This window comes from Brachybacterium saurashtrense, assembly GCF_003355475.1.
In the GTDB taxonomy this organism is placed as follows: domain Bacteria; phylum Actinomycetota; class Actinomycetes; order Actinomycetales; family Dermabacteraceae; genus Brachybacterium; species Brachybacterium saurashtrense.
Window position 1 is genome coordinate 3,399,272 of sequence record NZ_CP031356.1, and the last position, 226,790, is coordinate 3,626,061.

Consider the following 226,790-nt stretch of genomic DNA (forward strand, 5'->3'; position numbering starts at 1 on the left):
GGCTGCGCTGGGTGATGCCGAGTCGGTCCAGCTGCTCGAGCACGATCGCGTCCTGCTCCGCAGGGGTGACCTCCTTCGCCGAGCCCGAGGACTGCTCGACGATGTTGCCCTCCGCATCGATGCTGTAGTCCATGCCGCCGAGCGGCTGGATGGACAGCAGGGTGTCCCGCCCGCTGCTCTTCTCCATGGACTGCTGCAGCGCGCCGCCGAGCATCCCGCCCGCACCCATCACGACGGTCAGCGCGAACACGGAGAACGCGACCCCGATCAGGGACAGCAGGATGCGGCCCTTGTGCACCCGCAGCTCGCCGTAGGCCTCGACGATCGAGGCGAGGAATCCGGTCATGCCTGGGTCTCCTGGAGGGGTGCGGTCCGTGCGGCGTCGGCCGGCGGGGAGGTGCGGGCCGACGGGGCGGTGCCGGCCGGTGGAGCGGCGACGGCCTCGCGGCCGGCGCGAAGGCCGACGGTCGCCGAGAGCGCCTCGCGCGCGTGATCGCTGCGGACGTCGTGGAGGGTTCCCTCGTCGAGCAGGAAGGAGCGCCGGGAGAGCGCGGCGACCTGGAGGTCGTGGGTGATGGTCACCAGTGCCGCCTCCGACTCGCGGGCGATCTCGTCCAGCAGCGCCATCACGGCCTCGCCGGTGGTGACGTCGAGGGCGCCGGTGGGCTCGTCCGCCAGGATCAGTCGCGGCCTGCGCACCAGGGCGCGGGCCACCGCCACGCGCTGCTGCTCGCCGCCCGAGAGACGGGAGGGCAGCTGCTGGGCCCGATCTGCCAGGCCCACCCGTTCGAGCATCTCCAGGGCGAGCTTCTCGCGCCGCCAGAACTGCCCGGCGCTGCCGTACATCAGCGGCATCATCACGTTCTCGAGCGCAGTGCGCCCGTCGAGCAGGTTGAACTGCTGGAACACGAAGCCGATCGAGGCGCCGCGCAGGCGGGCACGCCGTCGGTCGCCCAGGCGGGAGACGTCCAGCCCGTCGAACAGCAGCTCGCCGCCGGTCTGGTGGTCGATCAGGCCCAGCAGGTTCAGCAGCGTGGTCTTGCCGGAGCCGGAGCGCCCGACGATCGCGACATGGTCGCCGGACTCGACGCTCAGGTCGATGCCGCGCAGGATGTGCAGCTCCTCCCGGCTGGGCAGGCGCACGGAGCGGCGCAGGTCGCGCAGCTCGAGCAGGGGCGCGTTCACCAGGTGTCCACGCCGTGCAGGTCGTGCTCGCCGTCGACGCCGGGAGCGAACTGGAGGATCTCCTGGCCCTCTTCGAGCCCTCCGGTGATCTCCACGGTGCCCTCGCCGCGCATGCCGAGGGTGACCGAGAGCGGCATCGGCTCTCCGGTCTCCTCGTCGATCGCGTAGACGGTGCCGGAAGCGCCCTCGCCCTCCACGGCGGTGGTGGGCACGGTGAGCACGCCGGTGCGGGAGCCGAGATCCACGGTCACCTCGACGCCGAGCCCCGGGACCACGCGCTCCTCGGCGGGCACGGGGCAGGTCAGCTGCGCGGCGGAGACCGCACCCCCGGAGGAGAGCGGCTCACCGGTGAAGGGGTCGATCTCGCCCTGCGGGGCCTTGGGCCGCTCCACCTCGGCGTCCTCGGTGATGGCGGGGGCGCCGCAGGTGACGGGGTCCTGGGAGGCGGGCAGCGCGGCGGTGGCCGTCAGGTCGACGTCCAGCAGGGACAGCTGCTGCTCGGGGGTGAGGTCCGCGACGATCGAGTTGGTGCCGGGGGAGATCGTGGCGACGGCATCGCCCGTGGCGAGACCGTCCCACTCGGCGACCTCCATCCCGCTGAGGGTCCCGGTCGCGGTGGCCACGAGGTTCAGGTACCGGTACTCGGCGGCGGGTGCCTGCGGCGCCGCGGCCGCCGCGGTCTCGTCCCCCTCGATCGGCTCCTCCGGCATCTCGAGGACCTCGGGCTCGACCACCTGGCGCACCTGCAGGATGCGCTGTCCCTTCTCGACGTGATCGCCGTTGTGCAGCCAGATCCGGTTGATCTCTCCGTCGGCCGTGGCCTTCAGGGGGGTGCCGGCATCGGGCTGGACCATCGCCGCCAGCACCAGCTCGGAGGAGAGATCGCCGGTCTCGACGGGGACCACGGCGTACTGGTCGAACTCGGCGGTGGGGGACTGCGGATCCTCCTGCGCCGCATCCGCGCCGGAGGGGAAGAAGGCCATCTTCACCAGTGCCAGGGCGATGAGGCCGAGGATCAGCATCCAGATCACGGGGAAGACGTAGCGGCGCAGGGCGTCCATGGGCGCCTTTCGATCGGGTCGACGACGGTGCCGACGGGGACGGGGGAAGCAGGGCCGTGCCCGCCTCGGAGGAGGGCGCGCGCGGGGAGGGCGACGGCGGTCGCGAGCTGTCCAGTGTGTCCCGACGGAGCGCCGTGACCACCGACTTCGGTGGAGATCCTGCGCAGAGGGATGGTCCCGTGGTCTGATGCGGGCGTACCGTCGGACCATGACCGACGATGCCGCCAGTCCCGCCGTGCCCGACCCGCTCCTGCTGCTCCCGCTGCGCCAGAGGATCCTCGAGCGCGACCTCGGCGTGCGGGCGCTCCACCTGCACCGCGCCGGCCACGAGGAGCTCAGCCACCGCTTCGGCGAGGACACGGTCGAGAACGTCTACTCCGTCTCCAAGACGGTCACCGCGCTCGCCGTGGGCATCGCCGCCCAGGAGGGGCTGCTCGACCCCGAGGACCTGCTCGTCGACCACCTCCCGGCACCCGGCGGCGGCTACGGCCGCGGCGTGGACCAGGTGCGGCTGCGGCACCTGCTCACCATGACCTCCACCTCCCCGGTGCTGGGCTTCGCCGACGGCGAGCGCGAGCACGAGGACCTCACCGCGCTGCTGCTGCGCACCGACCTCGCCGCCGCGCCGGGGGAGAGGTGGGAGTACTCCAACGGCTCGATCTTCCTGCTCTCCCGCGTGATCGGCGAGCGCACCGGCACGACGATGCGGGACTGGCTGATGCCGCGTCTGTTCGAGCCGCTGGGGATCCTCAACCCGCAGTGGCACACCACGCGCGACGGGCACACCTGGGGCGCGACCGGGCTGCACCTGAAGAGCGGCCAGCTCGCACGGATCGGTCGCCTGCTGCTGCAGCGGGGCGCGCACGACGGGACCCAGCTCGTGCCCGCCGCCTGGGTCGACGCCCTGCACGCCCCGGACAGCTGGGTCGCCACCGGCGAGCCGGAGCCGGAGGGCGCCCGCTACGGCCTCGGGGTGTGGGACTGCACCCCCGAGGGCATCTGGCGGGCCGACGGCGCGCTCGGCCAGCTGCTCGTCGTCATGCCCGCGCAGCAGGCCGTCCTCACCGTCACCTCCCGACTCGAGGGCCGCGGTGCGGCGGAGATCCTCCGCGCCGTGTGGGAGGAGCTGCTGCCGCTGCTGTGACGGCGGCGCGGGGCGGGCGAGGGCCGTCTGCGCGCGCCGGTCCGACGGGGCGGGCGGGCCTGCCGGCCGGGTAGCGTGGGCGCATGGACTGGACCGCGCTGCTCAACCTCGCCCTCGTGGTGCTCTTCGTGCTGATCGGCGGCGTCTTCGCCGGCACCGAGATGGCGATCGTGAACCTGCGCGAGTCGCAGATCCGCCAGCTCGAGGAGAACGGGGCGCGCGGCGAGCGCACCGCGAAGCTGGTGCGGGACCCGAACCTGTTCCTCTCCGCGGTGCAGATCGGGGTCACCGTCGCCGGGTTCTTCTCCTCCGCCTACGGCGCCTCCACGATCGCCCCCTCCTTGGTGCCCGTGCTCGAGGGCGCGGGAGTGCCCTCCGCGACCGCGGGCACCGTGGCGCTGATCGGGATGACGCTGGTGATCGCCTACCTGTCGCTGGTGTTCGGCGAGCTGGTGCCCAAGCGCCTGGCGATGCAGAACGCGTTGGGCATGACCAAGATCGTCGGCCCGCCGCTGAGCGTGTTCGGGCGGATGATGCGCCCGGTGATCTGGCTGCTGTCGGTCTCCACCAACATCGTGGTGCGCCTGCTGGGCGGGGACCCGCACGCGGACCGCGAGGCGGTCTCCGCCGAGGAGATCAAGTCGATGGTGCGCAACTCCGACGCCCTGGACCAGGCCGAGTCGCGGGTGCTGGCCGACGTGTTCGACGCCTCCGAGCGCACCGTGGTGGAGGTGATGCAGCCCCGCCACCAGGTGCACTTCCTCGACGGCCGCGGCACCGTCGACGAGATCCGCGAGGAGATCCGCGACTCCGGGTTCTCCCGCTACCCGGTCACCGGCGAGGACGTCGACGACGTGCTCGGCTTCGTGCACGTGCGCGACATGCTGCTGGTGGACGATCCGGCCACCACCCGGATGTCGGAGCTGGTGCGCCCCATCGAGCACATCCCCGGCACCGTCGAGGTGCTGGGGGCGCTGAACCGGATGCGCGCCCACGCCCAGCAGATCGCCGTGGTGGTGGACGAGTACGGCGGCACCGACGGCATCATCACCCTCGAGGACCTCCTCGAGGAGCTGGTGGGCGAGATCTACGACGAGTTCGACCAGGAGTCCTGGCCCGCCCCTGGCGGGCTGGACCGGATCGTCGCGGCCGACGGCACCTTCGAGGGTGGGCTGATCCTGCAGGAGTTCGAGGCCGCCACCGAGATCCCGCTGCCGGACACCGGCGGCTACGAGACGGTGGGCGGCTTCCTCATGGCGCAGCTGGGCCGGATCCCTGAGGCGGGGGACGTCGTGCCCGTGGAGGGCGGGACGCTGCAGGTGGTGGAGGTGGACGAACGGCGCGTGCAGACGGTGCGGCTGATCCGCGATCTGCCCGGCGACCCGGCGGGCGCCGCGCCCGCCGCGGGGCAGGCGCCCGCCCCCGCCGCGGCAGCTCGCGAGGCGGACGACTGACCTCCCGCCCCGAGTGGCTGTGGGCGGGATCAGTTCTCCGGCCAGGTCTCCGCGCTGGGGCCGGTGAGGCTGCCGGTGCCGAGGTTCGGGTCGATGGTGAGCGGGGAGAGTGTCCCGCCCTCCGGGAAGTCGCCTCCCGGGATGATCGTGAACGTCCCGGACAGTTGGATCGAGTCGTCCTCGGGCCTGACGCTCGGATCCAGCGGCCAGGAGAACTGGCCGATCGTGGGCTCGAAGGTGTCGTACGGGGTCTCCGCCCGGAGAGTGAAGCCCTGCGCGCTCGAGGAGGCGATCTTCCACGGCGTGTTGTTCTGCGCCACGGATGACCGCGTGTAGGGGAAGGGGAAGTTCAGGAAGTCGACGTCCGGGTTGTCGCCCGTGTAGGTGCAGGTGATCTCGACGATCGAGCCTGCTGCGACGATCGGCTGCCCCTGCCCGGGACGCGGGGAGACGCGCACGCCGTTCGAACGGACCTCGCCCGATGCCCCGTCCCCGATGACCTCGGCGGCGGTGATGTAGAAATCGAAGGTCTCGCGCAGGGGGTCGGAGAGGGCGAGCGCGGGGGCGGCGACGGCGACCGCGACGACGGGCGCGGACCAGCTGGCGGCGCGCAGGACGGTGCGCCGGGAGGGACGGCGGGACATGTCCATGAGGAACTCCAGGGGTCTTCGGCGCGGCGGTCACGCGGTGGAAGGCCGTGCGGACGGAGTTCGGACCAATGGCGCGGTGGGCGGAACCGCCACCGTATACCGAGTGGTCAGCGCGAATCGGTGCAACGGGTGATTCCGTGGTCGAGGCCACGGTGCGGCGGGAGCTGTGGCCTCGGGCGGTGTCACGGTCGGAGCGACAGCGCGCTCCGTTCCCTTCCCGCCACGCGGGTCGGGGCATAGCGTGAGAGGACGGCGGCGCTCCCTCTGCGCCGCGCCAGTTCGACGCCCCCGTCGCCAGGAGGACCACCATGGCCCGCAGCACCTTCGCCCAGCTCCTCGTCACCCAGCTCCGCGACCTGGGGGTGGAGCGCATCTACGGGGTGGTGGGTGACTCCCTGAACCCGGTGGTGGACGCGGTGCGCACCACCGAGGGCATCGAGTGGGTGGACGTGCGCAACGAGGAGGCCGGTGCCTTCGCCGCCGGCGCCGAGGCCCGGCTCACCGGGAGGCTCGCGGTGTGCGCCGGCTCCTGCGGGCCCGGCAACACGCACCTGATCCAGGGCCTGTACGACGCCCACCGGGACGGCGCCCCCGTGCTCGCGATCGCCTCCCACATCCCTTCGGGGAACATCGGCACCGGCTTCTTCCAGGAGACCCATCCGGAGCGGCTGTTCCAGGAGTGTTCCCACTTCTGCGAGGTCGTCAACTCCGGCTCCCACGGCGCGACGATGCTCCACATCGCGATCCAGACCGCGCTCGCGCAGCGGGGCGTCTCCGTGATGGTGCTGCCCGGCGACGTGGCGGACGAGGAGGTGGACGGGCCCCTCACCCGTGATCTCGCCACCGAGTTCGGCGCGGTCCAGCCCGCCGCGGGGCCGGTGGGCCGCCTCGCCGAGCTGATCGACGAGGCCGACACGGTGATGCTGTTCGCCGGCGCCGGGGCGCGCGACGCCCGCGAGGAGGTGCTCGCACTGGCCGAGCGGGTGAAGGCCCCGATCGGCCACGCCTTCGGCGGCAAGGAGGTGATGCAGTACGAGAACCCCTTCGACGTGGGGATGAGCGGGCTGCTCGGCTACGGCGCCTGCTACGACGCGATGCACGAGGCGGAGCTGGTGATCCTGCTGGGCACCGACTTCCCCTACACCGAGTTCCTCCCCGGCGGGGAGGGCGGGCGCGGCCCGCGGATCGTGCAGATCGACGCCGATGCCTCCCGGCTGGGGCGCCGCGTGGGCCTCGACCTCGCCGTGCACGGCGACGTGGCGCTCACCCTCCAGGCCGTGCTGCCGCTGCTCACGGGGACGAAGAGCCACCGGTTCCTGCACCGCCAGCTCAAGGCGCATCACAAGGCGCTCACCGGGGTGGTCGCCGCGTACACGAAGAAGGTGGAGCGGATGACGCCCATCCACCCCGAGTTCGTCGCCGCCACCCTCGACGACCTCGCCGACGAGGACGCCGTGTTCACGGTGGACACCGGCATGTGCAACGTGTGGGGCGCCCGCTACATCACCCCCAACGGGGCGCGCCGCCTGTTCGGCTCCTGGCACCACGGCACGATGGCCAACGCCCTCCCGCAGGCGATCGGCGCCTCGATGGCCTTCCCGGACCGGCAGGTGATCTCGATGAGCGGCGACGGGGGGCTGGGCATGCTGATGGGGGAGCTGCTCACCGTGAAGCGCCACGACCTGAACACCAAGATCCTCGTGTTCAACAACTCCAGCCTCGGCATGGTCAAGCTCGAGATGCTGGTGGAGGGCCTGCCCGATCACGGCACCGACCACGAGCAGGTGGACTACGCGACGATCGCGCGCGCGGTGGGCCTCGGTGCGGTGCGGATCACCGACCCGAAGAAGCTCCCCACGCAGCTCGCCGAGGCGCTCGCGACCCCGGGGCCGATGCTGATCGACGTGGTCACCGATCCGGACGCGCTCTCGATGCCGCCGAAGATCTCCGCCCAGCAGATCCGCGGCTTCGCCACCGCCTCGACGAAGATCGTGCTGGGCGGCGGCGTGGGCAGGATGCTCGACATGGCCGCGGCCAACCTGCGCAACATGCCGCGCTGAACCCCGCCGGGCGCGGTCCGTCCCGTCGGGGCGAGACACCTGCTCAGGAGCGGCCCCGACTGACATACTGGCCGCATGCGGGGAATCATCCTGGCCGGTGGCACCGGGTCGCGGCTCCATCCACTGACGATCGGCGTCTCCAAGCAGCTGATGCCCGTCTACGACAAGCCGATGATCTACTACCCCCTGAGCACGCTCATGCTCGCGGGCATCCGCGACATCCTGATCATCACCACGCCGCAGGACCGTGCCGCCTTCGAGCGGGTGCTCGGCGACGGCGACCGCTTCGGCGTGAACCTGCAGTACACGGTCCAGCCCTCGCCGGACGGCCTCGCGCAGGCCTTCACGCTCGGCGAGGAGTTCCTGGGCGGCGGCCGGGCCGCGCTGGTGCTGGGGGACAACCTCTTCCACGGGCAGGGCATGGGCACCCAGCTGCGCCGCTACTCCGAGGTGGAGGGCGCGGCCGTGTTCGGCTACTGGGTGAAGGATCCCACCGCCTACGGCGTGGTGGAGGTGGGTGCCGATGGCCGCGCCGTCTCCCTCGAGGAGAAGCCCGCCGCGCCCCGCTCGAACCTCGCCGTGCCGGGCCTGTACTTCTACGACGAGACCGTGGTGGAGCGGGCGAAGGCGCTCACGCCCTCGGCGCGCGGCGAGCTCGAGATCACGGACCTGAACCGCGGGTATCTCGAGGACGGCGCCCTGCACGTGGAGGTGCTCACCCGTGGCACCGCCTGGCTGGACACCGGCACCTTCGACGATCTCGCCGCCGCCGGGGACTTCATCCGCACCGTGCAGCTGCGGCAGGGCCTCTCGATCGGCGCGCCCGAGGAGGTGGCCTGGCGCATGGGCTACCTCAGCGACGAGCAGCTGCGCGAACGCGCCGAGCCGCTGGTGAGATCCGGCTACGGCCGCTACCTGTTGGACGTGCTGGAGCGCGAGAGCGCCGACCGGCCCGTCCGCCCCTGACCCCGTTCCCCGAGCCCGGAGGTTCGTCGATGTCCCGTCACCTGCTCGTCACCGGCGGCGCCGGCTTCATCGGCAGCAACTTCGTCCACCACGTCCTGGCGCGCACCGATCACACCGTCACCGTGCTGGACAAGCTCACCTACGCGGGCCACCGCGCCTCCCTCGACGGGCTGCCCGTGGAGCGGGTGCGCCTGGTGGTGGGGGACGTCGCCGACGCCGCCGTGGTGGATCCGCTGGTGGCGGAGGCGGATGCGGTGGTGCACTTCGCCGCCGAGTCCCACAACGACAACTCCCTGGGCGATCCCACCCCGTTCCTGCACACCAACCTGGTGGGCACCTTCACGCTGCTGGAGGCGGTGCGCCGCCACGGCACCCGGCTGCACCACGTCTCCACCGACGAGGTGTACGGGGACCTGGCGCTGGACGATCCCCAGCGCTTCACCGAGGCCACCCCGTACAACCCCTCCAGCCCGTACTCCGCCACGAAGGCGGGCAGCGACCTGCTGGTGCGGGCGTGGGTGCGCTCCTTCGGGATCTCGGCGACCCTCTCGAACTGCTCGAACAACTACGGGCCCCGCCAGCACGTGGAGAAGTTCATCCCCCGGCAGATCACGAACCTGCTAGACGGGGTGCGTCCCCGGCTGTACGGGGCGGGTCTGAACGTGCGCGACTGGATCCATGCCGAGGACCACTCCAGCGCTGTGCTGCGGATCCTCGAGGCGGGGCAGAGCGGCCGCACCTACCTGATCGGCGCGGATGGCGAACGCAGCAACAAGGAGGTGGTGGAGATGATCCTGCGCCTGATGGGCCGCGACCCCGGCGACTACGACCACGTCATCGACCGGGCCGGTCACGACCTGCGCTATGCGATCGACGCGACTCCGCTGCGCCAGGAGCTGGGCTGGTCGCCGCAGTTCCGGGACTTCGAGGCCGGGCTCGCCGCGACGATCGACTGGTACCGGGACCACGAGGCCTGGTGGCGGCCGCAGAAGGCGGCCACCGAGGCGAAGTACGCGGAGGCCGGCCAGTGAGCCCGGCCGCGCAGGCGCGGGAGCTCGCCGTCCGCGAGACCCCGATCCCCGGGCTGCTGGTGCTGGACCTCCCGGTGCACGGCGACGCACGCGGCTGGTTCAAGGAGAACTGGCAGCGGGAGAAGATGGTGGCCGCCGGGCTGCCGGACTTCGGCCCCGTGCAGAACAACATCTCCTTCAACCAGGCAGAGGGCGTGACCCGCGGGATCCACGCCGAGCCGTGGGACAAGTACGTCTCGGTCGCCACCGGCGCCGTGTTCGGGGCGTGGGTGGATCTGCGTGAGGGGCCCACCTTCGGCACCGCGTACTGGCACGAGATCAGCCCCGGGACGGCCGTGTTCGTGCCCCGCGGGGTGGGCAACGCCTTCCAGACGGTGCAGGCGCCCGCCGCGTACACGTACCTGGTGGGCGAGCACTGGTCCGAGGCGGCGCAGTCGCAGTACACCTTCCTGCACCTGGCCGACGAGACCGCCGCGATCCCTTGGCCGATCCCGCTGGAGCGCGCGGAGCTCTCCGCGAAGGACCGCGCCCACCCGCGCCTGGCGGAGGTGACCCCGGTGCCGCCCCGCCGCACCCTGGTGGTGGGCGGCTCCGGCCAGCTGGGCCGTGCGCTCGCCGCGCGCTGGCGGAAGCGGGCCGACGTCGACGTGGTGGACCGGTCGCGCCTGGACATCGCCGATCCCGCGAGCGTGGCCGCCTTCGACGTCTCGCCGTACGGCGCGATCGTCAACGCCGCCGCGCACACCGCGGTGGACGCCGCCGAGACCGAGGAGGGGCGGCGCGCCGCCTGGGCCGTGAACGTCGCCGGCGTGGGGCACCTGGTGGAGGCCGCGCGGCGGCATCGCGCCGTGCTGGTGCACCTCTCCAGCGACTACGTCTTCGACGGCACCGCCGCGGTGCATCCGGTGGACGAGCCGCTCAGTCCCCTCGGCGTGTACGGGCAGACCAAGGCCGCGGGGGAGCAGCTGGTCGCGACCCTGCCGGCGCACTACGTGGTGCGCACCAGCTGGGTGATCGGGGAGGGGCGGAACTTCGTGTCCACGATGGCGGAGCTCGCCGCGCGCGGCGTGGACCCCGCCGTGGTGGACGACCAGATCGGTCGCCTCACCCTCGCCGAGGATCTCGCCGCCGGGATCGAGCACCTGCTCGCGGTGCGTCCGGCGCCGGGCATCTACCACCTCACCAACGAGGGGGAGCCGGCGAGCTGGGCGGAGATCGCCCGTGCGGTGTTCGCCCTCACCGGTCACGACCCCGCCCGGGTGCGCCCGGTGAGCACCGCGGAGTACGCCGCCGACCGCCCCGGACTCGCCCCGCGGCCGGCGCGCTCCACCCTGGACCTCTCGGCGCTGCGCGCCACCGGCTTCGTGCCGCGGGAGCAGTTCTCGGCCCTGCGCGAGCTGCTCGCCGCGCGCCAGGGGTGAGCCGCGCGCGCCGCGCACATCGTGACCGGGCCGAGGCCTGGATTCCCGACGCGTGTCCGGGGGTGCTCACCTATGATGAACGAGCCCCTCGACCCTGCTGAACGGTGCGTGCCGGTGACGATCGAAGACTTCCTCAGGCTGCTGCTGCGCAACCTGCTCCTGCTCCTCGGCATCACTGCGCTCGGCGCCGCCGCCGGGTACGGCTACTCCTACACCCAGCCCGAGGTGTACAGCGCCAGCGCGCTCGGCTACGTCTCCGCGACCGCGCAGACGGACGACGAGGGCAACCCCATCAGCCAGACCAGCGGCAACATGGACCTGCAGTACACCAAGGCGCAGTCCTACCTGCCGCTGTTCGGCACCCGCGCCGTGGGGCAGTCCATCGTGGACGAGCTGGGCCTGGACGCCTCCCCGGACGCGGTGGCGGGCTCGCTGAGCGTGGGCCTGGACCCCAACGCCCCGATCCTCACCGTCACCGCCCGCGCCGCCACCGCCGAGCAGGCCTCCGCGATCGCGAACGCCGCGGTCGAGGCCACGGCGCAGGAGGCCCGCGTGCTCGAGACCGGCGGGGACGAGAACGTGCCCGTGAGCGTGCAGCTGGTCCCGTACCAGACGGCCGTGGTGCCGGGCGCGCCGGTCTCCCCGGACCGCGAGCGCTATCTCGCCGTCGGTGCGGTGGCCGGGCTGCTGATCGCCCTGGCCGTGGCCTGGGTGCGGGACCGCAACGACTCCCGGATCCGCACCGCCGAGGATCTGGAGGCCGCGGTCTCGCTGCCGCTGCTGGCCACCCTGCCGGAGTCGAAGGAGCTGGTGCGCGGCAAGGACGGGCTGCTGGCCGAGCCGAAGACCTTCGCCGCCCGGGAGGCGATCCGCCGCCTGCGCACCAACCTGCGCTACGTGGGCGTCGACGAGCCGCCGCGCTCGATCGTGGTCACCTCCGGCGCGCCCGGCGAGGGCAAGTCCGTGGTGGCCGGGAACCTCGCCCGGGTGATGGCCCGCTCCGGGCAGCCCACCCTGCTGATCGACGCGGACCTGCGCCGCCCCCGGGTGGCCGAGCAGTTCGGCATCGACGGCGAGGTGGGGCTGTCCCAGCTGCTCGCCGGCGCGGTGGGCGTCGAGGACGCCGTGCAGCCCGCCTCGGTGCCGCTGCTCTCCCTGCTGCCCTCCGGGCAGGTGCCGCCCAACCCCTCCGAGCTGCTGGGCTCCCGCCGCATGCAGGAGCTGATCGGCGAGCTGTCCCGCCGTTTCTTCGTGGTGATCGACGCGCCGCCGGTGCTCGCCGTCACCGACGCCCAGCTGCTGGCCCGCCATGCCGACGGCGCGATCGTGGTGGCCGTCGCCGGGCGCACCCGCGCGATGGGCCTGTCGGCCTCGGTCGCCGCGATCCGGGACATCGGCGCCACCGTGTACGGCGTGGTGCTGAACCGGATCTCCACCACCCGCTTCACCCGCATCGCCTACGGCGAGACCGGGTACGGCTACCACGCCTACGCGAAGTACGGCGACGAGGTGGAGATCGCACCGGAGACCGACGCCGTACTGCCCGACACCGCCGAGGAGGAGGCTCCGGCCGCCGCTGCGGCGCACGCCGACGGCACGACCTCGGAGGCGTCCCGCGCCGTGCGGTCGGCCGGGTCGCCGGAACCGGCGCCCACGGCGTCGGCGTCGTCCGCGGGGCGCGAGTCCCCGCGCCGGCCGCGCGGTCGCCGGGTCGCCACCACGGACCGGGACCAGGGATGACCCTCGAGCGGCTCGGGGCGGTGGTCCCCGTCCACGGGCCCCTCGATCCCGTGCTGCCCCTGCTCGACGCGCTCGTGGGCCCGGAGGTCCCCGTCGCCGAGCGCCCCGCCCGGGTGCTCGTGATCGACGACGCGAGCCCCGTGCCGCTGGAGCCGAGCGCCCTGCCGGCCGGGGCGGAGCTGCACCGTCGCACGGTCAACGGCGGCTTCGGCGCCGCCGTGAACACCGGCCTGGAGCTGCTCGCCGCCGACGAGCGGATCGACCAGGCGCTGGTGCTGAACTCCGATCTCGAGATCCCCGCCGGGTTCTGCACGCGCCTGGTCGCCCATGCCGCCCCGTGGATGCCGGCCGTGGTGGGGTGCCGCACCGTGGACGGCGCGGGCCGCTCCGGCCACGCCGCCCGGCGCTTCCCCACCGTGGGCCATCAGGTGGTGGAGTGGCTGGTTCCGCTCGCCTCCCAGCGCCACCGCGACCTGCTGCACCGCGCCGTCGGCCACGACCTGCGCGCCGAGCGCGGCCACGGCATGCTCCCCGTGGACTGGGTGGCGGGGGCGGTGCTGCTGCTGCCGCTCGCCGAGGTGCGGGCGGCGGGAGGCTTCGACGAGGGGTACTTCATGTACGCCGAGGAGGTGGACCTCCAACTGCGGCTGCGCCGGCAGGGGATCCCCTCCCTGCTCGACGCCGATCTCGAGGTGCGGCACGCCGGCGGCGGCTCCTCCGGTGGGGAGTCGCGGCGGAGGCGCTGGCTGGTGGGCGCCCGCCTGCGCTACGCCCGCAAGCACGGGAACGTGCACCTGCTGCGCGCCGGGCTCACCGCGGCCACCGGCGCGAACCTGCTGTGGAACACGGGGCGCCGCGCCGCCGGGCGGGACGTGGCCCCGCTACGGGTGGCCCGCGAGGAGCTCGCCCTCATCCACCGCGCCGGGCGGGAGCTGCCCCGATGAGCACCGCGCCGACGACCCCCACCGCCACGGCCCCCGGTTCGACGAGCCCCGCCCCGCACGGCCGCACTCCGCGCCTGCTGCTGATCTCCCCGGCCTTCCACGGCTACTGGCGCAGCATCGGGGATGCCTTCGCGCGCCGCGGCTACGAGGTGCACACCGCCCGCTACGACGCCTACGACACCGTCGCGGAGAAGCTGCGCCTCAAGGCCACGGTGGAGCTGCCCGAGCGGCTGGGCGCGCGCGAGGCCGTGCGCGCCCGGGAGACGGCCCGCCTCACCGAGCGGGTGATCGCGATGCTGCGGCAGGTGCGCCCGGACAGGGTGGTGGTGATCAAGGGCGACGGGCTCGACGCCCGGTTCTGGGAGGAGCTCGGGGACCTGCCCCGGATCCTGTGGCTCTACGACGACCTGCACCGCCACGACTACGACGACGACTTCCTGCGCGCCGTGGGGCCGGTGGTCGACTACGCCCGCTCCGAGGCCGAGGCGCTGCGGGCGCGCGGCGTGGATGCGCACTTCGTGCCCAATGCCTTCGACCCACACCGGGTGGAGCCCAGCGGGCACCGCAGCGGCGAGATCGTGTTCATCGGCGCCGGCTACCCCAACCGGGTCCAGGCACTCACCGCGCTCGCCGAGCGCGGCCTGCCCGTGCACGCCTGGGGGCGCTCCTTCTCCCGGCATCCCGTGGACCGCGCCCGCACCTTCTCGTGGCGTCGGCCGCCGATCGCCGCCTCCCGCGAGGTGCCGCTGGAGCGCGCCTACCAGATCCACGCCGAGGGCGCGGCGGCTGTCGCGATCCACGGCCTGCAGAACGGGCACGCCATGCGCACCTTCGAGATCCCCGGCATGGGCGGGGTGCAGCTGGTGGACCGCGACGACGTGGACCAGTTCTACGAGGTGGGCACCGAGGTGGCCGTCTGGCACGACCTCGACGAGCTGGAGGAGCTCTCCCGCCGCGCCCTCGCCGACACCGCCTGGGCGGAGGGGCTGCGCCGTGCGGGCCGCGCCCGCACCCTGGCCCACCACACCTTCGACCATCGCCTCGAGGAGGTCGACTCGCTATGGCACTGATCCATCCCCGCAGCCTGGAGCGCTGGCAGGAGTGGCAGACCTCCCGCCACCGCGCCCGCCAGGTCAAGCACGCCGTGGCCGGGGCGCTGCGCCGCGGCGACGAGCCCGCCCGGCCCGCGCTCGCCCTGCACTCGCGCGCCGGCTCCGGCGAGGGGCGCATCCTGCTGGGCGTGGACTCCGCCTCGCCCACCTCGCGCGCAAGCCTGCTCACCGCCCTTCCCTACCTCTCCGCCCCCGTGGACGTGCTCGCCCCGGCCGGGGTGGAGCTGCCGGAGATCGCGGGCCCGGAGTGGGAGCGCCGCCTCGTCGAGGAGCCGGCGCCCGCGCTCACCGGGCGGGGCATCACCACCGCGCTCACGCTGGGCTGGCACCTGCGGGTGGGCCGGGCCGTGCACGAGTGGGCGCTCGCCCAGGACGTCGCCGCCGCGGTGGTCCAGCACGGCGCGCTCACCCCCTACGCGCCGCCGCTGCCGCCCCGCACCACGCTGCTGGCCTGGAGCGACGCCGATGCGGAGTTCTACCGCTCCGGCCGGGAGGACCTCGAGGTGCGCACCGTCGGCTCCCAGCTGCTGTGGCAGGCAGGGCGGGAGGCCGACGGGCCGCTCGTGGTGGAGGTCGACCGCCCGGTGTTCCTGGGCCAGATGCACGGTGCGGAGCTGCCGCGGTACGTCACCGCGGGCACCGCCTACGCCTTCTGCCGGCGCGAGGGCGCGCTGTACCGTCCCCACCCCTCGGAGCTCGACGCCCTCTCCCGTGCCGCGCACGCGGTGATGCGCCGTCGCGGCATCGAGTTCCAGGACACCTCGCTGCCGCTGGGGGAGCTGCGCCGCCCGGTCGTGGGCGTGTTCTCCACCGGCGTGCTCGAGGCCGCCGTGCGCGGCCTGCCCGCCTACGTCGAGGCGCGCCGCGCCCCGGGCTGGGTGCACGAGTTCTGGGACCGCTACGGCCTGCGCCGCTGGGGCGGGGAGCCCACCCCGGCGCCGACGGGCCCGGCCGACGAGCCCTCCCGGGTGATCGCGCAGCTGCTGGAGGGACAGGCATGAGCATCCTGGCGGTGATCCCGGCGCGCGGCGGCTCCCAGGGCATCCCGCGCAAGAACCTCCTGCCCGTGGGCGGGCGGCCGCTGCTGGCCTGGACCATCGCGCAGGCTCTCGAGGCGCGAGAGGACGGGGACGTGATCGTCGCCGTCTCCACCGAGGACGCGGAGATCGCGCAGGTGGCGCGGGAGCACGGCGCACGGGTGATCGACCGGCCCGCCGAGCTCGCCACCCACACCGCTCCCACCGAACCCACCGTCCTGCACGCGATGGACACGGTGGAGGCGGAGGGCGTGACGCTGGAGGCCGTGGTGCTGCTGCAGGCCACCTCGCCGGTGCGCCGCCCGGACACGATCCGCCGCGCGATCGCCGAGTTCCGCGGCACCGGGGTGGACTCTCTGGTGGGCGTGGTGCCGGAGTCGCCGTTCTTCTGGCGCCTGCCGGAGCATCCCGGGGCGAGCGCCCGCGCCGCCTACGACGTCGCCGCCCGCCCGCGCCGCCAGGAGCTCACCCCCCAGCAGCTGCACTACTTCGAGAACGGCAGCCTGTACGTCACCGCGCCGCACGTCTATCGCACCCATCGCAACCGCATCGGCGGGCGCACCGGTCTGTTCGTGCTGGACGAGGTGGAGGGCGTGGACATCGACACCCTCACCGACGTGGCCGCCGCCGAGAGCATGCTCGCCCGACTCGGATGGAGGACCTCGTGATCCTGGACCGACACACCGCCCCGTACACGGTCGACGCGCACGCCACCGTGCTCCAGGCGCTGGGCCGCATCAACGACAACCGGGCCCGGATGGTGCTGGTGGTGGACGAGCACGGCACCGTGCGCGGCACCCTCAGCGACGGCGACGTGCGCCGCTGGCTGGTGGGCTCGACCACCCCGGACCTCACCCAGCCGGCGCTCGACGCCGCGAACACCGACTTCGTCGCCGTCACCGAGGGCACGCCCGTCGCCGAGATCACCGTCCTGTTCGGCGACGGCATCGACCGGATCCCGATGGTGGACGAGCGCGGCCGCCTGCTCGCGATCGCCACGCCCGGCACCCGCACCCTCACCATCGGCTCCCGCACCGTGGGCGCCGGGCATCCCGCCCTGCTGATCGGCGAGATCGGCAACAACCACCAGGGCGACGTGGAGCTCGCGACACGGCTCGTGGACGAGTGCGTGCGCGCCGGGGTGGACGCGGTGAAGTTCCAGCTGCGGGACATGGGCGCGCTGTACCGCTCCGGCGGCGCCGGCAGCGCCGGCGAGGACCTGGGCCCGCAGTACACGATGAACCTGCTGGCCAAGTACTCGCTGTCCGTGGAGGACATGAGGCGGGTGCTCGACCACTGCGCCGAGCGCGGCGTGGACGCGCTGTGCACGCCCTGGGACCTGCCCTCCGCCGAGGCGCTGCACCGCTACGGCCTGCCCGGGTACAAGATCGCCTCCGCCGATCTCACGAACCACGACCTGCTCGCCGCGGTGGCCGGCTTCGGCGCGCCGATGATCGTCTCCACCGGCATGAGCACCGAGCAGGAGATCACCGGGGCGGTGGAGGTGCTGCGCGGCCGCGGCGCCCCCTTCGCGCTGTTGCAGACGCAGTCCACGTATCCCGCGCCGTTCAAGGACGTGAACCTGCGGTACATGGACCGCCTCGCCGAGCTGGGCGACTGCCCGGTGGGGTACTCCGGCCACGAGCGCGGCTGGCACGTGCCGCTGGCCGCCGTGGCGCGCGGCGCGCACATCGTCGAGAAGCATGTGACGCTGGACCGCACCCTCGAGGGCAACGACCACAAGGTGTCCCTGCTGCCGGACGAGCTCGCCGCGATGGTGCGCCAGGTGCGGGAGGTGGAGGAGTCCCTGGGCAGCGATCGACCGCGCGAGCTCTCCACCGGCGAGCTGATGAACCGCGTGAACCTCGCGAAGTCGCTGGTGGCCGCGCGCGACCTGCGCGCCGGGGACACCGTCACCACGGCGGACGTGGACGTGAAGAGCCCCGGGCGCGGCCTGCAGCCGGACCGCCGGGACGCCCTGCTGGGGGTGCGGCTGCACCGCGACGTGCCCGCCGGGGACTTCTTCTACCCCGGCGATCTGGCCGGCCGGCCCCGCGCCCGCTCCGAGTACTCCTTCCGCCGCCCGTGGGGCCTGCCGGTGCGGTTCCACGACTTCCGCGCCCTGCTGGAGGTGTCCCAGCCGGACTTCCTCGAGTTCCACCAGAGCGCGCAGGACATGGACCTGGGGATCGAGGAGTTCTTCGCCCCGGGGGAGCGGCTCGCGCAGTTCGTCACCGTCCACGCCCCGGATCTCTACCCCGGCGACTTCCTCATCGACCTCGCCTCCCCGGACCAGGCGATCTGGGAGCGCTCGATCCACGAGGTGCAGCGGGTGGTGGACCTCGCCCGCGGCCTCACCGAGCACTTCACCTGCGCCGAGGATCCGATCGTGGTCGTCACCATGGGCGGCTTCCTGCCCGACCGCCACCTGCGCCCCGAGGAGCGCTACCCGCTGTACGAGCGGGTGCAGCAGGGGCTGGAGCGCGTGGACGAGGCCGGGGTGCGGCTCACCGCGCAGACCCTCCCGCCGTTCCCGTGGCTGATGGGCGGCCAGCAGTTCCACAACCTGTTCATGGAGCCGGAGGACACGGTGTGGTTCTGCGAGACCTACGGCCGCCGCCTCACCCTGGACGTGTCCCACTCGAAGCTCGCCGCCACCTTCCACCACCGGCCCTTCAGCGAGTACCTCGAGCAGATGGGCCCGTACACCGAGCACCTGCACATCGTGGACTCGGTGGGCGTGGACGGCGAGGGCGTGCAGGTGGGCGAGGGCGAGGTGGACTTCAAGGACCTCGCCGAGCGCATGGACCGCCTCGCCCCGGACGCCCCGTTCATCCCCGAGATCTGGATGGGCCACGTGAACAACGGCGAGGGCTTCTTCACCGCCCTGGATCGGCTGCGGGAATGGTTCTGAGCGGTGCCGGGGCGGTGCGGACCGCCCTGTGGGTGGTGCCCGTCGCCGAGCTCGGCGGCGTGGCCCGGCACGTGCTGGACACGGTGCACGCCGGCGTGCCCGGCTGGCGGCTGGTGGTGCTGTGCCCCGAGGGGCCGCTCGCCGAGCGGCTGCGCGCGCTGGGGGCCGCGGTGCTCACCGGCCCGGTCTCCCCGGCCGCCGGGACCCTGCGTGCGGTGCGCACGCTCCGACGGGCTCTGCGCACCCTGCGACCGGCCCTGCTGCACACCCACCTCGCCTTCGCGGACCTCGCCGGCGTCACCGCGGCCACCGGGATACGCACCGCCGACGGACGACGACTCCCGGTGGTCTCCACCGAACACGGCATCGCCGGTGTGCCAGGGCTGTACCGGCCCGGCGCCGCGCAGGCCCACCTGCGCCAGGCCGCCCACCGGGCACGGCTGCACCGCACCGATCGGGTGATCGCCGTCAGCGATTCCACCGCGGCGCAGATCGCGGCGCAATGGGGCCGGGCCCGGCAGGTCACCGTGATCCGCAACGGGGTGGACCTGCCCTCCCCGCCCACCGCCCCTCGGCCCGGCCTGCGCGTGCTCTCCCTGTCCCGCCTCGCGCCGGAGAAGCGGATCGACCGCCTGCTCGACGCCTTCGCCGTGGTCGCCGCCTCGCACCCGGAGGCACGCCTCACGATCGCGGGGGACGGCCCCGAGGCAGGAGCGCTGCAGGCGCGCGCCCGGCAGCTGCAGATCAGCGAGAGGGTGCGCTTCCCCGGCCATGTCGAGGCGGACGCCGCGCTGCGCGAGCACGACGTGGTGGTGCAGCTCTCCGCCTGGGAGAACCTCTCCTACACCCTCCTGGACGCCGTCGCCCACGGCCTCGGCGTGGTCGCCACCGATGTGGGCGGGAACCGCGAGATCGTGCCCTCCCGCTGCCTGACGGACGCCGCGGACCCGCAGGCCGTCGCCGCGGCGATCGTCGAGCAGGGGATGGAACGGGAGCGGCGGCCGGAGGCGCACCGCCCCGGGGGATCGGTCGCGGCGATGTGCGCGCGGATCGCCTTCGTGTACGAGGAGCTGTCATGACGGCACCGCGTCCCGTACGCCTCGGAAGCCCCGCGCCCGCCCCCACGATCGGGGCGCGTGCCGCCGCCGGTGCCCGCCGCACGGCCCGATCGGTGGGCGCGATCCGGATCCCCGACGCGGTGCTGTTCTTCGCGCTCACCGCGGCCGGTGGTCTGCCCGGCTACACCTCGATCGGCCCGATCCCCACCGCGCACCTGGTGCTCGCGGCGCTCTGCGCGTACGCGATGATGAAGCGGCCCCTACGGAGGCTCGACGGGCTCGCGATGCTCATCCCGCTGTTCATCGCGGTGCTCTTCTACGTCGGCGTGGTCTCCCTCTTCGCCGTCCCCACCGCGTTCGCCGCGGACTGGGAGACCCGCCTGCTGCGCATGGCGGCGGTGACGGTGATGGTGTTCTTCCTGGCCAGCGGACGTCTCGAGGCGCGCTCGGCGATCATCGGCACCTTCACGGCGCTGGTGGTGAATGTTCCGCTGTTCTATGCCGGCTTGGTGCAGGATGCGTACGGGGGCGTGCTCACCGGGCTCGTCGGGGACAAGAACGTCGCGGGCCTCACCTACAGCGTGGTGGGGCTGCTGATGCTGTGGGTCACTACGCGCACCAGTACTCGACTCCTCGTGGTGCTCTTCAGCGCCTCCGCCGTGTGGCTCACCGGCTCGCGCACCGCGATCGCCGCCTACCTGGCGGGGCTCACCTGGTATCTCCTCGCCCCGCATCTGCCGATGATCGGGAAGTGGATCCTGGGTGTGATCACCGCCGTGGTGGTGGATGTGCTCGCCGAGGACTACTCGCAGATCGGGGAGTTCTCCGACCGGGAGGGCAGCGACCTGCTGCGCGCCCGGATCGATGACGCCTCACAGCTCAAGGTCGAGGAGGCAGGGCTGCTCGGGAAAGGCCTGGGGGAGGCCTACGTGGTGATCGAGGACGGCACCTGGTTCTTCCACAACTCCTACTGGAGCGCCCTGGTGGAAGGCGGCTGGCCGTGGACGCTGTTCGTGGTGGGGGTGACGGTGCTGGTGCTGGTGCGCCCGTTCAGCGGCGCCTCGCCCCGGGAGCAGTACGTCGCCCAGGCGGCAGGGGTCGTGCTGCTGGTGTGCGCCACCCGACTCGGGGAGGTGTTCTTCACGAACGTGTGGGGCCTCGCGCTCGGGGTGGGCCTGTACCTGCTCGCCCGCCCGCGGGACGCGCAGGCGGCGCCGGAGCGGACGGCAGCAGATCCGGACGGCTCGGCAACCGTTCCCAGGGAGGCGTGATGACGGAGCTCTCGGTGATCCTCTGCGCGCTCGACGAGGAGGAGCGCATCGGACGGCAGTTGCGCGCGCTCGACGCCCAGGTGGGTGCCCCGCCGTTCGAGGTGGTGGTGGTCGACAACGGCTCCCGGGACCGCACCGTGGAGGTGGTGCGCACCTGGATCGCCTCGCCGGGACGCGTCGCGGCCACGGCCCTGCTGGTGGACGCCGCGGCCACCCCAGGCATCCCCGCGGCCCGCAACGCGGGCGTGCTCGCCGCCTCGGGGGAGATCCTCGCCTTCTGCGATGCGGATGACGAGGTGGACCCAGGATGGGTCGCCGCGATGTCTGCCGCCGTGGACGGCGACGTGCTGGTGGGAGGGCGCCTGCTGGTGCCCGGTCCGGATGGTGCGGCCGAACGAGACCTCTATGGCACCGGTCCCGTCCGCACCTCCTACCTGCCCTATGTGGGCGGCGCGAACTGCGGGATGAGCCGCGCGCTCTGTCTCGCGGTAGGTGGGTACGACGAGTCGCTGCCCCGGTACGGCTTCGAGGACGTGGACTTCTCCTGGCGCGTGCAGGAGGCCGGGTATCCATTGCGGTTCGCTCCCGGGGCGATCGTGCACTACACCCTCAGCGACGGTGTCACCTCGGTCCGCAAGAGGTTCCTGCTGGGCCAGGGCCGGGTGCTGATGGCCCGGCGCTTCCCCCGCTACGACAGCACCGACTACACCCTCCGCCGCACGCTCGTCGACGCCGTCCGGGCATTCCGCGCCCTGGCCGGGGCGCTCCTCACCCGACGCTCCGCGGCCCGTGCCCGCGCTTCCGTGGCGGTCGCCGCCGCCGGACGGGTGGTGGGCGCGGTGCGATACCGCCCTGGCTCCCCGGCGCTGCGACGCCGCCTGCTCGAGGAGCGTGACCGATGAGCGCCGCCGACGTGCGGCCCCGCTTCGTGCTCGCCGCCAACCAGGGGGAGCTCGGCGGCGGCGAGGTGATGCTGCTGGCCACCGCCCAGGTGCTGCAGCGGTTCGGTCTCGACGTGAGCGTAATCGCCCCTGCCCGGCCCGCCCTCGTGGTCGAGGCGGCCGCAGCTCGCGGCCTCCCTACGATCCCCCTCCCCGGTGCCACACGCCGCGGCTACCTAGCGGCGCTGGCCCGGTGGCGCCTGCGGCATCCCGCGGTGCCGCTGTGGTGCCACGGTCTCGCTCCCGCGCTCGCGACCGCCGGGATCGGGCCGCGGCTCGTGCACCTCCACCAGCTGCCGCGGCGGTGGCACCGCCGCGCGGCGGCGCTCGCGTCCTGGCGGGCGGCGCGGGTGCTGGTCCCCTCCCACCACGTCGCGGCGCGCGTGCCCGGGGCGGAGGTGCTGGAGAACTGGACCGCGGAGGTCCCCTTCGCGCCCTCGCGCCGAGCGCCCGGAACCCCGTTCACCGTGGGATTCCTGGGCCGGCTCACCCGCGACAAGGGCGTGGACGTGCTGGCACGGGCGATGGCGCACGTCGCCGCGGAGCATGAGGTGCGCCTGCTGCTGGCCGGGGAGACCCGGTTCGGCCGCCCCGATGAGGCCGCAGCGTTGGAGGCAGCACTCCGCGACGTCGAGGGGATCACCGAACGACCCGGCTGGATGGCGCGGGACGCGTTCTTCGCCGCCGTGGACCTCGCCGTGTTCCCCTCGAGCGCGCCGGAGTCCTTCGGCCTCGTCGCGGCCGAGGCCATGGCGGCCGGGGTGCCCTTCGTGATCAGCGACGCCGGGGCGCTGCCCGAGGTGGCGGGGCCCGACCACCCCTGGGTGGCGCGCCACGGGGAGGCCGAGGATCTCGCCCGGGTGCTCGCCCGCGCCCTGGAGGAGCTCCGTCAGGGCGACGAGCAGCGGGCCCACCGGGCCCGGGAGCGCTGGCAGCGGGAGTACTCCCCGCAGGCCGGCGAGGCCCGCGTGGCACGGATGCTGAGCGGCCTCGCCGCGCCGGCCCACGGCGAGAGGAGGGGCGACCGATGAGCCAGGAGCCCGAGGCGGGCATCGTGGTGCCCAGCTACCGCGGAGCGGAGCGCCTCCCCGTCCTGTTCGACGCGCTCGCCGCACAGACCCCCTCGAGCCCCGCCTTCGAGGCGGTGGTGGTGATCGACGGCATCGACGACGGCTCGGTCGCGCTGGTCGAGGCGGAGCGGCGCTTCCCGGTGCGGCACGTGCTTTTCCCCGAGAACCGCGGGCGCGTCGCCGCGCTCAACGCCGGGTTCGCGGAGAGCCGCGCCCAGGTGCTGATCCGCTGCGACGACGATCTGGTGCCCGGCCCCGACTACGTGCGCGGGCACGTGGAGGCGCACCGCGGCGCGCCCTGCGGCATGGTGGGGCTCTACCTCAACACCTCGCCCGCCTCCCGGTACCGGGAGGTGTACGGCCGGCACGCCGATGAGTCGTTGCGCGCCGGTGCCTACGCGGAACCGTCCCGCGCCTGGCGGTACTGGGCGGGGAACTGCTCCCTCACCCGGGAGACCTGGGAGCGGATCGGCCCCTACGACCCGCGGTACCGCCTGTACGGCTGGGAGGACGTCGACTACGGGTACCGCCTCCACCGCGCCGGGATCCCCGTGCGGCTGGACCCGGCGCTGGAGACCGAGCACCGCGTCGCCGCGGTCACCACCGCCGGGAGGGCTCAGCGCGCCGCCCATGCGGGTGCCGCCCGCCGCCTCTTCGAGCACCTCCACGGGACGGCCGTGCTGCCGCCCGCGGTGCCACCGCTGTCGCCGTGGAACGCGCTGGTCCGGGGCGCGAGCCGCGTCGTCGGCCGGGACCCGCGCGCCTGGGGCTCCCGGGTGGACCGCCTGCTGGGCCGGGTGCCGCGTCCCGTCGCGACGAAGCTCGTGGCCCTCACGGTCGAGGCAGCCGGCGTGGCCGGCTACCGCGCCCCGGACTCGGCGCGGGAGGTGTTCTGATGGTTCCGCGAATCGCGATCGCCCACGACTACCTCACCCAGCGCGGCGGCGCCGAACGGGTGGTGCTCTCCCTGGCCCGTGCCTTCCCCGAGGCGACGATCCACACCCTGTTCCACGCCCCGGAGCAGACGTATCCCGAGTTCCGCGACCGGGACGTGCGGGTGAGCCCCCTGAACCGCATCGGCCCGTTCCGCCGCGACCCGCGACTCGCGCTGCCGCTGCTGGCCGGCGCCGCCTCCGCGCTGCGCATCGACGCCGACGTGGTGATCGCCTCCTCCTCCGGCTGGGCGCACGCCTTCCCCACCCGGGGCCGGCGCATCGTGTACTGCCACTCCCCGGCGCGCTGGCTCTACCTGCCCGGCGACTACCTCGGCGACGCCTCTCCCCGGGACCCGAAGCGGCTCGCGCTCGCCGCCCTCGGCCCGGCCCTGCGCCGCTGGGACCGCCGCGCGGCCCTCCGCGCCGACCGCTATCTCGCCAACTCCAGCGTGGTCCGCGAGCGGATCCGGCACGTCTACGGCCTCGACGCCCCCACCCTCTTCCCGCCCTTCAGTCCTGCCGTCGCCGAGGGGCCGCAGGAGCCGATCCCCGCGCTCGCCGGCTGGGCGGGGGAGGACGGTGCCGCGGGCGGACACCACCTGGTGGTCTCCCGCCTGCAGCCCTACAAGCACGTGGACCGCGTGCTCGAGGCCTACCGCGCCCTGCCGGAGCACCGCCTGCTGGTGATCGGCAGAGGGCCGGAGAGGGCCCGGCTCCAGTCGATCGCCCCGCCGAACGTGCGCCTCGTCGAGGGGCTCACGGACGCGCAGATGCGCTGGGCCTACGAGAGCGCGCAGCTGCTCGTCGCCGCGAGCCACGAGGACTTCGGGCTCACCCCCGTGGAGGCGGGCGCCCACGGCGTCCCCACCCTCGCCCTGCGCGCCGGAGGCTACCTCGACACCGTCGAGGAGGACATCAGCGGGCTGTTCTTCGACCGGGCGGAGCCGGACGCGGTCGCAGAGGCCGTCACCCGCGCCGCAGAGCACCCCTGGGATGCGGCGGCGATCCGTGCCCGCGCCGCGACGTTCTCCGAGGAGCGCTTCGTGGACCGGATCCGTGAGGAGGCGCACCGATGACAGCTCCCACCGCAGACCCTGCGCTGAGCGTGGTGATCCCGGCCTTCAACGCGGCCGGCACCATCGGCCGCCAGCTGCGCTCCCTCGCCGCGCAGCAGGATCCGCCGCGGTTCGAAGTGATCGTGGCCGACAACCGGTCCGTCGACGGCACTGCGGAGGCGGCCCACGCCGCGGGGACCGGGCTGGACCTGCGAGTGGTTCCGGCCCGGCGCGCGCAGGGCGCGAACTGTGCCCGCAACGAGGGCATCCGGGCCGCACGCGCCGCGCTGATCCTGTGCCTCGACGCCGACGACGAGGTGGATCCCGGGGCGCTGCGCGCCGTGGTCGACGCCTTCGCCGCGGACCCGGGGCTGGGCCTGGCCGCCGGGGTGCCGATGGACGCGGACCCGGCCACCTTCGAGCTGCCCGTCGCCCAGGACTTCCTGCCCTACGGGATCTCCGCCTTCCTCGCGCTGCGACGGGAGGTGTTCGACGCCGTGGACGGCTTCGACGAGGACTTCGTGGGTGGCCAGGAGGAGGTGGACTTCTGCTGGCGCGCACAGCTGGCCGGGCACCGGCTCGGGGTGGTGCCCGCCGCGCGCTTCCACTACGTGCCGCGGGCGGACGCCCGCTCCGCCTTCCGCCAGTTCCGACGCTACGGCGCCACCTACATCCAGCTGTATGTCAAACATCGAAGGCAGGGGATCCGCGGTTCCTCCCTCCGGAGGGAGCGGCATGACCTGCGCCGCGTCGCCGGGACGGTGGTGCGCCTGGTGCGTGGCGACGGCGACCGGGTGGCGTCGGCTCGTGGGCTGGGATGGATCGTGGGGCGGTGGCAGGGGAACCTGCGCCACCGGGTCTGGGGGCCGCGGTGACGGTCCGCGTCGTCCACCTGACAGGAGGGGTCCCCGTCGCCTCGGTGCCTCATGCGGGAGGAGTGCTGCAGCGGGACGTCACCCGCTCGCTCCTCGAGCAGGGCACGGATGTACTCGTCCTCGCCCCCGCACACCGGGGGAATCGCGAGGATCTACCGGCCAGCATCGCGCCCCGCACCGAGCTTCCCGAGGACTGGCCCCGCCGGTGGAGCCCGGCGGGCATCGCGGTGCGAGCGGCGCACCGGCTGAACCGGTGGGCGCACGGCGCTGCGCTCCAGCACGCGCACCCGCCGTTCGTCGCCTCTCTCCTCCTACAGCGCCGAACGCGTCGTGCCCTGCGCGACGCGGACGTCATCGATCTGCAGTGGTTCGCCCAGATCCGGCTCCTGCCGATGGTCCGTCTCCTCGCCGGTCCGCGTCCGGTCATCGTCGGGACCTTCCATGACGTCGTCTCGCAGCGCATCGAGCGCACCGCCTCCCTCACCCCGCCCGGGAAGGAGAGGGATCGCCTCCTCACCGCCTCGAGACGGGCTCGGCGCGAAGAGCGGTGGTGCGGGAGGCGTCTCGACCGCAGCGTGGTGCTCAGTGAGAAGGACAGGGACCTCCTCCTCGAGGCGGGCGTGCCGGCGGAGCGCATCACCGTGCTCGCACCGAGGATCGCGTCGAGGGGTGCCGACGCCCCAGGAGGGGAGCACGTCCTGCCACCGGCCGGGGGAGAGCGTGCGGCACGGCCCGTCGTCCTCTTCGTGGGCTACCTGGGGCGCCCGGAGAATCGGGACGCCGTGCACTGGCTCCTCTCCGAGATCTGGCCGCGGGTCCGCTCGTCGATGCCGGAGGCGTGCCTGCGGATCGTGGGCGGAGGCGCCCCGGACGGTCTGCACGCGCAGATCGACGGGACGCCGGGCGCGACCGCGACGGGCTTCGTCGAGGATCTCGATGCGGAGTACCGCGGCGCGGACTGCTGCGTGGTGCCTCTCCGCGATGGGGCGGGCGTCAAGTTCAAGACGATCGAGGCGCTGCTCTCAGGCGTTCCGACGGTCGCGACGACCATCGGGGCCGAAGGCGTGGGCCGCCGCGAGGACTTCGTCGCCCTGAGCGACGAGACCGAAGGCCTCGTCGCGGGGATCCTCGCCGCGCTGCGGGATCCCGAGCGCAGGAGGCATGCTGCCGAGACCGCGGAGCGCCTGGCACGGCTCCACGACCCTTGTGTCTTCGATCGCACGGTGCTCTCCGTCTACGCGACGGGGCGTTCCGGCGCGCGCTGAGCCGTTCAGAGCGCGGCGACGTCGCGCAGATGGCGTACTCGCCGCGCGAACTCGGCCTCGAAGTGGTGCTCGCGCATCAGATCCCGCCCCCGCTGCGATGCATCGGAGCGAGCGGCGGGGTCCGTGCTGAGCTCTCTGATCCGCGCGGCGAGGGCAGAGGTGTCCCCGAGAGGGACCGTCCAGCCGATCCCGTGGCGGTCCACGAGGCTCTGCAGCGCGACGTTGTCGAATCCGAGCACCGGCACCCCCACGGCCGCGGATTCGAGATAGGTGCCGGAGGGGTCTCCCTGGACATGGGGGAGCACCATCAGATCGACGGTGCGGGGCACGTCGTGCACCCAGTCCGTCGCGAAGTCGAGGTCTCCGCGGAAGTCGATGTGCTCCGGCCAGGCGGAGGCGCGCTCCTGCAGCACGGGCGTGAGCTCACCGCTGCCGTAGAGCACCAGGCGGAGGTCGAGGCCCTCCTCGAGCAGAGCCAGTACTGCGGCCAGGACGTGCTCGGGTCCCTTCGCCGCCGTGTGCCGACCGGAGAATCCGACGGTGAAGGGACGTCCCGAGGGACGAGCGGGGGCTTCGTGCGCGGCATCCAGGACGATCTGTGCGCTGGCACGTGTGTCGAAGTAGACCATCGCCGACGGGGACAGCGTGCCGTAGTCCTCGAGAGCCGGGTATCCGTTCGCCTGGAAGCCGCCGGTGCGGGCGACCATCTCGCGCAATGCCCCCCGTCGCCGGCGCCATCCCGCGGCGGCCCGCAGGCGCCCTATCCGCCCGCTGCCGATCTGCGCCATGCGGATCCGCTCCGCGAGGGGGATTTCGCCGTACAGCACGAGGCGGTCCGGCGCGAGATCGCTCCGGCCCGTGTCGTAGACGTCGTGCATCGCGAGCGTCACCGCGGCGTCCCGTCGCAGCTGCGCGACGCCCATCCGTGCACGGTCCACGATCGTGAAGCCGAGGTCCGCGATCCTCACGGATGTGAGCAGCGGAGAGGGATCCCGCGGCTTGACCTCCACCGCGACGACGGTCTCGCCGGGCCAGTGCGCCGCGTAGAGCTCGAGGGCATGCAGGCTCTTGGTGGACAGGACCACTCTCGAGGTGTCGAGCTGTACGGCATCGAGCTGCACGACGACGAGGCGATCTCGGGGCATCAGGACCTCCTCGGCGTCACGGACGGGATCTCGAGCGCGGCGAGGGTCGCGGCCCATGCCTCCCAGGTGAGGCGGTGCCGTGCATGAGCGGTGGCGGCGCGGGAACGGGCGACGAGCTCCGCCGGGCTCACGTGGGCGAGGATCCTGACGGCGTCGGGCACGATATCCGCAGCGGACACGAGCCACCCGCTGTCCTCTGTCACGAGGTTCCGGACCCCGCCCACGTCGGCGGCGAGCACGGGCAGGCCGTGGTGGAGCGCATCGGTGATGACCACCCCGGAGGCGTTCGCCCGCGAAGGGTCCAGGAGCACGTCGCTGCGGGCGTACAGGGCCGAGAGCTCATCCGGGTCGAGCCGGCCCACGAGCCGGGCGAGGTGCCCGGCCTCGGCGGGGGCATCCCCGACCACGACCAGCTCGATCTCTCGCAGCTCGCGGAGCCGGGCCGCGATCGCGAGCGCCGCCGCACCGTTCTTCCTCTCCCAGTCGCTCGCGACCAGCAGAAGTCGGAGCGGGCCGCCCTCTGCGCGGCGGGGGCGGGGAGAAGCAGCGGGCGCGATCGCCGGGCCGAAGGGGGCCACGGTGATCCGCTCGGGAGTGATGCGCACATCGTCGATCAGGGAGGTGCGCGCCCAGTCGCTGGTCACCACGAAATGTGCGGTCCCCCGGGCCGCGCGCCGCTCGACCCACCGCCCCTGGAACCCGCCCAGGGGGCCGAGACCCGAGAACATCGGGTAGAAGTCGCGGACCAGGTCGAAGGTAGCGTCGGTGACCTGGATCGTGGGGACGCCCAGCGGGCGCACCAGATCGGTCGACGAGGCGAGTGCGACCACCGCGTCGATCCTCGCCCGTCGCGCCGTGGCGGCGAGGGCTGCCGAGCGCCGACGTGCCGTAGCGATCGAGTGGGCGGGCAGCACGGGCCGGGAGGAGAGCCGCGCCTGAGCCCGGTCCACCAGGGCATCGCGCGGCATCGCCGGAGACAGCGGGGTGAGGTCCAGAGAGGCCCGGAGGGCCCGTGCGGCAGGCTGGATCACCCCGGACCAGGCCGAGGGGTCGTCGAGGTCCCAGCTGCTGTACAGGCCCGTGCTCATGTGATCGAGACGCATGGTGCTCGTCGACCTCCTCCCCCTCGTCCTCTGCATCCTACGGAGCGTCGGACGGCTGCAGGGCCCGTCCGCCCTGGACGGACCGGCCGGCTCCGTAGGATGCGCACATGGGGTCAGGACGTGCACAGGGCGCCGGGCGACGCGGCGATGGCTCGCGCCCCACGGTGCTGGGCCTCTTCGACTGGACGCCTCCGACCGACGGATCCGCTCGGCTGCGCGATCCCGAGACCCCGCTCCCGTACCGCGCCGATCTCCTCCCCAGCGTCTCCGGCCTCGGTCTCGAGGTGTTGAGCCCCGCGCGCGGCCGGGTGCACCGCAAGTTGCGCGACGTGGTGGAGCACCGCAGCGGCGTCGCCGTCGACCTCGCCCTTCGGGGACTCCCTCGGGCGCGCACCGCCGCGGCAGTTCTCGCCTTCCTGGAGCCGCAGCTGGCTGCGCTCGCCTGGCTGCGCCGGCGCAGAGCCTCGCCTTATGCCCGGATCCCGGCCGTGGGCATCTCCTGCTGGTGGGCGGAGGAGCTCGTCGCCGGAACGCGGGATCCCCGGCAGGTCAGGGAGGTCGTCGCAGGGCTCGACCGCCTGTTCGTGCTGAGCTCGAACCAGCACGAGATCTTCGAGCGGGCCGGAGTGCCCGGGGAGAAGGTCGTCCCGGTACTGTTCGGCGCCGACCATCGCCATTTCACCCCAGTCTCCGCGGCCGAACGCTACGACGTGCTCGCCGTGGGCGTTGATCGGGGACGGGACTGGGAGACTCTGCTCGAGGCCGCCCGGCGGATCCCTCATCGGCGCGTCGATATCATCACCGGGACGGGCAGGATCCCGGCCGACGAGGTTCCCGCGAACGTCACCGTCCATCCGCCGACAGGCTTCGCGGCCTATCGCGCCGCCCTGCAGGCCGCGCGGCTCGTGGTGGTCCCCTCCCTCGACCTCGCGTATCCGACCGGGCAGAGCGTGATGCTCGAGGCCATGGCCTGCGGCCGGTGCGTCGTCGTCACCGCCACTCGCGCGATGGCCGAGTACATCGGCGACGGGACCGCGGTCCTCTCGACGCCGCCCGGCGATCCCGGCGCTCTCGCTGTGGTGATCGACGAGATGCTGAGCGACGACGCCGGGCGGGCCGCGGTGGGGCTCATGGCCCGCGAGGCCGTGGAACGGCGTTTCACCTTCGAGGGGATGTGGACCCGGATCGGCGAGGAGCTCACCGCGCTCCTGTGAGCCGTGTTGGGTCGCCGCCGGATCCTCCTCGGAGCGGGATCAGGGGGTCTTGGGCCGCCGCAGCGCCGACGCGCGGCGTGCGAGCCCGTGGGCCCCGACGCGCACCCGACGGGCGATGCGGACGGCGCCCGGCGCGCGTGAGCGCAATCGCTCCAGCGCCGCGTACCGGTGCCGCAGATCGTTGGCCTCATCGACACGGAGGAAGAGCCGACGCCAGAACTCCTCGGCGTGCTTCTCGTAGAGTGGCAGGTTGTTGCGGAAGATCGTGGCGTGGGCCCGGATCAACGCTTCCCGCGATTCTCCCACCTCGGCGTTCACCGATCCCAGGTCGTGGCGTCGATAGTGGAAATACGTCCCGTCCAGGCGGATGACCCGCCGCCCGAGTCCCAGGATCCGCAGCACGAAGTCGTGGTCCTCGCGGCCCTCCCTCATCGTCTCGTCATATCCCCCCACGGCCAGCCAATCCTCTCGCCGATACAGCGCGGTCGAAAAGATCAGGTTGTCCAGCAGGATCATGCCGATGTCGAGATCGGGCAGTCGCCAGGGGCCCCCCACGTCGCCGAAGAAGTCGGCGCGGCAGTACACGATGCCCACCGAAGGATCCGCCTGGGCCGCGGCGACCGCCTCTGCGACGTACGGGGGATCGATGAGGTCGTCGTCGTCCAGCCGCATCACGTAGGTGGCGTCCGCGGCGTGCACCGCCGCATTCACGGACGCCCCGATGCCCCCGGGCCGATGGCGCAGGACCGTCAGCCCCTCCGCCTCGAAGGCGTCCAGGAGGCGCAGCAGAGAAGGGTCGGTGGAGCCGTCGTCGGAGATGATCAGTTCCAGGTGCGGATAGGTCTGGGCGCGAGCCGCCGCGACCGCCTCCTCGACGAAGCGATGCCGGTCGTGGGTCAGGATGATCAGAGCGACGCGCACCTCGCCGCCATCGCGCGGTGCGGGGGTCGCCGCCGATTGCAGCGTGCTCATGCGTCGAGAGTAGTCGTGGCCGAGGGGCAGTGGGAGCGAGGGGCGCGAGGACGGGCCGGTACTGTCTGACCCAAGAACGGGTCGGCGCGTCCGAGCGCGTCCCGGCCCAGCAGAAAGGGGGCGACATGCCGGTACGGCGACCGTGGGCGAACACCGCGGAGGACGTCGCGCAGCTGCGCGAGGTGTTCACGCTGGTCCCCTGGCGCATGCGATGGAGGGTGATCGGGCTCCTCGTCGCCGCGGCGGTGGCCGCCCTGCTGGATCTGCTCGCCGTCGCCTCCATGCTTCCGCTCACCCAGCTGCTGGCCACGCCGGACGCCTCCGGGGGTCGGATCGCGGCTCTCCTGGTCCCGTTGCTGGGGACCGACGACCGCGGAGCCCTCGTCCTCGCGCTCGCCCTGTTCGTCGCGGCGGCATTCGTCGTGAAGAACCTCTCGGTGGTGGTGATCCGCTGGTGGAGCCTCGGGATCACCCACCGGGCGTCCTCCGCGGTGCAGGCCGAGGTGCTGACCCGCTACATGGCCGCTCCGTACGTCTCCCACCGCAGGCGCTCCCGTGGCCGCATCATGCAGGTCCTCGCCGGGGCCGTCCCCGCCACCTTCAACGGCGTCCTGCTGGGGTACATCACCGTCACGGTCTACGGGGTCACCGTGCTGCTTCTGGCCGCCGCGCTCCTGGTGGCCGCGCCGCTCGCCTCTCTCGCCGCGATCGTGGTCTTCGGCGGTGCCGCATTGCTCGTCTCCGCCGTGCTGCGTCCGCGCTCCTTTCGCAACGGGCAGGAGATGCTCGCACTGGAGACGGAGTCGTGGCGGATCCTCGGGCCCGCCGTCGACGGCTTCCGCGATGCGCGAATCTTCCGGCGGGAGCGATACTTCACGGACGGCTACGACCGCAATCGGAGTGACGTCGCACACGTGGGGAGGCTCCGCGCGATCCTCTCGGAGCTGCCCAAGTACGTCCTCGAGATCGTCATGGTCCTCGGGATCTTCCTTGTGGCGCTGATCCTCTTCGCCTCGAACGACGACACCGCCGCCGCCATCGGCCTGCTGGCGATGTTCGCCGCGGCGAGTCTCCGCCTCGTCCCGTCGCTGAACACCGTGGTCGCGACGTACAACGCGATCGTCAGCTGCCGCCCCTCCCTCGCGATGCTCCGGGAAGAGCTCGAGGACCTGGCCCGGGACGACGATCTCGTGGCGCGCGCGAGCGCGGGGACCGAGGATCCCGCCCTGTTCCCCCGCGACGACATCGAGATCGACGAGCTCGGATTCCGCTACCCCGACGGGGTCGACGACGTGCTCCGCGACATCACGGTGACGATCCCGGTGGGTCGGACCGTCGCACTCGTCGGCGGGTCCGGGGCGGGGAAGACGACGTTCGCGGACATCCTCGCCGGACTCCTCACCGCGACCTCGGGCTCCGTCACCGTGGGCAGCGTAGACATCGCGGAGCACTCCCGCAGCTGGCTCTCGCACGTGGCGATGGTCTCCCAGAAGGTCCACCTCTGGGACGAGACCCTGCGGAACCTCATCACCTTCGGGCAGGCCGACGGCGAGGTCGACGAGGAGCATCTCGCGGACGTGGTCCGGCAGGCGCGCCTGCAGGAGTTCGTGGACGGCCTTCCCGACGGCCTCGCGACGCGGGCCGGGGAGAACGGCTCCCGCCTCTCCGGCGGGCAGGCGCAACGGATTGGGATCGCCCGGGCGCTGTACGCGCGCCCGCAGGTGCTCATCCTCGACGAGGCCACGAGCGCCTTGGACAACGAGACCGAGCACTACATCACCGAGACGATCGAGGAGCTGCGCGGGCAGATCACCGTCGTGGTCGTCGCGCACCGCTTGTCGACCGTGAAGCACGCCGACGAGATCCTGTACTTCGCGGATGGTCGACTGCGCTCCCGCGGCACGATGGCCCAGCTTCAGGCGACGGACCCGACCTTCGCACGCCTCGTCGAGCTCGGCTCCCTGGACTGAGCGGCTCAGCGGTCCGTTCGCCGATGGATGGCGTTGCGGACCACCTCGTGGGCGTGCTGTGCCCGGTGCCACCAGCGCCGGCCGCGGATCGGCGCGAGCAGCGTGCGCAACGCCTCCTGCTCGGCGTCGAACCTCCGCTGGAACTCCGCCGCCCGCGTCGTCGTGCTCATGTCGGTGCGGAACGGCGTGCGAATCAGGGCTGCCGGCGGCCGGCGCTGATTCGCGATCAGCCAGTCGTCACCGCCCCAGATCTGCAGCTCGTCGGGGATCGGGACGTAGTCGCTCCGTCGCAGGCACATGAACGTCCCGAAGCGGCGGGTGGGGGCGTCGTGCCGAGCGAGCCGGTGGCTGATGCGGCGGGATCCGTCGTCATGGAACGTCGACAGATCCGGACCCACGATCCCGAAGAGACCGCGGCGGAGGATCCGTGCGGCATGGGTGAGTGCTTCGTCGGCGAACTCGACGTCGTCGTTGACGATGGCGAGCAGCTCGCCGGTGGCCTCCCGTGCACCCAGGTTCCAGGCCGGATTGACGAAGATGTTCGTCTCCTGCTGGAGCACGCGGAGTTTCGGATCGGTGAACGGGAGCGGCTCGGGCGCGTTGTTGATGACGAGCACTTCTCGCACCAGCGGATGCCGGGCGCAGCGCAGCGCCACCCCCTGCAGCCCGTCGGCACGCTGGAGGGTGGGGATGATGACGGAGAACCCGGCGGCGGCCTGCATGGGACCAGAGTAGCCAGGGGTGCGCGAGCGAGGAGAGCCCGCGTTCGTCCCTGACCACCCCTTCCAAACCAGGCAAAACGGACATAAGGTACACCTCAGGTCGTCGCCGGAGAGGCGCGGCGACAGGAACGGAGCGGGTGCGCACCGTCGGGCGCGCACAGGAGCTGGGGCGGGTATGTCGCTGTCGGAAGATGCACTGCGCTGGGGGCGCACTGCGGTCGCGTCGGAGTCGGAGGTTCGCGCGGGGAGCGCGGCCACGCGCCTGCGCACCGTCCTGGTGGTGGTGCTCCTCCTCGCGGACGTCTGCGCGCTGCTGCTGGCGATGCTGGGCGCCTACGTGATCCGGCAGTCCCTGCTGGGCCCCGCGAGCGATCTCTCCGCCCACGTGCTGGACAGCGTGTGGATCATCGCGCTGGGCTGGCTGGTGGCGATCGCACTGTTCGGCGGGTACGACCCGCGCCTGGTCCCCGCCGGCACCGATCTGTACCGCAACCTGCTGCACGCCACTCTCGCCGCCGCCGGGATCGTGGGCACCATCGTGTTCCTCACCGGGACCGAGCTCTCCCGCGCCTACTTCCTCGCCTTCTTCCTGCTGGGCCCGCCGCTGCTGCTGCTGGTGCGGCTGGCGCTGCGGCGCTGGCTGAACGGGGCCCGCACCCGCGGCCTGTTCCGGGAGGGCGTGCTCGCCGTCGGCTCCCTCGCCCATGTGGACGGCATCGCCCGCACCCTGCAGCGGGAGCGCTGGCTCGGCTACGACGTGATCGGCGCCCTCACCCCGGCCGGCCGGCCCGGCACCCGCTCCCGGGCCGGCATCCCGGTGCTGGGCTCCGAGGAGGACGTGCTCCGGATCGCCGAGCTGGAGCGGCCCGGCGTGCTGCTGTTCGCCGCCGGCGCCTTCACCAGCGCGGAGGAGTTCCGTCGCACCGCATGGAAGCTCGAGCACAAGGACATCCGCGTGATCGTGGTGCCGGCCCTCTCCGAGATCGCCGCGGACCGCATCCGGATGCGTCCCGTGGCCGGGCTGCCGCTGGTGCACATGGATCTGCCCCGCTCCCGCGCGGCGCTGAAGTGGACCAAGCGAGCCTTCGACGTGGCCGCCTCCGCCGTGCTGCTGGTGCTCCTGGCACCCGTGCTGGCGGCGATCTCCCTGCGCATCCGCGCGGAGGACGGCGGCCCCGTGATCTTCCGGCAGAATCGGGTGGGCCGGGAGGGCGAGGGCTTCGAGATGCTGAAGTTCCGCACCATGGTCACCGACGCGGAGGCCGTGCAGGTCGAGATGGCCGAACGGGTGATGCAGGATCGCGGCAACGCGGTGATGTTCAAGATGCGCAACGACCCGCGCATCACGCCGCCGGGCCGGTTCCTGCGCCGGTACTCGCTGGACGAGCTGCCCCAGCTGTGGAACGTGCTGCGCGGGGACATGAGCCTGGTGGGCCCCCGCCCCGCGCTGCCGCGCGAGGTCGCCGCCTACGACGAGGACGCCCACCGTCGCCTCAGCGTGCGGCCGGGCATCACGGGGCTGTGGCAGGTCTCCGGGCGCAGTGATCTGGCCTGGGAGGACACGGTGCGCCTGGACCTGTACTACGTGGACAACTGGGCGTTCACCCAGGACCTGCAGATCCTGGTGCGCACCGTGCGGGCCGTGCTCGCCTCTTCTGGGGCGTACTGACCGCCCGCTCGCGGGCGCACCTGCCATAGCCGTTCCGCCCTGCACGTCGGCCCCGACGCCCGACTGCCCCGTTCAACGGGCGGCGGCCAGCAGCGGCGCGAGCTGTCCCAGCAGATCCTCGAGCCGTGCCGCGGTGGCGGCGGCGACCTCCGGCGGCCGACGATACGGATCCGGCACCTCCTGACCGCCCGGGTGGCGCGCCCGCGACCACTGCGCGATCACGTCCCGGTCCAGCCCGCCGTGCGCGGCGGCCAGCGCCGCGAGCTGCGGCACGTGGCCCAGCAGGCCGGAACGGCGGGCCGCCGCCGGATGCTCCTCCACCAGGAACCGGCGCTGCCGGGGAGACATCGTGAGGACGAGATCCGCGCCGAGGTCCGCCACCGTCACCTGGCGTGCCCGGAACCCCTCCGGGTCGCCGCCGCGACGTGCCAGCTCGGCGGCCATCTGCCGCTCCATCGGCTCACCCGCCAGGGCATGGATCCCGCGGCTGGCCACGGCGAGTCCCGGCACCTGCGCGCGCAGCAGCAGCTCCGCGAAGGGGGAGCGGCACACGTTGCCCGTGCACACGAACAGCACCGAGAGTCCGGGCGGCGAGGCGGGGGCGGCATCCGGGGAGGTCACCGGCCCAGCGTAGCCAGAGCACGTGACAGCAGGCGGTGACAACGCACCGTACCCGCCGGGCCGCCGCCTCCCGGCACGGACGTCAGGACGCGGGGGAGGGGCTCTCCGCGGCGGGCCGCTCGCCCGGCTGCTGGGCCTCCTGCAGCTGCTCGAGGATCTCCTCCACGAAGCCGATCACCTCGGAGCCTCCCGTCACGGGCCCGCCGGCCAGCAGCCCGTCGGCACCCAGCAGCACGGCGGACGGGGCGCTGCGCGCGCCGAGGGCGCCGCGGGCCACGGACTGCAGATCGTGCAGGGCGTGGTCGCCGATCCGCTGCACCGTGCGCTCGCGCCGATGGTCCAGCGGGGTGGCGAACACGAAATGCACGTCGAGCACCGGCGAGAGCGCCTCCAGCCACCCCGGGCCCTGATCGAGCACCCGCTCGCAGGGCCCGCATCCCTCGGAGACGAACACCAGCAGCGCCGCCCGGTGCGAGGCCAGCTGCCGGAGGGTGGAGAGCCGGCCGTCCACCCGCTGCACCACCGCGGCCGGGATCGCCGTGCGCTCGTAGTCCAGCAGCTCCTCGTTCCCGTCGCCCGGGCCGCTCTCCGGGGCGGAGCCGACCTCGGCCTCGACGATCGTGGCCGGCGCGGGGGCCGCCGTGCCGGAGCGCGCCCGGTCGGAGGGGGACGCCTCGGCAGGGGCCGTCTCCGGCACCGCACCGCCGAGGGTGAGGGCGGTGAGCACGACCGCGAGCAGCAGCGCCGCGCCCAGCCCCATCACCGTCAGCGGCGCCTGCACCAGCGCGGCCGTGAGCAGCCCGCTCGCCGCGGCGATCACCGTGAGCACGCCCAGGCCCACCAGCATCAGGTTCCGTCCCAGCGTGGTGCCGGAGACGGTGGGGGAGGCGAGGGTGCCGAAGCAGGAGCACTCCACCTGCTCCTCGAACCGGAGCGCCCGCGCGATGATCACCAGGTAGGTGACCAGCAGCAGCGCGATCACCACCGCCACCAGCACCTGCAGCGGCACGAAGGGGAACCACAGCCCGAGCGCCAGCACGATCTCCGTCACCGGCAGCACGCTCGCCACCGAACGATGCATCGACCGCCACGGCAGGCGCAGCGAGGTCATCGCGTCCTCCGTGCCCTGGCGGGCCCCGAGCTTCGCCAGCCCGGAGAGCAGCAGCGTGAGGGTGAGCAGGATCGGTGCGGCCAGCAGCACGGTCATCGGTGAGAGTCCTTCCCGCCGGCCGGGTCCCCGGCCGAGCGTCTGCCCTCCATTGTCGCGGACGAGCGCGCGCGGAGGCACGGCCGGTCCCCTTCGCGGACGGGTCACGAATCGGTGACGTCGCGGATTCCGCGGCCAGACCTCTCGTCCCAGGACGCTCATGGCACTACGGTTGTCAGGAAACTGCTCATCGAGGAACGTCAGGGGAGCCGGGGGCACCGGAGGGCACACTCACCGGTGCGGCGCCGGCACGAGGTGCAGTCAGGTGGTCATGTCGTTGGCAGAGGACGCGCTGGGCGCGAGCGCCCGCGGGACGGAGACGCCCCCGCAGGCGCTCCCGGCCGTGCCGCGCCCCGGGACCTTCAGGCGGCTTCGCCTCCTCTCCGTGCTCCTCATGGTGGCGCTCGACGTGCTCGCGATCGTCGCCGCGGCGGGCTGCGCGATCCTGGTGCGGCGGTGGGCCCTGGGCCCGGCTGCCGATCTCTCCGCGAACGTGCTGGACAGCGCCGCGCCGATCGCGCTCGGGTTCCTGCTCGCGATCGCCGTGTGCGGCGGGTACGACCCGCGACTGGTGCCCTCGGGCACCGAGCTGATGCGCACCCTGCAGTACGCCACCCTCGCTGCCGCCGGGCTCAGCGGAACCATCGTCTACCTCGCCGACATCGAGCTCTCCCGCGCCTTCTTCCTGGCGTTCTTCCTGCTGGGGCCGCCGCTCATGCTCGCGCACCGGATGGCGCTGCGCCGGATGCTCGGCGCCGCGCGGCGCCACGGTCGTTTCCGCCAGGGCGTGCTCGCCGTCGGCTCCCTCGACCACATCGACGGGATCGCCCGCACCCTGCACCGTGAGCGCTGGCTCGGGTACGACGTGGTGGGGGCGGTGACGCCGGCCGGCACGCAGGACGCCTCCGCGCTCGGGATCCCCGTGCTGGGCGGCGAGGATGATCTGCTGCGGATCACCCAGGAGGTGCGCCCCGGCATCCTCCTCTTCACCGCCGGCGCCACCGCCACCGCGGAGGAGTTCCGCCGCACCGCCTGGAAGCTGGAGCATGAGGACGTGCGCGTGATCGTGGTGCCGCGGCTCACCGAGATCTCCGCCGACCGCCTGCGCATGCGGCCGGTGGCCGGGCTCCCGCTGGTGCACATGGACATGCCCCGTGCCCGCGCCGCGCTCAAGGGCGGCAAGCGCCTGTTCGACCTCGTCGCCTCCGCCGCGATGCTGGCCGTGCTCGCACCGGTGCTCGCCGCGGTGGCGCTCCGGGTGCGCCTGCACGATGGCGGCCCGGTGATCTTCCGGCAACGCCGGGTGGGCCGGGAGGGCGAGGGGTTCGAGATGCTGAAGTTCCGCACCATGGTCACCGACGCGGAGGCCGTGCAGGTCGAGATGGCCGAACGGGTGATGCAGGATCGCGGCAACGCGGTGATGTTCAAGATGCGCGACGACCCGCGCATCACCCGGCCGGGCCGGTTCCTGCGTAGCTACTCGCTGGACGAGCTGCCGCAGCTGTGGAACGTGCTGCGCGGGGACATGAGCCTGGTGGGCCCGCGCCCCGCCCTGCCGCGCGAAGCGACCGGGTACGACGGCGACGCGCAGCGGCGCCTCAGCGTGCGGCCGGGCATCACGGGGCTGTGGCAGGTCTCCGGGCGCAGCGACCTCTCCTGGGAGGACACGGTGCGACTGGACCTGTACTACGTGGACAACTGGTCCTTCACCCAGGACCTGCAGATCCTCGTGCGCACCGTCCGGGCCGTGCTCGCCTCCTCCGGCGCGTACTGATCATGCCCCGTCCTGCCGGCGACCGCGCGCCCGCCACGCCCCTGCCCCGCACCGTGACGGCGGCGGCGCTGGCGGTGCTGCTGCTGTACCCGGTGGCGGCGGGGGTGCTGCTGCTCACCAGCGACGGCTGGGCGGTGAACCGCGCGAACGTGCGGGTGTGGATCCTCGTCACCGACCTGGTGGGGATGCGGGAGCGGATCTCCCCGGAGCAGTTCGCGGCCCTCGCCAACGTGGCGCTGTTCGTGCCCTTCTTCGCCGCGCTCGCGGTGCTGCGCCCGAGCTGGTGGTGGGTGCTGCTCGGGGCGGCGGCCTCCACCGCGGTGGAGCTCTACCAGGGCTCCCTCGGCTCCCGGATCCAGGACCCCGGGGACATCCTCGCCAACACCCTCGGTGCGGCGCTCGGGGTCGCGCTGGGGATGCTGCTGCGCCGCCGCGTGCTACGCCGTGCCGGGGCCCGTCGGCCCGGCCGCGAACCCTCCCGGCTCAGCGCCGCAGCTGGCGCCCCAGGCGCGCCCACCACTCCCGACGCACCTCCCGCGCACTCGGCGGACGGCCCAGACGGAGGCCCAGATGATCGCGATTGACCTGCGTGGCCTGCAGCAGGATCCGTGCGCGCTCACGCATGCCGCGTGCGTCCCGCAGCCGGGCCCGCCACACCTCGGACGGTGCCGCCCGGCGGTGCACCGCCCGCCACAGGTGCTCGTCCCGCCCGCCCGCGGCCCGCTCCGGGCGCCCGGTCGCGAGCGCCAGCGGCACCTGCGCCCCGAGCTCCGCGGCCAGAGCCTCCACCGCGGCGCGCCCGTCGGCGTCCACCTCGGTCCAGGAGACACGCACGTCGTGTCGCGCTCGTCCCATCGCGTCCCGGGCGGCGTGGACCAGCAGCAGCAGGCGCTGCGCCGTGAGGTCCGGGACCGGGCAGTCCCGGCCGCCGAGGGGCGTGTGCTCGCGGCCGCGCCACAGCCTCTCGAACGACTGCGCCGGATCGTCCTCGAGCCCCGGGAAGCTGCGGTGCACGTCCACCGTGCCCCACACCTCGTGGTGGAAGGTCGCGGCGTGGCCGAACACGCTGCCGTGCGCGAAGGAGGTGACGCGGTGCCAGCCGTGCGCCGCGAGCACGTCGCAGAACTGCTGCGCCCGGTACGGCTCCACGAGCACGTCGCAGTCCGTGGACGGGGCGCGCCCCTCGGCGAGGGACGGATCCAGGGCCACGCCCTTGAGATGGAGGACCCGCACCTCGGCCCGTCGGGCAAGATGGTCCAGACACCCGTGCGCGAGGCGAAGGCGCGTCGTCGCGGGCACCTGCACGGGGGAGTTCATGGGCCCGAGTGTAGGGGTCGGGCGGCGCCGCCGCCCGAGGGGCCGGGACCGGGAAGGGGGAGCGCGCATGTGGGAGCTCGATAGCCGCCTGCAGCACTACGCCTGGGGGTCGCCCAGCGCGATCCCCGAATTCCTGGGGCGCCCGGCCGACGGCGCACCGTGGGCGGAGGCCTGGTTCGGAGCGCACCCGCTGGCACCCTCCGCGCTCTCCACCGGCGTAGACCTGGACCGCGCCATCTCCGCGGATCCGCACCGCCTGCTGGGCGACGGCGTGCGGCGCGCCTTCGGCGACCGCCTGCCCTACCTGCTGAAGGTGATCGCCCCTGAGACGCCGCTGTCACTGCAGGTCCATCCCAGCCGCGAGCACGCCGCGGAGTCCTTCGCCGCGGAGACCGCCGCCGGGCTCGCCCTCGACTCCCCGCTGCGCAACTACCGCGACGACAACCACAAGCCCGAGATGCTGGTGGCGCTCACGGACTTCACCGCGCTGTGCGGCTTCCGCACCCCGCGCCGGGCCGCGGGCATCCTCGAGGGCCTCGACACCGACCTCACCGACCGCCTCCACCACCTGCTGGTCACCAATCCCACCGCGCACGGGATGCGCGCCGCGTTCCGCACCCTGGTCGCCACCTCGATGCGGCCCGCTCCCGAGGCGGTCGCGGCCGTGGTGGAGGCCTGCCGGGTCCGGCACGCCGCGGGCGGCTCGCCCTCGCCGCGGATCGATCGCACCGTGGCGCTGCTGGCCGATCACCATCCCGGGGACCCGGGCGTGGTGGCGGCCCTGCTGCTGAACCCGGTCACGCTCCGGGCGGGGGAGGCGCTGTTCGTCCCCGCCGGCACGCTCCACGCCTACCTCCACGGGGTGGGCCTGGAGATCATGGCGGCCAGCGACAACGTGCTGCGTGCGGGCCTGACCGGGAAGAAGGTGGACGCGGACGAGATGCTGCAGTGCGTGAGCGTCGCCGCCGCGCCCCCGCTGCGCGTCGCCCCGGAGCGGCAGAACCCCACCACCGTCGCCTACTACGCTCCGGTGGACGACTTCGAGCTGTCCCTCACCCGACTGCAGGACCCGCCCGGCACCTTCCGCGGACGCCACCCGATCCCGGGCACCGGCCCCCGCACGCTGCTGGGCCTGGAAGGAGAGATGCTGGTGGAGACCGACGCCGGCAGGCACGTGCTCGGCGCGGGACGGGCGCTGTTCGTCCCCGCCGCCGATGGTCCGCTCCGCGCCGGGGGCACCGGCGCCTTCGTGCAGGCGAGCGTCCCGTGACCCGGTACCGGCTGGGCGAGGTGGTCGCCGAGCGCGACGGGGAGGGCCTCTGGGTGGGGGCGCTGCCCGACGGCCCGATCGGCAGGCTCGACGGGGTGGGCGTGCTGGTGCTCGAGGTGCTCGCCGACGGAGAGCCGCACCGGGTCGACCAGATCGTCGAGGAGCTGCGCCGCGACGTGATGGGGATGCCCGCCGACGCCGAGGCGGTGATCGCGGAGTTCCTGCGCGATCTCGCGGCGCGGGGCGTCGTGGCGGCGGAGCCGACGGACGGCGGCGGACGATGAGCCCCGGCGCGCCGCACACCCGCTCGGGGGAGGGAGGGAGGCCGGTGGCATGAGCACGCTCGTCGACGCCTCCTACCTCGGGGCTTCAGGTCTGCGGGACGTCCCTGACGACCGGTTCCATGCCCTCTCGCCGCGCGCCTTCGCGATGCATCGTCGCGAACGCTCCTTCGAGGGCGTCTCCGTGGTGCGCCTGCACGGCACCGCGATCGAGTTCCGCAACGACGGCGCGGAGGACGAGGTCGACGGCGTCGAGTTCGTGTTCGTCACCCCTCACCCGGACGTCGCCCCGGAGGCCGGCCAGGAGATCTCCCGCATCGAGTACATCCCCACCTGGGTGAACCATCGTCGCCGACTTCGTGAGGACGCGTGCTACCTCGTGATCCGCGCCGGACGGGACGCCCTGACGGGGATCGTGCCGCAGCTTCCTGCAGAGCCGCGGCACATTCCCGTGCGCGGCACGCTCACCCGAGCCACCCACGCCTTCGCCTCCTCGCTGCTCGATCATTCCGACTCCCTCACCGCCGTCGAGAGCTATGCGACGGGCCAGCTGCTCACCGAGATGGTCGGGGCGATGATCCTGGATCGATTCGGTTTCGGCCTCGGCCCGGACGCGGAGACCACCACGGCCTCCGCCCGCCTGCGCGATCAGGCCACCGCCGTGATCGCCCAACGTCGGGCCGACCCCGCCCTCGGCGTCGAGGAGATCGCCACCAGCGTGCTCGTCTCCCCGCGCAGCCTGCAGGCCGCCTTCGCCGAGGTCTCCACGACGGTCTCTGCCCAGATCCGGCAGCAGCGTGCCGCACTCGCCGCGCACCTGCTCACCTCCTCGCGCTACCAGGTGCTCAGCATCGACGAGATCGCTCGCGAGGCCGGCTTCGGCTCCACCCTCAGCATGCGCCGCGCGCTCCAGGATCTGTACGGTGCGACCCCCTCGCAGCTGCGCCGGGACGGCCGTGCCGGAGCGCCGCACTAGATCTCTTCACAGTTGCAAAAAGTCCATCCGGCGCACAGTGCCGTTCGCCGGGCGCAGGGATCGTCTCCGCACCCGTCGGGGGCGGTGTCGGCTGGCTAGGTTCGCGGTGTCCCTCCCCGCGAGCGCCTCTGGAGCCCACTCATGGCCATGTCCGATTCTTCGCACGGCACCTTCAGGCGCCGTACCCTCGTCGCCGGAGCCGCCTGGTCCGTGCCCGTGGTCGCCTTCGGCACGGCCACGCCCGCCATGGCGGCCAGCCCGGGCGAGTGCGACCCCGAGGGGACCCTCTACGACGCGACGGGCACCGGCAAGCTCCTCAGCGGCTCGATCGCCGGTGTCGATCTCGACAACGTCGCCTCCGTCGACGGTGCCACCGCTTCCGTCGATGCGTCGACGCCGGCCGAGGCCGAGGCGACCAACCCTCTCCAAGCCACCGTTCTGAACTCGATCCAGCTCGGGCTCACCGGACTCGCGGACACGCTCTCGGACATCCTCGACTTCAACACCGACACCGGCGTGCTGAACCAGTACGGCTACGCCCACGAGGACGGCACCGTCCGAGGAGCAAGCGGCGCGGTCGCCGACAACGGCACGATCCGTCTCGAGCCCGGGGAGGGCTGGCCGGAGCTCGCCACCCTGCAGCTCAGCGAGGTCGTGGAGGAGATCGGGGGCAGCGCGGCGAGCGACTTCCTCTCCCTGGTCGCCGACGCCGACCTGTCCATCGGTGCTGTCGCCGGCCGCACCGCCTTCAACTCGCTGTGCAACCCGCCCGTCGATCTCGAGCGCGACTACCTGGTCGCCTACCTGAAGACGATCCTCACGTCGCCGACGATCGGGGCGACCGTCGAGACCGTCAACGCGACCCTGGACGGCCTGACCTCCGGGCTGGTCGACACGCTCAACGACCTTCCTGCCCTCGGTCTGCTGGCATCGGTGGACTCGCTGAGCCTCAGCCTCGACACCGCGCAGACTCCCGCGGGCACCGGGCGTCCGGTGCAGATCGCGCTCGAGAACCCCGCGACCGTCACGGTGGACCTCGGCGCCCTGCTCGGCGGGGCGTACTCGGGGACGACCGCCTCCCCATGGCTGAACAGCCTCGCGCCCAACACCCGCCTGTTCGTCGACGCTCCGCTGCCCGCCGATGCGGCGGCGATCCAGGCAGGGGTGCTCACCGAGGCGCTCCTGGACGCGATCAGGATCGACATCCAGCTGGACGTCCTGCTGTCGCTCGTGGATGTCACCGTCACAGGAAGCGTCGGAGACCTGGTCAGCGGGGAGGCGACGGTCGAACCCGAACTCCTCGGGCTCACCAGTGCGATCCTGACCTCCATCGGCACGGTGATCAGGGAGGCGATCCTCGAAGCAGGTGCGCTCACGCCGATCACCTCGGCGGTCACCGCGCTGCTGCAGAGCCTCTTCACGATCCTCGAGGACGTGGTGGTGCTGACGCTCAACGCTCAGAACCAGGAGCCGGGTGCCGTGCCCGACGACCTCGCCGCCCTGCCCGACGGGCAGTACGACGTCGCCGCCCTGCACATCGGTGCGCTCGACGCCGCCGGACTGGACCTGCTGGACGTGCTCCTTGGGCGCGGCAGCGGAGGCCCGAACACCGTGCGCGCCTGAGCACGGGGCCGTCCCGGTGGTCTCAGCCCGTGACGAGGACCCCCTCGTCGACGAGTTGTCCGAGCGCGGCGAGCACGCGGTCCTCCGCGCCGCCCCCGGGAGGCCGGCCCACGGCATCGACCACCGCGGAGGTGAGCTCCGGCAGCCCCGGGCGCGGGGAGGCCAGCGCCCTGCGCCACAGCGGCGGGGCTATCCCGCTCAGCACGTGCACCTGCGTGCCGCGCAGCACGACGACGGCGCCGCCCGTGTCCAGCCAGTCCGTTGCTGGCGCGGGTGACCAGGTGCGCGTCGCGGCGGTCTCTGGGTGAGCAGCCCCGGCCGCGATCCCCGGGACGTCGCCGGCGTTCCATCGCCCGGTGCCTGAGCGATCGTGCGGGTCCGCGCTGACCAGCTCGTCCACCACCGTCGCCACCTGCGCCGCCTCGCGGTAGCGCAGGCGCACCACTCCGCCGACCCCCTCGATCAGGCGCGCCAGCTCGCTCAGCGGCTGCTCGAGCGAGGAGAGGTAGCTGAGATGAGGGGCGAGAAGCCCGACGGACTCGGCGAGCGGCAGGCGTTCGCTCTCGATCTCGGCCGGGCCGGGGCGGAATCGGCCGGACTCGTCCACCGGGGACTCGGAGCGCTCGATCAGGACGATCGCCGCGATCCGCAACGGCACGTCCGGCAGCGGCGCCAGCCCCAGCGCGCTCGGCGACACCTGGCGCTTCGGGGCGCCTTCCTGCACGATCGAGAGGGGCTTGGGGAAGGGGAGCACCTGGCCGTACCGCTCCGGCGACGTCGCGATCGCGACCGTCTCGTCGGTGACGTACCCCCATCGGCGGCCGAGGGTGCGTGCCAGCGTCGTCTTCCCCATCCCTGATGGCCCGACGAACGCGATCACGCGGCCGTCCTCGAGTGCGAGGCCGCAGGCGTGCAGCAGCACGTGGGTACCGCGTCGACGGGTCAAGGCGCGCTGGGTGACCACGGTGGAGAGCACCTGTCCCAGCTGGTCGGCACGGTCCACGGTGACCAGAGCTCTCCCGGCGCGTCCGGGGCCCACCGAGAGGGAGATCCGCTCCGCCCCAGGTACCCCAGGGATGCGCGCATCCGACCAGGACTCCAGCACCTCGCGCACCGTCTCGGCAGGGACCGAGCCGTCGCACAGGAGCTCCAGCGCCGTGCCGAGAGCCCGGATGTGCATCGCCCGCTCCATCGCTCCACTCTAGTGATCGCTGCCGCAACGTACCCCTATGCTTCAGCCCATGGACCGCCTCCCGGGCACCCGCCGCAGTGCCGAGATCGACATCTTCCGCGGCATCGCGGTGATCGGCGTCGTGTTCAGCCATACGGTGGACGGCCTTCTCAGCGCGGGAGCGCTGCCGGAAGGATCAGCCCTCCACCAGTTCAACGACTGGTTCTACGGCTTCCGGATGCCGGCGATCGCCCTGGTGCTGGGCCTGTTCCTCTCCTACGGCGCGGAGAAGTACGGCACCGCCACCTACATCGCCCGGCGCGCCGTGTTCGCGGTGTACATGTATCTGCTCTGGTACGTCATCCAGATGGGTGCGGAGCTGGCGACGTCGCCGTGGAAGAACACTCCTGTCACCCTCGAGGACGCGCTGCGGATCTGGGCGCCGCCCGCCCATCTCTGGTTCATCCCCTACATCGCCGTCTCCGCCGCGGTGATCGCGCTGGTGGCACCCTGGCGCCGCGCCCCGTGGCTCACGCTGCCGCTTCTGCTGGCGGCGAGCACCGCCACCTGGGGGTGGGGGCCGGACCTGTGGGGGATGAGGGGCCTGGCGCTGGTGGGCTTCAGCGCCGTGGGCGCGGTGATCGGGATGCGGCGGATGAGCACCGTGCTCACCACCCGGGCGGTGCCGGTGGTGCTGGTGGGCGCGGCCGCGCTGCTGCTCGCGATCCCGTTCTTCGGGATGGACCTGGTCGCCGCCTCCGTGCCGGCCTCCCCGGAGCAGCTCGCCGCCGGTCGCGCCTCCTGGCTCCCGCCCTCCGTGGCCCTGAGCTGGCTGGGACAGTTCATCCTCGCCGGCCTCGCCGTCGCACTGGGCGCGATCCCGCGAGTGCGGGAGGCGTTCGCACTGGTGGGCCGCAGCACCTTGCAGATCTACCTCGCGCACATCATCGTCATCGCCGGCCTGCGGATCGTGCTGATGCGGCTCGGCGTGGACTCGCTCGCGGTGCTGGTGCCCACCCTGCTGGTCGCCGGCGTGGTGATCCCCCTGCTCGCGGAGCGGATCCTGCGCCCCACGCCGCTGCGGTACGTGTTCGAGATGCCGGCCGCCTGGCTGCCGGGCGCCGCCGCGACAGCCAGGCGGCTCTCGGAGCCGGTGCACCGCCCGCGGAGCGGATGAGAGCCACCGTGCCGTGCGGCTCGGCAACAGGAAGGGGGAGGGTGAGCGTCAAGCCGCCTCACGCGGCCGATGAGGCGGTGAAGCGCACAGGGGCGAGGCGGACCGTCGGGGTCGCGGAGTCTTTCGCACGCACCCCCTGCCTGTACGCGATCCGGATCTCGTCCACGGGACCTGCCCAGCGCAGCGTCACTGCGTGGGCGGGGTCCGCAGGGTCGGCGTCGCCGTTCCCGACGGCGAGGAAGGGGCTGGTGGGGGTTCCGGCTCCCGTGAGCGCCGCTCCCACCACGCGGCCCGTGGTGGGCGCTGCATCGGTGGGCACGAACACCTCGTCCTGGAACCGCTGCTTGTCGCGATCGATGTCCTCGACGGTGAGCTCCACGTCCGTCACGGGAGCCGCGAAGGTCAGTGTCACGATCTGCAGCGAGCCGGCGAGCTTGTCGCGATTGCTCTGCAGCCGGAGGCGCCTGTCGGCCGTGGTCCAGTTCCTGGTGGGCTGCGCCAGCTGATCGTCGCGGGAGAGAGCGGCGGTGACGTCGGTGTCCCCGACCTGCTGCGAGGCGGGCCTCTCGAGCCGGCCGGTCTCCGAGGAACTGGGGAACCCCGACCAGCTCATGACGCTCTGCTCGACGCTCGCCGCGAGGGCCGGGGCTGTGGTGACCGCCGTGAGCACCGGGACCGACCAGGCGGCCGAGCGCAGGAGGGCGCGCCGACGCGGATCCTGCGGCATGGGGATCATCCTTCGCGGCTCGAGGGGTGCACCGTCGGCCACCACCCTAGCGGGGCCCGCCGCCCCGCACGACAGGACGGCTCGTACCCTGGGTCCCATGTCCACGGACCCGCACCGCCCCGCCCCGCACACGCCGGACGAACCCCACCGCACGCAGATCCTCGCCGACGTCGCCGCGCTGAAGGACTCCTTCGCCGCCGGCACCACCCGGGGGATCGACGCGCGCCTGGCCCAGCTCGAGGCGCTGCGCCGCGGCCTGCGCCGGGAGGAGCCGCGCCTGGCGCGGGCGCTCGCCGAGGATCTCGGCAAGTCCCGCACCGAGAGCGCGCTCACCGAGATCGGGGTGGTCTCCCAGGAGATCGCGCACGTGCAGAAGCATCTGCGCTCCTGGCTGCGGCCGCAGCGCCTCTCCCTGGGCCCCATGCTCGCCCCCGCCTCCGGGGCGCTGCATCGTGAGCCGTTGGGCACCACGCTGCTCATCGCGCCGTGGAACTACCCGGTGAACCTCACCCTCGCCCCGCTGATCGCCGCGATCGCGGGCGGGAACACGGTGCTGGTCAAGCCCAGCGAGGTCGCGCCCGCCACCTCGTCCGCCCTCGCGCACCTGCTGCGCACCCACCTGGACCCCGGCTGGGTGCGGGTGGTCGAAGGCGGCGTGGAGGAGACCACGCTCCTGCTCGAGCAGCGCTTCGACCTGATCTTCTACACCGGCAACGGCGCGGTGGGCCGGGTCGTGGCCCGCGCCGCCGCGGAGCATCTCACCCCCACCGTGCTCGAGCTGGGCGGGAAGTCCCCCGTGTTCGTGGACGAGGGCGTGGACCTCGCCGTCGCCGCCCGCCGCATCGTGTGGGGCAAGTTCACCAACGCGGGGCAGACCTGCATCGCCCCGGACTACCTCATGGCCACCCCGCACACCCTCGAGTGCCTGCGCCCCCACCTGCGCCGGGCCGTGCGCGCGCTGTACGGGGCGCGCCCCGAGCGCAGCCCCGACTACGGCCGGATGGTCAGCGAGCGCCACTTCGACCGCGTCCGCGCCCTGATCGACGACGAGACGGCGATCGTGGGCGGCACCACGGGGGCGGATCGCGGCTCCCGCTTCCTCCCGCCCACGATCCTGGACGGTGCGGACTGGGGCGATCCGGTGATGGGGGAGGAGATCTTCGGCCCCGTGCTGCCGTTGCTGGCCGTCTCCGGCCCCGACGAGGCGATCGCCCGCATCCGCGAGCGGGACAAGCCCCTGACCGCCTACGTCTTCTCCTCGCGCCGTGCGGTCGAGGAACGGTTCGCGGCGGAGACCTCCTCCGGCTCCCTCGCCCTGGGGCTCACCCTCGCCCACGTGGGCACTCCCGGCATGCCCTTCGGCGGGGTGGGGGAGTCCGGCATGGGCGCGTACCACGGGCGCACCGGCGTGGAGGCGTTCACCCACGCCAAGCCCGTGGTGAGGAAACCCCTCCGGCCGGACACGCTGCGCCTGGTGTACCCGCCGCGCGGCCGGGTGCGGCGCGCGCTGCTGCGCCGGCTCATGCGCTGAACGGCCGAAGGTCGTCCCGCTCACCGGCGGAGCGGGACGTGCTCCGCCGAGGCGGTGCTGGGTGCGCCGTCCACATGGTGCGGATCGGTCAGCTCGTGGTCGGTGCGGCCGGGATATCGTCAGTCCGGGTCAGTGAGTGTCTGAAGACGATGAGGAGTCACCCCATGAGCCAACCGCCGTACGGCCCGCCGCCGGCGTCACTCGCGGGCACGGCCGATGTGCCGCCACACGGGACGGACACCCCAGGCGGGCCCACCGTCTTCAACGGCACGACCTCCCACGGCCTGTGGGGGCAGAGAGCGATTCGCCACCCCTGGGAGATGCCCCTCCTCTGGGTGGGGATCTCGCTCACGGCGCTCGCGTACGCCGCCTGGTGGACACTCATCATCGCGACTCTGATCCTTCAGCTGCTCGAGGGCGGGGAGACCGTCGCGAGCCTCTGGCAGTTCGTGGCGTTCCTGCCCTTCTTCTTCCAGCTGGCCTTCACCCTGCCTCTGGCTCCACTGCTCATCTGGTGGTTCCGGGCGATGACGTATGCCCGGCTGCGTGCCTCGGCGGTGCGCATGAGCCCCACTCAGTTCCCCGAGGGATACAGGATGGTGGTGGAAGCGGCTCAGCAGTTCGGCCTCCGACGCGTCCCCGACGCCTACGTGCAGATGGGGAACGGTGTGATCAACGCCTTCGCCTCGGGCCATGGGTTCCGGCGCTTCGTCATCGTCCACTCCGACCTGTTCGAGGTGGGCGGCGCCACGCGTGACCCGGAGGCTCTGCGCTTCGTGATCGGACACGAGGTCGGCCACCTCGCCGCCGGCCACGTCTCGTACTTCCGGATCCTCTTCACCACCGTGATCCGGATGATCCCGATCCTGGGTCCGGCACTCTCTCGGGCCCAGGAATACACCGCGGACAACTTCGGCTATTCCTATGCTCCGAGTGGAGCTCCCGGTGTGATGGGGGTGCTCTCCGGGGGGAAGTACCTCAACGCCGAAGTCAACGTCAATGAACTCGCGGACCGCGCAGCGACGGATCCGAGCTTCTTCGTGCACTGGGCGAACGCGGTGGCCTCCCACCCGGTGATCACCTGGCGGGCCCATGCCCTGCGCGATCGCTCCCGGCCCGGTGCGATGTTCATCCGTCCTGCGGGTGCTCTGTTCCGCTCACCGCTTCCGCCGGGTCACGTGTGGTCCTCGCGATACCCGGCGCCGCGCGACGCGATGGCGATGCTCGATGCGGCCGATGCCCGCCGGCCCGAAGGCGCTGGCGGTCAGTTCGGGCGCTTCTCCGGTATCGACTACGCCGACCGGCCCCCGATGCGCGCGATCCAGACTGCGGCGCCCCTGCTTTCGGATCGCAGCACCTATGTGATCCCGGCCGGTCCGTACCGGGACGACGCTCGATGGCCGCACACCGACCGGTCGCAGAGCCCCTTCTGAGCTTCGGTCGGAGTGCGATGGGCATCGGAGCCACCAGCCTCCTGACCGCCGACCGTCGTGATCTGCGACCTGGTGTCCGTCCGATCACCCCACCCTCAACAAAGGTGCACTGAGTGCATACAGTGTCGGGGTGATCCCCGACCCCAGCGCGCTGACCCCACTGGTGCGTCGCAAGCCTCTCCTCGCCGTCCTCCTCGCACCGCTGTTCATGGCCCTGATCGCCGTGAGCGTCATCAACGTGGCCCTCACCGCGATCGGCGAGAGCCTCGCGGCGGATACGGGCGATCTGCAGTGGGTGATCTCCGGCTACGCGCTCGCCTTCGGGATGCTGCTGGTGCCGGCCGGTCGGGCGGGGGACGCCACCGGCAGGCGCCGCATGTTCATCGTCGGGGTGGGGGTGTTCACCCTCGGCTCCCTGCTCTCCGGTCTCGCCCCGAGCGCGGAGATGCTCAACCTCGCCCGGATCCTCCAGGGCCTCGGCTCCGGCCTGCTGAACCCGCAGACGGTCGCCCTCATCCAGCAGCACTTCCGCGGCCAGGACAGGGCCCGGGCCTTCGCCCTGCTGGCCACCACCGTCGCGGTCGCCACCGCCGTCGGCCCCGTCGTGGGCGGCGCCCTCATCCAGATCCTCGGCCCGGACCGGGGCTGGCGCTGGATGTTCCTCATGAACATCCCCATCGGCGTGGTCGCGATCATCGGCGCGTTCAAGTACATCCCGGACGACAGGGCTCGCGGTAAGGGCCGCCCGGACCTCGACCCCGTGGGCGCGGTGCTGCTGTGCCTGGCGATCCTGGGGATCATGCTGCCCTTCCTCGAGCGGGGCGTGAGCGTGCTGGTGTGGATGTCCTTCCCCGCGGGTCTGCTGGTGCTGGGCATCTGGTGGGTGTGGGAGCGCCGCTACAGGGGCCGTGGCCGCAGCCCGATGGTGGACACCGCCATCTTCGCCAACCGGGCCTTCCGCAACGGCATCCTCATCGTTTCGGTGTACTTCCTCGGCGCCACCAGCGTGTGGATCATCGTGCCGCTGTTCCTGCAGATGCACCTGGGGCACACCCCCTTCGAGGCCTCGCTGATGGGCATCCCCTCCTCGATCGCGGCGGCGATCAGCTCCCAGATCTCCGGCCGCTACGTGCTCACCTTCGGGCGGCGCATGGTGATCGTGGGCTTCGCCGTCGCGTTCGCGGGACTGTTCGGCACGGCCGTGCTGGCCGGATTCGTGGAGAGCGGCATGCTCGCCTTCTGGTGGCTGGCCGCGCCGCTGACGCTGATGGGCCTCAGCCAGGGCATGACCATCTCCCCGAACCAGACCCTCACCCTGAACTCCGTGGATCCGCGCTTCGGCGGGGTGGCCGGCGGCATCCTGCAGCTGGGCCAGCGCACCGGCGCCGCGATCGGCACCGCCATGATCCCCGGCATCATCTTCGCGCTAACCGAGGGCGGGACCGCCTGGCTCGAGGCCTTCGTCATCGCGCTGACGATCATCATGGCGCTCACCCTCGCGGCGATGGGCGTGAGCTTCGCCGACCGTGCACGGGAGAAGGCGGGCAAGGGCGCGCTGTGAGGTGCCGGCCGCCTCACCGGCGGCGCAGCCGCTCCAGCGGGAGGAACGCGGCCCAGCACACCGCGGTGGGCAGGAAGTGGATGCCCAGCAGCACCAGGGTGCTGAGGTGGAAGCACAGGTAGAGGCCGACGGCGACGTACAGGGCGCGGCCGCGCAGGAACAGCACCACCGGGGAGAGGGCCTCCAGCGCGAGGCCCGCCCACTGCGCCGGCACGAACACCCAGGGCGCGTGCGCCACCAGCCAGTGCGCCAGGGCGGAGCCGCGCCGGATCGACGCCCAGGTGAGGATCGCGCTGTTGCCCCAGGCCGCGAGCGAGCCGGAGTACAGGATCTTCGGGATCACGGAGAAGAAGTAGGTGGCGACCACCGCCAGCTGCACGCACCGCAGCGCCCACCCTGCCGCCTCGCTGGACGGCGGGTGCGCGGGGGCGCCGACGGGCCCGTCGGCTCGCGCGGTGTCGGACTCCACGGCGTCGGCCCGCGCGGCGGCGAGCTCCCGGCGGGAGGCGCCCGACACCGTGGGCAGCACCGCCACCGCCACCATCAGCGCCAGGTGGTCGTGGGCCACGTAGCCGTAGGAGTTCGAGTACAGCATCCACGGCCAGTAGGCGAGCGCCACCACCGTCCCCGCCAGCCGGGGCCGGTGCCCCGCGATCCCCGCCGCGCAGCCGGCCAGGATCAGGGCCAGCAGCGTCACGGCCAGCGGCATGGTCACCGGCGGCAGGTGCAGCACCCGGGCGAGGGCGACCGGGGTGTAGAACGCCGCGTTGCCGGTGTGGGAGAGCACGTCCCGGGAGAAGGTGAGCACGTCCAGGATCACCACGGCGTAGAGCAGCGACCGCAGCGCCCTCACCCGGGCCAGCGGCAGGGCGGGCAGCAGGGCGGCGCGCAGCCGGGCACGCCCGGGCCGGGCCGGCGCGGCGGTCGGGGCGGTCACGGCGCCTCCCACCGGGTCACCTCCACCAGCTCCACCTCGCCGTGGGCGGTGCCGTCCCGCAGCGGCGTGATGCGCTGGCACAGCACCAGTGCGTCCAGCGGCGCCCTGTCCGGGTGGCGCCTGTCGTAGGCGGCGGCCAGCGGGGCGAGCAGCGCGGGATCCGCCTCGATCGCGGGCAGGGTGTTCTCCACGTCGGCCCGCTCGATCCCCACGCTGCGGCGGCCGAAGGGGATCTCGAACGGCTCCTCGTCGCCGCGGATCCCCTGCAGGCAGGTGTTCACCACCTCGCCGTCCGGATCGACGCCGGAGGAGAACTGGTCCAGCACCCCCAGGGGGAACAGATCGTTGGAGCGCGTGAGCCCGCCGACGGTCAGCACCCCCAGGCACAGCAGCACCGCGAGCACACGCCAGGTCGCCGAGAGCACGGGGAGGCGGCGCGGGATGGACACCCCGGGAGCGTATCGGGAATCGTAGGAGCGGATGGCGATTTGTACTCCGTAATTCCGCGGATGTCATTCACGATCACGGCTTGTCCGGTAAAAACTTGCTAAAACTCTGGCGCGGACTTGGCATCGACCGGCGCGACGATGCAGGTGAGGCAGGCATTGTGGACTCCGTGCCGACGATGTGTCGTCGGCCATCCCTTCCCCCGCTGCTTGTCCAGGAGCCCCGCCATGACCGCACCCTCTCGCTTCCCCACGCATCGCGCAGACGGCTCCGCGGTCTATTTCAAGGGCGTCCGTGTGGCGCCGAAGGTCGCTGCCGCCACCGGCGGCGCCGCGATCGCCGCCGGGCTGGGCGTCACCGGCGCCCCTCTCGCCACCGCGGACACCGGGGTGTGGGACGCGGTCGCCCAGTGCGAGTCCAGCGGCAACTGGTCGATCAACACCGGCAACGGCTACTACGGCGGCCTGCAGTTCTACCAGCCCACCTGGCAGTCCTTCGGCGGCGGCGAGTACGCCACCTACGCCCACCAGGCCACCAAGGCGGAGCAGATCGCCGTGGCCCAGCGCGTGCTGGCGGTGCAGGGCCCCGGCGCCTGGCCCACCTGCGGCGCCCGCGCGGGCCTGACCCGGGACAACGGCGGTGCCGATCGTGACGCACAGCCCGCCGGCAGCAGCGCCCCGCGCGAGGAGACCACCTCCCGTGACGAGGACCGCCCCAGCACCGGCGCGCTCGTGGTGGACGGCAAGTTCGGCCCGAACACCACCCGCGCTCTCGAGGCGTGGCTGGGCGTGCGCCAGGACGGCTCGCTCTCCGGCTCCGACGTCAAGGCCCTGCAGTCGCGGATCGGCGCCTCGGCCGATGGGAAGATCGGCGCGGAGACCACCCGCAAGCTCCGCGCCACCATGGGGCTCGGCTCCAACGGCGTGTGGGACTTCCGCACCAACTACTCCACCGTGAAGGCGCTGCAGGGCTTCCTCAACGACGGCGCCCCCGCCGCGACCCCGGCGCCCACCCCCAGCACGCCCGAGACCTCGAGCCCCTCCAGCGGCTCCCTCGTGGTCGACGGCAAGTTCGGCCCGAACACCACCCGGGCCCTGCAGGGCTGGATCGGCGTGCGCCAGGACGGCTCGCTCTCCAGCTCCGACGTCAAGGCGCTGCAGGCGAAGATCGGCGCCGAGACCGACGGCAAGATCGGTGCGGAGACCACCCGCAAGCTCCGCGCCAGCATGGGACTCGGCTCCAATGGCGTGTGGGACTTCCGCACCAACTACTCCACCGTGAAGGCGCTGCAGGAGTTCCTCAACGCCCGGTGAGCGGCTCCGGGCCGCGGGCGCGGGGTCGGGCGCTCAGCCGCCTGCCGCGCGGAGCAGGCGATCCACGATCGGCAGCAGCTTCTCGGGGGTGATCGTGCCCGGATCAGCCGGCTGGTCCGGGGCGTCCGGGGAGTACGTGTCGTAGCCCATCGCCGCCTCGAAGTACAGGCCGTCGCCCAGCAGCAGGATCGCCTGTGCGGTCGCCTCCTCGCCCGCTTCGTCGAGGATCAGCGCGAACCACTGCCGCCGAGCACGCAGCATCGCCTCCTGCGCCGCCGCGTGGGACTCCTGGGCGAGCTGCGCGGTGGCGACGATCGCCGTGGCCAAGGGGTCGCCCGTCCAGACCGACGTGCGCACGTAGTAGCGGGACGGGCCGTCGGGTGCTGCGCGCATCCGGAGGAGGTCCTCCTCCACCAGCTGGTCCAGGCGCGCGATCAGGCCCTCGGCCAGCGCCTCCTTCGACGAGAAGTGGTAGAGCAGCCCGCCCTTGGAGACCCCGGCCCGGGCTGCGACGGCGGTGAGCGTCGTGGCGCGCTCCCCCGCCTCCTGGAGGATCGCCTGGTAGGCGTCGAGCAGTGCATCGCGAGCTGACATGCCACAGACCCTACTTCGGCCGACGGGCCCCGGCGGTCCGTGAGGTCGCTCGCAGGCCGTCGCGCACGCCGTGCGCGCTATACCGTCCAGACGGTACAGTCGGGGGCGGTCCGGCTGTCCGGGAGCGGGCCGCACGACGACCTCGGAGGCCTCCATGCAGCTCATGCCCCAGACATCGACGACCCTGACGACCTCCCGCGGGCCCTGGGCCGCGCTCGCGGTGCTCATGCTCCCGGTGCTGCTGGTGTCGGTGGACAACACCGTGCTCGCCTTCGCGCTGCCGATGATCTCCGAGGCCCTCGCCCCCACGGGGCAGCAGCTGCTGTGGATCGTCGACGTCTATCCGCTGGTCCTCGCCGGACTGCTGGTGCCGATGGGGTCCCTCAGCGACCGACTGGGTCGGCGCCGCCTGCTGCTGGTCGGCGGCACCGGCTTCACCCTGGTCTCCGCGCTCGCGGCCTTCGCCCCCGACGCCACCACGCTGATCGCCGCCCGCGCGCTGATGGCGGTGTTCGGCGCGATGCTGATGCCCTCCACGCTCTCCCTGATCCGCAACCTGTTCACCGATCCCGCGCACCGGCGCATCGCGATCGCGGTCTGGGCCGCCGGGTTCTCCGCGGGTGCGGCGCTGGGGCCCGTCGTCGGCGGCCTGCTGCTCGAGCACTTCGACTGGGGTGCGGTCTTCCTGCTGGCCGTGCCGGTGATGGTGCCGCTGCTCGTGCTCGGCCCGCTGCTGATCCCGGAGTCGAAGGATCCCGCGCCGGGCCCGATGGACCCGTGGAGCGCGCTGCTCGTGCTCGCCACGATGCTCTCGCTCGTCTACGCGATCAAGACCTTCGCCGCCACCGGCGCGGACCTCGTGGTCGCCGTGTGCCTGGTGGTCTCCGTCGCGGCGGGCTCCGCCTTCGTGCGCCGCCAGCTCGCCCGCCCGGAGCCGATGCTGGACATCACCCTCTTCACCCGACCGGTGTTCACCGGCGCGGTGCTCGCCAACCTGCTCAGCGTCTTCTCGCTGGTGGGGTTCCTGTACTTCGTCTCGCAGCACCTGCAGCTGGTCAGCGGTCGCTCCCCGATGAACGCCGCCCTGGTGCTGGTGCCCGGCCTGGTGGTGACGATCCTCGCCGGGCTGCTCACCGTGCGACTGGTGCGCCATGTCGCGCCCGGCACCGTGGTCGCGACGGCGCTGCTGGTCAACGCCCTGGCCTTCGCGATGGTCGCGCTCACCGCCGCTCGGGGCTCGGATCTGCTGCTCATGGCCGCCTTTGTGCTCCTGGGGGCCGGTGTGGGGGCGGCGGAGACGCTCAGCAACGACCTCATCCTCTCCTCCGTGCCGGCGTCGAAGGCCGGCGCCGCCTCCGCGATCTCCGAGACCGCGTACGAGACCGGCGCCGTGCTCGGCACCGCAGTGCTGGGGAGCCTGCTGCACCTCGCCTACCGCAGCAACGTCGAGCTGCCCGCCGCGCTCACGGGCTCCCAGCGGGCCGCCGCCTCCGAGACCCTCGGCGGCGCGACTCGGGTCGCCGAGGCCCTTCCGGCAGGGATCGCCGCACCGCTGCTGGACTCCGCGCGTACGGCGTTCGGCTCCGGTGTGGCGCTCACCAGCGGGATCGGCGCCGTGCTGATGGTGATCGCGGCAGGAATCGCCCATCGCACCCTGCGCGGCGCCGCCTGACGGGGATCACGGGACGGCCCCACGTCGCTGCGGCGGGTGGTCACCGTGCGCCGGGCCGTGCGGCTCGCGGAGCACCTCCCCGAGGGGAGCGCGCACGCGAGGTCGGCGGATCAGGTGGCGGCGCTGCTGCGGGCTCGCCTCCGCCCACCAGCAGTGTGAGGGACAGGAGAGGGGTGACCTGGCCCCAGCGCCGCTGAGCGCTCCCGCGCCCCGACCCCCGGCTGTGCCACGCTGTCCCCATGACCGCGCTCCCCGCCGACAGCCACGTGCACAGCGAGTTCTCCTGGGACACCGGCGGTCCGGACTCCGCCGCCCGCGGCACCATGGAGGCCACCTGCGCCCGCGCCGTGCGGATCGGCCTGCCGGGGCTGTTCTTCACCGAGCACCTCGACCTCGAGGACGCCTGGTTCAGCGACCCCGAGGACTTCGGCGACCACGAACGGCACCTGCTGGGCGCCGACGGGATCGTGGCCGTGCCACCCTTCGACGTCGAGGGCTACCTCGCGGGCATCGAGCGCTGTCGTGCCGCGTTCCCGCAGCTGCGCATCGGCACCGGCCTCGAGGTGGGCCAGCCGCACCTCCGCCTCCCGGGTGCCGGGCGCGCGCTGGACCTGGACCGCTTCGACCGGATCCTCGGCTCCCTGCACACGCTGGAGTTCGAGGGCCGACGGGCCGAGCCGAACACCCTGTTCCGTCGAGTCCCGGCCGAGGAGGTGGTGCGCCGCTACCTCGCGGACGTGCCGTCGCTGGTGGCCGGGGACGAGCCCTTCACGATCGTCACCCATCTCGACTACGCCCTGCGGTACTGGCCCGAGGAGGCCGAGGGGCCCTTCGACCCGCGACGGTTCGAGCCGGAGATCCGCGGCGCGATGCGGGCGATCGCCGACAGCGGCAGGGCGCTGGAGATGAACACCCGCCGGCTGTGGCCGTGGATGGCCCAGTGGTGGGCCCAGGAGGGCGGGCGCACGCTCAGCCTGGGCAGCGACGCCCACACCCCGGCCGCCCTCGCCCACGGCTTCCCCGAGGCGGTCGCGATGCTCGAGTCCGTGGGCTTCCGTCCCGGCGCCGAGCCCTGGGACCTCTGGCGGCGCTGAGCCGGGCGGCCGGGCGCGGCGGCCCGGCGCCGCCTCACCTGCGGTCGCTGGGCACTGCACACGGCGGCTATCCTCGTCGGGGCGGTCCACATCGCGGACCATCGGCCGGGCTCGGCGGCCCCCGTCGCCTCCTTCCGCGCCGGTCACACGACGCTCCCGCACGGAGCAGGACGAGGAGTACAGATGCGTGCACTGCGCAAGGACGCGCCCGGCGCAGGACTGGAATGGACCACCGTCGAGGAGCCCGGCTGCGGCCCCCGTGACGTGAAGGTGCGCGTGCTGCGCACCGGGATCTGCGGCACCGACCTGCACATCCTGGCGTGGGACTCCTCCGCGGAGGCGATGTGCGACACCGTCCCCTTCACCCCGGGCCACGAGTTCTACGGCGAGATCGTGGACGTGGGCGACGAGGTGACGGACGTGCGCGTGGGCGACCGCGTCTCCGGCGAGGGCCACGTGGTGTGCGGGACCTGCCGCAACTGCCGCGCGGGCCGCCGCCAGCTGTGCATCCGCACCCGCTCCGTGGGCGTGCAGCGCGACGGCGCCTTCGCCGAGTACGTCGCCGTCCCGCACGAGAACGTGTGGGTGCACGAGCACGACGGCGGCGAGTCCCTGATCAGCCCCGAGCTGGGCGCCGCCTTCGACCCGCTGGGCAACGCGGTGCACACCGCGCTGAAGTTCCCGCTGGTGGGGGAGGACGTGCTGATCACCGGCGCGGGCCCGATCGGGCAGATGGCCGCGGCCGTGGCCCGTCACGCCGGCGCCCGCTACATCACCATCACCGACATCTCCCCGCAGCGCCTGGAGATGGCGGAGCAGTGCGGTGCCGACGTGGTCCTCGACGTCTCCACCACCCGGGTGCGCGACGCGCAGCGCCGCCTGGGGATGCGCGAGGGCTTCGACGTGGGCCTGGAGATCACCGGCCAGGCCCGCGCCCTGCAGGAGATGATCGAGAACATGAACCACGGCGGCAAGATCGCGCTGCTGGGCCTGCCCACGCGGCAGTTTGAGATCGACTGGACGGCCGTGGTCACCCACATGCTCACCCTGCAGGGCATCTACGGTCGCGAGATGTTCGAGACCTGGAACGCGATGTCCGCCATGCTCAGCACCTCCGAGACGCTGCGCGCCGCCATCGCCCGCACCATCACCGACGTGCTCCCCGCCGCCGAGTGGGAGCGCGGCTTCGAGATCGCGAAGGCCGGCACCGCGGGCAAGGTGCTGCTGGACTGGAGCGACCTCAGCGCCTGACCGCCCGCGCCCACTCCCACCCGTCACCCCTCCCGGAAGGACCCCATGTACACCGACCTCAAGGACCAGCTCGCCGCCGAACTCGCCGAGATCGAGCAGGCCGGCACCTTCAAGCACGAGCGCGTGATCTCCACCGCCCAGTCCGGCCACATCACCGCCGGCCCCGTCGGCCGCGACGGCGCCGAGGTGCTGAACTTCTGCGCCAACAACTACCTGGGCCTGGCCGACGACGAGCGCCTGATCGCCTCCGCCAAGCGCGCCCTCGACGAGCGCGGCTTCGGCATGGCCTCGGTGCGCTTCATCTGCGGCACCCAGGATCTCCACCTCGCGCTCGAGAAGCGGCTCTCCGCCTTCCTCGGCACCGAGGACACGATCCTGTTCTCCTCCTGCTTCGACGCCAACGGGGCCGTGTTCGAGCCGCTGTTCGGCAAGGAGGACGCGATCATCTCCGACGCCCTGAACCACGCCTCCCTCATCGACGGGATCCGCCTGTCCAAGGCCGCCCGCTTCCGCTACCGCAACGCCGACCTGGGCGACCTGCGCACCCAGCTCGAGGCCGCCGCCGCGCTGCGCGACGGCACGGGCGCCCGCCGCACCGTCATCGTCACCGACGGCGTGTTCTCGATGGACGGCTACCTCGCCCCGCTGCCCGGCATCTGCGACCTCGCCGACGAGTTCGGGGCGCTGGTGATGGTGGACGACTCCCACGCCGTCGGCTTCATGGGCGACACCGGCGCCGGCACCCCCGAGCACTTCGGGGTCTCCGACCGGGTGGACCTCTACACCGGCACCTTCGGCAAGGCGCTGGGCGGCGCCAGCGGCGGCTACGTCTCCGGTCGCGCCGAGATCGTGGCGATGCTGCGCCAGAAGGGCCGCCCCTACCTGTTCTCCAACTCGCTGGCACCCGCGATCACCGCCGCGACGCTCACCGCGCTGGAGCTGGTGGAGGGCAGCGCCGAGCTGCGCGCCACCCTGTTCCGGAACGCCGAGCTGTTCCGCACCCGCATGGGCGAGGAGGGCTTCGAGCTGCTGGACGGCGAGCACGCGATCGTGCCGGTGATGTTCGGGGACGCGGCGCTCGCCGGACGGATCGCCGACGCGATGCTCGAGCAGGGCGTGTACGTCACCGCGTTCTCCTACCCGGTGGTGCCGCAGGGCCAGGCCCGGATCCGCGTGCAGCTCTCCGCCGCCCACACCGAGGCCGACGTCGAGACCGCCGTCCGGGCCTTCGTCGCCGCCCGGGACGCCGTCCGGAGCAGCTGAGCCGACACGGCGGGGCCGACGCACCGGCGCGTCGGCCCCGCCGAGTCGTCGATCAGCCCCGCAGGCCGATCAGCCCAGGCGCATCCAGGCGTCGGTGCGCACCCGCAGCCCCAGGCTCACCGCGCGCAGCACCATGAACAGCACGTTGCAGGCCAGCCACAGCATCGCCAGGCCCAGCGGACCGGCGGGTGCCCACAGCGCCACGGCGATCGCGCCCGGCAGGATCGCCACGGCGATCAGTGCGCCCACCGTCGCGAGGTAGGGGGCGTCCCCCGCGCCCATCAGCACGCCGTCCAGCACGAACACGTACCCGGCGATCGGCTGGGCGATCACCAGCATCCACAGCGCCGCCCGCAGCGTCTCCTGCACGGCGGCATCCGGCGTGAACAGCTCCGGGATCACGTAGCTCGCCGCCAGCAGCAGCACCGAGACCACCGCGCCGCCGCCCACGCCCCAGGTCATCAGGCGCCGGGTCACCGCCCGCACCGTGGCCGGATCCGAGGCGCCCAGGTACCGGCCGGTGAGCGCCTGGCCCGCGATCGCGAGCGAGTCCAGAGCCAGCGCCAGCGCGGTGAACACGGTGGTGGCGAGCTGGTGCGCGGCCAGCTGCACCTCGCCCAGCTGGGTGGCGACCACGGTGGCGGTGACCACCACCGCCCGCAGCCCCAGTGTGCGCACGAACATCGGCACCGCATCCCGGCCCACCGCCACGAGGTTCCCCGGATGCGGCCGCAGCGGGAGGGACTCCCGCCGGGCGCGGCGCACGATCACGCCCAGGAGCACGGCCGCCATCCCCCACTGGCTGAGCACGGTGCCCAGCGCGGAGCCCGCGATCCCCAGGTCGAGCGCGAAGATCAGCGCCCAGTTCAGCGGGATGTTCACGAGCGCACCGCCCACGGCGACGATCAGCGGCAGCGTCGCGTCCTGCAGCCCCCGCACCAGCCCGGTCGCGGCCTGCACCGCGAGCATGGCGGGCAGGCCCACGGCGCTCAGGCGCAGGTAGGTCAGCGCCTCGGAGAGCACCTCCGGGGAGGGGCCGAAGGCGGCGAGCAGCGGCTCCCCGGCGAGCAGCAGCAGGAGCGAGGAGGCGGCGCCCACCACGAGCGCCAGCCAGCAGGCGTCGATCCCGCGGCCGATCGCCTCCCGGGTGCGGCCGGCGCCGAAGGAGCGGGCCACCGCGGCCGTGGTGGAGTAGGCCAGGAAGATCGCCAGCCCCACGATCGTGGTGAGCACGGTCGAGGCCAGCCCCAGCCCCGCGAGGGAGGTCGTGGAGACGCGCGCGATGAACGCCGAATCGGCCAGCAGGAACAGGGGCTCGGCCACGAGCGCGCCGAGGCTGGGGATCGCCAGCACCAGGATCTCCCGGTCCACGGTGCGCCGTGCCCGTTCCTCGCGGGGCGAGGGCTCGGGAGCGGGGGAGGAGGTCACCGCACCATTGTGCGGTGTGCGGGCGGGTGAGCGGTGCGTGCGCAGGGTGCGGTGCCGGGGTCGACGGCGTCGCACCCCCGCGCGAACACTAGACCTCCGTAGGAGTTGTGCCGTCCGCGGCCTGTGGCACAGTGCCCGTGGAGGATTCGTCGACGTCGCCTCCGGGCGCGGGAACGGACCGTGCCGTCCGTCCCACGTCGTTCGAGGAGCAGGATGAATCGCCTGGCCACGCTGAGCCTGAACAACCGGTCCTTCATCGCCCTGGTGTGCATCGCGGTGTCGATCATCGGCGTGTTCGTGATGACCACGATGCGCCAGGAGCTGATCCCCTCGGTGTCGCTGCCGCAGATCCAGGTGATCACCACCGCGCCGGGCTCCTCCTCGGAGCAGGTGCGCGACCGCATCACCGCCCCGGTCGAGCAGTCCCTCAGCGGGCTCGAGAACGTGGAGGGCACCTCCTCGAACTCCGAGGCGGGGCTGTCGATGGTCACGGTGGAGCTCACCTACGGCACCGACATCTCCCGCTCCGCCAACCAGGTGGACGCCGCCCTCACCCGCATCGAGGATCAGCTCCCGGACTCCGCAGATCCTCAGGTCATCGCCGGGGGCACCAGCGATCTGCCGGCCGTGGTGCTCTCCGTCTCCTCGGATCTGGAGCCCTCGGAGCTCGCCACCCGGCTCGACGCCTCCGTGACGCGGGAGCTGGAGCGCGTGGACAGCGTCTCCTCGGTGGCCGTGATCGGCGCACCGGAGGAGATCGTGCGGATCACCCCGGACGAGGACGCCCTGGCGGAGAACGGCCTCACCGAGAACGACATCACCACCGCGCTGGACGCCACCGGGCTCTCCCTGCCGGGCGGCTCCGTGGTGGACGGCGACCGCACCCTGGACGTGGTGCTCGGGCAGTCGGTGGACACCCTCGAGAGCCTCGAGCAGATCCAGCTCCTCCCGGCCGACGACGGCGGCCAGAGCCAGGGCACCGGCGAGGACGGCCAGGCCCAGGACGGCCAGACCCAGGACGGCCAGGTCCCGGGCACCGAGGTGCCGAGCACGGATGCGCAGCAGCCCGCGCAGCCGGTCACCCTCGACGAGGTGGCGGACGTGGAGCGGGTCACCCAGGAGGCCACCTCGATCTCCCGCACCAACGGGCGCGAGTCGCTGGTGCTGATGGTCACCGCCACCGCGGACGGCAACGTCGTGGACGTCTCCGAGGGCGTCGAGGGCGTCCTCGCGGACACCCTGCCCGGCGTGGGCGGGAACGCGGAGGCCGACGTCGTCTTCGACCAGGCGCCCTTCATCGAGGAGTCGATCCTGGCGCTCGCCGAGGAGGGCCTGCTGGGCCTGCTCTTCGCCGTCGGCGTGATCCTGCTGTTCCTGCGCCGGGTGCGGCCCACGGTGGTCACCGCGATCTCGATCCCCACGTCGCTGCTGATCGCGTTCATCGGCATGTACGTCACCGGGTACACGCTGAACATGCTCACCCTGGCGGCGCTGACGATCTCGATCGGCCGCGTGGTGGACGACTCGATCGTGGTGATCGAGAACATCATGCGCCACCTCGCCTACGGCAAGACCAAGCGCCGCGCGATTCTCGACGCGGTGGCGGAGGTGGCCGGGGCCATCACCGCCGCGACCCTCGCCACCGTGGTGGTGTTCCTGCCGATCGCGGTGGTCGCGGGCATGGCCGGGGAGCTGTTCCGGCCCTTCGCCCTCACCGTGGGCATCGCGATGCTGTCCTCCCTGCTGGTGGCGCTGACGATCGTGCCGGTGCTCGCCTACTGGTTCCTGAAGCTCCCCAAGGGCCACGAGCAGGTGCACCCGGACGACGCCGCCCAGGTGGCCGCGATCCGGGAGGCGGCGGAGTCGCAGGAGGAGAGCAGCTGGCTGCACCGGCTGTACGCGCCGCTGCTGCGCGTGGTGCTGGGCTCCCTGCCCCGCCGCCTGGTCACCGTCGCCGTCTCGGTGCTGATCCTGGTGGGCACCGCGTTCCTCTACCCGCTGCTGAACATCAGCTTCCTGGGCGACACCGGGCAGAACATCGCCTCGCTCACCCAGACCCTCCCGGCCGGCTCCAGCCTCGAGCAGTCCTCGGACAAGGCCACCGAGAGCGAGGAGGCACTGCTGGGGATCGACGGGGTCGAGACGGTGCAGACCACCATCGGCGGCGGCGGGTTCGGCTTCGGCGGCGGGGAGAACGAGATCAGCTTCTCGATCACCACCGACGCGGACGCGGACCAGGAGGAGCTGCTGGACACGATGGTCTCCACCCTGGAGGGCCTGCCCGAGCCCGGCACCGTCGAGGCTGCGGACGTCGCCTCGCCCACCGGCTCGAACTCCGTGGACGTGCTGATCACCGGCCCCACCGCCGCGGACCGCCAGGACGCCAACGACGCTCTGCTCGCGGAGCTCGACCCGCTGCCGGAGGGCGTCTCCGAGGTGAGCAGCGACCTGCAGGCCGATCAGCCCACCGCGGTGGTGACCGTGGATCGGGAGGCGGCCGCGCAGCGCGGGCTCACGGAGGAGGCCGTGATCGGGATGGTGGCCCAGCAGCTGTACCCCGGCGCGATCGGGACCGTCACCCTCGAGGACGACGAGCTGGACATCTACATCGCGGGCACCGAGAGCGTGGACACCTACGACCAGCTGCAGGACCTCACCCTGATGGGGTCGATGCCGCTGACGGACGTCGCGACGATCGAGGAGGAGCTCTCCCGTCCCTCGATCTCCACCCGGGACGGGCGGGAGACGGTGACGGTGTCCCTCGCCCCGGCCACCGAGGACGTGGGCGCCGCGACCGATGCCGCGCTGGCCGCGATCGACGAGGCGGAGCTTCCCGCGGGCGTGGAGGCGACGCTCGGCGGCACCGCCGCGGACATCGACGAGACCTTCGGCCAGCTGGGCATCGCCATGCTCGCCGCGATCCTGCTGGTGTACGTGCTGCTGGTGTGGATCTTCAAGTCGCTGGTCCAGCCGCTGATCCTGCTGGTCTCGATCCCCTTCGCGGCCACGGGCGCGCTGGGCCTGCTGGTGATCACCCGGGTGCCGCTGGGGCTTCCCTCCATGATCGGCCTGCTGATGCTGGTGGGCATCGTGGTGACCAACGCGATCGTGCTCATCGACCTGGTGAACCAGTACCGGCGCCAGGGCATGGCGCTCGAGGAGGCGCTGCATCTGGGCTCCGCCAAGCGTCTGCGCCCGATCCTCATGACCGCCGCCGCGACGATCTTCGCGCTGATCCCGATGGCGCTGGGCATCACCGGCAACGGCGGGTTCATCGCCCAGCCGCTCGCGGTGGTGGTGATCGGCGGCCTGATCTCCTCGACCCTGCTCACCCTGGTGATCGTGCCGGTGCTGTACCGGATCGCGGAGGGCCCGGGGGAGCGCAAGCGGCTGCGGGAGGAGGAGCGCCTGGCGCAGCTGCACGCGGAGCGCGAGGAGCGCGAGCGGGCCGAGCAGCGGCGCGTGGCACGGGAGCACCACGTCCAGCCGGCCGGTGCGACGGCCGGCGGCACGACGGCCGACGGCACGGCCCCTGACGGCACGGCGGCCGACGGTGCCCGGCACCGTCGGGCGGCGCGGGACGGCGACCGCCGCGACGCGGCCGGAACCACGGGCGAGGGCACCGGCGCTGCCGGCCGCCGCCGGCGCACCCTCAAGGAGCGCGGCGGGCTGCTGGGCATCCTCCGCGCGCGCCGACGTCGCGACTGAGCCGGCAGTCCGCGTCCCGCCGGCCCCGCCGCGGGCGGGACGCGGACCGTCGCCTACGATGCGCCCATGACCGAAGACCGCCCTCGCGCGCCCCGTGAGCCCCGGGGGCCGCGGGCGTGGACGGTGCGCCTGCGCGTGCTCACGGCGATGATGGCCCTGATGACGGTGGGCCTGGCGGTCACCGGCGTGCTCACCTACGCCGCCCAGTTCCGGGCGCTGGATGCACGGGTCGAGGCGGAGCTGTGGCAGGAGTACGACGAGCTGGCGCTGATCGCCCAGAGCGCCGACGAGGCCGGCGAGCCCGTGCACGAGACCGTGGACAGCGTGCTGGTCACCGCCACGGACTCCGCCGCGCCCTCGGACTTCGAGTCGGTGCTCACCTTCCTCGACGGGCAGCCGCGCTACGAGCCGCGCCAGCAGGACTTCGCCCTGCTGGAGCAGCCCGCGGAGGGCGCCGATGCGGAGGAGGCGGCGCGCCTCGCGGCCGAGGCGGAGCGGGTGCAGCAGGCGCTGCTGGAGGTGCACGAGCCGGGCCGGGCCGTGATCGTCCCGCTCGAGGCCTACGACCGGGACCTGCGCGTGCTGGTCGCCTCCGTGACCGTGGAGGGGGACGAGGCGCAGGGCGTGTTCGTGGTCGCGAACGACGTCGGCGCCCAGCGCCGCGACCTGTGGCGGAGCGTGCTCACCTTCACCGGGCTGTCCGTGCTGACGCTGCTGCTCGCCGGCGGGGTGGGGTACGTGATCACCGGCCGGCTGCTGCGACCGCTGGAGGATCTGCGCGAGGCGACCGAGCAGATCACCGTCGAGGACCTCGAGCACCGGGTGCCCGTGCCCGACGGCCGCGACGACATCGGCGCCCTGGCCCGCAACTTCAACCGCATGCTGGAGCGCATCCAGGCCGGCTTCGCCGAGCAGCGGCGCTTCATGAGCGATGTGGGCCACGAGCTGCGCACCCCGCTCACGATCGTGCGCGGCACCCTGGAGACCACCGACCGCGGGGACCCGGCCGACGTGCGCGAGGCCCATGACATCGCGCTCGAGGAGCTGGAGCGGATGGGCCGCGTGGTGGGGGACCTCTCCGAGCTTGCCGCCTCCACCCGTCCCGACTTCGTGCGGCCCCGGCCCCTGGACATGGCCGCCTTCGCCCGGTCCGCCTTCGCGCGGATCACGCACGTCGCCGAGCGCGACTGGGTCCTCGCGCGCACGGTGGACGCCGTCGCCGAGGCGGACGAGCAGCGCCTCGCCCAGGCGGTGGTGCAGCTGGCCGCGAACGCCGCCCGGTACAGCGACGAGGGCAGCCACATCCGCCTGGCCGTGGACCGGGTGCTGGGGGCGGACGGCCCCGAGATCCACGTGAGCGTGCAGGACGAGGGGATCGGGATCGCCCCCGAGGACCAGCACCGCATCTTCGAGCGCTTCGCCCGCCTGGACGAGAGCCGCGGCACCGGCTCCGGGCTGGGGCTGCCGATCGTGCGGGCGATCGCGGAGGGCCACGGCGGGACGGTGCGCCTCGACTCCGCGCCCGGGCGCGGCTCCACCTTCACCATCGTGATCCCGCAGGCCCCGGCCGCCCCGTCGGCCCCGGAGGGTGTGCACGGCGGCGCGGGCGCCGGCGGGTCCTCCGGGGGGCGGACGGCACGGGACAATGGACCGCGGCGGGCCGACCCCGGCGCCGACCACCACACCACCACCCGCGGGAGGGAGCACGGATGAGGATCCTCATCGCCGAGGACGAGGCGCGCATCGCCCGGTTCATGGAGCGGGGGCTGGCCGCGCACGGCTACGCCACCACCGTGGTCGAGGACGGCATCTCCGCCCTCGACCTCGGCTCCTCCGGCGATTTCGACCTGCTGATCCTCGACGTGGGCCTGCCGCGGATGGACGGCTTCCAGGTGCTGAAGGCGCTGCGGGGCATGGAGGTGCAGCTCCCGATCCTCATGGTCACCGCCCGCACCGGGGTGGACGACACCGTGCAGGGTCTCGAGGGCGGCGCCAACGACTACATCGCCAAGCCCTTCCGCTTCGAGGAGCTGCTGGCGCGGGTGAAGCTGCGCGCCCGGGAGGCGAGCGCCGGCGCGGGCAGCGTCAGCGCCGACGAGCTCACCCTCGGGGACCTCAGCCTGGACCTGCGCTCCCGGATCGCGACCTGCACGGTGGACGGCGCCGAGCGGCAGGTGGAGCTCTCCTCGCGGGAGTTCACGATGGCGCGGGTGTTCCTGGAGAACCCCGGGCAGGTGCTCACCCGGGACCTGCTGCTGTCGAAGGTGTGGGGCTACGACTACGACGGCGCCTCGAACGTGGTGGACGTGTACGTGGGCTACCTGCGCGGCAAGCTCGGGGCGCCCCGGCTGGTGACCGTGCGCGGCGCCGGGTACAAGATCGTGGACCCCGCCGCGTGAGCGCGCCCGACCTCCGGCCTCGCCGCGCGCGGAGCGTTCATGAGAGCTCTCTCATCCGCGCCTCATGGGGACGTCATCGCCGGCTTGGACCCTGTGAGCCATGAGGACTCTGCGCACCCTGGTGATCGTCGTGGCCGCGGGGCTCGCCGCCATCGCTCTGGCCGTGCTGCCCGCGGCCGACGAGTCCCCGCAGGCGCGTCCGGGCATCAGCGTGGGCGCCACCCCCGTCGCCGACGGCACGGACGCCGCCGGGGAGGACGCCGCCTCGCAGGACGCCGCCCCGCCGAGCCCCGCCTCGCAGACCGCCGCGGAGAACGGCTCCTCCCTCGAGGCGGTGCAGCTGCCGCAGGCGACGGCCACCGCCCAGCCCGGCGGCGTCCACTCCGACGGCGCCGGCATGGGGGCGGTGGAGCCCTCCCCGACCCCCGCCCCGACCACGGCCGCGCCCCGGCCCTCGAGCAGCTCCTCGCAGAGCTCCAGCTCCGGCGGGTCGTCCTCCGGCTCCTCGCAGAGCGCCCCGGACCGGCCCTCCGGCGTGTGCGAGTGGGACGACGGCGAGCTCGAGTGTGACGACGACGATGATGCCGATGATGACGATGACGACGATGACTGACCGGTCCTGACGGCGCGCCGCCGCGGTGGGCGCCCCGGGGCTGCGGGCGCCGCCCGCATCCCCGCCCCGGCGGGCTCACTCCTCGTCGGCCTCGTCCTCCCGGCCGCGGCGGTCGCCGACGGCGGCGGGCCGGTGGGGCGCGGGAAGCGCCTCGAGCCGGTGCTCGCGGGCCCCGAGCCGGTGGGCGAGTCCCTCGGTGGAGACCATCACCACCACCCCCGGGTAGTCCTCCAGCACCTGCGCGAGCATCCGCCGCCCGGCATCGTCGAGATCGCCCTCGATGCCTTCCACGAGCAGCAGCGGCGGGTCGCCGTACAGCGCCCGTGCGAGGGCCAGCCGTGCGCGGTCCGCGCGGTCCAGCGGCGCACCGCCGCTGCGCAGCCGGGTGCGCGCCCCGTGGGGCAGCGCCGAGACGTCCAGCCCCACCCGGGCCAGCATCTCCTCGTCGTGGGCGGCGTCCAGGTCCGGGCGCCGGTAGTGCAGCGCGCGGGACAGGGCGCCCCGTTCGAACACGGCGCCCGCCGCGGCGTGGCCCACCCGTCGCCGCACCCGCTTCGGGGTGAGGCGGCGCAGGTTCCGGCCCGCCACCCACAGCGAGTCCGGCGGGCCCGAGGCGGGGCCGGGCGACAGCTCCAGCAGGCGTCGGACGAACTCGTGCGGTGCCCGCGGATCCTGCGAGACCAGGCGCACCCGGTCGCCGGGCCGTGCGCGCAGCGGCTGCCCGGGGGCGGTGAGCCCCGGCAGCTCCAGGTGCACGCCCGCGTCGCCGTCCGGCACGGGGTCGGGGGCGGGGACGTCGGCGGCGAGGCGGCGGCGGGCGCCGGCCTGCGCCCGGCGCTCCTCGGCACCGGCCAGCGCGGGTCCCAGCACCATCCGGGCGGCGCGGTACGTCTGGCGGTGCTCGACGATCCTTCCGATCCCCAGCACGGGGGCCGAGGCGATGCCCGCCACCGCCATCGCCGCCATCGTCACCTGCGGGGTCAGGCCCAGGTAGGTGCCGGTCGCGGCCACCAGCAGGGTGGTGAGGGTGGAGGTGACCACCCCGCCGGCGCGCAGCGCGCCGACGGTCCCGGCCCGGTCCACCGCGATCTCCACCAGGGAGCCGGAGGCGTCCCGCAGCCCCCGCAGCTCGCGCTCGCCGCCGCCCGCGGCGAGGATCCCCTCGGCCGCGGTGACGGTGTCGGCGATGCGGGTGGCGAGGCGACCGCGGGTGCGGCGCATCCGTCGGGTCTTGATCAGCGCGGTGCGCGCCCACACCAGCAGGCACAGGCCGAGCCCGGCCAGCGGTGCCGCGAGGGCGAGGGCGAGGTGGGGGTCCAGCACGGCGAGCGTGACCAGGCTGCCGCCGATCAGAGGCACCGCGGCGGTGAGCGGGGCGATGCCCTGGGAGACCCAGTTCCGCACCCCGGCGAGGTCGTTGGTGGTGCGGGCCACGGTCACGCCCAGGGAGGTGCTGTGCCCGGGGGTCAGCGCATCGCCCAGCAGCGTGAGGCGCAGCTGGTGGACGTAGTCCTGGCCCAGGCGCTCGGCGACCACCCGCTCGTGGACGGTGAGCGCACCGATCGCGAGGGCCGTGAGCAGCAGCACCGCCAGGGCGCGCAGCAGCAGCTCCGACACCCCGGCCGGGGCGTCCTGCAGCCGCACCAGCGCCCACGCGGAGAGCGCCCCGAGCGCCGCCTGGCCCAGCCCGAGCAGCACCAGCAGCGCGAGCCAGCCCCGCCGCCGGCCCCGCAGCAGCGGGGGCAGCGGCGCGGCGTCCCACACCAGTCCGTCGTCGGCCCGGGAGCGGGCGCGGTCACGCATCGTCGGCGGCGCCCTCGAGGAGATCGGCGACCAGACCGCGCGCCACCTCCGCGGTGCCGAGGGCGGCGGTGGGGAGGACCGGCACCTCCAGCGCCCGGCGTGCCTCGGCGGTCGCCAGCGGCGAGCCGGTCACCACGCCGGAGACGCAGGAGGGGCGCCGCCCCAGGGCGTCCAGCGCCCCCACCCCGCCCACGGCGCCCAGCGCATCCCCGGCCGCGAACACGATCCGGTCCACGACCTCCCCGAACGCGTCATCGGTGAGCAGGCGCGCGGTCTCGCCCTGGTAGACGCCGTCGGCGATCTCGATCAGCACCACGTCGGGGCGCTCGGGTGCGCCCGCGAGGGCGTCGGCGAGGGACAGGAACAGATCGCGCACCTCCTCGATGCCCACCTGGAAGGTGGAGGAGTACCCGAAGTCCGTGAAGTCCATGACCGGCCGCGCCCCCGCGTCGACGAAGGCGTTGTAGTCGTTGCCCGCGCCGGTGCCGGTGGCCTTGCCCGCCGCGACCCGCAGCCCGGCGGCGGAGAGCCCGTGGGCGAGATGCGCGAGCACGGTCGACTTGCCGGAGTTCATGGAGGTGCCCAGGACCGCCAGGACGGGCACCTCGTGCGCGGGGCGCGCCGGGCGGGAGGCGATCCCGCGGTCCACGCGGTGCGCCGCCGTGCGGGTGAGGGTGAGCGGGCCGTGCGCGTCGTGCAGCACCCCGATCGGGGTGATCTCGGTGGCGCCGGCGATGCGGTCGTGCCGTTCGATCACCCGCGAGGCGAGACCGCCGGCGGCGGCCAGGTGCGCGGGCCCGAGGTCGTCGGGCAGCACCGCCAGGAACTGGTCGGCCGCGTACCGGCTGCCGTAGGCCACCAGGATCTCGTCGCCCTCGAACAGCATCTGTCGGCGCGAGACGGGGCTCTCCAGGCGCTTGTGATGGCCGAGCGCGGTGACGCGCGCGAGCACCACCTCCCCGGCCTGCGGCACGTGATCCCCGGTGAGCAGGCCCAGGCCCTCGGCGCTGCGCAGGAACGGGCCGACGGTGCGGGTGGAGAACGCGTGCTTGGCCCTCTCCAGCCGGGACCGCAGCCCGGCCTCGGCCTCGCGGGCCGGCACGGTGTGCGGCGCCGGCACGGGGGAGGCGGCGGGCGGGGCGTCGTGGTCCGGACGGGCGGCGGTCGCGGTCCGGGGGTGCAGGATCGTCATCGGAGATCTCCTCGCTCGGGGGCGGTCGGGGCCGGATCCGGGCGGATCCGTGCCGAACACGTCCAGTGAACGTCGGGGCGATGAGGCCGCGATGAACCGTCGATGAGAGGGATCTCAGAGACGCCGGGGCGTCGCGATGCAGGTCAGCGCACTGCCCAGGGGTGCTCCGGGCAGGACGCCGCGCCGCGCGGGCCGGGCGCGGTGAGCGGGGCGGGGGCTGTGCGGTGGGGGAGGGGGTGCGCTCAGGCGGGGACGCCCAGCCGGGCGAAGGCGCTGCGGAAGATCGTCAGCCCGTCCAGCCCGGGCAGGCGCTGCACCCGGGTGTCGAGCTTGTCCAGCTCGCCGGCCTTCCCGGCGAACAGGTGGCCCATCACGTGGCGCACCTCGGCGTCGTCCATCATCCCGCTGCCCACCGGCTTCCACATCCGCGACATCACCAGGCGCACCACCTTCTGCGCGGTCTCCGAGGCGGTGAGCCGCTCCCGGGCCTGGGTGGTGTAGAAGGCGACGTGGCGGGTCTCCTGCTGGGCGATCCGCTTCAGCAGCGGGGACAGCGCCGGATGATCGGTCATCGCGGAGAGCCGACGATAGGCCGCCACGGCGGAGAGCTCGTTCGCGGCGCCCCACACCATGTGCACGGCCACGAAGTCCGTGCCGGCGAGGTTGCTGAGCACCGACTGCTTCAGCGGGCCCAGCGCCCCCATCCAGCCCAGCTTCTCGCGCTTGGCCTTCACCTCGTCGTAGTCCACCACGATGCCGTGGCGGGCCAGCACCTGGGCGAGCGCCTCCCCGTGCCAGAACTCCTCCCGGTTCCACAGGGTCATGAAGCCGCCGGCGTCCTCCTCGCGGTGCGAGGGGGTGACCAGCAGGTCCCGCAGGAAGCAGGAGGTGTGGTACTCCACGTCGCACATGTAGCGCAGCGAGCGGAGGGTGGGGGCGTCCAGCGGCTGGGTCTCGAAGGTATCGAAGTCGAGATCCTCGTACTTCACGGGCACCGAGGACTCGGCGAACTGGTCGAGGTCGAAGGCCATATCACTCTTCCGTGCGGGGCAGGGAGCGGAGGTGGGGGTCCGAGGTCACGGGGCCCGGCAGCAGCCGGGTGATCTCGTACCGGGCGCGGAGCAGCGCGGCGCGGTGGCGGGGCTCCGCGGCGAGGACCGCGAGGGCGGGGCGCAGGTCCGGATCGGGGAGGTGGCCGCCCTCGAGCGGGGAGCCGGCCGCGAGCACCGCCCGGGCGGTGACCGCCTCGCGCCGCGACCGGGTCACGCGGGCGATCGCCTCGGCGGTGAAGAACTCCACCGCCGCTTCGTGCCGGCCGGCGACCTCGCGGGCCACCCGGCCCGCCTCGCCGTCCAGCCGTTCGCCGAGCGCGGTGAGCGCGGTGTGCAGGGACGCCTCCTGGATCGCCATCCGCGCCATGTGCCCGGCGGCCACGGCCTCCCCGGCCAGGCCGGTCCACAGCGGGGAGAGCAGCGGCTGGACCCGGTCCACGTGGAGCCGGCGCAGGGTGTGCACGGGGCCGGGGCGGTGCACGGGCTGGGGCCGCTGGACGGGATGGTCGCCGGTGAGCACGTCGCGCAGGGCGCGGGACTGCCAGAAGCGGTCCACCAGCCAGGTGGCGAGGAACGCTGTGATGCGGGCCTCGTTGCCGGTGGCGGTGGCGAGCATCGTGCGGGACTCGGCCAGGGCGGAGGCCTCGAGGCGCTGCAGCATCCCGAGCGCGAGGCGCAGCGGGGCGGCGGGCGAGCCCGCCTCCGCGAGCGCCCCGGTGTCCACGGGCAGCCGGCCCGTGCCCCGCCGCACGTACGCGGCGACGTCCACCTCCGTGCGCAGCACCGGCGCGACGGTGCCGTCGAAGTGCAGGTGGCCTGCGTAGGGGCCGGTGGTGGGCATCGCGGCGTGCGGATCCGCGGTGGGCGGCGCAGGGGCGGCGGGGGCGGCCGTCTCGAGCTCGACGCTCACCGGTCACCTCACTTCCAGGACGGGGCCGGGATGCCCGCGCGGGGATCGCGCGAGGGCCTCGGTCATTGTACGGAGATCTGTGGACCATGGGCTGTGGGCAGGGCCACGCGCCCTTGGTAGGTTTCGTCTGTGATGACCCTCGCCGCCGCCTCGCTCCCGGTCCCGGGCGGTGACGGGACCGAGGGGTCGGTGCCGTCCCTCGACCGGCTGCGGGCGGCGCTGCGGCCCGCCCAGCTCCCTCTGCCGCGCCCCCGGGACGTGCACGAGGCCGCGCTGCGGGCCGGCGACCTGCTGCATGCGGAGCGCGAGCGCGAGGCGCGCGTGCTGGTGGAGCGCTTCCGGCAGGAGCAGGCACCGCCCGAGGACCGCCTGGAGCTGCTCGCGGTGGGCCTGCGGTGCGCGGCGCTCGCCGGGCGCACCGAGGAGATCGAGCGGGACGCGGCGGCGCTGGTGACCCTGCTGCGCCGCAGCGGGCACCCCCAGCAGGCCGCCGCCGTCGCGACCGTGCTGCTCGAGCGGGGACCCTTCGAGCAGCCCGGCACGGGGCGGGACCGGGCGGCGCAAGCCCCGCAGCCCTCCTCGCGCGGTCGCCGACGAGGCAGCGCCCGCCAGGTCTCCCCGGAGATGCTCGTGGTGGTGCGCGCGCAGATGCGCTCCGCCCTGCCGGGCCCGCGCGGGGAGATCGTCGACCCCCGCCGGGACGCTGCCCGGCTGCGGGCCGCGCTGTCCGCGCTGCCCGCGGTGCGTGACCAGATGCTGCGCGATCCCGAGGCGGAGCTGCGCCTGCGCCTCGCGCAGGCCCTCGAGGGCGCCGGGGACGAGGCCGGCGCGACCACCGCCGCCCTCGACGTGCTCGATCTGCTCGAGGACCGCGGCGCGGGCGAGGGCCCTGACGCCCACGCGGCCGGCGCCCACGGGGACGGGGCGCAGGATCCGGGCCCGCACGGCGCCGTCCCGGCGCCCGGCACCGCCGAGGGGCCGGCCCGCCTGGCCACCGCCGCCCACGCGGTGCTCGCCCGCACCCTGTGCACGCAGCGGCCGCTGCCGGCGGTGCACCACGCCCTCGAGGCGCTGGAGGCGATGCCGCTGATCGAGGACCCGCCGCTGCGGGTCGGGCTGATCACCACCCTGCTGCGGGGGCTGATGGCCGCGGGCGCCACCGCCCAGGCGGGCTTCACCGCGGGCCGGCTCGCCTCCCTGCAGCGCACCCTGGGCCGGGATGCGCTGAGGATCGCGCCGCTGCTGGCCGTCGCCGCCCAGCGGGTGGATGCCCAGCGGTACGACGCCGCCTGGGTGGTGCTCGAACAGGCCCGCCGGATCGCCCGTGGCCAGCGCGATCACCGCGCCCAGCTGGAGGCGGCCCGGCTCGGGGCGAGCCTGCACGAGCGCACCGGGGACGCCGCCGCCTCGCTGCGCGAGCTGCAGGTGCTCGCCCATCACGCCCGCTGGCTCGCCGACGACCTCGAGACCACCGCCGCCGCGCAGGCGGAGCTGATCCGCACCGAGCTCGAGGCGCAGGCGCTGGTGATGCGTCGGGCGCTGGACCTCGGCCGCACCGGCGTGGTGTCCGAGGCGGTGCGGGAGATCGAGCGGCGCACCCGCCCGGGGGCGAGCCGGTCCGGGCTCCCGCCGGAGCTGCTGTGGGACCACCGGGTGGACGCCCGGGTGGGGCTGTTCATCGCCGTGGGCACCGCCCTCGCCCGCGGGGAGGAGGGCGCCGACGAGCAGGCCTACGACCTGCACCGCCGGGAGGCGCTGGAGGCGATCGGGACGATGCCGCCCGGCCACGAGCAGCGGGCGCGGTACTGGGCCGCCTACCTCGAGGACCGCCACGCCCACTTGCTCGCCGAACAGGGACGGCGCGGCGCCGCCCGCCGCGCCGCGAAGCGGGCCGGCGAGAACTGGACCCACCTGGGGCACGAGGAGGACGCGGCCCGCATGGAGGCCCTGCGGGCCTCCCTCGCCGCGCCCCGCTGAGCCGCGCCCGCTCAGCTGCCGTCGTCGGCGGTGGTCGTCGAGCGCAGCACCTCGATCACCGTCCCCGGCGAGGTCGCGGGGTTCACGAAGGCGAGGCGCAGCGCGATCTCGCCGGCGAAGGCGGTGGGCAGGCACAGGAGCGTGCCCTCCTGTGCCAGGCGCTGCGACCAGCGACGGTAGGCGGCCGGGCTCCATCCCGGGCGGCGGAACACCACGACCGACAGTTCCGGCTGCAGCAGCAGCTCGAGGTGCTCCGTCTCCTCGATCGCGCGGGCCACGGTGCGGGCGGAGGCGAGGCACCGCTCGATCGCGGCGGTGTACGCCGCGGTGCCGTGGGTGGCCAGCGAGTACCACAGGGGCAGCCCGCGGGTGCGGCGGGAGAGGTGCGCGGCCAGGTCGGTGGGGTTGGACTCGCCGCGGTCGATGGAATCGAGGTAGGCGGCGTGCTGGGAGTGGGTCGCCGCCGCGGGCCGCGGGTCCCGGTACAGCAGCGCACAGCAGTCGTAGGGCGCGAACAGCCACTTGTGCGGGTCCACGATGAACGAATCCGCCTCCTCGATGCCGGCGAAGCGCTCCCGGGCGGTGGGAGCGGCCAGCGCGGCCCCGCCGTAGGCGCCGTCCACGTGCACCCAGGCGCCGTGGCGGTGCGCGACCTCCACCACCGAGCCGATCTCGTCGACGATCCCCGCGTTGGTGGTCCCGCCCGAGGCCACCACCGCGCAGATCCGCGGATCCGCGGCGAGCACGGGCGCGAGCGCCGCGCCGGTGAGGTGGCCGTGGTCGTCCACCGGCACCGTCACCACGTCCATGTCCAGCAGCCTCGCGGCGGAGGCGATCGAGGAGTGGGCGGTCGAGGCGCAGGCCAGCGCCCATCCGCCCTCGGGACGGTGGCCCCGGGTGCGCAGCGCGTGGTCGCGGGCGGTGGCCAGGGCGGAGAGGTTCCCGTGGGTGCCGCCGGCGACGAACACCCCGGCGGCGTCCTCGGGCCATCCCAGCAGATCCGCGAGCCAGCGCAGCACCTGGTTCTCGGCGAAGATCGCCCCGGCCCCGCACTCCCACACCCCGCCGAACACGTTCGCGGCGGAGACCACGGTGTCGAAGGCGACCGCGGCGCGGGTGGGGGCCGCCGGGATGTGCGCGAGGTTCATCGGGTCCTCGACGGAGCGGGTGGCCGGCAGCAGCACGTCCTCGAACAGTTCCAGCGCCCGGGCCGCGCCGATGCCGTCCTCGGTGATCGTCTCGCCCACGTCCGCCCGCAGCGCCGCGGCGGAGCGGGCGGTGGTCTTGGGATCGGTGGCCACCGTGGCGCGGGAGGCGGCCCACTGCAGGGCGAGGCTCACCGCCTCGCGCTCGTCGCCCCAGATCTCGGAATGGTCGCGGTGGCGCTGCAGGGCGTCGGTGGCGTCGGCGAAGGCGGTGCGCTCCCGGGCGGCGGCGGGCGGTGCGGCGGAGGGGGACGTCTGCTCTGTCACGTCCTGCATGGTCGCACGGCCCCGGCGGGAGCCGGGCGGGAATGCTGGCAGGCGCGGGGCCCGGCATGGAGGGGCCGACGGTCCGGGGCGGAGGGGGCCCGGCATGGAGGGGTCGACGGTCTGTGGCGGGACGAGGCGGCGGCCGGGCGGCGAGGCGGCGGCCGGGCGGAGCGGGGGCGAGGCCCCTGACATCGCCGCGACCCTGCCGTACGGTGGAACCGACAGCCGGAAGGGGGCTCGCCCATGTCCACCGGAGCAGACGGCCTCCCCGAGGAGCACACCCACGGCCCCGAGGAGCGGATCGCCGTGCGCGACAACCCCGCGGCCGAGCGCTACGAGGCGGTGCGCGGCGGGGACGTGGTGGGCATTCTCCTCTACACCCGCACCCGGCGCCGCGTGGAGCTGGTGCACACCGTCACCGACCCGGCCCATCGCGGCGAGGGCGTGGCCTCCGTTCTGGTGCGCACCGTCCTCGCCGAGGCCCGGGCGGCGGCGCTCCCGGTGCTGGTGATCTGCCCCTTCGTGGAGAGCTGGCTGCAGCGGCACCCCGAGCAGGCCGGCGGGGTGCTCCGCGAGGACTGAACGGTGCCGGGCCCGGGCCGGGGGAGTAGCGTCGGGGCATGGACGCCCTCGACATCCTCCGCGACCTCGCCTCCCGCCCCCGCCACGCCGCCGAGGCGCTGCGCGGCCGCATCGACGCCCACGTGCTCGCCGCCCATCCGGGGGAGCACCCCAACTCCGTGGCCTGGCTGCTGTGGCACACCGGGCGCGAGATCGACGTGCAGCTCGCCGCGCTCACCGGCGCGGAGGAGGTGTGGCGGGCGAGGCGTGTCGGCGAACGGCTCGGCCTGGGCGAGGAGGGCGCCGCCGTGGGCTACGGCCACAGCCCCGACGAGGCCCGGGCGATCGCCGTCGCGGACGGCGAGGCGCTGGTGGACTACGTAGCCGCGACCCTCGACGCCGTGGACTCCCACCTCGACACCCTCACCGCGTGGGACCTCGCCGCGGTGGTGGACGAGGAGTGGGATCCGCCCGTCACCCAGGGCGCCCGGCTGGTGAGCATCCTGGACGACGCGATCCAGCACCTCGCCCAGGCCGCCTACGTGCTGGGGATGCCGCGCCGCGGCTGAACCGGCGAACCGGCAGGGCGGGCCGGGCGCCTCAGACGGAGGCGGTGGCGGCGGAGGCCGACCGGCTGCGCGCGCCGCGGGAGCCGCCACGGCGCAGTCCGTCCAGCGAGAAGCGCCCGGCGCCGACGGCGGCCAGAGCGAGCGCACCCGCGCCGAGGGCGCCGACCAGCTCCCAGCCGCCGTTCTCGATGAACACTCCCTGGCCGACGTGCACCAGGAGCGCCGCCGCGAGCATGTCCAGCGCCAGCACGAGGCCGACGATCCCGGTGAAGGCCCCGGCGATCAGGGCGATGCCGCCCACGAGCTCGACGATCGCGACCACAGGTGCGACGAGCTCCGGCGCCGGGACCCCCATGCCGCGGAAGGAGTCGGTGACGCCGGCCAGGCCGAAGGTGACGAGCTTCTGGTAGCCGTGCGCGGCGAAGATCGCGCCCAGCGCGAGGCGGGCGATCAGCAGGCCGAGAGCGGTGGTGGTGCCGGTGCGGGACGAGGGGGACATGTGGATCCTTCCGTCGGGGGTCTGGAGCCGCCGAGACTAGATGAAAGATCAACAAGATGGCGAGGGGTGGGCGGCGGACGAGGGATGTGCCTCATCGCGGAGCGGCCCGACCGCCCTGCCCTGCACGCGTGGCTCGTCGGCCCGACCGCCCCTCCCCAGTGGTGCCCGCTCCACCGGGCCGCCCTCGCGGCGCATCGGCGCGCGGGAGTTCCTACACTGGCCCGGTGACATCCACCGACGCCTTCGAAGCCGGACCCGACCGCGGACTGGAGCGCACCCCGCCGCAGGACCTCCCCGCCGAGCGCGGCGTGCTGGGCGGCATGATGCTGTCCAAGGACGCGATCGCCGACGTGGTCGAGACGGTGCAGGGCAGCGACTTCTACCGCCCGGCCCACGAGATGATCTACGAGGCGATCATCGATCTGTACGGCCGCGGGGAGCCGGCGGACCTCGTCACCGTCTCCGACGAGCTCTCCAAGCGCGGCGAGCTGCAGCGGGTGGGCGGCGGCGCCTATCTCGCGGACCTCATCGACATGGTCCCCACCGCCGCGAACGCCGGCTACTACGCGGAGATCGTGGTGGAGCGCGCCCAGCTGCGCCGCCTGGTCGAGGCCGGCACCCGGATCGTCCAGCTCGGCTACGCCTCCGACGGCGGCGAGGTGGACGAGGTGATCAACGAGGCGCAGGCCCAGATCTACGCGGTGACCGAGCGCGGCCAGAGCGAGGACTTCCTGCCGCTGGGCGAGGTGATCGACGAGACCCTCAACGCGATCGAGGCCACCCAGAACCGCGGCGGCCAGGTCACCGGCGTGCCCACCGGCTTCGCCGAGCTCGACGAGCTCACGCAGGGCCTCCACGGCGGGCAGATGATCATCTTCGCCGGCCGTCCCGCCATGGGCAAGACCACCCTGGGCATGGACGTGCTGCGCTCCGCGTCCATCCACAACGGCCAGGCCAGCGTGATCTTCTCCCTGGAGATGGACAAGACGGAGATCACCATGCGCCTGCTCTCCGCCGAGGCGCAGGTGCCGATGAACCGCATGCGCGACGGCTCCATGGACGACCGCGACTGGCAGGCCATGGCCCGCGCCATGAGCCGCATCGCCGACGCCCCTCTGTTCATGGACGACAGCGCGAACATGTCCCTGATGGAGATCCGCGCGAAGTGTCGCCGCCTCAAGCAGAAGCACGATCTGCAGCTTGTGGTCATCGACTACCTGCAGCTGATGAGCTCGGGCAAGAAGGTCGAATCCCGCCAGCAGGAGGTCTCGGAGTTCTCCCGAGCCCTGAAGCTGCTGGCCAAGGAGATCGACGTGCCCGTCATCGCGATCTCGCAGCTGAACCGAGGCAGCGAGCAGCGCACGGACAAGACCCCGATGATGAGCGACCTGCGCGAGTCCGGCTCGATCGAGCAGGACGCCGACGTCATCCTCCTGATCCACCGCGAGGACTACTACGAGAAGGAGTCCGCGAGGGCCGGCGAGGCGGACCTGATCGTGGCCAAGCACCGCAACGGCGCCACCAAGACGATCCCGGTCGCCTTCGAGGGCCACTACTCCCGGTTCAAGGACATGGCGGGCTCAGGCGGCTTCAGCGGCTGAGGCCGCCCCGTCGGCTGCCGTGTCCCGCCCCCGCTCACCTCACCGCAGCGACTCGAACTTCCGTGCCCAGGCGGAGCCGATCGGGTTCGCGTCGGCGACCATGATCCCGAAGCGGTCCCCGGCGATCTCCGCCACCTCGGCGAGCGCCACGCGGCGCTCGTGCGCGGGGGAGTGGTCCAGCCGGCGCACGCCGTCGGCGAGGATCGTCTCCAGGGAGTCGGTGCGGCCCAGGAAGGCGACGAAGGGCAGCTCGAACCTCTCCGCGTATCGGGCCGAGAGGTCGCGCAGCGCCTCCACGTCCTCCTCGTCCAGGCCGTCCAGCGCCAGCGAGCCCACGTCCTGGCTGATCGCGCCGGCCTGCTCCTCCGTGGCCGTGACCAGCGTGGCCATGTCCGGGTAGGCGCGCACCAGGGCGTCCTGCTCGGCGCGGTCCGCGGTGAGCACCGCCTCCTCGATCGCCTCGCGCAGCGCGGCCGCGTCGGCGAAGGGGCGCGACTCCCAGGCCCGCTCCAGCGGCCAGGTCGCCCCGTTGAACAGGGAGCCGAAGGTGGCCACGAAGGTCTCGCGGTCCATCGCGCCCACCTCCTCGATCCCGATCCGCTCGCCCTGCGCGGTGGTGGCCACGTGCGCGCCGCGCTGCCGGCCGAGGTGGAAGAACACCAGGTTCAGCACGATCGCGGTGAGCGCGCCGACGGTCACGCCGGAGGAGACGAACACCTGCGCCCAGGCGGGGAACACCCCGGCGATGTCGGGCTTGAAGCTCACCAGCATCGCCAGGCCCAGGGAGGTGCCCACGATGACGGAGTTGCGGTTGTCGGTGAGGTCCACCGTGGAGAGGGTCTGGATGCCCACCAGCGCCACGGAGGCGAACAGGGCCAGCGAGGCGCCGCCGAGCACGGGGGAGGGGATCGCGGCGACCACCGCTCCGGCCTTCGGCAGCAGGCCGAGGATGATCATGAGCACGCCCGCGCCCGCGACCACCCAGCGGGACTGCACGCGGGTCAGGCGCACCAGGCCGATGTTCTGCGCGAAGCAGGTGTAGGGGAAGGAGTTCAGCACCCCGCCCAGCAGAGTGGAGAGGCCGTCGGCGCGGATCGCCTCGGCGATGTTCCGCGGCCGGATCCGCCGGCCCACGATCTCGCCCGCGGCGAAGACGTCCCCGGTGGTCTCCACCATCGTGATGAGCATGACGATGATCATCGAGACGATCGCGGTGAGGGAGAAGGCGGGGATGCCGAAGTAGAAGGGGGTGGTGACCCCGACGGCGGAGGCCTCGGCCACGCCGCTGAAGTCGGTGTCCCCCAGCAGCACCGCCACGGCCGTGCCGAGCACGAGGCCGAGCAGCACCGCGATGGTGCCGAGGAAGCCGCGGAAGAACCTTTGGGCGAGCACGATCACGGCGAGGGTGCCGAGCGCGTAGGCGATGTCGCGCCCCGTGGGGGTGCCCTCAGCGTAGTTGGTGATGTCCCCGGCGGAGACGCCCAGCAGGGTGATGCCCATCGTGGCCAGCACGGTGCCGATCACCACCGGCGGGAAGAACCGCAGGATCCTCGCGAAGTACGGCGCGACCAGGAAGGTGAACAGTCCCGCGACGATGATCGAGCCGTAGATCATCGGCAGCCCCTCGGCGCCGCCCTCGCCGCCGGTGGCCGCGAGCCCGATCGCGATGATCGGGGAGACGGCGGTGGTGGTCACGCCCTGGATGATCGGCAGGCGCACGCCCACCTTCCAGAAGCCGACCGACTGGATCAGGGTGGCGATGCCGCAGGTGAACAGGTCCGCGTTGATCAGGTGGATCGTCTGCTCGGGGGTGAGGTCCAGGCCGGAGGCGATCAGCAGCGGCACGATCACCGCGCCCGCGTAGAAGGCCAGCACGTGCTGGATCGAGAGCACCGTCAGCCGTGCCGGGGGCGGCACCTGGTCCACGGGGTGCCGCGCGGGAGCGGCGGCGGGCTGGGGAGCGGGGGCAGGGGCGGCAGCGGTCATTCTCGTCCTCGGGGAGCGTGCGGAGGGCCGCACCGTCGGGGAGGAGGTCGGGGCGGGCCGCGCACCAGCGTAGGCCTCCCGCCCCGCGCCCGGGCCGCCACGGGCGCCGGGCCGACGTGAGAAGAGAGTCATCCTCTGGCCCCGCCCCCGCCTCGGCGGTAGAAGGGAGCGGTGACCACCTCCTCCGCACCCCGCACGCGGCCGCTCGGGCTCCTGCTCCTGATCGTCGCGGTGCTCGTGCTCAGCCTCAATCTGCGACCCGGCGCCACCAGCGTGGGCCCGCTGATGGAACAGGTGGTCACCTCCTACGGCCAGGGCGCGATCGCCTCGGGACTGCTCACGGCGCTGCCGCCGCTGGCCTTCGGGGCGATGGGACTGCTCGCGGTCCCGATCGCGCGCCGCTTCGGGCTCACCGGCACGATCGTGGCCGCCTTCGTGCTGGTCGCGCTGGGCCTGCTGCTGCGCCCCCTGGCCGGGTCCTTCACGCTGTTCGTGGCGCTGTCGGGGCTCGCCCTGCTGGGGCCGGCGCTGGGGAACGTGGTGGTGCCGGCGTGGATCAAGCTCCACGGCGGGGCCCGCACCGTGGGACTGATGACGCTGTACAGCGTGGTCCTCGCGCTCGGCGGCTCGGCCGGCTCGGCGCTCGCCGTGCCGATGGCGGGCGGCGCCGCCCAGGGGTGGCGGGATTCGCTGCAGGTGTGGGGGCTCGTGGTGGTGGTGCCGGTGGTGGTGTGGGCGGTGGTGCTCACCCGCACCGGGCACGACTTCCCGCCCGCCCCGCCGCGCGGCGAGCTGGGAGGCTCGCTGCTGCGCTCGCCCACCGCGGTCGCGCTCACGCTGATGTTCTCCCTGCAGTCCCTGAACGCGTACACCCAGTTCGGGATGCTGCCGCAGATCCTCACCGAGGCCGGCATCTCGCCCGCGCGGGCCGGGGCGCTGGTCGCGGTGATCGCCGGCTGGGGCCTGGTGGGCGGGCTGGTGATGCCCACCGTGATCGCGAGGATGCCCGGACTGCGGTGGCTCGTGGCCGGGTTCGGGGTGCTCACCGCGACCGGCTACCTGGGCCTGCTGCTCGCGCCCACGGTGAGCCCGCTGCTGTGGGCGTGCGTGCTAGGCGTGGGCGGCTTCGCCTTCCCCACGGCGATCGCCCTGCTGCCCGCCCGCACCCGCTCCCCGCTGGTCACCGCCCGGCTCTCCGGCACGGTGCAGCCGGTGGGCTACCTGCTGGCGGCGCTCGGTCCGGTGGCCGCCGGCGCGCTGCTGGGCGCGACCGGCTCCTCCGCCGCGGTGCTGTGGTTTCTCGCCGGCACCGGCGCGCTGCTGGCCGTAGCCGGGTATCGCGCGAGCCTGCCCCGGCTGGTCGATCAGGAGATCGCCGACTGATCCGTGGCCCGGGATCCGTGGGATGATGCCGCCATGAGCCTCGTCCGCACGTTGCGCATCCTGGCCTCCCAGCGGCCGTCCCTGCCCCCTCGCGCCGTCGCCGCTCCCGCCCGCGTGCAGCGTCGGCGCCCCGGCGGCGTGCCCGTCACCTGGATCGACGCCGAGCTGGCCAGCACCGCCACGATCGTGCACCTCCACGGCGGGGCGTACGTGGCCGGGGAGAGCCCGCGCACCTGGGACCTCGTCGAGGAGCTCGCCCGCCGCACCGGCGCCGCCGGGGCGATGGTCCACTACCGTCTCGCGCCGCGCCATCCGTTCCCCGCCGCGGTCGAGGACGTGCTGCATGTGCTGGAGGAGCTGTCCTCGCAGGCCGTGCTGCGGCCGGGGCGCTGGGTGCTCTCCGGCGACGAGGCCGGCGGCGGGCTCGCGCTCGCCGTGGCGCAGGTGCTCGCCGCCTCCGGGGTGGACGCCCCCGCCGCGGTGCTGCTCGCCTCGCCCTGGACGGACCTCACCCGCGAGGACCCCGCCCACGAGCTGCGCACCACCGCCGCCCGGCTGTACGCCGGCGCCGTGCCCCGCTCCGAGCCGCGCCTCAGCCCTCGGTTCGGGGAGCTGGCCGCCCTGCCGCCGGTGCACACCGTGGTGGGTGCGCAGGAGGCGCTGCGCGAGGACTCCCTCGCCCTGGACGCGGCGCTGGTTGCCGCCGGCGCCACCCGCGAGCTGGTGGAGATCCCCGGCGGTGGGGACGCGGTCGCGACCGACGCGCAGGGGCCCGCGACGCAGCAGGCGCGCCGTGCGCTGATCGCCGCCGCCCGCACCCGGATGGGGCTCGGGGCCGCGGCGGACCACCCGCACTGATCCCGGGTCACGGCGCTACCGTATCCACCATGACCTCCGTCGAGTCGGCCGGCAGCAGCGGCCACGTCACCTGGGACGGCACCTCCTCGGCCGTCGGCACGATCCGGGATCTGCTCGTGGTCCAGGCCTCCACCGGCGTGCTGCGCCTGGTGCTCCAGCAGCTCACCCTCCGCGAGCACGGCCGCGAGGTGGGCGTGCACGAGTCGATGGACGCGATCGTGGACGTGGGCGGGAACCTGGTGGTGGTGCCGATCGGGCGCTCCGTGCGCGCGGACCCCGCCGTCTCCGCCCGCCTCGACGCCGCCCTCGCGCAGCTCCGCGACGAGCTCCGTGCCGATCTGGGCGCGCCGGTGGACTCGCTGGAGATGGTCTCCGACGCCGACGGCACCCGCCGCGTGATGATGCTGCTCCACGCCGAGGTGGCGCCGCAGGAGATCGCGGACGGCACGCACCCCGCCCTCCACGGGGGCGCGTTCCACATCCGCCATCACGCGCCCGCCCTGGAGGATCTCCGGGACCGGCTGTCCGCACCGCCGCCCAGCCTGCTGGGTCGGCTGCGGGCCCGGGTGCGCAGCGCCGTGCGGGGCCGCCCCCGCGCGCTGCGCTGACAGCGCCGGGGGCCCGCCCCTCGGCGTCGCCGACGTCTCAGGCCGAGGCCGTGGCCGCGGGCGCGTGCATCCCGGCCGCGGTCGCTCCCGGCAGGTCCACGCCGAGCGCCGCGGCGAGGGAGACCCCCAGATCCGCCCAGGATCCCTCCGCGGCCGCGGGCGGCAGTCCGGGCCCCTGGGCGAGCACCGCCGACTCCGCGGCCGGATCCGCGACGGCCCGCGGCCCGGCGGAGTACGGGTCGTCGCCGGGGACCAGCGGCCGGGCGGTCGCGGACAGCCCGAACACGGTGCCGGGCTCGCCCTCGAGCACGGCGATCACGTCGGTGTGCGGGGTGGCGCCCTCGCCGTCGTCGACCGTGCGCAGCTGCACGGGGGCGCTGTCCCCGAAGGCCGTGAGCGCGGCGAGCACGGCCGCCCGCACGCCCGCGCCCTCCTCCCGGCGCACGTGGACCACGCCGCGGGACCCGTCGGGCCGCACCACCGCGCGGAAGCTCGCCAGGCGCGGCCCGTCGGTGCGCAGCAGCGCCCGCGCGGCGAGCGCGACGTTGGGATGGACCAGCACCCGGGTGGGCACCAGGGGGCGCCCCGGCACCAGCAGCACCCTGTCCTCCGCGGTGGGGGCGAACGCCGTGAGCAGCTGATCGATCAAATCCTCCACGTCCTCCAGCGCGCGCTCGGCCTCCGGATCGGCGATCCCCGCGCGCCGCCGGGCCCGGCCCGGCCCGGCCAGGCGGGCGGCGAGCAGCTCCAGGCGCTCCCGTCCCAGCGCGTCCACCGCGATCTCGGTGACCAGGTCGTCCGGGTCCACCTGGGAGAGCTGCACCCCGGCCTCCCGCCGCGGGGCGAGGTGCTCGGCGACCATCCGCGGCGAGCTGGTGCGCTCGGCCATCTCCCAGCGGTGCCGGTAGCGGCGCAGGTCCTCCACCAGCGGCAGGCACAGCGCGATGTCGCCGCCCGCCGTGGCCGGCCACTGCAGCGCCGCCGTGCGCAGGCCCGCCTGCTGGGCGCGCGAGAGCAGGGTGGGGGCGCGGAGGTCCTCGGCGTACCAGGCGGCGCGGTCGTCGGGATCCTCGGGGCGGAACCGCTCCTGGGTGGGGACGCCCGCGCGCGCCACCGACGTGCCGGTGACCAGGCTGGTCAGCACCGGATCGGGCTCGGAGGGGCCGCCGGGCAGGATCCGCAGGGTGTGGGCGGCGGGCATCAGCCCCCGCAGCGCACCGACGTCCTCCGCGGCGAGTCCGTCGACGGCCAGGAGCAGGGTGCGGCCGGCGCTCATGGCGCGCCTCCTCGAGGGTGGGGGACGTGGTCCCGGCACCGTAGGAGCCGTGTCTGGCCGAGGTGGGAGGGCGCGGTGAGCATCGGGGAACCGCCGGGTGAACTCCGGGTGTGCCCCGACGGGCGAATCCCCGCCGCACCTGGGACGGAATCGGACATTCCGGCGCGGCGGACGGGCGGGGTCAGCGCAGCTCGGGTTCGGCGGCGTCGGCCCGCCCGGCGTCGGCGTCGAGCCGGCGCCGGATCGTGCGGGCGGCGTCCTGGTCGCGACGGGTGGAGCGGTCCACCAGCGCGGCGCTGTCCACCTCGGGCTCCTCGGGCTGCAGCGCCGTCCACACCATCACGCCGACGGTGAGCAGCAGGCAGGCGGCGAGGAGGAGCAGCAGCACCGGCCACGAGAACGGGACCGGGTCCCAGAACGTCCCGTCCACGTGAGCCCCCTCCCGGCCGCGGTGTGCACAGTCGCTCCCCAGCATAACGTCGCCGCACGGCCTGACGTTATGCTGGCCGGACCATGACTGACGTGATTGTCGGGCGCTTCGCGCTCATCGACCTGATCGCCAAGGGCGGTTCCGGGTCCGTCTGGCGCGCCTGGGACTCGAAGACCGAGCGGCTGTGCGCCGCGAAGGTGCTGCGTCAGCGCGACTCCGCGGACCTCATGCGCTTCGTGCGGGAGAAGGGGGTCAGCTTCGACCACCCGCACCTGCTCACCCCCTACGGCTGGGGCGCGGAGGACGAGCACGTCGTCATCGCGATGCCGCTGGTCTCCGGCGGCACCCTCGAATCGGTGGTGCGGGCCCACGGCCGGATCGCGGAGCCCGCCGTGGTGGTGCTCCTCGACCAGCTGCTGGACGGGCTCGCGCACGTGCACGCGGAGGGCTGGATCCACCGCGACGTGAAGCCGGCGAACATCATGTTCGAGCCGCGGGGCACGGCGTGGCCCGCCTCCCGCCTGGCGGACTTCGGGATCGCGGTGCACGAGACGGACGTGCGCTTCACCCACGTGGGCATGGTCAACGGCACCCCCGGGTACATGGCCCCGGAGCTGTTCTCGATGGCCGAGCCGGCACCCTCCCACGATCTGTACGCCGCCGGGGTGGTGGCGATGGTGGCGCTGAACGGCCCGCTGACGCTGCGCGACGGCTCCTTCCGCCCCGAGGAGCTGAACCAGCACCTGCGCGGGGTCACCCCGAAGCTCTCCGCCGTGATCCGTCGTCTGGTGGCCGCGCAGCCCGAGGACCGCTACCAGGACGCCGCCGCGGTGCGCCGCGACCTGCCCCGGGTCCCCGCCGGGTACCCGCTCACGCACGCCGACGGCACCCCGCTCAGCTTCCAGGACACCCTGCCGGCGCTGCCGCCCGGCGCCCCGGGGGCGAGCAGGCCGGAGCGCCCCGCCGAGCACTCGGGCCCGACGATGGAGGCGATCCGCGCCGGGCGGGTGCAGCAGGCGTTCAGCCCGCCCACCGCCTCCGCCACCTCCGCCTCTCCGCTGACGGGCCCGCGGCCGCCGCACGCGGGCACCTCGCACCCGCCGCAGGGTGCCCCGTTCTCCCCGCATCCCCCCACCACGACCACGGGCGCCGCCCCCGCGCAGGACTCCGCCCGCCGCGGCACCCTGATCGCGATCGCGCTCGGCGCGGGCACCGCCCTGGTGCTCGGGGCGCTCGCCGCCGTGGTGCTGCTGCTCGTGTTCGACGGCGCCACCGCCTCCGGCCCGCTGGACGGGACCGCGGCCGGGCGCGACACCCCCGCGACGGCCGCCGCCTGGACGGCGACCCCGGCGGACGACGGCGGCGACGTCTCGAGCGACGCGGACACCGCCCGGCGCTGATCTCGCCGGCCGCGCTGGGCGCCGCTCTCACGGGGCGGTGACGCCCCGCGGGGCGGTCAGCCCGCGGTGACCGCGAGGGTGTCCAGCGACTGGATCGCGGCCTCGCGGCGCGGATCCATCAGCAGCTCGATCCGCAGGTTCGGCGCGCCCGCGCCGCGACCGGGCACGGTCCAGCGCAGGCGTGCCGGGCTGAGCACCTCGGCGCGGCCGGCCTCGAGCTGGGCGAGATCGGAGCGCTCGAGGCCCGCGGTGCGCAGGGCGGCGGCGAGCCGGCGGCGGCGCTCGGGGCGCGAGACGTCCAGCTCCATGGAGTCGGCGAACCACGCATCCGCCACCGCGTCGTCCTCGCGGGCCAACCAGGACAGCGCCGCGTCGGCGGCCGCGAGGGTGCGGGGCGCGGCCTCGGGGCCGCGACGGGCCAGCAGGCCCGGCACCTCGCGCTGCAGCAGCCGCAGGGCCTGCATCGACAGCGGCGTCGCCGGGGCGTACTTCGAGTTCGCCAGCGCCACCACGCCCACGCCCGAGTCGCGGTGCCACACCATGAAGGAGCCGTAGCCGGGGTAGCCGCCGGAATGGGAGATCACCTCGCCCAGATCCGGGAAGTGCTCCACCACCAGGCCCAGGCCGTAGCCTCGCACCCGGTCGAAGCCGGGGGAGGTGCCGGCCGGGTCCTCGGGGTCGACGGGCAGGGCGGCGAGCGGCTGGTGGCGGTGCAGCTGCTGCATCTCGCGGCGGGAGGCGGTGGCCAGCGGCCCCTGCGGGCGGTCGGCGGTGTCCGGGGCGTCGGCCGCGGCGAGGAAGCGCACCCAGCGGGCCACGTCGTCCACGGTGGAGAACAGCCCCGCCATCGCGCCGTACACGCCGGGGGAGTCCAGCGGCACCTGTTCGAAGCGGGTGGCGTCGGTGCGGTCCGCGAGGCGGTGCCCGGTGGCCAGGCGGGCGGTGTCGATCTCCTCCGCGCTCCAGCCGGTGTCCTCGAGCCCCAGCGGGGCCAGGAAGCGGCGGTGGATCTCGCGGGTGTAGTCGCCGCCGGTGACCTCGTCGATCACGCGCCCCAGCAGGGCGTAGCCGGTGTTGGAGTACTCGAAGCCGGTGCCCACGCGGTGCACGTGGGAGAGGCCGCCGCGCAGCGTGGCCGCGAACTCCTCCCGGGTCATCGCCTCCTGGCGGTCTCCCCACGGGTTGTCGGTGACCAGGCCCGCGCTCATCGTGAGCAGCTGGCGGAGGGTGGGCTCGCGCTCGTCGCCAGCGAGGTCGAAGGCGCCGGCGGCCTCGGGCACGTGCGCGGAGACCGGGTCGTCCAACCGCAGCCGGCCCTCGTCCCGCAGCGCCAGCACGGTCGCGGCGGTGAACGACTTCGTCATCGAGGCGATGCGGGAGACCGTGGCGCGGTCCATCGGCGCCGCGCCCTCCGCCGGGGCGCCGTCGCGCAGCGCGCGGTGCCCGGCCGCGCCGTGCCCCAGCACGGCCTGCTCGTGGGCGTGGCCGCCGATCACCGCCCAGGTGATCCCGGCCGTGCGGTGCTCGGCCACGGCGGTCTCGAACAGGGCCGCCACGGAGGCGAGCACGGCGGGCGGGATCACGGGGGAGTGGGCGCTGGTCTCAGGCATGCCTGCCACTGTAGGGGCTGGTGGAAGGTCAGGAGGACGAGGTGTAGAAGCGGTGCAGCAGCGCCGCCGCCTCCTCGCCCACCACCGCCGCGAGGTGGCTCGGATCGGCGCGCGCCGGGTCCACCAGTCCCGTCGGCGCGCGGTGCTCCTCGTCGGCCCCGTCCGGCCCGTCCGGGGCGTCCGGCCCGTCCAGTGTCTCCGGCCCGTCCGCGCCCGCTGCTCGCTCCTGCCCCTGCGCGCCGTCGGGGTCTCCCGTCCCCTCCGGGCTCTCCGCAGCGGTCGCAGCCGACGCGACCGTCGCGGCGCCGGCGCGGCCTCGGGACTCCGCCGCGCCCGGCTCCTGCGCCGTCGCGCGCGGCGGCACCAGGTCCGCGAGGGTGAGGCCGCGCAGGGTGAGCAGGTGCACGGGATGCTCGTCCACCGCCTCGACCAGGACGTACAGCAGAGCGGAGACGTGGCGGCAGGGGCCCGGCCAGTCCAGGCAGGAGCAGTCGTGGGAGAGCTCGGAGGCGTCGCGCGGCAGCAGGGAGATCTCGGAGACGGCGAGCTCGGCCTCGATCCGCTGCGGGTACTCGCCGGCGGCCAGCCGCGCCGGCAGCTCCGGGTGCGCGTGGGCCACGGCGAGCACGGCCCGCCGGTCGTCGGGGCGGAAGGCGGGCAGCTCCAGGCGGGCCTGGTGCAGCGCACCGTCGGGGTCGCGCACGTCCCCGCGGGCCACCCCCTCGGCGACGTCGAGCCACTGCACCCGGCCCGCCCGGGCGTCGGCCCGCCCGCGGCGCACCCGTGCCGGGCCCAGCAGCCGCTCCGCGCCGTCGCGCAGCGCGACGGCGTGCCAGCCCTCGCCCACCTGCCCGCGGCGGGAGCGCAGCGTGATGCTCATGAGTCGTCCTCCTCGTCGAGGGAGAGCAGGTCGAACAGGTGCTCGTCGTCGAGCTGGGCCAGCCAGTCCTCCCCGGCGCCGACGGTGAGCTCCGCGAGAGCCTGCTTGTCCTCCAGCACCCGATCGATCTTCTCCTCCACGGTGCCCGCGCTCACCAGGGTGTTCACGGTGACGTCGCGGCGCTGGCCGATGCGGAAGGCGCGGTCGGTGGCCTGGTTCTCCACCGCCGGGTTCCACCAGCGGTCCAGGTGCACCACGTGGTTCGCGGCGGTGAGAGTGAGACCGGTGCCGCCGGCGCGCAGGCTCAGCAGCATCACCCCGGGCCGGTCGCGATGCTGCTGGAACTCCTCGACCATCTTGTCCCGGTCCCGTTTGGAGACCCCGCCGTGCAGGAAGGGCACCGAGGTCACGCCCAGATCGGCGAAGCGTTCGGCCCAGTGCGGCACCAGCAGGCGCCCGAAGGCGGTGAACTGGGTGAACACGAGCACCCGGTGCCCCTCCTCGAAGGCGGTGCGCAGCAGGCCGTCCACCATCTCCAGCTTCCCGGAACGGTGCTCGCCCTCCCGCACCAGGGCGGAGCCGTCGCCCAGATAGTGCGCGGGATGGTTGCACACCTGCTTGAGCCGCGTGATGGCGGAGACCACCAGGGTGCGGCGCTGCGCCGCCTCGGCGCCGTCGAGCGAGACGCGCAGCTCGTCCACGATCGCCTCGTAGAGCCCGGCCTGCTCCGGGGTCAGGTTCACCACGCGGCTGAGCTCGATCTTCTCCGGCAGGTCGGAGATGATCGTGCGGTCGGTCTTCAGACGGCGCAGGATGAACGGGCCGGTGACGAGCTTCAGGCGGGTGATCGCGCCGCCGTGGCCCTCCTCCTCGATGGGGGTGGCGATCCGCTCCTGGAAGCTTGCGGCGCTGCCCAGCAGGCCGGGGTTGACCACCTCCATGAGGGAGTGGAGGTCCGCCAGGCGGTTCTCCACGGGGGTGCCGGTGAGGGCGAGGCGGTGCGCGGCCTGCAGCGAGCGGGCGGCGCGGGTCACCTGCGTGCCGGGGGTCTTCACGTGCTGCGCCTCGTCGAACACGAGCCGGTGCCAGGTGGTGGCCGAGAGCACCGGCAGATCGCGGGCCAGCAGCGAGTAGGTGGTGATCACGAGATCGAGATCCGCCGCGCCGTCCACGAAGGAGGCGTCCCGCACCCGGTCGCCGCCGTGGTGGACGTGCACGGCCAGGTGCGGGGCGAAGCGCGCCGCCTCCCGCTGCCAGGCGCCCACCACCGACATCGGGCACACCAGCAGGGTGGGGCCCACCCGCTGCGGCCCCTCGCCGTCCAGGCCCTCCCGCTCCCGGCACAGCAGGGCGAGCACCTGCATCGTCTTGCCCAGGCCCATGTCGTCGGCGAGGATCCCGCCCAGGTGCTGGCGGTCCAGCGCCCACAGCCAGTTCAGGCCGTCCAGCTGGTAGGGGCGCAGGGTGGCCTGCAGGGTGCCGGGCTGCGGGTGGTGGGGTGCGCCAGACCCGCCGGGCATCAGCCGTGCCAGCCCGTTCTCGCCGCCGGAGAGCAGGGCCGAGAGCCCGAAGTCGACGTCCGCCGCCTCCGGGGAGAGGATCAGCGAGAACATCTCCGCCCACGGGGCCAGGCCCTCCACCTCCGCGGGAGCCGACGGGGCCGCCTGCGGCTCGGGCGTGGTGGGCGGCACGTGCCCCGGGAACGGGGGCAGCACCGGCGGGGTGCCCGGTGCGCGGTCCACCGCGCCGGCGGGCCCGGGCCGGGCCTGCCGGCGGTCCTGGCGGGTGCGCGCCCCGAAGGAGTCCAGGAAGCGCTCCGCGGCGCGCAGCGTGGTGGCGTCCAGCCGCACCCACTGCCCGCGCAGGCGCACCAGCTCGGACTGCGCCTCGCGGATCTCCTCCATCTCCTCCTCGGTGAGCTCGGTCTCGCCCACCGCCACGCGCCAGCGGAAGGAGACCACCGCCCCGAGGCCCACCCCGGAGCCGGAGCGCTCGCCCGGCTCCTCCTCGACCTCCTGCGGGCGCAGGGTGGTCTTCTGCGTGGTCCAGTCGCGGGGCAGCAGCACCGTCACCCCCGCCTCCTCGAGGGCGGGGGTGTCCCGGGCGAGGAACTCGGAGGCTTCGGCGGTGGTGAGCAGCCAGTCCACGCCGGTCTCGTCCACGGCCGCGTCCCGCACCGTGGGCGCGAGCCGCATCACCGCGGCGGAGGCCTCGGCCGCGCCGGCCGGGGTGAGGTCGCCGACGGCGCGGAGATCCGCGACGGGATGCACGGTCCCGTCGGCCTCCCGCAGGCAGGTCTGCAAGGGCCAGGCGGTGCCCACGGGCGGCGGGAACAGGCGCACCACCACCTCGCTGTCCCCGGCGCCGAGCCGCACCCCCGCCCGGCCCGAGTCCACGTAGGCGTCGAAGGCGGCGGTGAGGCGGCGCCGGGTGGGCAGATCGGCGCGCAGCTCGCCCTCGTCGGCCAGTGCCCACAGCACGCCCAGCGGGTCCGCGGCGGGGGAGGGGTCGGCGCGCAGGTGGGCGGCGAAGGCGGCGCGGGCGTGGGCATCCACCAGGGCGTGCAGCAGCGGCGGAGCGTCCTGCTGGGGCGCGCGCCACTGCATGAGCGCACGGCCGTACCGCTCCGCGGCCCGGGCCCGCAGCTGCCGCAGCCCCACCAGCTCCTGGGCGCGCAGGTCCAGCACCATCGCGGTGACCAGGTCCGGCATCGCGATGAGCTCCTCCTGCAGGCGCACCGCGGCCCCCTCGGCGATCAGATCGGCGAGGTGGTCCGGCAGCTCCGCGCCGAAGCGCTCCGCGAGCACGGCGGTGGCGGCACCCACCACCCCGGTGAGCACCTCGCCCTCGAGCGGGAGCGCGGGCACCCGGCGGTCCCCGTCACGGCCCGGCACCCGGATCCGGTGGCGCAGCTGGTCGGGGGCGGCGGCGAGGGCCTCGGCGACGGCGTCGCCGGCGTCCCGTCGCAGGCCGGAGAGGTCCTCGAGCGCGCGCGAGCGGCCCGGCCCGGTCTGCTCGCGCACCCACAGGGCGGGGCCGAGATCCTCGTCGAGCACGAGGTGGAGGCGGCGCACGGGCATGGGATCAGACTAGGTGCCGGGGCCGACGGTCCCCGCCGTGCGCGCGTCGCGGTGGACGACGCGTGGCGGGGGAGGGGCAGTGCGGGCCGGTCCGGTGCGGGTCGCGGCCCCTCACAGCCCGTCGATGATCAGCGCGGTGGCGTCCAGCCACGCCTCCTTCGTCTTCGGCGAGACCCGGGCCCAGTTCAGGTGGGAGCCGTCCACGAACTGCTGCTCGTAGGGCACCTCGGTGACCGCGCGGGTGTGCGCCCCGAAGTGCGCGACCAGGCGGGAGCGCAGCGTCGAGTCGAGCTTCCCCTTCGAGGAGTGGGACAGCACGGTCACCGCGTTGTCGACCTGCGCGGCCAGGCCCGTGGCCCGCAGCTCGTCGATCATCCAGGCCGCCGCGTTGAAGGTGTCCTCGCGCACGGTGGAGACGATCACCAGCTGATCGGCCTCCTCCACCGCCGCCAGCCAGTTCGAGGCGCGCACGTTGTTGCCGGTGTCGATCACCTTGATCCGGTAGAAGCGCGAGAGGGCGTCGTTGAGCTCGCCGAAGGCCGCCGCGTCGATCGAGGCGGCGGAGCCTGGGTCCTCGTCGGAGGCGAGGATGTCGAAGCGCATCTCGCCCTGCTGGCGCACGTACGGGTCGAGATCCGCGTTGGAGGCGCCGGGGGCGCGCAGCCGGTCGATGTCGTGCAGCAGGTCCACTGCGGTGCGGTGATGGTCGGTGGGGATGCCGCGCCAGCCCAAGGTGCCGCGGGTCTCGTTGTTGTCCCAGGCCAGCACGTTGCCGCCGCGGGTCACGCCGAGGGTCGCCGCGATCATCAGCGAGGCGGTGGTCTTGTGCGCCCCGCCCTTGAGGTTCACCACCGCGACGTTGCGCGGCCCGTCCAGCGGCCGGCGGATCCGCTCCAGGCGCTCGGTCTCACGGCGCTCCCGGCGGCCCGGCCGCGGGGCGATGAGCCCGCCGGTGAGCGTGGTGATCAGGCCCGGCAGGCCGCGGGTGGCCTTGACCTTCTCCCGCTTCGCGGTGGAGGTCTGGAGATCCTTCAGGGTGGGGCGCGAGGAGTCCTTCTCCGGGACAGTGCGCGCAGGCAGCGGCCGCTTCGTGGTGAGCTGCTCGGGCTCCGGCGAGGGCACCGGGGCGGCGTCGGCCGTGGACGCCGCCGGTGCAGGACCGGCCGAGGGGGCCGAGGAGGCGGAGGGTGCCGACGGGGCCGAGACCGCCGACGGTGCGGACGCGGCGGAGGAGGCCGAGGGAGCGGACGCAGCAGACGCCGCCGACGCAGCCGACGGGGCGGAGGAGGCCGACGGAGCGGACATGGCGGACGCGGCCGGCCTCGCAGGAGCGGCCGACGGGGACGGTGCCGCCGCCGGGGACAGCGGCGCCCCGGCGTTCTGCGGCGCCGACGTGCCCTCCGGCGGGGCCGGCGGACGGGTCGCCGCGCGCCGACGGCGCGCCCGGTGCGAGCGCACGGCCGGCCCCTCCTCGGCGGCCGGGGAGCCGATCGCGCCGTGCTCGCCGGTGACGGGGGTGGTGATGGCCGCGTGCTGGCCGGTGCTGTGCGGACGCAGCGGGCGGGCCGCCGCCTCGGCGCGCGGCGGGATCAGCGGGGCGTCGAGGCCCGGCCCGTGGACGGGGCGGTCGTCCGTGTCTCGGCCGGTGATGCGGCCGCTGGGCTCCACCCGCAGGGGGTGGCGCACGTCCGGTTCGACGATCACCACGTCGAGATCCTGCTCCGCGGCGCGCGCCGCAGTGATGAAGACCTGCTTCACCCGGTCCCGGATCTCCTGCAGATCGGCCCCGGAGACCTCGACGGTCTCCTCGGCGAGATGCACGGTGGCCGTCGTGTCGGAGGTGATCCGCGCCTGCGCGATCATCTGGCATCCTTCCGCGTCCTGGTCGTCGCGGCGCCCGCGGGAGGGTCGCGACATGGTCCGGGACCACTCTACGGGCGCTCGGCCCGCGGGCCGCCACCCGTCCCGCCTACAGTGGCGGCGTGCACACCAGCGGATGGAGCGCCCGGGCGGGCGACGACCCGAACGAGGACGCCGCCGGGGTGCTGGGACGGGTCGCCGTGGTGCTCGACGGCGCCGGCGTTCCCGCCCGCTTCCGCGCTGGCTGCCACCACTCCGTGGCCTGGTACTCGCACGCCCTCGCCGCCCGCCTGCTGCGGCATGCCCAGGACGACGGCCTGCCGCTGTCCGCCGTGCTCGCCCGGGGGATCGCCGAGGTGCGCGACCTCCACGCGCACGAGTGCGCGCTGGAGCGCGGCGGCCCCTCCGCGACGGTGGTGATGGTGCGCGTGGGCGGGGAGGAGCTCGAGCACCTGGTGCTGTGCGACTCGTCGCTGCTGCTGGAGCGGAGGGGCGGCCGGGTGGAGCGGCTCACCGACGAGCGAATTGAGCAGGTGGTGCGCGTCGAGCGCACCGCGGAGGCGATCGAGGCGCGCCGCAACGCGCCCGGCGGCTTCTGGGTGGCCCGCCACGAGCCCGAGGCGGCGCAGCAGGCGGTGACGGGGTCCACGCCCCTCGCCGCGCTGCGCGCCGTGCACCTGGTCTCCGACGGCGTCACCCGCGCGATCGACCTGCTCGCCCTCCACGATGCGGGCAGCCTCGCCCGCGCCCTGCGGGAGGACCCGGAGGGCGTGCTGCGTGATCTCCGCCGCGCGGAGCGCCGCCTCCCCGAAGAGGGCCGGCCCCGCAAGGTGCACGACGATGCGACAGTGCTCACACTCCTGCCGGAGCTGTGGGGCGAGCAGGGTGCCGGGCCGGGTGGTGCGGAGAGGTGACACCGGCTGTGGAAATCGGACATACTGGGCATCGGAAGCCCTGGAATCCCAGGCCTCGCCAGCGCGCTTTGTCGTTCCATGACGAAGAGTTGGCGTGCTCGGGACTCGATGGCACCTGTCTTGGAACCTGGGTGCTACCTGCGAAAACACGGTGTGTCGCCGCATTTACAGCACCCCCGGGAAGGCCTACACTCGATCTCAGGACGCCAGCCCCCACGGGGATCGGCGGCCCGACGGCCGAGGGGACGCCACCATGGATCTCCTGATACTCTTCCGAGTGCAAAGCCGTTGAAAATTTTATAGATGTGCCGTTCCCCAAGACCCCCCTCAAGGGGAGCGGCCGGACGGGCACCATGCCAGGTTCCCCCACCTTCGGCAGCCCGTCCAGCCTGTTCGCCCGCACCCACCCCTGACGGACGACAGGCCTGACGAGCGGTCCGTGAGCCCCCGACACTGTCGGCTGAGAGCTCCGGGCCGCTCGTCCTGTTCCGGGGCCTTCCGCGCCCCGCCGCCCGACCGCGGCGGCGGGGCGCGGCCCGGCTCAGGAGAGGATGGCGACGTCGCTGCCGGGATCCAGGCGGTAGCCCGCCCCGCGCACCGTCGAGATCAGCCGACGGTAGCGGCCCAGCTTCGTGCGCACCCGGCGCACGTGCACGTCCACCGTGCGCTCACCGGTCTCCTCGGGGGACTCGGCCCACACGGTCTCCATGAGCTCGGTGCGGGAGACGGTCTGCCGGGCGCTGCGGGCCAGCTGCGCCAGCAGCTCGAACTCCTTGTACGTGAAGTCCACGTCCTGCCCGTCGATCCGCACCCGGCGGCCGAACAGGTCGATCACCAGGGCGTCGGCGGGGGCGGCCGACGGGCTCGACGGGCTCACCGCGGTGGCCTGCAGCGCGCGGCGGCGCGCCGCCTCCGCGTCCCGGCGGGCGGGCGAGTTGGGGGAGACCACGCCGGTGCGGCGGGGGCGCAGGGGGCTCACCGCCGCGGCGCCCTGGCCGCGGGGCGGCAGGGTGCGGGCGGTGGACCGGCCGGCGGCGGCGAAGGTGTTGGGGCTGTGCACCGAGACGGTGGTGCGGCCGTCGCGGGTGGTGACCAGGCGCTGGGCCTGGGTGCGCAGCTCGTCGGCGACCAGCGCGGCCTCGACGTCCCCGGTGCCGGCGGGCAGCGTGACCGAGACGGTGATGGTGACGGCCTCCTCCGCGGGGCGCGGCCGGGGGGCGGTGCCGCCCACCCGGTACAGCGGGCGCGGGGCGGTGCGGGACTCGTGCGTGGTGGTGGGGCGATCCAGGGCGATGGTCATGATGAGCGTTCTCCGAGGTGCGGCGCAGCGACTGCGCGGCGGGCGGTGGGCCCGGGATCCCTGGGTGATCGACGCCTGCGGCGGATCCGGAGGGGTGTGCTCCCGGTGGCACCTGGAGCCCGCGCCTTCCGGCCGGCTCCTGTCAGCCGACCTCGGGGGAGTCGTGAGCGCTCAGAGGCTCGGCTGACGATGCATCATCGGCATCATCATCATGAACATCATCGCGCGCATGGCGGAGCGGACCACCCGGGGGGCGGTCTCGCGGTGCGCGGCGATCGAGGTCATGCGGACGAGAATGCCCCGTCCCGTCCCGAGGTGCAAGCGGCTGTTCACATTCCGGGACGGCGACGGGGCATCGAGAGCGGATCAGGCTCTGTGCGTCGGCTGTTCTCCTGCCGGCTCGTGCCTCGCCAGCACGTCGATCAGGCTCTGCTGTCTGGCTGATCTCCTGCCGGCTCGTGCCTCGCCAGCACGTCGATCAGGCTCTGCTGTCTGGCTGTTCTCCTGCCGGCTCGTGCCTCGCCAGCACGTCGATCAGGCTCTGCTGTCTGGCTGTTCTCCTGCCGGCTCGTGCCTCGCCAGCACGTCGATCAGTCGACGACCCCGAAGAGGCGGTCGCCCGCGTCGCCCAGGCCGGGCACGATGTAGCCCTTCTCGTCGAGCTTCTCGTCGATCGCGGCGGTCACCACGGTGAGGTCGATCGCGGGGTCCAGCTGCTCCTCGAGGGCCTTCAGCCCCTCCGGCGCGCACAGCAGGGTCACGCAGGTGATGTCCTTCGCGCCGCGCTCGTGGAGGTACTCGCAGGAGGCGATGAGGGTGTGCCCGGTGGCGAGCATCGGGTCCAGCACGAAGCACTGGCGGCCGGAGAGGTCGTCCGGCAGGCGGTTCGCGTAGGTGGTCACCTCGAGGGTCTCGTCGTTGCGCACCATGCCCAGGAAGCCCACCTCCGCGGTGGGCAGCAGGCGGGTGAGCCCGTCGAGCATGCCCAGCCCGGCCCGGAGGATCGGCACCACCATCGGCTTGGGATTCGTCAGCCGCGTGCCGGTCATCGTGGTCACCGGGGTCTCGATCTGCACGGGCGCGACCGCGACGTTGCGGGTCGCCTCGTAGGCCAGCAGGGTCACCAGCTCATCGGCGAGCTGACGGAACACGGAGGAGTGGGTGGCGCGATTGCGCAGCACCGACAGCTTGTGGGCGACGAGCGGGTGGTCGATCTCGAGAACGCGCATGGGGGGAATCTACCGGAGCGGCCCGGGCACGGACCATGCGAACGGGCCCGGGGCGCGGAAGCTCACGGCCCCGTGCGGGTGCGGCGACGGCCGGATGCGCAAGTTCGGTCGGGCGGCGCCCCCGGGCGCATGCGGATACTGGAGCCATGACCGGCACGGACCCCCTGCGGAGGCTGCTCGACGCGGTGCTCCGGGCCGACGGCGCCTCTCTCGAGGAGATGGCCGCCGACGCCCACCTCTCGCCCTTCCACTTCCAGCGCACGGTGCGGCGCCGTGCGGGGGAGAGCCCCTCGGCCATGCGCCGCCGGGTGCGGCTCGAGCAGGCCGCCTGGTCCCTGCAGCACGGCACCTCGGTGACCGATGCGGCCTTCGCCGCCGGGTACGACTCCGTGGACGGGTTCTCGCGCGCGTTCCGCCGGGCGTACGGCTGCGCCCCGTCGGACCTCCCCTCCCGCGGGGAGCGCGGTCACTGGCTGCCCGCCCCGAACGGCATCCACTTCCACTCCCCGACCGCGCTCTACATCGACGCCGGCCGGGCCCATGAGCACTCCTCCGGCGACGCGCTGATGCTCCTCGTCCAGCACGACCTCGACGACATCGACGCGCTGCTCGCCGTGGCCGCCGAGCTCCCGCAGGAGGCGCTCGGGGCGGTGCGCCTGCCCGGTAGCCGCCCGCGCGGGTTCGACGGACCGGACGAGACGCTCACCCAGGTGATGCGCCATCTCGTGGTGAGCAGGGAGCCGTGGCTGGCGAGCATCGCCGGCGAGGGGGAGCCGGACCTCCGCGGTCCCGACGACCCCGCCTCGCTCCGGGAGCGGCATCGCCTCACCGCACCGTGCTGGCTCGCGATGGTCCGGGACGTCGAGCGTCGAGGGGCCTGGCAGGACGCGATCGTGGATGCGCTGTGCGAGCCGCCCGAATCGTTCCTGCTCTCGCAGATCGTCGCCCACGAGCTCACGTTCTCGACCCACCGCCGCCAGCTCGCGCGCTGGATGCTCGCCGAGGCCGGCGCGGACCTGCGGCTGCCGCACCTGGACCCCGACCCGATCCTCTGGCACCGACGACGCACAGGAGACCAGCCATGACCCGCTACCGCTTCTACACCGCCACCTCGCTGGACGGCTTCCTCGCCGACGAGCACGACAGCCTGGACTGGCTGCTGTCCCAGCCCACGGGGGAGGAGAGCATCCTGCCCTACGACGCTTTCGTCGCCGAGGTGGGGGCGATCATCACGGGCCGCACCACCTACGACTGGGTGCTCGAGCACGACGGCACGGTGGACGGGGCCTGGGTGTACACCCAGCCCACGTTCCTGTTCACCCACCGCCCTCCGGAACCTGCCCGCGAGGGCGTCACCGCCGTCTCCGGTGATCCCGCCGCGCACCGCGCCGCGATCGAGGAGGCCGCCGACGGCAAGGACGTGTGGATCGTCGGCGGCGGCGACCTCGCCGCCGAATGCGCCCGCGCCGGCATGCTCGACGAGGTGTTCGTCTCGATCGCGCCGGTGACGCTCGGCGCAGGACGGCCGCTGATGGGAGGCCAGCTCGACCTGGAGCTGCTCGCCCACGGCACCAACGGCGCGCTCCTCGAGGCGCGGTACCGGGTGCTCGGCGCGCGGGGCTGACCGCGGCGAGGGCGGGACCGACCGGCGCCGCCGGCACCCGACGGGGCGACAGCGCGACCGGCCCGGGGCGAGAATGGGCGCATGACCGACGACGAGCTGATGGGCCTGGCCCTCGACCAGGCCCGCACCGCCGCCGACCGCGAACCGGCCGACGTCCCGATCGGCGCGGTGGTGGTGGGGGCCGACGGGGAGGTGCTCGCCCGCGCCGGCAACCGCCGCGAGGCCGACGAGGACCCCACCGCCCACGCCGAGATCCTCGCCCTGCGCGCCGCCGCCCGCGCCACCGGCCGCTGGAACCTCACCGGGACCACCCTCGCCGTCACCCTCGAGCCGTGCACGATGTGCGCCGGCGCGATCGTGCTCTCCCGCGTCCAGCGCGTCGTCGTCGGCGCCATGGACCCCAAGGCCGGCGCCGCCGGCTCCCTGTACGACCTGGTGCGCGAGCCGCGCCTGAACCATCGGGTGGAGCTCACCACCGGCGTGCGGGAGCAGGAGTGCGGCGACCTGCTGCGCGGCTTCTTCCGTGCGCGGCGGGGCGCCCGGGCGCGCTGAGGGCGGGCCGGGCCCTCGACGGCCTGCGCGCAGGGCCTCGCGCGCCGGCGCCGGGTGCGGCCCACGAGGCGCCGACCGGCCCGTGAGACCGGAGTCCCGGAGCCCGAGACACATCGTAGGGTGAGCGGGCAGTCCCGCGACGGCCCTCAGCTCGTCGCACCGACCGCCGTCCCACCGCCCGATCCCCGCACGCCCTCCGCCGGACCGCCGCCGTCGCCGCTCCGCCCGAGGGATGAGGAGCACCGATGTCCCCGCACCCCACGTCCCGGGCCGCCGCCCCGCCCGGCGCCGTCGTCGCCGAGGACGTCTCCAAGGTCTTCTTCTCCGGCACCGACCCCGTGTGGGCGCTCGAGGACTTCTCCCTGACGCTCGAGCCCGGCTCCTTCACCTGCATCGTGGGCCCCTCGGGCTGCGGGAAATCCACCTTCCTGCGCATCCTCGGCGGGCTCGAGGGGCGCACCGTCGGCACCGTGGCCATGCCGGACGAGGGGCATCGCATCCCCGCCGCCTTCGTGTTCCAGGAGCACGGCGTCTTCCCCTGGATGACGGTGCGGGACAACGTCGCGTTCGGACTGCGCATGACGGGCACCGGTGCGGCCGAGCGGCGACGCACCGCCGACGACTGGCTCTCACGGGTGCGCCTGGCCGACTTCGCGGACTCCTACCCGCACCAGCTCTCCGGCGGCATGCGCCAGCGCGTCGCGATCGCCCGCGCCTTCGCCACCGGCTCCCCGGTGCTGCTCATGGACGAGCCGCTCGGGGCGCTCGACGCCCAGACGCGCATGCTCATGCAGGAGGAGCTCATCGCGCTGTGGGAGGCGGAGCGCAAGACAGTCCTCATGGTCACGCACGACATCGACGAGGCGCTGGTCCTCTCCGATCGGGTGATCGTGATGTCCGGCCGCCCCGGCACGCTGCGCGAGGACATCACCGTGCCCTTCAACCGACCGCGCTCCTTCGAGATCGAGCGCGACCCGGAGTACGGGGCGCTGCGCTCCCGCATCTGGGAGCTGCTGCGCGAGGACGCCCGCCGCGCCGAGGAGACCGCATGAGCACCCGACCCCGCACGCGCCCGAACCCGCGGAGCGCCGTGGCCGACGACGATCGCGCGCAGCGCACCCTGACCGCCGCGCGTGCCCAGCGCGCCCGCGAGCGACGCCTGACCACCCGTGACCTGGTCCTCTCGATCGCCACCCCGATCCTCCTGCTGCTGCTGTGGGAGGTGAGCGCCCGCGCTCTGCTCATCGACCCGCGCTTCTTCCCGCCGCCCACCCGGATCCTCGCCGCCGCCGGCGAGATGCTGCGCACCGGCGAGCTGTGGGAGCACACCGCCCCCACCCTCATGCGCCTCCTCGTCGGCGGTGGGCTCGGTGCGCTCGTGGGCATCGGCGTGGGCCTGCTGATGGGCTCCTCCCGGGCGCTGAACGCCGCGCTCGGCCCCCTCTTCTCGGCGCTCTACCCGCTGCCGAAGATCGCGATCTTCCCCATCCTGCTGATGATCTTCGGCCCCACCGAGCTGCCCAAGATCATCGCCGTGTTCATCACGACGTTCTTCATCATGCAGATCAACACCGTCTCCGGCGTCTGGGCGATCGACCGCAAGCTTCTCGAGGCCGGGACCGCCTACGGCGCGAAGGGGCTGGCCCGCTTCCGCTTCGTGGTCCTGCCCGGGGCGATGCCCTTCGTGTTCTCCGGCCTCCGCACCGCCACCGGCACCGCCGTCGTGGTGGTCACCGCGGTCGAGTTCACCGGCGCCACCACCACGGGCCTCGGCTATCTGATCTGGAACTCCTGGCAGCTGTTCATCCCCGAGAAGCTGTACGTGGGACTGGTGGTCATCGGCCTGATCGGCGCCGTGGTCACCACCGTCCTCAGCCGCTCCGAGAAGCTGCTGCTGCCCTGGCGCCGTGAGCGCTGACCCCTCCCTCGACACAAGGACACCCATGCGACGTCGCACCCTGCTCTCCCTCGCCCCCGCCGCCGCGCTCGGCGGCGCCCTCGCCGCCTGCGGGCCCGCCGTCACCGGGGAGGACCCCGGCGACGGCGCCGCCTCCGGCACCGTGCGCGTGGGCCACCTGCCTTCCTCGCTGTTCGCCCCGCTGTACGTCGCGGACGCGAAGGGATTCTTCGCCGACGCCGGGATCACCGTCGAGCTCACCCCGCTGAAGTCCGGTCAGGACGGCATCCCGATGCTCGCGAACGACCAGCTCGACGTGATGATCGCCGGCTTCAGCGCCGGCATGTTCAACGCTCTCGACCAGGGCCTCGCGTTCAAGGTCGTCGGCTCCATGGGCATCTCGCCCGGGGACCCCGAGAACTCGCCCACCGCCCTCGAGGTGAGCCAGGAGCTGATCGACAGCAGCGAGGTCACCACCATCGCAGACCTCGCGGGCCGCACCATCGGCGTCGCCGGCGGCGCCGGGGCGACCGGCAGCTACCTCCTCGCGGCGATGCTGGAGGAGGACGGTCTGACCCTGAACGACGTCGAGATCTCCAACCTCTCCACCCCGGATCAGGAGCCCGCCCTGACCAACGGCTCGATCGATGCGGCGACCCCGTCGGCCCCCTTCTCCACCGCGATGGAGGAGGCAGGGGTGGCCTCCCCGCTCGCCGTCCCGGCCGAGGGCACCACCGGCACCGGGGTGCTCTACTCGGAGACCTTCCTCGAGGCCGAGCTCGCCCAGCCCTTCTTCACCGCCCTGGCGCAGGGGTCCCGGGAGCTCGCGGCCGATGGCGAGCAGAGCGACGAGGTGTACCAGATCCTCGCCGACACCCTCGGGCAGGAGATCGAGGTGCTGAAGTCCGCCCCGATGTACTCCTACCTCCCGGATCTCGCTCCCCAGCCCGATCAGCTCGAGGCCATGCAGTCGGTGTGGCTCGAGTCCGGGCAGATCACCTACTCCGAGCCGCTGGACGTGGCAGGCGTGGTCGAGGCCCGCTTCGCCGAGGGCGCCACGGCCTGAGGAGGCGCACGATGGCCGGCTCCGCTCCCCGCCCACCCACCCGCCGCCGCGACGCGGCGCTGCTGCGCTGGACCAGACTGCCCGGGGTCGCCGCCGGCGTGCTCGGCACCCTCGCCGGAGGCGTGCTGGTGGTGATCGCGGCCCTGGTGGTGCTGATCGCCCTCTGAGAGCGCGGCGCCGTGCCGCGCCCACGGGGCAGGGCGGTGAGGTGTCGGCGGCGCGTGAGCGCTCAGATCCAGCCCTGGCGGCGCGCGATCGCGACCGCCTCGTGTCGGTTCGCGGCCTGCAGCTTCGCCTGGGCGCTGGAGAGATAGTTGCGCACGGTGCCCTCGGCGAGGTGCGCGCGGCGCGCGATCTGCTCGATCGCCGCGCCGTCGGCCGCGAACTCGAGCACGTCGGCCTCGCGCGGCGTGAGCGGGGAGTCGCCCGAGGAGATCGTCTCCGCCGCGAGCTCGGGATCGATCGCGCGCCGCCCCGCGGCCACCGCGCGCACCGCCGCGGCCAGCTGGTCCGCGCCGGTGGTCTTCGGCAGGAATCCCAGCACGCCCTGCGCGAGCGCCCGCTTGAGGTAGCCGGGCCGGGCGTGCGAGGTGAGGATCAGGCAGCGCGTGGCGGGGGAGAGCTCCGCGATCCGGGCGGCGAGCTCGAGGCCGTCGCCGTCGGGCAGCTGCAGGTCCAGCACCGCGACATCGGGCTGCTCGGCCTCGGCCAGGCGCGCACCGTCCGCGACCGTCGCCGCCTCGCCGCGCACCTCCAGATCGGAGTCGAGGGAGAGCATCGTGGCGAGCGCGGAGCGGATCAGGTTCTCGTCGTCGACGAGGATCACGCGCAGCGTGGCGGGGGAGTCGGAGGTCATCGGGTCCCTTCCGGGGCATCGAAGCGGACATCGAGGGTGAAGACGCCGCCCTGGCGGCGCACGTCGAGCGAGGAACCGGCGCCCAGGCGCTCGCGCATCCCGGTCAGCCCACTGCCCTCGGCCACCGTGTCATCGCCCGGTGCTCCGTCGTTGACCAGCGTGAGACCGCCGGCGCCCAGCGTGATGGTGATGGTCGAGGGGTCGGCGTGGCGCAGGATGTTGGTGCCGCCCTCCCGCAGCACCCAGGCGGCGGTGTCGCGGTGCTGGGCCGGGACGTCGTCGGCGTCGCCGTGCACGGTGACCCCGGCGCGGGCCGAGCGCAGCAGGGAGGCGGTGCCCTGCAGCTCGGTCGCCAGATCTGCCTCGCGGTAGCCGCGCACCAGGGCGCGGATCTCGGCGAGGGAGGCGCGGGCGATCTGTGCGACCTCACGCCCGTGCTCGACGGCGCGGGAGTCCTCCCGCTCGGCGAGCTGGGCGACCAGTTCGGCCTTCACCGCGATCACCGACAGGTCCCGCCCGGTGACGTCGTGCAGATCGCGGGCGAAGCGCAGGCGCTCTTCGGCCACGGCGAGCCGGGCCTGCGCGTCGCGGGCGTCGTCGAGCTCGCGCACCATCGCGGCCAGCCACAGGGACAGGCGGATGCTCAGCACGAGACCGGCGACGAGCGCGCCGACGGCGATGGCCTCGGTGCCGGAGTGCCCGAGCAGCGCCGCGATCATCCCGGTCGCAACGGCGCCGACGGCACCGACCTCCCATCGCCACCGGACGATCGCCGACGCGATCAGCAGGGAGAGCGAGATCAGCAGCACCTCATCCCCGTCGTCGCCGATCAGCTGCATGATCGCGAGGACCACGGTCAGCAGGGCGGTCGCAGCGAGGGTCCAGTCGGACGGGAGCCGCCCCACGTGCGGCAGGTCCCAGCGATCCCGGTCGGCCGGCAGCTCCGCCCGCGACCACCCGGCCAGGGCACGGTGACCGGACCAGGCGCTCAGGGCGATCTGCGCGATCAGCACCGCGGTGGCGGCGGGATGGAGCACCAGCAGCTCGGGCACCCTCGTGTCCAGCAGCAGCGCCACGCCCAGCGGGATCAGCACGATCAGCACGACGACGGACCACGCCGTGTAGGCGTAGAACACGCTCCACTGCCGCCCGGTGCTGGTCTCCACGACTGTCCTCTCCTCGGCGCTCGACGGGTCGACGACCTGGTGCGAAGCGTATCCGCTCACACGATGGCGGTCAGGAACAGGCTGCCGAAGACGCCGAAGAGGATGCCCCAGGCGATGATCGAGATGCCCATCCAGAGGTAGACCCGCCGCTTCGCGGCGCCGAGGGCGACCAGGGTGGGGGCGGTGATCTGCGAAGGGACGAGGAGCGGGCCCAGCATGCTCACCCCCGGCACCCCGTACTTCTCCAGGGCGGTGGCGATCTTCGCCCGGAAACGGGAGGGCTTCTCCGTCGTCGAGGAGCGACCGCGGGTGACGGCGTCCCGCGTGCGACCCGCGAGGCCGATCAGGACGAAGGTGGCCAGGACGTTGCCGGCCACGGCGGCAGGTACGGCGAGAAGGGGGTGGATGCCGAGCGTGGTGCCCAGGAAGCTGCCGAAGTAGCTCTCGATGAAGGGGAGCGCGCCGACGGGGACGAGCGCGAGGACCTGCTGCCACGGTGCGAGGTCGGAGACGAGCGAATGGAGCTGGACGAGGAGGTCCTGGAGCATGAGATGTCCTTCCGTGGTGGTGAGGGCTCCACTGTCGACTGTGCGGGCCTCGGCCGGTAGAGCGGCCTCTCACCTGGTCCGATGGAGAGCTCACGGGCGATCCGTGAGGAATGTCAGGGGCCTCGGGTGCATCGTGGACCCGAGTGCTGCCGTCGGTCAGCCTCGCGGCTCCCAGCGGAAGTGCTGGGCGACGAACCAGATGCCCAGCACGAGCCAGCCGAGCAGGATCGCGGACTGGCGCGCGACGAACGTCCACACCTCGGCGCCGGTGACAGCGGCGCCGTCGGCGTCGATCCCCAGCCAGCCCAGGCGCACCAGCTCGGTGATCGGGGCGGAGGGCACCAGGCCGATCAGGCGCACGAACCAGTCGGGCATGATCTCCAGCGGCAGCGCGGCGCCGGCGCCGATCACCAGCACGGCCATCAGCGGCAGGCAGGTCACCTGGGCGGCCTCCACGGTGCGGGTGATGTTGGCGGTCATCAGCGCCAGCGGCACCATCACCACGGCGCCGAGCCCCAGCCCCACCACGAGCACGAGCGGGTTCTGCGGCAGCGGCAGCTCCAGCAGCGGGATCGAGAGCGCGCTCATCACCAGGATCATCGCGGTGGCGATCAGCAGGGCGGGCACCGCCGTGGCGCCCAGCACCGCCGCATCCGAGGACTCCCCGGTGCGCAGCCGCTTCAGCACCAGGTCCTGGCGCCGGGCCACGTAGGCGGAGAGCAGGTTGTAGTAGACGATGAACAGCAGGGCGATGACGAACATGGTGCCCAGCCCGGCGGCGAGCGTCTCCGGGGTCCCGCCCTGGCGGGCGAGCGGCAGGTACAGGAACGGCACGGCGAGCGGCATCAGCAGCGCGGTGACGAGCTGCATGCGGTTGCGCAGCAGCAGGGTCAGCTCCGCGCGGGCGAGGCCCAGCACGCGGGGCGCCCGACGGGCGGGGGTGGCGGCGACGGTGGTCATCTCAGGCTCCGATCGTGGTGGGCTGGTGGGCAGTCCCCGCCTGCGGGGCGGTCCCCGACGGCGCGGTCTCGGCCCCGCCGCCGGCGATCTCGAGGAACACGGACTCGAGGCTCGCGGCGCGGGCGTCGAGCCCGTCCAGCGCGAGGCCGTGCTCCCGGGACCAGGTGAGCAGGGTGTACAGGTCGGCGCTGAGATCCGTGGTGCGGATGTCGAGCCGGCCGTCGCGCCCGGTGCGCGCGCTGCCGACGAGGGCCGGCAGGGCGGGGGCGTGCTCGGGGACCGCGACGCGGATCCGCGAGGGGTGCCCGGCGACCACGTCGGCCACCGTGCCCTCGCGCACCACCCGGCCGCGATGCATGATCGCGAGCCTGTCGGCGAGGGACTCCGCCTCGTCGAGGTAGTGGGTGGTGAGCACGATGGTGGTGCCGCGGGCCTTGAGCGTCGAGATCAGCTCCCAGGCCCGTGCCCGGGACTCCGGGTCCAGGCCGGTGGTGGGCTCGTCGAGGAACAGCAGCTCGGGATCGCCCGCGATCGCGCAGGCCAGGTCCAGCCGCCGCACCTCGCCGCCGGAGAGGGAGGAGATGCGGGTGCCGGCTCGCGAGGTCAGATCGACCTCCTCGAGCACCTCGGCGACGGGGCGCGGCGTGGTGAGCGTCGCCGTCCACATGCGCAGCGCCTCGGTGGCGGTGAGATCCGCGGGGAAGCCGCCGGTCTGCAGCATCAGCCCCTGGCGGGGTCGCACCCGACGGCGCTCCCGGTACGGGTCGTGGCCGAACACGCTCACGCTGCCGCCGGTGGGGCGGGCGAGGCCCTCGAGCACCTCGAGCGTGGAGGTCTTCCCGGCGCCGTTGGTGCCCAGCAGGCCGAACAGCTCGCCGCGGTGGATCTCCAGGTCGAGGGAGTCCACGGCGAGGTGGGAGTCGCCGCCGCGCCCGTAGCGGCGCGAGAGCGCCTCGGCGCGGAGGATGGGAACGGGGGTGGTGGTCATGTCAGCGCTCACCTCGCAGGGAGGCGGCGTAGCCGCGGGTGCGGAACCCGACGATCAGCCGGCCGCTCATGAACAGGGTCACCAGGGAGAGCATCACGGCGGCGACGACCGCCTCGGGACGGAGCACGAGCACGAGCAGGCCGATGAGGGCGATGTTCGCGACCAGGGCGAACAGCTCACGCCCCAGCGTGTCCGCGGGGGAGGCGGCGAGGAGGTCCATGAGGACGCTGCGCTCGCCGGTGGGAGAACGGTCGCCGGTGGAGGAACGGTCGGCGGAGGGGGCGGTCGAGGGGGTGGAAGGGCTCGTCGTGGTCATGGCTCCACCCTCGCGGCCCGCGGAGCCCGACGGCAGGGCGTGGCATCACCGGTGCCCGTGGATCCGCCACGGGTGGGCCATGAGAAATGTCAGACGCCTCGACGTGACCCCCTCCACACCCGTTCGTGCAGGTCTGTGAGGTGTGTTTCGGCGTGTGACGGAATGCTTCGGGAGCGGGCGCCCCCGGTGGTTGAATCCTCGCGTGATCACTCTCGACCGCCTCACGAAGGTCTTCCCCGCGCCCGGCGGAGGAGACCCCGTCGTCGCGCTCGACGGCATCGACCTCCATCTCGATCCGGGACGGATCCACGGGATCGTGGGCCGCTCCGGCGCCGGCAAGTCCACCCTGATCCGCTGCCTCACCGGCCTCGAGAAGCCCTCCTCGGGGCGCGTCGAGGTGGACGGCACCGATGTGGCCGCGCTCGACGGCGCGGCGCTGCGCGCCGCCCGCCGCCACATCGGGATGGTGTTCCAGCACGCGAACCTCCTCGACTCCCGCACCGCCGCCCAGAACATCGCCCACCCGCTCGAGATCGCCGGGGTGCCCCGCGCCGAGCGGGAGCGCCGCGTCGCCGAGCTGGTGGAGCTCGTGGGCCTCACCGGGCGCGAGCACAACCACCCCGCCCAGCTCTCCGGCGGCCAGATCCAGCGCGTGGGCATCGCCCGCGGCCTCGCGGCGGAGCCGAAGGTGTTGCTGTGCGACGAGCCCACCAGCGCCCTCGACGGCGGCACCACCCGGCAGATCCTGGGCCTGCTGCGCGACCTGCGCGCCCGCCTGGGGATCACCGTCGTGATCATCACCCACGAGATGGCGGTGGTGCGCGAGGTGTGCGACACCGTGACCCTGCTCCAGGACGGCCGGATCACCCAGACCGGTGACCTGCTCGACGTCGCCGCGGATCCGCACGGACCCCTCAGCGCCGAGCTGATCCCGCTGCCGCCGGCACCCACCGGCATCGACGCGCTGGTGGTCAACTGCGACTACGGCGACTCCGAGCGCTTCCGCACCAGCGAGGACCTGATCCGCCTCGCCGAGGAGTACCAGGCCGAGGCCACGCTCGTGGCCGGCACCATCGAGACCATCGGCGGCCGTCAGGTGGGGCGGGTGCAGCTCGCGCTGCGCAACCGCTCCGGCGCCGCCATCAGCCGCGAGGGCCTCACCGCCTTCCTCGCCGAGCTCGACGCGGCCGGCGTGGTCGCACGGGAGGTGACCGCATGATCGAGACGCTGCAGGAGTGGCTCGCGAACCCGCTGCTGACCCGCTGGGACGGCGGACCCTGGCAGGCCACCGTTGTCACCCTCTACATGACCGCCGTGACCATGCTGCTCACCGTGCTGCTGGGCCTCCCGCTGGGCGTGGCGCTGTTCGAGACCGCGAGCTCCACCAGCCCGCTGGTGCGCCGCCTCAACCAGGTCACCGGCTTCGTGGTCAACGTGCTGCGCTCCTTCCCCTTCTTCATCCTGATCATCGCGCTGATCCCGATCACCTCGGCGCTCACCGGACGCTCCACCGGCCCGAACGCCGCGATGATCGCGCTCACGGTCGCCGCGGTGCCCTTCGCCGCCCGCCTGTTCGAGCTGAACCTGCGGGAGATCCCGGCGGGGAAGATCGAGGCGGTGCGGATGATGGGCGCCAGCCGCTGGCAGGTGATCCGCCAGGTGCTGATCCCCGAGGCGCTGCCCGGGCTGATCGGCTCGATCACCACCACCACGATCGCCGTGATCGGGTACACCGCGATGGCGGGCTCCGTGAACTCCGGCGGCCTCGGCCAGCTGGCCTACAACCGCGGCTACACCGGCTATCAGACCGAGATCATCATCGTGACCGTGCTGCTGCTGATCGCGATCGTGATTCTCGTGCAGCTGCTCGGCGACCGCCTCTCCCGCGCGGTGGACCACCGCGCCCGCACCGCCTGACCCGTCGCGGAGCGCGCCCCGTCACCGCACACGCGCCCCGCGGACCCCGCCCCGGAGCCCCGGCTCCGCCCGACCCCGCCCCCTCACCCCGAAGGACGTTTCCATGAGCACCCTCTCCCGCCGCACCCTGTTCGCCTCCGGCGCCGGCCTCGCCGCGCTCTCCCTCGCCGCCTGCGGCGGCGAGGAGCCGCTGGTCGAGGAGGGCGGCGTGACCACCATCCGTGTGGCCGCCACCCCGCTGCCCCACATGGAGATCCTCACCTTCGTGAGTGACAACCTCGCCGCCGACGCGGGCATCGCGCTGGACCTGCAGGAGCAGACCGAGTACCCGATCCCGAACCGCCTGCTCTCCGAGGGCGAGGTGGACGCGAACTTCTTCCAGCACCTGCCCTACCTGGAGACCGAGATCGCCGAGAACGGCTACGAGCTCACCCCCTTCGCCGGCGTGCACATCGAGCCGCTCGGCATCTTCTCCGAGTCGCTGACCAGCCTCGACGAGATCGAGGACGGCGCCGCCGTGGGCATCCCGAACGATCCCACCAACCGCGGCCGCGCCCTCGCGCTGCTCGCCGACCAGGGCCTGCTGGCCCTCTCCGACGGGATCGAGCCCACCGAGGCCACCCCCGACGACATCGCCGAGAACCCCGCGAACCTCGACTTCCAGGAGATCGACGCCGCCCTGCTGCCGCGCACCCTGGGCGACTACGCCATCGCCGTGATCAACGGCAACTACGCCCTGGAGGCCGATCTCAGCCCCGCCGAGGACGCCCTGGCCCTCGAGTCCGGTGAGGACAACCCCTACGCGAACATGCTGGTGGTGCGCACCGAGGACGAGGACAACGAGGCGCTGCGCTCCCTCGACGAGCTGCTGCACTCCGAGGACGTGCGCCAGTTCATCGAGGAGAACTACTCCGGGGCCGTCATCCCCGCCTTCTGAGCCGGCACCCCGCGGACGCCGCGCCCGCCCCACCACGGGGAGGGCGCGGCGTCCGCGCATCCGGGGGTTCGTGCAGGGTGCTCAGCGCAGCGCCGTCGCGCCCAACTGGTCCAGCAGCCACGCGAGCTCGTCGGCCCGCTGCTCCCACTTGCGGTAGCGGCCCGAGCGCCCGCCGTGCCCGGCGACCATCTCGCAGCGGAACACGATCGGCCGCTCCGCCTGGTCCGAGGTGACCGTCTCGCGCAGGCGCGCCACCCACTTCGCCGGCTCCACGAAGAACACGCGGGTGTCGTTCAACGAGGTGGAGGCGAAGATCGCCGGGTACTCGACCGCGCGCACGTTCTCGTACGGGGTGTACCCCTTCATGTACTCGTACACCTCGGGATCGTGCAGCGGATCGCCCCACTCCTCCCACTCGCCCACGGTCAGCGGCAGCGACGGATCCAGGATCGTGGTGAGCGCGTCCACGAAGGGCACCCCGGCGATGATCGCCCGGAACCGCTCCGGGGCCAGGTTCACGACCGCGCCCATCAGCAGCCCGCCCGCGCTGCGCCCCTCCGCCCCCAGCCGTGCGGGGTCCACGAGCCCGGTCGCGCCCAGATGCTCGGCGGCGGCGACGAAGTCGCTGAAGGAGTTCGTCTTCTCGCCCAGCTTCCCGTGCTCGTACCAGTCGCGGCCCATCTCGCCGCCGCCGCGCACATGCGCGATCGCGATGACGACGCCGCGGTCCAGCAGCGAGAGCCGGGTGGGCACGAACGACGGGTCGATCGAGACCTCGTAGGAGCCGTAGCCGTAGAGGTACCCGGGCGCGGTGCCGTCGGCCGGGACGTCCTTCCGGGCGACCACGCTGAGCGGGATCGCGGTGCCGTCGGCCGCACGCGCCCACTCGCGCCGCTCCGTGTACAGCGAGGGGTCGTAATGCGGCACCGGGGTGACGCGCAGGATCGTGCTCTCGCCGGTGGCGAGATCCCGCTCGGCGACTGTGGGCGGCGTGAGCATGCTGGTGAGCTGGTACCGGATCGCTCGCTGGTCCCAGTTCGGGTTGGCGTCCAGCTCCACGGTGTCCAGCTCGCCGCCGTGGGTGACGACCGCGGCACGCTCCACGCGCAGCGAGCCGTCCTCCGCCCGGGGGATCAGCCGCACGCTCGCGAGACCGCCGCTGCGCAGCTCGAGCGCGACCACCTCGGCGAAGGCCTCGACCGCCAGCAGCCGCTCGCCCTCGCCCGCGATCAGCAGCTCCTCCCACTGACTGGGCGCGTCCAGCGGCGCCTGCGCGAGCGCGAAGCCGCGGTGGCCGTCGTTGTGCACCACCAGCAGGCGGTCCCCGGCATGCTCCACGGCGTAGTCCACCCCGTCGCGCCGCCCGCCGGCGGGGGCGGGGGCCGAGGTCGGCTCCGCGAGGTCCAGCAGCCACGCCTCCGTGGTGGTGGTGGAGCCGGACTGGATCACGAGGGTGGAGCCGTCGCGGGAGCGGTCGAACCCGATCATGAAGCGCTCATCCGGCTCCTCGATCACGAGCTGGTCCTCGCTCATGGAGGTGCCGATCCGGTGCCGCCAGATCTGGTGCTGCCGCCACGCGTCGTCCACCCGGGCGTAGAACAGCCACTGCTGATCGGCGGAGAAGGCGAGGCCGTAGCCGGCGCCGGTCACCGCCTCGTCGAGCACCTCGCCGGAGGCGATCTCGGTGATGCGCAGGGTGAACCGCTCGTCGCCGGCGGTGTCCACGGCGACGGCGAACAGCGTGTGGTCCGGGGAGGGGGCGAGGCCGCCCAGGGAGTAGAACTCGTGCCCGGCCGCCTCCGCCTGCGCGTCCAGCAGCATCTGCTCGCCCTCGAGCATCACGCCCGGCTCCACCTGCGGCATCGCGCCGGCATCGGCGACGCGGGTGAACGCCGGGTAGTCGTCCCCGGCGGTGGTGCGGGTGAGGTACCACCACTCCCCGCGGCGCACCGGCACGGAGAGGTCCGTCTCCTGGGTGTGGCCCACGAACTCCTCCACCAGCGCCTCGCGCAGCGGGGCGAGGTGCGCGGTGCGGGCGTCGGCGTAGGCGTTCTCCGCCTCGAGGTGCGCGATCACCTCGGGGTCGGTCTTGTCCCGCATCCACTCGTAGGGGTCCACCACGGTGTCGCCGTGGAAGGTCCTCTCCGTGGGGCGGCGGGCGGGGAGCGGGGCGGCGGGCGTCGTCTCGCGCAGGGAGTTCGAGGTCATCCCCCGAGCGTAGCGGCGCCCAGCTGGTCGAGGACCCAGGCGGTGCCCTCGGCGCGAGGATCGGCCGCGCCGGGCAGGGACTCGTGCACCCGCAGCAGGATCGGGCGCTCGGCGGAGTCGGCGGTGGTGTGGTGGCGCAGCTGCGCGATCCAGATCGCCGCGCACGCCGGCGGCGCCTCGGCGCCCTCGAGCGCCGTCCAGGCGTACACCGCCGGGTAGGGCGCGGGGTGGACGTTCTCGGCCGGGGTGCAGGCCCGCAGGCTGCGGTAGGTCCCCGCATCGGCCGCAGGATCGCCCCACTCCTCCCACTCCTCGAGCGTGAGCATCACGTCCGGATCGAGGAGGGTCTCCAGCGGATCCGTCAGCGGCATGCCGGCCAGGAGCGCGCGGAACCTCTCCGGCGCCCTGTTCGCGGCGGCGCCGAGCAGCAGGGCGCCGGGGCCCTCGCCCGCCGCGCCCAGCCGGTCGGCGGCAGCCCATCCCTCGGCCACCAGGTGGTCCGCGCAGGCCAGGAGGTCGCCCACCGCCGTCTCGCGGTGCCGGCGCCGTCCCTGGCGGTGCCAGTCGGGCCCGTTCTCGCCGCCGCCGCGCACGTGGGCGACGGCGATCACCAGGCCGCGGTCGGCGAGGCCCAGCAGCTCCGGTCGCAGCTCGGGGTCCAGCGACTGCCCGAAGCCGCCGCGCACGTGGAGCAGGGCGGGGGCGGTGCCGTCCCGCGGCACGTCGCGGCGCGCCAGGAGCGAGAGCGGGATCCGTGCGCCGTCCGGCGCGGTGGCCCACAGACGCTGCTCGACGTACCGCTCGGGGTGATGGCCGGGCACGTCGGTCCGTCCCAGCACGAGGCACTCCGCGGTGGCGATCTCGTGCTCGAGGAGCGTGGGCGGCGTGGTGAGGCTCTCCAGCCGGCAGCGGATCCCCGCGGCGTGCCAGTCCGGCGTCGGCTCGAGGGTCACGGCGTCCAGCGGGCCGCCGCGGCCCACCGTCTGCACCGCGTCGAGGACGAGGTCGCCCCCGACGGTGCGCGGCACCACCCGCACCGCGGGCCGGGCGCCGGAGCGGAGCTCCAGCGCGACGGCGCCCGCGAACGCCTCCACGGCGACGAGGTGCTCCCCGTCCTCGGCGGTGAGCAGGGGGCGGAGGTCGGCGAGCACGTCCGTGGAGTCCAGCGGGGCCTCGCCCAGCACGGCACGGCCGGTGCCCTCGTCCTCGTGCAGCACCAGCAGCCGGTCTCCGGCGTGCTCGATCGCGGGGACCGCTCCGGTGATGGGACCGGTGAGGGTGCGCGGCGGCGCGGCGGGGTCGGCGAGGTCCACCAGCCAGGTCTCGCCGCGGGTCGGGCCGGCGGAGCTCAGCAGCGCGGCCGCGCCGTCGCGGCTGCGCGACAGCGTGACCTCCGCCCAGTGGTCGGGCTCCTCGAGCAGGATCACGTCCTCGCTCGCCGGTGCCCCGAGCCGGTGGAGACGCACCTGGTGCGGGCGGCCCAGATCGTCGAGCCGGGTGTGCAGCAGGAAGCGTGAGTCCGCGGTGAACACCAGCTCCGGCCCGGCGCCGTGGAGCGCCTCGTCGAGCACCTCGCCCGTCGCGGCGTCGGTGACGACCACCCGGCACCCGCCCCGGGCGGCCTCCGCGCGGGCCAGCAGGCGGTGGTCGGGGGAGGGGACCACGCCGAGCACCCCCGTGCAGTCCGCGACCAGGATCTCCTCGCCGGGCAGCGGCCGCCCGGGCACGACCCGGGGGACCCCGGAGTCGCCGCGGACGCCGGCGCCGTCGCGCACCCGGGAGACGGTGCTGCCGTCGAGCGGATCCGAGCGGTCGATGTACCACCAGTCGTCCAGCAGCACCGGGACGGAGAGCGGCAGCGCCGCGGCGGCGTCCGGCAGCGCCACGCTCAGGGCGCGGCGCAGGGGCCCGAGGGAGGAGGTGCGGGAGTCCGTGTACGCGTTCTCGGCCACGAGATGAGCACGCACCTCGGCGCTGCGGGCGTCGCGCATCCAGCGGTAGGGGAGCTCGGCCGTGTCCCCGAAGAGGGTCCGCTCCACGGGCCGACGGGCAGGGCGGGGCGCCGCGGCGAGGTCTTTGTCGGCGCTAGGACGTGCGATCTGCCTGAGCGGGGTGATGTGCTGGATCATGGTGACTGCTGTCCTCTCGGATCGTCCGGTCCGTCGGTGTTCGCGAGATCGCGCCGGTGCCGGTGCAGAGTCGGGGAGGAGAGGAACGCGGTGTCGGCGCGACTCTGCGCCGTGGACGACCCTGTGGTGTTCACCGTGGTCTTCCCCCTTTCCCCTCCATCGCACCCAGTGGGGTGAGATGGGACACGCACGCTACCGTGGCCGTTTCAGCGGTTTGTCCTAAACGGTGAACGCTGGCTTGCGGGCGCGGCAGGATGTGGTGGCATGCGGAACCCGGGAGGTGGCATGGCTTCACAGGACGACGAGCGCTTCGCGACCGCTCTGCGCGCGGCCATCGCGCAGAGCGGGCTGTCGCTGACGGCGATCTCGCAGCGCCTGCGGGCGCGCCATCGACCGATCAGCGTCGCGACGCTCAGCAACTGGCAGTCGGGGAAGAGCCTGCCCGGCGGGGAGCAGTCCTTCGGGGTGCTCGCCGCGCTCGAGGAGCTCCTGGGGCACGCGCCGGACTCGCTGGCGGGTCTCGTCGGGGCACCGAGGCTGCGGGGTCGTGCGGCGCCGACGGAGAGCTTCGTGGGGAACCGCTCCAGCAAAGAGGTGTTCGCGGAGGCGCTCACCGCGCTCGGCTTCTCGAGCCCGCGGCAATACGCGCACGAACGCGTTCACCACCAGCTCGTGGTGGTCGATCATCGCATCGACGTGCAGCGGTTCGACTATCGGCCCACCGTGCGCGCCTTGGAGTCAGGCACCTGCCGTCTGCCGGTGGTGTATGTGCTCGGGCCGGACGAGCCCAACGTCGAGCCGCGCTACACCGCGCTGGAGGGATGCTCGTTGGGGCGGCGTGTGTCCTGGCCCGATCGGCGTGCCTACGGGGTCGAGGTGCTGGTGGACGGGACGTTGGACGCCGGGCAGGTGGCCGCCGTGGCGTACCGGGTGGAGCTGACCGCCCGTGCCGAGGACCTCACCGCAGCGATGTACAGCCTGCCGCGCCGTGCCAACGACGTGCTGCTGGAGGTGGAGTTCCGCGGGGGGAGGAGGCCGGTGGAGTGCGAGCGGTACCGGCGCACCAAGGACGGGGAGTCGATCACCCCGGTGCGCCTGGACCATCGCGACCGGCTCCAGCTCAGCGACGCCCGCTTCGGGCCCGGCACCTTCGGGCTGCGCTGGTCGTGGGAGGACTGCGACGGGGAGGGCGAGGACGACGGGGCCGAGGAGGTCCTCGGCCGGGACGTCGCGAGCGCGGGCGCCGGGCACGGCGAGTGATCTGACTCGCGTCCGGCCCTGCCGGTTTGAACGCGCGGGGGCCGCGCGGCTACCCTGGGTGGCGGTAGCGTGTCCGAGCGGCCGAAGGTGCATCACTCGAAATGATGTGTGGTTAACAGCCACCGCGGGTTCAAATCCCGCCGCTACCGCCCAGTGACCTGGGAGTGCTCCCGGGTTCGTGAAGGCCTCCGCCGATTGGCGGGGGCCTTCGCGCATGCGGTCGCCGGGCCGACCGGTGAGGGGGAGGTCGGCGAGGCTCGGCGGTGGCGACGCCACACCCGCGCGCCCGACGGAGCTCCTCAGCCCCGCGGTGCTCAGCGGTCGGGGAACTCCTCGTCGAGGTCCTTCTCCAGCAGTGCCGCGAGGGCGTCCAGCGCCTCTTCGGCCCCCTCGCCCTCCGCGCGGAGCGTCACCTCGTCCCCATGATCCACGTTCAGGGTGAGCAGCATGAGGATGCTGGAGGCGCGCACCGGTGCGGCGCCGGCGGTCTCGATCGTGACGAGCACGGACTGCTCGCTCGCGGCCTGGGAGAAGAGCGCGGCGGGGCGGGCATGGAGACCGCTCGCGCTCGCGACCTCCACGGTGCGTGCTGGCATGGCGACCGCCTTTCTCGACGTGCTGTCCGAGGTGGACTCTCTCAGGGTAGCCCGGCCCGAGCGCTCGGGGCGCACGTCGAGTCCCCGCCGCCCACCGTGCGGACCGCGGTGCTGCGCCGCTGCGCCGTGCCTCGAATCCAGCGGCCCAGGGTTACCATGACGAGATGTCCACCTCGAGTGACCGCGCACCGGACCCCCGCCCGGCACGGACCAAGGCCGCGATCTTCGCTGCCGCCCGTGACCTCACCATCGCCGACGGTGAGGTCACCGTCAACGCGCTCGCCAAGCGGGCCGGCGTGAGCCGTGCCGCGTTCTACAGCCACTTCAGCGGGCTCGACGCCCTCATGGCGGCGATGCTCGAGGAGATGTTCGAGGCCGCCTGGGCGAGGGGTCGGGTGAACTCCGAGGCCGGCTACACGATCACGCAGCACGTGCAGCACGGCTACTCGATGATGGTCGCCTACGTCGAACGCCACCACACCTTCCTGCGCGGCGCGCTGGACTGGAAGTTCTCCCACCGCACGTACATGATCCTCGCCGACACCCTCACGGCCCTGCACGTCCAGGCGCTGGAGCGGATGCCGGACGCCCTCCCGGCCCGCCCGGACGTCGAGTCCCTGGCCCGGGTGCTCACCGGGGCCGAGCTCGCGCAGGCCGAGCACTGGCTGGTGGAGACCGAGCAGGACGCCCGCGCGGGTGCGGCGCTGGACGCCACCGGCCTGCTGGAGACGATCCTCGCCGCCGCCCCGAGCTGGTACACCGGCCTCGGTGCCGAGGAGCCGATCGACGCCGCCGGCCTGCTCGAGTCCGCCCGCACCTACGAGGGGCCCTCGGACGCGGCGGGCTGACCGCCGCGCACCGCCTCGCCGTCCCGCCCCCGGCCGCCGCGCCGCGCGGGCGGCTCCGGCCTACCGCGCGCGGGCACGGCGGGGCCGGTCAGGAGCTCGCCACCAGGCGCAGCAGCACCCGGGCGCCGAACCGCACGGCGTCGACGGGCACCCGCTCGTCGACCCCGTGGAACAGCGGGGCGAAGTCGAGGTCCGGCGGCAGCTGCAGCGGCGCGAAGCCGTAGCCGCCGATGCCCAGGGCGCTGAGCGGCTTGTTGTCCGTGCCGGCGCTCAGGCAGTAGGGAAGGATCCGGGCGCCCGGATCCTCCGCCCCGATCGCGTCCGCCATCGCGTCCACCAGCGGCGACTCGCGCGGGGAATCCACCGAGACGCCCACGTGGTCCACGATCACCTCCACGTGCTCCCCGGCCAGCTCGTCGAGCAGGGCGAGCACCTGCTCCTGGTGGCCGGGCAGGAACCGGCAGTCGAACCCGGCCTCGGCCGTCTGCGGGATGACGTTGACCTTGTACCCGCTCTCGAGCATCGTGAGGTTCGCCGAGTCGCGCAGCGTGCCGGTCACGAACTGCCGCGCCCCGCCGGTCAGCGGCAGGAAGCGCTCGATGTCGCTCTCGTCCCATCCGGTGCCGGTGATCTCCGTGATGCCGTCGAACAGAGCCCGCACGCTCGCGATGCACTCCTGCGGGAACTCGTGCTCGTCGATCGCGGTGATCGCCCGGGCCAGGCGCACGATCGCGTTCTCGTCATTGGGCACGGAGCCGTGGCCGGCGCGGCCGTGGGCGCGCAGCCGCCCCCAGGCCAGGCCCTTCTCCGCGGTCTGGACCAGGTAGGCGCGCACGTCCTTCCCGGTCTCCTGCTCCGGCAGCGTGATCGAGTAGCCGCCCACCTCGCTGATCGCCTCGGTCATCCCCTCGAACAGCTCGGGCCGGTTCTCCACCAGCCACTGGGCGCCCCACACGCTGGCGTTCTCCTCGTCCGCGAAGAACGCGAACATCAGATCCCGCGGCGGCCGCTGCCCGCTGCGGGCCAGGTGCCGCGCCACCGCCAGGATCATCCCCACCATGTCCTTCATGTCCACGGCGCCGCGGCCGTAGATCATCCCGTCGATGATCTCGGCGGCGAACGGGTCGACGGACCAGTCCTCGGCGCGGGCGGGCACCACGTCGAGGTGGCCGTGCAGGATCAGGCCCCCGCGCTCGCGGTCCTCGCCGGGGAGGGTCACCAGCACGCTGGGGCGGCCCGGCGCCGACTCGACTACCGTGGGCTCGAGGCCCACCTCGCGCAGCAGCGCCACGACGTGCTCCGCCGCCTCTGTCTCGCCGTTCCCCCAGGTGGCGGGATCGTTCCCGCCGAAGTTCGAGGTGTCGATCCGGATCAGCTCGCGGGTGAAGCGCACGGCCTCGTCCTGCAGCAGGGCGAGCTCATCGGGGGTGGGGGCGGCGATCGGCATGCCGGGTCCTCCTCGGGGTCGGGTGCCGCTCACGGTACCCGGCCCCGAGGGGCGGTGATCAGGCCTGCGGCCCCTCGAGATGGGCGCGCACGAACCACTGGAACTTCTCGAGCTCGCCGGCCTGGCCGATGAGCATGTCCTCCGTGATCGGGTCCAGCTCGCCGGCCAGGGTGATCGCCTTGCGGTGCGAGGCGATGACGCCGTCGTACACCTCGTCGAGCGCGCGCAGGTGCTCCTGGGTGTCGGCCCGGCCCAGCGTGTAGTCCGACCAGCCGCGCTCGGCGACCAGCCGGCCCGGGGTTCCCACGGGGGAGGCGCCGAGCTGGGCGATCCGCTCGGCCACCTCGTCGGCGTAGCCGCGCACCAGCGCCACCTGGGGGTCGAGCATCTCGTGCACCGCGATGAAGCGCGACCCCACCACGTTCCAGTGCGCGTGCTTGAGGGTGAGGTGCAGATCGTTCATGGCGTGCAGGCGGTCCTGCAGGGATTCGACCAGGCGCACGGAGTCCTCCGCGCCGAGGCCGGGAATCGTGAAGGCGAGGTCGGTCATGTCATCTCCTGACGATCGGAACCGGGACCGCGGCCATTCTGGGACGCGACGGCGCAGGAGGGAAGGGGTCCGCGCGTCCGTGCGGCGTGACCAGCCCGACCGAGCTGTCGGTCCGGCGCCGCCGTGACGCGAGCGGCCTCCGTACCATGGGACGTGACAGGTCCGACGTCCGCAGCCCGAGGAGGCGCGCCATGGTGCAGATCGTCACGCTCCGGGAGCGGCTCGCCGCGCTGCCCACCACCGTGCGGCGGCGCGCCGTGGCCACCGGCCACCGCGCCTCCCTGGTCGCCGACGCCCGCGCCGTCGCCCCCGAGGTGCCGCGCAGTGCCGAGCCCGCCCATCTCGAACGGGCCGCCCGACGCCTGCTGCGCCGCGCCGCCCAGGACGAGTTCGCCCGCGAGGGCGTGGCCCGCCTGCCGCTGCCCGCGGAGGACGCCGGGCGCACCGACCTGCGGCGCGCGGACCTGCCCGGCGAGGCGAGCTTCCACGCGTTCGTGGAGGACGTGCTCAGCGCCGTGGACATCGCCCCCAGCCCGCTGGAGCGGGACGACGCCGTGGCCCTGCGCGAGGCCCGCGGCTCCGCCGACGCCTACGGCCTCTCGCCCGAGGTCGCCTCCGATCTGGCCTCCTACCTGCTGTGCCGGGCCCACGCCCTGCAGGAGATCGAGGACGCGACGGGCGGCGGCCCCGTGCGCGGCACGGGCCTGGAGGAGTACCTCGCGGCGCAGTCCGTCCAGGTGCGCGAGGAGATCCGGGACGCGCTGGTGCGGCAGGTGCGGGTGCCGCTCGAGCTGCGGGCGGCGCGGGAGCGGCACGCCCGGCTGGGCGGCGGGGAGCAGGCGCCGGCCGAGCCCCTCCCGCCGCGCGGCGAGGAGCGGCGCGACCTGGGGCGCAGAGCCCGCTCCGCGGTCGAGTTCGCGCAGTCCGAGGCGGGCCGCGCCGCCTTCGGGGCGTTGCGCTCCGGGGCCGAGCGGGCCTATGGGCGGTACGGCCGCGACGGGGAGCGCAGGCAGACCCCGCGCACCCCGCCGCAGGACTGACTCAGGCCCCGGCCTTCTCCGCCAGCTGCCGCTTGATCCGGGCCAGCATCCCCGCCATGCCGTTCAGCCGCAGCGGGCTCACCACCTCGGCGAGGCCCAGCCCGCCCGTGACCGCCTCCGGGGTGTCCAGCACCTCGCCCACGGTGCGGCCGTCGAGCGCCTCGGCGAGGATCGCGGCGAAGCCGCGGGTGGTGGGCGCCTCCGGCGGGGCGGAGAAGAACAGGTGCGCGGTCGCCTCCCGGCCCGTCCCCTCCACCTCCGTGATGAGGAAGATCGGGGACTGGCACTCCGGCACCGGCTCCAGCAGCTCGGGGTGCTCCGCATAGCGCTCCGGCAGGGCGGGCAGGGAGTTCGAGAACTCCAGCAGCAGCTGCAGCCGGTCCCGCCCGGACAGGGCGTGGAAGTCCTCCGCGATCTCCGCGAAGGCGGGGGGAAGGGCGGCCTGCTCCGTCATCGGGCCGGGACCTCGCCCGGCTCGGTGCCCACCGCGATCGGCAGGCGCACCCCGTTGCCCCACTCGGTCCACGAGCCGTCGTAGTTGCGCACGTTCTCGAAGCCCAGCAGGTAGGTGAGCACGAACCAGGTGTGCGAGGAGCGCTCGCCGATGCGGCAGTACACCACCGCCGGCTCAGCGGCCTCGAAGCCCAGCTCCTGCTGGTAGATGGCCTCCAGCTCGGCGCGGGAGCGGAAGCGGCCGTCCTCCGCGGCGGCGCGGGCCCACGGCACGGAGCGGGCGGTGGGGATGTGCCCGCCGCGCACGGTGCCCTCCTGCGGGTAGTCCGGCATGTGGGTGCGCTCGCCGGAGTACTCCTGCGGGGAGCGCACGTCGATCAGCGGCCCGCCCAGCACCTCCAGCACGTCCTCGCGGAACGCCCGGATCGGGGCGTCCTCGCGGGCGATCACGGGATAGCCCGTGGTGGGGGCGGGGCGGCCCTCGTCGGAGGTGGTCATCTCCCGGCCCTCGGCCTCCCAGGCGGCGCGGCCGCCGTCCAGCAGGCGCACGTCGGCATGGCCGAACAGCTCGAACACCCACAGCGCGTACGCGGCCCACCAGTTCGACTTGTCACCGTAGACCACCACGGTGGTCTCACGGGTGATGCCGGAGGCGTCCATGAGGCGGGCGAAGCCCTCGCCGTCCACGTAGTCGCGGGTGACAGGGTCGTTGAGGTCCAGGTGCCAGTCGATCTTCACGGCGCCGGGGATGTGGCCGGTCTCGTACAGCAGCACGTCCTCGTCGGACTCGACCACGACCAGGTCCTCGGGGCGGCCGGCGGCGAGCTGATCGGCGAGCCACTGCGTGGTCACCAGCTTCTCGGGGTGGGCGTACTCCTGCAGGGCAGGAGTGGGATCGGCAGGAACGGTCATCACTTCACCTTTCGACGGTCGATGGCGCACGGCGTATGCCCCCAGTGTGTCACCGTGCGCCGCGGCGTGGCGTGCCGGGCGCTCCTCCGTGGGCGGACATCACGCGTCCTCTTCCCTGGAGGCCTCCGGACTCCTACGGTGGGGCCATGGAGACTCCGGCGCAGGATCCCGTCATCCCCACCCTCGATCTCGTCGTCCTGGACTGCACCGATGCGCTGCAGCTGGGAACCTTCTACGCCAAGCTGCTGGGCTGGCGGGTGCAGGAGGGCAGCGACTCCGACTGGACCGAGCTGATCCCGCCGCGCGGCCGCGTGGGCGAGGACGAGCCCGACGGCGAGTCCTCCCTCGCCTTCCAGCGCGTGGAGGACTACCGCCGCCCCACCTGGCCCGAGGGCGAACACCCCCAGCAGTTCCACCTCGATCTCGCCGTCACCGACATCGACGCGGCCGAGCCGCGGGCCCTCGCCCTGGGTGCCGTGGTGCACGAGCACCAGCCCTCCGGCTCCGGGAGCTTCCGGGTGTACCTGGATCCCGAGGGGCATCCCTTCTGCCTGGTGCGCTCCGTCTGACGGCGGGAGCTCAGCTCGCGTAGGCCTCGAACGCGGCCCGGATCCGGGCGCCGTCCGCGCCGTCGGCCAGCAGCGCCTGCAGCAGCAGGCGCGCCGTCGTCGCGGGCAGCAGCCCCGCCATCACCGCGCCCGCGGCCAGCAGGTCCACCTCGGAGCCGGGGTAGGCGTAGTGGTGCGTGGAGGTGCCGCCGCTCGCGGGACGGGCGGCGACCACCACGGGCACGCCCTCGGCGAGCAGCGCACGCAGGCGCGGCATCGCGGCGGGGGAGACGTGGCCCATCCCCACCCCGTCGATCACCAGTCCGCGGCGCAGCGCGGGCGGCAGGTGGTCCAGCAGCGCGAAGTCCTCGTCCAGTCCCGCGGCCAGCAGCGGCACCGCCGGGAAGCGGTGCGGCGGGGCGCCCGGCAGCTGGGCGGCGCGAGGCAGCGGGCGCTGCAGCAGGCGCAGGTCCTGCCGCTCCACGAGCGCCAGCGGCCCGCCGGGCTCCGAGGCGAAGGCGCTCACCGCGCGGGAGGACGCCTTGGTGACCCGGTCCGCGAGATGCGCGTGCCCGTCGAACACCACCAGCACGCCCAGCCCTCGGGCCGACGGGGCGGTGGCGGCCCGCACCGCGTCGCGCAGGTTCGCCGGCCCGTCGGCGCCGACGTCGCTGGCGGGGCGCATCGCCCCGGTGACCACCAGCGGCGCCTCCCGGTCCCAGTAGCGCTCCAGCAGGAACGCCGTCTCCTCGAGGGTGTCGGTGCCGTGGGTGAGCACCACCCCGGCGGCGCCGCCGTCCACCGCGGCGCGGGCGTGCTCGAGCACGTCGCGCAGGTGGTGGGGGCGCACATCGGAGGAGGAGATGTTCGCCAGCGCCGTGGAGGTGAGCGTCGCCTCGCCGGCGACCGTCGCGAGCAGGCGCTCCCCGGCGGTGTCGTCGGGACGGGCGCCGCCGCCGGCGGCATCCTGCGCCATGAAGATGGTGCCGCCCAGGGACAGCAGCGCGACGGCGGCGGTCATGACAGCTCGGGCTCCTCGCCCAGGTAGAACGCGGCGGTGCGCACCGAGGCCTTGCGGGCCGGCTTGCGGTCCGCCCCGGCGGCGACGTGCGCCTCGTACCAGGCCTCGGCCGTGGCGCGCGTGAACTCCGCCCCCTCCGCGGAGCCGGCGAAGCGGCCCAGGCGCGGCAGCAGCTCCGCCTCGGGCTCGGCGAGGTGCAGCGCGAGCGCGTACAGCGCCGCGTCCCAGCCGCAGCCGGTCGCGGCGGGGCCGAAGGTCGCCCAGTGGGCGTCGGCCGGGACGGTGTGGCGCAGCGTGAGGACGCTGCCGTCGCCCTGACCGTCGCCGCCGTGGCTGCCATCGTCGCCGCTGTCGGTCCTGGCCTCCGGCGGTGCGATCAGCAGCTCGAGGTCGCTCGCGCTGCTGCCGTACTCCCAGCTCAGCAGGAGGCGCTGCAGCGGCTCGACCTCCAGGAAGCGGCCCCTGGTCTCCATCTCGGGGAGCTCGTAGCGGCCGCCGGGCTCCACCTCGCCCTGCGCGGTGCCGAACCAGCGCGCGAGGTGCTCGGCGCTGGTCAGCGCCTCCCACAGCTGCGCCGGGGCGGCCTCGAAGGTCTGGGAGAGGGTGATCGTGTTCCCCGCCCGTGCGGGGGCGACGGTGCGGGTGACGGCGGTGACCTGGGTGGAGGGCGTGGGGGTCATGGGGCTCCTTCGGGGCGCGGGGACGGGGTCCACTCTCTCAGGTGCGGCGGTCTCAGGTGCGGCGCAGGCGCACGATCACCTCGGCGTGACGCGTGTGCGGGAACATGTCCACGAAGCGGCCGGCCGTGATCCGCAGCGAGGGCATGGCCGCGAGGTCCGCGGCAAGGGTGGCCGGATGGCAGCTGGAGTAGACCACGTGCTCCACCCCGGAGCGCTCCAGCCAGCCGGCGAGGCGCTCGCCGAGGCCCCGTCGCGGCGGGTTCACCACGGCGATCCGGGGCGGGCCGTCGGGGCCGGCGGCCTCCTGCTCGGCCCAGGCGGTGGCGTCGGCGGCGAGGAACCTCACCCCCTCGAGTCCGGCGGCCGCGGCACCCTCCCGCGCCCCCTCGACCGCCTGCGCGGAGACCTCCACCCCGGTGACCTGCGCGGCAGGCACGGCGCGGGCGATGTGGAGCGCGAAGCCGCCCAGCCCGCAGTACAGGTCCCAGATCCGGGGGCTCGTGGCGGGATCGCCCCCGGCGAGGATCCCGCGCACCCACTCCGCGCCCTGGCGGTACAGCTGCCCGGCCACCTCGGTGTGGGTCTGCAGGAAGGACTGCGGCCGGGCGAACAGCGTCACGTCCCCGGTGCGCACCGGGATCACGGCCGCGCCTGCGAGGGGGATCTCCTCGGCGCCCTCCACCGCGGTGGTGTGCGCGGGGTGGAGGTTCGCGGTGACCGCGAGGACGGAGGGGTGCGCGGCGAGCAGCGCCGGCAGGTGCTCGCGCAGGCGTGGCAGCACCGCCTCGCTGCGCAGCACCAGGCGCAGCAGGTGCTGCCCGTCGGGCGCGGTGGTGACCAGCACGTTCTTGATCTCGCCGCGGCGGCGGGCCACGTCGTACGGCGGCACCTGGGCGCGCCGGATCAGGGCCTTGACCCCCTCCAGCACCTCCTCGACGCCGTCCGGGTAGAGCGGGCAGTCGCACAGGTCGGTGCCGGCGGACTGCCCCGGCAGCGTGAGCACCGGCTCCTGGGCGGTGCCGCCCACGGCCATCTTCCCGCGGGCCCGGAACCTGGCCTCGGCCCCCAGGATCGGCGGGCCCCACACGGTGCCCGGCGAGGCGCCCGGGGCGAGGTGAGGGGCGAGCAGCTGCTCGACGCGGTCGCGGGCCTCGGCGAGCCGTCGCGGGCGCGGCAGGTCCAGCAGCGTGCAGGACCTGCACGCGCCGGTCTCGAAGTGGGGGCAGCGCACCCGAGGAGTCTACGAGCAGCGGGCCCCGGCGCCGCCCGAGGGCGGCACCGGGGCCCGCTCAGGAGGGCCGGGGCGCGCTCAGGCGAACCACTCGGTGGGCGGGCCGGCCTGCAGCAGCAGCGTGAACACCACCGCGACGCCCACCAGCGCGATCAGCGCGGCCGGGACGGGACGGCGCAGCGCGAGCCCGATCAGCCGCTCCGGCGCCGAGCGCCCGGGCTCCTCGCGCAGCCGCCAGCTCGCGCCCAGCAGGCCCCGGCGCTGCGCCGAGAGCTCGAAGGGCACGGTGAGGTAGGGGACGATCGCGGAGCCGATCCCGGCCAGCAGATCCCGTGCCCGCCAGCGCTGATCGACCGCCACCAGCACCGTCACCACCACGTAGGCGAGGAACACGAAGCCGTGCAGCCCGCCGCCGATCCGCACCATGACGTCCGTCACCTGCAGCACGTACTTCAGCAGCATCCCCGCCAGCAGCAGGGTCCAGGTGATCGCCTCGGCGACGGCGAGCACCCGGTAGAGACGGGACGGGGTGGAGAACAGGCGCATGGGCCCCATCCTGCCAGGGCCGGGCTCGGTGCTCGCTGGACGCGAGGGCGCCGCGGAGCTCCCGCTCCCCGGGCCGCCTCGAGCGCCGACCCGATGCCCGCTCAGCGCCCGGCGCGCCGGGTGGTGCGGGCGGTGGCGGGGGCCGTCCACGGATCCTCCGGCCAGGGATGCTTCGGGTACCGCCCCCGCATCTCCTTGCGCACCTCCCGGTACGGGCCGTCCCAGAAGGAGCGCAGGTCGTCGGTGACCGCGAGCGGCCGACGGGCGGGGGAGAGCAGGTGGAACAGCACCGGCACCCGGCCGCGCACCAGGCGCGGCGTCTCCGCGAGGCCGAACAGCTCCTGCAGCTTCACCGCCACCACGGGCCGCCCGGCGGCGTCGTCCGGTGCGGGGTAGTCGATCCGGGCGGTGCTCCCGGAGGGCACGGGGAGGCGCTCGGGCACCAGCGCGTCCAGCTCTGCCGCCTTCGGCCAGGGCAGCAGAGTGCGCAGCGCGGCCACCAGGTCGATCCGGTCCAGGCGGGTGGTGCGCGCCGAGAGCTGCGGGGCGAGCCAGGTCTCCAGGCCGTCCTGCAGCGCCTCCTCGTCCACGGCGGGCCACGGGGCGCCCAGCTCCCGGTGCAGCAGGGCGAGTCGCGCCCGCAGCGCTCTCGCCGCTTCCGACCACGTCAGCGCCCCCAGGCCCTGCTCCCGTACCTGTGAGAGCACCGCCGGGACGGCGTCCTCGGCGGTCGCGGCCACGGGGGTGGAGGTCAGCTCGATCGCGCCCAGCGCACGGCGCCGACGCGCCCGCACCGTCCCGTCCACCAGCGCGGCGGTGCGCTCCTCGCGCAGCAGGCCCGCCCCGAGGGCGAGGGCGTCGGCCTCCGTGAGCGGGGCGGCGGCGCGCACCACCGCCCCGGTGCCGTCGGCCGCCCGCCCCTCCGCCCGCTGCACCTCCCACACCGCCAGCCACTGCGCGCCCAGCAGCCCGCTGCCCTCGGGCAGCGCCGCCCGGGTGCCGGAGGCCAGCAGCACGCTGCGCTCCCCGGCGCCGGTGGAGCGGGCGATCCGCTCGGGTCGCGCCAGGGCGAGCACGGCGCCGGCCTGCTCCGCGTTGGTGCGCGCCGCGATCGCGGCCGGCGGCCCCTCGCCCGGGTCGCCCTCGGCGGGATCATCCGCCGCGAGGCGGGCCAGGCGGTCGCGCTCGGCCCGCCACCGCTCGGCGCCCGGCGCGCGGCCCGCCCGCAGGTCCGCGAGCAGGCGCGGCAGATCCGCGCCGGCGGGGCGGTGGTCGTCGGAGACCGCTGCCACCACCTCCGCGGCCCGTGCGGCGGCGTCCGGGCCGGGCAGTCGGCGGGCGCCCTCGCGCAGCGCCCGCGCCTCCCGCACCCCCACGGGCAGGCGCGCCACCCGTCGTCCGGCGGGCGTCGGCCGGCCCTCGACGTCCACGAGGTACAGCGCCCGCAGCGTCGCCTCGGCCGCGCGGATCTCCGCCGCCGGCGGCGCGGTGAGCAGCGGCAGCCCGTCCCCGCGCGGCGTGCCCCAGCAGGCCAGCCACAGCGCCGCATCGGTGAGATCGCTCGCCGTGATCTCCGGCGGGGACTGCGCCGGCATCCCCGCCCTCTCCGCCTCGGAGAACACCCGCACCGCCCGCCCCGGGCCCTGGCGGGCCGCCCGGCCCGCCCGCTGTTCGATCGCGGCCCGCGAGGCGCTGACGGTGACCAGCCCGGACATGTCCCGCCCCCGGTCCCGGCGCACCTCGCGGGACAGCCCGGCGTCGACCACCAGGTGCACCCCGGGCACGGTGAGGGAGCTCTCCGCCAGGGCGGTGGAGACCACGATCCGAGGCGGCTCCCCGGGGCGGCGCCCGCCGGTGGCGCGGTCCTGCTGCGCGGCGGGCAGGCGGCCGTGCAGCGGCAGCACCTCCACCTGAGCGCCCACCAGGCCGTGCAGCCGCACGACCGTCTCGTCCACCTCCCGCGCCCCGGGCAGGAACACCAGCGCATCGCAGCCCTCCTCCCGCTGGGCGCGGGCCGCGGTGCGGGCCAGGTGGTCGAGGTAGTCGCGGGTCACGCCGCGGGCATCGAGCCGTGGGACGGGGGAGGGGGCGAGATCGATCCGCAGCGGGTGCAGGGCGCTGGGCACCTCCACCAGCGCGGCACCGCCCAGCACCCCCACCGTCGCGGCCGCGTCCAGCGTCGCGGACATCGCCCCCACCGTGAGGTCCTCCCGCAGCAGGCGCGCCTCGGCGAGCATCCCCAGCAGCAGGTCCGTCTCCAGGGACCGCTCGTGCACCTCGTCCAGCACCACCGCCGCGACCCCGGGCAGCGACGGATCGGCCAGCAGACGCCGCAGCAGCACCCCCGGGGTGAGCATCTCCACCGCCGTGCCCGGCCCCACCCGGCGCTGGCCGCGCACCGTGAAACCCACCGGGCCGCCCGGGGCGCTGCCGTCGAGGGCCGCCAGGCGGCGGGCCGCGGCGCGCACCGCCACCCGCCGCGGCTGCGTGACCAGGGTGAGGCCGCCCGCGACGTTCGCGATCAGCGGCGGCACCAGGGTGGTCTTGCCGGTGCCGGGCGGGGCGGTGACCACCAGCGCGCCGTTGCGGGCGGCCGCCTCCAGCTCCCCGCGCGCCGCGGCGACGGGCAGGCCCTCCCCGATGGCCTCGAGGTCGAAGCGGTGCGGGACGGGGCGCGGGGCGGGGGTCGGGCCGGGCATGGCCCCATCATCCCCGCTCCGTCGCGCGGCTGTTCGCCTCCTCGGCGCCCGGCTGCTGCGCCGCGGGGCGGGGCGCGCCTCAGTCGATGAGGTCGAACTCGACCTGCTCGGAGTCCTCGCACACGCTCGTCACGGACAGCGTCCACAGGTCCACGGTGACCGTCTCGCCCAGCGTCATCGCCTCGATCTCGCGGGCGGGGCTGTCGCCGATCGTGGCGCGCAGCTCGGCGTGGTCGCCGTCGATGCCCACCAGCTCCACGGTGAGGCTCTCCCCGGCCCGCTCGGGGAGGTCCGGGGTGGCGGTCCCGCCCAGCTCGGTGAAGTAGGCGCCCTCGCCGGAGCAGGGATCGGGCGGGGTGAAGCCCTCCGGGGCGGGCGTCACCGCGAAGGCCTCCTGGGGCACCGCGGCCGTGGCCTGCCCGCCGCCGTCGGACGCGCCGGTGCCGTCCCCGGCCGGGTCTGTGCCGCCGTCGGAGGCCGCGGCGGTCGCCGACTCCACCGGAACGGAGGCGCCGTCCTCGGAGGGCGAGCCCGTGCAGGCGGCGGCGAGCACGACGAGCGCGAGGGAGGAGGCGACGCTGCGCAGCGGGCGCAGGCGAGAGCGGGCGGTGTCGGGCACGGGAGTCCTCACGAGAGGCGGAAGCGTGAACGTCGACACGCTAGCGGACGCCGCACGCCGTGGCACCATCGGAGCAGCAGCGACCGCACGGAGCGAGGAGGGGCGATGGCCGGCACACCGACGGATCCGCCACCGCGACGCCCCACCCCGAAGGCGCTCGCGGGGCGCACCGATCCCGCCCGCGCCGTCACCCCCGTCGACTACACGCAGGTGCCCGGCCGCCGGCCCGCCGCCGCGGATCGGCCCGAGGGCACGCAGCGGGCAGCGCAGGGCGAACAGCCACCGGGCGGCTCGCCGCGCCGCCGGGCCCGCACCATGGCGCTGCCGCGCCCGTCGGCCGCGCCGCCGCAGGACGCCGTGCACACCCTCGACGCCGACGACCCGCGCCCCCTGCCGCGGCCGCTGCGGATCCGCGACGAGGAGATCCGCGCCGTCGGCGTGGGCGGCGTGGTCGGGGAGCAGATCGTGGGGGCGGTGGCGGATCCGGAGGATGCCTGGACCGCGGACGCCGGCGCCAGCGACCACTTCCTCCGGGACGGCCTGGTGGTGCAGGTGCGGAGGGCGGACAACACCGTGATCGGGCTGTTCTCCCGCCGCTACGCGCTCAGCGTGCGCCCGGACGAGTACGAGCCCGACCTCGACATCGCCGAGGACGCCGCCGGTCCCAGCACCCGCGGCGGGCGCGGCACCCGGCACCCCACCTCGCGCACGGAGCTGCTGCGACGGATGCAGGAGGCAGGGTTCGTGGTCACCCCCGGCGCCACGCACGGCCGGGTCACCCATCCCGAGCATCCCGGGCTGGTGCTGCCCTTCGCCTCCACGCCGTCGGACCGCCGCTTCACACGGCACGCGGTGGCGCAGATCCGGCGTGTGTTCGGGATCGACCTGCGGCGCTGACGGTGCGCGGCGGTGGCCGGAGGGGACGACATCCCCGGACGAGAAAGTGCCCCGGCCCGTCCCCACGGGCCGGGGCCATCCCTTTCCCCCGCGTCACGGATGGTGTGGACCCGCCTCCTCCTCAGTCAGCGGATCCTCCGTCGACGCGTTGGGAACAGTGAACACGCCCTCCCGGGAAGAGCGCTGGGCCGAGGCTGGTCTTTCCCTGAGTGCGCCGCCGCGCGGTGGACGAGATCCGATGCGACCTGCGATGACGGCGACTCCGACCATCCGGTCGTTCAGTCCACGGGGATCGTCACGGGTATCCCGCCGGTGCCGGCCTCGTCCGTGTACGTGATCGACTCCAGCTCCATGCCCGTCGGGACGTCCGCATACAGCACGGCGGTGGCCTCCACCCCGGCCGGGATCTGCGGCCCGGAGGTGGAGAACGAGCCGTAGATCAGCGGATGCTCGACCCCGGCGGTGTCCACGAAGGTGAAGGCGGAGGGGCTCCAGCCGATCTCGGTGTCGCCGGTGTTCGTGATGGTCACGGCCACGCCGATGAACTTGCCGTTCTCCGTCTCGAGGGTCTGGTCGTCGGTCTCCAGTGTGGTGCCCTCCTCGGGAGCGGAGACGGAGATCGAGAACTCGGTGCCGCTCTGCGAGGTGGGGTCCTCCTCGGGATCCTCCGTGGGCGTCTCCACCGGCTCCTCCGACTCGGTCTCCTGGCCGTCCTCGGTGGGGTCGACGGGGGCGTCGGTCGTGGTGGGGCCGCCCGTCGGGCGCTCCTCGCCGCCGTCGCGGGAGAGGAGCCACGCCCCGCCGCCCACCGCGAAGATCAGCACCGCGACCAGCAGCAGACAGCCGCAGGCCAGGCCGATGTACAGGCCGGTGCGCCGCTTCGCAGGTGGGGCCGGCGGGGCCGGCGGGGTGGGCGGCTGCGGGGTGCTCGGCATGCCGTAGGGGGTGCTCATGATCTCCTCCGCCTCCTCCCCCCGTCGCGCCGATCGCCTGCTGCGGCGGCACCTGCCGGGGTGCATCCTGGCCCTCCACGCTATCGACGGCGCGAGGCCGGGGCGATGGGGAGGACTGCCCATCGCGGGGGCCGTCGGCCCCTCGCCGCGAGCCCGTCCCTCCACCCCTCGTCGCCCCCTCCGCATGCTGCGCGCCGGCCCTCCGCGCACCCGTCGTCGAGCCCGCCGGCGCGCTCCTCGTCGAGCCCTGAGCACCGGTGACCCCGCCCGTGCGCCACCGTCCTGTGGTTAGAGTTGAGCCCCCGGAGACCACAGATGACACGAGCGGCGGGGCACCCCCGCCCCAGCAGCCGCACCTACGAGGACCCCCATGAGGACACCTACGAGGAGTCGAGAACATTGCTGAACAGACTGCACGACGCACTGCGATTGCGGACCTCCCCGGTGATCTTCTTCGGCTCGGCGGCGATCATCCTCGCCTTCGTGGTCGGGACGATCGCCTTCACCGAACCGCTGAACAACGGCACCGCCGCCGCCTCGGACTGGCTGCTGACCAACCTGGGCTGGTTCTACATCCTGGGCGTGACCGTGTTCCTGGGGTTCCTGATCTTCATCGCGATGGGCCGCTTCGGTCGCGTGAAGCTGGGGCCGGACGACGAATCCCCGGAGCACTCGGGGCGAGCCTGGTTCGCGATGCTCTTCGCGGCCGGCATCGGCACGATCCTCATGTTCTGGGGCGTGGCCGAGCCGATCAGCCACTTCGGCAATCCGCCGCGTGCCGCGGACCTGGGCATCGAGGGCGGGACCCTCGACGCCGCCCGCGACGCCATGAACTTCACCTACTACCACTTCACGCTGCACACCTGGACGATCTTCACGCTCCCGGCCCTGTGCTTCGCGTACTTCATCCACAAGCGCAACCTGCCGCCGCGCGTCAGCTCGATCTTCCAGCCGCTGCTGGGTGAGGGCATCCACGGCCCGATCGGCAAGGTCATCGACATCATCGCGATCGTGGGCACCGTGTTCGGCATCGCCGTCTCGGTGGGCCTGGGCACCCTGCAGATCAACGGCGGCCTGAACCAGCTGTTCGGGATCCCGGAGAGCGCCGGCTGGAACCTCATCATCATCGGCGTGGTGTGCGGGCTCGCGCTGATCTCGGTCTCGATGGGCCTGGACAAGGGCATCAAGGTGCTCTCGAATCTCAACATCGCCGTGGCCGTGATGCTGCTGGTGTTCATCCTGTTCACCGGCGGCGCCACCCTCATGGTGCTCAAGGGCACGATCGAGTCCTTCGGCTCCTACCTGGTGAACCTGCCCGAGCTCGCGCTGTGGAACGACACCTTCGCGAACACCGGCTGGCAGAACACCTGGACGGTCTTCTACTGGGCGTGGACGATCACCTGGTCGCCGTTCGTGGGCATCTTCATCGCCCGCATCTCCCGCGGCCGCACCATCCGCGAGTTCGTCGCCGGCGTGCTGGCGATCCCCTCCCTGTTCTCCGTGATCTGGTTCGGGATCTACGGCTACTCCAGCTTCCACATCGAGCTGGAGGGCGAGGGCGGCCTCGTGGACCGGGTGGTGGAGCAGGGGGACATCCCCGGGGCGATGTTCGCCTTCCTCGAGCACTACCCGTTCTCGTTCTTCCTCTCGGTGGTCGCGATCGTGCTGGTGGTGATCTTCTTCGTCACCTCGGTGGACTCCGCCGCCCTGGTCACCGACTCGATGGCCAACGGCCACGAGGACTACAACCCGCTGGGTCAGCGCATCTTCTGGGGCGTGGCGATCGCCCTGGTCACCGCCGCCCTGCTGGTGTTCTCGGGCACGGACGGCCTGGCCGCGCTGCAGTCCACGATCATCCTGGTGGGCCTGCCGTTCTTCGTGATGGGCTGGTTCCAGATGTACGCGCTGCTGCGCGCGCTGAAGGAGGACGCCGGCGAGCTGCCGAAGATCCGCACCCGCGAGTGGGCGCAGGTGCTCCCGCCGGAGGAGTACGAGCGGCGCGAGTGCGAGGACGACTTCGACCGCGAGGCCTACGTGGTGGAGCCCACCTTCACCTCGGAGGTGCCGGTGCTCTCCGATCCGTACGAGGAGTACGGGGACCTCGAGGAGCCCCCGGCGGAGGACTCGTCCGGTCGAGGGCACTGACCCTCTCTCACGTGAGGACGGGCCGGCCACCGCTCTGTGCGGCGGGCGGCCCGTCCTCGCTGTGGGATCCGGGGTCCGGCCTCTCCCGGCCCCGGCGTCTCCCGGCCTCGGGGGCTCGCGGTGCGCGGCGCTCCGGGGCCTCGGCGGCCCGGGCGGGGAGCGGCCGACGGGGAGCGGTCGGGCTCAGGCGGCGTCGGCGCGGTGCCGGTCCGCGCTGCGGCGGAAATACACCGCGAGCATCGCGCCGGAGAGGTTGTGCCAGATCGAGAAGATCGCGGCGGGGAGGGCGGCGGTGGGGGAGAAGGCGCTCGCGGCGAGCGTCGCCGCTAGGCCCGAGTTCTGCATGCCCACCTCGACGGAGGTGGTGCGGGCGGCGCGCTCGCCCTGGCGCAGCAGCCGCGCCACCCAGTAGCCCAGCAGGTAGCCCAGGCCGTTGTGCAGCACCACGGCCAGCAGCACGATCCCGCCCGCGGTGAGGATCGCCTCGACGGAGCCGCTTACCACGGCCGTGACCACGAGGGAGATCCCCGCGACGCTCACCCATGGCAGCGCCGGCAGGATCTTCGCCACCAGAGAGCCCAGCAGCAGGCGCACCACGAGGCCGCCCAGCACGGGCACCAGCACCATCTGCACGATCGACAGCGCCATCGCGCCGGCGTCCACCGGCAGGTAGGAGCCGGCCAGCCACAGCGTGAGCAGCGGCGTGAGCAGGGGAGCGAGCAGGGTCGAGATCGAGGTCATCGTCACCGACAGCGCGGTGTCGCCCTTGGCGAGATAGGTGATCACGTTGGAGCTGGTGCCGCCGGGGGCGCTGCCCACCAGGATCACGCCCACCGCGAGCTCGGGGGAGAGCCCCAGCAGTGCCGCGATGGCCAGCGCGATCAGCGGCATCACCACGTACTGGGCCACCACGCCCAGCAGCACCGGCAGCGGGCGCTTGGCCACCAGGGCGAAGTCCGGGACGGTGAGGGTCAGGCCCATCCCGAACATGATGATGCCCAGGAAGATCGCGATGTGCGGGGCGAGCGCGGTGCCCACGGCGGGGGCGAAGAAACCCAGCGCCGCGGCGGCGAGGATGAGGAGGGGGAACACGGTCACGGCGAGGCGGGCCGAGCGGTCCTCGGAGGACCGGGCCGTCTCCGTCGTCGTGGGGTGTGGAGGGGTGGGGGTGCTCATGCCCGCACTGTACCGCTCCGTGAGATAGCGGTCCGGGATGTGGACAGCCCGTGGACGTCACGGGCGGTGGCGCACGCCGGGCTCAGGGGCGCTGACGGGCGGGCACCGGCCAGGCGTGGACCGGCTCGAGGGTGTCCACCGCCGCCCGGTACAGCCGTGTCATCTCCGCCAGCGCCTCGGGCCGGGTCGCGCCGCGCAGCTCCAGCGAGGTGACGGTGTCGATCTGCCAGCGCGCGCCGTTGCGCCCGGTGCGGGCGCGGGCGGAGAGGATCTCGCCGTAGTGCTCGGCGACGTCCGGCTCCGCGCCGAGGTGCCGCAGCCCGTCCATCGCCTGCGGGATCAGGTGCTCCAGCAGCAGGTCCGCCACCCGCACCCTGCCCACCTTCGGCCATCGCACCCGGGCCTCGAGGCCCCAGCGGGCGCACTGCTGGAACGCCTCGGCGGCCTGCTCGAAGCTCATCCGCGACCACAGTGGGCGTCGCTCGTGCACGAGCGAGTGCAGGATCCCGTAGAAGAACGCGGCATTGGCGGCCATGTCCGCGGGGGTGGGGCCCGCGGGCAGCAGGCGGTTCTCCAGGCGCAGGTGCGGGAGGTCCCCGCCGGGATCGTAGATCGGCCGGTTCCAGCGCCACACGGTGCCGTTGTGGAGCATCAGCTCGTGCAGCCGCGGGGCGGAGCCCTCGGTGAGCAGCGGCTCCTCCGCCATCTCGCGGGACTCCGGGATCAGCGCCGGGAACAGACGCACGTTCTCCTCGAAGAGATCGAACATCGAGGTGATCCACCGCTCGCCGAACCACACCCGGGGGCGCACCCCCTGGGCGGCGTACTCGGGCGGCCGGGTGTCCAGCGACTGCACGAAGGCGGGGATGCGGGTCTCGTGCCAGAGCCGGCGGCCCAGCAGGAACGGCGAGTTCGCCGCGAGCGCCACCTGCGGTCCGGCCACGGCCTGCGCGGCGTTCCAGGCGGCGGCGAACTGCTCGGGCGGCACCTGCAGGTGCAGCTGCATCGAGGTGCACGCGGACTCCGGCGCGATCGAGTCGAAGGTGACGTCCAGGCCCCGGGCCTTCCCCTCGCCCTCGATGCTGAGGTAGATCTCCTCGCCGCGCGCCTCCAGCACCGTCGCCTCGAGCGCCTCGTAGCGGGCGCCCGGCGCGCGCCAGGCGTCCCCGGCGAACAGCTCCTCGGTGACGGTGGGCAGGTGGCCCACCGGGACCACGCGGGCGTCGCGGGCTCGGGCGGCGGCGTCGGCCCGCTCGATCTTCTCGGTGAGCTCGCGCTCCAGCGCCCGCAGCCCCTCGCCCTGGGGCCGGGTCACCGGCAGGTTCACCTCGATGTTGAAGCGGCCGATCTCGTGCACGTAGTCCTCGTCGTCGAGGTCCTCGAGCAGCTGATCGGCCAGCAGCGCCGGCGCCATCGTGTCGGTGCGGGCGAGGTTCATCTCCAGCTCCACGCCCACCGTCCCCTCGTCCACGAACTCGGCGGTGTCGAGGAACGTCTCGAACAGGTCTAGGTTCCGGCGCAGCTCGCGGCGGTAGCGCGTGCGCTGGGAGCGGGTGTACTCGGTGCTGCCGATCTCGCGTCCCATGGGGACCTCCGGGCCGTGACGGGATGGGGCCTCATCAAAGCACGCCGACGGGGGCGGGCGGGCACCGGGGCCGCCGGCCGGAACGGGCGGTCGGCCCCGCGGCGGCCGCGTCCGCGCCGCCAGGGTCATCGGCCACCTCCGCGCCGCCCTCGGTCGTCGCCCGGATCACCAGCGGCACAGGTGCTGGCGCCGCCACAGCGCGCAGGGCCGGGTGGAGCCGGCCCGCACCCCGCGGCAGGGAGGCATCGGATGCGGGTACTCCAGCACCTCCCCGACCGGGAACCCGCCGACGTCCAGCAGGGCGCCCAGCACCAGGTGCTCCTCCTGCAGCTGGTAGGCGTTGAGGAAGACCTCGCAGTCGCAGAAGGCACCCCTCTGCTGCAGCCGGCGCTCGAGCGCGGTGGCCCGCGGTGCGCGCAGGTCGCGGTAGCGCAGCGCCCAGCGTAGCCCGTGGCAGCCGTGTTCGAGCATCCGGTGCACGTAGCAGAGCAGGCACTCGCCCTCGGCGGGGTCGGTCAATCGTGCCGAGAGCGCGCGCAGCAGCTCCTCGGCCTCGTCCAGCGGGGTGTCGGTCATGGCGGCAGTCGAGCACCGTCGCGGCGCCGGGCGCGCGGCGCGGGCGCGGGCTGTGGACAACTCGGCGCGGGGAGGGCGGGTGCGCCGGTCACGGCGTTGCCCCGGACCGGGGACGGGCATACCGTGGGAGGCACCATCCGTTCGGCGAAGGAGCCTGTGATGTCCGAGTTCGCACCTCGATACGACCATGTGATCCTCGGAGGCGGCGTCGCCGCCGATGCCGCGGCCCGTGCCCTGCGCGAGGCCGCCCCGGAGGCGTCGATCCTGCTCCTCTCCGCGGATCCGCACAGTCCCGTGCACCGCCCCGCGCTGTCCAAGGACCTCTGGCACGGCGAGAGCGCGGATCCGGACAGCCAGGACCTGCGCACCGCGGCGGAGACCGGGGCCGAGGTGCGCACGGGCACCCTCGTCACCGAGCTGATGCCCCGCTCCCACACCGTGGTCACCGCCCGCGGGACGGTGATCCACTACGGCACCGCGCTGCTGGCCACCGGCTCCTCCGCGCGACGCCTCCCGGGCGTCGACGACGAGCGCGTCACCTGCCTGCGCACCGTGGGCGACTACCGGCACCTGCGTGCCCTCGCCACGGAGGGCGCTCGGATCGTGGTGGTGGGCGGCGGCTATATCGGCTCCGAGGCCGCGGCGGCGCTCACCCGCACCGGCGCGCAGGTCACCCTCGCGCATCCCGGGCGGAGGCTCCTGGAGCACATGCTCCCCGCCTCGATCGCCGCGCACGTCGAGGAGGTGTACGCCGCGCGGGGCATCACCCTCGTGCCGGGATTCTGCCTGGCCGGGATCGAGTCCGGGCCCGAGCTGGTGCTGCGCTCCGGGGCGGGGGAGGAGCTGCGGGCGGACGCCGTGCTGCTGGGACTCGGGGCGGAGCTGAACATCTCCCTCGCCGCGCACGCCGGCCTGGACCTCGAGGGCGGCGCCGTGGTGGTGGACCGCTTCCTGCGCACCAGCGCCCCGGACGTCTTCGCCGCCGGGGACGTGGCCCTGTTCGACGATCCGCTGCTGGGCTGGCGGCACGTGGAGCACGTGGACCACGCGCAGGCCTCCGGCGCCGTTGCCGGGCGGAACATGGCCGGCGCCCAGGAGCCCTACGAGCACACCCCGATGTTCTACTCGGACCTCTTCGACGACGGCTACGAGGCCGTGGGCCGCCTGGACACCTCGCTCACCCTGCGCGAGGTGTGGAACCCGAAGGGCACCGCCGCGGTGGTGCACTACCTCGACGGGAACACGGTCGAGGGCGTGCTGCTGTGGAACACCTGGGACCAGGTGCCGGCGGCCCGCGAGATCATCGCCGCCTCGCAGGAGGGCACCCTCGACCTGGCCGCGCTGGACGGGATGATCACCCCCGGCTGACGCGCGCCCGTCGGACCGTCCTCTCCGGGCCCCTCCCCCGCACGACGGCGCCGCCACGGGCCGTCCCCGGAGCGCGGAGTTCGAGTCACGGATCACGTGACCCCGCTCACACCCCTGCGCTGTCGCGTGCCCTTCTGGTCACGGTGAGTCTAATCTCCTCGGCACCAGTAAAGGTCTCGGTGACTTTAACAGGAGGTGTCGTCGATGAGCGCTCCGCTCTCCCTGGCCGTCTCGACGGTCATCTTCGCGCTGCGCCCCCATCCGGGCACCCGTCGGCCGGCGCTGTGGATCCCGCTGGTGCGTCGGATCCGCGAGCCGCACCGCGGGCTCTGGGCGCTGCCCGGCGGCCCCCTCGCCCCCGAGGAGGGGCTCGCCGCCTCCGCCGCCCGGAACCTGCGCGAGACCACCCGCCTCGCCCCGCAGTACCTCGAGCAGCTCTACGCCTTCGGTGGCCCGGACCGCTCCCCGGAGGAGGCCCAGCGCACCGTCTCGGTCGTCTACTGGGCGCTGGTGCGCCCCGAGGAGGCCGAGGCCGGCGCCGACGGCGTCAACGTGCGCTGGTTCGTGGCCGATGAGCTGCCCGATCTGGCCTTCGACCACTCGCTGATCGTCGAGTACGCCCTGTGGCGCCTGCGCAACAAGGTCGAGTACTCCCGCATCGCCGCCGCCTTCCTCGGGGAGACCTTCACCCTCGCCGAGCTGCGCGCCGTGCACGAGGCGGTGCTGCAGCGCTCCCTCGACCCCGCGAACTTCCGCCGGCAGATGGAGGCCTCCGGGCGGCTCGTCGCCACCGAGGGCTTCCGCACCGGCGGCCGCCACCGCCCCGCCCGCCTCTACCGCCACGACCGCTCCATCCACCTGGCCGACAACGGCCCCCTCACGGGCCAGTGACCCCTCACCCCTTCGGAGAGCACGCCATGACCAGCACCGCCCCGACCGCCTCGGTCGATCTCACCCTGCGCACCCTGCCCACCGGCGCGCTGCCCACGAGCACCTGCTCCACGCAGCTGCTGGACGCCCCCTGGGACGTGGACGCCCGCGACCCCGGCTACGGCCCCGGCGCCTCGATGTCCGATGCGATCCCCGCCGCCTCCCCGCGGCAGGGCGAGATCCCCCGCGAGTACCGCGAGGCGAGCGCCGAGGAGCTGGACCGCCGCATCCGCGCCGCGAAGGCGCAGCTGGGCGAGCGCGTGGTGGTGCTGGGCCACTTCTACCAGCGCGACGAGGTGGTGCAGTACGCGGACTACGTGGGCGACTCCTTCCAGCTCGCCACCGCCGCGAAGGGCCACCGCGAGGCGGAGGCGATCATCTTCTGCGGCGTGCACTTCATGGCCGAGACCGCCGATCTGCTCTCCACCCCCGAGCAGGCCGTGATCCTCCCCAACCTTGCCGCCGGCTGCTCGATGGCGGACATGGCGGACATCGACCAGGTCGAGGAGTGCTGGGAGCAGCTGATGGAGGTGTACGCCGAGGAGGCGGCGGCCGCGGGCGAGGACGCCCCCGCCCCCGTGATCCCGGTGACCTACATGAACTCCTCCGCGGCGATCAAGGGCTTCGTGGGCCGCCACGGCGGAATCGTGTGCACCTCCTCGAACGCCGCCGCGGTGCTGGAGTGGGCCTTCGCCCGCGGCCGACAGGTGCTGTTCCTGCCCGACCAGCACCTGGGCCGCAACACCGCCAAGGCGATGGGGGTGGGGCTGGAGGAGATGGCGATGTGGAACCCGCGCCGGCCCCTGGGCGGCAACGAGGAGCAGGCCCTGCGTGAGGCGAAGGTGCTGCTGTGGCACGGCTTCTGCTCCGTGCACAAGCGCTTCACCACCGCCCAGATCGACACCGCCCGGGCCGAGCACCCCGGCGTGCGGGTGATCGTGCACCCGGAGTGCCCGATGCCGGTGGTGGATGCGGCCGACGAGTCCGGCTCCACCGACTACATCCGCCGCGCCATCGAGGGGGCGAGCGAGCCCACCACCTTCGCGATCGGCACCGAGATCAACCTGGTGCAGCGCCTGGCCGCCCAGCACCCGCAGCACACCATCTTCTGCCTGGACCCGGTGGTGTGCCCCTGCTCGACGATGTACCGCATCCACCCCGGCTACCTCGCCTGGGTGCTGGAGGCGCTGTGCGAGGGCACCGTGCTGAACCGCATCACCGTCGGCGAGGACGTCGCCGAGCCCGCCCGGGTGGCCCTGGAGCGGATGCTCGCGGTGCGCCCCGCCCCGGTGCGCTGAGCATGCCCGCCCAGGAGCGTCGGGAGACGACCGCCCAGGACGAGGCTCTGCCCGCGGAGCCGCTGCGCACCGACGTGCTCGTGATCGGCTCCGGCATCGCCGGTCTCACCGCAGCCCTGCGCGCCGCCCGGAGCGCGACGGTGCTGCTGGTGACCAAGGCGGCGCTGGCCGACGGCGCCACCGCCCGCGCCCAGGGCGGCATCGCCGGGGCCGTCGATGCGGCGGATACCCCCGCCGACCACGCCCGGGACACCCTCGACGCGGGCGCCGGGCTGGGCGATCCGGAGGCGGTGCGGCGGCTCTGCGAGGCCGCCCCTGCGGCGATCGCGGCGCTCGAGGCCCACGGGGTGCGCTTCGACCGGGCCCCGGGTGGCGGCCCCGCGCTCGGGCTCGAGGGCGCCCACGGCCGTCCCCGCATCCTCCACGCCGGCGGCGACGCCACCGGCGCCGCGATCCAGGACGCCCTGGTCGCGGCGGTGCGCGCGCGGGCCGCGGTGGAGGACTCCCCGCTGACGCTGCGCGAGCACACGGCCCTGGTGGACCTCGACATGGTGGACGGCCGGGCGGTGGGCGCCGCACTGCGGGCGGCCGACGGATCCCGCCTCGCGGTGCGGGCCGGCGCCGTCCTGCTCGCCACCGGCGGGGCGGGCCAGCTGTTCACCCACACCACCAATCCCGCCACCGCCACCGGGGACGGCCTCGCCGCCGCCTGGCGGGCCGGGGCCGCGCTCGAGGACCTCGAGTTCTACCAGTTCCACCCCACCGCCCTCGCCGTCGACGGCCCGGAGGCCTGCTTCCTGCTCTCCGAGGCGGTGCGCGGGGAGGGTGCGCTGCTGCGCGACGAGCACGGCCACCGGTTCCTGCCCGCGATCGACCCGCGCGGGGAGCTCGCCCCGCGGGACGTGGTGGCGCGGGCGATCGCGCAGGTGATGGTCGCGCAGGAGGGGCGGCCGGTGCTGCTGGACGCCACCGCGCTGGGCGCGGAGCACCTGCGCCGACGCTTCCCCACGATCGACGCCGCGCTGCGCCGGGCCGGGATCGACTGGAGCCGCACGCCGGTGCCCGTCACCCCCGCCGCCCACTACTGGATGGGCGGGATCCGCACCGACCTCGAGGGCCGCACCACGGTGCCGGGCCTGTTCGCGGCCGGGGAGTGCGCCCGCACCGGCGTGCACGGCGCGAACCGCCTGGCCTCGAACTCGCTGCTCGAGGGCGCGGTGTTCGGGGAACGGGCCGGGGAGGCGGCCGCCGCGGCCGCCCGCGCCGGCTCGGAGCTCCCCGCTCCCGCGCCTTCACCCGGGCGGGCGCCGGCTCCTGCCCCGTCAGCCGCTGCCTCGTCGGCTCCTGCCTCGTCGGCCGCCGCTCCGTCGACCGCCACTCCGCCGGCTGCCACCGCGCCGTCCGCCGCGCCCGCCCGGGGCGGCCGGGACTGGTCCCGCGCCGCGCTGCAGGCGCTGCTGTGGCGGCACGTGGGCCCGCTGCGCCACCGGGCCGGGCTGGAGGAGGCCGCCGCGCAGCTCGCCGCCTGGCAGGCCCCGCCTCCCGCCGCGACGACCTCGCTCGCCGCGCTCGAGGACCGCAACCTCCTCGACCTCGCCCGGCTGCTCACCGCCCACGCCCTGGCGCGCCCCGACTCCGTGGGCGCCCACCACCTGCTGGACGCCCCCGCGCCGCGCGACGCCCCCGCGCCGGCCGACGCCCCGCACCGCACCACCGCCCCACAGCCCGCCCTCGTCCCGGAGGCCTCCGCATGCTGACCACCGCCCAGATCGATCCCGTCGTCACCGCCGCGCTCGCCGAGGACGCCCCCTGGGGCGACCTCACCGGCGAGGTGCTGCTGCCCGCGCACGCCACCGCCGCCGCCCGGCTCACCGCCCGCGAGGCGGGCGTGCTCGCCGGCGCCGAGGTGTTCGCCGCCGCGTTCCGGCTCGCCGACCCCGCCGCCCAGGTCACCGCCCGCGCCGCCGACGGCGACCGCTTCGCCGCCGGAGACGTGCTCGCCGAGGTGACCGGCCCCGCCCGGGCCGTGCTCCGGGCCGAACGGGTGGCCCTGAACCTGGTGCAGCGGATGTCCGGCATCGCGACCGCCACCCGGCGCATGGTCGACGCGGTGGAGGGCACCTCCGCCCGGATCACCGACACCCGCAAGACCACCCCCGGCCTGCGCGCCCTGGAGCGGCACGCGGTGCGCTGCGGCGGTGGCGTGAACCACCGCTTCTCCCTCTCTGACGCGGTGATGGCGAAGGACAACCACCTCGCCGTGCTCGCCCAGCAGGGACTGGACCTCGCCGAGGCGCTGCGCACGGCCCGCACCCGCCTGGGCCACACCACCGTGCTCGAGGTGGAGGTGGACCGCCTCGACCAGATCGACGCCGTGCTCGCCGGCGGCGCGGACGTGGTCATGCTGGACAACTTCTCCCTCGAGGACCTCGCCGCCGGGGTGCGCCGCATCGATGGCCGCGCCGTGGTGGAGGCCAGCGGCACCGTCACCCTCGACACCGTGCGCGCGATCGCCGAGACCGGCGTGGACGTCATCTCCTCCGGGGCGCTCACCCACAGCGCCCGCCACCTCGACCTGGGCCTCGACATGACCGTCGACGCCGGCGCCTGAGGGACGCGGATGCTCTACCTCGACGCCGCCGCCACCGCCCCCGTGCGCCGCGAGGCGCTGGAGGCGGCCTGGCCCTACCTCACCGGCACCTTCGGCAACCCCTCCAGCCACCACGCGGTGGGGGAGGCGGCCGCGGCCGGGCTCGCCGACGCCCGCCGCCGCGCCGCCGCCGTGCTCGGCGTGCGCCGCAGCGACATCGTGTTCACCGCCGGCGGCACCGAGGCCGCGAACCTCGCGATCAAGGGCCTCGCCCTGGCCGCCCCGCGCGGCCGCCACCTGGTCACCGCCGCCACCGAGCACTCCGCGGTGCTGGAGAGCGTGGCGCACCTGCGACGCGCCCACGGCTTCGAGGTCTCCCACGTGCCGCTGGAGGCCGACGGCACCGTCACCGCGGAGGCGCTGGCCTCCGTGCTGCGGGAGGACACCACGCTGGTCACCCTGGCGCTGGCGAACAACGAGATCGGCACCGTCACCGAGCTGCGGCCGCTGGTGGAGGCCGCGCACGCCGTCGGGGCGCTGACCCACACCGACGCCGTGCAGGCCGCGGGCTGGCTGGACCTGCGCGGCCTGGGCGTGGACGCCCTCACCCTCTCCGGGCACAAGGTGGGCGCCCCTAAGGGCATCGGCCTGGCGATGCTGCGCGGCCGGCTGCCGGTGGAGCCGCTGATCCACGGCGGCGGCCAGGAGAACGAGCGCCGCTCCGGCACCGAGAACGTCGCCTTCGCCGTCGCGCTCGCCGTGGCGCTCGAGCTCGCCGAGGCGGAGCGGGAGGACAAGGCCGCCCGCCTGGCCCTGCTGCGGGACCGGCTGCTGGACGCGGTGCGCGAGAGCCGGCCCGACGCCCTGCTCACTGGCCCGGATCCGCGCACGGGCGGCCACCGCCTGCCCGGCCACGTCTCCTTCTGCCTGCCCGGCCGCAGCGGCGAGTCCGTGCTGCTGGATCTCGCCGAGCACGGGGTGATCGCCTCCAGCGGCTCCGCCTGCGCGGCCGGCAGCGACGAGCCCTCGCACGTGCTGACGGCCCTGGGCATCCCCGGCGAGGTGGCGCAGACGGCGGTGCGCTGCACCCTGCCCGGCGACCTCCCCGACGCCCAGGCCGAGGCCGCGATCGCCGCGGTGCGGGAGGTGCTCGCCGCACTCCCCGGAGCCGGTGGCCCCGCGTGACAGACTGAGCAGGTGAGCACGCCGATGAACAACTCCCTGCCCTGGCCCGAGCCCGCCGAGGTGCTGCCGCTGACCGCCGCGCGCCCGGTGCTGGACCGCCTGTCCTCCCTGGTCACCACCCACGCCCAGGACACCGCGCTGATCCCCGGCCTCGCCGTCACGGAGGAGGAGGTGGCCGCCGATCCGCCGCCCGCCCTCGAGCAGATCGGCGACGAGCTCGGCGGGATCGTGCTGCGCGGCCGCACCGTCCTCACCCTCCAGATCGAGGACCGCACCGACGAGGGCCCGTACACCCTGCTGGGCGAGGCGACCAGCTACTACCCGCTGTACGAGACCGAGGACTCCGCCGTGATCCTCGCCCTCGGGGAGGACGGCACCGCCGGCGCCGTCCACGGCATCGGGGAGGACCTCGCGCTGCGCCTGGCCGCCGCGGACCTCCCCACCTACCTCGAGCATCTCGCCGACGCGCTCGAGGCGACGCTCACCGCCCTGGCCGCGCGCGGCCCGGCAGAGGAGGACGTCGAGTCCGAGCGCGACGAGGCCGCCGCACAGCTCATGGACCAGCACCTCTTCGCCGCGCTGCTGGGCACGGACGAGGCCGCCGACGGCCCGGAGGTGCCCTGGCAGGCACCGAGCTCCGCCGGCATCGTGGATATCCCGCCCGGCACCCTCGCCGTCGCGGACCTGCGTGCGGCGCCCGTCGGCGCCCGCGCGGACCTGATGGAGGTGGAGGCCCCCGGGGACCCGCTGGACCTGCGCGTCGCCTGGCGCGAGCGCGGGCTCGTGGTCGCCCTCCTCGGCGGCTGAGCCGGGGGAGGGGAGAACTCCCCATTCCCCGGCCCGGCCCCGCTCCGTAGCGTGGCCCCGTGCGAGAGCGGACGGGGACCACGGGGGAGGCGACGTGAACGGATTCCTGGGGGCGGACACCGCCGCGCTGCGAGAGGCCGGCCGGCGCCTGGTGCTGGGCGCCGACCGCCTGGACGGGCTCACCGCCCGCCTCGCGTCGCTCGTGGACACGGTGCCGTGGGAGGGCCCGGACGCGGACTCCTTCCGCGCCGACTGGAGCACGGACGCGCGCCCGCGCCTGCACGATCGCAGCGAGGGGCTGCAGCGCAGGGCGCGGGAGCTGATGCTCCACGCCGAGGAGCAGGACGCCTGCTCCGCCCCGGAGGCGACGGGCCTCGGCGGCGGGGCACTCGGCGGGCCCGGCGGGGGAACAGTCGGCGGCGGAGCGCTCGGCGGGCCGGCCGCCTCCGGTCCCGTGCCCGGCCCCGGCGTGCCCGCGCCCACCGCCGCCGAGGCCTCCGCGGCGATCGGCGAGGACGCCCTGATGTTCGACGACACCGGGATGCGGCTGTCCCCGCCGGAGGTGCAGCACTCCGTGGAGGTGGGCGCGGAGCACGAGCTCGCCCCCGCCGGAGCGGACGTCCCCTTCGGGTTCGACGCCGAGGGGGAGCCGCTGGAGCTCGCGCCCGGGACCGTGTACGACGTGGGCGCGCACGGCCGCTACTACACCGACGCCGCGGGCGAGGTGGTCTACGTCGAGGCCTCCGGCGGCGGCGAGGAGATGAACCCCAACCTCCGCGAGGTGCACCCCGACGCCACCTACCACGTCAACGACAACGCCTACTACCGCACCGACGAGGTGGGACGCACCGAGCACCTGTACGTGCCGGACGTGATCGTGGACCGCGACATGGCCCGCAGCACGTCGATCCAGTCCAGGATCGCGGAACGCTGGGACATGGCCGGGGACGGCACCTCCGAGCCGGTCGAGTTCAACGCCGGCCACGTGCTGGCCCGCCAGCTGGGCGGCATCCGCGAGGAGATCAACTACACCCGCCAGTGGGACGAGGTGAACCAGGCCCGCAGCGGGAAGGACACGATCTACACCGTGGAGGAGATGATGGCCGACGGCATCGGCGAGCAGGGCCACTCCTACTCCTACGAGACCCTCGTGACCTGGGGCGAGGAGCAGCCTGCCGGGGTGGGGCCGCAGCACGGCAGCGAGCCCTGGGAGTACGTGCCCGAGAGCTACGACGTGAGCATCCTCGAGGACGGCGGCGAGCGCACCGAGATGCGCCTGGCCAACACCCCCGACGGTGCGAGGTTCCCCCGATGAGCGCCGCCGGGCTGGAGCACGAGGGCGAGCAGCTGCAGCGCCTCGCCGCGGCGCTGCTGGACGCGGCCGACCCCGGCGCGAGCGCGGTGCGCGTCGCCGCCGCGTTCCTGCCGCACCGCGACACCTGGGCGGCGCGGATCCTGCGCACCGACGCCGCCGGCGCGCACGAGGGCGGCGACGCGGTGCTCGAGGCGGGCTCCCGCCTCGCCGAACAGCTCGACGCGCTGCAGGAGGCCGCCGCCGCGCAGTCCCAGGCCTTCGTCTCCTGCCGGGTGGTGGTGACCCGCTCCGCCGAGGACGGGCAGCGCGTGAGCGTGGACTGCGCTCTGAACCACGACCGCGACCCCGGCAGCCTCAACGGTCTGGGCGGTGTGGACGCCGAGTACGCCCGGCGCCTCGCCGCCCGGGTGGGCGCGGAGCGGATGCCCGCCTGGGTGCGGGCGCTGCTGGAGGACGGGGCCGCTCCCGGCGCCACGGGCGGCGCCCGCGCCTGACCTGCTCGCCCCGCCCTGACCTGCCGAGTCCGCCCGGGACGGGGCACGACGGGTCTACCCTGGTGCCACGCCTCCGCTGCCGTGAGGCACCCCGATCAGGAGCCGTGCCATGTCCGCGCCCATCCCCGTCGGCCCCGCGCCGGTGCTCGTCCTCGTCCCCGGTGCTACCGGTGCCCCCGCGGACGGCGGCCCCCGGTTCCATCTGGCCGATGCGACCGTCCCCCAGCTCTCCGTCACGGACCTCGTCGCCACCCGCGGCGACGGCGTGTTCGAGACCATCGGTGCCTTCGACGGCGTGCCCGTCAACGTGGGCCCGCATCTGGCGCGCCTGGCCCACAGCGCCGCCCAGGTGGAGCTGTCCGCTCCCGACCAGGCCACCCTCGCCGAGGCGGTGGATGCCGCCATCGCCGCCCACGAGGACGTCGCCGAGCTCAGCGTGCGGGTGATGCTCACCCGCGGCATCGAGGGCACCGGCGTGCCCACCTGCTGGATCCACGCCCGCGTCTCCGATGACTGGACGCCGTACCGGGCCGGGATGCGGGTGGCCACGCTGGACCGCGGCCTCTCCACCGCCGTCGCCGAGACCAGCCCCTGGCTGCTGCCCGGCGCGAAGACCCTCAGCTACGCCGTGAACATGGCGGCGGTGCGGGAGGCGAAGCGCCGCGGCGCGGTGGACGTGCTGTTCGTGGCGAGCGACGGCTACGTGCTGGAGGGCCCCACCTCCACGCTGCTGGTGCGCCGCGGGGACGAGTTCACCACCACCCCCGCCAGCGCCGGGGTGCTGCCGGGCACCAGCGTGGCCTCCCTGTTCCCCTGGCTGCAGGCGCAGGGCCACCAGGTGGCCGAGCGCCTGATGACGGTCGCGGACGTGGCGGGCTCCGACGGCGCCTGGCTGCTCTCCTCCACCCGCCTCGCCGCCCCGATCGCCCGGCTCGACGAGACGGAGCTGCCGGTGGACGCCGCGCTCACCGACCGCTTCCAGCAGGTGCTCATGGGCCGCGCCTGACCCGCTCGGCCGCCGGCACGGCCCGACGTGGGGGCTGCGGCGTCGGTGCGCGGGCAGTGCCGGCGCCGTCGCCCACGCACCGCCGCTCAGGTGCGGGCGAGCACCTCGCGGGCGAGGTCCACGTCCACCACGACGGTGTCGATCACGCCGCTGCGCAGCACCCCCAGCACCCCCGGCGCCTTCTCGGGACCGGCCGCGACGCCCACCACCTCGGGGATCCGCAGCAGCTGCGAGAAGGTGAGCGCGAGCACCCGCTGATCCGTCGGCGCCCCCAGCGGCACCCCGTCGGCGTCGACGAACCGGCCGCACACGTCCCCCACCGGGTTCTGCGCGGCGAAGGCCGCGCGCTCCGCCTCGCTGAGCCGCATCAGCCCCAGCACCAGCGGCGAGGAGTGCCGGCCCAGCGAACCGATCCCCACCAGCGCCAGCTCCACCTGCGCGGCGGCGGCCAGCACCTCGCCGATGCTGGACTCGCCGCGCAGCGTCGCCACCGCGGTGGCGGATTCCAGCACGGCGGGGGCGTACAGGGTTCGGGGCGTGGCGCCCAGCCGGGAGGCGAGCACCCGCAGCACCGATTCGCCGGAGTCGAACTGGTCCAGGGTGCTGTGCCCGCCCACCAGCGGCAGCACCGCGGGGGTGGGGCGGGGGCGCAGCGTCTCCAGCTCCGCGACCACGCTCTGGACCGTCTGCCCCCAGGACACCCCGATGCTGCGCACCGTCGCGACCCGCTGCGCCAGCACCGCCGCACCCTCCCGCGCCACGGACTCCATCGCCGGGGCGCGCGGCGCGGAGACCACGTGCGCCTCCCGCAGCGAGAACGCCGCCCGCAGCGCGGCCTCGAGCGCCTCGTCGCGGCGCGGCGGGCCGTCCGGGTCGTGAATCGTGATCTCCACGATCCCGCGCTCCTTCGCCTGGGAGAGGATCCTGGAGACGTTGGAGCGGGACAGGTCCAGCTCGTGGGCGATCTCCGTCTGCGACCGGCCCTGCTCGTAGTACAGGCGCGCCGCCCGCACGACCACGGCGGTGTCACGAGGGGCGGGCATGGGCACTCCTGGTCCGGGAGGGCCGGAGGCGGGGCGCGTCCGGCCGGATGCGCCCAGCGTACGCAGGTGCGGCCCGCTGCCGTGCCAGACTCGTGCCGAGCCATCCGGGAGGAATCATGAGCACCGCACCGCCACCGCCGGCCCACGGCGAGGAGCATCTCGCCCTCACCGTGGTGCGCGCGCACCTCGACGCCGCCGATGCCGAGGGCGTGCTGACCGCCCTCGCCGCCCACCTGCAGGAGGTCGGGGCCGTGGGTGAGGACTTCGCCGAGGCGCTGCGCGCCCGGGAGCGCGAGTACCCCACCGGGCTGCCCACCCCGATCCCCACGGCGATCCCGCACGCGGACCCGGCGCACGTGCGGGTGCCGGGCCTGGCCGTGGCCACCCTCGCCCGGCCCGTGCCCTTCGGCGAGATGGGCGTGCGCGACGGGCGCGTGGACGTGCACCTGGTGGCGATGCCGCTGCTCACCGACGCGCGCGAGCACCTGGCCGCCCTGCAGGCCCTGATGGGGCTGCTCAGCGACGAGGCGGCGGTGCGGGACCTGCTCGAGGCGCCCGACGACGCCGCGCTGCGGGAGCGGGCGGCCGCGCGCCTCGCCGCCCTGCCCGGCGGTGCGACGGGCGCGGTGAGCAGTGCAGCGGACGGCGTGGGGGAGAGCGCGTGAGCGGGCCCCGCGTGGCCGTGAAGGCTCTGATCATCGACCGCCGGGCGGTGCTGATGAACCGCTACGTGGACCCCTCCGGGCACGAGATGTTCGAGCTGCCCGGCGGCGGGCAGGAGCACGGCGAGGACCAGCCCGCCGCGCTGCGCCGCGAGTGCCGGGAGGAGATCGGCGCGGAGGTGGAGGTGCACCAGGTGGCGTGCCTGTTCGAGTTCATGGCGACGCGCAGCGTGCGCGAGGGCACCCCGATCGCGCCGTTCCACCAGGTCAACGTCGCCTACTGGTGCGGCCTGGCGGAGGGGGAGCTGCCGGGGGAGGGCACCGATCCGGATCCGGGCCAGCAGGGCACCGCCTGGCTGCCGCTGGGCCGGCTGGAGGAGTTCGACGTGCAGCCGCCCGCTCTGGCCCGCTGGCTCGCCTCCGACCCCAGCGACCGGCCGCTCTCCCTGGGCGTGAGCCGGGCCTGAACGGGGGTCTGCGCCGGGCCGACGTCGGTCCGGTGCCGGGTGTGCGCCGGGCCTGCACCGGGTGTGCGCACGCCGGCCCCATCGGCCCTGGTCGCAGCGGCGGGGAGCGAGCCCGGGCGGTGGCCGCCGCGGCGGGAGAGCGCTAGCCTGGCGGGGTCCCGTCGGCGCGGCGGCAGGCCGCGCCCACCCGAGCAAGGAGCACCATGACCCTCTCTCCCCGCCTCCCCTTCCGCGACGGCCGCTCGATCCCGCAGCTGGGATACGGCGTGTGGAAGGTCGAGAACGAGGTCGCGGCCGACGTCGTCGTGCAGGCGCTGCAGGCCGGCTACCGCCACGTGGACACCGCCCGCGGCTACAACAACGAGGCCGGCGTGGGCCAGGCGCTGCGCACCGCCGGCCTGGCGCGCGACGACGTGTTCGTCACCTCCAAGGTGCCCAACCAGGACCAGGGCCGCGACGCCACCCTCGCCTCCTTCGACGCCACCATGGCCGATCTCGGCCTCGACGAGCTCGATCTGTACCTGCTGCACTGGCCCGCCCCCTCCAAGGGGCTCGCCGTGGAGACCTGGCAGGCGCTCATCGAGCTGCAGCAGCAGGGCCGGATCCGCTCGATCGGCACCTCGAACTTCCGCCGCGAGGACCTCGAGCGGCTCGAGGCGGAGACGGGCGTGCTGCCGGTGCTGAACCAGATCGAGCTGCACCCCTACATCGCCCAGCCCGAGCTGCGGGCGTTCCACGCCGAGAAGGGCATCGTCACCGAGTCCTGGTCCCCGCTGGGCCAGGGCGGCGGCGAGCTCGAGGACCCGGTGGTCACCGAGGTCGCCGCCGGGCACGGCGCCACCCCGGCGCAGGTGCTGATCGCCTGGAACCTGGCCCTGGGCAACGTGGTGATCCCGAAGTCCGTCACCCCCGAGCGGATCGTCTCCAACCTCGCCTCCCTCGATCTCACCCTCACCGAGGAGGAGATCGCCCGGATCAGCGCCCTGGACAAGGGCGCCGCCGGCCGGAAGGGGCCAAACCCCGACGAGTTCGCCGGGCACCAGGGGGCCTGAGCCGGGCAGCGGCGAGGGGCGCAGGCCCCGCCGCTGCCGCCGTGCGGCGTCTCGCGCGCCCGCCGCTGCCGCCGTGGGGCGGGGAGGCGCAGTCGGCGGCGTGGCTCCTTCACCCCTTCTCGCACCCCGCACCCCGGCCGTAGTCTCGAGGCATGTCGCTCCCCACCGCCGCCGCGCCGCGCACGGTCGCCGTCTCCCACTGCCTGCTGGGCGCGGGTGGGGCGGTGCTGGACGCGGAGGATGCCGGGCGTCCGTACTACGCGGCCAGCACGATCAAGCTGCACGTGCTGGCCGCGGCGCTGCGCGCGGCCGATGCGGGGGTGCTGGACCTCGCCGCGGAGGTGCCCGCCACCCGCACCGCCACGGGCGCCGACGGCGAGCCGTTCACCCTGGCCGGCGACCACCTCGAGGCCACGCATCCGGCGCCGGGCACACCGATCACGGTGGAGGAGCTGCTGGTGCGGATGATTGACCGCTCCAGCAACGAGGCGACCAACCAGGTGATCTCCCTGATCGGCCTGGACACCGTCGCGGCGACGATCGCGGAGCTGGCGCTGCCCGCCACGCGGGTGGAGCGGCTGATAGGGGACGCCTCCGCGCTCGCGCAGGGGCGCACCAACGAGACCTCCGCCGCGGATCTCGCCCGCACCCTGCACCGTCTGCTGGTGGGGCCGGGCCCGCTGCTCGCACCCGCCTCCCGCGCCCTCGCCCTCGAGGCCCTGCGCGCCCAGCGGATCCCGGTGATCGGGACGGCGCTGCGGGAGGACGTCCCGTACAGGTCGAAGTCCGGCTGGGTGGACGGCTACCGGCACGACGTCGCCCTGGTGGGCGACCCCGATGCGGAGTCCGTGCGCGTGCTCGCGGTGATGACGGCGGGCATGGACGAGGTGGCGGCCGACGAGGCGATCCGTGCGCGGGTGCGCGCACTGCTGCCGGACCTCGCCCGCTGACCGGGCGGGGGCTCCGCCCGCCCCGGGCCCGCCGGTCCCCTCACCGGCGGACCCTCCGCACCCCCCCTGGTCTCGTGGCATCGGCCGCGACGCGCCCCGCCCTCGCGCGGACGCGTCGCGGCCGGTCGCGCCGCGTCAGTCCGCGGCGATCACGCGGCGCGCCCCGGCATACTCGCCCGTCGGGTCGTACTCCGTCAGCGACATGATCTCGACGCTGCGGGCCGCGTTCGGCGCCTGCATGATCTGGTCGTCGCCGAGGTACAGGGCCACGTGGCGGATCGAGGAGCCGCCCGGCTCGGTCGCGAAGAACACCAGGTCCCCGCGGCGCAGATCCTCCCGCGCCACCTCGGCCAGACCGGAGTCGTGCATCTGGTTCCCCGCATCGCGGTGGATCGTGATCCCGTGGTGGCGGAACAGCGTGTACGTGTAGCCGGAGCAGTCGAAGCCGTAGGCGCTCACCCCCGCCCACAGGTAGCGCAGCCCCAGGAACCGCTCGCCGGTGGCGATGACGTCCTCCACGGTGGGGGCGGGCGGCTGCTCGCCCGGGGCGCGCACCACCACGTCGGCGGCGGGCAGGTGCGCGGAGCGTGCGCCGGGCACCGCCACCTCCACCGAGCGCCCGGTGCGGCCCAGCACCGGCAGGATCGTGTCGAAGGAGACGTCGATCCCGGGGCGCGTCCCGGCAGGGGTCGCCGCGAGCGTGCTGGTCAGCGCGGTGACGGTGGCGGTCGGTGCGGTGGCGGCGAGCTCGGCGAACCCGGGATCTGCCACCAGGTGGCCCGTGGGCACCCAGCCGGGGTAGCCGCGCGGATCGCGCGGGGTGGGCTGGGCGGTGACCACGATGTGCGCCCAGTCCCCGTCGATCTCGTCGACGATCACCTCGCTGCCCAGCACCGCCTGCGACTCGAGCTCCCCAGTGAGCCAGCGCCGGGTCTCGGTGTCCTCCATGTTCCGGTTCCAGGCGTCGAGGTCCACCGGGGTGGTGAGGGAGGGGTCGTCGATCCCGGGCCGCGCGGTGCGCGGCGCCACCCACAGGGTGGTGGCGGTGACGGCCACGTGCGCCACGGCGCCGGGCTCGAGGCCGGTGCCCGGGGCGGGCGCGGGCCGCGGGCGACCGACGAGGACGGGCCCCGATGCGGCGACCCCGGGCCCCTGCGCGAGCGCGGCGGGGGTGAGCGAGGCCAGGCCCGCGGCGGCGAGGGCGGCGGTGCCGGTGGCGGCCAGGCGCAGGCCCGTGCGGCGGGACAGCGAGGCGGTGGGACGTGCGACGGGGTGATCGGTGGGATGCGAGGTCATGATGCTCTCCTTGAGCGGCCGCCGGAGCGGCGCGATGGGGGATCGGGTCTCGTGCCAGGTGGGTCGGTGGTCAGTGCTCACCTCCCGGGGCCGGTGGGGCGCCGGGCGGCAGCGGCTCCAGCCCCAGGCCGGGGCCGCCCGTCAGGCGTAGCCAGGCGCCCTCCTGGATGTAGCCGCCGCGGGGAAGGGAGGTCGCGAACCAGGCGGGCGGGTCCAGGTCGATCATGGTGATCGCCGGGTGCGCGAGGGCGAGGTGCGCCGCGGCCGTGACCGAGATCCGCGGCTCCATCATCGCGCCGAGCATGCACTCGATCCCCGCCTCCGCGGCGACGTCCGCGATCGCCAGCGCCCCGCGCAGCCCGCCGGTCTTGGCGAGCTTGATGTTCAGCAGGTCGCAGGCGGCGGCGTCGGTGAGCCGGCGCGCGTCCTCGGCGCTCCACACGGATTCGTCGGCCATGATCGGCACGTCCACGGCGGCGGTGACCCGTGCCAGGCCGTCGAGGTCCTCCGCGGCGACGGGCTGCTCCACCAGGTCCACCGGCAGGCCCGCTTGCGTGAACCCGGTGATGATCTCGATCGCCTGCGCGGGCAGCCAGCCCTGGTTCGCGTCCAGCCGCAGCCGCGCCTGCGGTGCGGCCTCCACCACGGCGGAGAGCCGTTCGCGGTCCAGGGCCACGTCCCGCCCCAGCTTGATCTTGAGGATCTCCGCGCCGCCCGTCACCGCCTCCCGGGACCGGGCCGCCATCACGGCCGGGTCCTCGAGAGAGATGGTCATGTCGTTCCTCAGGCGGCCGTGGACGTCGCCGCCCAGCAGCTCCACCAGCGGCCGGCCGGCCGCGCGCGCCCAGGCGTCGTGCAGCGCCACCTCGAGCGCCGCCTTGGCGCTGGTCGCCCCCTCGAGCGCGGCGGCGATTCGGGCGCTGTGCCCGGCGACGGTGTCGGTGGCGCCCTCCACAGCCGCCCGCAGCGGCCCCGCGAGCGCGGCGGCGATGCTCTGCGCGGACTCGCCGGTGACCGCGACGGTCTCCGCCGCCGAGCCCTGGCCCACGGCGCCGCCGGTGAGCTCCACCTCCGCCACCACGTACTCCACGGCCTCGGTGCGCCGCGCCGCGGTGACGAAGGGCCGCAGCAGGGGTGCGCGATGGCGGTGGCAGTGCACCGCCGCGACCGTCAGCGGGGCCGACTCCTCGGGGGCGCCCTCGCGGGAGCGGGATGCCACCGTCACAGCGCCGACATGATCTGTGCGGCGGCCAGGCCCAGGAAGGTGCCGGCGAAGGAGCCGATCAGCGCCATCAGCACGCCCACCGGCACCAGCTGGCGGTTGTAGGCCGCGGCGATCACGGGCGCGGAGGCGACGCCGCCGATGTTCGCGGTGGAGGCGACGGCCAGGGAGAACAGCTCCACCTTCGCGATCTTGGCGTACACCAGCATGATCGCGATGTGCACCAGCAGCACCAGCACGCCGATCAGCAGGTACAGCGGTGCCTGGGTGAGGGCGGAGAAGTCCGAGCCGGAGGCGATCTGCCCGATCACCACGAACAGCATCAGCGTGGCCACCTCGAGGGAGCCGGCCGTGCGGCCCAGCGGGGTCACCGCGATGAGCAGGCCCAGCACGGAGACGATCACGATCGTCCAGGTGGTGGCGTTGACGACGGTGCCCCATTCCGGCAGCAGCGCCCCGATCCGGGTGGCGAGGGTGGAGACGAACAGCGAGCCGAACACCACGATCGCGAGCGAGGCGAGGGTGATCGGGTGCTGCTCCTCGTCCTCCGCGCCGAGGTGGGCGTCGAGGTGGGAGGTGTCCGCCTTGGTCCAGCGGTTGAAGCGGGGCGAGCTGCCCACCGCGGCGAACATCGCCATCAGCCACACGGAGTACAGGATCGTGTCGGTGATCAGGGCGTAGCCGAAGATCGACTCGGGGGCCTGCAGGATGTCCTGCACCGCCACCATGTTGGCGCTGCCGCCGGTCCAGGAGGCGAGCAGGGCGCCGAACGCCTTCCACGACTCGTCGTGCAGGGCAGCCTGGAAGAGGGTGACCACCACGATCATGCCCACGAACAGGGACGCGGCGGAGACCGCGTAGGTCAGCAGCAGCTTGGGGCCGAGCCGGATGATCCGACGGATGTCGCAGCTGAACAGGAACAGCAGGATCATCGCGGGCAGCAGCACGTCCTTGACCTGCGCGACCGGTGCGCGGGTGGCCTCGTCCTGGCCGAACACGCCCAGGGAGTTCAGCGCCGCGCAGGCCAGGTACATCAGCACCATGCCGGGCACGAACTTGAACAGCTTCCAGCCGGTGGTGCGCTCCAGCACGATGAGCGTGCTGGACAGTGCCAGCAGCACGCCCAGCATCAGGATTCCGTCGGTGATCACGGGGGACTCCTCGGGGGATGGGAGGGATCGCCGCCGCGGGGACAAAAAAATCGGAAGCACCGGCGACCGACGCCTCGGACGAGGCGCGGTGCGGTGCTTCCGACGGGATCCGGTTCGGTGAGGTTCCGGGCGGGCGGCAGCGGGTATGCGGTTATGTCGCCTGCTCCGGGAGGGCCGACAAGTCGCGGTACTTCGCGGCGGCGCTGCGCACGGAGGCGGCCAGCGCCCGCTGCGAGGAGCCGTGGTACCTGTCGGTGATCGCTCCCACCAGGGCGTCGTCATCGAGCAGGGACCGCCCCACCAGCAGTTCGCGCACGAACTCGACCGTGAGGGTCAAGGTGGCGGTGCAGTCCGCCGCCCGTATGACGTGGCTCTCAGTATCGACCACGAGGCCGATGAAGAACAGCCCCCACTGCGACGTGATCGGATTGTTGTGCGGTGCCTTCGCCTCGCCGGTGAGGTAGATCGTCGTGGGCATGCACGGATCCTAGGCGCTCACAGGTACTCGAGGTTGATCTCGCTCTCGGGATGGAAGAAGGTGCAGCTGCCCGGGGTGGGGCGCACGTGCACCACCATCTCCGCCTCGAGCTCGCGGAACCCGGTGACCAGGCGCATCACCACCTGTCCGCCGCGCACCGAGGCGCCCACGGTCTCGCCCTCCAGCGGGCGGCAGTGCACGTGCGCCTCCCCGCCCAGCCGCTCCACCAGGCGCACCCGCAGCGGGATCGTGTCCGCGCTCCCCGCGTTCTCGCCCACCGCGGCGATCTCCCAGTTCTCGGGGCGCACGCCGACGATCACCTCGTCGTCGGCCCTCGCGCGCAGCTCCCGCGGCAGCGGCAGGGCCGGGCCGTGGCCGTCGGCGAGGCGGGCGCGCCCCTCGGCGTCGATCCGGGCGCCGTCGAGCAGCGTCATCGCGGGGGAGCCGATGAAGGTGGCCACGAAGGTGTTGCCCGGGTGGTCGTAGAGGTGGGTGGGCTCGTCCACCTGCTGCAGCACCCCGTCGCGCAGCACCGCCACGCGGTCGCCCATCGTCATCGCCTCGGTCTGGTCGTGGGTGACGTACACCGTGGTCACACCCAGCTCCCGCTGCAGCTCCCCGATCTGGGCGCGGGTGGAGACCCGCAGCTTCGCATCGAGGTTCGACAGCGGCTCGTCCATGCAGAACACCTTCGGGTTGCGCACGATCGAGCGGCCCATCGCCACCCGCTGACGCTGCCCGCCGGACATCTGCGAGGGCTTCTTGTCCAGCAGCGGCTCCAGCTCCAGCATGGCCGCGGCCCGCTTCACCTGCGCGTCGATCTCCGCCGAGGGCAGCTTGAGGTTCTGCAGGGCGAAGGCCATGTTCTGGCGGGCGGTCATGTTGGGGTAGAGGGCGTAGGACTGGAACACCATGGCCACGTCGCGGTCACGGGCGCGCATCTCGGACACGTCCACGTCGTCGATGTGCACCGAGCCCTCGTCGATCGGCTCGAGACCGGCCAGCATGCGCATCGCCGTGGACTTCCCGCTCCCGGAGGGGCCCACCAGCACCAGGAACTCGCCGTCGGCGACGGTGAGGGAGATCCGGTTGACGGCGGGCGGACGGGACGGGTCGTAGATGCGGGAGGCCTGCTGGTACTCGACGGTGGCCATGGTGTTCCTCGTGCTCCTTCAGGGGGTGGGACGGGACGTCACAGGTTGGGGGTGATGTCCCGGTCGATGACCTCCTGGGTCTCGTTCTGCAGGTCCTCCATCACGGCGGCGACGTCCTCGCCGCCGATGGCGATGCGGTCCAGGCCCGCGCCGATCCGCTGGCCGCCGCCGGAGACGAACACGCGCGCGTTGTCCTGCGGGGCGGTGTTCTCGTTCAGCTGCCGGATCGCGGTCATGGCGTTGGGGTTCTCCTCGAGGTACGTCGCCTCCTCGGGATCCTCCAGGGCGGACTTCCGCACCGGCATGTAGCCGGTGGCCTGGCTGAACGTGATCGTGTTCGCGGTGTTGGTGAGGAAGTCCGCGAACCGCACGGCGTTGACCTTGCGCTCGTCGCTGATGCCGTCCGGCACCGCCACGCCCGCACCACCGGTGCAGGCGCCCGGCGTGGGGCCGGGGAGGTAGGTGGTGAGGAACGGGAACTCCGCGGAGTCCGTGAGACCGCCCAGGGAGCCGGTGGACTGCAGCAGGCCGGAGGCGTTGCCGATGGCGAAGGTGTTGTTCGCGTCGGCCGCGATCTGGATGTGCCCGGCCGCGACCTGCTCCTGCAGGAAGGTGGCCGCGTCCAGGGAGCCCTGCTCGGTGAAGGAGGGGGTCCACTCGGTGGAGTAGGCGCCGCCGAAGGTCCAGATCATGCCCTGGAAGTACCAGTCGAGGTAGTTGGAGCCGTCGGGGACCACCAGCGCCGGCTGCCCGCCGTTGGCGTCCATGATCCGCGGCGCCCACTCGGCGAACTCGTCCCAGGTCTCCGGGCCGCGGTCCGTGGGCAGACCCGCCTCGCCCAGCACGTCGGAGTTGAAGTACATCAGCGTGGTGGAGCGGGAGAACGGCATGCCGTAGTGCTTGCCGTCGTAGTTGTAGTCCTCGCGCAGCGTGTCCACGATGTCGTCGGCGTCGACGCCGGCCTCGGTCCACAGGTCGTCCAGCGGGGTGGTGGCCCCGGTGAAGGCGAAGTTGAACCAGGTGACGTCCGAGGCGACGATGAGATCCGGCAGCCCGCCGCCGGCCAGGGCGGCGTTGAACTTCTGCCCCAGCTCCTCGTAGTTGGCGCCGCCGTCGACCAGCGTGGCCGGGGTGTCCGGGTTCTCCTCGTTCCAGAGGTCGATGATCGCCTGCTCGACGTCCTTCGAGCTGCCGGGGTGGTTGGACCAGAACTGGATGGTGCCGTCACCCTCCTCGCCTCCGCCGCCGCTTCCGGCGGAGGTCTCCCCGCCGGCGCAGGCGCCCAGGGCGAGAGCGGCGGAACCGGCGCCGGCCAGTCCGAGGAGCGAGCGTCGTGAGAAGGTCATGCGGGTCTCCCATTCATGAGGTGCGGGGGTCGTGCGGATCCGGGGAGGGCGAGGTCAGCCCTTGACGGCCCCGGCGGTCAGGCCCTTGATCATCTGCTTCTGCAGGATCAGGAAGATGACGAGCATCGGCAGGGTGGTGAGGACCGTCGCGGCCATCACCGGGCCCCAGTTGGTCAGGCCCTCGTTGTCCTGCAGCTGGGTGAGGCCGATCGGCAGCGGGGCCACGGCGTCCGTGTCCGACATCAGGAACGGCCACAGGTACTGGTTCCACTCCGTGACCACCGTGATCAGCGTGAACGCGACCAGGGTGGGCCAGGACATCGGCAGCACCACCCGGAAGAGGGTGCGGCCGAAGCCGGTGCCGTCCAGCTCCGCGGCCTCCATCACCTCCTTGGGCAGCGACAGGAAGTGGTTGCGCATCAGGAAGGTGCCGAAGGCCACCGCGGCCAGGGGCACGATGATGCCCTGGAAGGTGTTGCGCCAGCCCCAGCTGGCCACCAGCGCGTAGTTCGAGATCACCGTGACCTGGTTGGGCACCATCAGCGAGGCGATCACCAGCAGGAACACCAGGTTCCGCCCGGGGAAGCGCAGGAAGGCGAGACCGTACGCGCACAGCACGCCGAGCGCCACCTGCACCACGGTGAGGATCGCGGTGATGATGATCGAGTTGCGCAGGTAGCGGTCGAACCGCACCTCGGAGAGCACGTAGGAGTAGTTCTCCGGTGCGAAGGGATTGGGCAGCCAGGAGATCGGATCGGAGTAGATGTCGCCCTGCGTCTTCAGCGAGGTGATCACGATGAAGTACAGCGGCACGAAGAACAGCAGCAGCGCCAGCACCATGCCGGCGTAGCCGAGGATCCGCGCGCCGCTCCCGCCCTGGAAGGCGAGGCCGCGGCGGGCGGCGCGGCGGCGCTGCGCCGCGGTGAGCGCGGGGGCGTCCTCCGTGCCGGGCCCCGTGCCGGGGGTGGGCGGGAGGGCGTGGCGCACCTGATCGGTGGTGGTCATCAGCTCGCCCTCACTCCTGCTTGTCCTGCAGCTTGACCTGCACCAGCGTCACGATCAGCACCAGCAGGAACATGATCGAGGCCACCGCGGCGCCGTAGCCGGCGCGGCTGTTGACGAAGGTCTCCTGGTAGATCTGGTAGATCAGCGTGGTGGTGCCGGTGCCGAAGGGGCCGCCGGCGGTCATCACCTGGATCACGTCGAACACCTGGAACGAGTTCAGCAGCACCGTCACCGAGAGGAAGAAGGTGGTGCCCTTCAGCTGCGGCAGCGTGACCCGCCAGAACTTCCGCCAGGCGCCGGTGGCGTCGATCTCCGCGGCCTCGTCGAGGTCCGTGCGCCGTCCCTGCAGCGCGGCCAGGTAGATCACGAAGGTGTAGCCGAGGTTCTTCCACACGTAGGTGGTGGTGATCATGAACAGCGCCCAGCCGGAGTGCTGGTAGAAGTTCGGGCTCTCCACGCCCACCCGGCCCAGCAGGTCCTGCACCAGGCCGAACCCGGGGTCGAACACGAACTGGAAGGCCACGCCGATCGCCGCGCCGGAGATCACGTACGGCGCGAACACCGCCGTGCGCACCAGGTTGCGGCCGCGCAGGTGCTGGTCCAGCAGCATCGCCAGCGCCAGCCCGATCACCATCGAGCCCACCACTGCCACCAGCGTGAACACGAGCGTGTTGCGCATGATCTGCCAGCTGGTCTCGTCCGTGAACCACTCGACGTAGTTGTCCAGCCCCACGAACGTCATCGTGGGGGAGGAGATGTTCCAGTGGTAGAAGGAGATGCGGAAGTTGTCGATCAGCGGGCGGTAGGTGAACAGGCCCAGCAGCACCATGTTCGGCACGATGAGCACCGCGGCGAGGGCGAACTGCCGCCAGTCGAGCCTGCGCGAGCGCGCCACCGGTTCGGTGTCGGGACGGCGCTCGAGCCCGGGGATCGCTGGTGTGGTCACGCAGGCAACGTAACCCGGTCAGGGAGAGTCGCTCTGGCGTCCAGGTGACGTCCAGATGAACCCGGCCCGGGACGGGGGAGGCGTGGCTCACATCGCGGCGCAGGCCCGATCATGGACAGGCGTGCAGGTCACCGGGGTGGTGCGGGTACCCGGCAGGGCGGACTGCCTGCAGCGGGGCCGCGGGCCGACGGTCGCGCCGCGCGGCCGACGGTGCCGGTCAGCCAGCAGCGCGGGTGAGCGCGTCGACCGCGCGGATCAGCCCCAGATGGCTGAACGCCTGCGGGAAGTTCCCCGCCATCCGCCCCGCGGTGCCGTCGTACTCCTCGGCCAGCAGGTGCAGATCGTTCGCGGAGGCCAGCAGGCGCTCCATCAGCTGCGCCGCCTCGTCCCGCCGGCCGGAGGCGGCATACTGCTCCACCAGCCAGAAGCAGCACACCAGGAAAGGGTGCTCGTCCCCGGGCAGGCCGTCCTGCCCCTGGGTGCGGTAGCGCAGGATCAGCCCGTCCTCGGTGCGCAGGTCCTGCTCCATCCGGGCCACGGTGGCGAGCATCCGCGGGTCGTCGGCCGGCAGGAAGCCGGTGTGCGGGATCTGCAGCAGCGAGGCGTCCACCTCGGTGCTGCCGTAGGTCTGCACGAACGCCCCGTCGGCCCCCACCCCGCGGGCGAGCACCTCCTCGCGCACCCGGTCCCGCAGCCGCTCCCACTCCGCGAGCTCCTCCGCGTCGGCGGGCAGGCCGTGCTCCTGCACCGCCCGCACGGCGCGGTCGAAGGTCGCCCACACCATCACCCGGCCGTGGGTGAAGAACGCCGGCTCCCCGCGCATCTCCCAGATGCCCTGGTCGGGGGTGTCGATGCGGCGGGCGGTGTAGCGCACCAGCGCCTTCTGCAGCGGCCACGACCAGCGGGTCTCCTCCAGGCCCGCCTCGCGCATCCTCTCCAGCGCGATCATCACCTCGCCCACCACGTCCGCCTGGTACTGGGCGGCCGCGCCGTTCCCGATCCGCACCGGCACCGAGTCCTCGTAGCCGGGCAGGTGCGGGAGCTCCCGCTCGGGCAGGTTCCGGTCCCCGGTGAGCGAGTACATGATCTGCAGCCGCTCCGGGTCCCCGGCGATCGCGCGCAGCAGCCAGTCGCGCCAGGACGAGGCCGCCTCCACGTGCCCGTGCGCCAGCAGCGCCTCCAGCGACAGCGCCGCATCGCGCAGCCAGCAGAAGCGGTAGTCCCAGTTGCGCACCCCGCCGAAGTCCTCGGGCAGGCTGGTAGTGGGCGCGGCCACGATGCCGCCGGTGCGGCGGTGGGTGAGGGCGCGCAGCACCAGCAGCGAGCGGGCCACCGGCTCCGCGTACTCCTCCTCCACCCGGACCTGGCCCAGCCAGTGGGACCAGTGCCGGGTGGTCTCCGCCAGGGCCGCCGCGACCTGCGGTGCGGCCGGTACCTCCCGCCACGACGGGTACCAGGTGAGCGCCCAGTCGGCGCTCTCGTCGGCGGACAGGCGGTGACGGCCGCGGTGGGCGCGTCCGTCGGCCTGCAGCGCCGGGCCGTGCAGGCACACCGCGTCCCCGCCGGCCACCGCGATCAGCGCACCGCGCCCGTCGCGGTCCTCGCCGCGCCGCACCCACGGCACCACCTGGCCGTACTCGAAGCGGAGCAGCAGCTCCTGGACCACCTCCACCTCACCGTCGGTGCAGGTCACCGAACGCACCAGGTCGGAGCGGTCCTCCACGTCCCCGGCGAGGGTGGTGGCGCCGTCGCCGCCGGTCGGGTCCAGCGGCAGGAACTCGGTGACCACGGCGGTGCCGGTGGGGGAGCGCCAGGTGGTCTCCAGCACCATCGTGCCGGGCAGGTACCGGCGCGCGAGCACCTCCCCGTCGGCGATCCGCAGCGACCAGTGCCCGTGCGAGGCGTCGCCCAGCAGCGCGCACAGCAGCGCGTCGGCGTCGAAGCGCGGCATGCACAGCCAGTCCACGTCCCCCTCCCGGGTCACGAGCGCGGCGGTGCGCTGGTCTGAGAGCAGCGCGTGGTCCTCGATCAGCGGTGCGGTCATGCCTCCCAGTCCATCACGCCGTGCGGGGTGGGTGCGGGCGGGGCGAACGTCCGGGTCAGTCCTGCTCGGGCTCCTCGCCCGCGCCGGTGACGAACTCGCGCAGGTGCTGCGAGAGCGCGAGGCGGCTGGGCTCGTGGCAGTACATCATGTGCCCCGCCTCGTAGTACTCGATGCGGATCCGCTGCTCGTAGTCCTCCTGCGGGATCGCCAGCTGCGCCAGCACGTGCTCGCTGGCGTGGAAGGGCGTGGCGGCGTCGTGGTAGCCGTGGGAGACCAGCACCCGCGTGTGCGGGGACTTCCGCAGCAGGCGGGCGAGGTCCGAGGCGACCTCCACTGAGCGGTTCTCGAAGTCCTTGTAGCTCCACGGATGCACCCGGCCGGACATGATCTCGTAGACCACGTCCGAGGAGAACTCCAGCTCGGTGCCGAGATACTGGTTGATGGCGGCGGTGTAGGAGGGCGCCAGCTGGTCGATCGAGGGGTCGGTCTCCATCCTCGCGGCGTTCCCGTTCCCGGCCGGGGCGGTGAAGCGCCCGTCGATCCGCCCGGTCACCAGGCCGCGGTCCCGCAGCAGCTCGGCGAGGAAGGCCATGTGCTCGATGCGCAGGTCCGCACGCTCCACCCACTCCGGGTCCACGCCGACGAGGGCGCCGATCCGGGCGGCCGCCTCCTGCTTCTGGGCCGGCGCCAGGCGCAGTCCGGCCGCGAGCAGCGCGGGGTACTCCTGCTCGGCGAAGGCCTCGGCCTCGTCCACCACGTCCTGCAGCATGCGCTCCTCGTGCCTGCCGTGCGCGTGCGCGATCGCCGCATAGGTGGGCAGGTAGTGGAGGTAGGGGCGGTCGTTGCCCTCGGAGAACACGATGGTGCCGAAGTCCAGCACCGGCGAGATCAGCACGATCCCCGCCACGGCCAGGTAGTAGCGGTCCATCAGGCGCGCCGCCACGGCGGAGGCGCGGGTGGTGCCGTAGGACTCTCCCGCGAGGTGGACCGGGGAGGTCCAGCGCTGGTGGCGGGTGAGCCAGTCCACCACGAACGCGGCGATGAGGTCGCGGTCCTCGGCGAGCCCGTGGTGGCGGGCGGGCTTCTGCCCGGGCGCCGGGCGCGAGTAGCCGGTGGTCATCGCGTCCACCACCACCAGATCGGCGACCTGCAGGATCGTTTCGTGGTTGTCGAGCAGGCGGTGCGGGGGAGCGGCCGGCGCACCGGCGTCCCCGGAGTCCACCCTGCGCGGCCCCAGCAGTCCCAGGTGCAGCCACACCGTGGACGCCCCCGGCCCGCCGTTGAACGCGAACACCACCGGGCGCTGGGTCTCCCCGGTGTTCTGCGCGAGGTAGCTGACGGAGAACAGCTCCGCGTAGGCCTTGCCGCGCCCGTACTCCTCGCCCTCGGGCTCCTCGCGCAGCACCACCGTGCCGGCGGTGGCCGTGTAGTCCAGCGTCCCCTCCGGCAGGTCGAGCGAGTGGAGGGTGGTGACCAGGTGGTCCTCGGGCGTCTCGGCGGCGGCCTGGCCGGCCGGCGTCTCGGGGGCGGGGGAGGTGGGCTGGGCGGTCACTCGTGCTCCTTCGTCGGATCCGGCGTCGGCCTCGATGCTATGCGAGGGGCGGCGGGGCGGGTGCGGGGGAGGCACCGCGCCGGTCGGGTCGGCCGAGAATCGGTCATGGGGTGGGCAGAGGGGCGCGGGTGGGTTAGAGTCACGAACCGTGAACGTTCACGACCTCTGATTAGTGAGCGCGAACTATTCTGTGCCGCGACGCCTGCTCCCCCGAGTACGCTCACCGGACACTCGACGACGAGGAAGGACACAGGAGAGCGATGACGCCACACCTGACCCGGCGCACTGCGCTGGCCGGAGCCGGAGCGGGGGTGCTCGGCGGGTTCGCCGCCTGCGCGCCCCCCAATCCCGGCAGAGTCAACGACCAGGCCGCGATCCCGCCCGCGGACGGCCCGGTCACCATCACCTACTGGGCCTGGCTGAAGGACCTCCAGAAGGTCGCCGACGTCTTCAACGCCCAGCAGGACAGGATCCGTGTAGAGACCACCTGGATCCCCGGCGGCAACACCGGCGGCTACGCGAAGATCCTCTCCGCCGTCTCCGCCGGCGGCGGCCCCGACATCGCCCAGGTGGAGCTGCGCCAGGTGCCCGAGTTCGCGCTCGCCGGCGCCCTGGTGGACCTCACCCGCTACGACTTCGGCTCCCAGGTCGACGCCTTCGACCCCGGCGCCCTCAGCCAGGTCAAGGTGGGCGACTCCTACTGGGCCGTCCCCCAGGACACCGGCCCCGTGGCCACCTTCTACAACCGCGAGGTGCTCGAGGGCGAGATGGGGCTCACCCCGCCGGCCACCTGGGAGGAGTTCCGCGAGACCGCCGGGATCGTCTCCGAGGCCGGCAAGAACCTCATCACCCTCGACCCCTCCGACGGCTCGTACCTCATCTCCTGGGTGATGCAGTCCGGCGCGGTGTGGTTCCGCCCCGAGGGCGACGGCTGGATCGTGGACATGACCGGCGACGCCTCGATGCGGGTCGCGGAGTTCTGGGACCAGATCCTCGCCGACGGCCTGGTGGGCACCGGCTACGGCTCCTTCTCCACCCCGTGGATGGCCGCCGCCGGCGAGGGGAACGTGCTGGCCACGATCTCCGGCTCCTGGTCCGACGCCCTGATCCAGTCTGTGCCGGGCGGCGAGGGCAAGTGGGCCGTCGCCCCGATGCCCACCTGGCCCGACGGCGGTGTCGCCTCCGGCGCGCACGGCGGCTCCTCCGCCGCGATCCTGTCGAACTCGCAGCATCCTGCCGAGGCGCTCGAGTTCGTCACCTGGATGTGCTCGGACCCGGCCGGGATCGACGCCATGATCGAGTACTCCGGCATCGGCTGGTCGCCGGCGAAGGACTACATCGGCGAAGTGCGCCGCCAGCCCTCGGAGTTCTTCTCCGGCCAGAACTACAACGAGGAGGTGATCCTGCCGATGGCGCAGGGCCAGAACCTCGACTGGACCTGGGCGCCGATGATGCAGCGCGCCGCCGCCATGGTGGGCGACGGCATGACCACCGCCGTCACCGGGGAGGTTCCGCTGGTGGACATGCTCCCCGCCACGCAGACGAGGATCGTCGAGATCATGCGAGAGATGGGACTGAACGCGGAGGAGGCACGATGAGGTCCAAGACAGCCCCCTGGATCCTGCTGGCACCGTTCCTGGTCGTCTTCATCGGCACGATGATCGTGCCGATCGTGATGGCGATCGGGTACTCCTTCAGCTCCGTCGAGCGCTCCGGCCTGCTCGGCGAGGGCGGGATCACCAATTCCTTCGCCGGATTCGACAACTACGTCAAGGCCCTCTCCAACGTGAACTTCGTGGAGTCGATCGGGCGCATGATCCTGTTCGGCGTGGTGCAGGTGACCGTGATGATCGTGGCCGCGGTGGTGCTCGCGCTGCTGCTGGAGAGCGCGAACGCGAAGTGGCCCGGCTTCTTCCGCGCCACCTACTTCCTGCCCTACGGGATCCCCGGCGTGATCGCCACGATCCTGTGGTCGTTCCTGTACATCCCCGGCCTCTCGCCGATCGTGGACGTGCTGCAGCTGGTGGGACTCGACGTGGACTTCCTGGGACCGAACGCGGTGCTGTGGTCGATCGCGAACATCGTCACCTGGACCTACACCGGCTACAACATGCTCATCATCATCGCCCAGCTCAAAGCGATCCCCGGTGAGCTGTACGAGGCCGCGAAGATCGACGGCGCCGGCGCCGTGCGCGTGGCCACCTCGATCCAGCTGCCGCTGATCCGCCCGGCCGTGATGCTCACGGTGATCTTCTCGATCATCGGCACCCTGCAGCTGTTCGCCGAGCCGCGTCTGCTGCAGACCATGAGCTCCGGGATCACCTCGGAGTACACCCCGAACATGTCCGCCTACGCCTTCGCGTTCCAGTACAACGACATCGGCATGGCGGCCGCGCAGGCCGTGATCATCGCGGTCTCCGCCTTCCTCCTCTCGGCGATCGCGCTGGGAGTCTCCTCCTGGACGGAGAAGCGCCGATGACCACTTCGCACCCCACCCACGACACCGCCCGCCCCGATGCCGACGCGGCCTCCGGGCGCCGACGGGCCGCCTCCCGGCGCGCCGCCGCCGAGTCCCGCACTGGGGCCCGCGACGCCGGCCGCAAGCCCACCACCACCATCCTGGTCACCGCGATCCTGGTGATCGTCGCCCTGTACTTCCTGGTGCCCGTGTACTGGGTGGTCATCAACGCCACCAAGTCCACCGAGGACCTCTTCGGCACCAGCGGGTTCTGGTTCGGCGAGAGCTTCCAGCTGGTGGAGAACCTCCGCTCGGTGCTCAGCGCCAACGACGGGATCTTCCCGCGCTGGGGCCTGAACTCCGTGCTGTACGCGGGAGTGGGCTCCGTGCTCGCCACCTACTTCGCCACCGCGGCCGGCTACGCGCTGGCCAAGTACCGCTTCCCGGGCCGACGCTTCGTGTACGTGCTCGTGCTGGGCGGCGTGCTGGTGCCCGGCACCGCCGTGGCCCTGCCGCTGTTCTTCCTGTTCAGCTCGATCGGGATCACGAACACGTACTGGTCGGTGCTGATCCCGTCGCTGGTGAGCCCCTTCGGGCTGTTCCTGGCCTCGATCTACGCCAGCGCCGCCGTGCCGGACGAGCTGCTGGAGGCCGGCCGGATCGACGGCGTGGGCGAGCTGGGGCTGTTCCACCGGCTCGCGCTGCCGCAGCTCACCCCGGCGATCGTGACGATCCTGCTGTTCCAGTTCGTCGCGATCTGGAACAACTACATGCTGCCGCTGGTGATGCTGGCCGACGAGCGGCTGTACCCGATCACCCTGGGCCTGGACAACTGGCGGGCCCAGACCGATCGCCTGCCCGAGTTCTACCAGCTCACCACCGGCGGCGCGCTGATGTCGGTGATCCCGCTGGCGATCCTCATCCTGGTGCTGCAGCGCTTCTGGCGCGGCGGCCTCACGGAGGGCTCCATCAAGGGCTGACCCCGGGCCGGCCTAAGCCTGGGCCGGCCTGCCTGGGCTGGGCCTGCCTGCCTGGGCCCGGCCGGCCCACCTCACCCCTCAGGGTTTTGCCCGCTGAGCTTCCATGGACGGAAGCCCAGCGGGCAAAACCGTTCCGGGCACGCTCCGGCCCGGCGTCGCGCCGCAGGCCACCGGCCGCCCGGCCCGCCATCCCCGGCCCGCCCTCTCATCGTTTTGCCCGCCTGGCTTCCATGAACGGAAGTCAGGCGGGCAAAACCGTTCTGGGCACGCTCCGGCCAATCCGTTCTGGGCACGTTCCGGCCCGGCGGCGTCCGGCACCCCCGGCATCGGGCGACCGGCAGCCCTTGCATCGGCGCCCGGGGCACCGTTGGATGGGCGCATGACCTCGGCCTCTTCCCGCTCCCGCCCGGCCCTCTTCGACGCGGCCCGCTCCCGCCCGGCCGTCGTGTCCCCGAGGGCAGCGTCCCCGTCCACGGGCACCCCTCCCGTCGCGCCGCCACCCGCAGGCCCGGCCCGTCGTGCGGTGCTGCGTGGCGGGGCCGTGCTGCCGCTGGCGGTGTCCGGACTGGCGGCCCTGGGCCTCGCGGGCTGCGGCGGTGGGGAGCCGGGCGGGGACGGCCCGGATCTCGCCGCGGAGCTGCCGCGGGCGGAGCCGGGCCCCGTGCCGGGCGCGGGCGAGCCGGTGGTGCCCTTCACCGCCCGGATGCTCGGCGCGCTCGACCGGGCGGAGACCAATGCGGTGTGCTCGCCGCTGTCCGCCCAGGTGGCGCTGACGATGATCGGCATGGGCGCGGCGGGGGAGACCCGCACCCAGATGGAGGAGGTGCTCGGCGGCGACATGGACGCGCTCGCCGGGACCGCCAACACGCTCTCCACCGCGCTCGCCGCAGTGGGGGAGGCGCAGCGGGAGGGCGGCACCGAGGAGGACCCCGAGCCGGCCACCGCCTCCCTGGTCAACGCCACCTGGCTGCAGCAGGGGTTCGAGGTGGAGCAGGCGTTCCTCGAGGATCTCGCCACCTGGTTCGGCAGCGGCGTGTTCGAGGCGGACTTCGCCGATGATGCCGCGCGAGAGGCGGCCCGCGAGGAGATCAACGGATGGGTGGAGGAGTCCACCGAGGGCCTCATCGAGGAGTTGCTGCCCGAGCAGATCCTCACGCCCAGCACCCGCCTGGTGCTCGTCAACGCCCTCCACCTCAAGGCCGCGTGGCAGGAGCCGCTCACGGTGGCCGGCGGCCGCTTCACCACCGCCGGCGGCGAGCAGCGCAGCTGCGAGATGCTCCACGGCAGCACCGCCACCTGGTACGAGGACGAGGTGTGCCGCGCCACCTCCCTGGACACCTACGGCGAGGAGCTGGCGCTCGCCCTGGTGCAGCCCGTCCTGGACCTCCCGGACGTGCTCACGGCCTGGGCCGACGCGGCCGACGCGGCCGGCGATCCCGAAGGCGCGGGCGCCGCGGGGCCGGGACTCGGCGCCGTGCTCGCGGGGCTCGAGGAGTCCTCGGCCACCGTCGCGCTGAGCGTCCCCGCCGTGGACATCGACGCGGAGTACTCCCTGAAGGATCTGCTCGAGGGGCTCGGCATGACCGACGCGTTCACCGCCGGGGCGGACTTCTCCGGCATCACGGGGCAGGCGGAGCTGATGATCGACGCCGTGGTGCAGAAGGCCGTGCTCACGGTGGACGAGAACGGGATGGAGGCCGCGGCCGCCACCGCGGTGACCGCGGTGGAGACCTCGGCGCAGGTCCCGGACCAGGAGCTGGTGCTGGACTCCCCGTTCCTCGTGGTCGCCTACCACCGGGAGTCGCTGGCACCGCTGGTGGTGGGCTGGATCGGGGACCCGACGCAGACCCGCTGAGCCCACCCCGCCGCGAGCGGGCCGACTATCCTGGTGGTAAGCGCGTTCCGCACAGTGTTCACGATGGAGGAGACATGACCGCTGCACGACCCTGGCCGCTCGGCATCGAGGGGATCGCCTACGGCGGCGACTACAACCCCGAGCAATGGCCCCGCGAGGTGCGCCTGGAGGACATCGCGTTGATGCGCGAGGCCGGCGTGACCCTGCTCAGCGTGGGCATCTTCTCCTGGGCCGCGCTGGAGCCGCGCGAGGGCGAGTACGAGTTCGAGTGGCTGGACGAGGTGCTGGACCTCCTCGCCGAGGCCGGGATCCGGGTCGCGCTCGCCACCGCCACGGCCTCCCCGCCGCCGTGGCTCACGCATCAGCATCCCGAGCTGTTGCCGGTCACCGCCGAGGGCACGGTGCTGAGTCCCGGGGGTCGGCAGGCCTACGCCGTCTCCTCGCCCGTGTTCCGCGACTACGCGGTGCGGATGACCCGCGTGATGGCCGAGCGCTACGCCGAGCACCCCGCGCTCGCCCTCTGGCACGTGGACAACGAGCTGGGATGCCATGTCCCGCACGACTTCTCCGACCACGCCGCCGCGGCCTTCCGCCGCTGGCTCGAGCGCCGCTACGGCACGATCGAGGCGCTGAACGAGGCCTGGGGCACGGCCTTCTGGTCTCAGCGCTACAGCGACTTCGCGCAGATCCTGCCGCCGCGGGCCGCGCCCACCTACCCCAACCCCACCCAGCAGCTCGACTTCGCGCGGTACTCGAGCGACGAGCTGCTGGCCCACTACCGGGCGCTGCGGGAGGTGCTGGCCGAGGTGACCCCGCACGTGCCGGCCACCACGAACTTCATGCTCTCCTCGGCGACGAAATGGATGGACTACTTCTCCTGGGCCGAGGACGTGGACGTGGTCGCCAACGACCACTACCTCATCGCCGCGGACCCGCGCGGCCAGATCGAGCTGGCCTTCGCCGCGGATCTCTCCCGCGGGGTGGCCGGCGGGGACCCGTGGATCCTCATGGAGCACTCCACCTCCGCGGTGAACTGGCAGAGCCGGAACCGCGCCAAGGGCCCGGGGGAGATGCTGCGCAACTCGCTCTCGCACCTGGCGCGCGGGGCCGACGGGATCATGTTCTTCCAGTGGCGGCAGTCCCGCGCCGGCGCCGAGAAGTTCCACTCGGCGATGGTGCCGCACGCGGGGACGGAGTCCGAGGTGTGGCGCGGCACGGTGGCGCTGGGCCGCGCTCTCGAGGCCCTCGCGCCGGTGCGCGGCAGCCGGGTGCTGAACCGGGTCGCGCTGGTGATGGACTACCCCTCCTGGTGGGCGAGCGAGCTGGACTCCCACCCCACCCAGGCGCTGCGCTACAGCGAGGAGATGCTGCGCTGGTACACGGCGCTGTGGGATCTGGGGGTCGGCGTGGACGTGGTGGGCGTCGGCGCGGACCTCACCGGCTACGAGCTGGTCATCGCCCCCACGCTGTACTCCGTGAGCGAGGCGCAGGCCGCCGGGGCCGCGGAGGCGGCGCGGGCGGGCGCGCAGGTGGTGATCACCTTCTTCTCCGGGATCGTGGACGAGCACGACCAGGTGCACCTGGGCGGCTACCCGGGGGCGTTCCGCGACCTGCTCGGGGTGCGCAGCGAGGAGTTCCACCCGTTGCTCGAGGGGGAGGTGCACCACCTCGACGACGGCACCGCCGCGGACCTGTGGAGCGAGCGCACGCACCTCGAGGGCGCGGAGGCGGTGCGCCGGTGGGCCGACGGGCCGCTGCACGGCCTGCCCGCGGTGACGCGGAACCCGGTGGGGGAGGGCGCGGCCTGGTACGTCGCCGCCCGCCCGTCGGCCGAGGGGCTCGGGGCGCTGGTGGCCGAGATCGTGGCCGCCGCCGGGGTGGAGCCGGCCGTCGCCGGCCTGCACCGGGACGTGGAGGCGGTGCGCCGCTTCGCCGAGGACGGCACCACCTATCTGTTCGTGCTCAACCACTCCGAGCGCGACCAGGTGGTGCAGGTCAGCGGGGAGGAGCTGCTGCGCGGCACCGTGGCGGACGGTGCCTTGACGGTGCATGCCGGCGCGGTGGCGGTGATCCGCGAACGCTGACCGCGGCCGGTGGCGCCGGACGGGCCGGCAGTGCGGTGAGCGAGCGCCGGTCCGAGCCGACGGTCGCGCGCCGGCGGGCCTGCGCCGACGGTCGCGGGAGGCGGTCGCACCTGACACACTGGTGCAAACCGTTTCACGCGAGAGGATCGTCGACGATGACCGCACTGCTCCAGCCCACCCCGGACGGCTTCCTGCGCGGCGGCGAGCCGCACCTGGTGATCTCCGGCGCGCTCCACTACTTCCGCGTGCACCCCGCGCAGTGGCGCGACCGGCTGCGCCGCCTGGTGGCGATGGGCTGCAACACGGTGGAGACCTACGTGGCCTGGAACGTGCACCAGGGCGCCCCGGAGCCGGATTCGATCAGCTTCGAGGGCATCGCGGACCTGGGGCGCTTCCTCGACCTCGCGGCCCAGGAGGGGCTGGACGCGATCGTGCGCCCGGGCCCCTACATCTGCGCCGAGTGGGAGAACGGCGGCTTCCCCGGCTGGATCCTCGCCGACAGGAACCTGCGCCTGCGCCACCGTGACCCCGCCTACCTCGCGCTGGTGGACGCCTGGTTCGACGCGCTGATCCCCGTGATCGCCTCGCGGCAGGCCTGCCGCGGCGGGAACGTGGTGATGGTGCAGGTGGAGAACGAGTACGGCAGCTTCGGCGACGACACCGCGTACCTCGCTCATCTGCGCGACGGGCTGATCGGCCGCGGGATCGAGGAGCTGCTGGTCACCTCCGACGGCCCGGCCCGCATGTGGCTGACCGGCGGCACCGTCGAGGGAGCGCTCGGTACCGTGAACTTCGGCTCCCGCACCCTCGAGGTGCTCGCGATGGCGCAGCGGGAGCTGCCCGATCAGCCGCAGATGTGCATGGAGTTCTGGAACGGCTGGTTCGACCACTGGGGCGAGGAGCACCACGAGCGCACCGGTGAGAACGCCGCGGGCGAGCTCGCCCATATGCTCGAGAATCGCATGAGCGTGAACTTCTACATGGCCCACGGCGGCACCAACTTCGGCCTGCGAGCCGGCGCCAACCATGACGGCACCCTGCAGCCCACCACCACCAGCTACGACTACGACGCCCCGATCGCGGAGAACGGCGCGCTGACGGCGAAGTTCCGCGCCTTCCGCGAGGTGATCGCCCGGCACCGCGAGCTGCCGCCGCTGGAGGAGCACCTGGCGCAGCTGGGCCTGGACGCGGAGCCCGCCACGCTCCCCGCGGGCGAGGTGCGGATCGAGAAGACCATCGCCCTGCGCGGCACCGAGCGCTTCACCCGCCGCGCCCCGATCCACCCCGTCCCTCCCGCCTTCGAGGACATCGGGCTGGAGCGCGGCATGCTGCGCCTCTCCCGCGAGATCGAGATCGAGGCCGAGACGCACGGGGACGGGCACTCGATCGCCCCGCTGCGGCTCTACGACCTGCACGACCGCGCCTGGGTGTACGTGGACGGGACCTTCGTGGGCGCCACCGGCCTGGACCCCTCGCAGGCGGACCGTCCGCTCGCCGAGCGCACCGACGCCACGGACCCGGCCGTGATCGAGCTCGCCCCGTTCGCGGCGCGGCTGCTGCCGGAGGGCGGCCACCGCACCGTGCGGGTGGAGATCCTCGTGGAGAACCTGGGCCGGGTGAACTTCGGGCCCCGCCTCGGGGAGCGCAAGGGCATCCTCGGCGGGGTGTGGCAGCGGGTGCGCTTCCTCAACGACTGGCAGGCCGATGCCTGGCCGCTCGAGGAGATGGGGGCCGAGCTGGCCGACCTGCTCGAGGGCGCCCCGGCGCTCGCCCCCGTCGACGGTGCGGCCCACGGCGCGGCCGAAGGGCCGGGGACGGCGGCCGACGGGTCGGCGGCGGGCGCGGCCGACGGGCCCGAGGGCGCCGACGCCCTGCCGGTCCTCGTCGGCGCCTCCTTCGACGCCGCCCGCAGCGAGGACACCTTCCTCGACGTCTCCCACGCCGGGCACGGCGTCGCCTTCGTCAACGGCGTGTGCGTGGGGCGATACTGGAACATCGGCCCGCAGCAGACGCTCTACGTCCCCGCGCCGCTGGTGCGCGAGGGACGCAACGAGGTGCTGCTGCTCGACCTGGACACGCGGCCGACGCGCCTCGCGCTCGCCGAAGAGCACGTCTTCGGGAGCGCGGGCGGCTGAGCGGCGTGCGGGCGAGGGGCACATGCCCGGCGGTCTCCCCGTCCGGCATGTGCCCCTCCGCGATGCGACCGTGCTGTGGACTCTGTGGTCAGATCACAGTGACGTGCTCGGGGTGACCGGGACGTCCTCAGGGAGGACGGCAGCGAACTCCTCGAGGATCTTCTTGCCGCCGCCTTCCTCCCATTCCTTCACCGCAGCAGAGAAGTTATCGATCGTCTTGCGTCCCTGGATGACGTCGTTGCGGACGTCGTTCAGGCGGGAGTTCAGCTCGGTGCCCTTGGAGGAGCTGGTGTCCGAGTACAGGCCGTTGGTGGGACGGCGCATCATCAGTTCGAGCAGCTCCTGCTCCTTGCCGTAGATGTACTCCGAATCCTCGGGATGGGTGTTGTAGATGACGCCCTCGCCGGCGGTCATGATGTTCAGTGCGCTGGCAAGTCCGGGGACGTCTGCAGGAGCGTCGCCGATCTGCACGTAGTTGCCGCCCTCGACCTCGTAGTCCTTCCCCTCGGTGCCGTAGTTCTTCTGCATGTACTCCACGGTGCCGAAGGGTGCGGAGAGCCAGTTGACGAGATCCAGCAGTTCTCGGACCTTCCCCTCGTCGTCGGTCTTCTTGAACGGGGTGAAGCCCACGGTGCCGTAGCCCATGTCGTAGACCGGTCGGCGCCCCTCGACGGCGGAGAAGGGCACCAGGATGTCCGCGAGGAGATCGGGATTGAGCTGACGGTACTCGGACGCTCCGCGCGGACCCACGGAGACCAGTGCGGCGATCGAGCCGTTGGCGAAGTCCTGCGCGGTCTCTGCATGGTTCAGGTCGGGGTAGAAGGCTCCCGCTTCGAACACCTTCTGCGCGTACTCGAGGGTCTCGAGGTATTCGTCCGTCTGGGCGGCGGCGGTGAGGGTGCGGTCCTCGTTGACCCGGTACTGGTTCGGGACGCCGAACCACTCGCCGAACATGTGGAAGGCATTGGGCAGGAACGGCTCGAGCGCCCAACGCTTGCCGGGGATGAGGATCTCCTTGCACTTGTCGAGGAACTCCTCGGCGCTGGAGCACTGGAAGCCGTCGACCTCCTCCCACACCGCGGGATTGCCGAGGTAGACCTGGCCGAAGGGGGTGGAGGGGATCGGCGCGCCCCAGATCTTCCCGTTCACCACGGCCGTGCGCCACGAGCCTGGGGTGAGCGCGGCCAGGTTCGGGTACTCGAGGACGGCGTCACCGGAAAGGTACTCCGTCAGGTCGGTGAACTGGGATTCGAGCATCGGGCCGACGTTGGGGATTCCCTGGTTCGGCGGCACCCACATCAGGTCGGGCAGGTCGCCGGAGGCGAGGATCGTCGCGAACTTCTCCGGATAGGAGTCGATCACGATGTCGAGGTTCAGCGTGCCGCCGAGCGCCTCGTTCAGTCGTTGCCACATCCCGTTGTCGCCCATCGGGGTGGGCGGGGTCGCGAAGGTCTGCGTGAGCGCGGTGATCTCGCCGGAGGTGATCGGTGCGGCATCCGTGGTCGCGATCAGCTCTTCGGGTGCCTTGAGGAACACGTTGTGCAGACCCTCCTCGTTGCCGGGGAGGTCAGGGGCCAAGCCCTCGAGCGGCTGGTAGGTGGGAAGGGTCAGCTCGGCCGACGCCTCGGCCCCGCCGCCCTGGCGAGAGGTGCCGTCGCCGCAGGCGGCAGCGCCCGTGGTGAGGGCGGCCGCCCCGGTGAGGGCGAGGAGGTCACGTCGGCGGATCTCGACAGGCATCCGGGAATCCTTTCGTGGGGGTGCCCCGCCTCGGGGCACCAGATGGGGTGGGAGGAGAGTCAGCCCTTGATGGCGCCGGTGATGACGCCCTTGGAGAAGTACTTCTGGAGGAAGGGGTAGACCAGGACGATCGGTGCCAGCGCCACGACGACGACGGCCATCTTGATGGACTGTGGGGGAGGGGTCTGCTGGACGCCGAGCTGGTCGGCGGTGAGGGAGGTGCCCTGGATGACGTAGCTGCGCAGGATCATCTGGATCGGCCAGAGCGTCTGATCGTTGATGTAGAGCATCGCGTTGAAGAACGCGTTCCAGAATCCGACGGCGTAGAAGAGGCCGATCACGGCGATGACCGCTTTCGACAGGGGGAGCACCACCGTGCGCAGGATCCGGAAGTCGCTGGCGCCGTCGATGCGCGCCGCCTCCGTCAGCTCGGCTGGGATGCCCATGAAGAAGGACCGCATGACGATGAAGTTGAAGCCGGCGAACACCCCGGGCAGGATCAGCGACCAGATCGAGTTCAGCAGTCCCAGCTGCTTGACCATGAGGAACATGGGGATCAGGCCAGGGCTGAAGAACAGGGTCAGGATGATCGCCATGAGCATGAACTTCCCGCCCAGCACCGGGCGGCTGAGCGCATAGGCCATGCAGATCGTCACGAAGAGCGCGAGGAGCGTGCCCACGACGGTCACGAAGACGCTCACCCCGAGGGAGCGGAACACCAGGGGGCTGGCGAAGATCGTCCGATACGCCTCGAGGGTGGGATCGGTCGGGAACAGGACGTAGCCGCCGGCTTCCCGGATCTGCGCGCCGGAGGCGAAGGAGGTCGAGACGACCACGAGCATCGGCACGACGACCGCCAGCGAGATCGCAGTGATGACGAAGGTCTTCGCGATGGTCAGCGGCAGGCTCGGCTTCTCCATCCAGGCGGGCCTGGACGCGGTGCCGGCGACGACTTCCCAGAGCCGCTGGTGGATGCTGCGGTGAGAGGTGGACTGGGTGCGTGCGGTCACTGGGGCCTCCCGCGGTAGATGCCGTCCTCGCCCAGAAGGTGGGCGATCTTGTTGGCCAGGACGATGAGGATCGTGCCGACGACGCCCTTGGCGAGACCTGCCGCTGCGCCGATCGACCAGTCGCCGCCGATCACGCCGGTGTAGTACGAGTAGGTGTCGAGGACTTCCGCGGTGTCTGCGCCGACGGCGTCTCGCTGGAGGATGAACTGCTCGAAGCCGACGGTGAGGATCGAACCGAGATTCAGGATGAGCAGGAGCACGATCACGGGACGCATGCCCGGCAGGGTGATGTGCCAGGTGCGGCGGAAACGTCCCGCGCCGTCGGAGGCGGCGGACTCGTAGAGGGACTGGTCGATGGAGGCCAGGGCCGCGAGGAAGATGATCATTCCCCAGCCCGCGTCCTTCCAGGCGACCTCGGCCACGATCAGGAGCGCGAAGGTGTCGGAGTTCGTCATGAACGGGATCGGGTCCAGGCCTGAGCGGACCATCGCCTGGTTGATCAACCCCGCACCGCCCAGCATCTGCTGGAACAGTGCGATGACCAGCACCCAGGAGAGGAAGTGGGGGAGGTAGACGATGGACTGGAACGCCTTGCGCAGTCGTTGACTCATCATCGAGTCGACGATCAGTGCGAGCAGGATCGGCAGCGGGAAGAACAGCACCAGCTGGAACGCGGCGTAGATCAACGTGTTGCGCAGTGCGAGCAGGAACCTGTCGTCCTGGAACAGCTCGGCGAACTTCGACAGTCCGACGAACGGAGCTTCGGTGATCGCGTAGTACGGCTGGTAGTCCTGGAAGGCGATGACGTTGCCCAGGATCGGGATGTAGAAGAACAGCAGCAGCGCCAATGCGCCGGGGATCATCAGCACCAGCATTTGCCAGTCCCGGCGCACCCGCGCCCGGAGCGTCTTCTTGGGGCGGCGGGGATGGGGGCGTGCCGACTCGTGGTGCGTGTGCCCGACATCGACGGGGGGTCGCGGGGCGTGATCGGCGAGGGACGTGGGAGTCGACTCTGCCGAGGAGCCGGGCGGCGCTCCGGTCTGCGCAGTGCTTCGCGTCATCTGGTGCGGTGTCCTCTCGGTCGGCCCGGAGCAGAGAGGGGTGCCGTGGGGTTCAGCGACTCTGCTTGACAGGATGCCCCAGAGAGTAAATGCTTTCACCGAACTTGTAAATCGGTTCACAGATGTTGGATGCCTCTCGACGGCTGCGCGGCCGTGATGATGGAGGCACGCGCTGGAATCGGATCCCCTACTCGAAAGCGGTTCCCCTCTCATGACAGACCTCCGCATCGGCATCATCGGCTTCGGCGCCCGGGGCTCCCTGTCCCGTCATGCCCATCACCCCGGGGAGGGGTCCCGCATCACCGTCGTCGCGGATCCGAGCGAGCGCGGGAAGGAGGCGGCACGGGAGGCGCTCGGCGAGGACGTCGCGATCGTCGACGGCGTCGAGGAGCTGCTCGCCCAGCACGAGGTGGACGCCGTGATGGTGCTCGCCCCGGACTACGCCCATGCCTCCGTGGCGCTGCGCACGCTGGAGGCCGGCATCCCCACCTTCTGCGAGAAGCCGATGGCGATCACGGTGGAGGACACCGACGCGATGCTGGCGCTGGCCAAGGAGAAGCGGGCCCGGCTGTACATCGGCCACAACATGCGCCACATGCCGGTGGTGCGGCAGATGAAGGCGATCGTGGACTCGGGCCGGATCGGCCGGGTGCGGGCGATCTGGTGCCGCCACTTCGTGGGCACCGGGGGCGACTTCTACTTCAAGGACTGGCACGCCGAGCGGGCGAAGGCGACCAGCCTGCTACTGCAGAAGGGTGCGCACGACATCGACGTGATCCACTGGCTCGCCGGCGGCTACACGCGCCGCGTCTCCGGCATCGGCGACCTCGCCGTCTACGGTGACATCACCGACCGGCGCGACAACTCGGACCGCCGCATGTGGGACTGGTTCGATGCGGACATCTGGCCGCCCACCGCCCAGAAGGAGCTCAACCCCGTGATCGACGTCGAGGACATCTCGATGATCCAGATGCGCCTGGACAACGGTGTGCTCGCCTCGTACCAGCAGTGCCACTTCACCCCGGACTACTTCCGCAGCTACACGGTGATCGGGGACGCCGGGCGGATCGAGAACATGGGCGACGGCAGCGGTGACCAGATCCACCTGTGGGAGTCGCGCCGCTCCGGCCCGGGCCGCCCCGACGCGGTGGAGGTGATCGCCCGGGCCGAGGGCGGCCACGGCGGCGCGGATCCGAGCCTGATCGCGGAGTTCCTGGGCTTCGTGCGCCACGGAGGCGTCACGGACGTCTCCGCCGTCGCGGCCCGGGAGGCCGTGGCCACGGGCGTGTACGGCGCGGAGTCGATCCGCCACGACGGGATGCCGTACGACGTCCCGCCGGTGCCGGAGGACGTGCGCCGCTACTTCGACGACGGGCAGGCGTGACCGTGTCCGCGTCGGCTCGTCCCGCTGCCGTGCGACCCAACATCGTGCTCATCGTCTCCGACGACCACGGCTTCGGGGACCTGGGCTTCCGCGGCACCGACCCGGCCGTGTCGACCCCGCACCTGGATCGTCTCGCGGCCGACGGGCGGGTCTACGACAACGCCTACGTCACCGCCCCGATCTGCAGCCCGTCCCGTGCCGGGCTCCTCACCGGCGCCCACCAGGCGCGGTGGGGCGCGCACTGGTTCACCGACTCCCGGGTGGCGCCCCCGCAGGTCCCCACCCTTCCGGAGCGGCTGCTGGAGAGCGGCTACCGCACCGGGTACTTCGGCAAGATCCACTACGGGCCCGATGAGCCCGGCAGTCGTGCCTGCCCTCCCCGGCACGGGTTCGAGACCTCGTTCTACGGGCTCGCCGCGCAGTCGATGGGCCGCCTGCACTACCTCCACCACTCCCGCGCCCACGAGGAGGCGTACGGCGAGGCCGCGCGCGCCCACGGCGTCTCCCCGATGTGGGAGGGGGAGGAACAGGTGGACTGCGAGCGCCATCTCACCGAGGAGTTCATCGACCGGGCGATCGGGGTCATCGACCAGCCGGATGAGCGCCCCTTCTTCGCGATGGTCGCCTTCAACGCGGTCCACAACTTCACCTGGCAGCTGCCGCAGCACGAGCTCGACGCGCGCGGCCTGCCGCAGCACCCCGACTTCGACGCCGACGTGAGCGAGTACCTCGACTGGTACGACGGGGCCGTCGAGCCGAACCTCGAGAACGGCCGCGAGTACTACCTCGCCCAGCTCGAGATCATGGACCGCGAGATCGGCCGGCTGCGCGCGCACCTCGAGGAGCGCGGCCTCGCGGAGAACACGCTGCTGGTGTATATGACCGACAACGGCGGCTCGCACTGCAACCACGGCCGCAACACGCCGCTGCAGGGGTCGAAGTACACCCTGTTCGAGGGCGGGATCCGCACCCCGATGCTGCTCTCCTGGCCCGGTGTCATCGAGCCCGGCACGGTCTCGAGCGCGCTGGTGAGCGCCCTGGACCTCACGCCCACGTTCCTCGCCGCGGCGGGGCGCGAGGCGCCGGCGGGGGAGATGTGCGACGGGATCGACCTGCGGCCCTCGTTCGCAGACCCGGCCGCGGAGGTGCACGACGTGCTCCACCACGACACCGGCTTCCAGTGGGCGGTGCGCACCCGGGACTGGAAGCTGCGCTGGGTGGATCCCGAGGCCCCGGAGCGGCAGGCGCTGCAGCAGGTGGAGCACACCGACATCGGCGCCGGCCTACAGCTCAGCCCCGCCACCGCCACGCTCGCCGGGCTGGACGAGACGGTGGACCTCTCCGCGCAGCACCCCGAGGTGGTGGCGGAGCTGACCGCGTGCCACGAGGCCTGGCGCACCCGGATGCGGGAGTGCGCGACGGCGCTCGCCGAGGGCGCCGCGGCGGGATGACGACGAGTAGAACGGTGAGGACGATGCCCGACAGAGACGACGCCCGCGCGCCGGGCGCGAGCCCGCGGCCGAACCTGGTGCTGGTGTGCGTGGACCAGATGCGCTTCGACGCGATGGGCTGCGCCGGCCAGGAGCACATCGACACCCCCTCCCTGGACACGCTCGCCCGGCGCGGGAACCGCTTCACCCGCGCCTACTCCTCGACGCCCACCTGCATCCCGGCCCGGGTGGCGCTGATGACGGGCACCGGCCCGGAGACCCACGGCCGCTACGGCTACCGCGAACGCATCGACTTCCCCGCCGCCTACCCGGTCACCCTGCCCGGCACGCTGCGCGAGCACGGCTATCAGACCTTCGGCGTGGGGAAGATGCACGTGTGGCCCGAGCGGGCCCGCTGCGGCTTCGACGACGTGCTGCTGCACGACGGCTACCTGCACGTCTCCCGGCCCGAGCACCGCGGCGCCTCGGCGCGGGCGGACGACTACCTGCCCTGGCTGCGCGCGCAGACCGGGGACCCCTCCGCCGACTACCAGGACACGGGACTGGGCTGCAATGCGATGGTGGCCCGGCCCTGGGAGCGCGAGGAGCGCCTGCACCCCACCCGCTGGGTGGCCGATCAGTCCTTCGAGTTCCTGGGCCGGCGTGATCCCACCCGGCCGTTCTTCCTGTACATGTCGTTCCACCGGCCGCATGCCCCGTTCGATCCTCCGGGGTGGCTGTGGGACAAGTACTCCCGTCGCGACTTCCCCGAGCGGCCGATGGGGGAGTGGGTGGAGGAGTTCGCGGAGTATCGTCGCGACGGGGACGAGGAGGCGGAGTTCGCCCACCGCTCCCGGTCGCGGCACGAGGCGGTGAGGGCTGGCTACTACGGCAGCATCGAGTTCCTCGACTTCCAGATGCACCGGCTCACGGAGGCGCTGCACGACCAGGGCCTCGCGGAGGACACCGCGATCCTGTTCGTCTCCGATCACGGCGAGATGCTCGGCGACCACGACCTGTACCGCAAGTCGGTCGCCTACGAGGGATCCAGCCACATCCCGTTCCTGCTCCACCTGCCGCCGCGGCTGCGCGAGCAATGGGGCCCGGCGGGGGAGGTGGAGCAGATCGTGGAGCTGCGGGACGTGATGCCCACGCTGCTGGATCTCGCCGGTGTCCCGGTGCCGGAATCGGTCACCGGCACCAGTGTGCGCCGCGCCGTGTCGGACGGGACCCCGCTGCGCGAGCACCTCCAGGGCGAGCACCTGATCCACCAGCTGGGCGTCCACTCGATGCAGTGGATCCTCACCGAGCGCCACAAGTACGTGTGGTTCTCCGGGGACGGCCGTGAGCAGCTGTTCGACCTGGTGGAGGATCCGTACGAGTGCGTGGACCTGGCCGGTCGCGCCGAGTGCGCGCAGGAGCTGGCCCGCCATCGCGCGCTGCTGGTCGCGCACCTCGACGGCCGTGAGGAGGGGTTCGTGCAGGAGGGCGACCTGGTGCCCGGCAGGCCGCTGCGCAGCGAGGCCGAGTGGGTGCGGCAGTTCGCGGCCGACGCCTCGGCGAGGCGCTGAGGGACGACGCCCCGCGGCGCGCTGTCGGGTGGCGGTCCCGCGGCACGTCGAGAGCCGGCGGTGCCGGGAGGTGCGGCGGGAGGTCACGCTGCCGGGCGGCGGTGCGGGGCCGCCCGGCGGCACGGGTCAGGCGATGCCGCGCCCGGGGTTCGCCGCGTCGGCGAGGCGCGCGGTGTTCTGCGCCGTGCGCACGGTCGCGACGGCGAACTCCAGGCCGAGGCGCAGGCCGATCAGCAGGATCACCGACGGCACCCAGCCGAAGAGGATCGCGAGGATCAGCGGCACGGGGTTGAAGCCCTGCTCGCCGGTCCACATGTCCGCGCCGAGGGCGAAGCCCATGAGGAGCCCGGTGCGGATCTGCGCGAGCCAGTACAGCCCCGCGACCACGAACGCGAGCACGTAGAGGAAGCTGGAGAACCTCACGGTCATGAAGTGCTGGAAGGAGTAGTCGAACATCGCGCGGAAGAAGCCGGCGTCCTGCGCCCAGCGGGGCAGCAGCCGCCCCTCGGGCACGGGGTGGTAGTGGTTCCGGTACTGGCCCAGCAGCCCGGCGAGGTACGGCCCGGCGCGGCTCGCGAGCACCCGCAGGGCCAGCACGGCGAGCACGTCCCGGGCCCGACGACGCAGGAACGCGGTGCCGCGGCCGGGCCGGACGATCAGGCCGAAGGCCCGGTCGGTCACGCGGATCAGGATGAGCGCGACGGGTCTGCGCTCGGCCTCGTAGCGTGCCAGTGCCGTCTCCGCGAGGCGGCCCTGCGTGATGTCCGCGAGCAGGTGGGCGAGGTGGTGGGCGTCCTGCAGGCCCGTGTTCATGCCCTGCCCGCCCACGGGGGAGTGCACGTGCGCGGCGTCCCCGGCCAGCAGCACCGGGCCGCGGCGGAAGTGCGTCGCCACCCGGTGGTGCACCCGGTAGGCGGAGAAGCAGGCCACCTCCCGGTAGCGGATGCCGAGGTCGGCACGGGCGCCGGCCAGCGCCTCCTCCTGGTCGGGCTGCGTCTGGCCGTGCAGCCAGATCAGTCGGGCGTGGCCGCCGGGCCCCAGCGGGAACAGCAGCGCGAAGCGCTCCCGGCCGAAGGCCGTCGAGAGGGCGTTCTCCGGTGCGCCCTCGACGCCGTGCAGGTCCGCCACGCAGAAGGTCGCGTCGTCGGTGACGCCCTCGAAACCGAGGCCCAGCAGATGGCGCACCGGGGAGCTCGCCCCGTCGGCGCCGATCAGGTAGCGCGCCCGCACCCGCTGCGGCCCGTCGGGCCCCTCGAGCAGCGCCTCCACGCCGGCGGCGTCCTCGAAGGACGGATCCGCCGGTGCGTCCGGGGCACGGGCCGGCGACCCGCCGGGACCGGGGGCCGCGTCAGCGCGCGGGACGGCCCCCTCCCGGGCGGGCCCCGGGGTGAGGGAGACCAGCCGGTGCCCGTAGGCCACCGGGGCGCCCTCGGCGGCGAGCGTCTCGGCGAGCAGGGTCTCGGTGCGGCTCTGCTCGAAGATCTGCGCGCCGGGGAACGGGGTGTCGTCCTGCTGCCGCCGCGAGAAATCGGCCCTGACCGGCCGCGCCCCACCCCGGATCTGCACCCGCAGCGCGGGCTGTGCGGCCACGAGCACGGCATCGGCGAGCCCCAGCTGGTCGAGGATCTCCATGCTGCGGGCCCGGACCACGATCGCGCGCGACTCGCGCGTCGGCCCGGGCTTCTGGTCCACCACGAGGGCGTGCACGCCCCGTCGGGCCAGCACCAGGCCCGCCATCAGGCCGGTGGGGCCGGCGCCGACCACGAGCACGTCGGTCTCGCTCAGCGGCGGGGGAGCTGAGGAGGGGGCGGTCATGGGACCTCCTTCGGGCGCGGCGGAGGCCGCGCACGGTCCCACGGTAGACCTCCCTGCACGGCCGGACGCCCCCGCATCACCTCGAGGGGTGCCGGAGCGCCCGACCCGCAGGGTGGATGCCGTCGGCGAGGGCCGACGGCCATCGGGCCCGACGCCGTGCGGTGTCGGGCCCCGGCTCCGTCAGGCGGAGGCCGCCGCGAGCTCCACGCCGCGCGGCGTGGCGGCGCCGCCGGTGCGCGCCAGGTGCGCGGCGGAGGAGAGGTCCACCTCGATGACGGGGTAGATGTTCCCGTCCTTCCAGGTGGTGGTGTGCTCCGAGGTGCGGGCGGAGCGGGCGAGGTAGCGCAGGTCCGCGCTCTGGTCGCGGAAGACGACGAGATGCTGCTGCGGACTGCGGCGGGTGGTGTCGGTGTACTTCATGGTCATGCTCCTTCGATGTCGGCGAGGCCGACGGAATGTTCGGGTCCGGCAGGGCCGGAGTGCGCGAGATGCGCTCGGTGGTGCGCCGCGTGCTGGGGCAGGCGGTCGCGGACCGGGGCGACGGGAGTCGCTCCTCGCGGCCGTGCCCCGCTGGGGCGGGGCGGCTGCGGGCGCCTGCCGGCTGCGCGGCCCTGCCGTCGGGGCGGGGGCGCGGCGCGGGGCACCGTCCGGGTGCGGCATCGCGGGGGCGATGCGCGGGTGGCGCGGGCTGATCGCTGCTGCGCGGCCGTCATGGCCTGCAGGGAGTTGTGGCGAGCACCCCGAACGGCGGGGCGCGGTCACCCGCGGCTCGCCAACGTTACACCAGTGCAACGGTGCCGTCCAGGGTTTTGTTCCCGGCGAGGCGCTGTCGTGTCCCGGGAGGGCCGGGGAGAGGGCGAAGGAGCAGGACTCCCTCTCCCCGGCCGGTCAGGGGGCCGCCGGGCGCCCGCGCGGGCTCAGCCCTTCTGGCGGCCCTTGAACCGCGGGTCCTTCTTGTTGATCACGTAGAGCCGGCCGCGACGGCGCACCACCTGGGCACCGGGCTTCGCGGCCAGGGACCGCAGGGAGCTGCGCACCTTCATCGCGCCGCCCCCGTCCGCGCACCGGGTGCGCCGGCCGAGCCGCCGCGCCCCGCCGAGGCACCGGCCCCGTCGGCCCCGTCGGCCGCGGAGGCCCGGCCGTAGCGGCGGCGGAACTTCTCCACCCGCCCGGCGGTGTCCAGCACGGTGGCGCGGCCGGTGTAGAACGGGTGCGAGGCGGAGGAGACCTCCACGTCGATCACCGGGTAGTCGTGACCGTCCTCCCAGGTCACGGTGTGCTCAGAGGTACGGGTAGAACGGGTGAGGAAGGAGAACCCGGCGCTGGCGTCGCGGAACACGACCGGCCGGTACTCGGGGTGGATGGACTGCTTCATGGGGTCCTCTCGGGGACGGGGCGGGCGCGCGGGGACGCGCTCACCAGCTGGACTTCGTAATGCCGGGCAGTTCGCCGCGGTGCGCCATCTCCCGGAAGCGCACCCTCGAGAGACCGACGGCGCGCAGGTGGCCGCGGGGGCGGCCGTCGATCGCGTCGCGATTGCGCAGGCGGGTGGGGCTCGCGTCCCGCGGCAGGCGCTGCAGGGCGCGCTGGGCCTGCAGCTTCTGGGCCATCGAGGCGGCCGGGTCCTTCAGCACGCGCTTGAGGGCGAGGCGCTCCTCGGCGTGGCGGGCCACGATCCGGCGGCGGCGGGCATCGGCCGCGATCTTGGAGGTCTTGGCCATCAGCGCTCCTCCCGGAACTCGACCACGGCCCGCACGCGCGGATCGAACTTGCGCCGCACCAGGCGGTCCGGGGTGTTCCGGCGGTTCTTGGTGGTCATGTACGTGTAGCCGGTGCCGGCGGTGGAGCGCAGCTTCACGGTGCTGCGCAGGGCGTTCCTGGTCGCCATGGGGGTCCTCTCCAGAGGGTCGGTGGGGTCAGAGCTTCTCGCCGCGGGCGCGCATCTCGGCCACCACGGCCTCGATCCCGCGGCGATCGATGATCCGCAGCCCCTTCGCGGAGACCCGCAGCCTCACGGTGCGCCCCAGCGAGGGGACGTAGAACCGCTTGCGCTGGATGTTGGGGTCGAAGCGACGCGAGGTGCGGCGGTGGGAGTGGGAGACCTGCTTGCCGAAGGTGGGCACGGTCCCGGTGACTTGACAGCGGTGCGACATGGACGCTGAGATTACGTACTGAGAATCATTATCGTCAAGCTGGAAGGTCGTCCCGCGTGACCGACATCCCTGCCTCCGATCGCCCGTCCTCGCCGGAGCGCCCCGCCCTCCCGGTCGCCGTCCTCACCGCGCTGGAGCCGGTGCTGCGCGACGCCCTGGTGGCGAGCCTGCTGCTGGACGCCGACGGCGTCATCGCCCTGCGCTACGAGGTCGACGAGCACTCCGCCTCCCTGCGCCGGATCGTGGTCGCGGCCGACGGGGTGATCGAGGACGAGCTCGTGGAGCTCGCCCACCCCTGCGCCTCCTGCGCGATGCGGGAGGACGCCGTGCCCGCTCTCGCCCGCCTCGCCGAGCGCCCCGGCGTGACCGGCATCCTGCTCGCGCCGCCGATCAGCGCCGACCCCTCGGTGGTGGCCGGCACCCTGCGCCCCCACCAGGACGCCTGGCATCTCGCCCCCACCGTCGCCGTGGCCTCCGCCGAGACCGCCGTGCACGACCTGCTGGGCGACGACACCCTCGCCGAGCGCGGCCTGCAGTGGGCCTCCGGGGACGAGCGCAGCGTGGGCGAGGCGCTGGCCGCCCAGCTCGAGTACTCCGACACCCTGGTGCTGGTGGGGGAGCCCGAGGGTGCGGGGGCCGAGCTGATCGAGCACCTGCGCGCGCCCGAGCAGCGCCGCGTCGACGACCTCTATGCCCTCGGCGCCGCCGAGGTGCTGGAGGGTCGGCTCGACCACCTGCTCGCCCTCCGCCGCCGGGACGCCCGTCACGTGGAGCCCTACGGCGGGCCCACCGCCCACGGCACCTGGACCCTCGACCTCTGCTGCGAGCGGCCCTTCCATCCCGGGCGCCTGCTGGAGAACATCGAACGGCTCGGCGGCGGGCGGCTGCGGGCCCGCGGCCGCTTCTGGGTGCCGGACCGGCCCGACAGCATCTGCCAGTGGGACGGGGCCGGCGGCCAGGTCTCGATCGGCGCGGTGTGGCGGGCCGGGCGCGACCTGCCCACCACCCGCCTCGTGGTCACCGGCGTGGAGCCGCAGGACCTCCCCCGCGTGCGGGACGCCTTCGGCGCCAGCCTGCTCACCCCCCAGGAATGGTCCCGGGGGCTCACCCCGTGGCTCGGCACCGAGGACGCCCTCGCGCCGTGGCTCGGCGCGCGCGACGCGGCGGTGTGAGCGCGCGGCCCCCGTCGGCGCCGGGGGCGCGGCGACGGGGGTCGACGCCGACGGGGGCCGACGGGGCCGGGAGGCCCGGCGCCGTCGGCACGGAGGGACGGGCGGCGCCGTCGGCTCCGGGGTCAGGCCGTGCGGGCAAGGGGTGCGCTGCCGAGCCGCGGGCCCGCGGCCGACGGGGCCGGACGCCGTACGTGGGCGCGGTGCGCAGCGAGGATCAGCCACAGCAGCACGGCCACGCTGACCACCCCGATCCCCACGTGCAGCACCACGCCGGAGGTGGCATCCCAAGCGGTGTGCATCACGATTGCGCCCACGTAGGCGGCGCCGAGCGCGAGCGCCCCGCGCCCCGAGTGGGAGGTCTCCACGAGATACCACAGGGCCGCACAGACCGCGCCGGTCCAGGCCACGTGCCCGGCCGGGACGAGGATCCCGCGCAGCACCAGGGTGGCGTCCAGTGCGCCCAGGCCGCCGTTGCGCGCCAGCAGCGCATCGAAGCCGTAGCCCATCGTCTCCAGCACCGCGAAGCCCGTGGCCGAGGCGATGCCGATCACGATCCCGCCGCCGCGGGTCACCCGGTGGGCGAGGGCCAGCACGATCAGCGGCACCACCAGCTTCGCCGTCTCCTCGATCACCCCCACCAGCAGGATCGAGGCCCGGCCCAGCGCCACGCCCGCCAGGGACTCCTCGAGCCCCGCCGCACAGATCCCGAACAGCCCGCCCGCGGCCGCCGTGACCAGCACGATCCGGCCCGGCGCCAGAGGGCCGGCCGCCGTGGACTGCGCCAGCAGCAGCACCGTCAGCGGGATCACCGCCGCGCCCACTAGCAGCACCGTGGGCAGCATCGTCGGGTTCGAGGTGAGCAGCATGATCGCGAAGGTCGTCACGTAGGCGACCACGCCGCCCACCAGCGCCAGCAGCCACGCCAGGCGCAGATGCCAGGGGTAGCTGATGCGGCGCGGGCTGTGCGGGGACGCCGCGGACGGGTCGTGCGGGGCTGCCGCAGAGGGGCTGTGCGGGCCTGCCGCGGGGGAGAGCTGTGTGGTCATCGCCCACTCCTTCATCCGAGGTGGGCGGAAGCGCGCCCACCGTAGTGGGGCGTCGTCGTCATGGCGGCGTCGGGGTCAGTATGCGCCTCGATGCCGGGAGTGTCAGGTGTCCGCGTCGCCCTGGTGGCCGCGCCGTGCGGCGCGGTCCACGATCATCAGCACGTCGGCCGGTCCGCTCTCCGCGCCGAAGGCGTGCGGCATCAGGGTGTCGAACTCGGCGCTCTGGTTCTCCTGCACCAGGTGGCGGCGGTCCCCGAGCAGCAGGGTGAGGGTGCCGGAGAGCACCACCAGCCATTCGTGGCCGGGGTGGGCGCGCATCCGTGCGGGCTCCGGCGGCGGGGCGGTGACGCGACGCCGGATGATCACCGAGTCCGGGGAGTGCCGCGCGCGCCAGCGCAGCGCCTCCAGGGAATGGTCGCGCTCCGGGTTCGAGACCACTCGCTCCTCCGGCGATTCCACCAGCTCGTCGAGGCCGGTGTCGAGGGCGCGGGCGAGCGTGACCAGCTGGTCCAGCGCCAGGCGCCGGCCGCCGTTCTCGATCCGGGAGAGGGTGGACTGGCTGAGGTGGGCGCGGGCGGCGAGCTCCGCCAGCGAGAGGCCCTGGGCGAGACGCAGCGCACGCAGGCGTTGCCGCACCAGCCCCTCGACTTCCCCAATGTGTTGCGTCATGAGCAAGAGTATATGCGGTAGCGGCAATTCGGGGTGAGGATCGCGGTGACAGCCCGCCCCGCGCCCCGAGAGGACCGCCATGACCCGCACCGAGACCACCGCCCCGACCGCCGAGCCCGCCGCCGGCGACCCGCTGCCCGAGACGCTCGTGGACGTCGCCGTCCTCGGCGGCGGCGCCGCCGGGCTCAGCGGCGCGCTGATGCTGGCCCGCTCCCGCCGCAGCGTGGTGGTGCTCGATGCCGGCACGCCCCGCAACGCGCCGGCCGCGGCGATCCATGCCCTGCTCGGCCACGACGGCACACCGCCCGCCGAGTACCTCGCCTGCGGCCGCGCCGAGGTGCGGCGCTACGGCGGGCGGATCGTCCCCGCCCAGGTGGTCTCCGCCCGTGCGGCCCGGCCCGCGCCCGACGGCGACCTGCGCTTCGCCCTCGACCTCGCCGACGGCCGCACTCTCACCGCGCGGCGGCTGCTGGTGGCGGTGGGCGTGCGCGACGAGCTCCCGGGGATCCCGGGCCTGGCCCGGCACTGGGGCCGCGACCTGGTGCACTGCCCCTTCTGCCACGGCTGGGAGGTGCGCGACCGCGCCATCGGCGTGCTCGCCACCACGGCGATGTCCGCCCACCAGGCGCTGATGTTCCGCGAGCTCACCGAGGACCTGCACGTGTTCGCCGCCGGCGCCGAGCTGGACCCCGCCTCCCGGGAGCGCTTCGCCGCGCTCGGGATCACCGTGCACGAGGGCGCGGTCGAGGAGGTCCTCGCGGGGGAGGACGGCGGGATCGCCGGGGTGCGGCTGGCCGGCGGCGAGATCGTCCCCCGCTCCGTGCTCGCGGTCGCCACCACGCTCACTCCGCGCCTGGACGGCCTCGAGGGGCTGGGGCTCGCGCTCGAGGAGCTGCCCGGCGGGATGGGCTGGAAGGTCCCCACCGGCATGGCCGGGGCGAGCGAGGTGCCCGGGGTGTGGGTGGCCGGCAACGCCGCCGACCCCGCCGCGCAGGTGGGTGCCGCGGCGGCCGGCGGCGCGCTCGCCGGCGGCCACCTCCACGGCGCGCTCACCCTCGCCGGGGCCGACGCCGCGGTCGCCGCGGCACGTGCGAGCCGCACTGCCTGAACGGGGAAGGGCGGGCCCGGAGAACCTCCGGACCCGCCCGCCGGGCTCGCGCCTCAGGCTGTGCGTCTCAGTCGATGCGACTCAGACTGCGCGACTCAGAGTGCGCGTTTCAGATTGCGCGGCGCAGGCCGCGCTCGCGCAGCACCAGGATCCCCAGCGGCACCAGCACCAGGGCGGCGCCCAGGAAGCCCACCAGCACCGGGCCCCGTGCTCCGAGCCCGCTGGACAGCGCCGCCGCCGCGATCCCGGTCCCGATCGCGGTGCCGAGGTTGAAGATCGCGGTGGGCATCGCCGTGGCCAGGGTGGAGGCGGAGCCGCCGTAGCGGTTCGCGAGCCCCACCAGCACGGGATTGGCCGAGAGGCTCACCAGGCCCAGCAGCACCAGCAGCACGAGGACCAGCGCGGGCCGAGCGGGCAGCACCAGCAGCGCCAGCGCGATCACGAGCGTCGCGCTCGCCGTGAGCACGGGCACCCCGAAGGGACGCGCATCGCCCAGCCGGCCGCCCAGGATCGACCCCGCCAGCGCCGCGATCCCGAAGCCCATCAGCACCAGCGGCACCCACCGCTCGGAGATCCCGGCGAGGTCGGTGAGGACGGGGGAGATGAAGCTGTAGATCGACAGCGCCCCACCGGTCACCATCGCGCAGGTGGCCAGCACCAGCCACAGCGGGCCCGAGCGCAGGGAGGCGATCTCGGCGCGCACGGAGGGCGCCTCGGCGGCCGGCGGGGAGGCCGGCACCTGGCGCGCCACGGTGACGGCCAGCACCGCGGCGAGGCCGGCGAGCAGCCAGAAGGTGCCGCGCCAGCCCACGAGCTGGCCGATGAACGCCCCCAGCGGGACGCCCAGCACGTTGGCGAGCATGCCGCCGCCCAGCACGATCCCCAGCACCCGGGTGCGGGCGTGCGGCGCGGCCGCCCGCACCGCCGCCACCGAGGCCACCGCCCAGAACGCGCCGGTGGCCACGGCGGTGACGAACCGCGCCCCCAGCAGCACCGTGAAGCTGTCGGTGAGAGCGCCCAGCGCATGCCCGGCGGCGAACACCGCCAGAGCGGCGGAGAGGGTGACGCGGTGCGGCAGGCGGAGAGTGGCCAGCGCCATCGTCGGGGCGCCGACGATCATCCCGAGCGCGAACACGGTGATCGCCAGGCCCGCCTGGGCCACGGTGACCGAGAAGTCCGCCGCGACGGAGGTGAGCAGCCCCGCGATCACGAACTCGGTGGTGCCCATGAGGAAGGTGCCGGCGGCGAGCACCAGCGTGACCGGCGAGAGGGCGGTCGCCGCCGGGCGGGCCTCGGGGGTGAGGGTGGCGGTCACGGCGTGAGGAGCACCTTCGTGGCGCGGCGCTCGTCCATCGCCCGGTAGCCCTCGGCGGCGTCCGCCAGCGGCAGGGTGAGGTCGAAGACCTTCCCGGGGTCGATCTCGCGCCGCCAGATCAGGTCGATCAGCTCGGGCAGGTAGCGGCGCACCGGGGCGGGCCCGCCGTGCAGGTGCACGGCGGAGAAGAACAGCTCGTCGCCGGGCAGCTGCACGTCGTGGGAGACGCCTACGAAGCCCACCGCGCCGCCGGGGCGGGTGGCGCGGATCGCCTGCATCATCGACTCCTGGGTGCCCACGGCCTCGACCGTGGAGTGCGCGCCCAGTCCACCCGTGAGCTCCTTGAGGCGTGCCACGCCCTCGTCGCCGCGCTCGGTGATGATGTCGGTGGCGCCGTACTCGCGGGCGAGCGCCTGACGGTCGGGGTGGCGGCTGAAGATGATGATGCGCTCCGCGCCCATCTGCTTCGCGGCCAGCACGCCCATCAGGCCCACCGCGCCGTCGCCCACCACGGCCACGATCCGGCCGGGGCCGGCGCCCGCGGCGTCGGCCGCGAACCAGCCGGTGCCCAGCACGTCGGAGGCGGCGAGCAGGGAGGGGATCAGGTCGGGATCGGGCGTGCCCGGGGCCTTGACCAGGGTGCCGTCCGCGAAGGGGATGCGGGCCTTCTCCGCCTGGGTGCCGATCTCGCCGTCCACGAACACGGCGTGCACGCAGCGGGAGGGGTGGCCCTCGCGGCAGATCTCGCACTCGCCGCAGGAGATGACGAACGAGCCGACCACGAAGTCGCCCACCTCGAGGGTGGTGACGGCCTCGCCGATCTCCTCGACCACGCCCACGTACTCGTGGCCCATGTGCTGGTCCTGGGGCTGGTCCGCGCCGCGGTACGGCCACAGGTCCGAGCCGCAGATGCAGGTGGCGGCGAGTCGGATGATCGCATCCGTGGGCTCGATGAGGCGGGGGTCCTCGCGCTCGGCGACGCGGACGTCCCCGGGGGCATGCATGATGACTGCGCGCATGACGATGTGCTCCTTCGTTCGGTGACCGTCCCATGGAACACCCCGCGGCGCGGGCGCGGAAGGGACTGAGAAGGGGTGTACCCGCAGGGCACCTCTGGGGCCGGGGCACGGGGATATCGTGACCGGCATGGACAACCGTTCCGAAGTGCGCGAGTTCCTCATGTCACGCCGCGCCAAGGTCACCCCGCAGGAGGTGGGACTGCCCGCCGGCGGCGGCCGCCGCGTGGCAGGCCTGCGCCGCAGCGAGGTGGCGATGCTCGCCGGGGTGAGCGTGGAGTACTACGCCAAGCTCGAGCGCGGCGCGATCGCCGGCGCCTCCGCCGGGGTGCTCGACGCGGTCAGCTCCGCGCTGCGGCTGAACGAGACCGAGCGGATCCACCTGCAGGACCTCGCCCGCGCGGCCGACGGCATCCCCACCTCCGGGCGCCCCCGCCGGCGCAGCGGCGCCGCGACCCCCGCGCCGTTGCGCCCCGCCCTGCAATGGGCGCTGGACTCCCACGGCGAGGGCATCGCCTTCGTGCGCGACCAGTACCAGAACCTGCTGGCCACCAACGCGCTGGGACGCGCGTTCTACTCTCCGGTGCTCGGGGACGGCGGCCGGGTGCCGAACCTCGCCCGCTTCCAGTTCCTGGACCCGGCCGCGCGGGACTTCTACCCGGAGTGGGAGCGGTTCGCGGCGATGTGCGTGGGCAGCATGCGGGTCGAAGCGGGCCGCGACCCGCACGATCCGGTGCTGCAGGACCTGGTGGGGGAGCTGTCCACCTGCAGCGAGGAGTTCCGCCGGCTGTGGGCCGCGCACGACGTGCGCACCCACGGCGCGGGCACCAAGCGCTTCGAGCACCCCGAGGTAGGGGAGCTGACCCTCGCCTACGAGGAGTTCGCGATCACCGCCGAGCCCGGCCGGGCCCTGCTCGTCTACACCGCCGAGCCGGGATCCCCCAGCGCCGAGCGCCTGCGGCTGCTGGCCAGCCTCAACGCCCGGCTGCCGGCCGCGCACGCCGAGCAGACCGAGGCGCGGCCCGACTGACCTCAGGGCCCGGGCCGGAACAGCAGCTGGGCGGTGCCGTCGGCCGCGACGCGTCGATCCGCGGCCACGGCGTACACCTCGGCGACGGTCCGCTCGTCGAGCACGGCCGCCGGGGGGCCGTCGGCCCGCACCCTGCCGCGATCCAGCACCACCACCCGGTCGCAGTAGCGGGCGGCGAGGTTCAGATCGTGCAGCACCACCAGCGTGCTCAGCCGCTGCGCGCGCACCAGCTGCAGGATGTGGTGCTGGGCGCTGATGTCGAGGTGGTTCGTCGGCTCGTCCAGCAGCAGCAGGCGCGGCTGCTGGGCCAGGGCGCGGGCCAGCAGCACCCGCTGCCGCTCGCCGCCGGAGAGCGTGGTGAGGTCCCGACGGGCCAGATGCGCGGCCCCTACCAGCTCCAGCGCACGAGCGGCGTGCCGGGCGTCCTCCCGGGTGGTGGTGCCGAGCGCGCCGCGGTGCGGCAGCCGGCCCAGCAGCACCGCGTCGGCCACCGGGAGCGGCAGGGCGGCGGCCCCGTCCTGGGCCATCACCGCGATCCGTCGTGCGCGCTCGCGCCCGGAGAGCGCGGCGAGGTTCCCGCCCTCGAGGTGCACCGTGCCGGCGGTGGGCACGATCTCGCCGTGCAGCGCCCGCAGCGCCGTGGTCTTGCCGCTGCCGTTGGGACCCACCAGGCCCACCAGCTCCCCGGTCCGCACGGTGAGGTCCACCCCGCGCAGCACCTCCACGGCCCCGATCCGGTGGCGCAGACCCCGCGCCTCGAGCACCGCGGCATCGGCCGGGGCGGGGTCGGGGCGGCGGCGCGACGTGGTCGACGTCCTCATCCCGCCGCCCCGCGCTCGGCGAGCCACGCCGCGATCCGCTCCAGGCCCTCCACCACCAGGGGCGAGGCGGGCTCGGCGAAGTTGAACAGCAGCGGCAGCACCGCACCGTCCCGCACCGCCGGCAGCGCCCTCAGCCCGGCCGTGTCGGCGAAGGACGCGACCACCTCGTGGCCGGGGACGTCGCCCTCGTGCAGCACGATCAGCAGATCCGGCGCGGCCGCGAGCAGCGGCTCCGCGCTCACCTCGAACACCCGCTCCGTGGTGCCCTCGAGGGCGGAGCGGATCCCGAGGGCGTCCAGCTGCGCGGTGGCCATGGAGGTGGCCCCGTAGGCGTACAGCGGCCCGCCGCCCCGGCTCGCGTACAGCACCGCGGCCGTGAGGCCGGGCGCGGCGGGCGGCACCGCCGCCACCCGCTCCTGCAGCGACGCCACCAGGGACGCCGCCTGCTCGGCCCGGTCGAACACCCTCCCGTAGTCCTCGATCTCCGCGTACAGCGCCTCGAACCGCGCCCGCTCCCCGAGATCACCGCAGTAGGTGCGCGGCAGCAGCGCCGCCGCCCCGGCCGCCGCGAGCCCCTCGCGGGTGACGCCGTCGGGCAGGCCCAGCACCAGGTCCGGTCGCTGCGCGATCACCACCTCCTGGCTGATCTGCAGGTGACCGGTGGCGTCGATCTCCTCCGACAGCGCCGGGATCTGCTCCAGGCGCGCCGCCAGCTCGTCCGCGAAGTACCCGGGCGGGAAGGAGCCGGCGCGCGCCACCACCCGGTCCAGCACCCCCAGCCCGTCGAGGGTGGTCACCGGGGCGCTGTCCAGCAGCACCACCCGCTGCGGCGGCGCCGCGAACGTCACCTCGGCATCGCAGTTCTCGACCGTGACCGGGGAGGCGGTCGTGCCGGGCGCGCCGTCGGGGGAGGAGCGATGACCGCCCTCGGCGCTCGTGCAGGCGGTGGCGGCCAGGCCCAGCACGCCGAGGAGCGAGGTCATGAGGGTGCGGCGGGGGAGGGTGGACATCAGGCGGGGATCCTTCGGACGGGGCGAGCGGAGCGGGGGTGTGGAGGGAGCCGACGGGGCAGGCGGGCGAGCACCGGGCGAGCGGGCGGGACGGGGGAGGGAGCGGCGGCGCTCACCCGCCGTCGTGCCGCATGCGCCGGATCAGCACCAGCAGGAACGGTGCCCCCACCGCCGCCGTGATCACCCCGATCGGCAGCTCGCGCGGCGCCATCGCGAGCCGCGCGAGCACGTCGGCCCACACCAGGAACCCGGCGCCCAGCAGCGCGCTCGCCGGGAGCGCGGCCCGGTGCCCGGGGCCCACCAGGCGCCGGGCCAGGTGCGGGATCACCAGGCCCACGAAGCCGATCGCCCCGGCCCCGGCCACCGCGGCGGCGGTGCACAGCGAGACGATCACCAGCATCCCGATCCGGGTGCGGTCCGGGGAGAGGCCCAGCGCGTGGGCCACGTCGTCCCCGGCGGCGAGGGCGTCCAGCAGCGGGGCGCGGGCGGTGAGCACGGCGGTGCCGCCCAGCGCGGCCAGCACCGCCAGCAGCAGCACGGCGTCGAACCGGCCCAGGGCGAGCGAGCCCAGCATCCAGAACATCACCGAGCGGGAGCCCTCGGCGGAGTCCGAGGAGAAGATCAGCAGGCTCGTCAGCGCGGAGAGGGCGTAGCCCACCGCCACCCCGGAGAGCAGCAGCCGCAGGGAGGTGACCCGGCCGTTCGACCGGGCGATCACGAACACCGTCAGCGCGGCCGCGAGCGCGCCCGCGAACGCGAGCGCCGGCTGCGCGTACGCCCCCAGCGCCGCCCCGGCGCCCAGCAGGATCGCCGCCGCCGCGCCGGTGGAGGCCCCTCCGGAGACGCCCAGGATGTACGGATCGGCGAGCAGGTTGCGCACCATCGCCTGCAGCGCCGCACCGCTGATGGCCAGGCAGGCGCCCACGGCCGCGCCCATCAGCACCCGCGGCACCCGCACCGACCACACGATGGCCTGGGCCGCGGGATCGGGGACCGGCGGCACCGGCGCGCCGAGCTGGTGCGCGATCACCTGGAGCGAGACGGCGGGGGAGAGCGGCACCGGTCCGATCCCCACGCACAGCAGCAGGCTCACCGCGAGCAGGGCGGCGAGGACGAGCAGGATCGCCGCGGTGCGGCGGGACCGGGCGCGCAGCCCCAGTGGGTCGGAGCCGGCGCCGACGGGGTCACCGGACAGGCCCGGCGCGGCCGGCCCTCGCGCCGCGTCGTCAGGCCGCTGCGCCACGTCGTCGGGCCGCTGCGCCGCCCGGAGCGGCGAGAGATCGGCGTGCGGTGTGGACATGACCCTCCCTCCCTCTATACTTGTGCGAGCGTACAAGTATTGGGGTGGGTCGGGCTCGCCCGTGCCACGAGATGTCATCGTGGCGCGGGCCGGGGGACGGGCCGGTCAGCGGGGCGGCAGGGGGTCGCCCTCCGGGGAGTGCTCGGGCCGATCGTCCGTGTGCCGCACTCCCGGCAGGTGGCCGGAGCCGAGATCGTGCAGCAGCGCATGGATCGTCGCGTCGGCCAGCTCGTACCGCACCTCGCGCCCCTCCCTCCGGGACCGCACCCAGCCGGCCTCCCGCAGCATCGCCAGCGCGTGCGAGGTGGTGGAGTCGTGCGCGTCCAGCGCCCGGGCCACGTCCGAGCTGCGCACCCCCGGGTGCGCGTGCAGGCAGAACAGGATCCGCAGGCGCCGCGGATCGGCCAGCAGCGCCATCCTCCGCGCGAGCTCCTCCACCCCGTCGGCCTCCGCGAGCAGCGCCCGCAGCTCCTCCACCAGGGCGGAGTCGTCGCCCGCCGCGCCGGGGGCGTCGCGGACGTGCAGGGGATCGGAGGAGTGCATGCCACCACCGTAGCGGGGCCGCGGGCGGCGCCCCGGGGCGCAGGGGCCCTCGAGGGCGCGGCCCCGTGACCGCCGTCCCTCTCCCTCGTTCCCCGCGACCCCTACACTGTCGCGACGGACGCGCACTGTTCCCGATCCGCAATGAGGTGAGCGCGATGATCGACCTGCTCTGGGGTCTCGGAGGGATGGCCGGGCTGCTGCTCATCGCCGTCGCCCTGTCCAGCAACCGGCGGGCGATCCGCCTGCGCACCGTGCTCGGCGCCTTCGCGCTGCAGCTGGGCCTGGGCGCCCTCGTCCTGTACTGGGGGCCGGGGCAGTGGGCGCTGCAGAAGGTCTCCGCCGGCTTCCAGGCCGTCATCGACACCTCCGGGGAGGGCATCTCCTTCCTGTTCGGCGGCCTGCTGCCCGCCGAGGGGGAGGGCGCGATCTTCGCCCTGCAGGTGCTGCCGGTGATCGTGTTCTTCGCGTCCCTCACCGCGGTGCTCTACCACTGGAGGATCCTGCCCAAGGTGGTGCAGTGGCTCGGCGGCGGGCTGGGGAAGCTGCTGGGCACGAGCTACGGCGAATCGGTCAACGCCGCCGCGAACATCTTCGTGGGCCAGACCGAGGCGCCGCTGGTGATCCGCCCCTATGTGGAGGGGCTGTCCCGCTCCGGCCTGTTCGCCGTGATGGTGGGCGGCCTCTCCACCGTGGCCGGCTCCGTGCTGGTGGGCTACTCGCTGCTGGGCGCGCCGCTGGAGTACCTCATCGCCGCCAGCTTCATGGCCGCGCCGGGCGCGCTGCTGATGGCGAAGATCCTGGTGCCGGAGACCGATCCGGAGGCCGTGGCGCGCGAGGCAGAGCTGGTCGCGGCCACGAACCGCAGCCGCGGCGCGACCGGCGGCGGGGCCTCCGCGGTGGCCGCTCCGGAGGAGAGCGCCGACGGGCTGGCGCAGGATGGTCCTGCGCAGGACGGCCCGGTGCAGGACGGGACGGACCAGGACGGAGAGGAGGATGCCGGGGGCACCCGGTATGCGAACGTCATCGACGCGGCCGCCGGCGGTGCCTCCGACGGCCTGCGGCTCGCCCTGAACGTGGGCGCGATGCTGCTGGCCTTCATCTCCCTGATCGCCCTGATCAACCTGCTGATCGGCGTGGTGGGCGGCTGGTTCGGCGCCGGGGACCTCACCTTCGAGCAGATCCTGGGCTGGGTGTTCGCACCGATCATGGCGATGATCGGGGTGCCCTGGAGCGAGGCCGTCGCCGCCGGCAGCTTCGTGGGCCAGAAGGTGGTGGTCAACGAGTTCGTGGCCTTCGCCGGCTTCGGCCCGCAGATCGAGTCCTTCAGCCCCAAGACCGCCGCGATCACCAGCTTCGCGCTGACCGGCTTCGCCAACCTCTCCTCGCTGGGGATCCTGCTGGGCGGCCTGGGCGGCATCGCCCCCAGCCGGCGCTCCGAGATCGCGCAGCTGGGGCTGAAGGCCATCCTCGCCGGCACCCTCGCCAACCTCATGAGCGCCACCATCGCCGGGATCATGATCGGCTGACGACTCTGACGGTCAGGCGCGCAGGGCCATCCACAGCAGCAGCTGCGTGAGCAGGAAGCCGCTGAGCAGGTTCAGCCGCAGGAAGCGGGCCCAGCCGCGGTGCGCCCGCTCGGCCTCGTCGTCGGTGAGGGACCGGAACGGCCAGGTGCTGACCAGGTACGGCACCACCAGCAGGCCCGCGAGCGCGGCCGGCCATCCCGCGGGCAGCATCAGCAGCCCGGCCGCGGCGTAGAGCGCCAGCGCGAGGCGCACGGTGCGGGCCGCGCCGATCACCGTCGCGATCGAGCCGATCCCCGCCTCCCGGTCGGGCTGGACGTCCTGCACCGCACCGAAGGCGTGGGAGGCCATGCCCCACAGGAAGAACGCGCCGAGCACGCACAGCGCCGTCGGCCCCACCGGGGCGCCGCTCAGCGCCAGGCCGAACACGGCCGGGCCCACGAAGTGGGTGGAGGAGGTCAGCGAGTCCAGCACCGGCCGTTCCTTCAGCCGGATCCGCGGCGCGGAGTAGCCGACCACCGCGGCGAGCACCACCACGAGCACCGCGCCGGAGGCCGCATCGCCCATCGCCAGCAGCACCAGCACGAACGGCAGCGTGCTCAGCGCCGCGGCCCACAGGGTCACGCGGTGCATCCCCCGGGACAGCACGATCCCCTCCACCCCGCCCTTGCGGGGGTTGCGCAGGTCCGAGTCGTGGTCGAAGACGTCGTTCACGCCGTACATCAGCAGGTTGTACGGGATCAGGAAGAACACGGTGCCGATCAGCAGCGCCGCGTCGAGGCCGCCGCCTGCCAGCAGATAGGCGGCGGCGAAGGGGTAGGCGGTGTTGATCCAGCTCAGCGGCCGGGAGGTGCCCAGCAGCTGGCGCAGCGGACCGGGGGCGGTCTCGACGGTGCTCATCTCTCCTCCTGCGGGCCCAGCAGCAGCCACAGCGAGGGCAGCAGCAGCCCGGCGGCGAGCGGCCAGGCGAGGTCCTCCACCGGGGCGAGGCCGAGGCGGGGCCCCAGCAGGTCCTCCCCGGCGAAGCGGAACAGATCCGCCGCGATCATCAGGGAGTCGAACACCGCGGTGAGCATCAGCAGCACAGCGATCGTGACCGCGGTGGTCGCCCACCAGCGCCTCCCCGGCCGACGCAGCACGACGGTCACGGCGAGCACCAGCAGCGGGACCAGCAGGAACAGCCCGGCGAGCATCGCGTAGCTCATGGCACCTCCGCCCGCGGCCCGGCCAGCACCCTGTCCACCAGCCCCCACAGCACCAGCGTGAGATAGCTGAGGAAGGTGATGAACACGAGCTCCTCGAGCGGGAGCTCGGGCCCCAGCAGGATGCCCGTCATCCACGGGCTGTCCCCCATCCGGTAGTGGCCCACGGAGATCGCCGCGAGGTCCCACAGCAGGAACAGCGCGAACCCCGCCCCCACCACCATGACGCCGCGGCGCGGGGCGCGCCACAGCACCAGGCGGAAGCGCCGGTCCAGCAGCGCCATGCATGCCGTCGGCACCAGCAGGCACAGCAGGTACACCAGGCCCGTCCCTCCCGTCATGCCGCCGCCCCCTCGGGGCTCCGGGCGGGCTCCGGCAGCGGGGAGGAGGAGCGGTCGCCGCGCATCCGCTTGGCCACCAGCTCGGCGCTGATCAGGCACATCGGCAGCCCGATGCCCGGCAGCGTGCTGGATCCGGCGTACAGCAGCCCGCGCACCCGGCGGGACGCGTTGCCGGCCCGGAAGAAGGCGCTCTGGCGCAGCGTGTGGGCGGGACCGAGCATGCTGCCGTGCCAAGCGCCGAGGTCCTCGGCGAACTCTCCCGGCCCGATGGTGCGGCGCACCACGATCCGCTCGGCGAGGTCGTCGATCCCCGCCTCCTCGGCGAGGCGGGCGATCGCCTCGTCGGCGATGCGCTCCACCGCGGCGTCGCCGCGGCCGTCCTGCCCGCCCCGGCCCAGGGACGGATCGGCCGGCACGGGCACCAGCACGAAGAGGTTCTCGTGGCCCGGCGGTGCGGCCGAGGGATCGGTCGCCGAGGGTCGGCACACGTAGCTCGAGGCGGGGGAGGGCACGCGTCCCTCGCGCAGCGCCCCGAAGTTCTCCCCCCAGTCGCGGGTGAACAGCAGCGTGTGGTGGGCCAGCTGCGGCAGGTGGCCGCGCACGCCCAGCAGCACCAGCACCGCGCCCGGGCCGGGGGTGCGCCGGCGCCACCACGAGTCGGGATAGGTGCGCAGCGCGCTCGGCAGCAGAGCGGTCTCCACGTGGTGGAGATCAGCGGTGGCGACCACCGTCCGGGCCGGGAGCGTGCGCACGGTCCCGTCGGCCGCCCGCACCTCGACCCCGCGCGCCTCGGCCCTGTGCGTGAGCGCCCCGCGCGCCGCGGCCCGGCGGCCTGTCGGGGCGGTGAGGATCCGCGTGGCGCGGACGCCGGTGTGCAGGCGCACCCCCTGCTCCTCGGCCAGGCGCACGATCACGTCGATCAGGTGGGTGAAGCCGCCCATCGGGTACTGTACCCCGCCGGTGAGGTCCAGGGCGCTCATCAGGTGGTACATGCTCGGGGTGCGGTCCGGGGAGGAGCCCAGGAACACCGCCGGGTAGCCCAGCACCTGCCGCAGGCGCGGATCGCGGAAGCGGCGGGCCACGAAGCGCTCGAGCGGCTCGGCCAGCAGGCCCAGCAGCCGCGGCGCCTGGGCGATCACCGAGGGGTGCAGCAGGCCGCGCGGGGAGGTGAAGGAGGTGTACAGGAAGCGCTCGAGGGCCACGTCATAGGTGCGCGCGGCGGAGTCGAGGTAGCGGGCCAGGCGCAGCCCCGCCCCGCGCTCGACCCGCTCGAACAGGTCCGTGTTCCGGGCGGCGGAGGCGCTGATGTCGAACGGCTCGCTGCGCCCCTCGAACAGCACCCGGTAGCCGGGATCCAGCTGTCGCAGGTCCAGCTGCTCGGCGGCGGAGGTGCCCAGCAGGCGGAGGAAGTGGTCGAACACCTCCGGCATCAGGTACCAGGAGGGGCCGGTGTCGAAGCGGAACCCGCCGTGCTCCCAGGTGCCGGCGCGCCCGCCCAGCTCCTCGCGCGCCTCCACCAGGTCCACCTCGTGCCCGTCGCGGGCCAGCAGCGCTGCGGTGGCGAGGCCCGAGATCCCGCCGCCGATCACCACCACCCGGCTCATCGCCGCACCCCCAGCGCGGCGCGGGTGAGCACCAGCGCCTTGCGCGGCGCGGGCACTCGCACCCGGGCACGGCGGATCCGGGCCGCGGGGGTGGCCCGCAGCCGGCGCGCCAGCTCCGCGTACAGGCCGTGGGCGGCGGCGACGGCGCGACGGCTGGAGGAGGGCAGATGCGGCAGCGCGGTCGCGGCGTGGGCGAGGTCCGCCTCGATCTCGTCCAGCAGCAGGTCCCGGCGGGCGTCGTCGAACGCCGCCGGGTCCAGGCCGGGCCCGTAGACCCGTCCCAGCTGGTCGTGGTCCTCCGCGAGATCGCGCAGGAAGTTCACCTTCTGGAAGGCGGCGCCGAGCGCGCTCGCCGCCGGGGCCAGGCGCGCGTACTCGGCCTCGTCCCCGTCCAGGAACACCCGCAGGCACATCAGGCCCACCACCTCGGCGGAGCCGTGCACGTACTCCGCGAGACTCGCCCGGTCGTGCACGGCGACGGTGAGGTCCGCCCGCATCGAGGCGAAGAACGGATCGATCAGCGCGGCGTCGATGCCGCAGCGCCGGGCGGTCACCGCGAACGCCTGCACCACGAGGTTCGTGGAGCGCCCTCCGGCGAGGGCGCGGGCCGTCTCGGCGGCGAGGTCCTCCAGCATCCGCGACCGCTCCTGCACCGTGAGGGCGGGCTCCGGATCGTCGACCACCTCATCGGCGATCCTCACCAGGGCGTAGATGCTGCGCACGTGGGTGCGCACCGGCTCGTCCAGCAGGCGCGAGGCCCATCCGAAGCTCGTCGAGTAGCCGGCGATCACGCACTCGGCGCTGCGCTGCGCGACCCGGTCGTAGAGCGTCGCGGCGGGCACGGTCCGCTCCCGCGGGGTCATCGTGCCTCCTCCGTCGGTCGATGCCCGCCGCGCGGGGAGCGGGCCGCCTCGGCGGCGGGACGGACGGCCGACGGGGAGCGGCCGGGCTCCGCCGCCTGCGCGGTGCGCCACCACGCCCACACCGCCGCCGCCGCGATCACCGCCGCGGCGGCGAGGGCGGCGAGCGCCGTGACGGGGGAGTGGGGCGCGTCCAGCGCGCGGCCCACGGCGATCCACACCAGCCCCCAGATCATCGCCGCCGGGGCGGCGACCGGCCGGCGTCCCGCCCGGACCAGCGCCACGCCGAGCACCGCGACCGCGGCCAGCACGGCCGCGGCGAGGACGCCGGGCGCCCCGAAGCCGGCGAACCCGGCGCCCTTCAGCGCGGCGGCGATGTTCGCGCAGGTCGCGACGCTCACCCATCCCAGGTACACCCCGAAGGTGCCGTCCACCACGAGCCGCTCGAGGGTGCCGCCGGCGGGGCGTGCGGCGAGCCGATGGGCGAGCAGGCCCAGCACCGCCAGCAGCAGCACGATCACCACCACGCTGACCCCCACCGCCCCGGCCTGGATGCTGAGGATCCACGCCGCGTTCAGCAGCAGCGAGCCGATCGCGGGCAGGGTGACGCCGCGGTGGTCGTGGCGGTCCCACCACTGCCACACGCAGTACGCGCCGAGTCCCAGGTAGATGAGGCTCCAGATCCGGAAGGCGCCGGTCGCGGGGGCGAGGTGGGTGGCGTCGGCGGCGAGCAGGCCGCCGGCGGCCTCGTCGATCGGGTCGCCGCCGAACGCCCCCACCCCCACGGCGGTGCCCAGCATCGCGAGCGCGAAGCTCACGGTGACGGCGAGATGGCGCAGGAGCGGACGGGCGGGGCGGGTCATGAGAGCTCCTCGGGGTCGGTGCCGGAGCGGGCGGGCGCGGCAGGGGCGGGACGGGCTGTCGTGGACCGGGCCGGCTCCGCCGTCTCGGCGGTGCGGGCGATGTTGCGCTGCATGCCGCCGAACACGATCCCGTGGAACGGCCACACCGCCCACCAGTACAGGTCCCCGCGCAGGCCGCGGGGGTGATAGATCGCGCGCTGGTGGAGGATCGCGGAGCCGTCGGCGGTCTCCTCCACCCCGAGCTCCAGCCAGGCCCGGCCCGGCAGGCGCATCTCGGCGCGCAGGCGCAGCAGGCGCCCCCGGTCCAGGCGCTCCACGCGCCACCAGTCCAGCGCCTCTCCCACCGCGAGGCGGTCGGGGTGGCGGCGACCGCGGCGCAGCCCGGGCCCGCCGACGAGGCGGTCCATCAGCCCCCGCGCCACCCAGCCCAGGCGCCAGGAGTACCAGCCGCGGCGGCCGCCGATGCCCTCGATCACCGCCCACAGGGTCTCCGGCGCGGCATCGACCGGGCACTGCCGTTCGTCGCAGCGCACGATCCCGCCGGACCACTCCGGATCCTCCGGCAGCGGGGAGGAGGGCGCGCCGGCCGGGGTGGCCGAGTGCCAGGCGGTGACCACGTCCAGCTCCCGGATCCTCGTCAGCGCCAGCGCGATCGCCCGGTCCACCCCGGTGAGGCCGCCCGGGGGCGCGGGCACCAGACGCTGCAGATCCGACTCCGCCGCGACCGATTCGTGGATCAGCGACTCCACCAGCGGCCGCGCGATCGCAGTGGGCACCGGGGTGACCAGGCCGATCCAGTGGCTGGCCAGGCGCGGGGTGAGCACGGGGACGGTGAGGATGCGCCGCCTGGGCAGGCCTGCAGCCCGGGCGTAGGCCTGCAGCAGCGCGGCGAAGGAGAGCACGTCTGGCCCGGCCACGTCGAAGGTGCGGTTCGGGGCGCCCTCGAGGCGGGCGGCCGCCACCAGGTAGTGCAACACGTCCCGCACGGCGATCGGCTGGATCCGGTTGTGCAGCCAGCGCGGCGCCACCATCAGCGGCAGGCGCTCGGAGAGATGACGCATCATCTCGAAGGACGCGCTGCCGGAGCCGAGGATCACCGCGGCCCGCAGCACCACCGCTGGCACCTCGCCGGCCAGCAGGATCTCCCCCACCTCCCGGCGGGAGGCCATGTGGGCGGAGAGCGGCTCCTGGTCGGGATGGATCCCGCCCAGGTACACGATCCGTCGCACCCCTGCCCGGGCCGCGGCCTCGGCGAAGGCACGCGCCCCCTCGCGGTCGCGGTCGGCGAAGCGGCGCCCGCCGCCCATGGCATGGATCAGGTAATAGGCGGTGTCCACGCCGGCGAGGGCCGCGTCCAGGCTCGCCCCGTCCTCGACGTCGGCCTCCACCACTTCGACCGCACCGCGCCAGGGACGGCCCTCGAGCCGGTCGGCGTGACGGGCCATCGCGCGCACCCGCAGCCCCGCCTCGAGCAGGGCCGGGACCAGGCGGCCGCCGATGTAGCCGCTGGCTCCCGTGACCAGGACCAGCGCCGAGGAGGCGTCGGCCGGGGGTGAGGCGGTGGTGCTCATGCGGGCTGGTCCTCCTTCGCGCGGGGCGGCGCGGCGTCGGCCGACGGGTGGGCGGGGCCGGGCAGGGTGAGCTCCACGCCGCGGAGGATCTGGGCCGTGGTGGCCTCGAGGGCGTCGCGCAGCGCCGCGGGCAGACCGTGCCGCAGGGCGGCCTCGGAGGCGCTGGTGAGGTGCCAGTGCGCGAGATCCTCCACCCAGGCGCGGGAGCCGCACGCGGTGAGCAGGTCGCGGGCGCGGGAGGCGTCGTGGTCGTCGAGGTCCGCGCGCCCCAGCAGCGACTGCAGGGCGGGCCAGGTCTCGGTGGTGGAGGCGTGGGCGATCAGCGCCGTGCGCTTGCCCTCGCGCAGGTCCCCGAGCGCGCTCTTGCCGGTGCGCTGCGCGTCGCCGAAGGTGCCCAGCAGGTCGTCCACCAGCTGGAAGCCGATCCCCAGCAGGCTGCCGATCTCGTCGAGGGCGGAGTGCACCTCGGAGGGCGCCTCGGCCAGCAGCGCCCCGGCGCGCAGCGGCAGCTGGAAGGAGTACAGAGCCGTCTTCAGCTCCGCGACCGCGAGCACCTCGCGCAGCGGGGCGGGGTCGGCGGCCGGTGCGAGCTGGAGGCGCACGTCGGCGAGCTCGCCGGCGGCCGTCGCGTGCAGGGTGGTCTCGAACAGGTCCAGCAGCCCCTCCACCACCGGGGCCGGGGCCTCGCAGCGGCAGATCGTGCGCATCGCCGTGATCAGGCCCAGGTCCCCGGCGAGGATCCCGGCGGCCTGGCCCAGCCGGCGCGCCCCGGCGGGGGTCGCGCCGTGCCGGGCGGCCTGCGCGGCCGCGCCCCCGGGGACGCTGGGCACACCGCGGCGCACCTCGTCCCCGTCGATCACGTCGTCCTGCACCACGAAGGCCGTGTGCAGCAGCTCCAGCGCCGCCCCCACCTGCACGGCGGCCTCGTGCCTCGTGCCGCCGAGCGCCGCGTGCGCGGAGAGCAGCAGGGCGGGGCGCAGCCGCTTGCCGCCCTCGACGGCGTCGCCCAGCGCGGTCCACAGCTGCTCGTGATCGGGCAGCGGGAGCGGCCCGGGCAGGGCGGCGCCGCGCGCCAGCTGGCGGCGCAGCTCGCGATCGACGGACGGCAGGTGGGCGTCGCTCATGGCGTGCTCCCCGGCGTGAGGGCTTCCCCGAGCTGCGGCACCTGCGCGACCGCCCACGGGCTGAGGGTCCACGGGGCGAGGTCCACCAATGCGGCGAGGTCGGCGGGCTCCACCCAGCGCAGATCCATCACCTCGTCCGGGTTCGGCACGGGGTCGCTCTGCGCGAGGGCGACGAAGACGGGGCACACCTCGTTCTCCACCACCCCCGAGGCGTCCACCGCGCGGTAGCGGAACTCCGGCAGCACCTCCCGCGGTGCGCCCACGCGCATGCCCAGCTCGTGCCGGGCATGGCGGGCGATGGCCTCCGGGAAGCTCTCGCCTTGCCGGGGGTGGCCGCAGAACGAGTTGGTCCAGACCCCCGGCCAGGTGCGCTTGCCCAGCGCCCGACGGGTGAGCAGCACCCGGCCGCCGGCGTCCACCACATGGCAGGAGAAGGCGAGGTGCAGGGGAGTGCGGGCGGAGTGCACGGTAGCGCGCGGCGCGAGACCGCACGGCGCGCCGTCGGCGTCGAGGAGGACGACGTGGTCCTCGACGGCCCCCTCGGCCCGATCCCCCTCCGGCACGGTGGTGTCGATCACAAGCGCTCCTCACAAGTACTTAGCCTGTCTACCTAAATCGACTGTAACATCTGAGCATGAGCGAGAGCACGCGGCACGATGGCGCCGGGACCGCCGCGCCGTACTGGTACACCGAGCAGCACGGCGCCGTGGCGCTGCTCGCCGCGCTGCGTCGCTTCCGCGCCGCGGATCAGGAGATGCGCCGCCGGATGAGCGCCGGCATGGACATGAACACCACCGATCTCGAGGCGCTGCGCTTCGTGATCGCGCACGAGCTCGCCGAGTCCCCGGTCACCCCGCTGCAGCTGGCGCGGCACCTGGAGATCTCCGGCGCCTCCACCTCGAAGCTGCTGGACCGGCTCACCGCCTCGGGCCACCTCGCCCGGGCGCCGCACCCCCACGACGGCCGCTCCCGGATCGTCGTCGCCACCGAGCATGCCCACGCCCAGGTGCGGGAGCGGCTGCGCGGGATGCACGAGAGGATGCTGGAGATCGCCCACGACGTGCCGCCCTCCGCGCGCACCGCCGCCATCTGCTTCCTGGACGCGATGGCGGAGCAGCTCGAGACGGAGGCCGCGCCCGAGCGGCTCACCCCGCCTGCACCGTGAGCCGGGCGGGCGAGGCACGGTGCGCGCTGCACGGCCGACGGGCCCCTTGCACCGGGGTGCGAGGGGCCCGACGGCCGCGGAGCGGGAGAGCTCGGAGGGAAGAGGGCGTCGGGGAGCGGTCGCTCAGAACCGCCCGGTGGCCACCAGCTCGTGCGCTCCTTCTGGCGCGCCACGTCCCGGGGGTAGACCCGGTAGAACATCGTCCAGTACACGGCGTTGAGCAGGTACGGCACCACCGCGAACCACACGAACGTCGTCTGGCTGCTGAACGCCTCGGCCACGAAGCCGAGTCCGAGAACCATCAGGGCGGTGATGCCGCCCTGGATGAGAGAGAACAGCATCGCGAACGCGGTGGCGCTCAGCTGGGAGGGGACCACGTTGGAGACCATCGGCGGCACGCAGCCGGAGAAGCCCACGGAGAACACCAGGCCCAGCAGCAGGTTCAGCGGGATCGAGACCACGAAGCCCTCGTAGGGGAGCTGGGTGACCAGCGCGACGGTGCCCGCGAAGGAGACCAGGTAGATCTGCATGAGCATGATGCGGCCCTTCTCGCCGAAGCTCCGCACGAACAGGTCCGCCAGGCGCCCGCCGAGGAAGCTGGAGAACACGGCGCCGAGGGAGAAGAAGGACATCGCCATCGTGGCCTGGAAGACGCTCAGGCCCCGCTCCACGACCAGGAAGTTCGGGTAGAAGGCCAGCAGCACCAGGCTCGTGACCAGCACGACCATGCCGGCCATGAGGGAGACGGTGGGGATCTTGAACAGCGTGGCACCGTCGGAGATCTTGAAGCGGCCGGCCTCGGCCATCATGTCCTCGCGGGCGGTGTTCTGGCGGGGGTCCTTCACCCACATCGCTATGAGCACGCCGGAGAGGATGGAGATCGCGCCCATGGTCCACATGGCGTAGCGCCAGGCGTCGGGGCTGGGGTCGTCCCCGCGGGCGAAGAGGCCGATCGCCGGCCCCATCACGATGCCCACGCCGGTGCCGACCGCACGGATCGTGCCGTAGGCCTTGCCGCGCTGCGACTGGCGGAACAGGTCCGGGAGCAGGCCGTTGATGATCGGCTCGGAGGCGACGGTGCCCACCACGCTGATCGAGTACAGGATCAGCAGCCAGGTGAAGTTCGGGGCGAAGCCGGAGGCGATGGTCCACAGCCCCCACACGCCGGTGACGAGGAGGAGGATCTTCTTGCGGCCGTACTTGTCCGCCATCATCGCCCAGAAAGGGCCGAACAGCATGCGCGCGAACTTGCTGATCGCGCTGAGCAGTCCCAGCATCCCCTCGCCCACGCCGAAGGCGGCGCCGATGAGCGGGAAGAAGGTGTCGATCAGCCCGCCCTCGGAGTTGTCGACCGCCTGGGAGAAGCCCATGGCGGCCATCGCCCTGCCGTTGCCCTTGCCCGAGGGGCCGTCCTCGGCGAGGGCGTCGGGGCGGCGCGCATCGCTGTCCACGAGGGCGACGCCGAGGCCGGGGCCGCCGGCGGGGCGACGATCGAGCCGGTGGCCGTGGAGACGGCGCCGGGGAAGGGGTCGGGCCGGCCGGTGCCGGCCCCGGGGGGAAAGGTCGTCCATCGTTGGTCCTCTCGAGATCTGCCCGGGGCAGAGGTGAACAGCGGTGTTCCAGTGCGAGGGAGCGGGGTGCGCTCGCGGTGCCGCCGGGTGGGCGGACGGTGTGACGCGGTGCTGCGTCGTGGGCCGAGAGTCTTGGAGCGCGAGGCGGCGGACTGGGCAAGCTGCCACAAGTTGCAGAGGCGCGGTTGCCGACCGCGGTGCGGGGAAAACGCTTGGCGCCGGGAGGGTGACGCCATCAACGCTGGTCCTGGGTTCGCAGCGCGTCCGGATCGCGAAATGTTCTCGGGCCGTGATGTGCGAGTCCTCGATGCCCGGAGCATCCGACCGTCGTCAGATCTGGCAATTCATGGCAACAGAGGGGTTCTCGGAGGGCCGACGCAGAGACCCGTGCCGGGGAGCGAGGGCGGGCGCGGGAAGCGAGGGGGGCGACGCTCGGCGAGGGACCGGCGGCACGTGCCGGGGTCGGCGGTGGCGGAACGCCGGTGAGCGCCGGCAGAGGCGTGGGTCGCTGCGCGTCCGCGAGGCGGTGTCGGTGCGCCTCGTGCGAGAACTCCGGCGCGCCTCGCGCGGGAACGCTGCGTCGGGACTGGCGCGGATGGTCGTCATTCGTCCATCCCGCGCAGAGCACTGGAGGCGCGCAGAGCAGAGCCCGCGCCACGGACTCGAGGACAGCCCTCGGAAGGGCCTTCTCGAGGGCGCCCGAACACCGCACAGGATGATGTGGCCGAGGACACCTCGAAAAGGGCCGTTCTGGCTTGACGGGGTCTGTGGAGGTGCGTAATGTTCTTCCTCGTGCCCCGGACAACGGGAACGAGGAACGGACAGCGATCCGGACCGAGATTCCCGCACTGACCTGGCACGACAGATCTTCCGAGAGAGGATCGCGGCGCGGATCACACCGCACCGATTTGACTCGGAGAACTGACCCGGCTAAGTTAGCGGAGTTGCCTCGGAGCGAAGGCCCGGAAGGGTTCAGAGCACTGAGTGCGCGTGTTGCTTGATATCTCAATAGCGTGTCTGTTTATCGATGCCATTATTTTGAATGGCAATTTTGAAACGGATGATACAGCAGAAATGCTGGTTGTTTGTTTCTGTTGTCAGGATACTGTTTTTCATGTTTTTTCATGGAGAGTTTGATCCTGGCTCAGGACGAACGCTGGCGGCGTGCTTAACACATGCAAGTCGAACGATGACGGTGGTGCTTGCACCGCCTGATTAGTGGCGAACGGGTGAGTAACACGTGAGTAACCTGCCCCTCACTTCGGGATAACCTCGGGAAATCGTGGCTAATACCGGATACGAACACTCATCGCATGGTGGGTGTTGGAAAGATTTATCGGTGGGGGATGGACTCGCGGCCTATCAGTTTGTTGGTGAGGTAATGGCTCACCAAGGCGATGACGGGTAGCCGGCCTGAGAGGGCGACCGGCCACACTGGGACTGAGACACGGCCCAGACTCCTACGGGAGGCAGCAGTGGGGAATATTGCACAATGGGCGAAAGCCTGATGCAGCGACGCCGCGTGAGGGATGACGGCCTTCGGGTTGTAAACCTCTTTCAGTAGGGAAGAAGCGAGAGTGACGGTACCTGCAGAAGAAGCGCCGGCTAACTACGTGCCAGCAGCCGCGGTAATACGTAGGGCGCAAGCGTTGTCCGGAATTATTGGGCGTAAAGAGCTTGTAGGTGGCTTGTCGCGTCTGCCGTGAAAACCCGAGGCTCAACCTCGGGCGTGCGGTGGGTACGGGCAGGCTAGAGTGTGGTAGGGGAGACTGGAACTCCTGGTGTAGCGGTGAAATGCGCAGATATCAGGAAGAACACCGATGGCGAAGGCAGGTCTCTGGGCCATTACTGACACTGAGAAGCGAAAGCATGGGTAGCGAACAGGATTAGATACCCTGGTAGTCCATGCCGTAAACGTTGGGCACTAGGTGTGGGGGACATTCCACGTTTTCCGCGCCGTAGCTAACGCATTAAGTGCCCCGCCTGGGGAGTACGGCCGCAAGGCTAAAACTCAAAGGAATTGACGGGGGCCCGCACAAGCGGCGGAGCATGCTGATTAATTCGATGCAACGCGAAGAACCTTACCAAGGCTTGACATGCACTGGACGGCTGCAGAGATGTGGCTTTCTTCGGACTGGTGCACAGGTGGTGCATGGTTGTCGTCAGCTCGTGTCGTGAGATGTTGGGTTAAGTCCCGCAACGAGCGCAACCCTTGTTCTATGTTGCCAGCACGTGATGGTGGGGACTCATAGGAGACTGCCGGGGTCAACTCGGAGGAAGGTGGGGACGACGTCAAATCATCATGCCCCTTATGTCTTGGGCTTCAAGCATGCTACAATGGTCGGTACAATGGGTTGCGAAACTGTGAGGTGGAGCGAATCCCAAAAAGCCGGCCTCAGTTCGGATTGGGGTCTGCAACTCGACCCCATGAAGTCGGAGTCGCTAGTAATCGCAGATCAGCAACGCTGCGGTGAATACGTTCCCGGGCCTTGTACACACCGCCCGTCAAGTCACGAAAGTCGGTAACACCCGAAGCCAGTGGCCCATCCTCGTGAGGGAGCTGTCGAAGGTGGGATCGGTGATTGGGACTAAGTCGTAACAAGGTAGCCGTACCGGAAGGTGCGGCTGGATCACCTCCTTTCTAAGGAGCATCACCAATATTGGTGGCCGTCTGCCTGCCCGAGTGTGGTGGGGGCGGTTGCTCAAGGGTGGAACATCGATGGATGGGCACTTCGCCGGCACTGCCGGGTTCTAGTACGGCCCCTCTTGTGGGGTGGGGAACGGACCTGTGGTGGTGTGGGTTCGAGGTGGAGACACGCTATTGGGTTGTGAGGCTGCACGCGGCCCCTTTTCTGGTTCCTTCGGGAACGGGTGAGGGTGTGTGGCTGGTCTCCCCTGTCATGGGCGCCTTGTGGGTGTGTGTGGTGGGTGTGGGGTTGTTTTTTGAGAACTGTATAGTGGACGCGAGCATCTTGTAAGCAATTTTTATAGCGCAAAGTGTCTTTGTGTTGCCGTAAGTTTTAAAGGGCGCACGGTGGATGCCTTGGCACAAGGAGCCGACGAAGGACGTGTGAGTCTGCGTTAAGCCTCGGGGAGTTGACAACAGAGCTGTGATCCGAGGATGTCCGAATGGGGAAACCCACCACGAGTCATGTCGTGGTACCTGCCGCTGAATGTATAGGCGGTGTGGAGGGAACGCGGGGAAGTGAAACATCTCAGTACCCGCAGGAAGAGAAAACAACAGTGATTCCGTGAGTAGTGGCGAGCGAAAGCGGAGGAGGCTAAACCTGTTCTGTGTGATACCCGGCAGGGGTTGCAGGTCAGGGGTTGTGGGACGTGTTGGATGGGTCTGCCGGCTCATCAGCGTGTACGTGTAGTGGTAGTCGAAGTCGTGGTGAGTGCGACGGCGTAGAGGGTGTGACCCCCGTAGACGAAACTGCTGCATGGCGTGACGCTGTTCCCGAGTAGCACCGGGCCCGTGAAATCCGGTGTGAATCTGCCAGGACCACCTGGTAAGCCTGAATACTACCTTGTGACCGATAGCGGACAAGTACCGTGAGGGAAAGGTGAAAAGCACCCCGGGAGGGGAGTGAAATAGTACCTGAAACCGTGCGCTTACAATCCGTCGGAGCCTTGAGGGGTGACGGCGTGCCTTTTGAAGAATGAGCCTGCGAGTTAGTGGTCGGTGGCGAGGTTAACCCGTGTGGGGTAGCCGTAGCGAAAGCGAGTCTGAACGGGGCGTTCAGTCGCCGGCTCTAGACCCGAAGCGAAGTGATCTATCCATGGGCAGTGTGAAGCGCGGGTAAGACCGCGTGGAGGCGCGAACCCACTTCAGTTGAAAATGGAGGGGATGACCTGTGGATAGGGGTGAAAGGCCAATCAAACTTCGTGATAGCTGGTTCTCCCCGAAATGCATTTAGGTGCAGCGTTGCGTGTTTCGTGCCGGAGGTAGAGCACTGGATAGGCGATGGGCCCCACCGGGTTACTGACCTTAGCCAAACTCCGAATGCCGGTACGTGAGAGCGCAGCAGTGAGACTGTGGGGGATAAGCTTCATGGTCGAGAGGGAAACAGCCCAGAACATCAGCTAAGGCCCCTAAGCGTGTGCTAAGTGGAAAAGGATGTGGAGTTGCTGAGACAACCAGGAGGTTGGCTTAGAAGCAGCCACCCTTGAAAGAGTGCGTAATAGCTCACTGGTCAAGTGATTCTGCGCCGACAATTTAGCGGGGCTCAAGCACACCGCCGAAGCTGTGTCACTCAGTCCTTGGGGCTGGGTGGGTAGGGGAGCGTCGTGCAGCCGGCGAAGCCGCGGGGGAACCCAGTGGTGGAGGCTGCACGAGTGAGAATGCAGGCATGAGTAGCGAAAGACGGGTGAGAAACCCGTCCGCCGATTGATCAAGGGTTCCAGGGCCAGGTTAATCCGCCCTGGGTTAGTCGGGACCTAAGGCGAGGCCGACAGGCGTAGTCGATGGACAACGGGTTGATATTCCCGTACCGATCGTAGGAGGACCCATACCGAGGCAGTCGATGCTAACCACCCGAGCTGTCTCCCTGCCCTTCGGGGCAGGGGTGATGGTGAGGCTGGGAACCAAGGTTGTAGTAGGTCAGCGTGTGGGATGACGCAGTGAGGCAGCTTCCGCGGAGTTAATGGAATACTCCGTCCAAGCGTGCAGCCCGATCCCGGGTAATGCTGGGGTCGTGTGGGTGAGACGTGATGGGGAGGACCCTTCGGGGAACAAGGAGAGTGATCCTGTACTGCCTAGAAAAGTCCCGGCGTGACGAATACGGTCGCCCGTACCCTAAACCGACTCAGGTGATCAGGTAGAGAATACCGAGGCGTTCGAGAGAATCGTGGTTAAGGAACTCGGCAAAATGCCCCCGTAACTTCGGGAGAAGGGGGGCCCGATCCGTGAGAGCGGGGAGGGCCGCAGAGACCAGGGAGAAGCGACTGTTTACTAAAAACACAGGTCCGTGCGAAGTCGTAAGACGCTGTATACGGACTGACGCCTGCCCGGTGCTGGAAGGTTAAGAGGACCGGTTAGACGCTTTCGGGTGTCGACGCTGAGAATTTAAGCCCCAGTAAACGGCGGTGGTAACTATAACCATCCTAAGGTAGCGAAATTCCTTGTCGGGTAAGTTCCGACCTGCACGAATGGCGTAACGACTTCTCCACTGTCTCAACCGCGAACTCGGCGAAATTGCATTACGAGTAAAGATGCTCGTTACGCGCAGCAGGACGGAAAGACCCCGGGACCTTTACTATAGTTTGATATTGGTGTTCGGGACGGCTTGTGTAGGATAGGTGGGAGACTGGGAAGCATTCACGCCAGTGAGTGTGGAGTCATTGTTGAAATACCACTCTGGTCGTTCTGGATTCCTAACCTCGGTCCGTGATCCGGATCAGGGACAGTGTCTGATGGGTAGTTTAACTGGGGCGGTTGCCTCCTAAAGAGTAACGGAGGCGCTCAAAGGTTCCCTCAGCCTGGTTGGCAATCAGGTGTTGAGTGTAAGTGCACAAGGGAGCTTGACTGCGAGACAGACATGTCGGGCAGGTGCGAAAGCAGGAACTAGTGATCCGGCACCTCATTGTGGAATGGGTGTCGCTCAACGGATAAAAGGTACCCCGGGGATAACAGGCTGATCTTGCCCAAGAGCTCATATCGACGGCATGGTTTGGCACCTCGATGTCGGCTCGTCGCATCCTGGGGCTGGAGTTGGTCCCAAGGGTTAGGCTGTTCGCCTATTAAAGCGGTACGCGAGCTGGGTTTAGAACGTCGTGAGACAGTTCGGTCCCTATCCGCTGCGCGCGTTGGATATTTGAGAAGTCCTGTCCCTAGTACGAGAGGACCGGGATGGACTGACCTCTGGTGTGCCAGTTGTTCTGCCAAGGGCATGGCTGGTTGGCTACGTCGGGAAGGGATAACCGCTGAAAGCATCTAAGCGGGAAGCCTGCTTCGAGATGAGATATCCTTGCACCCTTGAGGTGTGTGAGGCCCCCAGTAGATGACTGGGTTGATAGGCCAGATGTGGAAGCACAGTAATGTGTGGAGCTGACTGGTACTAATGGCTGATGACTTACAACAACATAGTGTTATGTGTTGATTGTTTGCTGTGTGTGTTCGCGTCCACTGTGCGGTTCTCGAGGAGCAACCCGCTGCGTGCCCTGTTGGGGGTGTGTGGGGGCTGGTTGGGTCTCGTCGTGTTACGGCGGTCATAGCGTCGAGGAAACGCCCGGTTCCATTCCGAACCCGGAAGCTAAGCTCGATAGCGCCGATGGTACTGCACTCGGGAGGGTGTGGGAGAGTAGGTCGCCGCCGGACATCTTTCACTGGGAGTGGAGGAGTTGCTGAACCCCGATATGTGTCGGGTGTTCGCCTCCTCCACTCCCTTTTTTCATGCCCGGACGCTGCCGGGCCCGCGACACCAGTCCCGTCTCACGACGAGGACGTGGCCCGCGCATGGGAGGTCGCGGCTCCGACCCATACCGGGACCACCTGGATCAACAGGGACGGCGCCGTGAACCCCCGCGCCCCCTTCGACCGGATCAAGCACTCCGGTCAGGGACGGGCGTTCGCCGTGCCGGGGCGCCCTGCCGCGGTGCGGAGGCCCTGCTGTGCGCATCGGCCACTCCAGCTCTGGACCCTCCGCGGCCCGTGATGCCATAGTGATCGTGAGCGGTGGCGCCGCCCCTCAGCGCCCCGCCGCCGGCCCCGCGCCGTCGCGGAGCCCCCGCCGACACGGTCCGCCGCCCCGACGATGGGAGGCCGATGATGGCAACACCCCCGATGCCCCCGCCGCGCCCGGATCCGGCCCACCCCGGCCCGAGCATCCCCACCACGATGCAGGCGGTGCAGCTGGTGGGCCACGGCGGCCTGGAACAGCTGATCCATGCCCGCGACGTGCCCACCCCGCAGCCAGCCGCGGGGGAGGTGCTGATCGACGTGCACGCCTGCGGCATGAACAACACCGACATCTGGGTGCGCGAGGGCGCCTACGGCTCGGACACCGACCCGGCCGCGGTCTCCACCTGGCGGCGCGGCCGCTCCACCCTCACCTTCCCCCGCATCCAGGGCGCGGACATCGTGGGCCGCATCGCCGCCGTGGGCGACGGTGTGGACGAGACCCGGATCGGGCAGCGGGTGCTCGTGGACTTCTCCCTCTACCACCGCCCCGAGGGGGACGACTCCCTGGCGGACATCGACTACATCGGCCACGGCCGCGACGGCGGCTACGCCGAGTACGTCACCGTCCCCGCCGAGAACGCCCATCCCGCCCCGGAGCAGGTCTCGGACGCAGGCCTGGCCACCTTCTGCTGCGCCTACCTCACCGCCGAGCACATGCTGGACCGGGCCCGGCTCGCGGAGGGCGAGCGGGTGCTGGTCACCGGCGCCTCCGGCGGCGTCGGCTCGGCGGTCCTGCAGCTCGCGCGGGCGCGCGGCGCGATCCCCTACGCCGTCACCAGCGCCGGGAAGGAGGCCGCGCTGCAGGCCCTCGGCGCCGAGGCGACGGTCCTGCGCGATGCCCCGGACCTGGTCGCCGCGGTGGAGAGCGTGGCCGACGGCCCGATCGACGTGGTCGCGGACCTGGTGGCCGGGCCGCTGTTCAACGACCTGCTGCGGATCCTGCGTCCGGAGGGCCGGTACACCACCGCCGGGGCGATCGGTGGACCGGTGGTCGACCTGGACCTGCGCACCGTGTACCTCAAGCATCTGGAGCTGCACGGCTCCTCCCAGGGCACCCGCACCGCCTTCCGTCGCCTGCTGGGCCACATCGAGTCCGGCACCATCCGACCGCTGCTGGACCGCACCTTCCGTCTGTCCGATCTGCACGACGCGCAGCGCGCCTTCCTGGCCAAGTCCTACATCGGCAAGCTGGTGGTGGTCCCGGACCGTCACTGGGAGCAGGTGGGGGCGCCCTTCGAGCACGGGAGCCGTGATGCGACGTGAACGCAGCATCACCCTGATCGACACTCAGTCCGGCGGCGACGTGTCCCGCGTGGTCACCGCGGGGATCGAGCCGATCCCCGGCACCACCGCCCTGGAGAAGGCCCGGTTCCTGGAGCGGGAGGGCGACGGTCTGCGCCGCCTGCTGCTGTCCGAGCCGTACGGCGACCCGGCCATGTCCGTGGACCTGATCGTCGAGCCCGGCCACCCCGAGGCGCAGGCCGGCTACATCATCATGGAGGCGATGGGCTACCCCCTGTACTCCGGCTCCAACACCCTGTGCGTCGCCACCGCCCTGCTCGAGTCCGGGATGATCGAGATGGTCGACGGCGAGCAGCAGATCGTGCTCGAGTCCCCGGCGGGTCTCGCCCACATCACCGCCCGCAACGCCGACGGGCGGGTCGAGTCCGTCACCACCCAGGGCGCCCCCGCCTACGTCGCGGACCGCGCCGTGACCATCGAGGTCCCGGGCATCGGCCCGGTCGCCTGCGACCTGGTCTGGTCCGGCGGCTACTACGCGATGATCGACGCGACCGCGCAGGGCTTCACCCTCGCCCGCGAGGAGGAGATCGCCCTGACCGCCTTCGGCGACGCCTTCGTGCGTGCCGCCCGGCCCGGCCTGCGCCGCGAGCACCCCTCCCTGGGGGACGTGGGCCCGCTGCCGTTCGTGCACTTCATGGGCCCGGTGGAGGACTCGGCCGACGGCCGCTGCGTGTCCCGCTCCGCCACCTACGTCCACCCCGGCGTCCTCTGCCGCAGCCCCACCGGCACCGGCACCTCCGCCCGCCTCGCCCTGATGGCCGTGCAGGGACAGCTGCGCCCGGGCGACAGCCTGGAGACGATCTCCCCGCGCGGCAACCGCTTCGTGGGCACCGTGATCGGGGAGGACACGGTGGGGGACTTCCCCGCCTGGCACTCCCACATCACCGGCTCCGCCCGCCTGCTGGCCCGCTCGAGGGTCACCGTGGATCTCGACGATCCGCTGGTGGACGCCTCGGACCTGGAGCCGCTGCTGAGCTGGTGAGCCTCCGCGCCCGCCTCACCGCCCGCCGAACTCGGGCCGGCGCTTGGCGAGGAACGCTGCAGTGCCCTCGGCCTTGTCCTCGGTGGTGTACAGCAGCGTCTGGGCGAGCTGCTCGAGCAGCATGCCGGTGCGCTGATCGGTGTCGCTGCCGGGACGGATCACCATCTTCGCCAGGCGGATCGCGAGCGGCCCCTTGCGCAGTACGGTGGTCATGATCTCCGTGGCGGTGTCGAGCAGGTCCTCGGCGGGCACCACGGTGGTGACCAGGCCGTGGCGCTCGGCCTGCTCGGCGGTCAGGGCGCGGCCGGTCAGCACCATCTCCAGGGCGCGGCCGGCCCCGACCAGGCGGGACAGGCGCTGGGTGCCGCCGGCGCCGGGCAGCACCCCGAGCGCGGTCTCGGGAAGTCCCATGGTCGCGCCGTGGACGGCGATGCGGATGTCGCAGGCCATCGCCAGCTCCAGCCCGCCGCCGAGCGCGGCGCCGTTGAGGGCGGCGAGGGTGGGCTTCGGGTACTCCTCGATCCGGTCGTACAGGCGCTGCATGGCGTTGGCGAGCCCGTCGGCCATCGACCAGTTCTCGACCTCGGCGATGTCGGCGCCGGCGGCGAAGGCGCGCTCGCCGGTGCCGGTGACGATGATCCCGCGGACGGCGTCGTCGGCCTCCCACTCGTCCAGGACCTGCCCGATCTCGCCGAGCATGGCGGCGTTCAGCGCGCCCAGCTGCGCGGGCCGGTCGAGGGTGAGCGCGCCGATGCCGTCGCGCACGGCGACCTGGACGGTCTCGAAGCGGGCGGGCGGCTGCGGAACGGACATGATCTCCTGCTCTCTGGGGCGGGGCGGCGGGGTGCGCCGGTGCGGTCAGGCCATCGTCAGTCCGCCGGAGACGGACAGGGTCTGACCGGTGATGTAGTGGGAGGCGGGGGAGGCCAGGAACGCGACCGCGTTGGCGAGGTCCTCCGGCTGGGCGAGGCGGCGCAGCGGGATCGCCTTCTCCAGCGCGGTGCGCAGCTTCGGGTTGTCGGCGGAGATCTGGTCGAACAGGGGAGTGTCCGCCGGGCCGGGGCAGACGGCGTTGGCGGTGATCCCGGCGCGGGCGGCCTCGCGGGCGAGGGTCTTGGTGAAGGCGACGATTCCGCCCTTGCACGCGGAGTACACCGCCTCCCCGGAGGAGCCGACGCGGGCGGCGTCGGAGGCGATGTTCACGACGGTGCCGTGACCCTGTTCGGTCATCTGCCGCACCACCACCTGGCTGCAGTGCAGCGTGCCGAACAGGTTGATCTGCACGATCGTGTCCCAGACGGCGTGGTCCTGCTCGAGGAAGGGGCCGGCCTTGTCCCAGCCGGCGTTGTTGACCAGCACGTCGATGCGGCCGAAGCGCTCCACCACCTGCGCCGCCATCGCCTCGACGCCGGCGCGGTCGCTGACGTCCACCGGCACGGCGAGGGCCTGGCCGCCCAGCTCGGCGGCGAGAGCATCGGCCGACGGGCCATCGATGTCGGCGACGACCACCACCGCGCCCTCGGCGGCGAGGCGGCGGGCGATCCCGCGGCCGATGCCGCTGCCGGCTCCGGTGACGATGCTGATCCGCCCGGTGAGGTCGTGGTCGGTGGTCTCGGGCGTGGTCTCCATGGAGGTGCTCCTGGATCGGTGGGGGAGGGTCACGGCGCTGCCTCGCGGTCCACGCAGTGGCGGGCGATGACGAGCTTCATGATCTGGGCGGTGCCGTCCCCGATCTGCAGCCCCAGCACATCCCGCAGCCTCTGCTCGATCGGACGGTCGGTGAGGTAGCCGTACTGGCCGTGGCTGAGCAGGCACTGGTGGATCACGTCGTACGCCGTCTTCGGCGCCCACCATTTGCACATCGCCGCCTCCTTGGTGTGCGGCAGGTCGTTGTCCTTCAGCCACAGCGTCTTCTGGCACAGCAGTCGCGCCGCGGCCACCTGCGTCTCCGCCTCGGCGAGCGGGAAGGCGAGGCCCTGGAAGGAGCTCAGAGGCCTGTCGAAGGCGGTGCGGGTGCTGGTGTACTCCCAGGTCTCCTCGAGGGTGGCCTGCGCGGCGCCGAGCACCTGCATCCCGATCAGGGCGCGGGAGAAGTCGAATCCCTGCATCACCTGGGTGAAGGCGCAGCCCTCGGTGCCCAGCAGGTGTCCCTCGGGCACCCAGGTGCCGTCGACGTCGATCAGGCCGCGACCCACCGCGGTGGTGCCCATGTCCGGCAGGCGGCGGCGGGTGATCCCCTCGCGGTCCAGCTCGACCAGGAAGGCGGACAGGCCGCGGCCGCGGCTCCCGTCGGCCGTGCGCGCGAAGACCACCGCGGCGTCGCAGTGCATCGCGAACGACATCGACTTGGTGCCGCGCAGCACCCAGCCGCCGCGCTCGCGATGCGCGGTCATCGAGGGGCTGCCGGCGTCGGAGCCGTTGCCCGGCTCGGACAGGCCGATCGCGACGATCCCGGCACCGGAGGTGAGGTGCGGGATCCAGCGGGCGGCGATCTCCTCCGGTGCGTTGCGGGCCAGGACCTGGCCCACCAGGGAGCCGATGATCTGCACGTAGGCGACGTTGAGGTCGCCGCGGGCGATCTGCTCGGCGATCATGCCGGTGGCCAGGGAGCGTCCGTCGCGGCCGCCGAAGGCACGGGGCAGCTCCGGGGCGATCAGCCCCTTCCGGCCCATCTCGCGGACCAGGTCGGGGTCGATGCGACCGGCACGTTGGCGCTCGGCCATGCCGGGGGCGATGCGGGTGGCGATCTCCGCCGCGGAGTCGATGTCGTGCTGCATCGCCTCGTCGAGGGCGAAGTCCATGGCGTCTCCTGTGCGGGAGGGGCGGGCATGCCCGGCGCGGTCAGCGGTGCGGGTGGGTGCGGTCATCGGAGGGTTCTGCGGCGAGGTCGGCGAGCAGATCGGCGTAGCGGTCGCGATGTCCGGGGGCGAGCACGGCGGACAGCAGCAGCGCCGTCTGCTCGGTCACGAACGCCTCGAAGCTGATCCGCGGGGCGAAGTACCAGTTCTTCAGCGCCCAGGAGTGGGCGACGGTGACCAGGTCGTAGGTGAACAGCTCGGCGTGCAGCGGGCGCAGCAGCCCCTGCGCGACGGCGGCGTCGACGGCGCTGCGCAGCGGGGCGGTGGAGCGGATCTCGAGCTCCTTGATGACCTTCCGCCCCTCCGCGTCGAGGGTGTGGGACTCCCGGTAGGTGAGCATGACGGCCTGGCGGTCGTCGCGGATCACGGTGCAGTAGGCGGCGAAGGCGGCGGCGATCTGCCGCACCGGGTCCTCCTCCGGCCCCAGCGCGGCCGCGACGCGACGGGTGATGTCGTCCAGCACGTCCTCGGTGACGGCGCGGACCAGCTCCTGCTTGCCGGCGAAGTAGCGGTAGATCAGCCCCACGGACACCCCGGCGGCGGTGGCGATGGACTGCATGGACACCTCGTGGGAGCCGCGCCGCTCCAGCAGCGGGACGGCGGCGGCCAGGATCTGGGCGCGGCGCGCGTCCGAGCGCGTGGCACGGGCGGCCTCCTGCGGGGCGATGGGGGCCTCGGAGCGCAGCACGGCACGACCTCTCGACGATGAGAAGACCGCTCAGCGGAAGTGAACGGTGATTCACCGATGAGTGTGACGTGGGGCACCCCGGGGCGTCAAGGGTCGGCGAGGCGGGCGCGGCCCTCCGGGCGATGCGGCCCGGCCCGGCGGGGAGCTGTCGGGCCGGGGTGCGGTCGCCGGCGTGCGGGTCGTGGAGCGAGCTGCGGCGCGGGCCCGCTCAGCAGGCGGCCGGCTCCTCGACCCGGGGCGGCGTCGCCGCCGCGCGGGCCTGCTGGCGGCGGTGCACCGCGAAGGACCAGGCGGCGATCCCGAGGCCCAGCACGGCCAGCACCACGCCCGTCCAGGACGGGGCCACCAGGCCCCAGCCGGCCGCGAGCACGGCCGCGCCGAGCGCGGCGCCCAGCGAGTTGCCGATGTTCAGCGCCGAGTGGTGCAGCGCCGCGGCGAGGGAGGGGGCGTCCGGCGAGGCGTCCAGCAGGAACAGCTGCAGGGAGGGGCCCATCAGCTGGGAGGTGACCGCGATCGCCAGCAGCATCGCCATCCCGGCGATCGCGTGCTCGGCCACCAGGGCGAACACCGTCAGGCTCAGCGCCATCCCGACCAGGCCCGCGAAGATCGTGCCGTACACGCTGCGGTCCGCGAGGCGGCCGGCGAGGATGTTCCCGGCCGTCATGCCCACGCCGAACACGAACAGCGCCACCGGCACGGCGCGCTCGCCGAGGCCCATCAGGCCCGGCACGATCTCGCCCACGTAGCTGTACACGGCGAACATGCCGCCGAAGCCGATGGAGCCGATGCCGAGGGCGAACCACACCTGGGCGCGGCGCAGCGCGCCCAGCTCGGCACGGATCGACCCGGTGGTCCCGGCGTTCTCGGGCTCGGGCACCAGGCGCCAGATCGCCAGCGTGCTCACGGCCGCGACCAGCACCACGATCACGTAAGCGGAGCGCCAGCCCACCGCCTGGCCGAAGGCGGTGGAGGCGGGCACGCCCAGCATCGTCGCGATCGTCAGGCCCAGCATCACCAGCGAGACGGAGCGGGCCCGCTGCCCGGCGGGGGAGAGACGCGCGACGACCAGCGAGGCGACGCCGAAGAACGCGCCGTGGGGGAGGCCGGAGAGGAAGCGCGCCCCGGCGAGCACGCTGAAGCTCGGTGCCATCGCCGAGAGCAGGTTCCCCAGGCCGATCAGGCCGATCAGCAGCATCAGCAGCCTTGCCCGGGGCATCCTCACCGCCGCGATCGTCACCGCGGGGGCGCCGACCACCACGCCCAGCGCGTACAGCGTGATGAGCATGCCGGCCTGCGGGATCGAGACCTCGAGATCGTCCGCGATCTGCGGCAGCAGGCCCATGGACGCGAACTCGGTGGTGCCGATCGCGAAGGCGCCCATCGCCATCGCGAGGATCACCAGGCGCAGGCGGCCGCGGGAGAGCGGCGCCGTCGAGGCCGAGGGGGTGGGGAGCGACATGAGGAGCCTCCAGCGCGGGTCAGGGTGGGGCACGCTGCCGACGCTGGAAGCGAGAGGGGGACGGTTCGATCGTAGTGGCGGGCGGGGGAGCGGGGCCAGGGAGGTCCGCGGGCGGTGTGCGGGAAGCCATCGTCGGTCGACGGGGGTGGGCCGACGGGGCGCGGACGGTCCGCGCCGTCGGCCGTGGGCGGCGGTACTGTGCTCAGCAGCCGGTCGTGGCCGCCCGGTCAGGGAGGCCGCGGCTCTCCTGCGACCCGTTGGGACCCCACATGGAACAGATCACCGTCTCCGGCAGCCCCGAGCCCGTGCCCACCTCGCCGATCGCGGCGAGGCTCCTGCGCGAGCGGCTCGAGTCCGTGCGCGGCAGCCGCGGCCAGGAGGCGGCGGCACAGCTCGAGGAGCTCGTGGGCCAGCGCATCGCGACCCTCCGCGAGGGCGGCATGCCCAGCATCGACCTGGCCACCATGCGCTCGATCGTGGACTACGTGGAGCTGCCCGAGGAGCCGGAGCCCACCGGGATGGGCCGCGCGGTCGCCGAGATGAAGGACAAGCTCGCCCGCCGCGGCGGGATGCGCTGACCCCGGGAAGCGCCCCACCTCGGCGCTGTCGGCCGCTGCGCGGCGGGGTCATCGGTGCGGGCCCGCACGGGGGTGCGGCGTCGGCCGTCGTGCGCCTCGCCGGACCGTTCATCCCCCGACTCACGGGTTTCGCTTATGAGTCTCATAAGTTAGCGTCGCCGCATGATCGTCACCGGACTCCTCCTCGGCGCCCTGCTCGGCTACGTGCTCCAGCGCTCCCGGTTCTGCGTCACCGGCGCGTTCCGCGACCTGTACATGACCCGGTCCACGCGCTACTTCACCCCCTTCCTGCTCGCCATCGCGATCCAGGCCGTCGGCGTCGTCCTCCTCACGGGCGCCGGCGTGATCGCCCCCGAGGCGGCGCAGTTCGCGCCGCTGGCCGTGATCGGCGGCGGGCTGCTGTTCGGCATCGGCATCGTCATGGCCGGCGGCTGCGCCACCGGCACCTACTACCGCGCCGGCGAGGGCCTGATCGGCTCCTGGGTGGCACTGATCTTCTACGCCCTGTTCGCGGCCGTGATGAAGTACGGCCCGCTGCAGGGCTTCACCGAGTCCGCCCGCGCCCGCACCGTGGGCGACGCGACCATCCAGGAGACCCTGGGCGTGAGCGCCTGGGTGCCCACGATCGCGTTCAGCGCCCTGGTGGCCGTGCTGGTGGTGCGCCAAGTGCGCGCCAACGCCGGTCGCACCGCCGTGCGCCTGCCCGCCCGCCGCAGCGGCCTGGGCCACTACCTCGCCGACATCCCCTGGAACCCCTGGGTGGGCGGCGTGCTGCTGGGCCTGCTCGCGATCGCCGCCTGGGTGCTCTCCACCGCCGCCGGGCGCAACGGCGGCCTGGGCATCACCACCCCCTCGGCCAAGATCGCCACCTTCCTCACCACCGGGGACGTCACCCTCGTGGACTGGTCCGTGATGCTGGTGCTCGGCATCCTGCTCGGATCCTTCGCCGCGGCGAAGCTCTCCGGCGAGTTCCGCTGGCGGGTGCCGGATGCGCAGACCATCCTGCGCAGCGCCGGCGGCGGCGTCGCGATGGGTGTGGGCGCCGCGCTCGCCGGCGGCTGCACCATCGGCAACTCCCTCGTGGAGACCAGCCTGTTCAGCTACCAGGGCTGGGTCTCCTTCGTGGCGATCATGCTCGGCACCTGGGGCGCGGCCTGGCTGTTCCTGGTGCGCCCGCAGAAGGCCGCCGCCGCCAGCCGCCCCGCCCCCACCCTCACCCCGGCCGCCTGAGCCGGCGACCCACCGCCCTCACCGCTCCCACCGGAAGGACCCCTCATGCCCGCCTACACCCTCCAGACCAACGGCGCCGTCTGCCCCTTCCCGCTGATCGACGCCAAGAGCGCCATGCAGCAGCTGAACCCCGGGGACGACCTCATCATCGGCTTCGACTGCACCCAGGCCACCGACTCCCTGCCCCAGTGGGCCGCGGAGGACGGCCACGAGGTGGTCAACTTCGACCGCGTGGGCGAGGCGGGCTGGACCATCACAGTGCGCAAGGGCGCCTGAGCCCTGAGGCTGACGGGCCCCGCCGCGAGAAATCCGCGGCGGGGCCCGTCAGTCGTGGGGGCGGAGTCGGCGGTCGGCC

The 226,790-nt window shown here is 73.3% G+C and carries 197 protein-coding genes, 1 tRNA gene, 3 rRNA genes and 2 pseudogenes (1 of these 203 cut by a window edge); 104 read left to right on the top strand and 99 right to left on the bottom strand.

Annotated features, from left to right (window positions below):
* The 3 genes in view from DWV08_RS15285 to DWV08_RS15295 are tightly spaced (each overlapping or abutting the next) and all read right to left on the bottom strand, a layout consistent with a single transcriptional unit that may run on beyond the window.
* Positions 1-346 carry the 5' end (the start) of an ABC transporter permease gene (locus DWV08_RS15285; RefSeq protein ID WP_115414588.1) on the bottom strand. The gene continues 920 nt to the left of window position 1, outside the view, so 346 of the gene's 1,266 nt are visible here — the first part of the coding sequence; the start codon lies at positions 344-346; its stop codon lies beyond the left edge, outside the window.
* A complete protein-coding gene (locus DWV08_RS15290) occupies positions 343-1,185 on the bottom strand; it encodes an ABC transporter ATP-binding protein (protein ID WP_338142901.1) in 843 nt (280 codons plus the stop codon). Before DWV08_RS15290 ends, DWV08_RS15285 begins: the two co-directional genes overlap by 4 nt.
* On the bottom strand, positions 1,182-2,246 hold the full coding sequence (locus tag DWV08_RS15295; protein WP_115414590.1) for an efflux RND transporter periplasmic adaptor subunit: 1,065 nt from the start codon (positions 2,244-2,246) through the stop codon (positions 1,182-1,184). The genes DWV08_RS15290 and DWV08_RS15295 overlap by 4 nt, the downstream gene beginning before the upstream one ends.
* A 208-nt stretch (positions 2,247-2,454) precedes the next feature.
* Between DWV08_RS15295 and DWV08_RS15300 the strand changes: the two genes are divergently transcribed.
* Together DWV08_RS15300 and DWV08_RS15305 are read left to right on the top strand one after the other, a co-directional pair.
* A complete protein-coding gene (locus tag DWV08_RS15300; protein WP_115415063.1) occupies positions 2,455-3,390 on the top strand; it encodes a serine hydrolase domain-containing protein in 936 nt (311 codons plus the stop codon).
* An 83-nt stretch (positions 3,391-3,473) separates the two neighbouring features.
* On the top strand, positions 3,474-4,844 hold the full coding sequence (locus DWV08_RS15305) for a hemolysin family protein (RefSeq protein ID WP_115414591.1): 1,371 nt from the start codon (positions 3,474-3,476) through the stop codon (positions 4,842-4,844).
* Between the two features lie 29 nt (positions 4,845-4,873).
* Here the strand turns inward: DWV08_RS15305 and DWV08_RS15310 are convergent, their stop codons facing one another.
* A complete protein-coding gene (locus tag DWV08_RS15310; RefSeq protein ID WP_115414592.1) occupies positions 4,874-5,494 on the bottom strand; it encodes a hypothetical protein in 621 nt (206 codons plus the stop codon).
* Positions 5,495-5,802: 308 nt separating this feature from the next.
* Here DWV08_RS15310 and DWV08_RS15315 point away from each other — a divergent pair, with 308 nt between their 5' ends.
* The 18 genes from DWV08_RS15315 to DWV08_RS15400 all read left to right on the top strand — a co-directional run bounded on the left by DWV08_RS15315 (position 5,803) and on the right by DWV08_RS15400 (position 27,189).
* The gene (locus DWV08_RS15315; protein WP_115414593.1) at positions 5,803-7,554 is read left to right on the top strand and encodes a pyruvate dehydrogenase; all 1,752 of its coding nucleotides are present in this window, start codon (positions 5,803-5,805) and stop codon (positions 7,552-7,554) included.
* A gap of 75 nt (positions 7,555-7,629) precedes the next feature.
* Positions 7,630-8,520, top strand: a complete 891-nt coding sequence (gene rfbA / locus DWV08_RS15320) for a glucose-1-phosphate thymidylyltransferase RfbA (RefSeq protein ID WP_115414594.1) — start codon at positions 7,630-7,632, stop codon at positions 8,518-8,520.
* 29 nt (positions 8,521-8,549) lie between these two features.
* Complete coding sequence (gene rfbB, locus DWV08_RS15325) at positions 8,550-9,551, top strand: dTDP-glucose 4,6-dehydratase (protein WP_115414595.1); 1,002 nt, start codon at positions 8,550-8,552, stop codon at positions 9,549-9,551.
* The gene (locus DWV08_RS15330) at positions 9,548-10,972 is read left to right on the top strand and encodes a sugar nucleotide-binding protein (protein ID WP_115414596.1); all 1,425 of its coding nucleotides are present in this window, start codon (positions 9,548-9,550) and stop codon (positions 10,970-10,972) included. Before rfbB ends, DWV08_RS15330 begins: the two co-directional genes overlap by 4 nt.
* A 114-nt stretch (positions 10,973-11,086) precedes the next feature.
* Positions 11,087-12,712 (top strand): tyrosine-protein kinase domain-containing protein, encoded by a 1,626-nt coding sequence (locus DWV08_RS15335; protein WP_115414597.1) that lies wholly within the window; start codon positions 11,087-11,089, stop codon positions 12,710-12,712.
* A complete protein-coding gene (locus DWV08_RS15340) occupies positions 12,709-13,656 on the top strand; it encodes a glycosyltransferase family 2 protein (protein WP_115414598.1) in 948 nt (315 codons plus the stop codon). The genes DWV08_RS15335 and DWV08_RS15340 overlap by 4 nt, the downstream gene beginning before the upstream one ends.
* Positions 13,653-14,726, top strand: coding sequence for a CgeB family protein (locus DWV08_RS15345; RefSeq protein ID WP_115414599.1), 1,074 nt, complete (start codon positions 13,653-13,655; stop codon positions 14,724-14,726). The genes DWV08_RS15340 and DWV08_RS15345 overlap by 4 nt, the downstream gene beginning before the upstream one ends.
* The gene (locus DWV08_RS15350) at positions 14,717-15,769 is read left to right on the top strand and encodes a hypothetical protein (protein ID WP_115414600.1); all 1,053 of its coding nucleotides are present in this window, start codon (positions 14,717-14,719) and stop codon (positions 15,767-15,769) included. Before DWV08_RS15345 ends, DWV08_RS15350 begins: the two co-directional genes overlap by 10 nt.
* Positions 15,766-16,473 (top strand): acylneuraminate cytidylyltransferase family protein, encoded by a 708-nt coding sequence (locus DWV08_RS15355; protein WP_115414601.1) that lies wholly within the window; start codon positions 15,766-15,768, stop codon positions 16,471-16,473. Before DWV08_RS15350 ends, DWV08_RS15355 begins: the two co-directional genes overlap by 4 nt.
* Positions 16,470-18,719 carry an N-acetylneuraminate synthase family protein gene (locus DWV08_RS15360; protein ID WP_115415064.1) on the top strand — a complete coding sequence of 750 codons (2,250 nt, stop codon included), beginning with the start codon at positions 16,470-16,472 and terminating at the stop codon, positions 18,717-18,719. The genes DWV08_RS15355 and DWV08_RS15360 overlap by 4 nt, the downstream gene beginning before the upstream one ends.
* Entirely contained in the window at positions 18,710-19,798 is a 1,089-nt protein-coding gene (locus DWV08_RS15365) for a glycosyltransferase (protein WP_115414602.1), read from the top strand. Before DWV08_RS15360 ends, DWV08_RS15365 begins: the two co-directional genes overlap by 10 nt.
* The gene (locus tag DWV08_RS15370; protein WP_115414603.1) at positions 19,795-21,048 is read left to right on the top strand and encodes an ABC transporter permease; all 1,254 of its coding nucleotides are present in this window, start codon (positions 19,795-19,797) and stop codon (positions 21,046-21,048) included. Before DWV08_RS15365 ends, DWV08_RS15370 begins: the two co-directional genes overlap by 4 nt.
* Positions 21,048-21,950 (top strand): glycosyltransferase family 2 protein, encoded by a 903-nt coding sequence (locus DWV08_RS15375; RefSeq protein ID WP_115414604.1) that lies wholly within the window; start codon positions 21,048-21,050, stop codon positions 21,948-21,950. The genes DWV08_RS15370 and DWV08_RS15375 overlap by 1 nt, the downstream gene beginning before the upstream one ends.
* Entirely contained in the window at positions 21,947-23,020 is a 1,074-nt protein-coding gene (locus DWV08_RS15380; protein WP_115414605.1) for a glycosyltransferase family 4 protein, read from the top strand. Before DWV08_RS15375 ends, DWV08_RS15380 begins: the two co-directional genes overlap by 4 nt.
* Positions 23,017-23,955 carry a glycosyltransferase family 2 protein gene (locus DWV08_RS15385; protein WP_115414606.1) on the top strand — a complete coding sequence of 313 codons (939 nt, stop codon included), beginning with the start codon at positions 23,017-23,019 and terminating at the stop codon, positions 23,953-23,955. The genes DWV08_RS15380 and DWV08_RS15385 overlap by 4 nt, the downstream gene beginning before the upstream one ends.
* Complete coding sequence (locus DWV08_RS15390; RefSeq protein ID WP_115414607.1) at positions 23,955-25,070, top strand: glycosyltransferase; 1,116 nt, start codon at positions 23,955-23,957, stop codon at positions 25,068-25,070. The genes DWV08_RS15385 and DWV08_RS15390 overlap by 1 nt, the downstream gene beginning before the upstream one ends.
* On the top strand, positions 25,067-25,924 hold the full coding sequence (locus DWV08_RS15395) for a glycosyltransferase family 2 protein (protein WP_115414608.1): 858 nt from the start codon (positions 25,067-25,069) through the stop codon (positions 25,922-25,924). The genes DWV08_RS15390 and DWV08_RS15395 overlap by 4 nt, the downstream gene beginning before the upstream one ends.
* On the top strand, positions 25,921-27,189 hold the full coding sequence (locus DWV08_RS15400; RefSeq protein WP_162801592.1) for a glycosyltransferase: 1,269 nt from the start codon (positions 25,921-25,923) through the stop codon (positions 27,187-27,189). The genes DWV08_RS15395 and DWV08_RS15400 overlap by 4 nt, the downstream gene beginning before the upstream one ends.
* Positions 27,190-27,194: 5 nt before the next feature.
* Here DWV08_RS15400 and DWV08_RS15405 read toward each other — a convergent pair whose 3' ends face one another.
* On the bottom strand, positions 27,195-28,334 hold the full coding sequence (locus DWV08_RS15405; protein ID WP_162801593.1) for a glycosyltransferase family 4 protein: 1,140 nt from the start codon (positions 28,332-28,334) through the stop codon (positions 27,195-27,197).
* Positions 28,334-29,437, bottom strand: coding sequence for a glycosyltransferase family 4 protein (locus DWV08_RS15410; protein WP_162801594.1), 1,104 nt, complete (start codon positions 29,435-29,437; stop codon positions 28,334-28,336). The genes DWV08_RS15405 and DWV08_RS15410 overlap by 1 nt, the downstream gene beginning before the upstream one ends.
* A gap of 107 nt (positions 29,438-29,544) precedes the next feature.
* On the opposite strand from DWV08_RS15410, the gene DWV08_RS15415 reads away from it, so the two are divergent.
* Positions 29,545-30,651, top strand: coding sequence for a glycosyltransferase family 4 protein (locus DWV08_RS15415; RefSeq protein ID WP_115414612.1), 1,107 nt, complete (start codon positions 29,545-29,547; stop codon positions 30,649-30,651).
* Positions 30,652-30,690: 39 nt separating this feature from the next.
* On the opposite strand, the gene DWV08_RS15420 is transcribed toward DWV08_RS15415, so the two are convergent.
* Positions 30,691-31,623: a glycosyltransferase family 2 protein gene (locus DWV08_RS15420; RefSeq protein WP_115414613.1), complete on the bottom strand. Its 933-nt coding sequence runs from the start codon at positions 31,621-31,623 to the stop codon at positions 30,691-30,693.
* Between the two features lie 125 nt (positions 31,624-31,748).
* On the opposite strand from DWV08_RS15420, the gene DWV08_RS15425 reads away from it, so the two are divergent.
* On the top strand, positions 31,749-33,593 hold the full coding sequence (locus DWV08_RS15425; protein ID WP_115414614.1) for an ABC transporter ATP-binding protein: 1,845 nt from the start codon (positions 31,749-31,751) through the stop codon (positions 33,591-33,593).
* A gap of 5 nt (positions 33,594-33,598) precedes the next feature.
* Here DWV08_RS15425 and DWV08_RS15430 read toward each other — a convergent pair whose 3' ends face one another.
* The gene (locus tag DWV08_RS15430) at positions 33,599-34,315 is read right to left on the bottom strand and encodes a glycosyltransferase family 2 protein (protein ID WP_115414615.1); all 717 of its coding nucleotides are present in this window, start codon (positions 34,313-34,315) and stop codon (positions 33,599-33,601) included.
* Between the two features lie 175 nt (positions 34,316-34,490).
* Between DWV08_RS15430 and DWV08_RS15435 the strand changes: the two genes are divergently transcribed.
* Complete coding sequence (locus DWV08_RS15435) at positions 34,491-35,984, top strand: sugar transferase (protein WP_115414616.1); 1,494 nt, start codon at positions 34,491-34,493, stop codon at positions 35,982-35,984.
* 72 nt (positions 35,985-36,056) lie between these two features.
* Here the strand turns inward: DWV08_RS15435 and DWV08_RS15440 are convergent, their stop codons facing one another.
* A complete protein-coding gene (locus DWV08_RS15440; RefSeq protein WP_162801595.1) occupies positions 36,057-36,605 on the bottom strand; it encodes an arsenate reductase/protein-tyrosine-phosphatase family protein in 549 nt (182 codons plus the stop codon).
* An 82-nt stretch (positions 36,606-36,687) separates the two neighbouring features.
* A complete protein-coding gene (locus tag DWV08_RS15445) occupies positions 36,688-37,812 on the bottom strand; it encodes a MauE/DoxX family redox-associated membrane protein (protein ID WP_115414618.1) in 1,125 nt (374 codons plus the stop codon).
* Between the two features lie 271 nt (positions 37,813-38,083).
* Between DWV08_RS15445 and DWV08_RS15450 the strand changes: the two genes are divergently transcribed.
* A complete protein-coding gene (locus tag DWV08_RS15450) occupies positions 38,084-39,586 on the top strand; it encodes a sugar transferase (RefSeq protein ID WP_115414619.1) in 1,503 nt (500 codons plus the stop codon).
* A gap of 2 nt (positions 39,587-39,588) precedes the next feature.
* On the top strand, positions 39,589-40,170 hold the full coding sequence (locus tag DWV08_RS15455; protein WP_115414620.1) for a VanZ family protein: 582 nt from the start codon (positions 39,589-39,591) through the stop codon (positions 40,168-40,170).
* On the opposite strand, the gene DWV08_RS15460 is transcribed toward DWV08_RS15455, so the two are convergent.
* Positions 40,070-40,903, bottom strand: a complete 834-nt coding sequence (locus DWV08_RS15460) for a nucleotidyltransferase family protein (protein ID WP_115414621.1) — start codon at positions 40,901-40,903, stop codon at positions 40,070-40,072. The two genes, DWV08_RS15455 and DWV08_RS15460, sit on opposite strands and share 101 nt — an antisense overlap.
* Positions 40,904-40,970: 67 nt before the next feature.
* Here DWV08_RS15460 and manA point away from each other — a divergent pair, with 67 nt between their 5' ends.
* From manA to DWV08_RS15480, 4 genes are all read left to right on the top strand, one after another.
* Complete coding sequence (gene manA, locus DWV08_RS15465) at positions 40,971-42,173, top strand: mannose-6-phosphate isomerase, class I (RefSeq protein WP_115414622.1); 1,203 nt, start codon at positions 40,971-40,973, stop codon at positions 42,171-42,173.
* Complete coding sequence (locus DWV08_RS15470; protein WP_115414623.1) at positions 42,170-42,457, top strand: PqqD family peptide modification chaperone; 288 nt, start codon at positions 42,170-42,172, stop codon at positions 42,455-42,457. Before manA ends, DWV08_RS15470 begins: the two co-directional genes overlap by 4 nt.
* A 49-nt stretch (positions 42,458-42,506) precedes the next feature.
* Positions 42,507-43,430: an AraC family transcriptional regulator gene (locus tag DWV08_RS15475; RefSeq protein WP_115414624.1), complete on the top strand. Its 924-nt coding sequence runs from the start codon at positions 42,507-42,509 to the stop codon at positions 43,428-43,430.
* Positions 43,431-43,577: 147 nt separating this feature from the next.
* A complete protein-coding gene (locus DWV08_RS15480; protein WP_127097501.1) occupies positions 43,578-45,053 on the top strand; it encodes a choice-of-anchor G family protein in 1,476 nt (491 codons plus the stop codon).
* A gap of 22 nt (positions 45,054-45,075) precedes the next feature.
* On the opposite strand, the gene DWV08_RS15485 is transcribed toward DWV08_RS15480, so the two are convergent.
* The gene (locus DWV08_RS15485) at positions 45,076-46,233 is read right to left on the bottom strand and encodes a hypothetical protein (RefSeq protein ID WP_127097502.1); all 1,158 of its coding nucleotides are present in this window, start codon (positions 46,231-46,233) and stop codon (positions 45,076-45,078) included.
* Positions 46,234-46,294: 61 nt separating this feature from the next.
* Here DWV08_RS15485 and DWV08_RS15490 point away from each other — a divergent pair, with 61 nt between their 5' ends.
* Positions 46,295-47,401, top strand: coding sequence for an acyltransferase family protein (locus DWV08_RS15490; RefSeq protein ID WP_115414627.1), 1,107 nt, complete (start codon positions 46,295-46,297; stop codon positions 47,399-47,401).
* A gap of 58 nt (positions 47,402-47,459) precedes the next feature.
* Here the strand turns inward: DWV08_RS15490 and DWV08_RS15495 are convergent, their stop codons facing one another.
* Entirely contained in the window at positions 47,460-48,128 is a 669-nt protein-coding gene (locus tag DWV08_RS15495; protein WP_115414628.1) for a hypothetical protein, read from the bottom strand.
* A gap of 97 nt (positions 48,129-48,225) precedes the next feature.
* On the opposite strand from DWV08_RS15495, the gene DWV08_RS15500 reads away from it, so the two are divergent.
* The 3 genes from DWV08_RS15500 to DWV08_RS15510 all read left to right on the top strand — a co-directional run bounded on the left by DWV08_RS15500 (position 48,226) and on the right by DWV08_RS15510 (position 52,653).
* Positions 48,226-49,659, top strand: a complete 1,434-nt coding sequence (locus tag DWV08_RS15500; protein ID WP_162801596.1) for an aldehyde dehydrogenase family protein — start codon at positions 48,226-48,228, stop codon at positions 49,657-49,659.
* 164 nt (positions 49,660-49,823) lie between these two features.
* Positions 49,824-51,092, top strand: coding sequence for a M48 family metallopeptidase (locus DWV08_RS15505; RefSeq protein WP_115414630.1), 1,269 nt, complete (start codon positions 49,824-49,826; stop codon positions 51,090-51,092).
* A gap of 130 nt (positions 51,093-51,222) precedes the next feature.
* On the top strand, positions 51,223-52,653 hold the full coding sequence (locus tag DWV08_RS15510; protein ID WP_115414631.1) for an MFS transporter: 1,431 nt from the start codon (positions 51,223-51,225) through the stop codon (positions 52,651-52,653).
* Positions 52,654-52,666: 13 nt separating this feature from the next.
* Here the strand turns inward: DWV08_RS15510 and DWV08_RS15515 are convergent, their stop codons facing one another.
* Together DWV08_RS15515 and DWV08_RS15520 are read right to left on the bottom strand one after the other, a co-directional pair.
* A complete protein-coding gene (locus tag DWV08_RS15515; RefSeq protein WP_241237338.1) occupies positions 52,667-53,590 on the bottom strand; it encodes a hypothetical protein in 924 nt (307 codons plus the stop codon).
* Complete coding sequence (locus tag DWV08_RS15520) at positions 53,587-54,039, bottom strand: hypothetical protein (protein WP_115414633.1); 453 nt, start codon at positions 54,037-54,039, stop codon at positions 53,587-53,589. Before DWV08_RS15520 ends, DWV08_RS15515 begins: the two co-directional genes overlap by 4 nt.
* Before the next feature lie 225 nt (positions 54,040-54,264).
* Here DWV08_RS15520 and DWV08_RS17325 point away from each other — a divergent pair, with 225 nt between their 5' ends.
* Positions 54,265-55,350 carry a transglycosylase family protein gene (locus tag DWV08_RS17325; RefSeq protein ID WP_115414634.1) on the top strand — a complete coding sequence of 362 codons (1,086 nt, stop codon included), beginning with the start codon at positions 54,265-54,267 and terminating at the stop codon, positions 55,348-55,350.
* 33 nt (positions 55,351-55,383) lie between these two features.
* Here DWV08_RS17325 and DWV08_RS17330 read toward each other — a convergent pair whose 3' ends face one another.
* Positions 55,384-55,944: a TetR/AcrR family transcriptional regulator gene (locus DWV08_RS17330; RefSeq protein WP_115414635.1), complete on the bottom strand. Its 561-nt coding sequence runs from the start codon at positions 55,942-55,944 to the stop codon at positions 55,384-55,386.
* 154 nt (positions 55,945-56,098) lie between these two features.
* On the opposite strand from DWV08_RS17330, the gene DWV08_RS15535 reads away from it, so the two are divergent.
* From DWV08_RS15535 to DWV08_RS15550, 4 genes are all read left to right on the top strand, one after another.
* A complete protein-coding gene (locus tag DWV08_RS15535) occupies positions 56,099-57,616 on the top strand; it encodes an MFS transporter (protein ID WP_115414636.1) in 1,518 nt (505 codons plus the stop codon).
* Between the two features lie 239 nt (positions 57,617-57,855).
* The gene (locus DWV08_RS15540) at positions 57,856-58,710 is read left to right on the top strand and encodes a PHP domain-containing protein (RefSeq protein WP_115414637.1); all 855 of its coding nucleotides are present in this window, start codon (positions 57,856-57,858) and stop codon (positions 58,708-58,710) included.
* 183 nt (positions 58,711-58,893) lie between these two features.
* Positions 58,894-59,961 (top strand): L-threonine 3-dehydrogenase, encoded by a 1,068-nt coding sequence (gene tdh, locus DWV08_RS15545; RefSeq protein WP_115414638.1) that lies wholly within the window; start codon positions 58,894-58,896, stop codon positions 59,959-59,961.
* 45 nt (positions 59,962-60,006) lie between these two features.
* Positions 60,007-61,224 carry a glycine C-acetyltransferase gene (locus DWV08_RS15550; RefSeq protein WP_115414639.1) on the top strand — a complete coding sequence of 406 codons (1,218 nt, stop codon included), beginning with the start codon at positions 60,007-60,009 and terminating at the stop codon, positions 61,222-61,224.
* A 69-nt stretch (positions 61,225-61,293) separates the two neighbouring features.
* Here the strand turns inward: DWV08_RS15550 and DWV08_RS15555 are convergent, their stop codons facing one another.
* Entirely contained in the window at positions 61,294-62,652 is a 1,359-nt protein-coding gene (locus DWV08_RS15555) for an MATE family efflux transporter (protein ID WP_241237339.1), read from the bottom strand.
* 213 nt (positions 62,653-62,865) lie between these two features.
* Between DWV08_RS15555 and DWV08_RS15560 the strand changes: the two genes are divergently transcribed.
* The 4 genes from DWV08_RS15560 (at position 62,866) to DWV08_RS15575 (ending at position 69,372) form a co-directional block, all read left to right on the top strand.
* The gene (locus tag DWV08_RS15560; protein ID WP_115414640.1) at positions 62,866-66,360 is read left to right on the top strand and encodes an efflux RND transporter permease subunit; all 3,495 of its coding nucleotides are present in this window, start codon (positions 62,866-62,868) and stop codon (positions 66,358-66,360) included.
* A gap of 66 nt (positions 66,361-66,426) precedes the next feature.
* Entirely contained in the window at positions 66,427-68,073 is a 1,647-nt protein-coding gene (locus DWV08_RS15565; RefSeq protein ID WP_115414641.1) for a sensor histidine kinase, read from the top strand.
* Positions 68,070-68,759, top strand: a complete 690-nt coding sequence (locus DWV08_RS15570) for a response regulator transcription factor (protein WP_115414642.1) — start codon at positions 68,070-68,072, stop codon at positions 68,757-68,759. Before DWV08_RS15565 ends, DWV08_RS15570 begins: the two co-directional genes overlap by 4 nt.
* A 100-nt stretch (positions 68,760-68,859) precedes the next feature.
* Positions 68,860-69,372 (top strand): hypothetical protein, encoded by a 513-nt coding sequence (locus DWV08_RS15575; protein WP_115414643.1) that lies wholly within the window; start codon positions 68,860-68,862, stop codon positions 69,370-69,372.
* A gap of 75 nt (positions 69,373-69,447) precedes the next feature.
* Here the strand turns inward: DWV08_RS15575 and DWV08_RS15580 are convergent, their stop codons facing one another.
* From DWV08_RS15580 to DWV08_RS15595, 4 genes are all read right to left on the bottom strand, one after another.
* Positions 69,448-71,175 (bottom strand): ABC transporter transmembrane domain-containing protein, encoded by a 1,728-nt coding sequence (locus DWV08_RS15580; RefSeq protein ID WP_115414644.1) that lies wholly within the window; start codon positions 71,173-71,175, stop codon positions 69,448-69,450.
* On the bottom strand, positions 71,168-72,367 hold the full coding sequence (locus DWV08_RS15585; protein ID WP_241237340.1) for a P-loop NTPase family protein: 1,200 nt from the start codon (positions 72,365-72,367) through the stop codon (positions 71,168-71,170). The genes DWV08_RS15580 and DWV08_RS15585 overlap by 8 nt, the downstream gene beginning before the upstream one ends.
* A gap of 242 nt (positions 72,368-72,609) precedes the next feature.
* Positions 72,610-73,398 carry a ferritin-like domain-containing protein gene (locus tag DWV08_RS15590; protein WP_115414645.1) on the bottom strand — a complete coding sequence of 263 codons (789 nt, stop codon included), beginning with the start codon at positions 73,396-73,398 and terminating at the stop codon, positions 72,610-72,612.
* A 1-nt stretch (position 73,399) separates the two neighbouring features.
* Positions 73,400-74,329, bottom strand: a complete 930-nt coding sequence (locus DWV08_RS15595; RefSeq protein ID WP_241237341.1) for a hypothetical protein — start codon at positions 74,327-74,329, stop codon at positions 73,400-73,402.
* A 132-nt stretch (positions 74,330-74,461) separates the two neighbouring features.
* Here DWV08_RS15595 and DWV08_RS15600 point away from each other — a divergent pair, with 132 nt between their 5' ends.
* On the top strand, positions 74,462-76,306 hold the full coding sequence (locus DWV08_RS15600) for a hypothetical protein (RefSeq protein ID WP_115414646.1): 1,845 nt from the start codon (positions 74,462-74,464) through the stop codon (positions 76,304-76,306).
* A gap of 11 nt (positions 76,307-76,317) precedes the next feature.
* Here DWV08_RS15600 and DWV08_RS15605 read toward each other — a convergent pair whose 3' ends face one another.
* On the bottom strand, positions 76,318-77,787 hold the full coding sequence (locus DWV08_RS15605) for a pyridoxal phosphate-dependent decarboxylase family protein (protein WP_162801597.1): 1,470 nt from the start codon (positions 77,785-77,787) through the stop codon (positions 76,318-76,320).
* Between the two features lie 234 nt (positions 77,788-78,021).
* On the opposite strand from DWV08_RS15605, the gene DWV08_RS15610 reads away from it, so the two are divergent.
* Together DWV08_RS15610 and DWV08_RS15615 are read left to right on the top strand one after the other, a co-directional pair.
* Positions 78,022-78,360 carry a GNAT family N-acetyltransferase gene (locus DWV08_RS15610; RefSeq protein ID WP_115414647.1) on the top strand — a complete coding sequence of 113 codons (339 nt, stop codon included), beginning with the start codon at positions 78,022-78,024 and terminating at the stop codon, positions 78,358-78,360.
* Between the two features lie 38 nt (positions 78,361-78,398).
* Positions 78,399-78,908 (top strand): mycothiol transferase, encoded by a 510-nt coding sequence (locus tag DWV08_RS15615; protein ID WP_115414648.1) that lies wholly within the window; start codon positions 78,399-78,401, stop codon positions 78,906-78,908.
* A 31-nt stretch (positions 78,909-78,939) separates the two neighbouring features.
* On the opposite strand, the gene DWV08_RS15620 is transcribed toward DWV08_RS15615, so the two are convergent.
* Positions 78,940-79,407 carry a DoxX family protein gene (locus tag DWV08_RS15620; protein WP_115414649.1) on the bottom strand — a complete coding sequence of 156 codons (468 nt, stop codon included), beginning with the start codon at positions 79,405-79,407 and terminating at the stop codon, positions 78,940-78,942.
* A 224-nt stretch (positions 79,408-79,631) separates the two neighbouring features.
* Between DWV08_RS15620 and dnaB the strand changes: the two genes are divergently transcribed.
* The gene (gene dnaB / locus DWV08_RS15625; RefSeq protein ID WP_162801598.1) at positions 79,632-81,008 is read left to right on the top strand and encodes a replicative DNA helicase; all 1,377 of its coding nucleotides are present in this window, start codon (positions 79,632-79,634) and stop codon (positions 81,006-81,008) included.
* Positions 81,009-81,047: 39 nt separating this feature from the next.
* Here dnaB and DWV08_RS15630 read toward each other — a convergent pair whose 3' ends face one another.
* Positions 81,048-82,994 carry a solute carrier family 23 protein gene (locus tag DWV08_RS15630; protein ID WP_115414651.1) on the bottom strand — a complete coding sequence of 649 codons (1,947 nt, stop codon included), beginning with the start codon at positions 82,992-82,994 and terminating at the stop codon, positions 81,048-81,050.
* A 171-nt stretch (positions 82,995-83,165) separates the two neighbouring features.
* Between DWV08_RS15630 and DWV08_RS15635 the strand changes: the two genes are divergently transcribed.
* From DWV08_RS15635 to DWV08_RS15645, 3 genes are read left to right on the top strand one after another with little or no spacing between them, the layout of a single operon-like run.
* A complete protein-coding gene (locus tag DWV08_RS15635; protein ID WP_115414652.1) occupies positions 83,166-84,377 on the top strand; it encodes an MFS transporter in 1,212 nt (403 codons plus the stop codon).
* Between the two features lie 33 nt (positions 84,378-84,410).
* Positions 84,411-85,235 (top strand): alpha/beta hydrolase fold domain-containing protein, encoded by an 825-nt coding sequence (locus DWV08_RS15640; RefSeq protein WP_115414653.1) that lies wholly within the window; start codon positions 84,411-84,413, stop codon positions 85,233-85,235.
* Positions 85,236-85,264: 29 nt separating this feature from the next.
* Positions 85,265-85,843 carry a hypothetical protein gene (locus DWV08_RS15645; RefSeq protein WP_115414654.1) on the top strand — a complete coding sequence of 193 codons (579 nt, stop codon included), beginning with the start codon at positions 85,265-85,267 and terminating at the stop codon, positions 85,841-85,843.
* 37 nt (positions 85,844-85,880) lie between these two features.
* Here the strand turns inward: DWV08_RS15645 and DWV08_RS15650 are convergent, their stop codons facing one another.
* Both DWV08_RS15650 and DWV08_RS15655 read right to left on the bottom strand, forming a co-directional pair.
* Complete coding sequence (locus DWV08_RS15650; RefSeq protein ID WP_115414655.1) at positions 85,881-87,119, bottom strand: alkaline phosphatase family protein; 1,239 nt, start codon at positions 87,117-87,119, stop codon at positions 85,881-85,883.
* 181 nt (positions 87,120-87,300) lie between these two features.
* Complete coding sequence (locus DWV08_RS15655) at positions 87,301-87,549, bottom strand: hypothetical protein (protein ID WP_241237342.1); 249 nt, start codon at positions 87,547-87,549, stop codon at positions 87,301-87,303.
* Positions 87,550-87,632: 83 nt separating this feature from the next.
* Here DWV08_RS15655 and DWV08_RS15660 point away from each other — a divergent pair, with 83 nt between their 5' ends.
* A complete protein-coding gene (locus DWV08_RS15660; RefSeq protein ID WP_115414657.1) occupies positions 87,633-88,949 on the top strand; it encodes a serine/threonine-protein kinase in 1,317 nt (438 codons plus the stop codon).
* A gap of 56 nt (positions 88,950-89,005) precedes the next feature.
* Here DWV08_RS15660 and DWV08_RS15665 read toward each other — a convergent pair whose 3' ends face one another.
* From DWV08_RS15665 to DWV08_RS15680, 4 genes are all read right to left on the bottom strand, one after another.
* Positions 89,006-90,559 carry a serine hydrolase domain-containing protein gene (locus tag DWV08_RS15665; RefSeq protein ID WP_115414658.1) on the bottom strand — a complete coding sequence of 518 codons (1,554 nt, stop codon included), beginning with the start codon at positions 90,557-90,559 and terminating at the stop codon, positions 89,006-89,008.
* Positions 90,560-90,587: 28 nt separating this feature from the next.
* Complete coding sequence (locus DWV08_RS15670) at positions 90,588-91,439, bottom strand: SWIM zinc finger family protein (RefSeq protein WP_115414659.1); 852 nt, start codon at positions 91,437-91,439, stop codon at positions 90,588-90,590.
* Positions 91,436-94,519, bottom strand: a complete 3,084-nt coding sequence (locus DWV08_RS15675; RefSeq protein ID WP_115414660.1) for a DEAD/DEAH box helicase — start codon at positions 94,517-94,519, stop codon at positions 91,436-91,438. Before DWV08_RS15675 ends, DWV08_RS15670 begins: the two co-directional genes overlap by 4 nt.
* A 111-nt stretch (positions 94,520-94,630) precedes the next feature.
* Positions 94,631-96,382 (bottom strand): MinD/ParA family ATP-binding protein, encoded by a 1,752-nt coding sequence (locus tag DWV08_RS15680; RefSeq protein ID WP_115414661.1) that lies wholly within the window; start codon positions 96,380-96,382, stop codon positions 94,631-94,633.
* 119 nt (positions 96,383-96,501) lie between these two features.
* On the opposite strand from DWV08_RS15680, the gene DWV08_RS15685 reads away from it, so the two are divergent.
* Positions 96,502-97,293, top strand: a complete 792-nt coding sequence (locus DWV08_RS15685; protein WP_115414662.1) for a protein phosphatase 2C domain-containing protein — start codon at positions 96,502-96,504, stop codon at positions 97,291-97,293.
* A gap of 541 nt (positions 97,294-97,834) precedes the next feature.
* On the opposite strand, the gene DWV08_RS15690 is transcribed toward DWV08_RS15685, so the two are convergent.
* Complete coding sequence (locus tag DWV08_RS15690) at positions 97,835-98,593, bottom strand: winged helix-turn-helix domain-containing protein (RefSeq protein WP_115414663.1); 759 nt, start codon at positions 98,591-98,593, stop codon at positions 97,835-97,837.
* Between the two features lie 590 nt (positions 98,594-99,183).
* Complete coding sequence (gene upp / locus DWV08_RS15695) at positions 99,184-99,822, bottom strand: uracil phosphoribosyltransferase (RefSeq protein WP_115414664.1); 639 nt, start codon at positions 99,820-99,822, stop codon at positions 99,184-99,186.
* Between the two features lie 146 nt (positions 99,823-99,968).
* Between upp and DWV08_RS15700 the strand changes: the two genes are divergently transcribed.
* The 7 genes from DWV08_RS15700 (at position 99,969) to DWV08_RS16850 (ending at position 105,128) form a co-directional block, all read left to right on the top strand.
* On the top strand, positions 99,969-100,907 hold the full coding sequence (locus tag DWV08_RS15700) for a helix-turn-helix transcriptional regulator (RefSeq protein WP_115414665.1): 939 nt from the start codon (positions 99,969-99,971) through the stop codon (positions 100,905-100,907).
* On the top strand, positions 100,904-101,446 hold the full coding sequence (locus tag DWV08_RS15705; RefSeq protein ID WP_115414666.1) for a dihydrofolate reductase family protein: 543 nt from the start codon (positions 100,904-100,906) through the stop codon (positions 101,444-101,446). The genes DWV08_RS15700 and DWV08_RS15705 overlap by 4 nt, the downstream gene beginning before the upstream one ends.
* A gap of 81 nt (positions 101,447-101,527) precedes the next feature.
* Positions 101,528-101,998: a tRNA adenosine(34) deaminase TadA gene (gene tadA / locus DWV08_RS15710; protein WP_115414667.1), complete on the top strand. Its 471-nt coding sequence runs from the start codon at positions 101,528-101,530 to the stop codon at positions 101,996-101,998.
* A gap of 245 nt (positions 101,999-102,243) precedes the next feature.
* A complete protein-coding gene (locus DWV08_RS15715) occupies positions 102,244-103,050 on the top strand; it encodes an ABC transporter ATP-binding protein (protein WP_115414668.1) in 807 nt (268 codons plus the stop codon).
* Positions 103,047-103,916, top strand: a complete 870-nt coding sequence (locus DWV08_RS15720; RefSeq protein WP_115414669.1) for an ABC transporter permease — start codon at positions 103,047-103,049, stop codon at positions 103,914-103,916. Before DWV08_RS15715 ends, DWV08_RS15720 begins: the two co-directional genes overlap by 4 nt.
* A 25-nt stretch (positions 103,917-103,941) precedes the next feature.
* On the top strand, positions 103,942-104,961 hold the full coding sequence (locus tag DWV08_RS15725) for an ABC transporter substrate-binding protein (RefSeq protein ID WP_115414670.1): 1,020 nt from the start codon (positions 103,942-103,944) through the stop codon (positions 104,959-104,961).
* Positions 104,962-104,972: 11 nt separating this feature from the next.
* Positions 104,973-105,128, top strand: coding sequence for a hypothetical protein (locus tag DWV08_RS16850; protein WP_162801599.1), 156 nt, complete (start codon positions 104,973-104,975; stop codon positions 105,126-105,128).
* Between the two features lie 62 nt (positions 105,129-105,190).
* Here the strand turns inward: DWV08_RS16850 and DWV08_RS15730 are convergent, their stop codons facing one another.
* From DWV08_RS15730 to DWV08_RS15755, 6 genes are all read right to left on the bottom strand, one after another.
* On the bottom strand, positions 105,191-105,817 hold the full coding sequence (locus DWV08_RS15730; protein ID WP_115414671.1) for a response regulator transcription factor: 627 nt from the start codon (positions 105,815-105,817) through the stop codon (positions 105,191-105,193).
* Positions 105,814-106,983, bottom strand: coding sequence for a sensor histidine kinase (locus tag DWV08_RS15735; RefSeq protein WP_115414672.1), 1,170 nt, complete (start codon positions 106,981-106,983; stop codon positions 105,814-105,816). Before DWV08_RS15735 ends, DWV08_RS15730 begins: the two co-directional genes overlap by 4 nt.
* Positions 106,984-107,039: 56 nt before the next feature.
* Positions 107,040-107,531 carry a hypothetical protein gene (locus DWV08_RS15740; protein WP_115414673.1) on the bottom strand — a complete coding sequence of 164 codons (492 nt, stop codon included), beginning with the start codon at positions 107,529-107,531 and terminating at the stop codon, positions 107,040-107,042.
* 156 nt (positions 107,532-107,687) lie between these two features.
* Positions 107,688-108,491, bottom strand: coding sequence for an ABC transporter permease (locus DWV08_RS15745; protein ID WP_115414674.1), 804 nt, complete (start codon positions 108,489-108,491; stop codon positions 107,688-107,690).
* A gap of 1 nt (position 108,492) precedes the next feature.
* Positions 108,493-109,479, bottom strand: coding sequence for an ABC transporter ATP-binding protein (locus DWV08_RS15750; RefSeq protein WP_115414675.1), 987 nt, complete (start codon positions 109,477-109,479; stop codon positions 108,493-108,495).
* Position 109,480: 1 nt separating this feature from the next.
* Positions 109,481-109,795: a hypothetical protein gene (locus DWV08_RS15755; RefSeq protein ID WP_115414676.1), complete on the bottom strand. Its 315-nt coding sequence runs from the start codon at positions 109,793-109,795 to the stop codon at positions 109,481-109,483.
* Positions 109,796-109,997: 202 nt separating this feature from the next.
* Here DWV08_RS15755 and DWV08_RS15760 point away from each other — a divergent pair, with 202 nt between their 5' ends.
* The 3 genes from DWV08_RS15760 to DWV08_RS15770 all read left to right on the top strand — a co-directional run bounded on the left by DWV08_RS15760 (position 109,998) and on the right by DWV08_RS15770 (position 112,649).
* A complete protein-coding gene (locus DWV08_RS15760) occupies positions 109,998-111,014 on the top strand; it encodes a methionine ABC transporter ATP-binding protein (protein WP_162801600.1) in 1,017 nt (338 codons plus the stop codon).
* Positions 111,011-111,712 carry a methionine ABC transporter permease gene (locus DWV08_RS15765; protein WP_115414678.1) on the top strand — a complete coding sequence of 234 codons (702 nt, stop codon included), beginning with the start codon at positions 111,011-111,013 and terminating at the stop codon, positions 111,710-111,712. The genes DWV08_RS15760 and DWV08_RS15765 overlap by 4 nt, the downstream gene beginning before the upstream one ends.
* A gap of 103 nt (positions 111,713-111,815) precedes the next feature.
* Positions 111,816-112,649: a MetQ/NlpA family ABC transporter substrate-binding protein gene (locus DWV08_RS15770; RefSeq protein WP_115414679.1), complete on the top strand. Its 834-nt coding sequence runs from the start codon at positions 111,816-111,818 to the stop codon at positions 112,647-112,649.
* Between the two features lie 81 nt (positions 112,650-112,730).
* Here the strand turns inward: DWV08_RS15770 and DWV08_RS15775 are convergent, their stop codons facing one another.
* Together DWV08_RS15775 and DWV08_RS15780 are read right to left on the bottom strand one after the other, a co-directional pair.
* Positions 112,731-114,857 (bottom strand): S9 family peptidase, encoded by a 2,127-nt coding sequence (locus DWV08_RS15775; protein ID WP_115414680.1) that lies wholly within the window; start codon positions 114,855-114,857, stop codon positions 112,731-112,733.
* Positions 114,854-116,986, bottom strand: coding sequence for a prolyl oligopeptidase family serine peptidase (locus DWV08_RS15780; protein ID WP_115414681.1), 2,133 nt, complete (start codon positions 116,984-116,986; stop codon positions 114,854-114,856). Before DWV08_RS15780 ends, DWV08_RS15775 begins: the two co-directional genes overlap by 4 nt.
* Before the next feature lie 285 nt (positions 116,987-117,271).
* On the opposite strand from DWV08_RS15780, the gene DWV08_RS15785 reads away from it, so the two are divergent.
* Both DWV08_RS15785 and DWV08_RS15790 read left to right on the top strand, forming a co-directional pair.
* Positions 117,272-118,246, top strand: coding sequence for a helix-turn-helix domain-containing protein (locus DWV08_RS15785; RefSeq protein ID WP_115414682.1), 975 nt, complete (start codon positions 117,272-117,274; stop codon positions 118,244-118,246).
* Positions 118,247-118,309: 63 nt separating this feature from the next.
* A tRNA-Ser gene (locus DWV08_RS15790) sits at positions 118,310-118,395 on the top strand.
* Positions 118,396-118,560: 165 nt separating this feature from the next.
* On the opposite strand, the gene DWV08_RS15795 is transcribed toward DWV08_RS15790, so the two are convergent.
* The gene (locus DWV08_RS15795) at positions 118,561-118,842 is read right to left on the bottom strand and encodes an HPr family phosphocarrier protein (protein ID WP_115414683.1); all 282 of its coding nucleotides are present in this window, start codon (positions 118,840-118,842) and stop codon (positions 118,561-118,563) included.
* 164 nt (positions 118,843-119,006) lie between these two features.
* On the opposite strand from DWV08_RS15795, the gene DWV08_RS15800 reads away from it, so the two are divergent.
* A complete protein-coding gene (locus tag DWV08_RS15800; protein ID WP_115414684.1) occupies positions 119,007-119,690 on the top strand; it encodes a TetR/AcrR family transcriptional regulator in 684 nt (227 codons plus the stop codon).
* Between the two features lie 88 nt (positions 119,691-119,778).
* Here the strand turns inward: DWV08_RS15800 and DWV08_RS15805 are convergent, their stop codons facing one another.
* Together DWV08_RS15805 and DWV08_RS15810 are read right to left on the bottom strand one after the other, a co-directional pair.
* Positions 119,779-121,137 carry a M20/M25/M40 family metallo-hydrolase gene (locus tag DWV08_RS15805; protein WP_115414685.1) on the bottom strand — a complete coding sequence of 453 codons (1,359 nt, stop codon included), beginning with the start codon at positions 121,135-121,137 and terminating at the stop codon, positions 119,779-119,781.
* 58 nt (positions 121,138-121,195) lie between these two features.
* Positions 121,196-121,687 carry a Dps family protein gene (locus DWV08_RS15810; protein WP_115414686.1) on the bottom strand — a complete coding sequence of 164 codons (492 nt, stop codon included), beginning with the start codon at positions 121,685-121,687 and terminating at the stop codon, positions 121,196-121,198.
* Positions 121,688-121,878: 191 nt separating this feature from the next.
* On the opposite strand from DWV08_RS15810, the gene DWV08_RS15815 reads away from it, so the two are divergent.
* Positions 121,879-122,727 carry a hypothetical protein gene (locus DWV08_RS15815; protein WP_115414687.1) on the top strand — a complete coding sequence of 283 codons (849 nt, stop codon included), beginning with the start codon at positions 121,879-121,881 and terminating at the stop codon, positions 122,725-122,727.
* 1 nt (position 122,728) lies between these two features.
* Here DWV08_RS15815 and DWV08_RS15820 read toward each other — a convergent pair whose 3' ends face one another.
* Positions 122,729-123,181, bottom strand: a complete 453-nt coding sequence (locus tag DWV08_RS15820) for a SufE family protein (RefSeq protein WP_115414688.1) — start codon at positions 123,179-123,181, stop codon at positions 122,729-122,731.
* Positions 123,178-124,092 carry a sulfurtransferase gene (locus DWV08_RS15825; protein ID WP_115414689.1) on the bottom strand — a complete coding sequence of 305 codons (915 nt, stop codon included), beginning with the start codon at positions 124,090-124,092 and terminating at the stop codon, positions 123,178-123,180. The genes DWV08_RS15820 and DWV08_RS15825 overlap by 4 nt, the downstream gene beginning before the upstream one ends.
* Before the next feature lie 146 nt (positions 124,093-124,238).
* Here DWV08_RS15825 and DWV08_RS15830 point away from each other — a divergent pair, with 146 nt between their 5' ends.
* A complete protein-coding gene (locus DWV08_RS15830; protein ID WP_115414690.1) occupies positions 124,239-124,661 on the top strand; it encodes a VOC family protein in 423 nt (140 codons plus the stop codon).
* Positions 124,662-124,671: 10 nt separating this feature from the next.
* On the opposite strand, the gene DWV08_RS15835 is transcribed toward DWV08_RS15830, so the two are convergent.
* From DWV08_RS15835 to DWV08_RS15860, 6 genes are all read right to left on the bottom strand, one after another.
* On the bottom strand, positions 124,672-125,661 hold the full coding sequence (locus tag DWV08_RS15835; RefSeq protein WP_115414691.1) for an asparaginase: 990 nt from the start codon (positions 125,659-125,661) through the stop codon (positions 124,672-124,674).
* A complete protein-coding gene (locus DWV08_RS15840) occupies positions 125,658-126,341 on the bottom strand; it encodes an SRPBCC domain-containing protein (protein WP_115414692.1) in 684 nt (227 codons plus the stop codon). The genes DWV08_RS15835 and DWV08_RS15840 overlap by 4 nt, the downstream gene beginning before the upstream one ends.
* Before the next feature lie 52 nt (positions 126,342-126,393).
* Complete coding sequence (locus tag DWV08_RS15845; protein WP_115414693.1) at positions 126,394-127,572, bottom strand: methyltransferase domain-containing protein; 1,179 nt, start codon at positions 127,570-127,572, stop codon at positions 126,394-126,396.
* Positions 127,573-127,650: 78 nt separating this feature from the next.
* On the bottom strand, positions 127,651-128,118 hold the full coding sequence (locus DWV08_RS15850; RefSeq protein WP_115414694.1) for a DUF3817 domain-containing protein: 468 nt from the start codon (positions 128,116-128,118) through the stop codon (positions 127,651-127,653).
* Between the two features lie 101 nt (positions 128,119-128,219).
* Positions 128,220-130,817 (bottom strand): ATP-dependent helicase HrpB, encoded by a 2,598-nt coding sequence (gene hrpB, locus DWV08_RS15855; RefSeq protein ID WP_115414695.1) that lies wholly within the window; start codon positions 130,815-130,817, stop codon positions 128,220-128,222.
* A gap of 79 nt (positions 130,818-130,896) precedes the next feature.
* Positions 130,897-131,436 (bottom strand): hypothetical protein, encoded by a 540-nt coding sequence (locus tag DWV08_RS15860; RefSeq protein WP_115414696.1) that lies wholly within the window; start codon positions 131,434-131,436, stop codon positions 130,897-130,899.
* Positions 131,437-131,541: 105 nt separating this feature from the next.
* On the opposite strand from DWV08_RS15860, the gene DWV08_RS15865 reads away from it, so the two are divergent.
* Positions 131,542-132,333 (top strand): hypothetical protein, encoded by a 792-nt coding sequence (locus DWV08_RS15865; RefSeq protein WP_115414697.1) that lies wholly within the window; start codon positions 131,542-131,544, stop codon positions 132,331-132,333.
* Between the two features lie 278 nt (positions 132,334-132,611).
* On the opposite strand, the gene DWV08_RS15870 is transcribed toward DWV08_RS15865, so the two are convergent.
* A complete protein-coding gene (locus DWV08_RS15870; RefSeq protein ID WP_115414698.1) occupies positions 132,612-133,286 on the bottom strand; it encodes a DUF4352 domain-containing protein in 675 nt (224 codons plus the stop codon).
* Positions 133,287-133,685: 399 nt separating this feature from the next.
* On the opposite strand from DWV08_RS15870, the gene DWV08_RS15875 reads away from it, so the two are divergent.
* Entirely contained in the window at positions 133,686-135,431 is a 1,746-nt protein-coding gene (locus DWV08_RS15875; RefSeq protein WP_115414699.1) for a BCCT family transporter, read from the top strand.
* A gap of 183 nt (positions 135,432-135,614) precedes the next feature.
* Here the strand turns inward: DWV08_RS15875 and DWV08_RS15880 are convergent, their stop codons facing one another.
* The 3 genes from DWV08_RS15880 to DWV08_RS15890 form a co-directional block, all read right to left on the bottom strand.
* Positions 135,615-136,607 carry a bile acid:sodium symporter family protein gene (locus DWV08_RS15880; protein ID WP_115414700.1) on the bottom strand — a complete coding sequence of 331 codons (993 nt, stop codon included), beginning with the start codon at positions 136,605-136,607 and terminating at the stop codon, positions 135,615-135,617.
* A gap of 82 nt (positions 136,608-136,689) precedes the next feature.
* Positions 136,690-138,192 carry a glutamate-cysteine ligase family protein gene (locus DWV08_RS15885; RefSeq protein ID WP_115414701.1) on the bottom strand — a complete coding sequence of 501 codons (1,503 nt, stop codon included), beginning with the start codon at positions 138,190-138,192 and terminating at the stop codon, positions 136,690-136,692.
* Positions 138,193-138,357: 165 nt separating this feature from the next.
* Positions 138,358-138,768 carry a DUF2695 domain-containing protein gene (locus DWV08_RS15890; protein ID WP_115414702.1) on the bottom strand — a complete coding sequence of 137 codons (411 nt, stop codon included), beginning with the start codon at positions 138,766-138,768 and terminating at the stop codon, positions 138,358-138,360.
* A gap of 159 nt (positions 138,769-138,927) precedes the next feature.
* Here DWV08_RS15890 and DWV08_RS15895 point away from each other — a divergent pair, with 159 nt between their 5' ends.
* The 10 genes from DWV08_RS15895 (at position 138,928) to DWV08_RS15940 (ending at position 149,761) form a co-directional block, all read left to right on the top strand.
* A complete protein-coding gene (locus DWV08_RS15895) occupies positions 138,928-140,136 on the top strand; it encodes an NAD(P)/FAD-dependent oxidoreductase (RefSeq protein WP_115414703.1) in 1,209 nt (402 codons plus the stop codon).
* A 204-nt stretch (positions 140,137-140,340) separates the two neighbouring features.
* Positions 140,341-141,027, top strand: coding sequence for an NUDIX hydrolase (locus DWV08_RS15900; RefSeq protein WP_115414704.1), 687 nt, complete (start codon positions 140,341-140,343; stop codon positions 141,025-141,027).
* Positions 141,028-141,053: 26 nt separating this feature from the next.
* Positions 141,054-142,364 carry a quinolinate synthase NadA gene (gene nadA, locus DWV08_RS15905; protein WP_115414705.1) on the top strand — a complete coding sequence of 437 codons (1,311 nt, stop codon included), beginning with the start codon at positions 141,054-141,056 and terminating at the stop codon, positions 142,362-142,364.
* A gap of 2 nt (positions 142,365-142,366) precedes the next feature.
* The gene (gene nadB, locus DWV08_RS15910) at positions 142,367-144,121 is read left to right on the top strand and encodes an L-aspartate oxidase (RefSeq protein WP_115414706.1); all 1,755 of its coding nucleotides are present in this window, start codon (positions 142,367-142,369) and stop codon (positions 144,119-144,121) included.
* The gene (gene nadC / locus DWV08_RS15915) at positions 144,115-144,975 is read left to right on the top strand and encodes a carboxylating nicotinate-nucleotide diphosphorylase (protein WP_115414707.1); all 861 of its coding nucleotides are present in this window, start codon (positions 144,115-144,117) and stop codon (positions 144,973-144,975) included. The genes nadB and nadC overlap by 7 nt, the downstream gene beginning before the upstream one ends.
* A 9-nt stretch (positions 144,976-144,984) precedes the next feature.
* A complete protein-coding gene (locus DWV08_RS15920; protein WP_115414708.1) occupies positions 144,985-146,139 on the top strand; it encodes a cysteine desulfurase family protein in 1,155 nt (384 codons plus the stop codon).
* A gap of 12 nt (positions 146,140-146,151) precedes the next feature.
* A complete protein-coding gene (locus tag DWV08_RS15925) occupies positions 146,152-146,946 on the top strand; it encodes a hypothetical protein (protein ID WP_241237343.1) in 795 nt (264 codons plus the stop codon).
* A 94-nt stretch (positions 146,947-147,040) separates the two neighbouring features.
* On the top strand, positions 147,041-148,261 hold the full coding sequence (locus tag DWV08_RS15930; protein ID WP_115414710.1) for a DNA/RNA non-specific endonuclease: 1,221 nt from the start codon (positions 147,041-147,043) through the stop codon (positions 148,259-148,261).
* Positions 148,258-148,755 carry a hypothetical protein gene (locus DWV08_RS15935; RefSeq protein ID WP_115414711.1) on the top strand — a complete coding sequence of 166 codons (498 nt, stop codon included), beginning with the start codon at positions 148,258-148,260 and terminating at the stop codon, positions 148,753-148,755. The genes DWV08_RS15930 and DWV08_RS15935 overlap by 4 nt, the downstream gene beginning before the upstream one ends.
* A 109-nt stretch (positions 148,756-148,864) precedes the next feature.
* Positions 148,865-149,761 (top strand): aminotransferase class IV, encoded by an 897-nt coding sequence (locus DWV08_RS15940; RefSeq protein WP_115414712.1) that lies wholly within the window; start codon positions 148,865-148,867, stop codon positions 149,759-149,761.
* An 86-nt stretch (positions 149,762-149,847) separates the two neighbouring features.
* Here the strand turns inward: DWV08_RS15940 and DWV08_RS15945 are convergent, their stop codons facing one another.
* The gene (locus tag DWV08_RS15945) at positions 149,848-150,804 is read right to left on the bottom strand and encodes a sugar-binding transcriptional regulator (protein ID WP_115414713.1); all 957 of its coding nucleotides are present in this window, start codon (positions 150,802-150,804) and stop codon (positions 149,848-149,850) included.
* A gap of 116 nt (positions 150,805-150,920) precedes the next feature.
* Between DWV08_RS15945 and DWV08_RS15950 the strand changes: the two genes are divergently transcribed.
* The 4 genes from DWV08_RS15950 to DWV08_RS15965 all read left to right on the top strand — a co-directional run bounded on the left by DWV08_RS15950 (position 150,921) and on the right by DWV08_RS15965 (position 153,935).
* Positions 150,921-151,469 (top strand): PTS sugar transporter subunit IIA, encoded by a 549-nt coding sequence (locus DWV08_RS15950; RefSeq protein WP_115414714.1) that lies wholly within the window; start codon positions 150,921-150,923, stop codon positions 151,467-151,469.
* Complete coding sequence (locus DWV08_RS15955) at positions 151,466-151,933, top strand: NUDIX domain-containing protein (protein WP_115414715.1); 468 nt, start codon at positions 151,466-151,468, stop codon at positions 151,931-151,933. Before DWV08_RS15950 ends, DWV08_RS15955 begins: the two co-directional genes overlap by 4 nt.
* 203 nt (positions 151,934-152,136) lie before the next feature.
* Complete coding sequence (locus DWV08_RS15960) at positions 152,137-152,985, top strand: aldo/keto reductase (protein WP_115414716.1); 849 nt, start codon at positions 152,137-152,139, stop codon at positions 152,983-152,985.
* Between the two features lie 152 nt (positions 152,986-153,137).
* On the top strand, positions 153,138-153,935 hold the full coding sequence (locus tag DWV08_RS15965) for a serine hydrolase (RefSeq protein WP_115414717.1): 798 nt from the start codon (positions 153,138-153,140) through the stop codon (positions 153,933-153,935).
* A 135-nt stretch (positions 153,936-154,070) separates the two neighbouring features.
* Here the strand turns inward: DWV08_RS15965 and DWV08_RS15970 are convergent, their stop codons facing one another.
* From DWV08_RS15970 to DWV08_RS16015, 10 genes are all read right to left on the bottom strand, one after another.
* Positions 154,071-155,231 carry a C40 family peptidase gene (locus DWV08_RS15970; protein WP_115414718.1) on the bottom strand — a complete coding sequence of 387 codons (1,161 nt, stop codon included), beginning with the start codon at positions 155,229-155,231 and terminating at the stop codon, positions 154,071-154,073.
* A 70-nt stretch (positions 155,232-155,301) separates the two neighbouring features.
* Entirely contained in the window at positions 155,302-156,456 is a 1,155-nt protein-coding gene (locus tag DWV08_RS15975) for a dipeptide epimerase (protein ID WP_241237344.1), read from the bottom strand.
* On the bottom strand, positions 156,453-157,604 hold the full coding sequence (locus DWV08_RS15980; protein WP_115414719.1) for a DUF819 family protein: 1,152 nt from the start codon (positions 157,602-157,604) through the stop codon (positions 156,453-156,455). Before DWV08_RS15980 ends, DWV08_RS15975 begins: the two co-directional genes overlap by 4 nt.
* A 151-nt stretch (positions 157,605-157,755) precedes the next feature.
* Positions 157,756-158,082 carry a DUF3870 domain-containing protein gene (locus tag DWV08_RS15985; protein WP_115414720.1) on the bottom strand — a complete coding sequence of 109 codons (327 nt, stop codon included), beginning with the start codon at positions 158,080-158,082 and terminating at the stop codon, positions 157,756-157,758.
* Positions 158,083-158,099: 17 nt separating this feature from the next.
* The gene (locus DWV08_RS15990; RefSeq protein WP_115414721.1) at positions 158,100-159,236 is read right to left on the bottom strand and encodes an ABC transporter ATP-binding protein; all 1,137 of its coding nucleotides are present in this window, start codon (positions 159,234-159,236) and stop codon (positions 158,100-158,102) included.
* 38 nt (positions 159,237-159,274) lie between these two features.
* Positions 159,275-160,582 carry an ABC transporter substrate-binding protein gene (locus DWV08_RS15995; protein WP_115414722.1) on the bottom strand — a complete coding sequence of 436 codons (1,308 nt, stop codon included), beginning with the start codon at positions 160,580-160,582 and terminating at the stop codon, positions 159,275-159,277.
* A 54-nt stretch (positions 160,583-160,636) separates the two neighbouring features.
* Complete coding sequence (locus tag DWV08_RS16000) at positions 160,637-161,587, bottom strand: carbohydrate ABC transporter permease (protein ID WP_115414723.1); 951 nt, start codon at positions 161,585-161,587, stop codon at positions 160,637-160,639.
* Between the two features lie 10 nt (positions 161,588-161,597).
* Positions 161,598-162,533 (bottom strand): carbohydrate ABC transporter permease, encoded by a 936-nt coding sequence (locus DWV08_RS16005; RefSeq protein ID WP_241237345.1) that lies wholly within the window; start codon positions 162,531-162,533, stop codon positions 161,598-161,600.
* A 217-nt stretch (positions 162,534-162,750) separates the two neighbouring features.
* Complete coding sequence (locus DWV08_RS16010; protein WP_277601787.1) at positions 162,751-164,586, bottom strand: glycoside hydrolase family 15 protein; 1,836 nt, start codon at positions 164,584-164,586, stop codon at positions 162,751-162,753.
* A 46-nt stretch (positions 164,587-164,632) separates the two neighbouring features.
* Positions 164,633-166,129 carry a S10 family peptidase gene (locus DWV08_RS16015; RefSeq protein ID WP_115414725.1) on the bottom strand — a complete coding sequence of 499 codons (1,497 nt, stop codon included), beginning with the start codon at positions 166,127-166,129 and terminating at the stop codon, positions 164,633-164,635.
* A gap of 260 nt (positions 166,130-166,389) precedes the next feature.
* On the opposite strand from DWV08_RS16015, the gene DWV08_RS16020 reads away from it, so the two are divergent.
* From DWV08_RS16020 to DWV08_RS16045, 6 genes are all read left to right on the top strand, one after another.
* On the top strand, positions 166,390-167,727 hold the full coding sequence (locus DWV08_RS16020) for an ABC transporter substrate-binding protein (RefSeq protein WP_115414726.1): 1,338 nt from the start codon (positions 166,390-166,392) through the stop codon (positions 167,725-167,727).
* Positions 167,724-168,608 (top strand): carbohydrate ABC transporter permease, encoded by an 885-nt coding sequence (locus tag DWV08_RS16025; protein WP_115414727.1) that lies wholly within the window; start codon positions 167,724-167,726, stop codon positions 168,606-168,608. Before DWV08_RS16020 ends, DWV08_RS16025 begins: the two co-directional genes overlap by 4 nt.
* A complete protein-coding gene (locus DWV08_RS16030) occupies positions 168,605-169,567 on the top strand; it encodes a carbohydrate ABC transporter permease (RefSeq protein ID WP_115414728.1) in 963 nt (320 codons plus the stop codon). The genes DWV08_RS16025 and DWV08_RS16030 overlap by 4 nt, the downstream gene beginning before the upstream one ends.
* Positions 169,568-169,946: 379 nt before the next feature.
* On the top strand, positions 169,947-171,422 hold the full coding sequence (locus tag DWV08_RS16035; protein ID WP_164740394.1) for a serpin family protein: 1,476 nt from the start codon (positions 169,947-169,949) through the stop codon (positions 171,420-171,422).
* 74 nt (positions 171,423-171,496) lie between these two features.
* Complete coding sequence (locus tag DWV08_RS16040) at positions 171,497-173,506, top strand: beta-galactosidase (protein ID WP_115414729.1); 2,010 nt, start codon at positions 171,497-171,499, stop codon at positions 173,504-173,506.
* Positions 173,507-173,661: 155 nt separating this feature from the next.
* Positions 173,662-175,641 carry a glycoside hydrolase family 35 protein gene (locus DWV08_RS16045; protein ID WP_115414730.1) on the top strand — a complete coding sequence of 660 codons (1,980 nt, stop codon included), beginning with the start codon at positions 173,662-173,664 and terminating at the stop codon, positions 175,639-175,641.
* A 93-nt stretch (positions 175,642-175,734) separates the two neighbouring features.
* On the opposite strand, the gene DWV08_RS16050 is transcribed toward DWV08_RS16045, so the two are convergent.
* The 3 genes from DWV08_RS16050 to DWV08_RS16060 all read right to left on the bottom strand — a co-directional run bounded on the left by DWV08_RS16050 (position 175,735) and on the right by DWV08_RS16060 (position 179,449).
* Positions 175,735-177,378 carry a type 2 periplasmic-binding domain-containing protein gene (locus tag DWV08_RS16050; protein ID WP_115414731.1) on the bottom strand — a complete coding sequence of 548 codons (1,644 nt, stop codon included), beginning with the start codon at positions 177,376-177,378 and terminating at the stop codon, positions 175,735-175,737.
* 59 nt (positions 177,379-177,437) lie between these two features.
* On the bottom strand, positions 177,438-178,298 hold the full coding sequence (locus DWV08_RS16055) for a carbohydrate ABC transporter permease (protein WP_115415072.1): 861 nt from the start codon (positions 178,296-178,298) through the stop codon (positions 177,438-177,440).
* Positions 178,299-178,384: 86 nt separating this feature from the next.
* Positions 178,385-179,449 (bottom strand): ABC transporter permease, encoded by a 1,065-nt coding sequence (locus DWV08_RS16060; RefSeq protein WP_420897512.1) that lies wholly within the window; start codon positions 179,447-179,449, stop codon positions 178,385-178,387.
* A 211-nt stretch (positions 179,450-179,660) separates the two neighbouring features.
* Between DWV08_RS16060 and DWV08_RS16065 the strand changes: the two genes are divergently transcribed.
* The 3 genes from DWV08_RS16065 to DWV08_RS16075 are packed head-to-tail and all read left to right on the top strand — an operon-like array spanning position 179,661 to position 183,834.
* Positions 179,661-180,833, top strand: a complete 1,173-nt coding sequence (locus DWV08_RS16065; RefSeq protein ID WP_115414733.1) for a Gfo/Idh/MocA family protein — start codon at positions 179,661-179,663, stop codon at positions 180,831-180,833.
* Positions 180,834-180,862: 29 nt separating this feature from the next.
* Complete coding sequence (locus tag DWV08_RS16070) at positions 180,863-182,284, top strand: sulfatase family protein (RefSeq protein WP_241237347.1); 1,422 nt, start codon at positions 180,863-180,865, stop codon at positions 182,282-182,284.
* 23 nt (positions 182,285-182,307) lie between these two features.
* On the top strand, positions 182,308-183,834 hold the full coding sequence (locus DWV08_RS16075) for an arylsulfatase (RefSeq protein WP_115414734.1): 1,527 nt from the start codon (positions 182,308-182,310) through the stop codon (positions 183,832-183,834).
* 126 nt (positions 183,835-183,960) lie between these two features.
* On the opposite strand, the gene DWV08_RS16080 is transcribed toward DWV08_RS16075, so the two are convergent.
* From DWV08_RS16080 to rpmB, 7 genes and pseudogenes are all read right to left on the bottom strand, one after another.
* Complete coding sequence (locus DWV08_RS16080; protein ID WP_115414735.1) at positions 183,961-185,649, bottom strand: FAD-dependent monooxygenase; 1,689 nt, start codon at positions 185,647-185,649, stop codon at positions 183,961-183,963.
* A gap of 180 nt (positions 185,650-185,829) precedes the next feature.
* Positions 185,830-186,069, bottom strand: a complete 240-nt coding sequence (locus DWV08_RS16085) for a hypothetical protein (RefSeq protein WP_115414736.1) — start codon at positions 186,067-186,069, stop codon at positions 185,830-185,832.
* Between the two features lie 497 nt (positions 186,070-186,566).
* The gene (ykgO, locus tag DWV08_RS16090) at positions 186,567-186,692 is read right to left on the bottom strand and encodes a type B 50S ribosomal protein L36 (RefSeq protein WP_115414737.1); all 126 of its coding nucleotides are present in this window, start codon (positions 186,690-186,692) and stop codon (positions 186,567-186,569) included.
* A 95-nt stretch (positions 186,693-186,787) separates the two neighbouring features.
* Positions 186,788-187,024: pseudogene (locus tag DWV08_RS16095) on the bottom strand (type B 50S ribosomal protein L31); the annotation flags it as partial.
* A gap of 40 nt (positions 187,025-187,064) precedes the next feature.
* On the bottom strand, positions 187,065-187,370 hold the full coding sequence (gene rpsN, locus DWV08_RS16100; protein WP_115414739.1) for a 30S ribosomal protein S14: 306 nt from the start codon (positions 187,368-187,370) through the stop codon (positions 187,065-187,067).
* The gene (gene rpmG, locus DWV08_RS16105; protein ID WP_115414740.1) at positions 187,370-187,537 is read right to left on the bottom strand and encodes a 50S ribosomal protein L33; all 168 of its coding nucleotides are present in this window, start codon (positions 187,535-187,537) and stop codon (positions 187,370-187,372) included. The genes rpsN and rpmG overlap by 1 nt, the downstream gene beginning before the upstream one ends.
* 28 nt (positions 187,538-187,565) lie before the next feature.
* Complete coding sequence (gene rpmB / locus DWV08_RS16110; RefSeq protein ID WP_115414741.1) at positions 187,566-187,802, bottom strand: 50S ribosomal protein L28; 237 nt, start codon at positions 187,800-187,802, stop codon at positions 187,566-187,568.
* A gap of 56 nt (positions 187,803-187,858) precedes the next feature.
* Here rpmB and DWV08_RS16115 point away from each other — a divergent pair, with 56 nt between their 5' ends.
* Positions 187,859-188,974: a GTP-binding protein gene (locus tag DWV08_RS16115; RefSeq protein ID WP_241237348.1), complete on the top strand. Its 1,116-nt coding sequence runs from the start codon at positions 187,859-187,861 to the stop codon at positions 188,972-188,974.
* Between the two features lie 122 nt (positions 188,975-189,096).
* Here the strand turns inward: DWV08_RS16115 and DWV08_RS16120 are convergent, their stop codons facing one another.
* On the bottom strand, positions 189,097-190,020 hold the full coding sequence (locus DWV08_RS16120) for a PrsW family intramembrane metalloprotease (protein ID WP_162801601.1): 924 nt from the start codon (positions 190,018-190,020) through the stop codon (positions 189,097-189,099).
* A gap of 102 nt (positions 190,021-190,122) precedes the next feature.
* The gene (locus tag DWV08_RS16125; RefSeq protein WP_115414743.1) at positions 190,123-190,689 is read right to left on the bottom strand and encodes a helix-turn-helix domain-containing protein; all 567 of its coding nucleotides are present in this window, start codon (positions 190,687-190,689) and stop codon (positions 190,123-190,125) included.
* A 79-nt stretch (positions 190,690-190,768) separates the two neighbouring features.
* Between DWV08_RS16125 and DWV08_RS16130 the strand changes: the two genes are divergently transcribed.
* A complete protein-coding gene (locus DWV08_RS16130; protein ID WP_115414744.1) occupies positions 190,769-191,797 on the top strand; it encodes an NAD(P)/FAD-dependent oxidoreductase in 1,029 nt (342 codons plus the stop codon).
* Positions 191,798-191,906: 109 nt separating this feature from the next.
* Here DWV08_RS16130 and DWV08_RS16135 read toward each other — a convergent pair whose 3' ends face one another.
* Together DWV08_RS16135 and DWV08_RS16140 are read right to left on the bottom strand one after the other, a co-directional pair.
* Positions 191,907-193,112 (bottom strand): MFS transporter, encoded by a 1,206-nt coding sequence (locus DWV08_RS16135; RefSeq protein WP_115414745.1) that lies wholly within the window; start codon positions 193,110-193,112, stop codon positions 191,907-191,909.
* Positions 193,109-194,131 (bottom strand): zinc-dependent alcohol dehydrogenase family protein, encoded by a 1,023-nt coding sequence (locus DWV08_RS16140; protein WP_115414746.1) that lies wholly within the window; start codon positions 194,129-194,131, stop codon positions 193,109-193,111. The genes DWV08_RS16135 and DWV08_RS16140 overlap by 4 nt, the downstream gene beginning before the upstream one ends.
* 127 nt (positions 194,132-194,258) lie before the next feature.
* On the opposite strand from DWV08_RS16140, the gene DWV08_RS16145 reads away from it, so the two are divergent.
* Positions 194,259-195,158 carry a helix-turn-helix domain-containing protein gene (locus tag DWV08_RS16145; protein ID WP_115414747.1) on the top strand — a complete coding sequence of 300 codons (900 nt, stop codon included), beginning with the start codon at positions 194,259-194,261 and terminating at the stop codon, positions 195,156-195,158.
* 2 nt (positions 195,159-195,160) lie between these two features.
* On the opposite strand, the gene DWV08_RS16150 is transcribed toward DWV08_RS16145, so the two are convergent.
* The 4 genes from DWV08_RS16150 to DWV08_RS16165 all read right to left on the bottom strand — a co-directional run bounded on the left by DWV08_RS16150 (position 195,161) and on the right by DWV08_RS16165 (position 198,832).
* Positions 195,161-195,979, bottom strand: a complete 819-nt coding sequence (locus DWV08_RS16150) for an ABC transporter ATP-binding protein (RefSeq protein WP_115415075.1) — start codon at positions 195,977-195,979, stop codon at positions 195,161-195,163.
* On the bottom strand, positions 195,976-196,989 hold the full coding sequence (locus DWV08_RS16155) for an ABC transporter substrate-binding protein (RefSeq protein ID WP_115414748.1): 1,014 nt from the start codon (positions 196,987-196,989) through the stop codon (positions 195,976-195,978). The genes DWV08_RS16150 and DWV08_RS16155 overlap by 4 nt, the downstream gene beginning before the upstream one ends.
* Positions 196,990-197,101: 112 nt before the next feature.
* Positions 197,102-198,289, bottom strand: a complete 1,188-nt coding sequence (locus DWV08_RS16160; RefSeq protein ID WP_115414749.1) for a FecCD family ABC transporter permease — start codon at positions 198,287-198,289, stop codon at positions 197,102-197,104.
* Positions 198,290-198,394: 105 nt separating this feature from the next.
* The gene (locus tag DWV08_RS16165) at positions 198,395-198,832 is read right to left on the bottom strand and encodes an ArsR/SmtB family transcription factor (protein WP_115414750.1); all 438 of its coding nucleotides are present in this window, start codon (positions 198,830-198,832) and stop codon (positions 198,395-198,397) included.
* 155 nt (positions 198,833-198,987) lie between these two features.
* Between DWV08_RS16165 and DWV08_RS16170 the strand changes: the two genes are divergently transcribed.
* A complete protein-coding gene (locus DWV08_RS16170) occupies positions 198,988-200,358 on the top strand; it encodes a NupC/NupG family nucleoside CNT transporter (RefSeq protein WP_115414751.1) in 1,371 nt (456 codons plus the stop codon).
* Between the two features lie 12 nt (positions 200,359-200,370).
* Here DWV08_RS16170 and DWV08_RS16175 read toward each other — a convergent pair whose 3' ends face one another.
* Genes DWV08_RS16175 through idi form a run of 9 tightly spaced genes read right to left on the bottom strand, consistent with a single transcriptional unit; the run spans position 200,371 to position 208,498 of the window.
* A complete protein-coding gene (locus DWV08_RS16175) occupies positions 200,371-201,255 on the bottom strand; it encodes a prenyltransferase (protein ID WP_115414752.1) in 885 nt (294 codons plus the stop codon).
* On the bottom strand, positions 201,252-201,560 hold the full coding sequence (locus DWV08_RS16180) for a lycopene cyclase domain-containing protein (RefSeq protein ID WP_115414753.1): 309 nt from the start codon (positions 201,558-201,560) through the stop codon (positions 201,252-201,254). The genes DWV08_RS16175 and DWV08_RS16180 overlap by 4 nt, the downstream gene beginning before the upstream one ends.
* Entirely contained in the window at positions 201,557-201,898 is a 342-nt protein-coding gene (locus tag DWV08_RS16185) for a lycopene cyclase domain-containing protein (protein WP_115414754.1), read from the bottom strand. Before DWV08_RS16185 ends, DWV08_RS16180 begins: the two co-directional genes overlap by 4 nt.
* Positions 201,895-203,502, bottom strand: a complete 1,608-nt coding sequence (gene crtI, locus DWV08_RS16190; protein WP_115414755.1) for a phytoene desaturase family protein — start codon at positions 203,500-203,502, stop codon at positions 201,895-201,897. The genes DWV08_RS16185 and crtI overlap by 4 nt, the downstream gene beginning before the upstream one ends.
* Entirely contained in the window at positions 203,499-204,365 is an 867-nt protein-coding gene (locus DWV08_RS16195) for a phytoene/squalene synthase family protein (protein ID WP_115414756.1), read from the bottom strand. The genes crtI and DWV08_RS16195 overlap by 4 nt, the downstream gene beginning before the upstream one ends.
* Positions 204,362-205,225, bottom strand: a complete 864-nt coding sequence (locus DWV08_RS16200) for a tryptophan-rich sensory protein (protein ID WP_115414757.1) — start codon at positions 205,223-205,225, stop codon at positions 204,362-204,364. The genes DWV08_RS16195 and DWV08_RS16200 overlap by 4 nt, the downstream gene beginning before the upstream one ends.
* The gene (locus DWV08_RS16205; RefSeq protein WP_115414758.1) at positions 205,222-206,796 is read right to left on the bottom strand and encodes an SDR family oxidoreductase; all 1,575 of its coding nucleotides are present in this window, start codon (positions 206,794-206,796) and stop codon (positions 205,222-205,224) included. Before DWV08_RS16205 ends, DWV08_RS16200 begins: the two co-directional genes overlap by 4 nt.
* Positions 206,793-207,920: a polyprenyl synthetase family protein gene (locus tag DWV08_RS16210; RefSeq protein ID WP_115414759.1), complete on the bottom strand. Its 1,128-nt coding sequence runs from the start codon at positions 207,918-207,920 to the stop codon at positions 206,793-206,795. Before DWV08_RS16210 ends, DWV08_RS16205 begins: the two co-directional genes overlap by 4 nt.
* Complete coding sequence (gene idi / locus DWV08_RS16215) at positions 207,917-208,498, bottom strand: isopentenyl-diphosphate Delta-isomerase (protein ID WP_241237349.1); 582 nt, start codon at positions 208,496-208,498, stop codon at positions 207,917-207,919. Before idi ends, DWV08_RS16210 begins: the two co-directional genes overlap by 4 nt.
* A 206-nt stretch (positions 208,499-208,704) precedes the next feature.
* Between idi and DWV08_RS16855 the strand changes: the two genes are divergently transcribed.
* Positions 208,705-209,085: a MarR family winged helix-turn-helix transcriptional regulator gene (locus DWV08_RS16855; protein ID WP_241237357.1), complete on the top strand. Its 381-nt coding sequence runs from the start codon at positions 208,705-208,707 to the stop codon at positions 209,083-209,085.
* 326 nt (positions 209,086-209,411) lie between these two features.
* On the opposite strand, the pseudogene DWV08_RS17195 reads toward DWV08_RS16855, so the two are convergent.
* Positions 209,412-210,656: pseudogene (locus tag DWV08_RS17195) on the bottom strand (MFS transporter); the annotation flags it as partial.
* Between the two features lie 1,121 nt (positions 210,657-211,777).
* Between DWV08_RS17195 and DWV08_RS16225 the strand changes: the two are divergent.
* From DWV08_RS16225 to DWV08_RS16245, 5 genes are all read left to right on the top strand, one after another.
* Positions 211,778-213,297: ribosomal RNA gene (locus tag DWV08_RS16225) — 16S ribosomal RNA — on the top strand.
* 370 nt (positions 213,298-213,667) lie between these two features.
* Positions 213,668-216,738: ribosomal RNA gene (locus tag DWV08_RS16230) — 23S ribosomal RNA — on the top strand.
* Positions 216,739-216,858: 120 nt separating this feature from the next.
* Positions 216,859-216,975, top strand: a 5S ribosomal RNA gene (gene rrf / locus DWV08_RS16235).
* Together the 16S, 23S and 5S rRNA genes form the textbook arrangement of a ribosomal RNA operon.
* A 450-nt stretch (positions 216,976-217,425) precedes the next feature.
* Positions 217,426-218,601: an alcohol dehydrogenase family protein gene (locus DWV08_RS16240; protein WP_241237438.1), complete on the top strand. Its 1,176-nt coding sequence runs from the start codon at positions 217,426-217,428 to the stop codon at positions 218,599-218,601.
* Entirely contained in the window at positions 218,591-219,622 is a 1,032-nt protein-coding gene (locus DWV08_RS16245) for a proline racemase family protein (protein ID WP_115414761.1), read from the top strand. The genes DWV08_RS16240 and DWV08_RS16245 overlap by 11 nt, the downstream gene beginning before the upstream one ends.
* Before the next feature lie 15 nt (positions 219,623-219,637).
* Here DWV08_RS16245 and DWV08_RS16250 read toward each other — a convergent pair whose 3' ends face one another.
* The 5 genes from DWV08_RS16250 to DWV08_RS16270 all read right to left on the bottom strand — a co-directional run bounded on the left by DWV08_RS16250 (position 219,638) and on the right by DWV08_RS16270 (position 224,627).
* The gene (locus DWV08_RS16250; RefSeq protein ID WP_115414762.1) at positions 219,638-220,435 is read right to left on the bottom strand and encodes an enoyl-CoA hydratase/isomerase family protein; all 798 of its coding nucleotides are present in this window, start codon (positions 220,433-220,435) and stop codon (positions 219,638-219,640) included.
* Positions 220,436-220,480: 45 nt separating this feature from the next.
* Positions 220,481-221,251, bottom strand: coding sequence for an SDR family NAD(P)-dependent oxidoreductase (locus tag DWV08_RS16255; protein ID WP_115414763.1), 771 nt, complete (start codon positions 221,249-221,251; stop codon positions 220,481-220,483).
* Between the two features lie 29 nt (positions 221,252-221,280).
* Positions 221,281-222,489: an acyl-CoA dehydrogenase family protein gene (locus DWV08_RS16260; RefSeq protein ID WP_241237439.1), complete on the bottom strand. Its 1,209-nt coding sequence runs from the start codon at positions 222,487-222,489 to the stop codon at positions 221,281-221,283.
* The gene (locus tag DWV08_RS16265) at positions 222,464-223,168 is read right to left on the bottom strand and encodes a TetR/AcrR family transcriptional regulator (protein ID WP_115414765.1); all 705 of its coding nucleotides are present in this window, start codon (positions 223,166-223,168) and stop codon (positions 222,464-222,466) included. The genes DWV08_RS16260 and DWV08_RS16265 overlap by 26 nt, the downstream gene beginning before the upstream one ends.
* A gap of 208 nt (positions 223,169-223,376) precedes the next feature.
* Positions 223,377-224,627, bottom strand: a complete 1,251-nt coding sequence (locus DWV08_RS16270; protein ID WP_115414766.1) for an MFS transporter — start codon at positions 224,625-224,627, stop codon at positions 223,377-223,379.
* 269 nt (positions 224,628-224,896) lie between these two features.
* Between DWV08_RS16270 and DWV08_RS16275 the strand changes: the two genes are divergently transcribed.
* The 3 genes from DWV08_RS16275 (at position 224,897) to DWV08_RS16285 (ending at position 226,711) form a co-directional block, all read left to right on the top strand.
* Positions 224,897-225,205: a hypothetical protein gene (locus tag DWV08_RS16275; protein ID WP_115414767.1), complete on the top strand. Its 309-nt coding sequence runs from the start codon at positions 224,897-224,899 to the stop codon at positions 225,203-225,205.
* Positions 225,206-225,367: 162 nt separating this feature from the next.
* Positions 225,368-226,435 (top strand): YeeE/YedE family protein, encoded by a 1,068-nt coding sequence (locus DWV08_RS16280; protein ID WP_115414768.1) that lies wholly within the window; start codon positions 225,368-225,370, stop codon positions 226,433-226,435.
* Between the two features lie 45 nt (positions 226,436-226,480).
* Entirely contained in the window at positions 226,481-226,711 is a 231-nt protein-coding gene (locus DWV08_RS16285; protein ID WP_115414769.1) for a sulfurtransferase TusA family protein, read from the top strand.
* The last annotated feature ends 79 nt before the right edge of the window (positions 226,712-226,790 follow it).

Coding starts and splice junctions, on each gene's coding strand:
- DWV08_RS15295 (WP_115414590.1), bottom strand. CDS start 2,246: ATGGACGCCCTGCGCCGCTACGTCTTCCCCGTGATCTGGATGCTGATC.
- DWV08_RS15300 (WP_115415063.1), top strand. CDS start 2,455: ATGACCGACGATGCCGCCAGTCCCGCCGTGCCCGACCCGCTCCTGCTG.
- DWV08_RS15305 (WP_115414591.1), top strand. CDS start 3,474: ATGGACTGGACCGCGCTGCTCAACCTCGCCCTCGTGGTGCTCTTCGTG.
- DWV08_RS15310 (WP_115414592.1), bottom strand. CDS start 5,494: ATGGACATGTCCCGCCGTCCCTCCCGGCGCACCGTCCTGCGCGCCGCC.
- DWV08_RS15315 (WP_115414593.1), top strand. CDS start 5,803: ATGGCCCGCAGCACCTTCGCCCAGCTCCTCGTCACCCAGCTCCGCGAC.
- rfbA (WP_115414594.1), top strand. CDS start 7,630: ATGCGGGGAATCATCCTGGCCGGTGGCACCGGGTCGCGGCTCCATCCA.
- rfbB (WP_115414595.1), top strand. CDS start 8,550: ATGTCCCGTCACCTGCTCGTCACCGGCGGCGCCGGCTTCATCGGCAGC.
- DWV08_RS15340 (WP_115414598.1), top strand. CDS start 12,709: ATGACCCTCGAGCGGCTCGGGGCGGTGGTCCCCGTCCACGGGCCCCTC.
- DWV08_RS15345 (WP_115414599.1), top strand. CDS start 13,653: ATGAGCACCGCGCCGACGACCCCCACCGCCACGGCCCCCGGTTCGACG.
- DWV08_RS15350 (WP_115414600.1), top strand. CDS start 14,717: ATGGCACTGATCCATCCCCGCAGCCTGGAGCGCTGGCAGGAGTGGCAG.
- DWV08_RS15355 (WP_115414601.1), top strand. CDS start 15,766: ATGAGCATCCTGGCGGTGATCCCGGCGCGCGGCGGCTCCCAGGGCATC.
- DWV08_RS15365 (WP_115414602.1), top strand. CDS start 18,710: ATGGTTCTGAGCGGTGCCGGGGCGGTGCGGACCGCCCTGTGGGTGGTG.
- DWV08_RS15370 (WP_115414603.1), top strand. CDS start 19,795: ATGACGGCACCGCGTCCCGTACGCCTCGGAAGCCCCGCGCCCGCCCCC.
- DWV08_RS15375 (WP_115414604.1), top strand. CDS start 21,048: ATGACGGAGCTCTCGGTGATCCTCTGCGCGCTCGACGAGGAGGAGCGC.
- DWV08_RS15380 (WP_115414605.1), top strand. CDS start 21,947: ATGAGCGCCGCCGACGTGCGGCCCCGCTTCGTGCTCGCCGCCAACCAG.
- DWV08_RS15385 (WP_115414606.1), top strand. CDS start 23,017: ATGAGCCAGGAGCCCGAGGCGGGCATCGTGGTGCCCAGCTACCGCGGA.
- DWV08_RS15390 (WP_115414607.1), top strand. CDS start 23,955: ATGGTTCCGCGAATCGCGATCGCCCACGACTACCTCACCCAGCGCGGC.
- DWV08_RS15395 (WP_115414608.1), top strand. CDS start 25,067: ATGACAGCTCCCACCGCAGACCCTGCGCTGAGCGTGGTGATCCCGGCC.
- DWV08_RS15405 (WP_162801593.1), bottom strand. CDS start 28,334: ATGCCCCGAGATCGCCTCGTCGTCGTGCAGCTCGATGCCGTACAGCTC.
- DWV08_RS15410 (WP_162801594.1), bottom strand. CDS start 29,437: ATGCGTCTCGATCACATGAGCACGGGCCTGTACAGCAGCTGGGACCTC.
- DWV08_RS15415 (WP_115414612.1), top strand. CDS start 29,545: ATGGGGTCAGGACGTGCACAGGGCGCCGGGCGACGCGGCGATGGCTCG.
- DWV08_RS15420 (WP_115414613.1), bottom strand. CDS start 31,623: ATGAGCACGCTGCAATCGGCGGCGACCCCCGCACCGCGCGATGGCGGC.
- DWV08_RS15425 (WP_115414614.1), top strand. CDS start 31,749: ATGCCGGTACGGCGACCGTGGGCGAACACCGCGGAGGACGTCGCGCAG.
- DWV08_RS15430 (WP_115414615.1), bottom strand. CDS start 34,315: ATGCAGGCCGCCGCCGGGTTCTCCGTCATCATCCCCACCCTCCAGCGT.
- DWV08_RS15435 (WP_115414616.1), top strand. CDS start 34,491: ATGTCGCTGTCGGAAGATGCACTGCGCTGGGGGCGCACTGCGGTCGCG.
- DWV08_RS15445 (WP_115414618.1), bottom strand. CDS start 37,812: ATGACCGTGCTGCTGGCCGCACCGATCCTGCTCACCCTCACGCTGCTG.
- DWV08_RS15450 (WP_115414619.1), top strand. CDS start 38,084: ATGTCGTTGGCAGAGGACGCGCTGGGCGCGAGCGCCCGCGGGACGGAG.
- DWV08_RS15455 (WP_115414620.1), top strand. CDS start 39,589: ATGCCCCGTCCTGCCGGCGACCGCGCGCCCGCCACGCCCCTGCCCCGC.
- DWV08_RS15460 (WP_115414621.1), bottom strand. CDS start 40,903: ATGAACTCCCCCGTGCAGGTGCCCGCGACGACGCGCCTTCGCCTCGCG.
- manA (WP_115414622.1), top strand. CDS start 40,971: ATGTGGGAGCTCGATAGCCGCCTGCAGCACTACGCCTGGGGGTCGCCC.
- DWV08_RS15475 (WP_115414624.1), top strand. CDS start 42,507: ATGAGCACGCTCGTCGACGCCTCCTACCTCGGGGCTTCAGGTCTGCGG.
- DWV08_RS15480 (WP_127097501.1), top strand. CDS start 43,578: ATGTCCGATTCTTCGCACGGCACCTTCAGGCGCCGTACCCTCGTCGCC.
- DWV08_RS15485 (WP_127097502.1), bottom strand. CDS start 46,233: ATGCACATCCGGGCTCTCGGCACGGCGCTGGAGCTCCTGTGCGACGGC.
- DWV08_RS15490 (WP_115414627.1), top strand. CDS start 46,295: ATGGACCGCCTCCCGGGCACCCGCCGCAGTGCCGAGATCGACATCTTC.
- DWV08_RS15495 (WP_115414628.1), bottom strand. CDS start 48,128: ATGCCGCAGGATCCGCGTCGGCGCGCCCTCCTGCGCTCGGCCGCCTGG.
- DWV08_RS15500 (WP_162801596.1), top strand. CDS start 48,226: ATGTCCACGGACCCGCACCGCCCCGCCCCGCACACGCCGGACGAACCC.
- DWV08_RS15505 (WP_115414630.1), top strand. CDS start 49,824: ATGAGCCAACCGCCGTACGGCCCGCCGCCGGCGTCACTCGCGGGCACG.
- DWV08_RS17325 (WP_115414634.1), top strand. CDS start 54,265: ATGACCGCACCCTCTCGCTTCCCCACGCATCGCGCAGACGGCTCCGCG.
- DWV08_RS17330 (WP_115414635.1), bottom strand. CDS start 55,944: ATGTCAGCTCGCGATGCACTGCTCGACGCCTACCAGGCGATCCTCCAG.
- DWV08_RS15535 (WP_115414636.1), top strand. CDS start 56,099: ATGCAGCTCATGCCCCAGACATCGACGACCCTGACGACCTCCCGCGGG.
- DWV08_RS15540 (WP_115414637.1), top strand. CDS start 57,856: ATGACCGCGCTCCCCGCCGACAGCCACGTGCACAGCGAGTTCTCCTGG.
- tdh (WP_115414638.1), top strand. CDS start 58,894: ATGCGTGCACTGCGCAAGGACGCGCCCGGCGCAGGACTGGAATGGACC.
- DWV08_RS15550 (WP_115414639.1), top strand. CDS start 60,007: ATGTACACCGACCTCAAGGACCAGCTCGCCGCCGAACTCGCCGAGATC.
- DWV08_RS15560 (WP_115414640.1), top strand. CDS start 62,866: ATGAATCGCCTGGCCACGCTGAGCCTGAACAACCGGTCCTTCATCGCC.
- DWV08_RS15565 (WP_115414641.1), top strand. CDS start 66,427: ATGACCGAAGACCGCCCTCGCGCGCCCCGTGAGCCCCGGGGGCCGCGG.
- DWV08_RS15570 (WP_115414642.1), top strand. CDS start 68,070: ATGAGGATCCTCATCGCCGAGGACGAGGCGCGCATCGCCCGGTTCATG.
- DWV08_RS15575 (WP_115414643.1), top strand. CDS start 68,860: ATGAGGACTCTGCGCACCCTGGTGATCGTCGTGGCCGCGGGGCTCGCC.
- DWV08_RS15580 (WP_115414644.1), bottom strand. CDS start 71,175: ATGCGTGACCGCGCCCGCTCCCGGGCCGACGACGGACTGGTGTGGGAC.
- DWV08_RS15585 (WP_241237340.1), bottom strand. CDS start 72,367: ATGACGATCCTGCACCCCCGGACCGCGACCGCCGCCCGTCCGGACCAC.
- DWV08_RS15590 (WP_115414645.1), bottom strand. CDS start 73,398: ATGGCCTTCGACCTCGACCAGTTCGCCGAGTCCTCGGTGCCCGTGAAG.
- DWV08_RS15600 (WP_115414646.1), top strand. CDS start 74,462: ATGACCCTCGCCGCCGCCTCGCTCCCGGTCCCGGGCGGTGACGGGACC.
- DWV08_RS15605 (WP_162801597.1), bottom strand. CDS start 77,787: ATGCAGGACGTGACAGAGCAGACGTCCCCCTCCGCCGCACCGCCCGCC.
- DWV08_RS15610 (WP_115414647.1), top strand. CDS start 78,022: ATGTCCACCGGAGCAGACGGCCTCCCCGAGGAGCACACCCACGGCCCC.
- DWV08_RS15615 (WP_115414648.1), top strand. CDS start 78,399: ATGGACGCCCTCGACATCCTCCGCGACCTCGCCTCCCGCCCCCGCCAC.
- DWV08_RS15620 (WP_115414649.1), bottom strand. CDS start 79,407: ATGTCCCCCTCGTCCCGCACCGGCACCACCACCGCTCTCGGCCTGCTG.
- DWV08_RS15630 (WP_115414651.1), bottom strand. CDS start 82,994: ATGACCGCTGCCGCCCCTGCCCCCGCTCCCCAGCCCGCCGCCGCTCCC.
- DWV08_RS15640 (WP_115414653.1), top strand. CDS start 84,411: ATGAGCCTCGTCCGCACGTTGCGCATCCTGGCCTCCCAGCGGCCGTCC.
- DWV08_RS15645 (WP_115414654.1), top strand. CDS start 85,265: ATGACCTCCGTCGAGTCGGCCGGCAGCAGCGGCCACGTCACCTGGGAC.
- DWV08_RS15650 (WP_115414655.1), bottom strand. CDS start 87,119: ATGAGCGCCGGCCGCACCCTGCTCCTGGCCGTCGACGGACTCGCCGCG.
- DWV08_RS15660 (WP_115414657.1), top strand. CDS start 87,633: ATGACTGACGTGATTGTCGGGCGCTTCGCGCTCATCGACCTGATCGCC.
- DWV08_RS15665 (WP_115414658.1), bottom strand. CDS start 90,559: ATGCCTGAGACCAGCGCCCACTCCCCCGTGATCCCGCCCGCCGTGCTC.
- DWV08_RS15670 (WP_115414659.1), bottom strand. CDS start 91,439: ATGAGCATCACGCTGCGCTCCCGCCGCGGGCAGGTGGGCGAGGGCTGG.
- DWV08_RS15675 (WP_115414660.1), bottom strand. CDS start 94,519: ATGCCCGTGCGCCGCCTCCACCTCGTGCTCGACGAGGATCTCGGCCCC.
- DWV08_RS15680 (WP_115414661.1), bottom strand. CDS start 96,382: ATGATCGCGCAGGCGCGGATCACCTCCGACACGACGGCCACCGTGCAT.
- DWV08_RS15690 (WP_115414663.1), bottom strand. CDS start 98,593: ATGACCATCGCCCTGGATCGCCCCACCACCACGCACGAGTCCCGCACC.
- upp (WP_115414664.1), bottom strand. CDS start 99,822: ATGCGCGTTCTCGAGATCGACCACCCGCTCGTCGCCCACAAGCTGTCG.
- DWV08_RS15700 (WP_115414665.1), top strand. CDS start 99,969: ATGACCGGCACGGACCCCCTGCGGAGGCTGCTCGACGCGGTGCTCCGG.
- DWV08_RS15705 (WP_115414666.1), top strand. CDS start 100,904: ATGACCCGCTACCGCTTCTACACCGCCACCTCGCTGGACGGCTTCCTC.
- tadA (WP_115414667.1), top strand. CDS start 101,528: ATGACCGACGACGAGCTGATGGGCCTGGCCCTCGACCAGGCCCGCACC.
- DWV08_RS15715 (WP_115414668.1), top strand. CDS start 102,244: ATGTCCCCGCACCCCACGTCCCGGGCCGCCGCCCCGCCCGGCGCCGTC.
- DWV08_RS15720 (WP_115414669.1), top strand. CDS start 103,047: ATGAGCACCCGACCCCGCACGCGCCCGAACCCGCGGAGCGCCGTGGCC.
- DWV08_RS15725 (WP_115414670.1), top strand. CDS start 103,942: ATGCGACGTCGCACCCTGCTCTCCCTCGCCCCCGCCGCCGCGCTCGGC.
- DWV08_RS16850 (WP_162801599.1), top strand. CDS start 104,973: ATGGCCGGCTCCGCTCCCCGCCCACCCACCCGCCGCCGCGACGCGGCG.
- DWV08_RS15730 (WP_115414671.1), bottom strand. CDS start 105,817: ATGACCTCCGACTCCCCCGCCACGCTGCGCGTGATCCTCGTCGACGAC.
- DWV08_RS15740 (WP_115414673.1), bottom strand. CDS start 107,531: ATGCTCCAGGACCTCCTCGTCCAGCTCCATTCGCTCGTCTCCGACCTC.
- DWV08_RS15745 (WP_115414674.1), bottom strand. CDS start 108,491: ATGACCACCGTCGCCGCCACCCCCGCCCGTCGGGCGCCCCGCGTGCTG.
- DWV08_RS15750 (WP_115414675.1), bottom strand. CDS start 109,479: ATGACCACCACCCCCGTTCCCATCCTCCGCGCCGAGGCGCTCTCGCGC.
- DWV08_RS15755 (WP_115414676.1), bottom strand. CDS start 109,795: ATGACCACGACGAGCCCTTCCACCCCCTCGACCGCCCCCTCCGCCGAC.
- DWV08_RS15765 (WP_115414678.1), top strand. CDS start 111,011: ATGATCGAGACGCTGCAGGAGTGGCTCGCGAACCCGCTGCTGACCCGC.
- DWV08_RS15770 (WP_115414679.1), top strand. CDS start 111,816: ATGAGCACCCTCTCCCGCCGCACCCTGTTCGCCTCCGGCGCCGGCCTC.
- DWV08_RS15775 (WP_115414680.1), bottom strand. CDS start 114,857: ATGACCTCGAACTCCCTGCGCGAGACGACGCCCGCCGCCCCGCTCCCC.
- DWV08_RS15780 (WP_115414681.1), bottom strand. CDS start 116,986: ATGATCCAGCACATCACCCCGCTCAGGCAGATCGCACGTCCTAGCGCC.
- DWV08_RS15785 (WP_115414682.1), top strand. CDS start 117,272: ATGGCTTCACAGGACGACGAGCGCTTCGCGACCGCTCTGCGCGCGGCC.
- DWV08_RS15795 (WP_115414683.1), bottom strand. CDS start 118,842: ATGCCAGCACGCACCGTGGAGGTCGCGAGCGCGAGCGGTCTCCATGCC.
- DWV08_RS15800 (WP_115414684.1), top strand. CDS start 119,007: ATGTCCACCTCGAGTGACCGCGCACCGGACCCCCGCCCGGCACGGACC.
- DWV08_RS15805 (WP_115414685.1), bottom strand. CDS start 121,137: ATGCCGATCGCCGCCCCCACCCCCGATGAGCTCGCCCTGCTGCAGGAC.
- DWV08_RS15810 (WP_115414686.1), bottom strand. CDS start 121,687: ATGACCGACCTCGCCTTCACGATTCCCGGCCTCGGCGCGGAGGACTCC.
- DWV08_RS15815 (WP_115414687.1), top strand. CDS start 121,879: ATGGTGCAGATCGTCACGCTCCGGGAGCGGCTCGCCGCGCTGCCCACC.
- DWV08_RS15820 (WP_115414688.1), bottom strand. CDS start 123,181: ATGACGGAGCAGGCCGCCCTTCCCCCCGCCTTCGCGGAGATCGCGGAG.
- DWV08_RS15825 (WP_115414689.1), bottom strand. CDS start 124,092: ATGACCGTTCCTGCCGATCCCACTCCTGCCCTGCAGGAGTACGCCCAC.
- DWV08_RS15830 (WP_115414690.1), top strand. CDS start 124,239: ATGGAGACTCCGGCGCAGGATCCCGTCATCCCCACCCTCGATCTCGTC.
- DWV08_RS15835 (WP_115414691.1), bottom strand. CDS start 125,661: ATGACCGCCGCCGTCGCGCTGCTGTCCCTGGGCGGCACCATCTTCATG.
- DWV08_RS15840 (WP_115414692.1), bottom strand. CDS start 126,341: ATGACCCCCACGCCCTCCACCCAGGTCACCGCCGTCACCCGCACCGTC.
- DWV08_RS15850 (WP_115414694.1), bottom strand. CDS start 128,118: ATGCGCCTGTTCTCCACCCCGTCCCGTCTCTACCGGGTGCTCGCCGTC.
- hrpB (WP_115414695.1), bottom strand. CDS start 130,817: ATGCCCGGCCCGACCCCCGCCCCGCGCCCCGTCCCGCACCGCTTCGAC.
- DWV08_RS15865 (WP_115414697.1), top strand. CDS start 131,542: ATGGCCGGCACACCGACGGATCCGCCACCGCGACGCCCCACCCCGAAG.
- DWV08_RS15870 (WP_115414698.1), bottom strand. CDS start 133,286: ATGAGCACCCCCTACGGCATGCCGAGCACCCCGCAGCCGCCCACCCCG.
- DWV08_RS15880 (WP_115414700.1), bottom strand. CDS start 136,607: ATGAGCACCCCCACCCCTCCACACCCCACGACGACGGAGACGGCCCGG.
- DWV08_RS15885 (WP_115414701.1), bottom strand. CDS start 138,192: ATGGGACGCGAGATCGGCAGCACCGAGTACACCCGCTCCCAGCGCACG.
- DWV08_RS15890 (WP_115414702.1), bottom strand. CDS start 138,768: ATGACCGACACCCCGCTGGACGAGGCCGAGGAGCTGCTGCGCGCGCTC.
- DWV08_RS15895 (WP_115414703.1), top strand. CDS start 138,928: ATGTCCGAGTTCGCACCTCGATACGACCATGTGATCCTCGGAGGCGGC.
- DWV08_RS15900 (WP_115414704.1), top strand. CDS start 140,341: ATGAGCGCTCCGCTCTCCCTGGCCGTCTCGACGGTCATCTTCGCGCTG.
- nadA (WP_115414705.1), top strand. CDS start 141,054: ATGACCAGCACCGCCCCGACCGCCTCGGTCGATCTCACCCTGCGCACC.
- nadB (WP_115414706.1), top strand. CDS start 142,367: ATGCCCGCCCAGGAGCGTCGGGAGACGACCGCCCAGGACGAGGCTCTG.
- nadC (WP_115414707.1), top strand. CDS start 144,115: ATGCTGACCACCGCCCAGATCGATCCCGTCGTCACCGCCGCGCTCGCC.
- DWV08_RS15920 (WP_115414708.1), top strand. CDS start 144,985: ATGCTCTACCTCGACGCCGCCGCCACCGCCCCCGTGCGCCGCGAGGCG.
- DWV08_RS15935 (WP_115414711.1), top strand. CDS start 148,258: ATGAGCGCCGCCGGGCTGGAGCACGAGGGCGAGCAGCTGCAGCGCCTC.
- DWV08_RS15940 (WP_115414712.1), top strand. CDS start 148,865: ATGTCCGCGCCCATCCCCGTCGGCCCCGCGCCGGTGCTCGTCCTCGTC.
- DWV08_RS15945 (WP_115414713.1), bottom strand. CDS start 150,804: ATGCCCGCCCCTCGTGACACCGCCGTGGTCGTGCGGGCGGCGCGCCTG.
- DWV08_RS15950 (WP_115414714.1), top strand. CDS start 150,921: ATGAGCACCGCACCGCCACCGCCGGCCCACGGCGAGGAGCATCTCGCC.
- DWV08_RS15960 (WP_115414716.1), top strand. CDS start 152,137: ATGACCCTCTCTCCCCGCCTCCCCTTCCGCGACGGCCGCTCGATCCCG.
- DWV08_RS15965 (WP_115414717.1), top strand. CDS start 153,138: ATGTCGCTCCCCACCGCCGCCGCGCCGCGCACGGTCGCCGTCTCCCAC.
- DWV08_RS15970 (WP_115414718.1), bottom strand. CDS start 155,231: ATGACCTCGCATCCCACCGATCACCCCGTCGCACGTCCCACCGCCTCG.
- DWV08_RS15985 (WP_115414720.1), bottom strand. CDS start 158,082: ATGCCCACGACGATCTACCTCACCGGCGAGGCGAAGGCACCGCACAAC.
- DWV08_RS15990 (WP_115414721.1), bottom strand. CDS start 159,236: ATGGCCACCGTCGAGTACCAGCAGGCCTCCCGCATCTACGACCCGTCC.
- DWV08_RS15995 (WP_115414722.1), bottom strand. CDS start 160,582: ATGACCTTCTCACGACGCTCGCTCCTCGGACTGGCCGGCGCCGGTTCC.
- DWV08_RS16000 (WP_115414723.1), bottom strand. CDS start 161,587: ATGACCACCACCGATCAGGTGCGCCACGCCCTCCCGCCCACCCCCGGC.
- DWV08_RS16020 (WP_115414726.1), top strand. CDS start 166,390: ATGACGCCACACCTGACCCGGCGCACTGCGCTGGCCGGAGCCGGAGCG.
- DWV08_RS16025 (WP_115414727.1), top strand. CDS start 167,724: ATGAGGTCCAAGACAGCCCCCTGGATCCTGCTGGCACCGTTCCTGGTC.
- DWV08_RS16030 (WP_115414728.1), top strand. CDS start 168,605: ATGACCACTTCGCACCCCACCCACGACACCGCCCGCCCCGATGCCGAC.
- DWV08_RS16035 (WP_164740394.1), top strand. CDS start 169,947: ATGACCTCGGCCTCTTCCCGCTCCCGCCCGGCCCTCTTCGACGCGGCC.
- DWV08_RS16040 (WP_115414729.1), top strand. CDS start 171,497: ATGACCGCTGCACGACCCTGGCCGCTCGGCATCGAGGGGATCGCCTAC.
- DWV08_RS16045 (WP_115414730.1), top strand. CDS start 173,662: ATGACCGCACTGCTCCAGCCCACCCCGGACGGCTTCCTGCGCGGCGGC.
- DWV08_RS16050 (WP_115414731.1), bottom strand. CDS start 177,378: ATGCCTGTCGAGATCCGCCGACGTGACCTCCTCGCCCTCACCGGGGCG.
- DWV08_RS16055 (WP_115415072.1), bottom strand. CDS start 178,298: ATGGAGAAGCCGAGCCTGCCGCTGACCATCGCGAAGACCTTCGTCATC.
- DWV08_RS16060 (WP_420897512.1), bottom strand. CDS start 179,449: ATGACGCGAAGCACTGCGCAGACCGGAGCGCCGCCCGGCTCCTCGGCA.
- DWV08_RS16065 (WP_115414733.1), top strand. CDS start 179,661: ATGACAGACCTCCGCATCGGCATCATCGGCTTCGGCGCCCGGGGCTCC.
- DWV08_RS16075 (WP_115414734.1), top strand. CDS start 182,308: ATGCCCGACAGAGACGACGCCCGCGCGCCGGGCGCGAGCCCGCGGCCG.
- DWV08_RS16080 (WP_115414735.1), bottom strand. CDS start 185,649: ATGACCGCCCCCTCCTCAGCTCCCCCGCCGCTGAGCGAGACCGACGTG.
- DWV08_RS16085 (WP_115414736.1), bottom strand. CDS start 186,069: ATGAAGTACACCGACACCACCCGCCGCAGTCCGCAGCAGCATCTCGTC.
- ykgO (WP_115414737.1), bottom strand. CDS start 186,692: ATGAAGGTGCGCAGCTCCCTGCGGTCCCTGGCCGCGAAGCCCGGTGCC.
- rpsN (WP_115414739.1), bottom strand. CDS start 187,370: ATGGCCAAGACCTCCAAGATCGCGGCCGATGCCCGCCGCCGCCGGATC.
- rpmG (WP_115414740.1), bottom strand. CDS start 187,537: ATGGCGACCAGGAACGCCCTGCGCAGCACCGTGAAGCTGCGCTCCACC.
- rpmB (WP_115414741.1), bottom strand. CDS start 187,802: ATGTCGCACCGCTGTCAAGTCACCGGGACCGTGCCCACCTTCGGCAAG.
- DWV08_RS16120 (WP_162801601.1), bottom strand. CDS start 190,020: ATGACCACACAGCTCTCCCCCGCGGCAGGCCCGCACAGCCCCTCTGCG.
- DWV08_RS16125 (WP_115414743.1), bottom strand. CDS start 190,689: ATGACGCAACACATTGGGGAAGTCGAGGGGCTGGTGCGGCAACGCCTG.
- DWV08_RS16130 (WP_115414744.1), top strand. CDS start 190,769: ATGACCCGCACCGAGACCACCGCCCCGACCGCCGAGCCCGCCGCCGGC.
- DWV08_RS16140 (WP_115414746.1), bottom strand. CDS start 194,131: ATGCGCGCAGTCATCATGCATGCCCCCGGGGACGTCCGCGTCGCCGAG.
- DWV08_RS16145 (WP_115414747.1), top strand. CDS start 194,259: ATGGACAACCGTTCCGAAGTGCGCGAGTTCCTCATGTCACGCCGCGCC.
- DWV08_RS16150 (WP_115415075.1), bottom strand. CDS start 195,979: ATGAGGACGTCGACCACGTCGCGCCGCCGCCCCGACCCCGCCCCGGCC.
- DWV08_RS16155 (WP_115414748.1), bottom strand. CDS start 196,989: ATGTCCACCCTCCCCCGCCGCACCCTCATGACCTCGCTCCTCGGCGTG.
- DWV08_RS16160 (WP_115414749.1), bottom strand. CDS start 198,289: ATGTCCACACCGCACGCCGATCTCTCGCCGCTCCGGGCGGCGCAGCGG.
- DWV08_RS16165 (WP_115414750.1), bottom strand. CDS start 198,832: ATGCACTCCTCCGATCCCCTGCACGTCCGCGACGCCCCCGGCGCGGCG.
- DWV08_RS16170 (WP_115414751.1), top strand. CDS start 198,988: ATGATCGACCTGCTCTGGGGTCTCGGAGGGATGGCCGGGCTGCTGCTC.
- DWV08_RS16175 (WP_115414752.1), bottom strand. CDS start 201,255: ATGAGCACCGTCGAGACCGCCCCCGGTCCGCTGCGCCAGCTGCTGGGC.
- DWV08_RS16180 (WP_115414753.1), bottom strand. CDS start 201,560: ATGAGCTACGCGATGCTCGCCGGGCTGTTCCTGCTGGTCCCGCTGCTG.
- DWV08_RS16185 (WP_115414754.1), bottom strand. CDS start 201,898: ATGACGGGAGGGACGGGCCTGGTGTACCTGCTGTGCCTGCTGGTGCCG.
- crtI (WP_115414755.1), bottom strand. CDS start 203,502: ATGAGCCGGGTGGTGGTGATCGGCGGCGGGATCTCGGGCCTCGCCACC.
- DWV08_RS16195 (WP_115414756.1), bottom strand. CDS start 204,365: ATGACCCCGCGGGAGCGGACCGTGCCCGCCGCGACGCTCTACGACCGG.
- DWV08_RS16200 (WP_115414757.1), bottom strand. CDS start 205,225: ATGACCCGCCCCGCCCGTCCGCTCCTGCGCCATCTCGCCGTCACCGTG.
- DWV08_RS16205 (WP_115414758.1), bottom strand. CDS start 206,796: ATGAGCACCACCGCCTCACCCCCGGCCGACGCCTCCTCGGCGCTGGTC.
- DWV08_RS16210 (WP_115414759.1), bottom strand. CDS start 207,920: ATGAGCGACGCCCACCTGCCGTCCGTCGATCGCGAGCTGCGCCGCCAG.
- DWV08_RS16855 (WP_241237357.1), top strand. CDS start 208,705: ATGAACACCACCGATCTCGAGGCGCTGCGCTTCGTGATCGCGCACGAG.
- DWV08_RS16240 (WP_241237438.1), top strand. CDS start 217,426: ATGGCAACACCCCCGATGCCCCCGCCGCGCCCGGATCCGGCCCACCCC.
- DWV08_RS16245 (WP_115414761.1), top strand. CDS start 218,591: ATGCGACGTGAACGCAGCATCACCCTGATCGACACTCAGTCCGGCGGC.
- DWV08_RS16250 (WP_115414762.1), bottom strand. CDS start 220,435: ATGTCCGTTCCGCAGCCGCCCGCCCGCTTCGAGACCGTCCAGGTCGCC.
- DWV08_RS16255 (WP_115414763.1), bottom strand. CDS start 221,251: ATGGAGACCACGCCCGAGACCACCGACCACGACCTCACCGGGCGGATC.
- DWV08_RS16260 (WP_241237439.1), bottom strand. CDS start 222,489: ATGACCGCACCCACCCGCACCGCTGACCGCGCCGGGCATGCCCGCCCC.
- DWV08_RS16270 (WP_115414766.1), bottom strand. CDS start 224,627: ATGTCGCTCCCCACCCCCTCGGCCTCGACGGCGCCGCTCTCCCGCGGC.
- DWV08_RS16275 (WP_115414767.1), top strand. CDS start 224,897: ATGGAACAGATCACCGTCTCCGGCAGCCCCGAGCCCGTGCCCACCTCG.
- DWV08_RS16280 (WP_115414768.1), top strand. CDS start 225,368: ATGATCGTCACCGGACTCCTCCTCGGCGCCCTGCTCGGCTACGTGCTC.
- DWV08_RS16285 (WP_115414769.1), top strand. CDS start 226,481: ATGCCCGCCTACACCCTCCAGACCAACGGCGCCGTCTGCCCCTTCCCG.